Annotated in this window: 161 protein-coding genes and 1 pseudogene; 83 read left to right on the top strand and 79 right to left on the bottom strand. The window is 62.8% G+C overall.

Annotation, left to right across the window (positions count from 1 at the left end):
• The first annotated feature begins 102 nt into the window (after positions 1–102).
• The 4 genes from HFC70_RS20195 (at position 103) to sugE (ending at position 5693) form a co-directional block, all read left to right on the top strand.
• On the top strand, positions 103–3243 hold the full coding sequence (locus HFC70_RS20195; RefSeq protein WP_168475096.1) for a molybdopterin cofactor-binding domain-containing protein: 3141 nt from the start codon (positions 103–105) through the stop codon (positions 3241–3243).
• Positions 3240–3755 (top strand): (2Fe-2S)-binding protein, encoded by a 516-nt coding sequence (locus HFC70_RS20200; protein ID WP_246735884.1) that lies wholly within the window; start codon positions 3240–3242, stop codon positions 3753–3755. Before HFC70_RS20195 ends, HFC70_RS20200 begins: the two co-directional genes overlap by 4 nt.
• A 1-nt stretch (position 3756) precedes the next feature.
• Positions 3757–5271, top strand: a complete 1515-nt coding sequence (locus HFC70_RS20205) for an aldehyde dehydrogenase (protein WP_168475097.1) — start codon at positions 3757–3759, stop codon at positions 5269–5271.
• 101 nt (positions 5272–5372) lie between these two features.
• Complete coding sequence (gene sugE / locus HFC70_RS20210; RefSeq protein WP_168475098.1) at positions 5373–5693, top strand: quaternary ammonium compound efflux SMR transporter SugE; 321 nt, start codon at positions 5373–5375, stop codon at positions 5691–5693.
• Positions 5694–5890: 197 nt separating this feature from the next.
• On the opposite strand, the gene HFC70_RS20215 is transcribed toward sugE, so the two are convergent.
• On the bottom strand, positions 5891–7402 hold the full coding sequence (locus HFC70_RS20215; protein WP_168475099.1) for an FAD-dependent oxidoreductase: 1512 nt from the start codon (positions 7400–7402) through the stop codon (positions 5891–5893).
• 44 nt (positions 7403–7446) lie between these two features.
• Between HFC70_RS20215 and HFC70_RS20220 the strand changes: the two genes are divergently transcribed.
• Positions 7447–7944: a MarR family winged helix-turn-helix transcriptional regulator gene (locus HFC70_RS20220; RefSeq protein ID WP_168475100.1), complete on the top strand. Its 498-nt coding sequence runs from the start codon at positions 7447–7449 to the stop codon at positions 7942–7944.
• A 62-nt stretch (positions 7945–8006) separates the two neighbouring features.
• Here the strand turns inward: HFC70_RS20220 and HFC70_RS20225 are convergent, their stop codons facing one another.
• The 6 genes from HFC70_RS20225 to HFC70_RS20250 form a co-directional block, all read right to left on the bottom strand.
• Complete coding sequence (locus HFC70_RS20225) at positions 8007–9254, bottom strand: Xaa-Pro peptidase family protein (protein WP_168475101.1); 1248 nt, start codon at positions 9252–9254, stop codon at positions 8007–8009.
• A gap of 131 nt (positions 9255–9385) precedes the next feature.
• Entirely contained in the window at positions 9386–10102 is a 717-nt protein-coding gene (locus HFC70_RS20230) for an ABC transporter ATP-binding protein (protein WP_168475102.1), read from the bottom strand.
• Positions 10083–10847: an ABC transporter ATP-binding protein gene (locus tag HFC70_RS20235; RefSeq protein WP_168475103.1), complete on the bottom strand. Its 765-nt coding sequence runs from the start codon at positions 10845–10847 to the stop codon at positions 10083–10085. Before HFC70_RS20235 ends, HFC70_RS20230 begins: the two co-directional genes overlap by 20 nt.
• A complete protein-coding gene (locus tag HFC70_RS20240; protein WP_168475104.1) occupies positions 10844–11851 on the bottom strand; it encodes a branched-chain amino acid ABC transporter permease in 1008 nt (335 codons plus the stop codon). The genes HFC70_RS20235 and HFC70_RS20240 overlap by 4 nt, the downstream gene beginning before the upstream one ends.
• Positions 11852–11853: 2 nt before the next feature.
• Positions 11854–12717 (bottom strand): branched-chain amino acid ABC transporter permease, encoded by an 864-nt coding sequence (locus tag HFC70_RS20245; RefSeq protein ID WP_168475105.1) that lies wholly within the window; start codon positions 12715–12717, stop codon positions 11854–11856.
• 98 nt (positions 12718–12815) lie between these two features.
• Positions 12816–13988, bottom strand: coding sequence for an ABC transporter substrate-binding protein (locus tag HFC70_RS20250; RefSeq protein ID WP_168475106.1), 1173 nt, complete (start codon positions 13986–13988; stop codon positions 12816–12818).
• Positions 13989–14263: 275 nt separating this feature from the next.
• Between HFC70_RS20250 and HFC70_RS20255 the strand changes: the two genes are divergently transcribed.
• The gene (locus tag HFC70_RS20255) at positions 14264–15175 is read left to right on the top strand and encodes an agmatinase (protein WP_168475107.1); all 912 of its coding nucleotides are present in this window, start codon (positions 14264–14266) and stop codon (positions 15173–15175) included.
• A 61-nt stretch (positions 15176–15236) separates the two neighbouring features.
• Here the strand turns inward: HFC70_RS20255 and HFC70_RS20260 are convergent, their stop codons facing one another.
• From HFC70_RS20260 to HFC70_RS20275, 4 genes are all read right to left on the bottom strand, one after another.
• A complete protein-coding gene (locus tag HFC70_RS20260; protein WP_168475108.1) occupies positions 15237–15404 on the bottom strand; it encodes a hypothetical protein in 168 nt (55 codons plus the stop codon).
• A 167-nt stretch (positions 15405–15571) separates the two neighbouring features.
• Entirely contained in the window at positions 15572–15769 is a 198-nt protein-coding gene (locus HFC70_RS20265) for a hypothetical protein (RefSeq protein ID WP_168475109.1), read from the bottom strand.
• A 69-nt stretch (positions 15770–15838) separates the two neighbouring features.
• On the bottom strand, positions 15839–17311 hold the full coding sequence (gene glgA, locus HFC70_RS20270) for a glycogen synthase GlgA (protein ID WP_168475248.1): 1473 nt from the start codon (positions 17309–17311) through the stop codon (positions 15839–15841).
• Between the two features lie 95 nt (positions 17312–17406).
• Positions 17407–17676 (bottom strand): DUF2934 domain-containing protein, encoded by a 270-nt coding sequence (locus tag HFC70_RS20275; RefSeq protein ID WP_168475110.1) that lies wholly within the window; start codon positions 17674–17676, stop codon positions 17407–17409.
• A gap of 201 nt (positions 17677–17877) precedes the next feature.
• Here HFC70_RS20275 and HFC70_RS20280 point away from each other — a divergent pair, with 201 nt between their 5' ends.
• The 4 genes from HFC70_RS20280 to HFC70_RS20295 all read left to right on the top strand — a co-directional run bounded on the left by HFC70_RS20280 (position 17878) and on the right by HFC70_RS20295 (position 20365).
• Positions 17878–18240 (top strand): hypothetical protein, encoded by a 363-nt coding sequence (locus tag HFC70_RS20280; protein WP_168475111.1) that lies wholly within the window; start codon positions 17878–17880, stop codon positions 18238–18240.
• Positions 18241–18351: 111 nt separating this feature from the next.
• Positions 18352–18981 (top strand): phosphoribosyltransferase family protein, encoded by a 630-nt coding sequence (locus HFC70_RS20285; protein ID WP_168475112.1) that lies wholly within the window; start codon positions 18352–18354, stop codon positions 18979–18981.
• Positions 18982–19361: 380 nt separating this feature from the next.
• Complete coding sequence (locus tag HFC70_RS20290) at positions 19362–19571, top strand: hypothetical protein (protein ID WP_168475113.1); 210 nt, start codon at positions 19362–19364, stop codon at positions 19569–19571.
• 278 nt (positions 19572–19849) lie between these two features.
• Positions 19850–20365 (top strand): sigma-70 family RNA polymerase sigma factor, encoded by a 516-nt coding sequence (locus HFC70_RS20295; RefSeq protein ID WP_168475114.1) that lies wholly within the window; start codon positions 19850–19852, stop codon positions 20363–20365.
• A gap of 50 nt (positions 20366–20415) precedes the next feature.
• On the opposite strand, the gene HFC70_RS20300 is transcribed toward HFC70_RS20295, so the two are convergent.
• Positions 20416–20607, bottom strand: coding sequence for a DUF3008 family protein (locus HFC70_RS20300; RefSeq protein WP_168475115.1), 192 nt, complete (start codon positions 20605–20607; stop codon positions 20416–20418).
• A gap of 168 nt (positions 20608–20775) precedes the next feature.
• On the opposite strand from HFC70_RS20300, the gene treZ reads away from it, so the two are divergent.
• The gene (gene treZ, locus HFC70_RS20305; RefSeq protein ID WP_168475116.1) at positions 20776–22617 is read left to right on the top strand and encodes a malto-oligosyltrehalose trehalohydrolase; all 1842 of its coding nucleotides are present in this window, start codon (positions 20776–20778) and stop codon (positions 22615–22617) included.
• On the top strand, positions 22618–22986 hold the full coding sequence (locus HFC70_RS27050; protein WP_246735885.1) for a hypothetical protein: 369 nt from the start codon (positions 22618–22620) through the stop codon (positions 22984–22986).
• A gap of 83 nt (positions 22987–23069) precedes the next feature.
• On the opposite strand, the gene HFC70_RS20315 is transcribed toward HFC70_RS27050, so the two are convergent.
• The gene (locus HFC70_RS20315; RefSeq protein WP_168475117.1) at positions 23070–23570 is read right to left on the bottom strand and encodes a ferritin-like domain-containing protein; all 501 of its coding nucleotides are present in this window, start codon (positions 23568–23570) and stop codon (positions 23070–23072) included.
• A gap of 264 nt (positions 23571–23834) precedes the next feature.
• Between HFC70_RS20315 and HFC70_RS20320 the strand changes: the two genes are divergently transcribed.
• Complete coding sequence (locus HFC70_RS20320) at positions 23835–24605, top strand: response regulator (RefSeq protein ID WP_168475118.1); 771 nt, start codon at positions 23835–23837, stop codon at positions 24603–24605.
• Between the two features lie 15 nt (positions 24606–24620).
• On the opposite strand, the gene HFC70_RS20325 is transcribed toward HFC70_RS20320, so the two are convergent.
• On the bottom strand, positions 24621–25355 hold the full coding sequence (locus HFC70_RS20325) for an endonuclease/exonuclease/phosphatase family protein (protein ID WP_168475119.1): 735 nt from the start codon (positions 25353–25355) through the stop codon (positions 24621–24623).
• Between the two features lie 90 nt (positions 25356–25445).
• Here HFC70_RS20325 and HFC70_RS20330 point away from each other — a divergent pair, with 90 nt between their 5' ends.
• Positions 25446–26378, top strand: coding sequence for a lysylphosphatidylglycerol synthase domain-containing protein (locus HFC70_RS20330; RefSeq protein WP_168475120.1), 933 nt, complete (start codon positions 25446–25448; stop codon positions 26376–26378).
• Here HFC70_RS20330 and HFC70_RS20335 read toward each other — a convergent pair.
• Complete coding sequence (locus HFC70_RS20335; RefSeq protein WP_168475121.1) at positions 26276–27793, bottom strand: phospholipase D-like domain-containing protein; 1518 nt, start codon at positions 27791–27793, stop codon at positions 26276–26278. The two genes, HFC70_RS20330 and HFC70_RS20335, sit on opposite strands and share 103 nt — an antisense overlap.
• A 243-nt stretch (positions 27794–28036) precedes the next feature.
• Here HFC70_RS20335 and treY point away from each other — a divergent pair, with 243 nt between their 5' ends.
• From treY to HFC70_RS20355, 4 genes are all read left to right on the top strand, one after another.
• Positions 28037–30694 (top strand): malto-oligosyltrehalose synthase, encoded by a 2658-nt coding sequence (gene treY / locus HFC70_RS20340; protein WP_246735886.1) that lies wholly within the window; start codon positions 28037–28039, stop codon positions 30692–30694.
• An 80-nt stretch (positions 30695–30774) separates the two neighbouring features.
• Entirely contained in the window at positions 30775–32847 is a 2073-nt protein-coding gene (locus tag HFC70_RS20345; RefSeq protein WP_168475122.1) for an ATP-dependent helicase, read from the top strand.
• A gap of 46 nt (positions 32848–32893) precedes the next feature.
• Positions 32894–34024: an alpha/beta hydrolase family protein gene (locus HFC70_RS20350; protein WP_368669761.1), complete on the top strand. Its 1131-nt coding sequence runs from the start codon at positions 32894–32896 to the stop codon at positions 34022–34024.
• A 138-nt stretch (positions 34025–34162) separates the two neighbouring features.
• Positions 34163–34399, top strand: a complete 237-nt coding sequence (locus HFC70_RS20355; RefSeq protein ID WP_168475123.1) for a WGR domain-containing protein — start codon at positions 34163–34165, stop codon at positions 34397–34399.
• A 57-nt stretch (positions 34400–34456) separates the two neighbouring features.
• On the opposite strand, the gene HFC70_RS20360 is transcribed toward HFC70_RS20355, so the two are convergent.
• From HFC70_RS20360 to repA, 6 genes are all read right to left on the bottom strand, one after another.
• Positions 34457–35275: a calcium-binding protein gene (locus tag HFC70_RS20360; protein WP_210259360.1), complete on the bottom strand. Its 819-nt coding sequence runs from the start codon at positions 35273–35275 to the stop codon at positions 34457–34459.
• Between the two features lie 154 nt (positions 35276–35429).
• Positions 35430–35744 (bottom strand): hypothetical protein, encoded by a 315-nt coding sequence (locus HFC70_RS20365; RefSeq protein WP_168475124.1) that lies wholly within the window; start codon positions 35742–35744, stop codon positions 35430–35432.
• A 31-nt stretch (positions 35745–35775) separates the two neighbouring features.
• Positions 35776–36456, bottom strand: coding sequence for an SH3 domain-containing protein (locus tag HFC70_RS20370; RefSeq protein ID WP_168475125.1), 681 nt, complete (start codon positions 36454–36456; stop codon positions 35776–35778).
• A gap of 150 nt (positions 36457–36606) precedes the next feature.
• Positions 36607–37821, bottom strand: coding sequence for a plasmid replication protein RepC (repC, locus tag HFC70_RS20375; protein WP_168475126.1), 1215 nt, complete (start codon positions 37819–37821; stop codon positions 36607–36609).
• Positions 37822–38077: 256 nt separating this feature from the next.
• The gene (gene repB / locus HFC70_RS20380) at positions 38078–39193 is read right to left on the bottom strand and encodes a plasmid partitioning protein RepB (RefSeq protein WP_168475127.1); all 1116 of its coding nucleotides are present in this window, start codon (positions 39191–39193) and stop codon (positions 38078–38080) included.
• A gap of 3 nt (positions 39194–39196) precedes the next feature.
• On the bottom strand, positions 39197–40441 hold the full coding sequence (gene repA / locus HFC70_RS20385; protein ID WP_168475128.1) for a plasmid partitioning protein RepA: 1245 nt from the start codon (positions 40439–40441) through the stop codon (positions 39197–39199).
• 471 nt (positions 40442–40912) lie between these two features.
• On the opposite strand from repA, the gene HFC70_RS20390 reads away from it, so the two are divergent.
• Both HFC70_RS20390 and HFC70_RS20395 read left to right on the top strand, forming a co-directional pair.
• Entirely contained in the window at positions 40913–42112 is a 1200-nt protein-coding gene (locus HFC70_RS20390; RefSeq protein ID WP_168475129.1) for an HPP family protein, read from the top strand.
• Between the two features lie 122 nt (positions 42113–42234).
• On the top strand, positions 42235–42471 hold the full coding sequence (locus tag HFC70_RS20395) for a BrnA antitoxin family protein (RefSeq protein WP_168475130.1): 237 nt from the start codon (positions 42235–42237) through the stop codon (positions 42469–42471).
• Positions 42472–42516: 45 nt separating this feature from the next.
• Here the strand turns inward: HFC70_RS20395 and HFC70_RS20400 are convergent, their stop codons facing one another.
• Positions 42517–44352 (bottom strand): bifunctional diguanylate cyclase/phosphodiesterase, encoded by a 1836-nt coding sequence (locus HFC70_RS20400; protein WP_168475131.1) that lies wholly within the window; start codon positions 44350–44352, stop codon positions 42517–42519.
• Positions 44353–44838: 486 nt separating this feature from the next.
• Here HFC70_RS20400 and HFC70_RS20405 point away from each other — a divergent pair, with 486 nt between their 5' ends.
• Positions 44839–45936, top strand: a complete 1098-nt coding sequence (locus HFC70_RS20405) for a DUF475 domain-containing protein (RefSeq protein WP_168475132.1) — start codon at positions 44839–44841, stop codon at positions 45934–45936.
• Positions 45937–46010: 74 nt separating this feature from the next.
• On the opposite strand, the gene HFC70_RS20410 is transcribed toward HFC70_RS20405, so the two are convergent.
• Complete coding sequence (locus HFC70_RS20410) at positions 46011–46724, bottom strand: GntR family transcriptional regulator (protein ID WP_168475133.1); 714 nt, start codon at positions 46722–46724, stop codon at positions 46011–46013.
• Between the two features lie 259 nt (positions 46725–46983).
• On the opposite strand from HFC70_RS20410, the gene HFC70_RS20415 reads away from it, so the two are divergent.
• The 7 genes from HFC70_RS20415 (at position 46984) to HFC70_RS20445 (ending at position 53648) form a co-directional block, all read left to right on the top strand.
• A complete protein-coding gene (locus HFC70_RS20415; RefSeq protein WP_168475134.1) occupies positions 46984–48072 on the top strand; it encodes an ABC transporter ATP-binding protein in 1089 nt (362 codons plus the stop codon).
• Positions 48073–48097: 25 nt separating this feature from the next.
• Positions 48098–49387 (top strand): PotD/PotF family extracellular solute-binding protein, encoded by a 1290-nt coding sequence (locus HFC70_RS20420; RefSeq protein ID WP_168475135.1) that lies wholly within the window; start codon positions 48098–48100, stop codon positions 49385–49387.
• A 130-nt stretch (positions 49388–49517) separates the two neighbouring features.
• Positions 49518–50423, top strand: coding sequence for an ABC transporter permease (locus HFC70_RS20425; protein ID WP_168475136.1), 906 nt, complete (start codon positions 49518–49520; stop codon positions 50421–50423).
• 3 nt (positions 50424–50426) lie between these two features.
• On the top strand, positions 50427–51245 hold the full coding sequence (locus tag HFC70_RS20430) for an ABC transporter permease (protein ID WP_168475137.1): 819 nt from the start codon (positions 50427–50429) through the stop codon (positions 51243–51245).
• A complete protein-coding gene (locus tag HFC70_RS20435; RefSeq protein WP_168475138.1) occupies positions 51245–51991 on the top strand; it encodes an aspartate/glutamate racemase family protein in 747 nt (248 codons plus the stop codon). The genes HFC70_RS20430 and HFC70_RS20435 overlap by 1 nt, the downstream gene beginning before the upstream one ends.
• Positions 51988–52830 carry a GNAT family N-acetyltransferase gene (locus HFC70_RS20440; protein WP_168475139.1) on the top strand — a complete coding sequence of 281 codons (843 nt, stop codon included), beginning with the start codon at positions 51988–51990 and terminating at the stop codon, positions 52828–52830. The genes HFC70_RS20435 and HFC70_RS20440 overlap by 4 nt, the downstream gene beginning before the upstream one ends.
• A 101-nt stretch (positions 52831–52931) precedes the next feature.
• Positions 52932–53648, top strand: coding sequence for a DUF2161 domain-containing phosphodiesterase (locus HFC70_RS20445; RefSeq protein WP_168475140.1), 717 nt, complete (start codon positions 52932–52934; stop codon positions 53646–53648).
• On the opposite strand, the gene HFC70_RS20450 is transcribed toward HFC70_RS20445, so the two are convergent.
• Entirely contained in the window at positions 53602–54327 is a 726-nt protein-coding gene (locus HFC70_RS20450; protein WP_168475253.1) for a GntR family transcriptional regulator, read from the bottom strand. The two genes, HFC70_RS20445 and HFC70_RS20450, sit on opposite strands and share 47 nt — an antisense overlap.
• A gap of 240 nt (positions 54328–54567) precedes the next feature.
• Between HFC70_RS20450 and HFC70_RS20455 the strand changes: the two genes are divergently transcribed.
• The 5 genes from HFC70_RS20455 to HFC70_RS20475 all read left to right on the top strand — a co-directional run bounded on the left by HFC70_RS20455 (position 54568) and on the right by HFC70_RS20475 (position 59311).
• The gene (locus HFC70_RS20455; RefSeq protein WP_168475141.1) at positions 54568–55827 is read left to right on the top strand and encodes an ABC transporter substrate-binding protein; all 1260 of its coding nucleotides are present in this window, start codon (positions 54568–54570) and stop codon (positions 55825–55827) included.
• 105 nt (positions 55828–55932) lie between these two features.
• Positions 55933–57024: an ABC transporter ATP-binding protein gene (locus tag HFC70_RS20460; protein ID WP_168475142.1), complete on the top strand. Its 1092-nt coding sequence runs from the start codon at positions 55933–55935 to the stop codon at positions 57022–57024.
• Positions 57021–57911, top strand: coding sequence for a carbohydrate ABC transporter permease (locus tag HFC70_RS20465; RefSeq protein WP_168475143.1), 891 nt, complete (start codon positions 57021–57023; stop codon positions 57909–57911). Before HFC70_RS20460 ends, HFC70_RS20465 begins: the two co-directional genes overlap by 4 nt.
• A 2-nt stretch (positions 57912–57913) precedes the next feature.
• The gene (locus HFC70_RS20470) at positions 57914–58792 is read left to right on the top strand and encodes a carbohydrate ABC transporter permease (protein WP_168475144.1); all 879 of its coding nucleotides are present in this window, start codon (positions 57914–57916) and stop codon (positions 58790–58792) included.
• 21 nt (positions 58793–58813) lie between these two features.
• Positions 58814–59311: a GNAT family N-acetyltransferase gene (locus tag HFC70_RS20475; RefSeq protein WP_168475145.1), complete on the top strand. Its 498-nt coding sequence runs from the start codon at positions 58814–58816 to the stop codon at positions 59309–59311.
• Between the two features lie 9 nt (positions 59312–59320).
• Here the strand turns inward: HFC70_RS20475 and HFC70_RS20480 are convergent, their stop codons facing one another.
• The 7 genes from HFC70_RS20480 to HFC70_RS20510 form a co-directional block, all read right to left on the bottom strand.
• Positions 59321–60070, bottom strand: coding sequence for a copper homeostasis protein CutC (locus HFC70_RS20480; protein ID WP_168475146.1), 750 nt, complete (start codon positions 60068–60070; stop codon positions 59321–59323).
• 19 nt (positions 60071–60089) lie between these two features.
• Positions 60090–61292 carry an MFS transporter gene (locus HFC70_RS20485; RefSeq protein WP_168475147.1) on the bottom strand — a complete coding sequence of 401 codons (1203 nt, stop codon included), beginning with the start codon at positions 61290–61292 and terminating at the stop codon, positions 60090–60092.
• A 73-nt stretch (positions 61293–61365) separates the two neighbouring features.
• A complete protein-coding gene (locus HFC70_RS20490) occupies positions 61366–62811 on the bottom strand; it encodes a M81 family metallopeptidase (protein WP_168475148.1) in 1446 nt (481 codons plus the stop codon).
• A gap of 10 nt (positions 62812–62821) precedes the next feature.
• Positions 62822–64744, bottom strand: coding sequence for a beta-N-acetylhexosaminidase (locus HFC70_RS20495; RefSeq protein ID WP_168475149.1), 1923 nt, complete (start codon positions 64742–64744; stop codon positions 62822–62824).
• Positions 64745–64770: 26 nt separating this feature from the next.
• On the bottom strand, positions 64771–65547 hold the full coding sequence (locus tag HFC70_RS20500; protein WP_168475150.1) for an SDR family oxidoreductase: 777 nt from the start codon (positions 65545–65547) through the stop codon (positions 64771–64773).
• A 40-nt stretch (positions 65548–65587) separates the two neighbouring features.
• Entirely contained in the window at positions 65588–66451 is an 864-nt protein-coding gene (locus tag HFC70_RS20505) for a MurR/RpiR family transcriptional regulator (protein ID WP_168475151.1), read from the bottom strand.
• A gap of 21 nt (positions 66452–66472) precedes the next feature.
• Positions 66473–66859 (bottom strand): RidA family protein, encoded by a 387-nt coding sequence (locus HFC70_RS20510; protein WP_168475152.1) that lies wholly within the window; start codon positions 66857–66859, stop codon positions 66473–66475.
• 113 nt (positions 66860–66972) lie between these two features.
• On the opposite strand from HFC70_RS20510, the gene HFC70_RS20515 reads away from it, so the two are divergent.
• From HFC70_RS20515 to HFC70_RS20525, 3 genes are read left to right on the top strand one after another with little or no spacing between them, the layout of a single operon-like run.
• Positions 66973–67482, top strand: coding sequence for a hypothetical protein (locus tag HFC70_RS20515; protein WP_168475153.1), 510 nt, complete (start codon positions 66973–66975; stop codon positions 67480–67482).
• A 44-nt stretch (positions 67483–67526) separates the two neighbouring features.
• A complete protein-coding gene (locus tag HFC70_RS20520; protein ID WP_168475154.1) occupies positions 67527–68996 on the top strand; it encodes a M81 family metallopeptidase in 1470 nt (489 codons plus the stop codon).
• Entirely contained in the window at positions 68993–70084 is a 1092-nt protein-coding gene (locus HFC70_RS20525) for a D-TA family PLP-dependent enzyme (RefSeq protein WP_168475155.1), read from the top strand. The genes HFC70_RS20520 and HFC70_RS20525 overlap by 4 nt, the downstream gene beginning before the upstream one ends.
• Before the next feature lie 106 nt (positions 70085–70190).
• Here HFC70_RS20525 and HFC70_RS20530 read toward each other — a convergent pair whose 3' ends face one another.
• The 5 genes from HFC70_RS20530 to HFC70_RS20550 form a co-directional block, all read right to left on the bottom strand.
• Positions 70191–71315, bottom strand: coding sequence for an ABC transporter ATP-binding protein (locus tag HFC70_RS20530; protein WP_168475156.1), 1125 nt, complete (start codon positions 71313–71315; stop codon positions 70191–70193).
• Positions 71316–71415: 100 nt separating this feature from the next.
• The gene (locus tag HFC70_RS20535) at positions 71416–72654 is read right to left on the bottom strand and encodes an ABC transporter substrate-binding protein (RefSeq protein ID WP_168475157.1); all 1239 of its coding nucleotides are present in this window, start codon (positions 72652–72654) and stop codon (positions 71416–71418) included.
• Positions 72655–72689: 35 nt separating this feature from the next.
• Positions 72690–73550, bottom strand: a complete 861-nt coding sequence (locus tag HFC70_RS20540) for a carbohydrate ABC transporter permease (RefSeq protein WP_168475158.1) — start codon at positions 73548–73550, stop codon at positions 72690–72692.
• Positions 73550–74431 (bottom strand): carbohydrate ABC transporter permease, encoded by an 882-nt coding sequence (locus HFC70_RS20545; RefSeq protein WP_168475159.1) that lies wholly within the window; start codon positions 74429–74431, stop codon positions 73550–73552. The genes HFC70_RS20540 and HFC70_RS20545 overlap by 1 nt, the downstream gene beginning before the upstream one ends.
• 12 nt (positions 74432–74443) lie before the next feature.
• Complete coding sequence (locus HFC70_RS20550; protein WP_168475160.1) at positions 74444–75625, bottom strand: Gfo/Idh/MocA family protein; 1182 nt, start codon at positions 75623–75625, stop codon at positions 74444–74446.
• A gap of 541 nt (positions 75626–76166) precedes the next feature.
• On the opposite strand from HFC70_RS20550, the gene HFC70_RS20555 reads away from it, so the two are divergent.
• The 11 genes from HFC70_RS20555 (at position 76167) to HFC70_RS20605 (ending at position 86987) form a co-directional block, all read left to right on the top strand.
• Complete coding sequence (locus tag HFC70_RS20555; protein ID WP_368669764.1) at positions 76167–76919, top strand: GntR family transcriptional regulator; 753 nt, start codon at positions 76167–76169, stop codon at positions 76917–76919.
• A 30-nt stretch (positions 76920–76949) separates the two neighbouring features.
• Positions 76950–77972: an SIS domain-containing protein gene (locus HFC70_RS20560; protein WP_168475162.1), complete on the top strand. Its 1023-nt coding sequence runs from the start codon at positions 76950–76952 to the stop codon at positions 77970–77972.
• Entirely contained in the window at positions 77969–79126 is a 1158-nt protein-coding gene (nagA, locus tag HFC70_RS20565; RefSeq protein WP_168475163.1) for an N-acetylglucosamine-6-phosphate deacetylase, read from the top strand. The genes HFC70_RS20560 and nagA overlap by 4 nt, the downstream gene beginning before the upstream one ends.
• A gap of 22 nt (positions 79127–79148) precedes the next feature.
• Positions 79149–80066, top strand: coding sequence for an ROK family protein (locus HFC70_RS20570; RefSeq protein ID WP_168475164.1), 918 nt, complete (start codon positions 79149–79151; stop codon positions 80064–80066).
• A 154-nt stretch (positions 80067–80220) separates the two neighbouring features.
• Positions 80221–81111, top strand: coding sequence for a transglutaminase family protein (locus HFC70_RS20575; protein ID WP_168475165.1), 891 nt, complete (start codon positions 80221–80223; stop codon positions 81109–81111).
• A 100-nt stretch (positions 81112–81211) separates the two neighbouring features.
• Positions 81212–82024, top strand: a complete 813-nt coding sequence (locus HFC70_RS20580; RefSeq protein ID WP_168475166.1) for a transglutaminase family protein — start codon at positions 81212–81214, stop codon at positions 82022–82024.
• A gap of 148 nt (positions 82025–82172) precedes the next feature.
• Complete coding sequence (locus HFC70_RS20585) at positions 82173–83318, top strand: extracellular solute-binding protein (protein WP_168475167.1); 1146 nt, start codon at positions 82173–82175, stop codon at positions 83316–83318.
• The gene (locus HFC70_RS20590; RefSeq protein WP_168475168.1) at positions 83318–84211 is read left to right on the top strand and encodes an ABC transporter permease; all 894 of its coding nucleotides are present in this window, start codon (positions 83318–83320) and stop codon (positions 84209–84211) included. The genes HFC70_RS20585 and HFC70_RS20590 overlap by 1 nt, the downstream gene beginning before the upstream one ends.
• The gene (locus HFC70_RS20595) at positions 84208–85035 is read left to right on the top strand and encodes an ABC transporter permease (protein ID WP_168475169.1); all 828 of its coding nucleotides are present in this window, start codon (positions 84208–84210) and stop codon (positions 85033–85035) included. Before HFC70_RS20590 ends, HFC70_RS20595 begins: the two co-directional genes overlap by 4 nt.
• 43 nt (positions 85036–85078) lie before the next feature.
• The gene (locus HFC70_RS20600) at positions 85079–86161 is read left to right on the top strand and encodes an ABC transporter ATP-binding protein (RefSeq protein ID WP_168475170.1); all 1083 of its coding nucleotides are present in this window, start codon (positions 85079–85081) and stop codon (positions 86159–86161) included.
• Positions 86154–86987 carry a glycerophosphodiester phosphodiesterase family protein gene (locus HFC70_RS20605; protein ID WP_210259361.1) on the top strand — a complete coding sequence of 278 codons (834 nt, stop codon included), beginning with the start codon at positions 86154–86156 and terminating at the stop codon, positions 86985–86987. The genes HFC70_RS20600 and HFC70_RS20605 overlap by 8 nt, the downstream gene beginning before the upstream one ends.
• Positions 86988–86996: 9 nt before the next feature.
• Here HFC70_RS20605 and HFC70_RS20610 read toward each other — a convergent pair whose 3' ends face one another.
• Positions 86997–87827, bottom strand: coding sequence for an inositol monophosphatase family protein (locus HFC70_RS20610; RefSeq protein ID WP_168475172.1), 831 nt, complete (start codon positions 87825–87827; stop codon positions 86997–86999).
• 243 nt (positions 87828–88070) lie between these two features.
• On the opposite strand from HFC70_RS20610, the gene HFC70_RS20615 reads away from it, so the two are divergent.
• From HFC70_RS20615 to HFC70_RS20645, 7 genes are all read left to right on the top strand, one after another.
• Positions 88071–88802: a FadR/GntR family transcriptional regulator gene (locus HFC70_RS20615; RefSeq protein WP_168475173.1), complete on the top strand. Its 732-nt coding sequence runs from the start codon at positions 88071–88073 to the stop codon at positions 88800–88802.
• 99 nt (positions 88803–88901) lie between these two features.
• Positions 88902–90410, top strand: a complete 1509-nt coding sequence (locus HFC70_RS20620) for an ABC transporter substrate-binding protein (RefSeq protein ID WP_168475174.1) — start codon at positions 88902–88904, stop codon at positions 90408–90410.
• A gap of 70 nt (positions 90411–90480) precedes the next feature.
• Complete coding sequence (locus HFC70_RS20625) at positions 90481–91428, top strand: ABC transporter permease (RefSeq protein ID WP_168475175.1); 948 nt, start codon at positions 90481–90483, stop codon at positions 91426–91428.
• Complete coding sequence (locus HFC70_RS20630) at positions 91425–92300, top strand: ABC transporter permease (RefSeq protein ID WP_168475176.1); 876 nt, start codon at positions 91425–91427, stop codon at positions 92298–92300. Before HFC70_RS20625 ends, HFC70_RS20630 begins: the two co-directional genes overlap by 4 nt.
• Positions 92301–92326: 26 nt before the next feature.
• Complete coding sequence (locus tag HFC70_RS20635) at positions 92327–94111, top strand: gamma-glutamyltransferase family protein (protein ID WP_168475177.1); 1785 nt, start codon at positions 92327–92329, stop codon at positions 94109–94111.
• Positions 94112–94114: 3 nt separating this feature from the next.
• Positions 94115–94873: a DUF1028 domain-containing protein gene (locus HFC70_RS20640; protein ID WP_168475178.1), complete on the top strand. Its 759-nt coding sequence runs from the start codon at positions 94115–94117 to the stop codon at positions 94871–94873.
• 37 nt (positions 94874–94910) lie between these two features.
• Entirely contained in the window at positions 94911–96752 is a 1842-nt protein-coding gene (locus HFC70_RS20645) for an ABC transporter ATP-binding protein (protein WP_168475179.1), read from the top strand.
• A 10-nt stretch (positions 96753–96762) separates the two neighbouring features.
• Here HFC70_RS20645 and HFC70_RS20650 read toward each other — a convergent pair whose 3' ends face one another.
• From HFC70_RS20650 to HFC70_RS20660, 3 genes are all read right to left on the bottom strand, one after another.
• Positions 96763–100209 carry a YhaN family protein gene (locus HFC70_RS20650; protein WP_168475180.1) on the bottom strand — a complete coding sequence of 1149 codons (3447 nt, stop codon included), beginning with the start codon at positions 100207–100209 and terminating at the stop codon, positions 96763–96765.
• 2 nt (positions 100210–100211) lie between these two features.
• Positions 100212–101447: a DNA repair exonuclease gene (locus tag HFC70_RS20655; RefSeq protein ID WP_168475181.1), complete on the bottom strand. Its 1236-nt coding sequence runs from the start codon at positions 101445–101447 to the stop codon at positions 100212–100214.
• An 89-nt stretch (positions 101448–101536) separates the two neighbouring features.
• The gene (locus tag HFC70_RS20660; protein WP_168475182.1) at positions 101537–101881 is read right to left on the bottom strand and encodes a hypothetical protein; all 345 of its coding nucleotides are present in this window, start codon (positions 101879–101881) and stop codon (positions 101537–101539) included.
• Positions 101882–102163: 282 nt separating this feature from the next.
• Here HFC70_RS20660 and HFC70_RS20665 point away from each other — a divergent pair, with 282 nt between their 5' ends.
• Together HFC70_RS20665 and HFC70_RS20670 are read left to right on the top strand one after the other, a co-directional pair.
• A complete protein-coding gene (locus tag HFC70_RS20665; protein WP_168475183.1) occupies positions 102164–102370 on the top strand; it encodes a hypothetical protein in 207 nt (68 codons plus the stop codon).
• A 28-nt stretch (positions 102371–102398) separates the two neighbouring features.
• Positions 102399–103031, top strand: a complete 633-nt coding sequence (locus HFC70_RS20670; RefSeq protein ID WP_168475184.1) for a J domain-containing protein — start codon at positions 102399–102401, stop codon at positions 103029–103031.
• A gap of 143 nt (positions 103032–103174) precedes the next feature.
• On the opposite strand, the gene HFC70_RS20675 is transcribed toward HFC70_RS20670, so the two are convergent.
• From HFC70_RS20675 to HFC70_RS20695, 5 genes are all read right to left on the bottom strand, one after another.
• Positions 103175–103933, bottom strand: coding sequence for a hypothetical protein (locus tag HFC70_RS20675; RefSeq protein WP_168475185.1), 759 nt, complete (start codon positions 103931–103933; stop codon positions 103175–103177).
• A gap of 225 nt (positions 103934–104158) precedes the next feature.
• Positions 104159–105322 carry an ABC transporter permease gene (locus HFC70_RS20680; RefSeq protein WP_168475186.1) on the bottom strand — a complete coding sequence of 388 codons (1164 nt, stop codon included), beginning with the start codon at positions 105320–105322 and terminating at the stop codon, positions 104159–104161.
• Positions 105319–106242 (bottom strand): ABC transporter permease, encoded by a 924-nt coding sequence (locus tag HFC70_RS20685; RefSeq protein ID WP_210259362.1) that lies wholly within the window; start codon positions 106240–106242, stop codon positions 105319–105321. Before HFC70_RS20685 ends, HFC70_RS20680 begins: the two co-directional genes overlap by 4 nt.
• On the bottom strand, positions 106242–107345 hold the full coding sequence (locus HFC70_RS20690) for an ABC transporter ATP-binding protein (protein WP_168475188.1): 1104 nt from the start codon (positions 107343–107345) through the stop codon (positions 106242–106244). Before HFC70_RS20690 ends, HFC70_RS20685 begins: the two co-directional genes overlap by 1 nt.
• A gap of 136 nt (positions 107346–107481) precedes the next feature.
• Positions 107482–108621, bottom strand: a complete 1140-nt coding sequence (locus tag HFC70_RS20695; RefSeq protein WP_168475189.1) for a substrate-binding domain-containing protein — start codon at positions 108619–108621, stop codon at positions 107482–107484.
• A gap of 269 nt (positions 108622–108890) precedes the next feature.
• Here HFC70_RS20695 and HFC70_RS20700 point away from each other — a divergent pair, with 269 nt between their 5' ends.
• A complete protein-coding gene (locus tag HFC70_RS20700) occupies positions 108891–110375 on the top strand; it encodes a PLP-dependent aminotransferase family protein (RefSeq protein WP_168475190.1) in 1485 nt (494 codons plus the stop codon).
• A 14-nt stretch (positions 110376–110389) separates the two neighbouring features.
• Here the strand turns inward: HFC70_RS20700 and HFC70_RS20705 are convergent, their stop codons facing one another.
• Positions 110390–111706, bottom strand: a complete 1317-nt coding sequence (locus HFC70_RS20705) for an aminotransferase class III-fold pyridoxal phosphate-dependent enzyme (RefSeq protein ID WP_210259363.1) — start codon at positions 111704–111706, stop codon at positions 110390–110392.
• 181 nt (positions 111707–111887) lie between these two features.
• Between HFC70_RS20705 and HFC70_RS20710 the strand changes: the two genes are divergently transcribed.
• Genes HFC70_RS20710 through phnX form a run of 3 tightly spaced genes read left to right on the top strand, consistent with a single transcriptional unit; the run spans position 111888 to position 114543 of the window.
• A complete protein-coding gene (locus HFC70_RS20710; protein WP_168475191.1) occupies positions 111888–112637 on the top strand; it encodes an SDR family NAD(P)-dependent oxidoreductase in 750 nt (249 codons plus the stop codon).
• Positions 112637–113767 carry a TIGR03364 family FAD-dependent oxidoreductase gene (locus HFC70_RS20715; RefSeq protein ID WP_210259364.1) on the top strand — a complete coding sequence of 377 codons (1131 nt, stop codon included), beginning with the start codon at positions 112637–112639 and terminating at the stop codon, positions 113765–113767. Before HFC70_RS20710 ends, HFC70_RS20715 begins: the two co-directional genes overlap by 1 nt.
• Positions 113764–114543: a phosphonoacetaldehyde hydrolase gene (gene phnX, locus HFC70_RS20720; RefSeq protein WP_168475192.1), complete on the top strand. Its 780-nt coding sequence runs from the start codon at positions 113764–113766 to the stop codon at positions 114541–114543. The genes HFC70_RS20715 and phnX overlap by 4 nt, the downstream gene beginning before the upstream one ends.
• 57 nt (positions 114544–114600) lie before the next feature.
• Here phnX and HFC70_RS20725 read toward each other — a convergent pair whose 3' ends face one another.
• From HFC70_RS20725 to HFC70_RS20740, 4 genes are all read right to left on the bottom strand, one after another.
• The gene (locus HFC70_RS20725; protein WP_168475193.1) at positions 114601–115269 is read right to left on the bottom strand and encodes an SMC-Scp complex subunit ScpB; all 669 of its coding nucleotides are present in this window, start codon (positions 115267–115269) and stop codon (positions 114601–114603) included.
• 2 nt (positions 115270–115271) lie between these two features.
• Positions 115272–116210 (bottom strand): DUF1403 family protein, encoded by a 939-nt coding sequence (locus HFC70_RS20730; RefSeq protein ID WP_168475194.1) that lies wholly within the window; start codon positions 116208–116210, stop codon positions 115272–115274.
• Positions 116211–116321: 111 nt separating this feature from the next.
• Complete coding sequence (locus tag HFC70_RS20735; RefSeq protein WP_168475195.1) at positions 116322–117332, bottom strand: Gfo/Idh/MocA family protein; 1011 nt, start codon at positions 117330–117332, stop codon at positions 116322–116324.
• Positions 117333–117394: 62 nt separating this feature from the next.
• Positions 117395–118552 (bottom strand): iron-containing alcohol dehydrogenase, encoded by a 1158-nt coding sequence (locus HFC70_RS20740; protein WP_168475196.1) that lies wholly within the window; start codon positions 118550–118552, stop codon positions 117395–117397.
• Between the two features lie 211 nt (positions 118553–118763).
• Between HFC70_RS20740 and hutH the strand changes: the two genes are divergently transcribed.
• Entirely contained in the window at positions 118764–120278 is a 1515-nt protein-coding gene (gene hutH / locus HFC70_RS20745) for a histidine ammonia-lyase (protein ID WP_168475197.1), read from the top strand.
• Here hutH and HFC70_RS20750 read toward each other — a convergent pair whose 3' ends face one another.
• Complete coding sequence (locus tag HFC70_RS20750) at positions 120279–121046, bottom strand: phosphate/phosphite/phosphonate ABC transporter substrate-binding protein (RefSeq protein WP_246735887.1); 768 nt, start codon at positions 121044–121046, stop codon at positions 120279–120281.
• Entirely contained in the window at positions 121043–122068 is a 1026-nt protein-coding gene (locus HFC70_RS20755; RefSeq protein ID WP_168475198.1) for a fatty acid desaturase, read from the bottom strand. Before HFC70_RS20755 ends, HFC70_RS20750 begins: the two co-directional genes overlap by 4 nt.
• A gap of 218 nt (positions 122069–122286) precedes the next feature.
• Between HFC70_RS20755 and HFC70_RS20760 the strand changes: the two genes are divergently transcribed.
• Positions 122287–123126 (top strand): helix-turn-helix domain-containing protein, encoded by an 840-nt coding sequence (locus HFC70_RS20760; protein WP_168475199.1) that lies wholly within the window; start codon positions 122287–122289, stop codon positions 123124–123126.
• Between the two features lie 51 nt (positions 123127–123177).
• On the opposite strand, the gene HFC70_RS20765 is transcribed toward HFC70_RS20760, so the two are convergent.
• Positions 123178–124251: an NAD(P)-dependent alcohol dehydrogenase gene (locus HFC70_RS20765; RefSeq protein ID WP_168475200.1), complete on the bottom strand. Its 1074-nt coding sequence runs from the start codon at positions 124249–124251 to the stop codon at positions 123178–123180.
• A 367-nt stretch (positions 124252–124618) separates the two neighbouring features.
• On the opposite strand from HFC70_RS20765, the gene HFC70_RS20770 reads away from it, so the two are divergent.
• Positions 124619–126439: a methyl-accepting chemotaxis protein gene (locus HFC70_RS20770; RefSeq protein ID WP_168475201.1), complete on the top strand. Its 1821-nt coding sequence runs from the start codon at positions 124619–124621 to the stop codon at positions 126437–126439.
• A 224-nt stretch (positions 126440–126663) separates the two neighbouring features.
• Positions 126664–127572 carry a homocysteine S-methyltransferase family protein gene (locus tag HFC70_RS20775; RefSeq protein ID WP_168475202.1) on the top strand — a complete coding sequence of 303 codons (909 nt, stop codon included), beginning with the start codon at positions 126664–126666 and terminating at the stop codon, positions 127570–127572.
• A 35-nt stretch (positions 127573–127607) separates the two neighbouring features.
• Here HFC70_RS20775 and HFC70_RS20780 read toward each other — a convergent pair whose 3' ends face one another.
• The 6 genes from HFC70_RS20780 to HFC70_RS20805 all read right to left on the bottom strand — a co-directional run bounded on the left by HFC70_RS20780 (position 127608) and on the right by HFC70_RS20805 (position 134323).
• The gene (locus HFC70_RS20780) at positions 127608–128867 is read right to left on the bottom strand and encodes a Gfo/Idh/MocA family protein (RefSeq protein ID WP_168475203.1); all 1260 of its coding nucleotides are present in this window, start codon (positions 128865–128867) and stop codon (positions 127608–127610) included.
• Positions 128868–128894: 27 nt separating this feature from the next.
• Positions 128895–129719 (bottom strand): sugar phosphate isomerase/epimerase, encoded by an 825-nt coding sequence (locus HFC70_RS20785; protein WP_168475204.1) that lies wholly within the window; start codon positions 129717–129719, stop codon positions 128895–128897.
• Positions 129689–131149 (bottom strand): mandelate racemase, encoded by a 1461-nt coding sequence (locus HFC70_RS20790; protein WP_168475205.1) that lies wholly within the window; start codon positions 131147–131149, stop codon positions 129689–129691. The genes HFC70_RS20785 and HFC70_RS20790 overlap by 31 nt, the downstream gene beginning before the upstream one ends.
• A gap of 3 nt (positions 131150–131152) precedes the next feature.
• Entirely contained in the window at positions 131153–132319 is a 1167-nt protein-coding gene (locus HFC70_RS20795; RefSeq protein WP_168475206.1) for a dihydrodipicolinate synthase family protein, read from the bottom strand.
• Between the two features lie 2 nt (positions 132320–132321).
• Positions 132322–133467 carry a Gfo/Idh/MocA family protein gene (locus HFC70_RS20800; protein ID WP_168475207.1) on the bottom strand — a complete coding sequence of 382 codons (1146 nt, stop codon included), beginning with the start codon at positions 133465–133467 and terminating at the stop codon, positions 132322–132324.
• A gap of 148 nt (positions 133468–133615) precedes the next feature.
• On the bottom strand, positions 133616–134323 hold the full coding sequence (locus tag HFC70_RS20805; protein WP_168475208.1) for a TetR/AcrR family transcriptional regulator: 708 nt from the start codon (positions 134321–134323) through the stop codon (positions 133616–133618).
• Between the two features lie 189 nt (positions 134324–134512).
• Between HFC70_RS20805 and HFC70_RS20810 the strand changes: the two genes are divergently transcribed.
• The 6 genes from HFC70_RS20810 to HFC70_RS20835 all read left to right on the top strand — a co-directional run bounded on the left by HFC70_RS20810 (position 134513) and on the right by HFC70_RS20835 (position 140889).
• Positions 134513–135799, top strand: a complete 1287-nt coding sequence (locus tag HFC70_RS20810) for an ABC transporter substrate-binding protein (RefSeq protein ID WP_168475209.1) — start codon at positions 134513–134515, stop codon at positions 135797–135799.
• 96 nt (positions 135800–135895) lie between these two features.
• Positions 135896–136771, top strand: coding sequence for a carbohydrate ABC transporter permease (locus tag HFC70_RS20815; protein WP_210259367.1), 876 nt, complete (start codon positions 135896–135898; stop codon positions 136769–136771).
• Positions 136764–137645: a carbohydrate ABC transporter permease gene (locus HFC70_RS20820; RefSeq protein ID WP_168475211.1), complete on the top strand. Its 882-nt coding sequence runs from the start codon at positions 136764–136766 to the stop codon at positions 137643–137645. The genes HFC70_RS20815 and HFC70_RS20820 overlap by 8 nt, the downstream gene beginning before the upstream one ends.
• A gap of 28 nt (positions 137646–137673) precedes the next feature.
• Complete coding sequence (locus HFC70_RS20825) at positions 137674–138699, top strand: Gfo/Idh/MocA family protein (RefSeq protein ID WP_168475212.1); 1026 nt, start codon at positions 137674–137676, stop codon at positions 138697–138699.
• Positions 138700–138703: 4 nt separating this feature from the next.
• Entirely contained in the window at positions 138704–139774 is a 1071-nt protein-coding gene (locus HFC70_RS20830; RefSeq protein ID WP_168475213.1) for a Gfo/Idh/MocA family protein, read from the top strand.
• Positions 139775–139812: 38 nt separating this feature from the next.
• Entirely contained in the window at positions 139813–140889 is a 1077-nt protein-coding gene (locus HFC70_RS20835; protein ID WP_168475214.1) for an ABC transporter ATP-binding protein, read from the top strand.
• Positions 140890–140926: 37 nt separating this feature from the next.
• Here HFC70_RS20835 and HFC70_RS20840 read toward each other — a convergent pair whose 3' ends face one another.
• Together HFC70_RS20840 and HFC70_RS20845 are read right to left on the bottom strand one after the other, a co-directional pair.
• Positions 140927–144145, bottom strand: coding sequence for an efflux RND transporter permease subunit (locus HFC70_RS20840; RefSeq protein ID WP_168475215.1), 3219 nt, complete (start codon positions 144143–144145; stop codon positions 140927–140929).
• A 39-nt stretch (positions 144146–144184) separates the two neighbouring features.
• Complete coding sequence (locus tag HFC70_RS20845) at positions 144185–145414, bottom strand: efflux RND transporter periplasmic adaptor subunit (protein ID WP_168475216.1); 1230 nt, start codon at positions 145412–145414, stop codon at positions 144185–144187.
• A 165-nt stretch (positions 145415–145579) separates the two neighbouring features.
• On the opposite strand from HFC70_RS20845, the gene HFC70_RS20850 reads away from it, so the two are divergent.
• Positions 145580–146170, top strand: coding sequence for a TetR/AcrR family transcriptional regulator (locus HFC70_RS20850; RefSeq protein ID WP_168475217.1), 591 nt, complete (start codon positions 145580–145582; stop codon positions 146168–146170).
• Positions 146171–146199: 29 nt separating this feature from the next.
• Here the strand turns inward: HFC70_RS20850 and HFC70_RS20855 are convergent, their stop codons facing one another.
• Positions 146200–147141, bottom strand: a complete 942-nt coding sequence (locus HFC70_RS20855; RefSeq protein ID WP_168475218.1) for a LysR family transcriptional regulator — start codon at positions 147139–147141, stop codon at positions 146200–146202.
• A gap of 100 nt (positions 147142–147241) precedes the next feature.
• Here HFC70_RS20855 and HFC70_RS20860 point away from each other — a divergent pair, with 100 nt between their 5' ends.
• From HFC70_RS20860 to HFC70_RS20900, 9 genes are all read left to right on the top strand, one after another.
• Positions 147242–148288 carry a class 1 fructose-bisphosphatase gene (locus HFC70_RS20860; RefSeq protein WP_168475219.1) on the top strand — a complete coding sequence of 349 codons (1047 nt, stop codon included), beginning with the start codon at positions 147242–147244 and terminating at the stop codon, positions 148286–148288.
• Positions 148289–148298: 10 nt separating this feature from the next.
• Entirely contained in the window at positions 148299–149168 is an 870-nt protein-coding gene (locus HFC70_RS20865; RefSeq protein WP_168475220.1) for a phosphoribulokinase, read from the top strand.
• A 10-nt stretch (positions 149169–149178) separates the two neighbouring features.
• Positions 149179–151206 (top strand): transketolase, encoded by a 2028-nt coding sequence (tkt, locus tag HFC70_RS20870; RefSeq protein WP_168475221.1) that lies wholly within the window; start codon positions 149179–149181, stop codon positions 151204–151206.
• A 61-nt stretch (positions 151207–151267) separates the two neighbouring features.
• A complete protein-coding gene (gene fba / locus HFC70_RS20875; protein WP_168475222.1) occupies positions 151268–152347 on the top strand; it encodes a class II fructose-bisphosphate aldolase in 1080 nt (359 codons plus the stop codon).
• A gap of 30 nt (positions 152348–152377) precedes the next feature.
• The gene (locus HFC70_RS20880) at positions 152378–153838 is read left to right on the top strand and encodes a form I ribulose bisphosphate carboxylase large subunit (RefSeq protein WP_168475223.1); all 1461 of its coding nucleotides are present in this window, start codon (positions 152378–152380) and stop codon (positions 153836–153838) included.
• Between the two features lie 34 nt (positions 153839–153872).
• Complete coding sequence (locus HFC70_RS20885; RefSeq protein WP_168475224.1) at positions 153873–154262, top strand: ribulose bisphosphate carboxylase small subunit; 390 nt, start codon at positions 153873–153875, stop codon at positions 154260–154262.
• Between the two features lie 71 nt (positions 154263–154333).
• Entirely contained in the window at positions 154334–155269 is a 936-nt protein-coding gene (gene cbbX, locus HFC70_RS20890) for a CbbX protein (protein WP_168475225.1), read from the top strand.
• Positions 155266–155961 carry a ribulose-phosphate 3-epimerase gene (rpe, locus tag HFC70_RS20895; protein WP_168475226.1) on the top strand — a complete coding sequence of 232 codons (696 nt, stop codon included), beginning with the start codon at positions 155266–155268 and terminating at the stop codon, positions 155959–155961. Before cbbX ends, rpe begins: the two co-directional genes overlap by 4 nt.
• 6 nt (positions 155962–155967) lie before the next feature.
• Positions 155968–156546, top strand: coding sequence for a thioredoxin family protein (locus HFC70_RS20900; RefSeq protein ID WP_168475227.1), 579 nt, complete (start codon positions 155968–155970; stop codon positions 156544–156546).
• A 151-nt stretch (positions 156547–156697) separates the two neighbouring features.
• Here HFC70_RS20900 and gfa read toward each other — a convergent pair whose 3' ends face one another.
• From gfa to HFC70_RS20950, 10 genes are all read right to left on the bottom strand, one after another.
• Positions 156698–157267, bottom strand: a complete 570-nt coding sequence (gfa, locus tag HFC70_RS20905; RefSeq protein ID WP_168475228.1) for an S-(hydroxymethyl)glutathione synthase — start codon at positions 157265–157267, stop codon at positions 156698–156700.
• Positions 157268–157395: 128 nt separating this feature from the next.
• On the bottom strand, positions 157396–158187 hold the full coding sequence (locus HFC70_RS20910) for an ABC transporter permease (RefSeq protein ID WP_168475229.1): 792 nt from the start codon (positions 158185–158187) through the stop codon (positions 157396–157398).
• Positions 158184–158912, bottom strand: coding sequence for an ABC transporter ATP-binding protein (locus tag HFC70_RS20915; RefSeq protein ID WP_168475230.1), 729 nt, complete (start codon positions 158910–158912; stop codon positions 158184–158186). The genes HFC70_RS20910 and HFC70_RS20915 overlap by 4 nt, the downstream gene beginning before the upstream one ends.
• Entirely contained in the window at positions 158909–159547 is a 639-nt protein-coding gene (locus HFC70_RS20920; RefSeq protein ID WP_168475231.1) for an ABC transporter ATP-binding protein, read from the bottom strand. The genes HFC70_RS20915 and HFC70_RS20920 overlap by 4 nt, the downstream gene beginning before the upstream one ends.
• Entirely contained in the window at positions 159544–160305 is a 762-nt protein-coding gene (locus HFC70_RS20925) for an ABC transporter permease (protein ID WP_168475232.1), read from the bottom strand. Before HFC70_RS20925 ends, HFC70_RS20920 begins: the two co-directional genes overlap by 4 nt.
• Positions 160298–161272: an ABC transporter substrate-binding protein gene (locus tag HFC70_RS20930; protein ID WP_168475233.1), complete on the bottom strand. Its 975-nt coding sequence runs from the start codon at positions 161270–161272 to the stop codon at positions 160298–160300. The genes HFC70_RS20925 and HFC70_RS20930 overlap by 8 nt, the downstream gene beginning before the upstream one ends.
• A 97-nt stretch (positions 161273–161369) precedes the next feature.
• A complete protein-coding gene (locus HFC70_RS20935; RefSeq protein WP_168475234.1) occupies positions 161370–161627 on the bottom strand; it encodes a hypothetical protein in 258 nt (85 codons plus the stop codon).
• Positions 161628–161653: 26 nt separating this feature from the next.
• Entirely contained in the window at positions 161654–162097 is a 444-nt protein-coding gene (locus HFC70_RS20940) for a hypothetical protein (protein ID WP_168475235.1), read from the bottom strand.
• Between the two features lie 43 nt (positions 162098–162140).
• Positions 162141–163115, bottom strand: a complete 975-nt coding sequence (locus HFC70_RS20945; protein WP_168475236.1) for a YVTN family beta-propeller repeat protein — start codon at positions 163113–163115, stop codon at positions 162141–162143.
• Position 163116: 1 nt separating this feature from the next.
• The gene (locus tag HFC70_RS20950) at positions 163117–164304 is read right to left on the bottom strand and encodes an ABC transporter substrate-binding protein (RefSeq protein ID WP_168475237.1); all 1188 of its coding nucleotides are present in this window, start codon (positions 164302–164304) and stop codon (positions 163117–163119) included.
• Between the two features lie 122 nt (positions 164305–164426).
• On the opposite strand from HFC70_RS20950, the gene HFC70_RS20955 reads away from it, so the two are divergent.
• From HFC70_RS20955 to HFC70_RS20965, 3 genes are read left to right on the top strand one after another with little or no spacing between them, the layout of a single operon-like run.
• Positions 164427–164936, top strand: coding sequence for a DUF3280 domain-containing protein (locus tag HFC70_RS20955; RefSeq protein ID WP_168475238.1), 510 nt, complete (start codon positions 164427–164429; stop codon positions 164934–164936).
• Between the two features lie 8 nt (positions 164937–164944).
• The gene (locus HFC70_RS20960; RefSeq protein WP_168475239.1) at positions 164945–165478 is read left to right on the top strand and encodes an SRPBCC family protein; all 534 of its coding nucleotides are present in this window, start codon (positions 164945–164947) and stop codon (positions 165476–165478) included.
• Positions 165450–166469 carry a beta-propeller fold lactonase family protein gene (locus tag HFC70_RS20965; protein WP_168475240.1) on the top strand — a complete coding sequence of 340 codons (1020 nt, stop codon included), beginning with the start codon at positions 165450–165452 and terminating at the stop codon, positions 166467–166469. The genes HFC70_RS20960 and HFC70_RS20965 overlap by 29 nt, the downstream gene beginning before the upstream one ends.
• Positions 166470–166474: 5 nt before the next feature.
• Here HFC70_RS20965 and HFC70_RS20970 read toward each other — a convergent pair whose 3' ends face one another.
• The 7 genes and pseudogenes from HFC70_RS20970 to HFC70_RS21000 form a co-directional block, all read right to left on the bottom strand.
• On the bottom strand, positions 166475–167014 hold the full coding sequence (locus HFC70_RS20970) for a PQQ-dependent catabolism-associated CXXCW motif protein (protein WP_168475241.1): 540 nt from the start codon (positions 167012–167014) through the stop codon (positions 166475–166477).
• Positions 167011–167877, bottom strand: coding sequence for a substrate-binding domain-containing protein (locus HFC70_RS20975; RefSeq protein WP_168475242.1), 867 nt, complete (start codon positions 167875–167877; stop codon positions 167011–167013). The genes HFC70_RS20970 and HFC70_RS20975 overlap by 4 nt, the downstream gene beginning before the upstream one ends.
• On the bottom strand, positions 167837–168373 hold the full coding sequence (locus tag HFC70_RS20980) for a c-type cytochrome, methanol metabolism-related (protein WP_168475243.1): 537 nt from the start codon (positions 168371–168373) through the stop codon (positions 167837–167839). Before HFC70_RS20980 ends, HFC70_RS20975 begins: the two co-directional genes overlap by 41 nt.
• Before the next feature lie 77 nt (positions 168374–168450).
• Positions 168451–170253, bottom strand: coding sequence for a lanthanide-dependent methanol dehydrogenase XoxF5 (xoxF5, locus tag HFC70_RS20985; RefSeq protein WP_168475244.1), 1803 nt, complete (start codon positions 170251–170253; stop codon positions 168451–168453).
• 185 nt (positions 170254–170438) lie between these two features.
• Positions 170439–170852 carry a cytochrome c family protein gene (locus HFC70_RS20990; protein WP_168475245.1) on the bottom strand — a complete coding sequence of 138 codons (414 nt, stop codon included), beginning with the start codon at positions 170850–170852 and terminating at the stop codon, positions 170439–170441.
• A 13-nt stretch (positions 170853–170865) separates the two neighbouring features.
• Entirely contained in the window at positions 170866–171696 is an 831-nt protein-coding gene (fghA, locus tag HFC70_RS20995) for an S-formylglutathione hydrolase (protein ID WP_168475246.1), read from the bottom strand.
• Between the two features lie 8 nt (positions 171697–171704).
• Positions 171705–171825, bottom strand: a pseudogene (locus tag HFC70_RS21000) (S-(hydroxymethyl)glutathione dehydrogenase); the annotation flags it as partial.

Raw genomic sequence — 171825 nt, forward strand, 5'->3', positions numbered from 1 at the left:
GGTCAGAGGGCCAGCCACCTCCCCCCTCAAGGGGGAGGTGGCTGGCCCTCTGACCGCCGTAGAACAAAATAAAAGCCCGTCGAGGACGGGGAAATGTGTATCATGCGCATCCTGACCCCCTCCAGCCTCAGAGAAGCCTTGAATCTGGCAACCGAGAATGCCGGAACGTGCCGGTTTGTCGCCGGCGCAACGGCGTTGCAGCTGGAATGGGCCAAGGGTCTACCAAAGCCAGACGCCATGATCGACCTGTCTCGCCTGCAGGCTCTGCGCGGCACGGGGACATCGGGCGGCACGTTGCGCATCGGCGCGCTGTCCACACTCAACGCCCTGATCGCCAGTACACAGATTGCCACCGATCTGCCCTTGCTGCATCAGGCCCTGGAGGTCGTCGCTGGACCCGCCGTGCGCAATCTGGCAACCATCGGCGGCAATGTTGCCGGGCGGACGGGCTGTCTGCTACCGGCGCTTCTGGCGCTTGATGCCGAACTGGAGCTTGCCACGCCGGCCGGCGTGACCCGCATGCCTCTGACCGAGTGGCTGGCGCGGCTGGTGCCGGGGCCGGAAATCCTCTGTGCCATCCATTTGGTGCCGCAGGCAAGAACCGCACTGTTCACCCAGCGCAAGACCGGCCTGCTTGCCGCCTTCACACCCAGCGTCATCGGCATCGCTGCTCGCCTCGATCTCGACGGCGAGCGCATCGCCAAGGCGCGGCTTGCCGTCGGTGGCGGTGTCGTGGCACCCACAAGGCTGACCGAGGCCGAGACGCTGTTGACCGGGCAAGTGCTGAAGGCTGTCGATTGGGCAGCCCTGCACGCCTGCCTGCACAAGACGATCGTGGCACCCGGCGATGATGTCCGTAGCGGGTCCTACCGCGTCCAGGTCGCCGCCAATGCCATCGTTCGCGGCCTTGGCGGCACGCTGCCCGGTCGCCGGCCGGTACCGATGACCAGGACGCCCGCCCCGGGCGAGCCGCTTCCCGATGAAATCGAACTGTCGCACGCAAAGCTGCCGGAGCGCTGGTTTATCCGGCCGGATGTCAGGGCGAAGATTGCCGGCACCTTGCCATATCTGACCGACAAGCGGGCAGGGGACATGCTGGTCGGCCGTATCCTGCGGGCCGGCGTGCCCCATGCCAGGATCCTGTCGATCGACACATCCGAGGCCAAGGCTCTGCCCGGCGTCGTCGCTGTTGTTACTCATCGCGATATCGAGGGCGACAACGCTTTCGGCATCGTCATCCAGGACCAGCCGGCACTGTGCCACGACAAGGTGCGCCACCGCGGCGATCCGGTGGCCGCGGTCGCCGCCATCGATGCGGAGACCGCCGAGCGGGCGCTGGCGCTGATCCGCGTCGACTATGAAGCGCTGCCGCTGATTGACAGCCCCGAGACGGCCCTGGCGCCAGGCGCAGCACTCGTCCACGCCAGCGGCAACCTGCAACGGATCCTCAATTTCAGCCGTGGCGACAGCGCCGCCGGCTTTGCGAGAGCCGCGCATGTCATCGAGGACACCTATGTCACGCCGCGGCAGATGCATGGTTTTATGGAGACCGAAGGCGGCTATGCCCTGGTGGAAGCCGACGGAACGCTCTCGGTCTGCGTCGGCGGTCAGCATGGCGGCCGCGATCGGCTGCAATTGTCGCGGATCCTCGGCCTGCCGGAAGACAGGATCCGTGTGGTGACCTCGCCGACAGGCGGCGCCTTTGGCGGCAAGGACGAGTTGACCGTGCAGCCGGCGCTGGCCTTGCTGGCGCTGAAAACCGGGCGCCCGGTGCGCCTGCAGCTGTCGCGGGCCGAATCCGTGCTGGCCGGCCAGAAGCGCAATACCATGGAAATCCGTATGAAGACCGCCTGTGACGGCCAGGGGTTTCTGCTGGCCCAGGAGGTCGAGGTCCTGGCGGATGCCGGCGCCTATGCATCGCTTGGCCCGGGGGTTCTCGAAACCGCTCTCGAACACGCGACCGGTCCCTATGTCGTCCCGAACATTTCGACGCAGGGCCGGCTCGCCTATACCAATAACGGCGTCTGCGGCGCCTTTCGCGGCTTCGGCGCCAACCAGATGACCTATGCGGTCGAATGCCAGATGGACCGGCTGGCCGCCAAGGTCGGCCTCGATCCCGTCGAGATCCGGGCGCGCAACCTGCGCCTTGCCGGCTCGCCCGGTTATCTCGGCCAGACCGTCTCACCGTCGGAAAGGGTGGCCGAAATGCTTTCCGCTGCCAAGGCCTCGCCGCTCTGGCAGGCGGAGCAGGGGTTGAGCGGCGATGGCGAATGGATCATCGGCACCGGCATGGCACTGAATTACCAGGGCAATGGCCTCGGCTCCGTCGTGCCCGACCCGGCCGGCGGCCGGCTGGCGCTGACGGCGGATGGCTTCATCGAGGGCGCTTATGGGCTGGACGAGATGGGGCAGGGGTTGCTGACCCTGATCGAGGCCACGGTCTCGGCTGAACTCGGCTGCGCCCGCACCGATGTGCGGGCCACAGTCGGCGACACCAGGCTTGCGCCGGAATCCGGCTCGACGACAGCGTCGCGCGGCACCTATGTGGTCTGGGCCTCGGCAAAAATGGCGGCACCCGAATTCAGCCAGGCCATGCGCGATGCTGCCGGCCAGATCCTGCACCGCCCTCCCGACAGTCTGGTGCTGGCGCCGGGCGGCTTTGCCGAGCGCGGCAGCAATAGCGGCGAGATCCTGCTGACCTACAAGGAGCTGGCCGAAAGCCTGGAAGACACTGAGCGGCCAAGCGTCACAGTCGCCTACGAATTTCCAAAGACCGAGTATCCAAGCGCCAATGCCCGTTACATCTTCGCCTTCGGCGCAACACTTGCCCGGGTCGCCGTCAGCCGGGTGACCGGCGCGGTGCGGGTGCTCGACCTGCACCAGCATTCGGCGGCCGGTCCCGTCATGGATGTCGCGGCCTATCTCGGCCAGCTCGAAGGCGGCGCCGTGCAGGGCCTCGGCTTCACCTTGAGCGAAGACGCGCTGATGCGGGCAGGGGCCTATCTGACCACCAATCTCGACACCTACATGCTGCCCGGCATCGCCGATGCGCCCGCGTCGATGCGGGTCTTTGCGTTGGAAAGTCTCGACGAGGGCGACACGCTCGGGCCGCGCGGCTCCGGTGAACTCGGTATCGGCGCGGTAACGCCGGCCATCGCCAATGCCATCGCGTCCGCCATCGGCGTCTGGCCGGCCGTCACGCCCATTGCGCCCGAAACCCTGCTCAAGGAGATGTCGACATGATGCAGGAACCGCACCGGCTGCTGTGTCTCGACCTCATGCTGAACGGCGAGCATGTCATCGTGACTGCCGCACCGGACAAGAGACTGACCGAGATCTTGCGCGACCAAAGGGAACAGACCGCCACCAAGCTGGCCTGTGGCATCGGGCGCTGCGGCGCCTGCACGGTGCTGATGAACGGCCAACCGGTCAATGCCTGCCTGGTCATGGCGTGGCAGCTCGACGGCGCCACCGTCGTCACGGCCGAAGGCCTCGATGCTCTGCCGGAAGCGATCATCGTCCGCGAAGCGCTGGCCGAAGAAAATGCCTTTCAATGCGGCTATTGCGCGCCGGGTTTTTCGGTGATGCTGACGGCACTGCTGATCGCCAATCCCGATGCCGATGAGGCCGACATCCGCGTCGGGCTGGAGGGCAATCTCTGCCGCTGCACGGGCTATCACTCGATCATCCGCGGCGCGCTTCTGGCCGCCGAAACTCTGCGCCGGCGCCGTGCCGCTGACGCTTCCGGAGACTGACATGACGCTTGCCATCACAACGCCGCAGCCAAAGACCGAAGGCGCCAGGGCCTTCCTTGCCAAGGCCCGCAAGCAGATCCTGATCGACGGCCAATGGCGCGATGCCGGAACGGGCAGCACATTCGAGACCCTTGATCCGGCGTCCGGCCAGATGCTGGCGCTGCTGGCCGAAGGCACGGCGGACGACGTGGATGCCGCGGTTGCCAGTGCCCGCCAGGCCATGACCAGCCCTGAATGGCGCGGCCTGACGCCATCGGCCCGCGGCAAGCTTCTGTGGAAGATCGCCGACTTGATCGACGCCCATGTCGAGGAACTGGCGGAACTCGAAACCCTCGACCAGGGCAAGAGCTACAAGACCGGCCGCTTCGGCGAGATCCCGGCTTCGGCCGAACAGTTCCGCTATTTTGCCGGCTTCTGCACAAAAATCCTCGGCACGACCATTCCCACATCGATATCCTACCAGCCGGCCGGCAAGCAGATTTTTGCCTATACGACCCGCGAGCCGATCGGCGTCGTAGCAGCGATCACGCCGTGGAATTCGCCCATGCTGATGGCGGCGATGAAGCTGGCGCCGGCATTAGCCGCCGGCTGCACGGTCGTGCTGAAACCCGCTGAGGAAACCTCGCTGACGGCGCTTCGCCTCGGCGAACTGATGCTGGAAGCCGGCCTGCCAAAAGGCGTTGTCAATATCGTCACGGGTTTCGGCGAGGTCGTCGGAGCCGCGCTCACCGCCCATCCCGATGTCGACAAGGTCGCCTTTACCGGCTCCACCGAGGTGGGTAAGATGATCGTCGGAGCGGCGCAGGGCAATCTCAAAAAGCTGACGCTGGAACTCGGCGGCAAATCGCCGGCCATCATCCTGCCCGATGCCGACATGGCATTGGCCATTCCCGGCGTGGCGCGGGGTATTTTTTCCAATTCCGGCCAGGTCTGCGTGGCTGGCTCCCGTGTCTATGCCCATACTTCGGTCTATAACCAGGTGGTCGAGGGGCTATCGAAGGCGGCGTCGGCCCTGACCCTCGGCCACGGCCTTGATCCCGCAACCGATCTCGGACCGCTGGTCAACCGCAAGCAGGCCGACCGTGTCGCCGGTTTCATCCGCGACGGACGCGCAGACGGTGCGGAGATTGCCGCCGGAGGCCGCCAGGATGGCGAATTCGGCACCTTCTTCGAGCCGACCGTCGTCACATCGGTCAGGCCCGACATGCGGCTGATGCGCGAGGAGATTTTTGGGCCCGTGGTCGCCGTCACGCCTTTCGACGATCCGACGGAAGCGATCACCTTTGCCAATGATAGCCCCTATGGCCTTGCCGGCAGCGTGTGGACGCAGGATCTGTCCAGCGCGCACCGGCTGGCCGCCAGCGTCAAGGCCGGCACGATCTGGATCAACTGCCATTCCTATTTCTCGCCGGAACTGCCCAAGGGCGGCCACAAGCAATCCGGCTGGGGTTATGAGAACGGCGCGCCGGGGCTCGACAATTACCTGGAGACCAAGACGGTCTGCGCGGTGATCTGAGTACCTTGTCAGGCACAGCCGCTTCTCTATAATCGGTGCGCGGGGACGACTCCGCCACCTATTCATTCATCCGGGACGACCCGATCCTATCGGAGACCATCATGCCCTGGATCTTCCTCGTCGCCGCCGGACTGCTTGAAATCGTCTGGGCCTTTGCGCTCAAGCAGTCCGACGGGTTCACGCGCCTCGTGCCGTCGGCCATCACCGTGGTCGCCATGCTCGGCAGCATCGTCCTGCTGGCGCTGGCCATGCGCTCGCTGCCGCTCGGCACTTCCTACATGATCTGGACCGGCATCGGCGCCGTCGGCGCCTTCGCGGTCGGCATCGTCATGCTCGGCGAACCCGTGACCCCCATGCGCCTCACCGCCGCAACGCTGATCGTCGCCGGCCTGGTGATGATGAAACTGTCGACCACGGCATAGGCCGCCGAGTATGGCACAGCCGGGACGCGCCCGAAATTCGGCGATATGGATGTGAGTTCCATAATAAATCTTATGCGATTAAGCCATGTAGCCGCAAAGTTAAAGTGTCCTGTTTCTGCAAAGTAAGAATGTCACACTCCCCGACGCTGAGCGACGTCTGGGAGAGAAGCGGCCGGGTGCAGAAACAATCGCGGCTTTCATGCGCGTTCTCCTTGAATGGTACCGAGGCCCACCTTCGCCAGATAGTCGTCGAGTGAAGCCTTGTCTTCCTTGCCGAAAATCGCCGCGACATAACCGTCCGGCCGAACTAGGACGCGGTCTCCCGCGATCAGGCTATAGGCCGACTGAACATGGCCGCCATCATCGACGATGTCGCCCGTTGGGCCAACCCGATAGATGTGCAGGCCTCGGCGCGGTGGGATCGCGCCGTCATCTTCGTAGGCCAGCAGGCTCCAATGCGGCCCCTTGAATAGTTCGAAGAGGCGCGAGGCTTGGCCCGCAGCGCCTCGGACCGGCGCATCGGGTGCGCGGCTGCCCGCCATCAGCCCGACCGGGCGTTCCGGCGTTTGGACCGCGAGGGAAGATCCGGGATAACCGATATCCAGCTGATGGACATCGCGTCCGCGCCGCAAGACCGACTGCTTGGCCTCGTCAAGCAGCTTGGTGGCCAATCCCAACATGGCTTGAGCGACGGGACGCCGTTCCTCCTCATAGGTATCGAGCAGGCTGTCAGCAGCGCCGGCAAGCACGGCGCCCAATTTCCAGCCGAGGTTGTAGGCGTCCTGCACACTTGTATTGAGACCTTGGCCACCCGTCGGCGGATGGGTGTGGGCCGCGTCGCCGATCAGGAAAATGCGCCCGACGCGGTAGCTATCGGCGAGCCGGGCATTCATCTGATAGGCCGAAGCCCAGGACACGGACGTCGCAACAATATCCGCTCTGCCGGACCTTGCCGCGATGAGGGCCGTCAGCCCTTCGGCCGAAAGATCGATGTCGCCTTCGAAAGGAATGGGGCCCTGCACCTGAAACAGGTCGGTTCCAGCCAGCGGGCAAAGCATGATCTGCCGCTGCATGTCCTTCTCGCCGAAACGGTGCCATACGTCACGGGACAGACCCGGAACCGTGACGTCCGCAACGATGGCGCGCACGCCGAGCGTCTTGCCCGGGAAGCCGACGCCAAGCGCGTGGCGGACAAAACTGCGGCCGCCATCGGCGCCGACCAGCCAGCGCACGCGAAGACTTTCCTCTCCCCTGCCGTCGACGATCCGTGCCGTTACACCGCTTGCGTCCTGCTCGAAGCCGATGAGCTCGCAGCCGAACTCAGCCTGATATCCGAGTTCGGCGAGGCGTTCGCGAAGGACACTTTCGGTCAGAAACTGCGGCACCATCAGAGCGAGATGATAAGGCTCTTGTGCTGTAGGCTCCTGGTGTTCGCCAAATTCGGCATCGATGAAGCTGCCGTCGTCCTGATAGTTGCGCAGCTTCGGATAAAGGCCACCAACTGCGACGACCTTGTCGAGAATTCCGAGGTCCGCGAAGACTTCCTGCGTCCGTGGCTGAATGCCCTTGCCGCGCGAGCCGTGGAACGGTTGCTCCATCTTCTCGATCAATCGGAAGGACACGCCGCGCCGTGCAAGATCGATAGCCAATGTCAGGCCCGCCGCGCCTGCTCCGCAGATGAGAACGTCAGTTGCGAAATGATTTGTCATCGTCACCTCCATATGTGTAATATGCACATAACAGGAGATTGGTGATGACGTCAAATAAAAACGTGCATAATGCACATATTTCCCTGCTGCTGCGCGACCTGCATGGCGCGCTGCTCGATATCGTCAGCGTGATGAACCGCCCACAGCGCGACGAGGCGATGGTCAGGGAAGCCGGAATACCGCTCGACCGCGCGCTGTTCCCGCTGCTGGTGATGATCGAGCGGCTGGGGCCGATCGGCATCATCGAGCTGGCGGATCGCGTCGGACGTGATTACACAACGGTCAGTCGCCAGGTCACCAAGCTCGAAAGTCTGGGACTGGCTGACCGCAAGGAGAACCCTTCCGACCGCCGATCGAGACAGGCCGTCATCACTCCCGCCGGCAAGGTCATGACTGAGCGGGTCGATGCGGCGCGCGACAGGATCGGCCGGGCAATCTTTAGCACATGGGAAGAGGAGGACGTTGCCAGCCTCGTGCGCCTGATGCGCCGGTTGGCGGATTCCATGAATGTCGAACCAGAGGACGGCCCTGACGGGTCCTGACACAAGACCATCTTGCGATCACCTCGGGAGTCCCGCCCTCGCGGTCTGAGACAGATCGAAAACTATCGGGCCGCCAGGTCCTGCAGGCCACGCGGCAGCGTGTTCATCGGCTCGACGCCGGTTGCCGTTACCAGGAACTGGTCCTCGATCATCAGGGCGCCCAACCCTTGCCCGTAGAACGGCGCCTCCAGCGCCACGACCATGTCGGCCTCGATGATTTCGCCATTGCCGGCGGAGAAGAACGGCCATTCCTCAATTCCGACGCCGCCGCCGACCGAGTGGCCGAAATGGCCGCGATAATATTCGCCAAAACCGTCCTGACGCATCGAGGCCAACATGGCGGCATGCACGGCGCCGAAGCTATTGCCCGGAACGATCTGTTTCAGGCCGGCTGCGAAGGCGTTTTCCAGGGCGCCAAAGATGCGTCCGGCCAGCGGCGCTGGCGTCCCGAAACTGAACGTGCGGGCGCCGTCTGACGAATAGCCGTCCACCAGTGTGCCGACATCGGCCTTGATCAAAGCACCTTGCGTGACCTTGGCTGCCATGTCGGAAAGATCCGGGCCGACCGAGATGAAATCCCAATGGCCGCTCAGGGAAAATCCGCCGGCCATGGCCGCATCCGCAGCCCCCGATTTCCATGCTGCCGACAGATCACCGAGCGGCACGCCTGGCCGAACGGTCTCAGCCATGCGCACAAGCCCCGCTTCGGCCGCTATCGCCGCGCGGCGCAGCAGCCCGATCTCGCGCTGTGATTTCACCGCCCTCAGCCGCCTTAGGATCTCAGACCCGTCGACCCAGCGGACCTCCGGCAGGACGCGCTTCAGGATAGCAAAATCGGCGGCCGGCATGAATTCGAGGTCGATCCCGATAGAGGCGTGCTGCAGGTGGCGCTCCACCAGAAGGTCACCAAGAAGCGCAAAACACTGCTCCAGGTCGAAGGTCTCGGGCCGCGGACCCTGCAGGTGCTGGGCACGATAGGCCGCATCCACCTCAACCGGACCCGCCATCACCTGCCCGCCCAGCGCCCCGAGGTCGACCATGTCGATCCAGATGCGATGCGTCCGCAGATCGACATCGGGGGCCATGCTCCGGATGTGGCCCGCCGCATGATCGCTGGCGATTGCTGCCAGGGGCGCGCCCTCGTCTACTGGAACCAGCGCGATGGCCGACCCTGCCCTGCCCCACATGGTGGCGACGCCCGCCGGTGCGCCGATCGCGTAGCGGAATGCCTCCGGCTGGAACAGCACCAGCGCATCCAGACCGGCCTCGGCCATCAGGCGGCTGGCGCGGCAACGATCGATATCGGACATTGCAGACCTCGCGTTCGGGACAGCGGTCGGGAATGCCGCCGGATCTCGTCCGGACTATCGTTTAATCGTGCAACGCTGCGAACGCCAGTCCGCGCAGCAGCGCGGCGACGTTTGGTGGATTGACCGGATTTCTAATGCAAGCCGCCGACCCCCAAGAGGGCTTCGACGGTCTGCTTGTCGGACGAAAGTTCCTTCGGCGTACCGTTCCAGGCTACCCGGCCGCGTTCCATGATGATGACGTGATCGGCGAAATCGAGCGCGCTCTGGATGCGTTGCTCCACCAGCAGAATGGTCATGCCGCCGGTCTGCGCCAGGCGCGAAAAGGCGGCCATCAGTTCCTCGCAGATAACCGGCGCCAGGCCTTCAAGCGGCTCGTCGAGCAGCAGCACGGTCGGCTGGCCGAGAATGGTGCGCGCGGTTGACAGCATCTGCTGTTCTCCGCCCGACAGCTGCGAACCGAGATTGCGGCGCCGCTCGGCAAGCCGCGGAAACATCGCATAGGCCTCGCTGAGCGCCTCCTTCGGCCGGCCCTTCAGCCCGACGAACAGATTTTCCTCCACCGTCAGCGTCGAAAAGACATCGCGGGTCTGCGGCACATAGCCGAGACCGGCAATGGCGCGGGCCGCACTTGGCAAAGCGGTAATGTCGCGCTCGCCGAGCCGGATCTCGCCGCCATAGCGCTTGGTCTGGCCAGCCAGCGTCGCCAGCAGGCTGGTCTTGCCCATGCCGTTGCGGCCAAGCACGGCCAGTCTCGACCCGGCGGGTGCTGAAAACGAGACGTCCTCGATCACCCGTGTCGGGCCATAGCCGGAGCTTAAGTTGCGGATTTCAAGCGACGCTGCCGGCATTGGCATAGCTCCCCAGATAGGCTTCCCGCACGCGGGCATCCTTGGTAACATCGGCCGGCGACCCGTCGAAGATGACCGTGCCGGCGGCCAGAACCACGACGCGCTTGGCGAAGCGGAAAACAAGGTCCATGTCGTGCTCGATCATCAGCACGGCGAGATCGGACGGCAGCTTGGCCAGCGCCTGCTCGATGCGGCCCGTATCGCTCTGCGGCACGCCGGCGGCCGGCTCGTCGAGCAGCAGCACCTTGGGCTTCAGCGCCAGTGCCAGGGCGATTTCCAGCAGGCGCTGCTGGCCATAGGCGATCTCGCTGACCTTGGAGTGTGCCAGCGCCGTCAGCCCCAGCGTCTCGAGAATGTCATTGGTCTCGTCCATGACCTCAGGCATGCCGGCATAGCTGCCCAGCATGCGGCCGGATTTGCCCTGACGCTGCAGGATGGCCAGCGCCACATGCTCTTCCGGCGTCATGTCGTAGAACAGCCGCGTCACCTGGAAGGAGCGCACCAGGCCGCGCCGCACCCGCTGCATGGCATTGAGCGCGGTGACGTCCTCGCCGGCCAGCCGCACGCTGCCCGAGGACGGCTTCAGGTTACCGGTCACCAGATTGACGAAGGTCGTCTTGCCAGCGCCGTTCGGACCGATCAGCGCGATCCGGTCGCCCTTGGCCATGGAGATCGACACGTCGTTGGTGACCACAAGACCACCGAAATTGCGGCGCAGCTGGTCGACTTCGAAGACGGGGCTCATCGGCGACGCTCCTTCAGGCGGCTTAACAGCAGGGCGGCCGAGCCGTAGAGCCCGCGCGGCGCAAACAGCACCACGGCAATCAGCAGGGCGCCGACCATGGTCAGCCAATGGAACGGATTGGCGGCCGAGACCAGATCCTCAAACCACATGAACGACACCGTACCGATCAGCGCGCCGAACAGCGAGCCCGTGCCGCCGAGCACCAGCATGACAAGCGCTTCGGCCGAAAGCGTGAAGCTCAGGCTGTCGAGGCCGACGACCTGGGTCGAGATGGCATTGAGCGCACCGCCGACGCCGGCCACCATGCCGGAGATCACGTACATTTTAAGGAGGGTCGAGTTCACCGATGCGCCCATGGCGTGCACGCGGATTGGATCTTCCTTGATGCCGCGACAGAGCATGCCGAAGGGCGAGCGCACCACAAGGCGCAGCAGGACAAAGATCACCACCAGAAGCACGACGCCATAGATATAGGCGGTGCGGCCCCAGAGATCGAATTCGAAGATGCCGAGCAAGGCATCGGGCATGATATCGGCCAGGCCATCGCTGCCGCCGGTCCAGGCCGACGCCTTGTTGGCCGCTTCATGAAAGAGATGAATGACGGCGATCGACAGGACAAGTTGCGACAGGCCGTGAGCCCTAAGGATGATGGCGCCGGAAACAAGACCGGCAAGTGCGCCGGCCGCAGCACCAATCAACGTCATGGTCACCGGCTCGGTAATGCCGAAATGGGCCGCGGCAATGCCGGCGCCGTAGGCTCCGGCCCCGAACAGGGCGGCATGGCCAAGCGTCGCAACGCCGCAATAGCCGGTGACCAGGTCGATCGACAGCACCAGCAGCGCGGTGCCGATGATGCGGGTCAGCAGCGCCAGGTTGCTGGGAAACAGGACATAGCCGATAATGGCGACCACGATGATCGCCGCCACGCCGGCAAGGCCGTTCCAATACGGGGTCTTGCGGGATGCGCCAGCGGAAGAACTGCTGTCATTCATGAGAACCGCCATTTTCACTTGAGCCTTCCGGCAAGACCGCGCGGGAACAGGGTGACGATGACGATCACGGCGAGATAGAAGAAGAATTCGCCATATTCCGGCGCGAGATAACGCCCTGTCGTGTCGATGCCGCCGAGCAGCAGGCAGGCGGCGAGCGCCCCGGGTATGGACCCTGCCCCGCCGACCGACACCACCACCAGGAAGGTCACCATGTAGCGCAGCGCGTAATAGGGCTCGACCGGCAGAAGCTCGGCGCCGACCACGCCGCCAAAGGCGGCCAGACCAACCGCCACGGCAAAACTAACGGCATAGACCACTTCCGTGCGCACGCCGAGGGCGGCCGCCATGGCGGCATTGTCGACCGAGGCACGCAGCTTGACGCCGAACGCCGTGCGCTCGATCAGGAACCACAGTCCACCGGCGACCACAAGGCCGCAGACGATCGCGAAGATCCGATGGGCGGCGATCGAGCGGAAGCCGAGATCGACCGAGCCGCGCAATTGATCGGGAAGCGGAATGGTCTTGAGCGTCGGCCCGAAGACGAAATTGGCAATGCCGATCACGCAGAAGGTGATGCCGATGGTCATCAGCACCTGCGTCAATTGCGGCGATCCGTAGATCCGGCGATAGAGAAGACGCTCGATCGGGATGGCGATCAGCACCGTGCCGAACACTGCGACCAGAACGGCGCCGGCATAGCCGATGCCCAGATTCTGCGCCGCATAGGAAGCGAGATAGCCGCCGATCATGGCAAAGGCGCCGTGCGCCAGGTTGACGACGCGCATCAGCCCCATGGTCACCGAAAGGCCGATCGAGATGACGAACAGCACCATGCCATAGGCGAGAGCGTCGACGGCAATGCTGAACATGGTCTGCATGTCTAAAGGTCCTGTCTTGCAGCGAAGGCCAGCCTTCGTTGGAAACAGTCCGGCGAAGATCCACCCGCCGGACCGCAGATCTCAAAAGCGAGGCCTGATCACTTCACGGCCGCAAGGCCCGGATCACCCTGCTTTTCGAAGGTCTGGATTTCCTTGTTGTAATATTTGCCGTCATCGGTCTTGGCCACTTCACGCAAGTAGATGTTCTGGGTGATGTGACGGCTTTCCGGATCGATGCTGACCGGACCGCGCGGGCTGATCCAGGATAGGCCCTTGACCGCCTCGACCGCCTTTTCCGCATCCTGCTCGCCGCCGGTCGCTTCGATCATCTTGTAGATCACATGCATGCCGTCGAAAGCGCCGACCGAGGGGAAGGACAGTTCGGCCGGGTTGCCGATCGCCTTGCTGGCCGCCTCGACGAACACCTTGTTTTCCGCAGAATCGTGCGAAACGGCATAGTGGAAGGTGGTCTGCATGCCGAGTGCGCTTTCGCCGAGCGCCGGCAGATCGGATTCCTGCGTCAGGTCGCCGGGCGCAAACAGCTGGATACCGCCGGACTTCAGGTCGTTTTCGCTGAAGGCCTTGACGAAGCCGAGCGTGGTCGGGCCGGACGGCAGGAAGGCGAAGACGCCTTCCGCGCCGGAATCCTTGATGCGTTGCATGATCGGGCTGAAATCATTGGTGGCAAGCGGCATGCGTATCGCTTCGACGACCGAGCCGCCGAGGCCTTCGAAACCGGCCTTGAAGGCATTTTCCGCGTCAACGCCCGGACCGTAGTCGCTGACCACCGAGATGACCTTCTTGATGCCCTTGTCGAACGCCACCTTGGCGATCGGCGTCGAGGTCTGCCAGGTGGTGAACGAGGTGCGCACCACCAGCGGGCTCTTGGTGACAATCGCCGAAGTTGCGGCATTCATTACCACCATCGGCACATTCGCCTGCTTCAAAAGCGGCGTGACGGCCATGGCGTCGGGGGTGAAATAGAAGCCGGCGAGATATTGCACGCCTTCCTTGATCACCAGTTCCTGCGCCAGCGCCTTGGATTGCGCCGGATCGGCCTGCGGCACGTCGCGGTAGATGATCTCGACCGTGTCGTCGCCGACCGTCGCGCCGTTCAGCGCCATGTAGGCGTCAATGCCGGCCTTGAAATTCTTGCCCTGCAACGAGAAAGGACCGGAGAAAGGACCGACAACCCCGACCTTGATGGTGTCGGCATAAGCCGTGCTGCTCAATAGCATTGCCGCAATCGCGGCGGTCATAAACCGTCTCATCGAAAACTCCTCCCGTGGACCGGCACTTCGCGTTTTGCGTCCTCACGCCGGCAGAAAATACCACTCTATTGGATTAGGCACAGGAAGCGACAATGTATAATAAAAAATGCGTCCGAAATCATATCGGATTCGTTATGGATTGGCGACGATCTCTGTCGTTATCATGACACAATGAAGAGCAATTTGAAACACACATGCGGTGCATGAAGCGTGTCGGCGCCACTGCACCGTCGGTACCGACATTTCAGCCAAACCGTGTTCAGGACCATCAGGACATGACAGCCTTTCCTACCTTTCTCGGCCTTCCCTATCGCCTTGCCGATGGGCGCATGCCCCGCGCGGTCATCTTCGGGGCCGGTCACGGCAGCACTTATCCCGGCCAGGACAGCAGCAGCCATGCCGTGGCCGCTAACGCCATCCGCGCTGCGAGCCAGGAGGATGCTGGACTCGTCGAGCACTGGGATTTCGATCTCGGCGGCCCGCTGTTCGATGGCCAACCCGTCTCCTGCATCGACGCCGGCGACCTCCCGACTGCCCTGCACGACAATGCCGGCAACCGGGCCTTGATCGAGGCGAAGACGCGCGAGGTCCTGGCCTTGACAGCCGTACCGATCCTGCTTGGCGGCGATTGCTCCGTGACCTTTCCCTTCATTGCCGGATTTTCCGATCACGGGCCTGTCTGGATCCTGCAGATCGACGCCCATATCGACTGGCGCGACGAGGTCCATGGGGAGCGCTACGGCTATTCAAGCCCGATGCGCCGGGCGAGCGAGATGCCGCATGTCGCCGGCATGGTGCAGGTCGGGATGCGCAGTGTCGGCAGTGCCGGCCTCGCCGAAATCGAGGCGGCGCGGCACTATGGCAGCCATTTGGTGACCGCCCGCGAGGTTCATGCCCAGGGCGCAGAAGCCGCTCTCCGGCATATTCCGCAAGGCGCCCGAGTTGTCGTCACGCTCGACTGTGATGGCCTTGATCCCAGCATCATGCCGGGCGTGGCGGCACGCACGCCGGGCGGTCTTACCTATACGCAGGTGATCGACCTGATCGCCGGCATCGGCAAACGAGGCCGTATCGCAGGCTTCGACCTGGTTGAGCTCTACCCACCTTCAGACATTGACGGCCTGTCGGCGCTGACTGCATCCCGTCTTCTCGTCAACGTGATCGGCACCATTGTCCGGCAGGTGTGAAACCCAAGAGCTTAGCGCCGGGCGGCCGTGGATGCGACACGTTTCCAACAGTCAAGGCAGGTCACTCGGCCTTCTTGCGAGCATTCAGGGCTGCCTCCAGCTCATGGGCAAGCTCCAGCAGACGGGGCGGGACAGGCTCCGCTTCAATATCCTTAAGCAACGGATCCAGCTTCGCTCTGATCACCTTGGTAAGGGTACGATTGCTGCCGCTTTTGGTTTCTTCGCTCATCCTCGACCTTCCGCCTTTCCGCAGCCGCGTAGCGCGCCCCGCGTTGAGGAACCCGGCCCCTTCTAACGGAGACCGTAGGTTTTCAGAAGCAAAAATACGTCGGCTTTGTCGAAACGGATCAAAGGATAGCGGACTCTCCCCGCAGGTCCGACATGGTTGCCCTCGCTCTAAAGCTTGCCGCGCGACATATCCATGCCATGGATGGACGCCGGGATGATCGGACGCTGTCCGCCTCGATCGGCAAGCGGAAGTGCCGGTTCGGCCGGCGGGACGACTTGCTGCACCGGGTTTACCACCGGCGACTGGTCCTCGTCGGATGTTGCTTGCCCGAAAAGGCCCTTCCAGAATTTTCGAAGTTTGTTCATGATTCCCTCTCCTCTGTCTTGCTGCGTTCGGTGCCATTGGCCACAGGCACCGCGCAAAGCATGGTCGGCTCAGGAGGCCGAGCTGCGCGGCTGTTCAGGTGCCTGCGGCGCTTGCCTCAGGAGCGTCTTATAGAGGTCCGCATACTGGCCAGCGCTGCGCGCCCACGAATAGTCGGCGCGCATACCCTGCAATTGCAGCCGGCGCCAATCCTTCGGCACGCCATAGGCTTCAAGTGCCCGGCGAAGCGCATCGCGCAACGCAGGCGGCGTGACCGGATGAAACTGAAATCCGGTGGCGGCACGAGCCGACATGGCCGCATCATTGGCATCGATAATCGTTTCGGATAGCCCGCCGGTGCGCGACACAACCGGCACGCAGCCGTATCGCAGCGCATAAAGCTGCGTCAGGCCGCAGGGCTCGAAGCGCGACGGCTGGATGATCGCATCGGCGCCGCCGTGAATCATATGCGCGGTCTCCTCGTCATAGCCGATCTCGACCGCCATGCGGCCCGGAAATCGGCCCGCCACATTCAGCAGGGCCTGTTCGATGTCGCGGTCGCCCTGCCCCAGCACGATCAGCTTGCCCCCACCGGCCATGATCTCGTCGGCGGTCTCGGCCAGCATGTCCATGCCCTTTTGCCAGGTCAGCCGGCTGATGGCCGCAAACAACGGTCCGTCGTCCGTCTCCAGTCCGAAGCGACTCAGCAGGTGCTGCTTGTTCGGCCGTTTCCAGCCAAGGGTCTTCAGATCGTAAGGGGCGACCAGATAGGGATCGCGGGACGGATCCCAGATCTCCTGGTCGATACCGTTGACGATGCCGCGCAGCCGGTCCATCCGCTCGCTCAGCACCCCCTCAAGCCCCATGCCGAAGCGCGAACTCAGAATTTCGCGGGCATAGGTCGGGCTGACGGCGGTGATGGAGTCGGCCGTCAGCAGCCCGCCCTTGAGGAAGCTGATGTCGCCATAGTATTCGAGCCCATCCATGGCATAGGCGCCGGGCGGCAGGCCGATCGCCCCCAGCAGCGACGAGGAAAACTGACCCTGGAAGGCCAGATTGTGGATGGTCAGCACCACCGGTGTCGTCGAGCCCATTTCCCGCATATAGACCGAGGTCAGCGCCGTTTGCCAGTCATGGGTATGCACCACGTCAGGCTTCCAGCCCGGCAGCGCGCCCTCGCAGATTTCGGCTGCCGCCAGGGAGAGAACGGCAAAACGCTTCCAGTTGTCGGCGTGATCGCGACCCTGGTCATCGATATACGGACCACCCGGCCGATCGTAGAGCTGTGGCGCATCCAGCACAAACAGATCAAGGCCTTGGGTTTCCAGCGCATGGAGGGCCGCCGGCTCGCCCAGCAGATCATCGAACACGAGAAGCGGCGGCCGGTTTTTCAGAAGCGGACGAATTTGGCTATAGCCCGGCACGAGGGTGCGGATCCGCACGCCATGGCCCTCAAGTGCCCTTGGCAAGGCACCGGTGACGTCGGCAAGGCCGCCCGTCTTGATCAACGGATAGATTTCGGACGTCACGGACAGCACGGTGATCGGCGTTGGCCTTGCGGCTTGCTCGACGCTGCGGTTCGAAAGAAAGGAAACGCCGTGGTGGCGATCATCGAGGCACAAAGCGCTGTCCATTTTCGTCATTCCTTCCTGGGTCGTTTCATCTTTACCAACGGCGGTTGTGGCGACGTGCTTGGTGAGGGCTGCGGTATGTCGGCCTGCTCAGCTTCGGCGGCCGCAGCAACGCGCCGACGTGTGCCAGCCTTGGTCTTTCGCGCCGCTTCGGCCATGGCCAAATATTCCTGACGGGCCGTCTCCCAGTGCTCCGCATCGCGACCGTGAGGCCGACCCTCTTCTTCCCACAGGGCGTAGGCCCGCTTCTCGATCCATTCTGCGTCCGATTGGTTCATGGCATCTTCCCCGTTTGGCAGGTACTCAACGCCGTTTCTGCCAAAACTGTTCCAGGCCTCCATGCCGTTTTTTGCAGCGCGGTGGGCCAAGGGCAGCGCGGAGAGTTTCGCCGCCAGCGCAGACCGCTGCCAGCCCGATGACAGGGAACAAATTCGGGGACCGGAACGTTTGATATCCACACAATAAAAAGGAGCACCGTCATGCAGCTTATCGGTACACAGGTTCACGCCGAACAAGGTGGCAAGCGCGGGTTTACGGTCGAATTCGTCGGCGACGGAGGCGAAGTGATCTCGGTCCAGCTGCCGGCCCGCGAGGGCAGCGACCTCAACCGGCAGAACGCGCTCGAAAAGGCCCGCGCCCTGATGCGAGAAGTCGCCGATCGCGATCTGACCGGCGTCGTCGATCTGGAAGCGCATCCCAGCGCGCGGCAGTCCCGTGACGAAGACGAAATGGAAAGCCAGCTTGATGAAGGGCTGGAGGATACGTTTCCAGCCAGCGATCCGGTCTCTGTCACTTCATCGACCACGGCCGGGGGCATGCGCGGGTCTGTCGCCAAGCATTAAGCCGACCTTACACAACCAGAAGGAGAGATGACGATGCAGCCAGCTCCTCATGTTCCACACAAGTCCGCCGTCGGACATCCGGCCGCGGAGGCCCTTTTCGCGGATCGAACGGTGGCGGGACAGCTAATAGCTTCGATGATGACGGCGGACGATCTCGACCAGCCGATCGTCCTTGGCGTGCCACGGGGCGGCGTGCCCGTCGCCATCGAGGTCGCCAAACAGCTTGGTGCGCCGCTCGATCTGCTGATCGTGCGCCGTATTGCCGCTCCAGGCCAGCCGGATATGGGCATCGGCGCCGTGGTCTACGGTCGGGAACCGCACACCGTGCTGGATGACGATCGGGTCGCGCAATTCACTATTCCCCCAGGCTATCTGGAGGATGAACGGCAGCGTCAGCTGGCAGAAGCCGAGCGACGCTGGCGAATGTATCGCGGTACGGCACCGGCGATCGACCTCAAGGGCCGCAACGTGGTCCTGGTCGACGACGGTGTGACGACCGGCATTACACTACGGGCCGCAATTGTCGCAATCCGCAAGGCCAGCCCGAAATCCATCCATCTCGTCGTGCCGGTTGCCTCGGCCAAGGCCGTTGCGCTTCTGCGACCGAAAGTCGATGGACTGACCGCGCTCCACATTTTGGAAACCGCCTCGAAGGTCTCCGACTTCTATGATGCCGCGGACGTACTGGACGACGAAGCGGTCAACCGGATGTTGAACAGGGCGGCCGTTCTGCTGAACTGATAATCCTGCCCTCCCCTGTGGTCCGGCTGTCGAGGCCGACGGCAATCTCCGGCCATGTGACCCGTCGCCATGGAACAAAATCCGCGTCCAGGGGTTCCGAAAGCCTTGGAGATGACAGGCCGGACCATCGGGGCCTGCTGTATGCGCGCGTCCTTCACGCTCCGAAGCGAGGTCGGAGTTTGAGGAGGAGCGTGCCATGGGAGGGCGAGCCGATGATCCATCGGCTCGCCCTTTTCCTTGAAACCATCGTGTCTGGATGGCCACGCCACGGCCACCGGTTGCATTCCCACCGATCCGGGATTATCCTGTCGGACATGACTATGGGTCACGTCTGTATAGCGTTTGACGAACACACCCTCCGGACAGCATGGGAGAATGGCATGTCTGAAGGCAGTTTCAGCGCAGGGACAGGCTTCCTGTCGCCGGAAGATCTGGCGTTTCTCGAAAACGTCGTCATTGCCGTTTGCGGCGAAAGCGCCGCCCGCGACAGGCAGGAGAAGGCAGGTCACGTCGCCGCCATGGCGATCGAGCTTTATCAGAGCGGCCTGACCGATCAATCGGCCATCATCGAACGGGTCCGCTACCTCTAAAGCATGTTGCCCAAAAGGGCGACCGGTTTCGGGACAACAACATGCGACAAAACAATAGGATAAAGCGCACGGAGCGAATCTGAAAGATCGCGACACGCTTTAGGTCGGCCGCACCTGCCCTGGCCTTGTTTTACGCATCCTGAACCGTGCAATCCGTCCGGCGGCCGCATCACCATGGGCCTTGAGCTCGCCTTCCGCGAGTGACGTGGAATGTTTGGAACCAAGGGCGCCGCCGATGCGTTTCCGCCGGTATTCCATGCAAAGACGCACCCGGAGGGATGGCGGGATTGTCAACTCAAGCACGCAACAAGACGGCCGAGAGCAAAGTTGTCGAACTTATCCCGGCGCTCAGGGCGTTTGCCCGCACCTTCTGCCGCAAGCCGGAAGAGGCAGACGATCTCGTTCAGGAAACGCTGTTGAAGGCGCTGGCCAATCTCGACAAGTTCGAGCCGGGCACGCGGCTGAAATCATGGCTCTTCACCATCATGCGCAACACGTTCTGCACACGGATCAAGAAATCCAGTCGCGAGACGGTAGGGCTGGACGACTGCGTCGCCGACAGCCTGACGACAGAGGCAAGCCAGGACTGGGCGGCGCAACAGGACGACGTCAAGCGCGCCCTCAATCGCCTGCCGCAGCACCACCGGGAAATCGTTATTCTCGTCGTGATGCTGGGCGAGCGCTATGAGGACGCCGCCGTAATCTGTGGCTGCCCGGTCGGCACGGTCAAGAGCCGTCTCAACCGTGCCCGCCATCAGCTCCGCCTGGAACTGGGCGAACCGCCCTCGTCTTGAAGACGCGGTCCGCCCTGCCCCCCTGGCAAGGAGTGCTCAGCCATCCCAGTTCAGCGGGCCGGCGAAACATGCTCCGGCTTGCCCTTGCGCTTGGTCGAGGCCAATTCCTTTAGTTCCTCTTCCGTCATCGAGGCGACCATGCTCCTGGATGCGCCTTGAAGGTCGCTCTTCTTCGTTTCGCCGCGCTTGGCCGACAGGGCGGCACCGGCGGCTTTCTGCTGGGCTTTGGATTTGGCAGGCATGACTTTTCCTCCTGGTTCGAGTGGGAAATCAGGGCCGGCTTCACACGGTCCCGACTGTCCCAACCCCGTGTCGACGCGTTTGTTCCTCCCCCGGGACTAGGCCAGCGGCTGGAACCTTTCGGTCGCCTGGTGGTTCCTTCTGCGTTTTCAGGCAACCAGGGGAATTACGTGCGGCACGACAATCATTCTTTCAGACAATGGGGCGCCCACGGCGCCACCGATGACAAAACCTGCTTTCGTCTCTGGGCGCCGGCCTTCGAAAGATTGACGGTCCGCATCGGCGGTGAGGACCTGACACGGGACATGGAAATGCAGCCCGTCGGCGACGGCTGGTTCAAGGCAGACGCATCCGGCGTCGCGCCCGGCACACCCTATATCTTCGTCCTGCCGGATGGCACGGCGGTACCGGATCCCGCCTCCCGGTCTCAACCGCAAGGTGTCTTCGGCCCCTCCGCCACGGTCGATCCGACATCCTACCCGTGGCGCCATCCGAACTGGACCGGCAGGCCTTGGCACGAAACAGTGCTCTACGAACTGCATGTCGGAACCTTCACCCCTGAAGGCACGTTCGGAGCGGCGCAAGGCCGGCTCGGCACCCTGCGCGAGCTTGGGATCACGGCCATCGAGATCATGCCCGTTGCCGAATTTGCCGGCGAGCGGGGCTGGGGCTACGAAGGCGTGCTGCCCTTTGCCCCGCATCATGCCTATGGCGGACCCGACGCAATGAAAGCCTTTGTCGATGCCGCCCATGGGCTCGGCATGTCGGTCCTGCTCGATGTCGTCTACAATCACTTCGGCCCGTTCGGCAATTTCCTGCCGCAATACGCCCCCGGTTTCTTCGATGCGGACCGCCATACACCATGGGGTGCGGCAATCGATTTCTCGGCCCGGCCGGTGCGTGACTTCTTCATCGAGAATGCGCTGCTGTGGCTGGACGAGTACCGGCTTGACGGTCTTCGCCTCGACGCGGTCGATCAGATCGCCGACGATGGGTCTCAGCCGCATCTACTGCTGGAACTGGCGTCCCGGTTGCGACGCGATCTGCCCGGCCGCCACATTCACCTGGTGACCGAGGACCTGCGCAATCCCGTCTGGACCATGGAACGCGATGCCGCGGGCACCCCGCTCTATTATGACGCCACCTGGAACGACGATTTCCACCATGTCACCCATGTCGTCGCCACCGGCGAGAGCATGGGCAATTTCCAGGATTTTGCCGATGACATTTTCGAACGGCTGGGGCGCGCCCTCGCCGAAGGCTATGTCTATCAGGGCGAACCGAAAGCTCAGAACGGCGGCGCGCCGCTCGGCGAAAAAAGCGCCCATCTGCCGCCGCAGGCCTTCGTCAATTTCCTGCAGAACCACGACCAGATCGGTAACCGCGCGCTGGGCGAACGCCTGACCACTCTGGCGGGCCCTGAGATTATCGAAGCGCTGACGGCCATTCTCGTTCTCTCGCCGCAGATCCCGATGCTGTTCATGGGCGAGGAATACGGCTCGACCCGGCCCTTCCTGTTTTTCTGCGATCATCCCCCCGACATGGCCGGCGACTATCGGGAAAGCCGCCTTGAAGAGGGCCGGAATTTCGGCACCATTCCGCCGCAGGTCCAGGGGCCAGACGATCTGCCGGAACCCAACGACCTCAAGACTTTTCTCGACTCGAAGCTTGATCCGGCGGAAGCCGACACACCGGCCGGCCGCCGGCGGCTGGCTTTGCTGGCCGACCTTCTATTGAAACGCCACCGGCATGTCGTGCCGGGATTGGCCGATGCGGGTGGCCATGCCGGCCGGGCGTTTGCCGGCGAGCAAGGAACGCTGGCCGTCGATTGGCGGCTTGGCGACCGGCTCCTGCAATTGCGCGCCAACCTGAACGATGCACCAAAGGCATTGCCCGGCGTCACCGGTGACATTGTCCATCAGCAGCCGGACGCGGCCGCCGGATCTCTGGACCGGAAAGGACAATTACCAGCCTTCGGCGTGGTGGTCGCCAGCGCCGGTCTGGCTGGTTGAATGACCAACAATGCCGATCGGGCTTACCTCTGCTCGGCATCGGGTGCGGCGGGCGTCAGCGACTTTTTCATGAGCCCCATGGAACTCTGGCGCCCCCAACGCAGTTTGAACACAATTACGAAGGGAGGTCTTTCCATGACAGAATTCTATTGCGACATCCTGCCCCGTCCGAACGGCTGGATTTTCCGGCTCGACGGCACCCAGTCGCCAGTCTATCCGAGTCATCGGCTGGCGGTCGAAGCAGCAAAAGCCCATGCCGATCAAATCACTGACAAGATGGGTTCGATCGTGCTGCGCCAGCAGGATCTGACCGGCCGGATGCGGAAGCTTTCGAGCGGTTCCGTCTCGCTTAGAATGGTCGGCGTCTGAACGCGTCTGCCGTTTGCGGAGGCAATGAAAAGGCCGGGTGCAACAACTGCACCCGGCCTCTTTCGATGGCGATCGCCTTGATATCAGGCTGCCTTTTTCTGCGCCGCAGTGTTGACCGCGGTCTCGGCCAACTTGGACAGGGCCTCATCGGTTTTCGACTCTTCCTGCAGCGTCTGTTCGAGAAGCGCCGCAGCCTCCGGCAGGCCCAGCTGCTTTGCCCACGCACTCAGCGTGCCGTAGCGGCTGATCTCGTAGTGTTCGACAGCCTGGGCGGCGGCCAGAAGGCCGGCATCGAGAGCGGGCATGCCCTTGAAGTCGTCCATGATCTCCTCGCCTTCCTCGACAATGCCGTCGATGGCCGGGCAGGTCTTGGCACGCGGACGCTTGCCGATGATTTCGAACACCTGCTGCAGGCGTTCGATATGGCCTTCGGTTTCATCCTTGTGCTTTTCGAAGGCAGCTTTCAGCTTCGGATTCTGGGCGCCACGCGCCATTTTCGGAAGGGTCTTCAGGATCTTGCGCTCGGCATAGTAGATGTCCTTGAGCGTTTCGTAGAAGAGGTCGTCCAATGTCTTGTCTGCCATTTGAGGTGTCTCCTGAGTTTTTGGAACTTACCCGGCCCAAACCCTTATTTTGGGCGCTTTGTTCCTCGGCTTTGCTTTTTTCTTTCGAAATTTCACGCATCGTCCGCCGCATCTCGCCTTGACGGCCGGAACCTTGCGCTCCACTTCTCACCCACTGTGCTGCAACCGCAGCCTGCCTTAAGGTTCACCGACGTCTCATGTTCCGACAAACTGTTCTTTCGTCCCTGAATCTCGAAAAACTCTTCGACGAGGCACCCAATCCCTATGTCCTGCTCGACCGTGACAATGCGCGGTGCCAGCCTTGCGTCGCAACTGCTGTCCTTCGGCCGGCGCCAGCTGAAGGCGCGCGATGCGGCAGGCCGCCTGGTGATCGTCGAAAGCGGCGTCGGGTTCGACCTGCTGTTCACGGATGTCGTGATGCCCGGTCGCATGAAAAGCACCGAACTTGCCTGCAAGGTGAAGGAACGATCGGCAAATATTGGCGTTCTGTTCACCTCAGGCTATACGGAGAACTCGATTGTCCACGACGGGCGGCTCGACGCAGGCGTTCAGTTCCTCAGCAAGCCCTATACCCGCGATCAATTGGCAAGGAAGGTTCGGCAAGTGATTGACACGGCAAAGACAGGCAGAGACGACAGGGCCGGTGCGGCACAGGCCGCCGATCCGGTCGAGCAAACACCAATTACCGTTCTTCTCTGTGAAGACGACTTCCTGATCCGTCTGTCCACCATGGAAATCCTGCAGGATGCCGGCATGGTCGTGCTGGAGGCGGGATCGATCGCCGAAAGCCTGGCGGAAGTCGAAAAAAACAGACCGGACATTCTGGTGGCCGATCTTCATCTGCCGGACGGATCAGGCGTCGATCTTGCCAATCAACTGCGACAACGGTTCGCCATGATTCCGGTGATCTTTGCCACCGGAGACAGCCGCTCTCCCGAAGCCAACAGTCTGGATTTTGCGGAAGTGCTGTCCAAGCCCTATAGTCATACCGCTCTGGAAAAGACTATCCGGCGCTTGTGCAACCGTGACGCCTGACAAGGCCGCCTGCCATTATCCCGCAGGATCGAGATCGAGCACCGCCAGCAGCGGCAGATGATCGGAGGCGCGCCGCGCCAGAGGATCGTTGAAGACCCTGGTTTCCAGAACCCGGATCCCCTCCCCCACCATGATATGGTCTAGCCGCAGCAGTGGAAGGCGCGACGGAAAGGTTGCCTTTGGAGCCAGGCCCTGCTCCGTCTGGACATCCCGGTAGCGGCGGGCCAGCACCTTGTAGGCCGCCGAGCGCGGCACGGCATTGAGATCCCCGGCCATCACGATACGCGAATTGTCCGGCATGGCCGCACCCATCCAGGCAGGCCCCATCAGCGTTTCCACCTGGCGCATCCGCTCGCCGCCGCGAAGGCCCAGATGAGTAACGAACATCTGAAGCGGGATCTCGCCCGCCATGACCTCCACCCAGAGCGCCCCGCGCGGCTCGCCCTTCGAGGGCAGGCCGGCGGCCTTCACCAGCCGGGTCGGAAGCGCGGTGATTAACGCATCGCCGTAACGCTCTTCTTCCAGATGCAGCGCGGCATTGAAATGGGCGGTCATCTTCAGGTGCGCGGCGATCATCTGCGCCTGATCGATTGCACCGCTCCGCGCCCGTTCGACGTCGACCTCCTGCAGGGCGACGATATCCGCATTGCAGGACGCTATCACTTCGGCGACGCGGGCCGGATCGAGCCGGCGATCCGTGCCGAAGCAGCTATGGACATTGTAGGACAGGATACGCAGGGGACGATTCATAGAAACTCGCTGGATCAATCGGAAAAGTGGGAACCCGCAAGCCACTGGTTTCGTTCCGCCAGGCACGAGTGAAACGAGGATAAGCAACCCATGACCAAAACCATTCTGCTCCGCATCGTTATCGTCATCGCCATTTGCGGAGCATTGTTTCTGGCCTATCGGACCCTCAACCAGTATTCGCTCGACGATATCACGTCTTCCATCGCCCAGATCCCGAAAGCCAGCTTTCTGCTGGCGCTCGGCTTTGCAGCGCTGTCCTATCTCTGCCTGACCGGCTTCGACTATCTGGCGCTCCATTATGCCGGCAAGCCGCTTGCCTATCCGAAGGCGGCGCTCGCCTCCTTCATCGGCCTGTCGATCGGCCACAATATCGGCGTCGCGGCGCTTTCGAGCGGTGCGGTGCGTTATCGCTTTTATACCCGCTGGGGCCTCAGCGCCGAGGAAATCGCCAAGGTCATCCTGTTCTGCGGCCTGACCGTCGGCATAGGGTTGATCACGCTGGCCGGCCTCTGCCTGCTGATCCTGCCGGAGAGTGCGGCAAAGGTGGGCGGCATGGACCCGGTGACGGCCCGGCTGGTCGGCGGGCTCTGCCTTGCGGCAATCGCCCTCTATCTCATGGCCGCCGCCATCATTCGCGGTTCGGTGACCATCATCAAATGGCCGTTCACCCTGCCGAGCCTACCGATCGCCGCGGGCCAAGTCGTCATCGGCACGGCCAATTTCGCCTGCGTCGCCGCCTGCCTGCATCAATTGCTGAACGCCAGTGCCGGCTACATGGAAACGACCACCGCCTATGTCGTCGGCAATCTGACGGCGCTGGTCAGCCATGTGCCGGGCGGACTGGGCGTGCTTGAAGCGACGATCACCTATCTGATGGGAGGGGCGGCCTCGATTGGCGCGCTGATTGCCTTCCGGGTGGTTTACTTCTTCATTCCGCTGCCGATCGGCCTGATTTTACTTGTTATCAGCGAACTGACGCTCGCCTCGCCGAGCGCCGAGCCTGCCTCCAGCGAGGCCGGCTGAGATCGGCCCCGACCGGCAAACGGCCGAGCCAGGATCTGAAGTGGCCACCAGGTCTGCTTCGGATCAACAAGTCCGCTACCGAACACGGGAACAGTCTTGCCACGCGCTGCCGTGCCCTTGAACGGGCGAAGGCCTCGCTCGTAGACATTCAGCCGGTCGAAAGCCGCGATCAGCGAGCCGGTCGCCTCGAGCGTCTCGGCCAGAACCTGCGGCGAGACGCCCAGATGCTCCGACAGCAGGCGATTGCGCAAGGTGATGGCCGCCAGGCGATCCGCTTGCGTGCGCGGCTCGATCGCCACATCCAGTTCGGTATCCATGCCGGCCGAGCGCTGGTTGAAATTCGACGAGCCGACCCGCAGGAAGGTATCGTCGACGACGATCACCTTGGAATGAATGACCACTTCCTGCTCGCCGCCCTTGCCATCCGGCACGATGGGATAGGCGGCGCGGAAGCGACCGTGGATATCGGCATGTTTCAGGCGGCGCACCATGCGGTCGCGGTTTTCGCCGAGCACCAGCCGTTCGATCATCCCATGCGATGTGCGGGTGGTGACCACGACGATCTCCGGCCCATCCGGCTCCTGCAACTTCTTCGCCAGCACATCACAGACGATATCCGAAGCGAAATACTGGTTTTCGATATAGATATGTCGCTTGGCGGTGGCGAGCGCATCCAGATTGAGCTGCATCGCCTCGCCGACCATGGGACTACCGCGATAGCCGGGTTCAGTCCGGGCAAAGCCGACCTCACAATCGGAAAAGGCATGCGGCACATGACGCGGCCAGGGCCGGGTTCGCTTCTGGCTGGGCTGGATCGTCTCGCCCGTCGCCATGGACCAGCGACGTCGCGCCACGTCACCCGCGGTCCGTGCGGCATCGCCATCCAGCATCACCTGCATGTCGTGAACCGGGTCATAAGGCTTGCCGTCCGGCATTTTGCGCGCCGGATTGTCGACCCGATGCTCTGGCGTGTCCCAGCGCTTGGCGGTCAGGTCGATACCACCGACAAAGGCCACGGCATCGTCGATCACCACCATTTTCTGATGGTGCGAGCCACGCAAGGGGTGGTGCGTATCGAAGCGCAGGTCGATGCGGCTATGGGAGACCCAGCGATGCTTACCGAACATCTTCAATGATTTGCCGGAATAGATCGGTCCCATCGCCCAGATCAGCAGATGGATCTTCAACTCGGGCTTGCGTTTGACCAGACCATGCAGAAAGGCCCCCAGCCGCTCGCAGCCTTCGTCGTCCGGGCGCAGGCGGATATCGGCATTGAAGTCCCAGCCGACAATGAACACCTGTTCGCTGGCGCGCTCCAGCGCCTCTTCCAGGACCCGGTGGTAGTCCGCACCGTCGACCAGAAAGCCGACATGATCGGCCACCGATTTGCGCCAGACATTACGCCCGGGCTGCATGATAGGTTCCCATGTCGCCGGACCATCCGCTTCGATGTGTTTCTTGATGTTATCCAAACCCTTACCCGCCTTTCTTCAACCCCTGTGCCCGGTCTGACGCCGGGCCTTGCGAATCTGCGATCCGCAAGCGCCGGTCGCTAAACCCCGCAAGCCGGCATTTTGTTCCTCACCTGTGTTGCAATGCGGGAACAAAGCCCGGCTTCCGTCGTTCTCCCGCATTACTTATTAAGGAGACGCCGCCTGATGCCCTTGCCCAAACCCACGGCGACCTATCGCCTCCAGTTCCGCAACGGCACGGATTTCTCGACAGCCATCTCCCTCATCCCCCATCTGAAAAAACTCGGCATCAGCCATCTCTATGCCTCGCCGATCTTCACGGCGACGAGCGGCTCGACCCACGGTTACGATGTCACCGACTGCAACGAGATCGATCCCACTCTGGGCGGGCTTGCCGGCTTCGAACGGCTCTCCAGCGCGTTAACGCAAGCCGATCTGGGATTGATCCTCGACATCGTGCCCAACCATATGGCGGCGAGCCTCGAAAACGCCTGGTGGCGCAGCGTTGTGGAATGGGGCGCAGACAGTCCCCACTCCAAGCATTTCGACATCGACTGGTCGCAGCCGCTAACCCTGCCCTTTCTAGGCGGTACGTTCGAGGCGGAATGCGCCAAGGGGCGGATTTCGCTGGCCCTCGACCAACAGACCCATGCGCTGGCCCTGCGCTACTATGACAGTTTTTATCCCCTCACGCCGGGAAGTTACGCAACAGCACTTGCCGGGATCGGCGACGACCCGATCGCAGCACAGTTGCTTTCCATCGCACCGCCCGCCTCGCCCGATCAGGCATCGGCCTTTCACGCCCGAATCGGCGAGATCTGCAGCAACCCCGAGGCGCTCACGCGTTTCCAGCAGCGCCTCGGCGCGCTGTCCCCGGACGCGACGGCTCTTCAGGACATCCACACGTTGCAGCCCTATCGGCTGACCAGTTGGAAAAGCGCCAACCGGCACCTCAGTTACCGCAGGTTCTTCGAGGTCGCCGGTCTGGTCGGTCTGCGTGTGGAAGACCCTGACATTTTCGACGACAGCCATCGCCTGGTTGTGGATCTCGTGCAACGCGGCCTGGTGCAGGGACTTCGGGTCGATCATGTCGACGGGCTGGCCGATCCGGCAGCCTATCTGGGCCGCCTGCGCCGTGCCGTGGGAGACGAGGTCCGTATCACGGTGGAGAAGATCCTTGAACGCGACGAGGCTTTGCCGAAAGCATGGCCGATCAGCGGTACCACGGGCTATGAATTCATCTGGTCGCTCGCCGATGCTCTGACGGAAGCAACAGGCGTCATGCGATTGCATGCCGCCTATGCCGAGATCAGTGGCGATGAGCGGCCGTACGAGGTCCAGTTCACGGACGCCAAGGCGCAGATGCTGCGGGAGAATTTTGCCGGCGAAGTGGATCGGCTGACCGCTGTTGCGACAGAAATCGCCGAGCGAAGCGGCCGTGAATTCCCAACCGGCGTGCTGGAAACCGCGCTGTGCACGATGATATCCGCCCTGCCCGTCTATCGCACCTATTCGACCGCCAGTGGCGCCGATGACGGCGATGTCGCAACACTGGAGACGATCGCCGAGGAGGCGTCCGCAACCATGACGGGTGATGATTCCCGCCAAGCCATCGCCTTCGTCTGCAACCTCCTCAAATATAATGTGCCAGGCATCGATGTGGCACTGCTGTCGCGCCTGCGCGCCCGCTTTCAGCAACTGAGCGGCCCGATTATGGCGAAATCGCTGGAAGACACGCTATTTTATCGCTTCAACGGTGTTCTAGCCCTCAACGAAGTGGGGGGAAATCCAACCCTTACGAATGGACCGGCGGCATTTCACGTCGCTATGGCAGCACGGGCCGCCGATGGTTCGGAGGGCCTGTCCACCACGTCGACCCATGACACCAAGCGCGGCGAAGATGCCCGGGCGCGTCTTTATACCCTCTCGGAAGCGCCGGAGCCGTGGCTTGCCGGCGTCGAGCGCTGGCGTCGACAGAATGCTCCGCTGGTCGAGGTCCTCTCGACCGGACCGGTCCCGGGACCGGCGGTCGAATGGACGCTTTATCAGGCGCTTGCCGGTGTGTGGCCGCTGGACGGCCTCGCCGATCCCGACCTCTACGGTGAACTGCCGCGGCGGTTTCTGGCCTATACGGAAAAGCTGTTGCGGGAAGCCAAGCTGCAAACCAGCTGGACCGCACCGAACCAGGACTATGAGGCCGCCGTCGCAGGGTTCGTCAAAGCGCTGTTTGCCGCCGAAAACCGCGATTTTCTGATCGACTTCGACGAGACGATCCAGCCCTATGTGCAGGCCGGCCTGATCAACTCGCTGTCCCAGACGCTGATCAAACTGACGGCGCCAGGCATTCCCGATATCTACAATGGCAGCGAGCGCATGGATTTTTCGCTGGTCGATCCCGACAACCGCCGACCACAACGGCTCGGACAACCCTGGGCTGTTCTGCCGCCTCAGGCCGATCGTTCAAATTTCGGCGACTACAAGAGCTGGCTGATTGCGACCGTTCTGGCACTGCGTCACGGCGAGACCGCGCCGATCTTTGCCGGCAGCTACCAACCGCTGGAGGTTTCAGGCCCCGGCGCCGGGCACGTGATCGCCTATCTGCGCCAGAGCAAAAGCGGCACTGCGCTGACCGTCGTGCCGCGCGGCGTGTTCGGCTTGGTGCAGGCAGATGCGCTGCGGGTCGAAGCTGCCGCCTTCAACGACACCACCCTGCATCTGCCGGATCGGTTGACCGGCATCACGCTGTGGAACGCCCTGTCCGGCAAAAGCCTCGCTGCCAACACCAGCCTGCCGATCGCACCGCTTTTCTCGGACCATCCGATTGCCCTGTTCATCGGTCGCTAACAGCTTTCCATTCCGTGCCGAATGCGCTACGTTCATGCTCCGTTCCGAGCTTTTTCCTCGGGACCGCGGCAGGAGTGGGAATGACGGCGACGGCCTATCTGGAGACATTGAACGAGGCCCAGCGCCGCGCTGTGGAACATGGCATCGGACCGGAAAAAGGCAGCATCGGCGGCCCACTCCTGGTGATTGCAGGAGCCGGCTCGGGCAAGACCAATACACTGGCCCATCGGGTCGCCCATCTGATCGTCAACGGCGCCGATCCGCGCCGCATCCTGCTGATGACCTTTTCCCGCCGCGCCGCCTCCGAAATGGCCAAGCGCGTCGAGCGCATCTGCGGCAAGATCCTCGGCGCCAATGCCGGCGTGCTGACGGATGCCCTGACCTGGGCCGGCACATTCCATGGCATCGGCGCCCGGCTGCTGCGCGACTATGCCTATGAGATCGGCCTCGATCCGGATTTCACCATCCACGACCGCGAGGATTCCGCGGATCTGATGAATCTCGCCCGCCACGAACTCGGCTTTTCCAGGATGGAAACCCGGTTTCCGACCAAGGGCACCTGTCTTTCGATCTATTCGCGGGCGGTCAATTCCGAAACGCCGCTCAGTGACGTCCTGCGCCTGAACTATCCCTGGGTTGCAACCTGGGAGCTGCAGCTGCGGGACCTGTTTGCCGCCTATGTCGCGGCGAAACAGGCACAGAACGTGCTGGATTACGACGATCTCCTGCTCTATTGGGCGCAAATGGTCAGCGATCCCGGCATGGCGGAGGATCTCGGCAACCGTTTCGATCATGTTCTGGTCGATGAATACCAGGACACCAACAGGTTGCAATCCTCGATCCTGATGGCCCTGAAGCCCGGCGGCCGCGGCCTGACGGTGGTCGGCGACGATGCCCAGTCGATCTATTCGTTCCGGGCGGCCACCATCCGCAATATCCTCGATTTTCCTGACACCTTCACGCCACCGGCCGATATCATCACCCTGGATCGCAACTATCGCTCGACCACCACCATTCTGTCGGCCGCCAATGGCGTCATCGATCTGGCCCGCGAGCGCTTTACCAAAAACCTCTGGACCGAGCGGCAATCCGACGAGCGCCCGCGGCTTGTAACCGTGCGCGACGAAGCCGAGCAGGCCAATTACATCGTCGAGCGGATCCTGGAGAACCGCGAGAGCGGCACCACCCTGAAACAGCAGGCCGTGCTGTTTCGCACCTCGAGCCACAGCGGACCGCTCGAAGTTGAGCTGACCCGCCGCAATATTCCCTTTGTCAAATTCGGCGGGCTGAAATTCCTCGACAGCGCCCATGTCAAGGATCTGCTGGCCATCCTGCGCTTTGCCCAGAACCCGCGCGACCGGGTCGCAGGCTTCCGGCTGCTGCAGATGCTGCCGGGCGTCGGGCCGCAGACGGCCGGCAAGGTGCTGGAGACCATGGCGGCCGATCCCGAGCCGCTGCTGGCACTGGCCGAAATCCCGCCGCCGCCCCGCTCGGGCGCCGATTGGGGCGCCTTTGTCGACATGTTGCGCGAGGTGCGCACTGATACGACCGGCTGGCCTTCGGAAATCGGCCGGGCGCGAGAATGGTACGAGCCGCATCTCGATCGCATCCACGAGGATGCCGATACCCGCAAGGCCGACCTGCTGCAGCTGGAGCAGATCGCCGGCGGTTATGCGTCGCGCGAACGGTTCCTGACCGAACTGACGCTCGACCCACCGGATGCGACCAGCGACCAGTCCGGCGTGCCGCTGCGCGATGAGGACTACCTGATCCTCTCGACCATCCATTCGGCCAAGGGCCAGGAATGGAAATCCGTCTTCCTGCTCAACTGCGTCGATGGCTGCATACCCTCCGATCTCGGCATCGGCACGACGGCGGAAATCGAAGAGGAGCGCCGGCTGCTCTATGTCGCCATGACCCGCGCCAAGGACAGCCTGCACCTGGTCATCCCGCAGCGCTTTTTCACCCATGGCCAGAATGCGCAAGGCGACCGCCATGTCTATGCCGCGCGGTCCCGCTTCATTCCCGCCACCCTACTGCAATTCTTCGAATGCTGTGCCTGGCCGCTGGTCAAAGCCAATGAGCCCGGCCAACGCGACGCCCGCCAGATCCGCATCGACGTCGGCGCGCGCATGCGCGGCATGTGGCAATAGACCGGGATATCGGCACGACAGAGTTCCCGCAGACAGCACAAAGTGAATGAACGACGAGTGCCTTTCGGTCCTTGATCGTGTTTCAGGTCTCCGACGATCTGGTTTCGACATATGTGAGCCGTGTTCTTCCAACAGAGAGGCTCACATGCTGAAATCTGCTTTGCTCACCGGCGGCCTGTGGCTGTCGGCCACCACGCTCGCCCTTTCTGCCGCCGCTATCGGCTTCCAAGAAACCGACTTGGACAAAGACGGTTCTCGACCGCTTCATGTTGCCGTCTGGTATCCGGTCCATGACCGAGCAAGCCCTGCCGTGACTGTTGGCGAAAACGCCGTGTTCTACGGCATCGACGCCATAAGGGACGCAGCTCCTACATCAGAGGCGCGTCCTCTGGTCGTTCTCTCCCATGGCTATGGCGGCAGTTGGCGCAATCTGAACTGGCTGGCAAGTGCGCTTGTCCAGCAAGGCTATATCGTTGCAGCAACCGATCATCCCGGCACCACCACGTTCAACAAGGATGCGGCGCAAGCCGCGACACTGTGGGAGCGGCCGCGTGATCTGAGCCGCGTCATCGACGCCTTGATCGCCGACCCTCATCTCGCCGGCAGAATTGATGCAAAAAGGATCGCCGCCATCGGACATTCATTGGGCGGCTGGACCATTTCCGCTCTCGCCGGCGGGCGTTTTGACACGCGACAGTTTGAGAAGGATTGCCAGACCCACACGAGCCCTCGAGCCTGCAACCTTGCCGCGGAACTCGGGCTTGGCGATTCAAGGCTTGAACGGGATATGGCAGATCCCCGCATCGCAACATTCGTATCTCTCGACCTGGGATTGGCACGGGGCTTTTCGCCGAAGAGCCTGGCGGACATCCAGTCACCCTTTCTTGTGATCGGTGCGGGTACCGATATCGGCGACATGCCGGCAAGGCTCGAATCTGGTTACCTCGCGCAACACCTGCCGAAAGCCACCTCGACCTCTGTCGAAATTCCCGACGCCATGCACTTCAGTTTCATGCAGCTTTGCAAGCCTGATGCGGTGGCGCTGATCGAGGAGGAAACACCGGGCGATGGAATTGTCTGCAAGGAAGGTGGAACGCGGCGCCGCGAAGAGGTCCATCGGGAGGTTGCCTTTCTCGTGATCGGCTTCCTGGCCACAGCCATTCCGGCCAATCCGTAGGAGCCGAGCACTTTGCCAAGCATGGGTAATAGTTCGGCGACGACGAAGCAAAATCTATCAGCACCGTGAATCGTTGGTAACTCATCGATTCAAATTAGTCGTTGGACGTCGGGGTCTTGCCTCGCGAGACTCCGGCGCATGTCAAAGCAGATCCAAAACCTTCACCTGACGCGCGTCGATGCCAGTCGAAACATGGCGCGGTTCTATGAACTCTGCCTGCAGCCGACGCTGTTCGGCGAGGTCTCGCTGCTGCGGTCCTGGGGGCGGATCGGCACGATCGGCCGTTGCAAGGTGGAAACGTTTGCGGTCGATGACCAGGCCGAGGCGGCGCTGGCGCGACTTGAGCGGGCCAAGCGTCGGAGCGGTTACCGCTGAGACGAAAACGCCCGGCCGCAAGGGGCCGGGCGAGGCAACACATCAGAAACGCATCGATCAGAAGATGAAGTCGCTGGCGTCGAGCGTCGAGAGCTTGACGTTTTCGAGCACGATCTTGTCACCATTGCCGGCATTGATGATGATGTCCGAACCGCTGACCTTAAGATGGTTGCTTTTCAGATCGGCGAAGCTGGTGATGGAACTGACATCCGACAGATCGATGCGGTCGTGGTCGCTGCCCACCGCGTCGAAATCCGTGATCCGATCTGCGCCATAGCCCGTCTTGAAGACGAAGATATCCGCACCAACCTGGCCCCGCATGACGTCGGCGCCAGCCCCGCCGTCCAGTTTGTCGGCGCCGTTGCCGCCGGCCAGCCAATCGTTGCCGGAGCCACCGAACAGCTGATCATTGCCGTTGTCGCCATCCAGATCGTCGGCGCCATTGAGGCCGCGCAAGATGTCATTGCCATTGCCGCCCCAGAACATGTCGGCATAGTTGGTGCCCGACAGGTCATCGGCGCCAGATAGCAGCGTGTTGAGGAATTTCACGGTGCTACCGCTGTCGATCGCGGCAGAAAGCGTCGTGCCGGAAATATTGAGCCCGGTTGCCGACCACATGGTATTGCCGGCCGACAGGATGGTGAGGCCGGTGATCTTGCCGGCGGTGATTCCGAAGATTTCGCCATCGACATATTTGTAGGTGAGGCCGGAGCCGGTGAAGGTCATGGAATTCTTGGCATTGTCCCAGAAGCGCAGCTGGGTCTTCGATGCGGCTTCGTAATTGTAGTCCAAGATCGTTTCGAGCGTCTCCGACAGAAATGCTTCGAAATCCACGCCCGTACCGGCCGAAAAGCCGCCCAATTTCATTTTACTCATAAACCGTCCCCAGATGAAAATACAACGTATGCTTACCGGAGGCGAATACTGCGAACAACCTTTGGAAAACCCAAATTCGTTTCTTTGCGGGACAGTGTTAATTCCGTGTAAATGCGCCAATCCGCTGTTTAGCGAAGATGCGGCGTTGACGGTCTCAGATCCATGGCATCCCGGCTGGCGGCAGGGCGGACAGGCCGGTATCCCGCTCGCCGCGGTCATCCTCATCCGGTTCGAGCCGATAATAGCTGAGGCAACGTTCCGTGTCGGCCAGTCGGTCGACCAGGCAGAGTTCATAGCCGTCCTCATCCAGGAACAGCGCAACGCAGGCCCCGCCACCACCCTGATCGCCCGGCAGGCAGAAATATTCGGCGGGCCTAACCGGCGGAACGACCGGTCGCTCCTCGCCCACCGCTCCGCCTGCAACCGATAACGACAAGGCCAGGGCTGCGGGTACAAGCCTCATTTCCATCATGCTCTCCTCCCCCACCCTGGCGTCGACATCAACGGTGGAAAACGCGGGTGCCGGTTGCCGTTCCGCCGCGAGGACCTGTCCGTGTCACGCTGCAGGACGGATCGCCGGCCCGCGTGCAGGTTCTGGTCCGGCTGGCCGAGTTGCCATAAGCGCCTGTCGTATTGCGGGTCGATGTGCAGGTACCGTCCGCGCAGGTGCGGGTCTGCGAGGTCGAGCCGCCATAGATGCCGGAGGTCGACCGGGTTCCCGTGCAACTGCCATTGGCGCAATTAACGTCCCGCGAATGAGAGGTCACCCGCGGCGCATAAGGAGCGTAAGGCGGATAGGCGGCCCAGCGGCCATACCAGGGATAACCGACATAATAGTTGTCCCAATAGGCCTTGTTGAAGGCAACCACCGAAATGCCGACGGTCGCCGCAACCGGAGCCGTCACGACAACAGGTGCGCCGTTGTAGATCACTTGGACATAGCTGGCCGCCACCCAGCCTCGGTAGGTGCCGAGCGAAATATCGCACCAGGTGTAGCCGGACAGGCATCCGTGGGTCACGATGCGCGCCCCGGCCGGAACGACCGTCACCACGGGATAGGACGTCGAAGGCCCGGCCCTCAGGTTGACATTAGCGGTGGCCACAGCCGTGGTGGCGGCCGCGGCCGGAATGGCGGACATGCCCAGAAGCATGACCATCGACATCAGAATTTTTCGCATCATGGCGGCTCTCGCTCTTCCTGTCAGTTGCAGCGTGCCCGTGCGATCCGGATTTTCCGGTATCTCACGACAGGCTCCAACCCTAAGAGCCGCAGTTGTCGATCGTTTCACCCGCCGATAGCGTTTTGTAACCGATTGTTTCAGGGACGACCGCTAGGTCTTGGCGCGCTCCAGGGCCTGAAGCATCGGATAGATACTGAACGCCCCCTTTTCAGCCTTTTCGGTCAGATTGCGAAGATAGCCACCGGCCGAGCGAATGGTCTCGGCCCGCTCCAGCATGACAGCGATGGTCACGGCCGCCGCCTGCGGCCCCATGGCCTGTTTGGCCTTCGTCCAGGCATCCGCCGATATGCCCAGCATGGAGCGCACCAGTTCCGCGGTTTTCAGCACATCGGCCCAGCTGGAAATGCCGCCCTTGGCATAATCCTTAAGCTGCGGGCAAAGTTTCTGCAGTTTGGTGAGACTGATCGCCATCTTGCGTTCCGGTGCAGGACCGCTGTTTTGGGCACTCCCGCCGGTATTATGGTCTAAGCCATTAGATTCAGATGGAAGGTCTGTGTTTGAATTCTGAATATGGCGCTCGAAATGGTGATCATTGGCGCTCATTTCTTGTTCAGTCAGTGAATTGAGGTAGGCCGTTTCCACCGTATCACGCAGAATTCTGAGGTCGGCGAGAAGCGGTTCCATGTCGGAAAGGCGCGCGCGGCGCGGCAGGCGTCCGGACAGGGCGGCAAGCCGCAGGGCGAAATCCACCCAGTCGCCCGGACGGCTTTCTTCCATCGCTGTCGCAACGACCTTTGAGATGTCACGCAGGTGGACGGTGATCTCGCCGCGCAGCACGCGGATCGCCTTGGCTTCCGCCCTTGCCGCCTCTGCCGCCGCATAGATCTCGTCGGCCTTGAGGGCCAGGGGAGCCAGATCGAAGCCGAAGGCCTCCTCCACCTCGCCGGTATCGTCCCGACGGCAGAAGCGCTTGCCATTGGCACTGTCGCGCCGAAAAATCATGCCGGTATCCACCAGGGCTGCCAGATGACGGCGGATGGTGGCTGGCGCCATGCCGCGGGCCCGCATGGCAAGCTCGCGATTGGATGGGAAGACGATCAGCGGCTGCTTGCCGTCCAGTTCCCGCTCGCTATAGAAGCTCACCAGAGCCTCGAGAAGGCAAATGGTCCGGTCGCCAAGGCCAAAGACCTCGCGTGCCTCGGTCAAGGCGCGCAGCAATTGCCACTTGTCGGCACGCCCCGTCTCGTTGCCGCCATTGCCGTTGCGCAGTTCTTCCTGCCGGGCGCCGACCTTGGCCTGGCGGGCAAAAAGCCGCGCAGACATCCGTCCGCCGCCGAATGGCGTCGTTGCAAGTCTCTCCATCATGTCAGGTCCCCTTATCAAAGAGGCAAGAAGGACCCGTCAACGGCAGACCGATGGACAAAACAATACGTTTCGGACGGGCTATTTGCCGCCGACTCTTGACTTTGCCCGGAGGAAGTGATTCTCTCAAATTGCTACATAAGAAGAGGGCTTCCGAAATGGTGACGTTTTGGGGGCCTTTTTTTCTTGGCTCTGAGCTTCCTTTCCTAAATCTCTTTATGCGTATGGCGGAGCGCAGGCGCTCCGCAATTCACCTGTTTCAAGCGGACGCGGCGACGAAGGCTGCGTAATCCGCCGCCAGCCGCTCGCCGTAGCGGTCGACAAAGCCTGGGTCGACATCCCCGAGGAACTCGATCTTGACACCCCGTCCCTGCTGGCTGATCCTTGCGAACACCTTGCCGTCAGGACCCTTCAGCTGTTCGGCCTCCGCCTTTTCCGGCTTTGCCCGGCGCGACAGCCGGTCGAACAGCATCTGGAACCGCTCGTCGCTTGAGGCCGACTTGAACCGTTCGGTCTGCACCTCGTCGGCAGCCTTTTCGACGCCGGCTCCCGTCGACAGCAATTGTCCGAGCGCGATCCAGCGATCCCGTCCGGCCTTCGGCGCGGGGCCAATGGCCCGAACAAAACGGATCGGCACGCTGTCGGCCACCTGGATCAGCCGCGACAGCTCGCTTTTCTGCACGGCAAGCGCCTCGCCAGCCAGCTTGCGGTCGAAACCGCGCTCCGTCAGAGCCTTGGCAAACAGCGCCCGCTCGATAAAGGTCAGGTTACGCCGCTCGGCGTTTTCCTTACCCTGGGCCAGAACCAGCTCGTCATCCGAAAGCGTTCGCACGATCGCCTTGACGGCGATGCCGACGCGCCGGGCGGCTTTCAACCGGCGATGGCCATAGGCGACCTGATAGCGCCCGGAAATATCCGGGTGGCGGCGCACGAGGATGGGCACCTGCTGGCCGCTGTCGCGGATGCTGTCGACCAGCGCCAGGAAATCCGGGTCGTCGCGTTCCTCTTCACTCAGTCGGTCCAACACGAAAGAGGAGTCGATCTTGTCGGTATCGAGCGCGATAATCCGTTCGCCGTCCTCCAACGCCTGACGCAGCGCCTTTGCTTCTTCGGCCTCCCGGGTAATCGAGGTGAGCGACAGGCCCATGGCCTTTACGGCTCCGGAAGCAACGCGAGGACCCGGTGTCCGGGACGTAAAACCGGACGGCGTCGAGGGTCCACTCGCATCGCCACCAACCGCGGTCGGCGCGGCATTGCCGGTCTGAGGCAAGGGTTCCGCCTTCACCTCGAGCGCAGGGTTAGCTGGCGCCGGACCGCTCGGGACCGGATCGGAGAAAAGCGCCTTCAGCTCGGATTTACGGTTCTTTCCTGCCATCGATTACCGCCCCCAGGCCGTGTGGATCAGCTGCTCGATCTCGGCATTCACCGCGTCGAGCGATTCCATGGCTCGGTCATAGGTGCCGCGACTGAAATTCTCGCGACCAACCTCGTAAAGTGTCTGCTTTGTCAAACCGGCATCGGATACCGCCGTCGATTTCAGCATCGGTGCAGTCAGCACACGCGACCCGAACAGCGAGCGCAAGAAGCCGACGATCTGGGTCTGCGGACCGTCATGCGGCTCGAAGCGGGTGACCAGATAGCGCAGGAAATCGAAGTTCAGCGTGCCGCCGGCCTCGCGCACCACGCCAAGCAGGTCAGACGTCATGAACAGGAACTGGCTCATCGACGCCACGTCGAGCATCTGCGGGTGGACGGTGACGATCACCGATGTCGAGGCACAGAGCGCCGACAGGGTGAGGTAACCCAGCTGCGGCGGGCAATCGAGCACCACCACATCATAATTATCGGCAACGCTCTGCAAAGCCGACTGGACGCGGGTGAAGAACAGACCGTCCGCCGCGCCGTCGCGCCGCTCGGCCAGGGCACGCGGCGTGGTATGCTCGAATTCCTGCAACTCGAGATTGCCCGGCAGCAGGTCGAGATTGTGGAAATAGGTCTTGCGGATGATATCCTTCAGCGGACGGACGTCACCGTCATAGCGGATGGCGCCGTAAAGCGTGTCGTTGCCGACGAGATCCAGTTCCGGCTGGTAGCCGAACAGGGCCGAGAGGGAAGCCTGCGGGTCGAGATCGACCGCCAGAACCCGGTGACCGGTCATGGCAAGATATTGCGCCAGATGCACGGCCGACGTCGTCTTGCCTGAACCGCCCTTGAAATTGGTGACCGAAATGACCTGCAGATGCTCGCCGCGTTCCGGATCGCGCCATTTCACATAGGTTCGCGCCTTAGCGCCGTTGCCCTTGGCCAGCGCCTGTTCGGCCAGGAAATGCCGCAGCGCATCGATATCGGCCAGCGTATAATAACGCCGCCCGCCTGTTCCGACTTCCGGTTGCGGTCCATCGCCGGCCAGCGACAGCTGCCGGAGATAACCGTCCGACACGCCGATCAGCCGCGCCGCCTCTCCGGAGGTAAAGCTGCGCAGGGTCTTTCTCGATGCCGGCGGGAACAGCCGTTCCCGCATGGCCTTCAATTGCGCGGACAGCGCCTGAGCATCTTCCGCAATCGTTTCATCGGCCGAGCGCAAGGGAGCCACCTCTGTTACCGTACTGGACGGAATTGCCATCCTGTTCTCCAAAGTCCTGAAGCCGGCTTTTGCTGTCCCGCAGCCTTCATGGCCGGAAACGCAAAACTCGGCTAGCATCCATCAATCTGCCCGATTCTCGTTGGCGAAGATATACGCGATCACGAGACGCTAACAGCAGACCGATCTATTTACGGCGAATTCACTCAGATCCGCGTCCTTCCGTAAGAGGGTGTTTGAAAGCATGAGTCGCGTCAAGTCCTTTTTGGTTAACGGCATTTTAACGATTGCCGCGCTTCCGGGCATCGATGCACAGCGGACATGGCGTGCCGAGGTTGACTGCTGTCAACAGTGCCGGCCGGGATCAAATCGGCGCCAGCGCCCGTCATTGACAGAACACCAGCGGAGAAAGATGGAAATTCCACAAATGGGTGCAATTTTAGTCAGCCATTTATGCACAATTCATAGGCTACGTGATAACAGAATAGGCAATCTGTCCGTTTACTGGTGCCCATGGTCACGCCAATAGCCTTTTTGAAGCGACTGAGCCCGGCGCTTGCCCGTGTCAGCTTTGCCGAACGCCTACGCTCCTCGCTGGGAGCGCTGGTCGGCATCCTGCTGACCGGCCTCGTCAGCCGCTACGCCATCGGACAGGATGTCAACCTGCCGCTGTTGATCGCGCCGATCGGCGCTTCGGCCGTGCTGCTGTTTGCCGCGCCAACCAGCCCGCTCGCCCAGCCCTGGTCGATCCTTGGCGGCAATATCGTATCGGCCCTGATCGGCGTCACATGCAGCCTCGCCCTGAAGGACCCGATCCTGGCGTCTGCTGCAGCCATCGCCTGCTCGATCGGCGCCATGCTTGTTCTCAACTGCCTTCATCCGCCCAGCGGTGCCGTGGCCCTGACGGCCGTCCTCGGCGGCGCATCGATCCATGAGGCGGGCTATTGGTTCGTCCTGTCGCCAGTCGGGTTGAATACCCTCATCCTGCTGGCAACCGCCCTTGCCTTCAACAATGTCACCGGCCGACAATATCCCCATCTGATACCGGCCACCGGCCGGTCGGCACATCGCACCGCCGACGACGTGCCAAGCCATCGGATCGGCACCCTGCCGGACGACCTGACAGCCGTGCTCGAACAATATGACGAGATCGTCAATGTCAGCCCGGACGAACTCGACGCGCTGCTCCATCAGGCCCAAATCAGGGCCTATAGCCGCAGGACCGGAGAAATCACCTGCGGCGAGATCATGTCGCGCGACCTGATCACCGTATCGCCGACGACAAGCCTGCGCGCAGCATGGCGGCTTTTACTGAAGCATAGCATCAAGGCGCTTCCGGTCGTTTCGCCCATTGGCGAACTGGTCGGCATCGTCACCCAGACCGACTTCATGAAGCACTCGGTTCTGTCGCAGGACGGCCGACTGCGGCTCGGCCTCAACCATCGGCTGATCGCGCGCCTGCGAAAGCGGCCGCCGCTCGATACGGTCGCCGACATCATGACACGCCGCGTCCAGTCCGCGCTGCCGGAAACCCGGATCGCCAGGCTCGTTCCGCCGATGGCCGATACCGGGCTCCACCATATGCCGATCGTCGATGCGGAGAACCGCGTGGTCGGCATCGTCACCCAGTCCGATCTGATCGCCGCACTGTTCCAGCGCAGCATCGAGACGCCCGACGCCGATCCGCAACCTACCGAAACGGCCGCTCTCTAGCATCGCGCCAGCAGCACCGCCCAAGGCTGCCCTTGACGGGGCGCCGGAAATTCGCCATCGACTAGGGGGTGTTTGACCGGTGATCGCCTTTGCTGAGTCGGACGCCACGAGGATAAACTGAGATGGCCTATACGCCCCGCCGGCCGGTAAACCCCAAGGATGCCGCTGAAGCGCTTTTCAAGCCCGCAAAACGGCCGCCCGCTCCCGCCGTCGAGAGATCCGCCCCGCCGAATACCAAGGAACTCGTCTCCCTGAAGATCGACAGCGCCGTGCTGGAGCATTTTCAGAAGGAGGGGCCTGGCTGGCAGGACCGGATCAACGAAACCCTGGCAGCCGCGATCCGCGACACGAAGGCCTGATCGGCGGACCTTCCGCGCCAAGGTCGACCGGCGACCGATCCTGCATCACGTCGCTGCGGAAATGCGGCGGGGAATGGTGAGGGGCTGAGGTCCTGCCGGATTGTCCGTCTGTCCGAAACGCCGCAGAAGAATGACCGCCTCGTCGCGGTCGACCGCTTTTGAAAAATAATATCCCTGCCCGAGCCGGCAGCCCAGTGCCACCAACTGGCGAGCCTGTGCATTGGTCTCGATGCCTTCTGCGACCACCCGGATACCGAGTTTCTCGGCAATGCCCAGAAGCCCTTCGACGATGGCAATGCCGCCATCGCCCGGCACCAGCCGGTCGATGAAGGACTTGTCGATCTTGATGATATCGACGGGAACCGTCAGGAGATGGGTCAACGAGGCAAAGCCCGTTCCGAAATCGTCGAGCGCCACTCGCAATCCGCGCTGTCGCAACGCCTTGATCTCATCGGCGACGACATGGTCGCGCTGGCCGAGATAGACCGATTCCGTCACCTCCAGAATGAGGTGCTTCAACGGTACGCCGGCCTTGCCGAATGTCTCGCTGAGGCGCGGCTGGAGGTTGCCATTGTGGAAGTCGGCGGCCGACAGGTTGATCCCGACATGCTGGAGCGGCAGGCCCAGGTCGAGCCAGCGCCGCATGTCCGCGGCAACGCGCTGCAGCATCTGCAGTGTCAGTTGCGCCGCCACATGGGCGTCCTTCATCGCCTCCTGGAAATCTGCCGCGGCAACGATCTCGCCGGTCTTCGTGGTCATACGGCACAAGGCCTCAAAGCCGACGACGTCGCCGCTTTCAAGACGAACGATCGGCTGGTAGTGCGCGTCGATGCGTCCTTCGCTCAGGGCCAGGCTGACATCATGGATCGCCCGGAACCGGCGGGTGATGGCAGTGCCAAGCCCAGGGACATATTCGATATACTGGCCACGGCTGCGCTCCTTGGCGTGATAGAGCGCATAGTCGGCATTCTGCCGGACCTGGTCGGGCGTGTCGCCGACCGCAGCCACCGCGCCGCCCAGCGTTGCCGCTGGGAACACCACGTGCCCGCCACAAAGACTTGGCGCCTTCAGCGTCTGGAGAATTTCTGCGGCGACCAAAGCAAGCTCCGAGCCGTCCCCGCTGTTGACGATGACAGCGAACTCGTCGCCTCCAAGCCGGAAGGTCCGGCCGGTTTCGGCAACCGACGCAATACGGTCGGCAACAGCCTTGATCAAATCATCGCCCGCCCCATGACCGAAGGTGTCGTTGACCAGCTTGAGATTGTCCATGTCGGCCAAGAGGATACCCCAGCCGTGTTTGACACCCTGTTCCGCCAGCACCAGATTGAAGCTGGCACGATTCGGCAAGCCGGTCAGGACGTCCGTATAGGCCAGACGCTGGCGTTCGTTGACCCGTTCGTTGCGCTCCAGTGCAATGGCGCAGAGATGGACGCAGGCCGCAACTATCCGCTCCTCGATCTCGCTCGGACCGCGCCTCTCCTTGAAATAGAACGCAAACGTCCCAGTCACGCGGCCGGAACTGATGATCGGCGTCGACCAGCACGCCCGAAAGCCAAGCGGCAGGGCAAGGCTCTTGAAATCAGCCCAGAGCGGATCATTTTCGATATCGACGACGGTAACCGGCTGACCAAGAAAAGCGGCTGTACCGCAGGAGCCAACACAAGGACCAATGGGGACACCATCCAGCGCTGCACTGTAATGGGCGGGAAGTGAGGGGCCGGATAGAGGATGCAGCAACCCTTGCTGATCAACCGACAGCACGGAGCAGACGATCCCCGGCACAGACGCTTCCACGGCCGCGCAAAGCCGATCAATGGTCGCTTTCAGGGGCTCGCCCCTGGCTATCATTTCGAGGATAGAGTTCTGTAACTCAAGGAGCATGGCTGTCGCTTCAATATGTGAGGATGCAGATTAGCGTCTCGACATTTAATTAGTTCTTACGCTATCGCTAAAGTTCGAACTATCGAACGATACCGGCGGACTCTCCCTCCCCAAAACGTCTCGAGATGAACGAAAATGATCCATTTCAGGCATAGACTCCTGCCTCAACCAGTGGAAATCCGACGAAGCGGCCCCATATGGGCACCTGTACACGGTCGGCAATTGCCGAAGCTCTTGACGGAAGGTCAGACTTCAGCGAGAACGACCGTGTTCCGTGGTCGTCGACTTGGTCGCCTGCGGTCTAACACTGGTGCCGGGCCCCTCTGGCGAGAGTTTACGGCGCTCTCGTGATGTCGGTACCGCCAGCAAATGAGCCGGCGGATTCAAGAATATGACAATTCTGACCATGCCTCACGCGCATGTCCCTATGGGTCGGCGCGCCTCGATATTCGTTCCAAGCCCTGCAGGACATCCGGAGGCACGCTCATGAGCACGCCTTCGAACAACAGCAGTGCGCTGGGCTACTTCAAATGGGCTTTCATCGTCACCGCCCTCGGCCTTCTTCTTGGCGCCTGGCTCGGCTGGCAGTCGACCGGCACGCTGGGCGGCATGGCGACGGCCTTCTTCATCTGTGCCGTTCTGGCCGTCCTGGAAATCTCGCTTTCCTTCGACAACGCCATCGTCAACGCCAACAAGCTGAAAGACATGACGCCCGTCTGGCAGCATCGCTTCCTGACCTGGGGTATCGTCATCGCCGTGTTCGGCATGCGTATCGTCTTCCCGTTGCTGATCGTGGTGATCGCGGCCGACATCGGTCCGATCGATGCGCTGATTCTGGCGGCCCGCGAGCCGGCCGAATATGCCCGCATCATGAACGAGGCGCATCTGCCGATCGCCGCTTTCGGCGGCACATTCCTGATGATGGTCGGGCTCACCTACTTCTTCAACCATGAGAAGGAAGTGCACTGGATCAGCTTTATCGAGAAGCACATGGCCCGTTCGGCGACCATCAAGGGCATCGAGATCGCTTTCGTTCTGGCACTCATCCTAGTGTTCTCGAACTTCCTTGACGGCGAGGAAGCCACCACCTTCGTCTATTCGGCGATCTATGGCCTGTTGACCTTCCTGGCCGTCGAAGTGCTGGGTGGTCTGCTCGACGCATCGCAGAAGACCATGACGGAAGCGGCCAAGGGCGGCCTCGGTGCCTTCATCTATCTCGAAGTGCTCGATGCCAGCTTCTCCTTCGACGGCGTCATCGGTGCTTTTGCGCTGACGCAGAACCTCTTCGTCATCGCCATCGGCCTTGGCATCGGCGCCATGTATGTGCGTTCGATGACCATCATGCTGGTCGACAAGGGAACGCTTGCCGAATACCGCTACCTGGAACACGGCGCCTTCTACGCCATCTTGATCCTCTCGGTGATCATGTATTTCCAGACCCTGGTACATATCCCCGAAGTGATCACCGGCCTTGGCGGCGCTGGCCTGATCGGCATCTCGCTGTGGTCGTCCATCCGTTACAACCGCAAGGAGCGCGAGGAAGAACAGGCCCGCGCGCAAGAGGCGATCGCCGAGAATATCTGATACTCCATCTGTGACGTTCTAAGGGCCTGCCTGTCGAAAGACCGGCAGGCCTTTTCATTTCATTTGCGCGTGTGTCACGAACTCAGCGCATCGCGCAGCGCCAGGCCTTCCTTGACCCGCAGGTCGAGATCCGCCTCGATATGATCGATATGGTGCAGCATCAGGTCGCTTGCCCGCGCGACATCCTTGTTGGCCAGCGCATCGAGAATGGCGGAATGTTCGTTGTGGCCGCAGCTCGACACCCCGGATCGCCCGTAGAGCGCCACCACGAGCGACGAACGGGCCACCAACTCGTCCATGAAACGCTGCAGGATACCGTTGCCGGCGACGGCGGCGAGCATCAGGTGAAAATCGCCGGAGGCCTTGATCTCGGCGCGGCGGGCCACCGGTCCCCGCTCGTTCATAAAGCGCACTTCCTCGTCAAGCTGCTTGCGGAAGGCCCCGATATCGTCGGGCGTGATCCGCTCGACGGCAGCAGCGACGATGCCCGGCTCTATCAGCCGGCGCGAGGCGAAAATCTGGCGCGCCTCCTCCGGCGTCGGGATGGAGACGAACGCGCCGCGATTGCGCTCGGTGCGGACCAGCCCTTCGAAGGCCAGCATCTGCAAGGCGTAACGAACCACCGTGCGGCTGACATCGAACAGCGTTCCGACTTCCGCCTCCGACAGCTTGGTGCCGGGCGTCAGCCTTCGGTCGACGATCGCATCGCGCAGGGAATCCCGAATGGCCTGCGCGCGGTCTTCCTGGTTGGCATCCAAATTGGCCGGTGTCTTGTGTGCGATATTCATGGCAGTATCCCGTGTGCAAAGCCTTTCTATCCGCATCGCGGCCGGATGGAAATATGGGCATTGAAAAACCTCCGAAGCGATTGTCCACAATTTGACCATTGGATTGAATGCAAAACTGATTTTTTGTGCATTCATTTTGGACGGCGGAACGCTTGCCATCCATTGTGCCGGGATAGCCCGGCGATTCCAACAGCTTAGGCTGCGAGCCTGAAACTGGCACACCGCATGCATCCCTCTCGCTAAGGATTGGGAGCGCTGAATGACCAAAGCAGCAGAAATCGATATCGCCGCCGTGTCCAAGATCTACGGTCACACCGTGGCTGTGGACAAGATCAGCCTGAAGATCCCGGCCGGCAGCTATTGCTGCCTGCTCGGTCCATCAGGCTGCGGCAAGACATCCACCCTGCGGATGATTGCCGGCCACGAGAGCATTTCCTCCGGCGACGTGCGGCTCGGCAACACGGTGGTCACCGATCTGCCGCCCGCCAAGCGCGGCACGGCGATGATGTTCCAGTCCTATGCCCTGTTCCCGCATCTCGATCTTGTCGACAATGTTGCCTTCAGCCTGAAGATGAAAGGCGTCGAGAAGGAAGAGCGCCGCGCCAAGGCGCTGGAGATGCTGACCCTGATGCAGATGGAGGGCTATGCCAACCGTCGGCCGGCCCAGCTTTCCGGCGGCCAGCAGCAGCGCGTCGCGCTCGCCCGTGCCCTGATCACCAATCCCGAGGCCCTGCTTCTCGACGAACCGCTTTCGGCCCTCGATCCGTTCCTGAAGATCCGCATGCGGGCCGAGTTGAAGAAGCTGCAGAAGACGCTGGGCATCACCTTCGTACATGTCACCCATAGCCAGGAAGAGGCGATGGCGCTGGCCGATCTGATCGTCGTGATGAATGACGGGCGCATCGAGCAGGCCGCCCATCCGCGCGAGGTTTTCGAAACGCCGGCAACCGCCTTCGTCGCCCGATTCATGGGCGACCACAATGTGATCTCCGGCCGAGTCATCGAGAATACCCCGACCGGCATCGTCCTGGAGGTTCTGGGCGGCGGCCGGTTTGCAGCCCTCGGGCGGCAGGTCGAGGCAGGCGAGCCTGTCGATATCGCCGTCAGGACCGACCATGTGCGGATCGGCGAAACGCCAGCCGCCGGCCTCGGCTTCACCGGCATCGTCTCGAATGTCGAATATCTCGGATCGACCGTCAAACTCGTGGTCGCCGGCGGCGGCATCGAGGATTTCACCGTCATTCTCGACGACACCGCCTTCTTTGCAAATCCGGTCAGTGTCGGCGAAGCAATCCCGCTTTCATGGGAGGCGCCGGACGCGATCGTGCTCGGCCGCATGGAAAAGTAAAAGCACAACAACAGGAGAACAGCGCATGACTGAGAATTCCAAGACGGCAAAGGGCGTCACCCGCCGTACGCTTCTGAAAACCGCCTCTGCGGCTGCCGGCCTTGCCGCCGGCTCGGGCGCCATCACCGGTTTCCCGACCATCTGGGCGCAGAACCCGATCACGCTGCGCCAGTTCGGCACCGGCGTGTCGAACCTCAACGCCATTGCCGAGAAGTGCAAGGCCGACCTCGGCATCACGCTTGAGATGACCGCGACGGACTCGGACGCCGCCGCCCAGCGCGCCGTGACCCAGCCCAATTCCTACGACATTGCCGACATCGAATACTGGATCCTGAAAAAGGTCTACCCGGCCGGCGTGATCCAGCCGATGGACGTCAAGAAGCTGAAATATTACGACAAGATCGTGCCGCTGTTCAAAACCGGCAAGCTGACGCCGGACAGCGTCATCGCCCAGGGCACGGCACCGCATACCGTCGGCTTCGTCGAAAAGCCCGGCGACAAGACTTTCGCCAAGGAAGAGACCCAGTGGTTTACGATGGTTCCGACCATCTACAACGCCGACACGCTCGGCATCCGCCCTGATCTGGTCGGCCGCGAGATCACCACCTGGGCCGATATCATGGACCCGGCCTTCAAGGGCAAGACCTCGATCCTCAACATCCCGTCGATCGGCATCATGGATGCCGCGATGATCTGCGAAGCCATGGGCATCATCAAATATGCCGACAAGGGCAATATGACCAAGGCTGAGATCGACACGACGATCGAGTTCCTGATCAAGGCCAAGAAGGACGGCCAGTTCCGCGCCTTCTGGAAGTCCTTCGACGAGAGCGTCAACCTGATGGCGTCGGGCGAAGTGGTCATCCAATCGATGTGGTCGCCGGCGGTTGCCGCCGTGCGTTCCAAGGGCATCCCCTGCAAATACCAGCCGCTCAAGGAAGGTTATCGCTCGTGGGGCGGCGGTCTCGGCCTTGCAGCCCATCTCGAAGGCGCGCAGCTCGATGCGGCCTACGAATATATCAACTGGTACACATCCGGTTGGGTCGGCGCCTATCTCAACCGCCAGGGCTACTATTCCGCGGCGATGGACACCGCCAAGGAACACATGTCAGCCGACGAATGGGGCTACTGGATCGAAGGCAAGGCGGCCCAGGGCGATATCGTCGCTCCGGACGGCAAGGTCATGGAAAAGGCCGGCGCCGTGCGCGATGGCGGCTCCTTCGTCGAGCGCATGGGCAAGGTCGCCTGCTGGAACTCCGTCATGGACGAAGACCGCTACATGGTCCGCCGCTGGAACGAATTCATCGCGGCTTGAGGCTGTCTCGACGGACTCCCTCCCCCTTGTGGGGAGGGAAACCTGCTGCAACGGCTTTGTTCCCTTCGACCGCTGAGGTTCGGAAGCGAATGACTGGCGCATTGAGCGAATTTGATGGGAGACGGAATTCATGGCGACAGTGCGGTTCATAGGCGTCGGAGAGCCGAAGCCGAAGCGCGTCATTCAGGTGCCGCTGCGGCTGGTCTCCTATCTCCAGGCCGCGCCACTTGCCGTCATTCTCGGCGCTTTCCTGCTGCTGCCGATCCTGATGATCGGCATCGTCAGCTTCTGGGACTACGACTTTGCCCAGATGTATCCCGATTTCGTCACCTTCAACTACGAGGAGACGCTCGGCTCCTGGGTCACGTGGAAGATCTATCTCAACACGCTGAAATTCGCCCTGATCGTCTGGGCGATCACGCTGTTCATCGGTTTCTGGGTTGCCTATTTCCTCGCCTTCCACATTCGAACGGCCACCATGCAGATGGTGCTGTTTCTGGTCTGCACCGTGCCGTTCCTGACCTCCAACATCATCCGCATGATCTCGTGGATCCCGGTTCTGGGGCGAAACGGCCTGATCAACACGACGCTGGTCAATGCCGGGATCATTCCCGCGCCCATCGAATGGCTGCTCTATTCGGATTTCGCCGTGGTTCTGGCTATGGTGCATCTCTACACGCTGTTCATGGTCACGCCGATCTTCAACACGCTGATGCGCATCGATAAATCGCTGATCGAGGCGGCTCGCGACGCCGGCGCCAGCGGGTTGCAGATCCTCACCAATGTCATCATTCCGCTCGCCAAACCCGGCATGGCGATCGGCACCATCTTTGTCGTGACGCTGGTCATGGCGGATTTTTCCACCGTACAGGTCATGTCGGGCGGCCAGAGCGCCTCGGTGGCGCTGATGATGAAGAACCAGATGTCGCTGCTGCAATATCCCGCCGCCGCCGCCAATGCCGTGGTGCTGCTCATCCTCGTTCTCCTGATGGTGGCGGGCATCCTGCGCATCGTCGACATCCGCAAGGAGCTGTAAGCCATGCATGCAGACAAGCGCGGCCGCGAATTCTACATCCTTGCCGTCTTCTTCGGCCTCTTCGTGCTGTTTCTCTACGGCCCCCTTTCGGCCATCCTGATCCTGTCGTTTCAGGGACCGAACGGCGGCCTCACCTTCCCGCTCAACGGCGTGTCGCTCCACTGGTTCGTCAATCTGTTCGAGAAACAGGCGGTCGGTGATTTCGGTGGTTCGTTCCGCCGCTCGCTGTTTCTCGGCATCGCCGTCATGGCCGTGACCGTACTGGTGGCGCTGCTGGCGGGGCTTGCCTTCCGGCGGAAATTCGCCGGCGCCACGGCGCTGTTCTACCTGTCGGTTGCCAGCTTGGTCGTGCCATCGATCATCATCTCGCTCGGCATCGGTGTGCTGTTCCAGCAGATAGGCCTGCAGCCGGCCTGGTATTCCTCGGCCTTCGGCGCGCACCTCACCTGGACCCTGCCCTTCGGTGTGCTGATCATGTTCGCCGTCTTCAACCGTTTTTCGCCGGCCTACGAGGAAGCCGCGCGCGATCTCGGCGCCTCGTCATGGCAAACCTTTGCCCATGTCGTGCTGCCGATGATCGCGCCGAGCTTGATCGGCGTCGGCCTGTTCGGTTTCACGCTGTCCTATGACGAATTCGCCCGCACCCTGATGACCTCCGGCACTTACAATACACTGCCGCTCGAGATCTACGGCATGACCACCAATGTGACCACGCCGGTGCTTTACGCGCTCGGCACGGTCACCACGGTCTTCTCCTTCCTGGTGATCGCCGGCACGCTCGGGCTGATCGTCGTGATGAACCGGCGCAGGGCCCGCGGCTGATGCGCCTTCTCATCGTCAATCCCAATACCACCGCCAGCATGACGGCGACGATCGCCGACGCGGCCGGTCGTGTCGCCAATACCGGAACGACCGTCATTCCTGTCACCTCTTCGATGGGACCGGCATCGATCGAGGGCTATTATGACGAGGCTCTCGCCGTGCCTGGCCTGCTGCTGGAACTTTCCAGGGGAGAACGCCAGGGCGCCGACGCCGCGATCATCGCCTGTTTCGACGACACAGGACTCGACGCAGCAAGGGCACTCTGCGGCATTCCTGTGATCGGCATCTGCGAAGCGGCCATGGCGACCGCCTCCTTCATCGCCCAGCGTTTCACGGTTGTGACCACCATGGAGCGATCGCGCCTGCCGGTCGAGGCGCTTGTGCATCGCTACGGCATGGGCGCGCGGGCCAAGGTGCGGGCCGCCGATATCCCGGTTCTGTCGTTGGAAGATCCGCAGTCGAATGCCCGCGACCGGTTGCGCAACGAGATTGCCGCAGCCCTTCGTGATGACAAGGCCGAGGCAATCGTGCTGGGCTGCGCCGGCATGGCCGACCTGACGCTCGAACTGCGCCGCGAGTTCGGCGTACCGGTGATCGACGGGGTCGCGGCCGCCGTCAAGCAGGCGGAGGCGCTGACGGCATTAGGCCTGTCGACCGCCAAGCGCGGCGCCTATGCCTCGCCGGTTGGGAAGACCTATATCGGCCTGATGGAACCTTTCGCGCCGGCGCGGATGATCCCGGCATGACCGGCAGCCCATCCATCCGGCCGCTGGCGCTTTCCGACGTGGAACAGCTTCTCTCCTGGGCGAAGGACGAGGGCTGGAATCCCGGGCTCGACGATGCTGCGGCCTTTTATGCGGCCGACCCTGACGGTTTCCTCGGCTGTTTTGTCGATGGCGAGATGGCGGCCGGCATGTCCGCCGTGCGCTACGGGTCGGATTTCGGCTTCATCGGCCTCTATATCAGCCGGTCCGACAGGCGCGGCAAAGGCTATGGCCGCCAGGTCTGGGATGCCGGAATGGCCTTGCTGGACGGCCGGACGATCGGCCTCGACGGCGTGCCGGAACAGCAGGCCAATTACCGCCGCATGGGCTTTGCCGCCGTGTCTGAGACCTTTCGCTGGAGCGGCGTCCATGCCGGCACCGCCACGCCCGCCCCTGATGTGATTGATGTGATGCCGTCGCTGCTGCCGGCGATCGCAGCCTTCGACCGCAACTTCTTTGCCGAGGCGCGCCAAGCTTTCCTGAACGCCTGGCTTGCGCCTCCACGCGTGGCCTGTGCCCTGGTCCGCAACGGTGAAATCCAAGGCTATGCCGTAGCGCGTGCCTGTCACGACGGCGTCAAGATCGGCCCGCTGTTTGCACAGTGCCCGGCCGACGCAAGGCTGCTGCTGGGTGCACTGGCTGCAACATCAGGCGGCCAGGCCCTGCATATCGACGTGCCGGCCGGGCAGACGGCATTTTCCGACGATCTGCGGGCCCACGGGTTTGTCAGGGGATTTGCCACGGCGCGCATGTACAAGGGGCCGCCGCCCGCCTTGAACCAGGCCGGCATCTTCGGCATCACCAGCCTGGAACTCGGCTGACTCTGTTTCACTATAACCACAGCCACCCTTCCAAGACCCGGACCCTTCCTTTATGAGGGATTGCGCTGCCGAAGACGTAATGCAGGTGCTAGGGACAACATTTGGAAACGACGCTCTATCTGCCGATCAAGCGCTTCCTGGAGGCGGCCGGCTATGCCGTGAAGGGCGAAATCGGCGGTTGCGATATCGTCGCGCTCGGTGACGGCGAGCCGCCTTTCGTGGTCATCTGCGAACTGAAGCTGACCTTCAATCTGGAACTGGTGCTGCAGGCGGTTGACCGGGCCAATGCCGGCGACGAAATCTGGCTTGCCGCCCGCGTCTCCAAGAAGGGCAAGGGTCGTGAGAGCGACCGGCGGTTCCGCGACCTGTGCCGCAGGCTGGGTTTCGGCATGCTTGCCGTTTCCGACAGCGGCATCGTCGACGTCATCATCAGCCCCGATTCGGCACTACCCCGCAAGAACAATCGCAAGCGGTCGCGCCTCATCAGCGAGCACCGCCGCCGCAAGGGCGACACGACCCTTGGCGGCGGCAACCGGGTTCCCATCATGACCGCCTATCGCCAACAGGCGCTCGCCTGCGCTGCCGCCCTGCAGGACGGCCCCTTGCGTCCCCGCGATCTTCGACCTCTGGTACCGGAGGTCGCCAAGATCCTGCAGGCCAATGTCTATGGCTGGTTCGAGCGCATCGACCGCGGCATCTATGGGCTGACGGAGCCTGGCCTGGAGGCCTTGCGGCGCTGGCCGACAACACTGCCAGCCGAGGAAACACAATTCACGACTGCGCCAGCGTCAACGGATACCGTTCGGGGTGATGGATAAGTGTGGTCATGTTGATCGGCCGGTTGCGGCGGTCGAAGACGATCTGATCGACGGTCAACACGGCGGCGGGTGATACCAGTCCGAGCTTCTCGCATTCCCAATCGGTCGCAAGCCGAGCGCTCAGTGTCGTATGACCGCGTCCCGGTTGGATATGATAACGGTTGCGCAACTCGTCATAGAGCGAGCGGTTCGGACCGGTCCAGTCAAGCTGCTCCAGTCCCGGCACCTGGGCGGCGGGCAGCCAGTCGGTCTGAATCGCCACCGGCACACCATCGATCAGGCGCAGACGCCGCAGGATCACCACTTCGGCGCCGGCCGGCAGGAAAAGCGGCCGCGTCACCTCGGGCGGTGGCTTGTAGGCTTTCACCTCCACCAGCTGGCTGCCGGGTTCGCGATTGTTGGACAGCGCCGTCGCCGTGAAGCTTTCCAGTACCTGCAGCTCATAGCCGCGCTGGCCGGTCGTCACATAAAAACCCTTGCCCGGCTGGCTTTTCAGCATGCCTTGGCGCACCAGATCCTGGATCGCGTGGCGCACGGTGATCCGGCTGACGCCGAAGATTTCCACCAGTTCGCGCTCGGAGGGCAGCTTGCCATTGTGCGGCAGCCGCCCATCCTCGATCGCCTGCAGCAGCGCTTCGTGCACCTGGCGATGCAGGGGCCGCGGATCGTCGTGCCGCATCAGCGGCGCCAGAGCCCCGGTCTTCAAACTTTGCGCTGCCGAGTTCTTCAAGGACCACCCCTCCGCGAGATCGGATAACTATAAGCCATCGGTTGCGCAGTTCCAGCCGGGTCTGGAATTCTTCCACTGGGACCGATTGACATAACTGGTTATATCCAGTTCTATTGAGGAAAGCGATCAGAATAAAAATATCGAATACACTCGCTCCAGAGGTTTTCAGATCAACAGGGGAACGACCACATGCTGAACCGTACATTTGCCTTTAGCCTCTCCGTGCTGGCGCTGCTTGCCGGCGGCGCGGCGCGCGCCGAAACCGTTTCGGTGTTCTGCGCCTCGACCGAATATGACCTCTGCATGAAGGCTGCCGACGCCTGGAAAACCAAGACCGGCAACGAGGCCAAGATCAACAAGATGCCGGCCCTGCTCGACGATGCGATCCCGCTTTACCAGCAGCTGCTGGCCGCCAAGTCGACCGATGTCGACGTGCTGTTCCTCGACGTGATCTGGCTCGGCATGTTCAAGGCCAACCTGCTCGACCTGTCGACGCTGGTGCCGAAGGCAAGCCAAGACATGCATTTCGAATCGACCCTCGGCGCCGCCAAGCTCGACGACAAGCTGGTCGCCATGCCGGCCTATATGGATGTCGGCCTGATGTTCTACCGCAAGGACCTGCTCGAGAAATACGGCAAGACGCCGCCGAAGACCTGGGCCGAGCTGACGGCAACCGCCAAGGAAATCCAGGACGCCGAACGCGGCGCCGGGAAGGCCGACATGTGGGGCTATGCCTGGCAGGCCAAGAGCTATGAAGGCCTGACCTGCGACGCCATCGAACTGATCTCCTCGAATGGCGGCGGCAATATCATCGCCGACGACGGCAAGGTGACGATCGACAATCCGGCCGCCGCCGAAGCCATCACCATGGCCAAGGGCTGGATCGGCACGATCAGCCCCGAGGGCGTGCTGAACTATGACGAGGAAGCCTCGCGCGCCGTCTTCGAATCCGGCAATGCCGTTTTCCACCGCAACTGGCCCTATGTCTGGGGCACGTCCCATGCCGAAGGCAGCGCCGTGGTCGACAAGGTCGGCATGATGCCGCTGCCGGTCGGCAAGGCGGGCGAAAAGTCGTCCGGTTGCCTCGGCCCGATGTATTACGGCGTGTCGAAATACAGCAGCAAGCCGGAAGCCGCCGCCAGCTTCGTCGACTTCGTCACCGGACCCGAAATGCAGAAGATGCGCGCCGTGGACGCCGCCTACAATCCGTCCATCCCGGCCCTCTACACCGATGCCGACGTCCTGGCGAAAATCCCGTTCCTGAAGGACAACCAGCAGGCCTTTTCCGACAGCGCCAGTCGCCCGTCCGGTTATACCGGCACCAGCTACAACCGCGTCTCGCAGGCCTTCTACCGCACCGTCCACGACATGCTGTCGGGCGGCACCGAGGTGGAGCCGGGCCTGAAGGACCTCGCCGCCAAGCTCGAAAAACTCAAAGGAAGCCGCTGATCCCAAGCCGAAGCGGCAGCGTCTCAATGGCTGCCGCCGCCTCTATCCCATCCGGCCTGTCGTGTCGGATGGGACTTTTGCAGTCTTTCAATTTCCGGGATCCCCATGGCATCGGTCACGCTTTCCTCCGTCTCCAAGAGCTACGGACACCACGACGTCATCCGTGAGGTCGACCTGCATATCGACGACGGCGAATTCGTCGTGTTCGTCGGCCCCTCCGGTTGCGGAAAATCGACGCTGCTGCGCATCATCGCCGGCCTCGTCCCAGCCTCCAAAGGCGAAGTGCAGATCGATGGCGAGGAGGTCACCGACGTTCCGGCCTCCAAGCGCGGCGTCGCCTTCGTTTTCCAGTCCTATGCGCTCTATCCGCATATGAGCGTCGCCCGCAATATCGGCTTTGCGCTTGAAACCATGCGGCTTGGCAAGCAGGCGATCGCCGACAAGGTCAGCGCGGTGGCGCGCATGCTGAAGGTCGACCACCTGCTCGACAGACGCCCCAAGGAACTGTCCGGAGGGCAGCGCCAGCGGGTCGCCATCGGCCGGGCGCTGGTGCGCGAGCCGGAGCTTTTCCTGTTCGACGAACCGCTGTCCAATCTCGATTCCGACCTGCGCATGGAAATGCGCATCGAAATCGCCCGCCTGCATGAGGACATCAAGACCACCATGGTCTATGTCACCCACGACCAGGCCGAGGCCATGACGCTGGCCGACCGCATCGTCGTCCTGAACCACGGCCGCATCGAGCAGGTCGGCACACCACTGGAACTCTATCACCGCCCGGTCAACCGCTTCGTCGCCGGCTTCATCGGCAGCCCGCGCATGAATTTCGCCGAGCTTGGCCCTGTCGTCTCCGGCCAGGTGCTTCAAGGTCCGGGCAGCCTCGATCTTCCGTTTGACCTGATCTCCGGCACCCAGACACCGGCTTCCGTCGGCGTTCGCCCGGAGGCGCTGACCATCGTGCCGGAGGGCCAGGGCCGCATGACCGGCATCCTGGAGCGCATCGAGGATCTCGGCCACGAGCATTTCGCCTATATCCGCCTGGATGAGGCGACCATCTGGGTGGTTCGCGTTGCCGGTCGTCCACCTTACGACCGCAAGAACCATGCGGTCGGCCTTGCCTTCACGGATGCGGATATCTTCCTGTTCGACACGGATAGCCGGCGCATCGATACGGTGGCTCGGGAGATCGGCGCATGAGTGTCCGGCTCGCCCGGCGCGAGCATCGTGCCGCCTGGCTGTTTCTGACGCCGCTGATCATCGTGCTGCTGATGGTCGCCGTCTGGCCGCTCGGTCGCACCTTCTTCTTCAGCTTCACCGATGCCTATCTCGATGATCCCTCCGTCTACGATCTGATCGGCTTTGCCAATTTCCTCGAAGTGTTTCGCGATCCCAACTGGTGGGTTGCGGTCAAGAACACGCTGGTCTTTGCCGTCATCTCGGTCTTCATCGAAACGCTGCTCGGTCTCGGCATCGCCCTTTTGCTGAACGAGGCCATTCCCGGCCGCGGCATGCTGCGCGCCGCCATTCTGGTGCCCTGGGCCATTCCGGTCGTGGTGGCCACCAAGATCTGGGAATGGATGCTCAACGACCAGTTCGGCGTGTTCAACAAGATGCTGATGTCGCTGGGGATCATCGATCACGGCATCGCCTGGACGGCCAGCAGTTCGCTGATCATGGGCGTGGTGATCTTCATCGATGTCTGGATGACGACACCCTTCATGGTGCTGCTGATTCTCGCCGGCCTGCAGACCATTCCCGGTGAAATGATGGAAGCCGCCGAAGTGGACGGCATTCCGGCCTGGAAACGCTTCTGGTCGATCACCCTGCCGCTGCTGCGGCCGGCCATCGGCGTCGCAGTGCTGTTTCGGGCGCTCGATGCCGTGCGCATGTTCGACCTTGCCTATGTGCTGGCCGCCAGCAACCAGAATGTCATGACCGTGTCGATTTACGCCCGCGACCGGCTGATCAGCTTCCAGGAACTGGGCGTCGGTTCGGCGGCTTCCACCTGGGTCTTCCTGCTGGTAGCGCTTGTCGCCATCGTCCTCATCGGCGCGCTGCGCCTTGATCGCTCGACGGGAGAATGACCATGGCAACCGTCGTCTCCGCCCGTCCCAAGCGCCGCTCTTCCGCCAGCTACAGGTTGCAGCGCCGCCTGCGCAAGGGCCTGCTCGGCCTGCTTATCCTGGTCGTGCTGGGGTACACGCTGTTTCCCTATTATTGGGCGATCGTCTCCTCCACCAAGCAGGGGGCGGAGCTTTATACCACCGCCTTCCTGCCGGCGCTGAATTTCACCTATTACCGGCAGCTGCTCGACAATCCTGTGTTCATGGGGTCGCTGCTGAACTCGGCCTTCGTCGCCACCTCGACCACGGCCCTGTCGCTGATCCTCGGCATCAGTGCTGCGTATGCGCTCGGCCGCATCGAGTTTCCGCAGCGCCGGCTGGTGCTGATGGCGATCCTGATGATCTCGATCTTCCCGCAGGTGGCGGCGTTGTCCGGCATGTTCGAGCTGGTCAACTGGCTCGGCCTCTACAACCGGCCAAGCGCGCTGGTGCTGACCTATCTGCTCTCGACGGTGCCCTTCACCACCTGGATCCTCACCACCTTCATCCGGGAATTCCCGAAAGAGTTGGAGGAAGCGGCGCTGATCGACGGCTGCTCGCATTTCCGCATCCTTACCCATATCCTGCTGCCGCTGATGGGGCCGTCGCTGGCCAGCACCGGCATTCTCGCCTTCATCCTCGCCTGGAACGAATTCCTGTTTGCACTGACCTTCATGCTGACGGATGAAAACAAGACGGTGCCGGTGGCGATCGGCCTGATTGCCGGCACCAGCCGTTACGAATATCCATTCGGGCAGATCATGGCGGCCTCCGTCACCGTGACGCTGCCGCTGATCGTCATCGTGCTGATCTTTCAGCGCCGGATCGTCGCCGGCCTCACGGCCGGTGCGGTCAAAGGATAAGATTCAAGGGAGTTTTTCACCATGGACATGCTCGTCAACCTCTACGACCTCGCGCCCGACGCCGCCCTCGACCAGAAGATGGCCGACGAAGGCGTCACCATCCGCCGCGCCCTGCCGCCGGAACTGCACACCATCGCCAGCTGGATCGGCCCGCGCTTCGGCCAGGGCTGGGTGAGCGAGGCAACCGTTGCGATGATGCGCCAGCCGGTGTCGCTGCTGGTGGCGGTCAAGGACGGCGAAGTGCTGGGATTTGCCTGCTATGATGCGACGGCGCGCGGCTTTTTCGGACCGACCGGCGTGGACGAGACCATGCGCGGCAAAGGCATCGGCCATGCGCTGCTCTTGAAGACGCTGCTCGCCATGTACGACCAGGGCTATGGTTACGGCGTGATCGGCGGCGCCGGCCCGACCGGCTTCTACAAGCGCGCCGTCGGCGCCGTGGTCATCGAAGGTTCCGAGGAAGGCATCTACAAAGGCATGCTGAACGCCGCCCACGCCACCGGCATCACCTATAGCTGACGGATCGCGTCAGGAGGCCGCAAGCTTCATTGCGGCCTTGAAGGCCCGCACGGTTTCCGAATCCGTCTGCCGTGCATCGGATGCCAGGAAACCCAGTTCGACCAGTCTCGTCTCAGCCGCGTGCACCGGCTTGCCGCACGAGGCATGCAGTTCCGAAATACCCGGAACCGACAAGAACGTGGCCGCCATCTCCGGCTTCAATCCACCGCCAGGCATGACCGACAGCCGGGAGCCGGCCGCAGCGGCGACAGCCCGCAGCGTGTCCAACCCGGCAAGCGCGGTCTTCTGGCCGCCCGATGTCAGGATGCGGCGGAAGCCGAGGCCGATCGCCACCTCCAGCGCCTCCAGCGAATCCGGCACCAGATCGAAGGCGCGATGCAGGGTGAGCCCCAGACCGTCCGCCGCGCTGACGAGTTCACCCAGCACCGTCTCGTCCAATCTTCCGTCATGTCGCGAGGCGCCGATGACGACGCCGGCCAGGCCCATCTGGCGCGCGGCCGCAATATCCTCGCGCATGATGGCGACATCGCTTGCGTCAAAGACGAAGCTGCCGGCCCGCGGCCGGATCAGCGCATAGACCGGAATGGGAGCACGGGCGGCCAGCGCCATGAAACCATGGGTCGGGGTCAGCCCGCCGACCGATAGCGCCGAGCAAAGCTCGATGCGGTCGGCACCGCCTTCGATAGCAGCGGCAAGGCCGGCCGCATCGTCGACGCAGACTTCGAGCAGCCTTGTTTTGTCCGATCCAGCCGTATCCATGGTCGCCTTCCCTTAAAGTTCACGTGCCGCGCTTCAGCGGGCCGTCCAGCGACAGCACGAGTATGGTGCCGGCGAGACCGGCGAGCGCGCCGAGGATCGATGTGCCGGAATAATCGCTTATTCCCGTCCCCAGCGCAAAAAGCAACGAACTGAGGCCACCGGACAGGAAGATATTGACCGCGATCAGCGAACTGCCGAGGCCGGCCCGCTCGGCAATCAGGTCCTGCAGATAGGTGATCGGCACGCTGATGATGGCAGCGGCGCCAAGGCCGGAGACAAGGGTCAACGCATAGACATGGGTCGGTGTCTGCGCAAAGCCGAGCAACAGCAGATAGACCGCATAGATACCGCCGCCCCAGGCGAGCGTAATGACCGGCGTCGACCGGCGCTCGAACCATCCCCAGAACAGGATGAAGACGATTTCGAGCAGCGCGACGATGCCGACGACCACGCCAACATCGGCGACCGTGCCGCCGGCATTGCCGGTGACGACCAGCGGCAGGACCGCGCTATTGACATGCAGCATCGCCGAAATCAGCGCGATGGCGAAGACGCGGACCAGAACCGGGCGCGAGCCGATTTCCTTCAGCGAGGCCAGGAAGGCGTAATTGGCATGGTTTTCCGGCGGCACGTCGGTCTTCGGCAGAAAGAAGAAGAACAGCAGGAAGCAGACGCAAGCCGAGAGACTTGCCAGAAGGAAGGCCGGCAGCATGCTGCTGCGGCTGGCCAGGAAAAAGCCGACGAGGCCCGGCACCAGCACCCAGGACAGCGATATGGTCGCGCGAACGGCGGAATTGACCGCGATCAGGTCCCGCACCGCCATGCCCTTGGAACTGGCGCGCACATTGGCGAAAATCAGTGAGTTCAGCGCTCCGAACACCGGGATCAGCAACAGCGTCGAGGCCATGAAAATGCCGGCGGTCGGAACGGCATAGGTCAGGCCATAACCGACAATGCCGAACAGGCAGGCAAACAGCATGGGCGCGCGATAGCTGCCGAGCCGGTCGGAAAAGATGCCGATCAGCACGCTGGCCGACACGTTGATCACGGCCGACGCCAGGATCAGCGCCGAGTAGAGGGCGTCGCTGAGGCCCAGTTCGGTGATGCCGATGATCGACAGATAGGGCGAGGTCGCCGCGCCGGAAAATCCGAAAAAGAAGATCGCAATCGCACTGACCCGGATCGGCGGGTTTCGATAGACGGTCGAGAGCGTGGAGAACATGGGGCTACGGCTTGAAAAAGAGAAAGGCGCCTCTCGGTGGAGAAAGCGCCGGTCGCGGACATGTGGCTGCGGATCAGCTCACCTTCCAGCGGCTGGAAAGATACGCCGTCGGTGTATAGCCGAAATCCCTGGTGAAAGGATAGATCGGTTGCAGGCGACGTTTGCTCGGCAGCGCCTCGATATCCTGGTTGATGACACCATCCGTCAGCGCCATCAGGTTCGGATTGGCGATCGGCTGCAATTCCGGCGAAAGATAACCTGACTTGACCACCAGCAGCCGTACTCTTGTCGGATCGATGCCGAGCCGGGTGAAATCGGCGATGGCGTGATAGGGACGGCGCTTGGCGGCGAGAATGACGATCACCTCGCCAATGCCGATCACGGCCTGCCGGTCGGCCGGCAAACCTGGATTGTCGAGCCGGATGACGGTTGCCATCACGTCTACGAAAGGGCTGGCCGGATCGAGACCGCCGCCAACCTTGAGCGGCAGAACCGCACCCTCGCCGGCCTCGAAACACAGGTCCACGGCCACCGGATCGGTGATACCGCCGACCACCGCATCCTGCCAGTCCCGTGCGATCAGAGCTTTCAGCACATCGGCACGGTCGCCCACGCCGCCACCGGTCGGATTGTCGCCGGAATCCGCAAGGATCACCGGTCGTGTCTCGGTCTTTTCGGCAATGTCGAGCATCGCCTCGAGTGGCCCTGTCACCGGTCCGAACCGGAAGTCGGCCCGCGCATCCCAATAGGACTGCGCGATGGTTACGGCGGCCCGACGCGCGGCGGACGCGTCCGTGCCGGTGACGACAGCGCAGGCTGTGCCGCGCGGCTCGTCGGCCCAGACATAACCGACCATCAGATTGGCATCCCAGATGCCGGGCACCTGATCGTGCTCCGGCAGTTTGAGATAGAGGCTTTTCGCCGGCTCGTCCTCCGTCGAGGTGCGCTCGCCCGGCAGCAGCACCGGGATTGGTGCCCAAGCGACGCCTGGCTTTTCGCCGGTCGCCAAGGTGTTCAGCAGCATCTCCCAGGCGCGCACCATGGTCTCGCGCACATCGATATGCGGCGCGGTGCGATAGCCGGCAAAAATGTCGAGCTGGTCGACGATGCGCTGCGTCACGTTGCCATGCAGGTCATAGCTGGCGGCCACCGGGCAATCAGGACCGACCACGGCACGGGCGGCCGAAATCCAGTCGCCCTCGGCATCGTCCATGCCCTCGACATTCATTGCGCCATGCATGGCGAGATAGAGCCCGTCGAGCGGCAGGCTGGCCTTCAGCAGCTGTAGGAACTCTTCCTTGAAGCTTTCATAGGCGACCCGCGACACCGGGCCGCCCGGAACGGCGCGGGCGTGCAGCAATGGCAGCGGCTCGACGTCGGCGGCGCCGAGAAAGCTGAAATAGTCGGCGCCGAGCAGATCGGCACCGCGCATGACGCGGAAGTCTTCGGTTCTCATCAGCACCGGCGACGAGGTGCTGCATTCGGTGTGGATGCCACCGACAGCGATGCGAAAGGTCATGGTGCCCTCATCAAAAACGCGGGTTGAGGCCGACGATGGCGGCAAAGCGCAGCCAGTCCTTGTTGGCCCTCGGCGTCCAGGCGGCCTCGGCGATGGCCGGAAGACGCGGGAAGACCAGATGGTTGAAATAATCGCGATTGAGGAAATGCTCCGACCAGATGCAGGCCTGGACACCCTTCATACGGTCCTTCAGCGCATCGGGGAAATCGCCGACCGCCTCATAGGCATAGGTATGGGCCGGCGGCACAGTGCCCGCCCAGCTGGCGCCGGGTTCCTGCCATTCAGTGGCCTGCACCATGTCGAGATAATAGGCCTGGCCGGGGGTCATCACGACATCATAACCCTGTTTGGCAAGTTCGAGGCCGACTTCCGGCTTCTGCCAGGCCATCAGCAGCGTGCCGTCCGGATCGACGCCGCCACCATGGGAGACTTCATCCCAGCCGGCGAGACTGCGGCCACGTTCGGCCAGCATCTGCTGGATGCGCTTCATGAAATAGCTCTGCAGCCCGAAGGTGCCTTCGATGCCCTGCTCCTCCATCAGCTTGCGCGCCAGCGGCGAGGCCATCCAGGTATTGCCGGCCACTTCGTCGCCGCCGATATGCAGCAGCTTGGACGGGAACAGGTCGACCATTTCATCGAAGACCTTGCCGAGGAATTCATAGGTAAGCTCGATGGCCGGATTGAGCGCATTGTTGGGAAAACCCTGCACCGAGCGGTAGCTGTCGGGTGCTTCCTGACCGTCGACCAGATCGGGCAGCGCGATCAGGGCTGCCGTGCTGTGGCCGGGAATGTCGATTTCCGGAACGATCTCGACGCTGAGCGCCGCCGCATGGGCGACGATCGCCCTGACTTCGTCCTGGCTGTAGAAGCCGGTTACGAGTTCTGCGCCATTGCCCAGCTGCGGCAGAAGAGGCCCATCCGGTCCGCGGGTCGCACCGATCGTGGTCAGTTCCGGATAGGCCTTGATTTCCAGGCGCCAGGCCTCGTCATCGGTCAGGTGCCAATGGAAGGTGTTGAGACGCAACCAGGCCAGGATATCGATCAGCCGGGTGACGTCGGCGACCGGATAGAACTGCCTTGACACATCGAGATGGCAACCGCGCCAGCCATAACGCGGCGCGTCGCTGATGCTGCCGGAGATCGGGAAGCGGAATTTTACAGCATCGATGCGCGCGCCGCGCAGCAACTGCGCCAGCACCGTCAGTGCATATTGCCGGCCGGCGGCGGCACTGTAACGCACGACAATCTCATCGGCGGAAAAGTCCAGACGATAGGCTTCCGCGGCAAGGTCGGCCTCTTTCACGAAACGCAGGGCCCGTCCCTCATGCACCGGGGCCAGGGAAAACGGCACGTGGCCGACCATGAACAGGCGGCGAAACAGCGAGATGACGGCATCGACCGCCTTCAGATCTTCGGCAGACGTGCCGGCGACGGGATAGAGTGCCACGGGAAAACTGTCGCCGGCCACAAGCGATAGCTCGACAGGCCAGGGCTGGATGGCGAAGGGCTGGTCGAGCCTGCCTTCCGGCAACAAGACCGGCGCCGGCTCGCTGTGACGGCCTTCCAGCATGAGGTCGCCGACCGCGGCATCCCGGTGGCTGCCATCGGCCAGCGTCACATAGGCCGATTTAGCGCCATCGGTGCGGTGCCTGGCCGGACGCAGCAGTCCATCGACCGCAAAGCGCCAGCTGCCGCCCGGCGCCAGCTCGAAACCGACCGGCGGGGCAAATTCGTGGAAATTGGCATTGCGCCTCACATAAACGGCATTGTCGCAGACCGGGTTGTCATTGGTGCGGGTCAGCGAGGTGTAGACCAGCTTGAAACCCTTGATCGGCGCTTCCGACAGATTGATCAGCGTGAAGATGAAACCGCCACCGTCATCACCCTCGATCGGATACCATGCGTTTTCGAGACGGAAATCAAATGATGCCATGATGGTTCCCCTGGCTTATCGTTGAATCAATAATGGTCGGATTGCGAAAAGGTGTGGGCGAGCTCGGCCTGTCCGGCCGTCAGCCCGCAATCGACGGGCAAGCAGACGCCGGTGATGGCCGCTGCCTGGTCGCTGGACAGAAAGAAGACGGCATTGGCGACGTCCTTAGCCGTCGCGATGCGGCGCAGCGCATACCAGCGCTTGGCCTCTTCAAAGACCTGCGGGTTGGCCGCCGCCCGCACTTCCCAGGCCTGCGTGCGCACCGTGCCCGGGGCCACTGCATTGCAGCGAATGCCGAACTTGCCATATTCGACGGCGATCAGCCTGGTCAGATGCAGCAGGCCGGCCTTGGCGGCGCTATAGGCCGGATGGCCGAACACCGCCATGCCATTGACGGACGCGATGTTGATGACCGAGCCTTCCACCGCCTTCAATCCGTCTTCGAGCGCCCGAAAGCACAGGAAAGCCGCCTCGAGATTGAGCGCCGTGTCGGCGCGCCAGATCTCCGGCGTCGTATCGTGCAGGCTGACGGCCCTTGCTGCGCCGGCATTGTTGACCAGCGTCGTGACCGACCCCAAGGCCATGGCCCCGGCCGCCATGTCCGTGACGCTGGCCGCATCGGTGACATCGCACTGCACGGCGATAAACCGCTCCGCGTCGCCCAGACCGGCAGCAGCCGTCTGCGCCGCCGAAAGATCGATATCGACCAGCAGCACCAGATCATGGCTATCGGCCAGCCGGGCGGCGATTGCCCGGCCGATATCGCCGGCAGCGCCGGTCACCACCGCCACCGAGCGGCTCATCGTGCGTGGGTCCGGAAAGGGGTTAGGCGCGGCGCCAAGGTCAGTCTCCCAGCAGCTGTCGGTCGTCACCGTCGCGGTGCTCGACCAGTTGTTGTTTGATATGGCGAAGGGTCACCGTCGATTGGGTCCGGTTGCGATAGGCAACCAGGCTTGCCACCACATCGACGAGGGCCAGATAGGCAAAGCGGGTCGAGGTCGGACGGAAGATATTGTCGCCCTCGGGCAGGTCGATGCCGATCACCAGTTCGGCGGCTCTCGCCACGATACTGTCGCTCTGGGTGAGCGCGATCGTGGTGATGCCGGCCTCGCGCGCCAGGTTGAAACTGCGCACCAGTTCGGCATTGCGACCCGAAAACGACGAGCCGATGATCACATCCGTCGGCCGGGCGGCGGCCGTCATCATCAGCTGCATGCTATGGTCGCTGCTGACGGTGACCCGCGAGCCCAGCCTGAACAGCCGGTTCTGGATTTCGGATGCGATCATCGAGGAATTGCCGCCCGAGCCGAAGGCATAGATCATCTCGGCTTTCGACAGTCTTTCGGCAACCCGATCGAGAATGCCGGGATCGATGGCCCGGTGCATCAGGAACAGCGCGTTCTGCGCCTTGGTGATGATGTCGCTGGCAACATCGGCCGGCTCGGTGCTCTTGGCTTCCGGATTGAGATAGCGAACGCCGACATAGGCGGTCTTGGCCAGTTGCACCTTGAAATCGGAAAAGCTCTGGCAGCCGACGCGGCGGCAGAAGCGCGTCACGGTCGGCGGAGAAACCTCAGCCCGCTCGGCAAGCTCGATGATCGAGGCATTGACCGCGAAATCGAAGTCGTTGAGCAGGATATCGGCAATGCGCTGCTCGGAAGGCGAGAGCTGCGCCCGCTCTTCCTGTAAGGTCGCAAAGATATCCATGCCCGCCTCCCTCGCCTATCTTCAAACCCTGGGTTTATAGGCTATGCAGTCGATCTCGACCTTGCAATCGACCATCATCGAGGCCTGCACGCAGGCGCGGGCCGGCGGATGCTCGCCGAAATAACCCTGATAGATGCGGTTGAAGCTCCAGAAATCGCGGGGATCATCGATCCATACGCCGCAGCGCACGACATGCTCGACGCCGTAGCCGGCTTCGTGCAGGATGGCGATCATATTGGCGATGGCCTTGTGGCTCTGCTCGACAATGCCGCCTGAAATGATCTCGCCATCCTCCATGGCGACCTGACCCGAAACGTGGAGCCAGCCGTCGGCTTCCACAGCCCGTGCGAACGGCAATCTCTGTCCACCCGCACCCGCCTTTTCGGCACCATATCGCTTGATCGTCATCGGCCATCCATGCAAATTATTTTCTTTATTCGTTGACAGATCACCATGGAAAAGCGATTTTGACCAGCGAAAAACCGCTTTCATGAAAAGAATTTAAATATCGGCGAGGTTTGATGCGCGATCCCTTCCAGAATCCCTTCCCGTCCAGCGACACCGCGCGCCATGCCATCTGGGAGATGCTGGTGCCGCGCGACATCGATGCCTTCCTGGCCGCAGATTGGTCGATGGTCGAGCACGATTTTGTGGCCGACGGCTTTATCGGCATCAGCGGCAACCGGGATCCGAACCCCGACAATTGGCGCCTCGCCTTCCCCAATCTGGCCGCCTATCGCGACGAATGGCTGACGCAGGCCCGCGATTTCGCCGCTGGCAGCTATGGCGAAGATCCGCGCACTGCAATTTTCACGACGACGACGCTGGAAGGGATTGAGATCTCCGGCGAAACCGCGCTGGTGCGCAAGAAGTTCATGGGCGGCATTAAAAAGGCCGATGGCAGCCTCGACCCCATGCAATGGCAGACACTGTATTACTGTCGCCTGCATGAGGGGCGCTGGAAGATCTCCGGCTTCACCGGATATCTGCCCAATCCGATGGGGCCGGCCCGAGCAATAGCTGGGGCCTGACGAATCGGGCAAAGTCGAATGCACTCGGAATCAAGGCGAAGCCATTGCGCATTTTTACAGCCGCTCTTGCGACGGAAACCAACACCTTCTCGCCGATCTGCATCGATCGGCGCGGTTTCGAAGGCTCGCTTTATGCGCCGCCGGGAGAGCATCCCGCGACACCGACGCTCTGCACGGCGCCGATCACCGTCGGGCGCAAGGTGGCGGCACAGAAGGGCTGGACGCTGATCGAGGGCACCGCTGCCTGGGCCGATCCGGCCGGCCTCGTCAACCGCCAAGCCTATGAGGGCCTGCGCGACGAGATTCTCGACCAGTTGCGGGCCGCTCTTCCCGTCGATGGCGTGGTGCTGGGCCTGCATGGCGCCATGGTGGCCGACGGTTACGAGGATGCCGAAGGCGATTTCCTGACCCGTGTGCGGGAGATCATCGGTCCCGACGTGCTGCTTTGCGCCGAACTCGATCCCCATAGCCATTTGACCGAAAAGCGGGTGGCCGCTGCCGATTTCTTCGTGGTGTTCAAGGAATTCCCGCATACTGATTTCGTCGATCGCGCAGAGGACCTCTGGCGCATTGCCGTCGACACGCTGGAGGGCCGCATCACGCCTGTCATGTCCGTGTTCGATTGCCGGATGATCGACGTCTTCCCGACCTCGCGCGAGCCGATGCGGTCTTTCGTCGACAAATTGATGGCGATCGAGGCCGGCGATCCCGACGTGCTGTCACTGTCGGTCATTCATGGCTTCATGGCCGGCGACGTGCCGGAGCTTGGCACCAAGATGATCGCCATCACCAACGGCAAGCCGGAAAAAGGCGCGCATCTGGCCCGCGAACTGGGGCTTGAGCTTTATTCCAAGCGCGGCACGTTCCGCATGCCGGAGATCGACGAGAAAGAGGCGGTCTCCCGCGCTATGAGGGCCACAGCCGGCCCGGTCGTCATCGCCGACATGTGGGACAATCCCGGCGGAGGAACGGCGGGTGACGCCACCGTGGTGCTGGCCGAGCTGATGGCACGCGGCGCCGCCAATGTCGCTGTCGGCACGATCTGGGATCCGATCGCCGTGCAGATCTGCATGGCCGCCGGCGAAGGTGCCGAGATCGCCCTGCGTTTCGGCGCCAAGTCGGCACCGGGCACCGGCAACCCGATCGATGCACGGGTGAAGATCATCCGCGTGGTCCCCGATGCCACGATGAAATTCGGCGAAAGCTTTGCGGAATTCGGCCCGGCCGCCCATATCCGTTTCGACGGCATCGACGTCATCCTCAACACGATCCGCGTGCAGAGCTACGACCCCTCGCTGTTTACCGCCATGGGCATCGACCCCAAGACCCGGCATATCCTGGTGGTCAAATCGACCAACCATTTCCACGCGGCCTTTTCGAAGATCGCGGCGGACATCCTTTACTGTTCGGCCGGATCGCCCTATCCGAACGATCCGGCCACCAATCCCTATCGTCGCGCCCGGCGGGATATCTGGCCAATGATGGAAAACCCCCATGGCAGCGAGGCAGCATGATGCAACGACCAATCGTTAAACCCGGCGACACGATCCTGTCGCTGTCGACGCCCCTGCCGCTGATCGACGAGGCCCGCATGGCGGCCAATATCACCCGTGTCCAGACCTATATGGACGGCCACGGCCTGGCCTTCCGCCCGCATATCAAGACCCACAAGATCCCGGCCCTGGCAGCACTACAGGTGGCAGCGGGTGCAAAGGGTATCAACTGCCAGAAGATCACCGAAGCGGAAGTCTTTGCCGATGCCGGCTTTGAAGACCTGCTGATCACCTTCAATATCTTAGGGCCGGAGAAGCTCGATCGGCTTGCCGCGCTCAACGAGCGGATCTCAGGCCTGAAGGTCGTTGCCGACAGCGCCACCACCGTGACCGGCCTTTCCGCACAGTTCGCCGGCCGCAAGCCGCTGACCGTGCTGGTCGAATGCGATACCGGTGGCGGGCGTTGCGGTGTGCAGACGCCGGATGCCGCCGTCGCGCTGGCACAAACCATAGTCGCTTCGGACGGGCTCGTCTTCGGCGGATTGCTGACGTATCCGAAGGCCAACACGGAAGCCGCTGTCGAGACCTTCTTTGCCACGGCCATCGCCGCGCTGGCGGAAAAGGGCATCGCCTGCCCGATCGTCAGCAATGGCGGCTCACCCAGCCTGTTTTCGGCCCACCTCGTGCCGTCGGCCACAGAACACCGGGCCGGCACCTATATCTACAACGACCGCTCCATGGTGCGAGCCGGCCATTGCTCACTTGACGACTGCGCCATGTTTATCCTGGCGACCGTCGTCTCCCGCCCGACCGCCGACCGCGCCATTCTCGACGCCGGCTCGAAGGCGCTGACCTCCGACCTGCTCGGCTTCAGCGACCATGGCATGATCGTCGACTATCCCGACGCCGTGATCACCGGGCTCTCGGAGGAGCATGGCACGGTGGACCTGTCGAGATGTAAAGGGCGCAGGCCGGAGATCGGCGAAAAAGTGCGCATCGTCCCGAACCACACCTGCGTCGTGTCCAATCTCTTCGACACGATGACCTTCCACCGCGACGGCATCGTCACCCGCGTCGAAAGCGTGGCAGCCCGCGGACTGGTCTGGTGAACTGAGCCGTGATCGGAAGCGCAATTCAGGTGAGATATACGATGGCATAACTCACCTTTTGGGGAGTGGCACCCAAAAATCGGAAGACTGAGGCCGCCGGCCCTCGTCACCCCGCCAGAGCGGCCAGCGGCTCGATGGCCGTCAGTTCGACGCGGCGCTCAAGTGCGATGCCTTGTGCATCGAACAGGTGGCAGTCGGAGGCCTTGACGCCGGTCACCAGCGCCGTATCGACCTTGGCAGGCGCCGAGCCTGACAGCAGCGCGCAATAAGGCTCGCCGGTCGGCAGGGCGGCATAGGCGATGGTGTTGATGCCGAGACGCTCGATCACCGACGGAATGACGGTGATGTTGAGATCGCCGCTGCCGAGCGCTGTGTGTTCTGGGCGGATGCCGAGCGTCAACGGCTGGCCGACGAGATCGGCGCGCGGTTCTACGGGAATGACGACGGACTGGCCGTCGAAGCTGATGGTCACGCCCTCGGGGCCGGCGGCCGTGCAGGTGACGGGCAGGAAATTCATTTTCGGATTGCCGATGAAGCCGGCCACGAACAGATTGGCAGGCTTGTGATAAAGCTCCAGCGGCGCGCCGACTTGGGCGATATCGCCGCCATTCAGCACGACGATACGGTCGGCCATGGTCATCGCTTCGACCTGGTCATGGGTGACGTAGATCATCGTCGCTTCGAGATCACGATGCAGCTTGGTCAGTTCGATGCGCATGTCGGCGCGCAGCGCCGCATCCAGATTGGACAGCGGCTCGTCGAACAGGAAGATTTCCGGTTCGCGCACGATGGCCCGGCCGATGGCGACGCGTTGGCGCTGGCCACCCGACAACATGCCTGGGCGCTGCTCCAGGCGCTGATCGAGCTTCAGGATTTTGGCGACCCCTTCGACCTTCTCTTTGAGCTTGTCCTCCGGCATCTTTTCGACGCGCAGCGGAAAAGCGATATTCTCGAACACCGTCATATGCGGATAAAGGGCGTAGGACTGGAAGACCATGGCAATGCCGCGCTTGACCGGCGGCAAATGGTTCACCCGGTTGCCGTCGATGACGATGTCGCCTTCGGACACATCATCGAGACCGGCGATCATCCGGAGTAGCGTCGACTTGCCGCAACCGGACGGGCCGACAAAGACGATGAATTCGCCATCCTTGATGTCGAGCGTCACACCTTTGATGACCTCGAAATGTCCGTAGAACTTGCGGACCTTGTTGAGATAGAGCTGACCCAAGACGTCTGTCTCCCGGCAATCGCGGCAACGATCGGCCTAAACTGGAATGATGGAAAATGTGCCGCGGACCCGTTCAGGCCCGCGGCTGCAATCACAAGGCTTACTTGTATTCCTCGATGGCAGCGGAGGCCTTCTTCAAGGCTTCCTCAGGCGTGGCCTTGTCGGTCACGACCGACTGAACCATCTCGATCATGGCATTCTGGAAGCCCTTGTAGTCCTTGAACAGGGGCTCCGGACCGCCGAAGGCGATGCCGTCGATGAACGGCTTCCACGACGGATCGGCCTTGACGAATTCGTCGACCTTGGCAGACGGACGCAGCGGGGTCAGGCCGGCGCCGCCCTGCAGCTCGTATTCGCCCTGCGGACCCGGCGAGGTGATGTACTTGGCGAATTCCGCCGCCTTTTCCTCGACGCCGGTGCCCTTGAAGATCGCCAGGCTGTCGGTGATGAGCAGCGTGCCTTCGCCCTTGGCGGAGGGGCCGAGCGGCAGGGCAGCAACACCCCAGTTGATCTTGGTGTCCTTCAGGCGGGCCGCAGCACCGGAACCGGCCTGGATCATGCCGACCTTGCCATCGAGGAAGATGGCGCGGATTTCGTTCTGCTCGTAGGCAGTCGCCCCTTCGACGGAGTAAGGCGTGATGTCCTTGTAGGCCTGCAGGGCTGCCAGGACTTCAGGGCTGTCCATGACGATCTTGTCGCCATCGATGACCTTGCCGTTGTTGGTGTAAACCCAGTGCATGAACTGGTGCATGGTATTGTCGAAGGTCTTGGCGGGCAGACCGTAGCCGGCAATGCCGGTCTTTTCCTTGATCGCCTTGGCATAGGCGATTTCGTCAGCCCAGGTCTTCGGCGGGGTTTCCGGGTCGAGGCCGGCCTGCTTGAACAGGTCCTTGTTCCAGTACAGCGCCTTGGTCGAGAAGGCGACCGGTACGCCCCACTGGTTGCCGTCGAAGGTGACGGTATCGACGATGTTCGGATAGTAGCTCGCCTTCTCCTCATCGGTCATTGGCACCGGAACGATCAGGTCGTTCTCCGCGAATTCCTTCAGGGTACGCGAACCGACATAGGCCATGCCGACCGGATTGCCGGCCGCGGCAAGCGTGGTCGCCTTGTCCTGGCACTGTTCCCAGCCGACGACTTCAGGCTTGATCTTCCAGCCGGCGTTCTGGCCTTCCCATTCCTTGATGTATTTCTCGTGGATCGGGTCGATCTTGTCGCCGCAATAGATCCAGCTGATTTCCTGGTCGGCGGCTTCAGCAACCGTGGCGGTCATGGTGCCGAGGGCGGTAGAGCCGAGCAAGGCCAGGGCGAAAAGCCCCGTCTTGAAATGTTGTGTCATGTTTAAGCTCCCGTTTTTTCTCTGGTGGTTGACGTTTATTGTTTCACCGCGCCGGCGGTCAGCCCGCTGACGAGATAGCGTTGCAGGAAGAAGATCGCGATCACGGCCGGCGCAATGCCGACGAAGCTGGCGGCCATGAGTTCGTTCCAGATCACTTCCTGGCGGCCGAAATACGCAAACAGCCCGACCGGCAGCGGCGCATATTCGGTTTTGGAATTGAAGGTCAGCGCATAGATGAATTGCTGGGCATAGGACTCGATGAAGGACGAGATGGCGACCACCACGATGCCGGGCATGGCAATCGGAATGATGACGCGGCGCAGCGTATAGAAATAGCTGGCGCCGTCGACATGGGCCGCCTCGTCCAGTTCGCGCGGGATGCGCTTCATATAGGCGAGCAGCAGCCAGATCCCGGTCGGAATGATAAAGGCGACGCCCGGCACGATCATCGCCAGATAGGTGTTGAGCACGCCCATCGAGCGCATCAGCCGGAAGAGCGGGATCAGCAGCACGGCACCGGAAAACATCTTGACCGCGAGAAAGGCGCCCAGCAGCAGGCCCGCGCCGCGAAACTCGAAGCGGGCGAAGGCATAGGCCGCCGGAACGACGAGCACCAGCACGATGATCGTCACGATGGACGAGATGAAGAACGAGTTGAAGATATAGCGCGCAAAACCCGGCACGCTCACCCACATGGTGCGATAGGCCTCGAAGGAACCGTTTTCCGGAATGAACCGATAGGGCGAGGAAAACAGTTGGGCGAGCGGCTTCAACGACACCAGGAAGCCTTCGACGAAGGGCGCCAGCACGAATGTCAGGAAAACCAGGATGCCGGCATAGATGCCGATCAGCTCGTACCAGGTGTAACGGTTGATCAGAATGGCGGGTTCTCTCATCACTTGTCTCCGGCGGAAAGGCGGCTGGTCACGCGGAAGTAGCAGACGCAGAAGATCGACAGGAAGATGCAGATCAGCACGGCGCGGGCGGCTCCTTCGCCATATTTGTTGGAGCCGATCGCCGTCCGGTAGGTGTCGATGATCATCGTCGTCGTCTCGCCGGTCGGACCGCCGCGGGTGAGGATCCAGATGATGTCGAAGGAATTGAAGGTCGAGATCAGCGACAGCATCGACATAGTGATCATCGACGGCAGAAGAAGCGGAAGCGTGATGCGGCGGAAGCGATAGAAACGGCCGGCGCCGTCCGTCCAGGCGGCCTCATAGAGATCCTGCGGGATCGCCTGCATGGCGGCCAGAAGATAAAGCGTGACCATCGGCACGCCGATCCACACGTCGGTGATGACGGTGGCCCAGAAGGCCGTCGACCCCTGCGCCAGGAAGGCGATCGGACTATCGACCATGCCGAGGCGCTGCATCATGCCGGAAATCATGCCGAACTGGCCGTTGTACATCCAGCCCCACATGAAGATGCCGATCGCCATGGGCACGATCCAGGGCGGCATGGTCAGCACGCGAAACAGCGCCCGGCCCGGGACGGCGGCATTGAGCATCGTCGCCCCAAATGTGCCGATCAGCATCTTGATGGAGACAGAGAAGAAGGTCCAGACGAAGGTGCGGATGATGACTTCGGCGAAGGTGGCGTTGAAGATCTTCGAATAATTGTTCCAGCCGACCCAGTTCGTGGTCTTCTTCAGCGACGCATCGGTAAAGGACAGAATGAAGGTATCGACCAGCGGATAGGCAACGATCGCCACCACATAGAGGAGCGCCGGCGCCAGCAGGATCCAGGCAAAGATGATGGCGCTTCTGCTGCCTCGCATTGCCCGCCTCCCTTACGCGGATTTCGCCTGCGGGGCGGCGGCCGTCCCATGCAGAGCGGCATCATACTGTTCCCAGACCGGCTTCAGGTCGACGACCTTGCGGCCGTGGCGGGCCTGGTCCATGGCCAGCGCCAGAATGCCTGCCTCCAGCGCATCGAGTGCCGAGACCGGCAGCGGCGCGCCTTGCATCACATGGGCCAGAACGTCTTCCGCCATCTGCTCGTCCGCTCCGTAATGGTGGGACAGCGCCGACGGGGCGGAATAGGTATTGGAGATCACCTTCTCATTGGTGCGGGCATTGTGCACATCCATGAAACCGCGCACGAAATCGCCTTCCGCCATGCCCTTGGAGCCGACGACGCAGAAGCGGCGGAACTGGTCGGGTACATTCAGATTGGTGTGGAAGGTCATCGACACGCCGTTATCGTATTCGACGATCGCGGTCTGGTAGTCGATGATATCGCCGTCGCTGTCGAAGACCTTGTCGGAGCCCATCCAGCCGCTCGGCTTACGATGGTAGACTTCCATGTCGTTGATGCCGTCGTTGACCGGCGCGTTCGACGGAACAAAGCTCTTGCGGCCGCCGAAGCTTGCGACATAGCGCGGCCGTGTGCCCACGACGCCATTGTAGAGGTCGAGATCGTGGCAGCATTTTTCCAGCATGAAGCTGCCGGAATAATGCTCATAGCGCCGCCAGTCGCGCATGAAGAAGGCGCCGTGATAGGGCTCGATATGCTCGGACGCCTCGATCGAGACGATCTCGCCGAGCTGGCCCTCGGCCTGCGCCTTTTTGAGGTCGCGATAGAGCGGCGAATAGCGCAGGACCAGGCCCACCAGCAGGCGATCGTGGCCATGCTGATGCAGCAATGCGGCGAGGGCGAAACTTTCCTCGATCGACACGACGATCGGCTTCTCGGTAAACACCGTCAGCCCGGCCTCCAGGCCGATGCGGATATGCTCGAGATGCAGGTGATTGGGAGAGCCGATCATCAGAAGATCGAAGGTCTCGCCGGCAATCAGCTCTTGCGGAGTGGCATAGACCTTGCCAGCAGAGATACCGAGTTCGGTCAGGCCTGGCAGACCGGCCGGCGCCGGATCAACATAGCCGACGATCTCGAAATCAGGATCGATGTCCTTCAGCACGCGACCAAGATAGCCGAGACGGAATCCGAGCCCAATAATGCCGACTTTCATACTGCCAGTTCCCTGTTTTTTCGTAATTTATTTTCGCAGACTGTTGGAATTTTCAAACTTCGTCAACTGAAAATCCAAATTCAGCCGCGCGCATGAAAACCATTTTCATAACTTAACGCAACTCGCCCCGCAGCGCGGCCCTCGATCGCCAGGCGCTTCCCGGCGCCCCGGTCGACAAGGCGAGACCCGAACCCTACCGAGCGCCAAGACCGAAGGACTGCCATACGGCCCCACGCCTTCAGCCACGCATTACAGAAACAATACCAAAAAAATGCCAATCGTCCAGAAAGATTCGTTAACACTCTAAAAATTTTTCAGGCAACGCTAAAAATGGCCGGTCGACGGTCACTTACGGTTAAATTAGATCACCTTCCTGAAAAATATTTGCCTTTTTGGTATCGTGTTGGTATCGTCCAAAAAAATCAACCGCGGAGGATCCGGATATGGAAGGCAGGCAGAACCGACCATTCGTTAACGATTCCGGGCCGATAGCCAGCACGGTCGATGATGCCCTCCACTGCACGGCCAGCCGGAGATGCCGGTGAGCGATGCGCTGCTTCTGTCCCGTCTTCAGACCGCAGGCGGCGGGCCGCTTTACGTCAAACTGAAACACGCCATCGAGGATGCGGTGCGCAGCGGCCGGCTGAAGCATGGCGACGCCCTGCCGGCCGAGCGGGACATTGCGGACGACGCAGCCATCAGCCGGGTCACCGTGCGCAAGGCGATCGACGACTTGGTGCAGGACGGCTTGCTTGTGCGCCGTCGCGGCTCGGGCACATTCGTCGTCAAGCCCGTACCCCGCATGCAGCAGCCGCTGACGCAATTGACCTCGTTTACCGAGGACATGCGCCGTCGCGGCATGGTGGCCAGTTCGCGCTGGCTGGAGCGCGGCCTGTTCTATCCGACGCCGGAAGAAACCATGATGCTCGGGCTTGGCGGCACGGCGCAGGTGGCGCGCATCCTGCGCGTCCGGCTCGCCAACGACCTGCCGATCGCACTGGAGCGCACCAGCCTGCCGGACGATATCCTGAGCGATCCGCAGATCATCGAGGATTCGCTCTATCAGGCACTGGCCGCTCAAGACATCCGGCCGGTCCGCGCCAACCAGCGCATTTCCGCCTGCCTTCTGACGGAAGAGGAAACCGTGCTGCTCGGCGTTCCGCCGGGCTCGGCCGCCCTGTCGGTGCAGCGCATCGCCTATCTCGACACCGGCCGGGTGATGGAGGTGTCGCGGGCGCTTTATCGCAGCGATGCCTATGACCTCGTCGCAGAACTGACCATCGGATCTCCGTAATTCTCTCCTTCCTTCCAGAAAGCCTTTTCAATGCCCACAACCATGCGACAGGAAATCGACGAGATCCCGCAGGCCGCCGCCCGTCTGCTCGACCAATCGGCCGCCGCGATCCGCCAGGCAGGTGCCGCGCTGCGAGCGCGCGATCCGAATGTCGTCGTCACGGTCGCCCGCGGCTCCTCCGATCATGCCGCGCACTTTCTCAAATACGCGATCGAGCTGCAGTTCGGCATTCCCGTCGCCTCGCTCGGGCCGTCGCTTGCCTCGATCTACGAGACGCCTCTGCGGCTCGAACGGGCCGCCGCCATCGCCGTCTCGCAGTCCGGCGCCAGCCCGGATATCGTCGCGATGACCCATGCAGCCCGCGAAGGTGGCGCGCTGACGCTGGCGCTGGTCAACACCCTGCCCTCGCCGCTCGGCAATGCCGCTACGCTTGCGATCGACATCAAGGCCGGACCGGAAATCGCTGTCGCCGCCACCAAGAGCTTCGTCAACTCCGCCGCCGCCGGCCTTGCGATCCTCGCCGAATGGAGCCAGGATCAGGCCTTGCTTTCTGCCGTCGCCGCTTTGCCCGATCATCTGTCGGCAGCGCTTGCGCTGGACTGGAGCGCCCTGGTCGCCCCCCTGACCTCGGCACAATCCCTCTACATGCTGGGCCGAGGTCCGGCGCTGGCGATTGCCGCCGAAGCGGCGCTGAAATGCAAGGAAACCTGCGAGCTGCATGCCGAGGCCTATTCCTCGGCCGAGGTGCTGCACGGCCCGGTCTCGCTGGTGGCGCCGGCCTTCCCGGTTCTGGCCTTCGCCGCCCGCGACAAAGCGGAAGCCTCGGTCGCCGAAATCGCCTCCAGCCTGGCCGCCAAGAATGCCGATATCTACATTACTTCGGCAAAAGGCGCCGGCGTCACCCACCTGCCGCATATCGCCACGGGCCATGCCTTTACCGATGCGCTGGCGCTGATCGTGCCCTATTACGGCATGGTCGAACAGCTGTCGCGCGCTCGCGGGTTCAATCCGGATGCGCCAGTGGCTTTGAAGAAGGTAACAGAGACCAAATGACTGCCCCGTTTGCCCTGACCGGCGCCCGCATCTTCACCGGCGAGACCTTTCTGGAGGGCCACGCCCTCGTGATCGAGGACGGCCGCATCCTGGCGCTGCAGCCGCTCAGTGACCTTGCGCCTGATGTACCGCGCCTGCCGGTCGACGGCCAGATCATCGTGCCGGGCTTCATCGACCTGCAGGTCAATGGCGGCGGCGGCGTGCTGCTCAACAACGACCCGAGCGAAGGGGGCATCCGCCGCATCTGCTCGGCCCATGCCCGTTTCGGCACGACAGCCCTGCTGCCGACCCTGATTACCGACGGGCCCGACATCAAGACGCAGGCCATCGAGGCCGGCACAGCGGCTTTTGCCCATCGCGTGCCGGGCTATCTCGGCCTGCATCTGGAAGGCCCGCATCTGTCCAAGGCCCGCAAGGGCACCCATGACCCGGACCTCATCCGTCCGATGGAGCAAGCCGATCTCGAGCGGCTGATCGGCAGTTTCGGCCGCTTCGGCAAGGCCCTGATCACTGTTGCGCCCGAAAGCGTAACGCCGGCCCAGGTGACGGCGCTTGCCACAACAGGTTATTGCGTCAGCCTCGGCCACAGCGACGTCACATGCGAAACCGCTCTGTCCTATGCGCAAGCCGGCGCTTCGATGCTCACCCATCTGTTCAACGCCATGAGCCCGCTCACCCATCGCGAGCCCGGCATGGTCGGCGCCGGCCTTTCGAGCGGAAGGCTGCATTGCGGCCTGATCGCCGACGGTTTCCATGTCGATCCGGTCGCCATGGGCATCGCACTGCGCGCCAAGACGGGTCCTGCCCATATCTTCCTCGTCACCGACGCAATGTCGACGATCGGCACCGACGACACCGGACTGGAACTGAACGGCCGGCAGATCTACCGTAAGGGCGGGCGCCTGACGCTGGCCGACGGAACGCTGGCCGGCGCCGATATCGATATGCTGTCTTGCGTTCGCTATGTGCATGAAAAACTGGGCCTGCCGCTGGAAGAAGCGCTGCGCATGGCCTCGGCCTATCCGGCCGACGCGATCAGCGCGACGACCAAGGGGCACTTGAGAGCGGGCTACGACGCCGATTTCGTGTTGCTGTCGCCGGATCTTGCCCTTCACTCGACCTGGATCGGCGGTGTATCCGTCCATCAAGCCTAGTTTACAGCCGGAGCCGGACACAATGATCGTTTGTTTCGATATCGGCGGCACTGCCATCAAGGGTGCGGTGGCCTACGCTCCCGACGATATCCGCGCCTTTCCGCGCCGGCCGACGCCCGGCGATGATTTCGCTGCCTTCGTCGAGACGCTGCGGGCGGTGATTGCCGAAAGCGGCGGCACGCCGGCCTGCGTGTCGATTTCGATTGCCGGCGTCATCGATCCCGACACGCACCGGGCGATCGTCGCCAATATTCCCTGCATCCACGGCCGGACGCTGGCCGCCGACCTGACAGAGGCACTCGGCCTGCCGGTGATCGTCGCCAACGACGCCGATTGTTTCGCCATTGCCGAGGCCAGCATCGGTGCCGGCCAGGGCCATCGCGTCGTCTTCGGCGCCATCATGGGTTCCGGCGTTGGTGGCGGCCTCGTCATCGACGGCAAGCTGATCAATTCCGACGGTGGCTTTGCCGGCGAATGGGGTCATGGACCAGTGGCTGCAACGACGGCTGGCCACCCGCCAGTCTCGATCCCGCCCATCCCATGCGGTTGCGGCCTGAAAGGCTGTGTCGACGCCACCTGCAGCGCACGCGGCATGGAAAAACTGCACAGCTTCCTGCACGGCGAGACCTTCACCAGCGAGGAGATCATTTCGGCCTGGCAGAACGGCGATCCGATGGCGGCGCGCACCATCGAAATCCTGGTCGATATCATCGCCTCGCCCTTGGCGCTGGTCATCAACGTCACCGGTGCCACCATCGTCCCGGTCGGCGGCGGGCTGTCCAACTCCCCCGAATTGCTTGAGGCGATCGACACGGCGGTGAAAGCGCGCATTCTGAGGCGCTTCGATCGGCCGCTGGTCGTGCCGGCCACCTGTCGGGTCGAGCCCGGCCTGATCGGCGCAGCCCTGCTCGGCCTTCGCGTCAGCGGTGAAGCGCCCTGACATTCAAAACAATTTTACGACAGCGCGTGTGCAGCCCGTTTTTAACATGCTAGACTTTTAGCATCTGCAGCATTGCAGCCACCACGTCACCACACACGCCCGATCAGACCATCGACGCGGCGCAGTCCTAATGCGACGCGGAGCCATAGTATTCATGACGATCTTCTCGGTCAGACATGTCACTGCCTACCAGTACCGGCGCCCGGTGGAATTCGGCGAGCATCGGCTGATGTTTCGCCCGCGCGACAGCTTCGATCAACGCCTGCTGGATGTCTCCATCAAGGTCGATCCGGAGCCGAGTTATATTCGCTGGATCCATGACGTGTTCGGCAATTGCGTGGCGCTTGTCGGGATTTCGAAGCCCGCCAAGGAGCTGCGCTTCGAGACCCATATCCGTCTCGACCATACCCCGCATCTGGCGCTCGACCTGCAGATCGACGAAGACGCCAAGACCTATCCCTTTGCCTATGAGCCGGACGAAATCGCCGATCTCGAACAGACGATCAAGCGCCATTGCCCCGACCCGGACGACGCCGTCGGCCGCTGGGTGCGCCAGTTCGTGGCGATCGGTCAGCCGACGGAAACCGGCCATCTCCTGATGACCCTGTGCAACGGCATCCATGAAAGCTTCGCTTATGCAAGGCGCCTCGAGCGCGGCACACAACTGCCGCTGGAAACGTTGAAACTGCGCCGCGGCACGTGTCGCGACTTCGCGCTTTTGATGATGGAAGCAGCCCGCGCCCTTGGCCTCGCTGCCCGCTTCGTTACCGGTTATATCTATGTCCCGGATCGCGACGGCTCCACGACGCTGGGCGGCGGATCGACTCATGCCTGGTGCCAGGTCTATCTGCCGGGTGCCGGCTGGGTGGAATTCGATCCGACCAACGGCATCGTCGGCAATCGCGACCTGATCCGGGTGGCCGTGGCCCGCACGCCCCATCAGGCCATCCCGCTCTACGGCAGTTACGATGGCGAAGCCGAAGATTTCGACGACATGTCCGTGCAGGTCAACGTGACCACCGAGCGTACGGTCGAAGAATTATGACAAGACGATGCGCCGGCGGTGGAACCGCCGTCACATCAGCAGCGTTCTCGATCAGCCCACGCCTTTTTGGCCGGCACATCTCTCAATAAAAGGATATCCGATGAAGATACGTGCCGGGTTCACATTGCAATATGAATGCCCCCAGCCGACCGCCATGCTGCTCGTGCTGAACATTCACCCCTCTCGGCGCATCGACCTCCTGAGCGATCAGGTCCTGACCTTCGACCAGCCGATCGAGGCGGTCGGCTATATCGACGGTTTCGGCAATGCCTGCTCGCGCATCGTCGCGCCGCGCGGCCTGACGACGATCAAGACCGATTTCGAGATCTACGACAGCGGCCAGCCGGACGTGCTGCCGGAGAATGCGGTTCAGCACGACATCAAGGATCTGCCAGACGAGGTGCTGGTGTTTCTGCTCGGCAGCCGCTACTGCGACACCGACCGCCTGGCGGATTTTGCGTGGAAGCAGTTTTCTGACACGCCCCTCGGCTGGCCGCGCGTCAAGGCCATCCTGAATTTCGTGCATCATCACATCACCTTCGACTACCAGAAGGCCGATCCGACCCGCAGTGCATTCGGTGGCTTTACCGACCGGACCGGCGTGTGCCGCGACTTTGCGCATCTCGCCATCACGCTGTGCCGCTGCATGAACATCCCGGCCCGCTACTGCACCGGCTATCTCGGCGATATCGGCGTTCCGGTCGATGTCAATCCCATGGATTTCAGCGCCTGGTTCCAGGTCTATCTCGGCGGTAACTGGCATACGGTCGATGCAAGGCACAACAGGCCGCGCATCGGCCGCATCCTGATGGCGACCGGCCGCGATGCCACCGACGTGGCGCTGTCCACCACCTTCGGCCCGACCACGCTCGCCCATTTCGAAGTGGTGACCGACGAGATCCCGGTGAGCTGAAGGCCGACCGAAACAACCTCTGAAACCTGGCCTCGCGGCGGTTGCAAAACCGTCACGGGCCATCATGCCACTGTCATCAAACCGCGTTAAGCCTCCGCGAATGGCCCCGAGCTTTTAACGGGCGCCCACCCATCCACGGAGAGTACCGATGAACAGACGCGATTTCCTGGTGGCCTCTTCGGCCATTGCCGGCCTTTCGGCCCTGCCCCGTTTCGCCTTTGCCGCCGCTGCCGAAATCAATGTGTATAGCGGTTCGGACGCCAATATCATCGATTTCTGGACCAATACCGTTCTGCCGGCCTTCGCCAAGGTCCACCCGGATCTGGCCGTCAAGCTGACCGATGCCGGCGACAATGCCGGCCTGCGCGCCATCGGCGACCGGGCGCTGGCAGCGCTTGCCGCGAAGTCCGATCCGCAAGCAGACCTGTTTGAACATTTCGATCCACGCCTGCCGGCCGGCGGCATCGAGGCCGGTCTCTGGGTCGAGTTCTCCGACAAGAACATCCCGACCTACGGTCATGTCAATCCGATGGCGATCGACGTGCCGCAGTCGCTGCCCTATCGCGGCTCGCAGGTGCTGCTCGCCTATGACAGCACCAAGCTCGACCCGAAGGACGCGCCGAAGACCTGGGACGCGCTGACCGCCTGGATCAAGGCCAATCCCGGCCAGTTCGTCTACAACCGTCCCGACAAGGGCGGCTCCGGCGGAAATTTCGTCCGCCGCGCCATCCACGAGGCCAATGGCCGCGATCCGTCGAAGTTTACTGTCGGCAACTATACCGCCGAAGCCGGCGAAAAGGCCCTGACGCCGGCTTGGAAGATCCTCAACGACCTGGCCCCCTCGCTCTATGAGAAGGGCGCCTATACCTCGGGCAATTCCCAATCGATCCAACTGCTCGCCCAGGGCGTCGTCACCATGGTGCCGGTCTGGTCCGACCAGGTACTGCAGGCGATCGCCCAGGGCGTTCTGCCGGAAACCACCAAGCTCGTGCAACTCACCGACCTGGCGCTGTGCGGCAACTTTTCGCGCATGACGGTGTTTTCCAACGGCGCCAACAAGGAAGCGGCCCTCAAGCTTGCCGACTTCATGCTGTCGAGCGAGATCCAGTCGGCGATCATCACCGAGCTCGGCGGCTTTCCCGGCGTATCATGGGATCACATCTCCGACGATCTGCGGCAGAAATATGCCGACGTCATTCCAGCTTCGATCCCGACCTTTCCGTCCGGCGACTGGGAAACCAACATCAACGACGGCTGGTACCGCAACGTGGCGCCGGGCCTGGCGCGCGGCTGATGACAGACGCGATCCTGCCGCTGCCGTCCCGCAGCGATAGATCCAGGGCAAGCAGGAGGGGGCTTTCCGGCCTCCTCCTTGTCGCTGTTCCCGTTCTGCTGCTCGGCTGGCTGATCATCTACCCGATCTTTTCCGCCGTCTTCAGCACCCTGTTCACCACCGTGCCGGGGCAAGGCGTGCAGTTCTCCACGGCGTCCTATCGCTTCTTCTTTTCCGACGGCTACAGCCTGCGCAACCTGGGCATCACGCTGTGGACCACGGTCGTCTGCGGCGTATTGCTGCTGCTCGTCGGCCTGCCGATCGCCCTTTACCTGCGTTTTTCCGCCGGTCGGCTTGCCGGCTATGTGCAGGCGCTGGCGATCTTTCCGATGTTCGTGCCGTCGATCATCCTGTCTTACGCACTGATCCGTACCATCGGTCCGAACGGCACCGTCGACATCCTGCTGAACGCCATCGGCCTGCCGAAACTGCCGACACCCTATCTCACCCCTTGGGGTCCGGTGATCGGGCTGGTCTGGGACAACCTGCCGCTCACCGTGCTGATGCTGACGGCTGGACTTGGAGCAATCTCGAACAGCTCGGTCGAGGCTGCCCGCGATGTCGGCGCCGGTCCGCTCCGGGTCTTCTGGCACATCATCCTGCCGCGCATGGGCAATTCGCTGCTGGTGGCCACCTCCTTTGCCATCCTCGGCATCTTTTCCGCCTTCACCCTGCCCTATCTGCTCGGCCCCGCCTCGCCGGAGATGATGGGTCCTTTCATGCAGCGCACCTTCTCCGACATGAACGATCCGCTGAACGCCACCACCCAGGCCGTCATCACCTTCGGCTTCTGCCTGTTCTTCGGTGCCTTCTACGTCTATTCGATCGCCCGTAACCAGGAGAGGCTGCAATGAGCGCCGCCCGCCTGTCGTATCGCCCGCGCCTCGACTGGACGGGGATCGCCTTTGCCGGTCTTTTGACGCTGTTCATCGCCCTGCCGCTGATCGTCGTCGGCACCTGGGCCTTTACCGAGGTCTGGCGCTATCCGTCGGTAATCCCGCAAAAGTTCGGGCTGCGTTTCTGGTCGCTGACGCTCGGGCGATCCGATGTCTGGGAGGCGCTGTTCATCAGCCTCAGGCTGACGGCGACCGTGACGCTCGCTTCAATGATCATCTGCCTGCCGGCGGCATACGCCTTCGCACGGATGAAGTTTCCCGGCCGCGACGTGCTGTTCCTGTCGTTTCTGGCCTCCCATGCCTTTCCGAAATTCGGCCTGCTGGTGGCGATCGCCGCAATCTTCCTGAAGCTCAACCTGATCGCCACCTTCTGGGGCGTGGCGCTGATCCAGCTGGTCGGCACCCTGATGCTGATGATCTGGATTCCGGTCGCGGCCTTCCAGAATGTCGACCGGCGCATGGAAGAGGCGGCGCGCGATGCCGGCGCCGGGCCGCTCCGGGTGTTCTGGTCGATCACCCTGCCACAGGCGGCACCGACGATCTTTGCTGCCGTGCTGCTTACCTTCGTCAGCACCTTCTACGAAACCGAAGGGGCCTGGTTGATCGGTGCGCCGGAGATCCGCACCATGCCGGTGTTGATGATCACCTTCATCAACAACCAGATGGTGGTGCAATACGGCGCTGTGCTCTCGGTCATGCTCTGGGTACCGTCCTTCGTGGCGCTGATGTTCGCCCGCAAGGTGATCGGCACCGGCGCCTTTGCCAGGGGTTTCGGCGCGTGAGCTGGAACCTTACCTTTCGAACTGAAGACAAGAGTGAAACGCCATGGCCCGTCTGACCATTGAACATGTCAGCAAGACATTCGCCACGTCCCGCGCCGTCGACGATTTTTCGCTCGACGTCGAGGATGGCGAACTGGTCTGCCTGCTCGGCCCTTCCGGCTCCGGCAAATCGACACTGCTGCGCATGATCGGCGGCTTCGAACAGCCGACCGGCGGGTCGATCCGCATCGACGGACAGGACGTCACCACCCTGCCACCGGAGCGCCGCCCCACCGGCATGGTGTTCCAGAGCCATGCGCTCTGGACCCATATGAATGTCTTCGACAACATCGCCTTCGGCCTGAAGCTGCGGCGGCTCGGCCGCGCCGAAATCAGGCAGCGGGTCGAGGCATCCCTCGAACTGGTCGGCCTCGCCGATTACGGCAGCCGGCAGACCTATCAGCTGTCGGGTGGCCAGCAGCAGCGCGTCGCGCTGGCCCGCTCGCTGGTGCTGGAACCGAAGATCCTGCTTTTGGACGAACCCTTTGCCAGCCTCGACCAGCATCTGCGCGAACGCCTGCGCGAGGAGGTCCGCGACATCCAGCAACGGGTCGGCATCACCACGCTGTTCGTCACCCACGGCCAGGACGAGGCCCTGGCGCTTGCCGACCGGATCGTCGTGATGAAGGACGGCCGGGCCGAGCAGACCGCGCCACCGGATCTGGTCTACCGCGAACCGCAGACCGAATTCGTCGCCGGCTTCATCGGCTCGATGAACTTCATCCGCTCGGAAATCCGCAACGGCCTGTTCCAGCACGGCGATTTCGCCTTGCCGGTCACAGCGTCCGATGGCCCGGCGACGCTTGCCATTCGCCCGGAAGCGTTTAGCCTTTCGCCCTCGCAGCGCGGCGACGCCGCGACGGTCTTGCGCGCCATCGATTTCGGCACCCATCTGATGGTCGACCTGCAACTGTTCGACGGCACGCGGCTGAAGGCGATGACCGAACCGGGATCGGCCTGGACAAAAGGGAGCCGCGCCGCGATCCGCGCCAAGGCCTATACCGTCTATCGCGACAACCGCGTCCTTCAAGCCTCTGCCGCAACGGCTGCAGATCCGGTTCCGACGCGGGACCATGCCCATGCCTGAGGGGATCTTCATCGAGCGTGCCGGTTTCCGCACCTGGCTGAAATGGCATCGCGGCCGGCGCCAGCAGGGCGATATCCCGTTTACCCGCAACCGCATCCTGCAGGGCATGCAGGATGGCGCCAGCGTCGAGATCGATCTCGTCTGCCATGCCGGCGGCGGCTTCGCCGTGCTGCATGACGAGACGCTGGACCGCGACACGACAGGAACGGGCCCCGTGCGCGACGCCAGCGCCGATTATCTGCGCTCGCTCAGCCTGCGCGATGCCAACGGTAACGCCAGTCCCCATCCGGTGCTGCTGCTGGATGATCTCTGTCATTTGCTGCAAGACGTCCACTGCAACCACGACGCCATCCTGCAACTCGACCTCAAGGAAACCGCGGCGAGTTTGAGCGCGGCCGATATCGCAGCCTTTGCAGAGGCCGTTGCGCCGGTTACCGACCGTGTCATCCTATCGGGCGGCGATGCCGTCGCGGTCGAACAACTGCTGGCCGTCGTACCCGACCTCAAGGTCGGCTACGACCCGTGCCATGACGGCGCGGTCGAGCGGCTGATGGAAAGCCGTGATTTCTCCGGCTTCGTCGCCGGCGCGCTCGCTGCGGTTCCCAAGGCCGGGATGATCTATCTGGAAGCCCGGCTGGTGCTGTTCGCGCAGGATCACGGTTATGACCTGGTCAACGCCTTCCACCAGGCCGGCAAACCCATCGACGCCTACACGATCCGAAGGGCGGATGCCGACAGCCTTCCCATGGTGGAACGACTGCTGGCCCTGAAATGCGACCAGATCACCACCGACGATCCGGTCGGCCTGGAGCGCCTGCTGGCTTGACCGCTTCGCTCAAGCGCCGGCAAAACCTTCCAGCAGCCAGGGATGCAGCGCGGCGGTGCCCGCCAGGACGTCGCCATTGCCGGTGATGTCGCCGCCGCGGAACCCCGTGGCCACGCCGCCTGCCTCGCGCAGCAATAACACCGACGCACCATAGTCGTGCATCGACAACCCGTCCTCGAAGAAGCCGTCGAGCCGGCCGCAGGCGACATAGGCGATCGACAGGGCCGCAGAACCCAGGCGCCGCACACCCGCCGTATGGGTCATCAGCCGGCGCAGGGCCTTGAAATAATCCTCCTCGCCGATCGTCTTGACCTGTCCCGGCACCGGCAGGCCGGCGCCGACCAGCACGTTCTCGACATCGTCGACGACGGCACAGATGATCTTCTCGCCGTTGAGATAGGCACCCTTGCCTTCCTCGGCGCTGAACAGCTCGTCCAGCATGCTGTCATAGACCACGCCGCAGGTGATCCGCCCCTGTTCGGCAATGGCGATTGTCATGCCGAAATGCGGGATGCCCCAGGCGAAATTGGTCGTGCCGTCGATCGGGTCGATGTAGATGACCGGCGCATCGGCATCGCCCTTGCGATTGCCGACCGCTTCTTCGCCTTGAATGGCATAATCCGGGAAGGCCGCAACCATATCGTCGACGATCAGCCTTTCCACCGCCACGTCGATTTCCGTCTGATAGTCGCGCGGCGCCTTGGAGAGCATATCGCCGGTATAGCGGCGGGCCAGCGAACGGCGCGCGAGCTCGCCGGCTTGAAGGGCCGCCTGCGCCAGCACGATCAGCCGCGGCGAGGCTTCAGGACCAAGACGGGCGGCGGCGGAAACAGGGGTCATTTCGAATGTCCAGGATTTGTAAGGATAGGATTTGGTTCGGAAAATTGCCGTCGCCGGCCGATATAGCAAGGCGAGATTTGTGAAATTTATGTGTCGGACGACACCCGCCCTGCATCCACAGGCGCGCGCATCATTTGCCCTTTTATTGCGCTCTTTTGAAGCTGCACAAAAAACCATCTTGACCCCAATCGGGATTTGCCCTTGATTGAACCAATCTTAAATTGGTTCGGACCATTCAACGCCATGCCCGACAACCTGCCCACCGAAAATTCCAATTATGCGCTGGAGCGGCTGCGCGATCTGCTGCGCCACGGCGAGATCGGCGACGATGGCAAGCTGCCGACCGAACGCATGCTGTCGGAGAAACTTGGCCTGAGCCGCCGGGCGATCCGCCGGGCACTGGAGGTTCTCGAAGCCGAAGGCGCCATCTGGCGCAAGCAAGGATCCGGCACCTATGTCGGGCAGAAGCCTCACGAGTGGAGCGACCAGCTCGAGACCATTGTGGCTGGAACCAATTTCATGGAGATAATGGAGGTGCGCCTGCGCATCGAGCCGCAGCTGGCGCAGCTGGCGGCCCTTCGCGCCAAGGGCAGCGACATCGACCGCATGCGCGAACTCGCCCAGAAGATCCTCGGCAGCGAGGATGCCGATGCCAAGGAACTCTGGGACGGCGCGCTGCATCGGCAGATCGCTCAGGCCGCCGGCAACCTGCTGTTCCTGTCGATCTTCGATGTCATCAACCGGGTGCGCCAGGACGATGCCTGGCAGGCGATCCGCGAGCGGGCCCGCAGCAGCGCCAACACCATGGGCATTTCCAATGCCCAGCATGCCGCCATCATCGACGCCATTGCCGCACGCGATCCGGCCAAAGCCGGCGAAGCCATGCGCCAGCATCTATTGATGCTGCAGGAGCGGCTGATCCGCCAGACATCCATGGACCATCTGGAGGGCGATCCGCTCGGCAATGTGTCCTGAGACCTGAATTCCGGCTGCGGCCGGGCAATGACCAACGCCGGGGAAACAACCGGCGAGACCCCATGAGAACAGAGAACCAGACCAGAGGATTTGATCACCATGAGAATACTGCCCCGACTTTCCACCCTGCTGCTGGCAAGCGCCCTGCTGGCCACGCCTGCCCTGTCGACCGAGCTTCGCATCGGCCTTCAGGATGATGCCGACGTGCTCGATCCGGCCCAGTCCCGCACCTTCGTCGGCCGCATCGTCTATACCGCCATGTGCGACAAGCTGGTCGATGTATCGCCCGACCTGAAGATCGTGCCGCAGTTGGCCACCGAATGGAATTGGTCGGCCGACGGCAAGGAACTGACCATGAAACTGCGCGAGGGCGTCAAGTTTCATGACGACACGCCACTCAACGCTGCGGCCGTCGTCGCCACTATCGAGCGCAACATGACGCTGCCGGAATCGCGCCGCAAGAGCGAGTTGAGCTCGGTTGCCAAGGTCGAGGCCACCAGCGATTACGAAGTGAAGTTCACCCTGAAGGCGCCCGACGTCACGCTGCTCGCCCAGCTGTCCGACCGCGCCGGCATGATCGTTTCGCCGAAGGCTGCCGCCGAGCTCGGCGCGAATTTCGGCTCCAAGCCGGTCTGCGCCGGCCCGTTCAAATTCGTCGAACGCGTGCAGCAGGACCGCATCGTTCTGGAAAAATTTGCCGACTACTGGGACAAGGACAAGGTGTTTATCGACAAGGTCACCTACCTGCCGATCCCCGACACGACAGTGCGTCTTGCCAACCTGCGCTCCGGCGAACTCGACATGATCGAGCGCCTGGCCGCGACCGATGCCGCATCGGTCAAGGCCGATGACAGCCTCACCTATGCCGACGTCGTCAACATCGGCTACATGGCGCTCTACGTGAATATCGCCAACGGCCCGCGCGCCGACAATCCGCTCGGCAAGGACAAGCGCCTGCGCCAGGCCTTTTCGCTGGCCATCGACCGCGAAGCGCTGAACCAGGTGGTCTATGAAGGCACGGCCGTCGGCGGCAACCAGCCCTTCCCGCCGAACAGCCCGTGGTTCAACAAGGACCTGCCGGTGCCTGTCCGCGACCTTGAAAAGGCGAAAGCCTTGATCAAGGAAGCCGGCTTCGAGCGCGTGCCGATCGAGATGCAGATCCCCAACAATCCGGTTGCCGCCCAGATGATGCAGATCGTCCAGGCGATGGTGGCCGAGGCCGGCTTCGATGTCAGCCTGAAGACCACCGAGTTCGCGACCCTGCTCAGCGAGCAGACCGCCGGCAATTATCAGCTCAGCCGCTCCGATTGGTCCGGCCGCGTCGATCCGGATGGCAACCTGCACCAGTTCGTCACCTGCAAGGGCGGCATCAACGACAGCAAATATTGCAATCCCGAAGTCGATACGCTGCTGAACGAAGCGCGCGCCTCCACAGACCAGGCTGTGCGCAAGCAGAAATACGATGCTGCGGGCAAGATCCTCAACGAAGACCTGCCGGTCATCTATCTCGGCCACCAGTCGTGGATCTGGGCATCCAAGAAAGAAGTCACCGGCTTCGTGCCCTCGCCGGACGGCATGATCCGCCTGCTCGGCGTCAAGAAGGGCTGATCACGCCCTACTGTCCTACGGAGTGCAAAGGCGCTCCGTAGGAATTCTCGCAATTCAGGACCATATGCTCATGCATATCTACATCGGAAAACGGCTGCTGGTCGCCATCCCGACGCTGCTGATCGTGTCGATCTTCGTGTTCTCGCTGCAGAAACTCCTGCCGGGCGACCCGATCCTTGCCATGGCTGGCGAAGAGCGCGATCCGCAGGTCATCGCATTCCTGCGGGAGAAATATCGTCTGAACGATCCCGTCGTCTACCAATACGGCTACTGGATCGCCAATGTGCTGCAGGGCGATTTCGGCATGTCACTGCGCACCAACCAGCCGGTGCTGGAACTGATCGGTGAGAAACTGCCGGTTACGATCCAGCTGGCGATCATGTCGATGATCTTCGCCTTTGTCATCGGCGTGCCGATGGGCATCCTGGCCGCCGTCAAGAAGAACACGGTCATCGATTACGTCGCCAATATCGTTGCGCTGTCCGGCCTTTCCATCCCGAATTTCTGGCTCGGCATCATGCTGATCCTGCTGGTCTCGGTTCGATTGGGCTGGCTTCCCGCCTCCGGGTACGAATCGATCTTCGTCGATCCTGTGCGATCGCTCGAGACCATGATCATGCCGGCCTTCGTGCTCGGCACGGCGCTTGCCGCCACCTTGATGCGCCACACGCGCTCGGCCATGCTCAGCGTCATGAAGGCCGATTACATCCGCACGGCGCGTGCCAAGGGCCTGTCGGAACGGGTCGTCATCCTCAGCCACACCTTCCGTAATGCGCTGCTGCCGATCGTGACGCTCAGCGCCCTGCTGTTCGGCGAATTGCTGGCCGGCGCCGTGCTGACCGAGCAGATTTTCACCATTCCGGGCTTCGGCAAACTGATCGTCGATGCCGTATTCAACCGCGACTATGCCGTCGTGCAGGGCGTGGTTCTGTGCACCGCCATCGGCTTCATCCTGATGAACCTCATTGCCGACGTGCTCTATGTCCTCCTCAATCCGCGCATGAGGGCCAGCCTATGACAGCGCTTCAACAGACAGCGGGCGTGGCGACGCCGCCGAAAAGCGGCAATCGCGCCTGGCGCAAGCTGAAAGCCAATCGCAGCGCCCTGGTCGGCCTCTGCATCATCCTGTTCTTCGCGCTTCTGGCCCTGTCGGCGCCGCTGCTGCCGATCGCCGATCCGCTGGCCACCAGCTGGACCGCCATCCGCAAGGCGCCGTCGGCCGCCCATTGGATGGGCACCGACGATATCGGCCGCGATATCCTGTCGCGCATGATCTGGGGCGCCCAGGCCTCGCTGATGGCCGGCATCTTTTCGGTCGCCATTTCCATCGTCATCGGCGTGCCCTTCGGCCTGATCGCCGGCTATTTCGGCGGCTGGGTCGACCAGGTGATCTCGCGCATTACCGAGGCGTTTCTGGCCCTGCCCTTCCTGATCATGGCGATTGCGCTGGCCGCCTTTCTCGGACCGAGCCTTACCAATGCGATGATCGCCATCGGCCTGTCGGCCATGCCGGTTTTCGTGCGGCTGACACGCGGCCAGGTGCTGGCGGTCAAGACAGAGGATTATGTCGAAGGTGCCCGCTCGATCGGCCTTGGCCATCTCGACATCATGCTGCGCTATATCCTGCCCAACATCACCGCGCCGATCATCGTCCAGGCGACCCTGACGGTGGCGACTGCCATCATCGCCGAGGCCAGCCTCTCCTTTCTCGGGCTTGGCCAGCAGCCACCGGCGCCCAGCTGGGGCTCAATGCTCAATGTCGCGAAGAACTTTCTCGATCAGGCACCGTGGATGGCCATGTGGCCGGGGGCAGCGATCTTCCTGGTCGTGATCGGTTTCAATCTGCTTGGAGATGGTCTGCGCGATGCGCTTGACCCCCGGGAATCCTAAAGAATAAGAGAGTGAAGGAATAGTCGATGACTGAGTTTACCACCCGCCCGGAAATCCTTGGCACGTTCGGCGTCGTGACCTCCACCCACTGGATCGCCTCGGCCGTCGGCATGAGCATCCTGGAAAAGGGCGGCAATGCCTTTGACGCCGCGGTCGCTGCCGGTTTCGTGCTGCAGATCCTCGAGCCACATCTGGTCGGCCCCGGCGGCGACATGCCGGCGCTGATCTATTCGGCCAAAACCGGCAAGGTCGAGGTGATTTGTGCGCAAGGAACCGCACCGGCCAGCGCGACGATCGAGCATTATACAAAAGAGGGACTGTCGATCATCCCCGGAGACGGTCTGCTCGCCACTGTCATTCCCGGCGCCTTCGACGGCTGGATGCTGATGCTGCGCGATTACGGCACGATGACCGTGCGCGACGTGCTGGAACCGGCCATCCATTATGCCGAACACGGCCACCCCATGCTGCCGCGCGTTTCGGCCACCATCAAGGGTCTGGCCGGCTTTTTTGAGAAGGAATGGCCGACGTCCTATGAAACCTGGTTGCCGGGCGGCGTCGCACCCGAACCGCATGCGCTTTTTCGCAATCCGGTTCTCGCCGCCACCTATACCCGCATCGTCAAGGAAGCCGAAAGCGCCACCAGTCGCGAAAACCAAATCGAAGCCGCGCGCGATGCCTTCTACCGCGGCTTCGTCGCCGAGGCGATCGAGGACTATCTGAAATCAGCCGAGGTTATGGATGCCAGCGGCAGCCGCCACAAGGGTGTCTTGACCGCGCAGGACATGGCCGGCTGGAGCGCTACGGTGGAAGCGCCGCAGACCTTTGACTATCACGGCTGGACGGTTAACAAGACAGGACCATGGGGTCAGGGACCGGTGCTGCTGCAGTCACTGGCGCTGCTGAAGGGCGTGGATGTCGCGGCGATGGACCCGCTCGGTGCCGATTTCGTGCACACCGTCGTGGAGACGATGAAGCTCGCCTATGCCGACCGCGAGGTCTATTACGGCGACCCGGCCTTTGCCACGATACCGATGGAGCAATTGCTGTCGGATGGCTACAACGACGAACGCCGCAAGCTGATCGGCACGACCGCATCGCTGGATCTGCGTCCGGGCCGATTGCCGGGTTTCGAAACCCAGCACGACCTGACTATGGGGATGTTGGCCGGCATGTCCGGCACCGGCGCCGTCTACGAGCCGACCATGTCGCATCTGACGGAAAAGCGCGGCGACACCGTGCATATCGACGTCATCGACCGCGACGGCAACATGGTCTCCGTCACGCCGTCCGGCGGCTGGCTGCAATCCTCGCCGATCGTGCCGGGCCTCGGCTTCTGCCTCAATTCCCGCGCCCAGATGTTCTGGCTGAAGCCGGGCCTGCCGACCTCGCTGACGCCGGGCAAGCGGCCGCGCACCACGCTGACGCCGTCGATCGCCTTTTACGAAGGCCGCCCGACGCTCGCCTTCGGCACGCCCGGCGGCGACCAGCAGGACCAGTGGCAGCTATCCTTCTTCCTGCGCTATGTGCATCACAAACAGAACCTGCAGGCGGCGATCGACATGCCGCTGTTCCACACCGCGCATTTCCCCGGCTCCTTCTATCCGCGCACCAGCCAGCCGGGCAATGTGATGATCGAGCGCAATATCGGCTCCGACGTGCTCAAGACGCTCCGAGCCATGGGCCACGACATCACCGAAGCCGATCCCTGGACCGTCGGTCGCCTGACCGCTGCACGCCGCGATGCCGATGGCCTGCTGCGCGCCGCCGCCACCCCGCGGCTGATGCAAGCCTATGCGATCGGGAGATAATCCATGACCTGGTCCATCGTTGCACGTGACCCAGACACTGGCCATCTCGGCATTGCCGTCGCCAGCCGCTTCTTCGCGGTCGGCGCCGCCGTCCCCTACATGCGCGGCCGCATCGGCGCCATTGCCACCCAGGCCTTCGTCAGCCCGCTTTACGGAACGGACGGCCTTGCTCTCCTGTCTGAGGGCCATTCTCCCGACGAGATCATCGCGATCCTGACCGGTCGCGACGACGGCGCCCAGCAGCGGCAGATGCACCTGGTCGACGCGGAGGGCCGCAACGCCGCCTTTACCGGCGCAAAATGCATCGACTGGGCCGGGCATCTGGTCGACGACAATGTCTCGGTGGCCGGCAATATGCTGGCCGGACCTGAGGTCATTGCCGAGTCCCTGCGGGTCTACAAAGAGACATCAGGCGCGCCGCTGGCCGAGCGCCTGCTGGCCGCCATGGATGCCGGCGAGGCGGCCGGCGGCGACAAGCGCGGACGGCAATCGGCGGCGCTGAAGATCTACCGCGACCAGGACTATGTCTGGCTCGATATCCGCGCCGACGACCATCTCGCTCCGCTGGCAGAGCTCCGCCGGCTCTATGCGGTCGCGCAGGAGCGTTTCCTGCATGTCGCGGAGACCATGCCGACCCGCGACAATCCCCATGGCCTGACCGACCGCCGGCTGATCGACGAGAAGATCGCCGCCCTTGAGGCCGCCCGCATCGCCGAAGGTCGCCCCTCGCCCTCCTTTGCCACGCCGCTGAAGCCCGCATGAGCCGGAACCGCACCCGCAGGATCGGACCAGGAAAACCATGAGCCCCATGACGACAAATGCCGCCCACGCCGAGACATCAGCCGTTCTCTCCGTCGAGGATCTGACGACCTCCTTCCTGGTTGACGGTGAGTGGCGGTCGGTGGTGCGCAACATTTCCTTCGATGTTCACCCCGGCGAGACCGTGGCCATCGTCGGCGAATCCGGCTCCGGCAAGAGCGTCACCTCTTTGTCGATTATGCGGCTGCTGGCTCGCGACCAGAGCCGCGTCGAGGGCCGGGTGTGGCTGAACGGCCGGGATATCCTGGCGCTGTCGGAAAAGGACATGCAGAAGGTGCGCGGCAACGAGGCCGCGATGATCTTTCAGGAGCCGATGACCAGTCTCAACCCGATCTTCACGATCGGACGGCAGATCTCCGAAGTGCTGACCCGGCACAAGGGCCTGTCGAAGGCGGAGGCCCGCGGCGAGACCGTGCGGTTGCTGGAAAAGGTGCGCATTCCCAATGCCACGAACCGTTTCGAGGAATATCCGCACCAGTTTTCCGGCGGCATGCGCCAGCGGGTGATGATCGCCATGGCGCTCGCCTCGCGGCCGAAACTGCTGATCGCCGACGAGCCGACCACGGCGCTGGATGTGACGATCCAGGGCCAGATCCTCGACCTGATCAAGCTTCTGCAGGAAGAGGAAGGCATGTCCGTTCTCTTCATCACCCATGACATGGGCGTGGTGGCCGAAATCGCCGACCGCACCATCGTCATGCTGCGCGGCGATGTGGTCGAGCAGGGCCTGACCGCCGACGTCTTCCATCGCGGCCAGCATCCCTATACCCGCGCACTTCTGGCCGCCGTGCCGAAGCTCGGCTCCATGCATGGCCATGCCTGGCCGCTACGTTTTCCGATCGTCGATATCGGCTCGGGTGAGGCGAGCGTTCCCACAGAAATGGCCGATACGGTCGATACCCGCAAGACACCTGTTCTGTCGGTCAAGAACCTGGTGACGCGCTTTCCGATCCGCAGCGGCCTGTTCGGTCGCCAGATCGGCGCAGTGCACGCGGTGGAAGACATTTCGTTCGAGTTGTTCCAGGGTGAAACGCTGTCGATCGTCGGCGAAAGCGGCTGCGGCAAATCGACCACCGGGCGCTCGATCACCCGGCTGGTCGAGCCCGACAGCGGCGAGGTGTATCTCGACGGTTACAATGTGCTTAACCTCGACCAGCCGAGCCTGCGCGCCATGCGCCGCAGTGTGCAGATGATCTTCCAGGACCCGTTCTCAAGCCTCAATCCGCGCATGACGGTCGGGGCAGCCATTGCCGAGCCCTATCTGAAACACCGGCTCGGCACGCGGCAGGAGGCCCAGGACAAGGTCGCCGATCTCTTGCGCAAGGTCGGCCTCGACCCCCGGATGATGGACCGCTATCCGCACGAATTCTCCGGCGGCCAGCGCCAGCGCATCGCCATTGCCCGCGCCCTGTCGCTCAACCCGAAGGTCATTGTCGCCGACGAAAGCGTCTCGGCGCTCGATGTGTCGATCAAGGCGCAGGTCTGCAATCTGCTGATGGATCTGCAGGAGGAGTTCAATCTTGCCTTCCTGTTCATCAGCCATGACATGGCCGTGGTCGAGCGCATCAGCCACCGCGTTGCGGTGATGTATCTCGGTGAAATCGTCGAGATCGGCCCGCGCGCTGCGATCTTCGACAATCCGCAGCACGACTACACCAAGAAACTGATCGCCGCCGTGCCCGTGCCGGATCCGGCGCGGCGCGGCATCAAGCGCAATGCGGCGATCGAGGAGCTGAAAAGCCCCGTGCGCCCGAGCGGCTATGTGCCGCCCAAGCGCGTCTACCGCGAAGTCTCAACAGGGCATTTCGTACAGGCGGGCTGACGGAAAAGGCTCAGATCCGGATCAGGTCGACGCTATCGCCCAGTTCCCGGACGGCGATGTCGACGACGCTCAGCTGGTGGGTGAAGAGGATGGTCTGGAAAGTGCCTGACGTGCCGGCCAGCGCCTTCAGGCCCGATGCCGTGCGGTCATCGTCGAAGGTCTGGAAGATGTCGTCGACGATCAGGGGCGCCGGCTCGTTGCGGCTGCAATAGTCCTCGAGGAAGGCCAGCCGCAGGGCCAGATAGAGCTGGTCGCCGGTTCCTTCGCTGAGGCCGCTGAGCGGCACCCATTCGCCAGTCGCCCGTTCCGCCTTCAGATGCAGGGCGTCATCGGCGTCATAGTCCTGCACCAGTCGCGCAAACCTTCCGCCGGTCAGCACCGAGAACAGATCGCCGGCCCGCGTCATCATCGGATCGGCCTGCGCCTCGCGATAGGCTTCCATCGACGTGCCCAGCAGATGGGCGGCCAGCTTCAGCACCACCCATTGCCGGGCCAGCTCGCGGGCTTCCTGTTCGGCCGCCAGCTTCTCGAATACCGCATATTCGGCACTCTTGCCGGTCTCCAGTGCCCGGCGCTGCCGCTCGTTCTCGGCCAGCACGGCCGTCAGTTGGCCAAAGCGTTCGACATGGGCGTGATCCTCGGCCTCCAGCCGTTCGATGTCGAGATCGGCGGCCACCCGGTCGAAGCCGGACAGATCAAGGCGAACCTCGTCCTCGCTGCGGCCTTCGGCCTGCAGATCGAAGCGACGGCGCGATTGCGTGAGCCGGCCCTCGATCTCGCGCCGCTGCTGCAGCCGCTGCAACAGCAGGGGGAGATCGTCGCCGACCGGCATCGCGCTGGCAAGGGTCGACAGCACGGCATCGGCCTCTTCCGCCTCCAGCCGGGCGCGCGCCAGGACCTGCTGTGCCCGCTCCAGCGACCGGATCAGGCCCAGGCGCCGCTGATGATCGGCATTGGCGGCGACCACCCGCTCATGCAGGATATCGACCACCGCATCGGCCGAGAGCGTCGCCAGTTCCGGCGCGATCTCGACGGCAAGCCCGCGGGCATCCTCTTCGAACGCCTGGATGTCGCGCTCCATGCCGCGCACCCGCCGGCGGCGGTTTTCGCGCTCGGCCAGCGTCGCCGGCACATCCTTCCAGACGAGGATAGAGGCCTCTGCCATTTCAACGGAGGCGGTGGCAGTCAGACCGATTGCCGCAACCGCCTCGGCAAACACCCGGCCCCAGCGTTCCGCCTCGTCGCGAAGCTCGGCCCGGCGGGCTTCCAGCTTTTCGATCGTATCGAGCGACGACTGTCGCTTGCCTTCGGCAGCACGGCTCTCCGTCCAGCGCTGGCCGATATCGGTGACGTGGCGATTGAGCGCCCGGCCGAGGGCCGACACCGGCAGGGCCTCATATCCCGCCAAGCCACAGGCATCAGAAAGCGTCTGCAGAACCGGAGCGATGCGCGGCTCGATCCGCTGCAACTCCGCAAGTTCGTCTTCCAACCCATGCAGGGCATCGCGCTGCTTGGAAAGCCCCTCGACGGCGCGGCGCCACTCGATCATGCGTTCGGCGCTGTCCGGCTCCAGATCGAGCCCGGCAAACAGCGCCTGATAATCGGCGCGGACGGCCTCCAGATCGGCAGCCGCGGCCGTCGCATCCCGGTCCGCCTGCCGACAAGTCTCGTTCAATTCTACGAGACGCAATCTGAGCTGCTGGTGGCGGGCGACCCGCTCGGCATCGGTGAGCGCGCTGTCGGCCAGCCGGTCGGCTTCGCCAATCGCTCGGGCGACCTCCTGCTCGGGGACGGACGAATCCTTCCTGGCAAAGGCCTGGAACAGCCCGTCGCGCCGCGACCGGGCCGTGGTGATGTCATCCCGCGTGACGATCGTGCCATCGTGCTGCAGCCCGGCGATGTCCCGCTCGACCGTTTCTTTTTCCGAAAGCAGGCCACCGAGCACCGTGGAGGCCTGCCGGGCGACGGTCGTGGCCTCGTCGATGCGCCGGCGATGATCGGCAAGGGCGGCCAGATCCGGCAGCGGGGTGGCGAGCAGCCGGTCGAGATCGACGACCGGCGGCGACAATCTTGCAGCGGCCTCGGTCAATTCCGATCGGGCGCGGGAGGCCCGCACCGCGAGGGCATCAAGCCGGGTCAGCTCGGCCAGGTCTGGCTGCAGGGCGGCCAATTGGTCGGCATAGGGTTTTGGGTCGATCAGCCGTCCGCCAGCCTTGACGTTGTCGAGATGGCTCAGGTAGTCGCGCTCTTCGTCCAGCCGCTTGGCAATATCGTCGAGCCGGCGCCGGATATCCCGGCCTTCGCCGGACAGCACGCCGAGATGAGCGAGATCGGCATCGGCCGGCTGGCTTTGCTCCAAGCCGTCCGGATCGGCCGGCAGGCCGAGCTTGCGCGCAAGACCGGCGAGCCGTAGATCGAAACCTTCGACTTCGCCCCGCACCCGCGACAGGTCCTCGCGGGCCTTCAGATAGGAGCCTTTCTCGGCATAGCGCGCCACAACACGATCGGCCGCGGCAAACACCGCCTCGTCGACCTCCGCCAGGCCAAGTTCGTCACCCAGCCGCACCGCCTCGTCCTGTACCGTGTCAAGCGCGTCCTGCGCCTTGGTGCGCGACTGCAGCGCCTCATCCAGTTGGGCTTCAAACGAGGACGGCACCGCCTGCAGATCGGCAAAAAGCAGCAGAGATGTCTGATCGGCGTCAATCTCGCGGATCAGCGGCTCCAGCCTTTTCAGCCCTGTCAGATGCCCCAGCGCATGGCGAGTTTCCTGGCGCGCCTGCTGCAGCGCCTTCATTTCCCGTTCGGCGTCTGCGGCGTCCGCGAGCAATTTCTTCCAGTCGCCGGAGCGCAGCTCAAGCTCCCGCTCGGCTTTACGGGCCTCGTCATGGCGGTCGAGTGCCTGATAGAAAGACCGGTCCTTGGAACGGCGCGTCGCAAAAATTCCCTCCGCCTCACTCTCCAGCGACTGGCGCAGTTTGCTGAGGCCTGTCAGGCCGGAGGCGGCGGAAAACAAGAGGCTGCCGATTTCGCCGCCGCTGTGCAGCATTTCCAGCGCACCCTGGCGCAGCCGGTGCGAGTTGAGGCCGAAGGCCCGCTCAAAAACATCCCGCCCGAGACTGCCGAGATAAGGCGCCAGGGCGTCGTCGGCCAGCGGCGTCTCCGCCTCGCTATGGTCGATCAGGGTATTCTTGCGGCCGCGCCGCCGGCGGAAGGCCAGCTGGTCCCTGTCCCGGCCGGAGAGAACCGCGCCGATGCGAAGGCTCGACGGCTCGTGCAGAAAGCTGTCCTCGGCCGCGGTCGGAAAGCCGAACAGCAGATCGGAAATGGCCTTCAGCGCCGACGACTTGCCGGCCTCGTTCGCCCCATAGACGACATGCAGCGCGGCGCCGGGCCTGAACTCCAGCACGCGATCGGTCAGCGCGCCGTAGCGCAGGATGTCGAGACGATCAAAGCGCATGCCTAGCCGCCTCCGCCGCGGGCGAGCAGCAATTGCCGGGCTTCCTCGACGAGCGCCTCGACCGTCACATCAAGCGGCAAGTCGCCCGCACCGATGCCGCCCGGCAGCCTGAGAGCGATCGTCGAGACCAGGTCCTGCGCCTGGGCCAATGTATCGTCCGGCAAGGCGTCGGCAGCAAACAGGTGCTGCAGGTCGAAGGCAGCACCGGTCGATATCCCTTCGGAAAGCGAAGGGGCGATGAGCCGCAGTTCGAGCTTTTCGAGCCAGATATCGGCGTGGCAGCGATGGCAGGCCGCCTGCACTTCGTCATGCCATTGCCGGCGATTGGTGGCAAAATCCCTGTAGAGCGGCGTCACCCCGGCAAGCCTTACCCGCAGCGCCAGCATGCGCCCCTCGATATCGTGGGCAAGCGGCAGGGCTGCCCGCTCGACGGCCGCGAGGACAGCATTGGCATCGTCTTCGGGACTGATCATCACCTCGACGGCACCGAAGCGCGCTTCGTCGACGATCACCCGTTCATGCCGGGCGCGGCCATCCTCGACGCTGACCAACACGGCGCCCTTGGCGCCCTGTTCGCGAATGCTGCGGCCCTGCAGGTTGCCGGGAAAGATCACCAGCGGATCGGTCGCGACCTCTTCGAACTCGTGCACATGGCCGAGCGCCCAGTAATCGTAGCCGCGCGAGCGCAGGTCCTCGACCGAACAGGGGGCGTAGGGCGCATGGGGTTCGCGGCCGGTCAGCGACGTGTGCAGCACGCCGATATTGAACCATCCGGCCACCGGCGGCGGATAGGCGATCGCCAGATTGTCGGTCGCCGAACGGTCGGCAAAACCCTGGCCGTGCAAGGCCACCTGAATGGGTTCAAGGCGAAAGCTGCCCGGCGCATTGGTCGGAAATTCGTGGACATTGGCCGGCAGGGTGATGGTCTTGGTGATGACGCTCAGGGCATCGTGATTGCCACGCAACAGGAAGACCGGAATTCCGGCCCGCTCCAGCCGCGCCATTTCGCGGTTGAAGAACAGGCCGATCTTGTTGTCCTTCCAATCGCCGTCATAGACATCGCCGGCAATCAGGAAGAAGTCGACCTGCCAGTCGACGGCCTGGGTCACCAGCGTCGAGAAGGCCTTGCGGCTGGCCTCGACGAAGACAGCGGCGATCTCGGCATCCTTCAGGGCAAGTACCTGAAACGGACTGCCCAGATGCAGATCGGCCGCGTGGATGAACCGGAAAGAAGACATGAACTCGAATCGTCAGGTGCCGTTGGCCCCTGTTTTAGGAAAATGCGGACCCGATTGATAGTCTTCTGCCCGGCTTATCACGCGCTGCGTCAGAGGCGGTGCATACGGGCGACGTCGAGCTCCGGAAAGGCTGCGAGCAGATCCTCGCGCGAACCGATCGTTTCAGGTTCGGCATGCAGCACGACGCTCAGCGGATCGCCGACCTGCAGCACCTTATCGGCGCGCACGGAGATGCTGTCGCCATTGCCGCGCAACAGGGTTGCTTCCCTTTCAAATCCTTGCGTCAGCAGCCAGTCGCGCGATGCGTTGAGGCTGACCTGCACTTCATAGGAACTGTTCTCCCGAACGACCTTGACCAGATAGGGCACCGGCGCGCGGTTGCCGTCGATCAGAATCTCGCCCTGGCCATCGGCATTTTCAATGTGTTCGCTCATATCGCTTTATCCTTTGACAGTGCCGTCCGGCTCTCCCGCCGACAGCATGTGACCCCCGGTAAAGACAACCGAAGCTGCCAGCGATTTGTTCCCGGTGGGCGATCCGACCGCGACATCGTGACCCTTTCCGGCAGGACGTCTGCATTTTCTACCTTTGTCAGATCAAACCTCCTCTGCTATTGCGGGACCATGAACCGGGTGGCGGCGACGTGACCTCAAGGCAGATCAAACGAACCTCGCAGGCCGCACCAAGCGGCATGAGAGAGATCAACGGACCCTCAGATGGACAGTGTCGAAATCACCACGCGCAGCGAATTTGCCATGTGGGCCATACAAAGGGCGCAGGAAATCGTGATGAACGAGGGATCGGCGCTGGCGCTGGCGGCGCGTGACATGGACGAGGCCGCCCTGCAGGAAAACGGCGCGGCGCTCGGCCAGGCGATCGCCGAGGCCATGCTCGAAGTTTTCGACGGGCTCATCTCCGAATAAGGAGGGGGTCCGAACAAGGAGGGGCAATGTGATCGATCCCTATGAGATCCTGGGCGTCGCGCACGATGCCGACGACGAACAGATTCGGGCGGCCTACCGCCTGCTGGCCAAGGCCACCCATCCCGATTCGGGCGGCGATACCGAGGCCTTCATTCGCGGCCAGAAGGCCTGCGAACTGCTGCTCGATCCCGCCCGGCGCAAATTCTTCGACGAGACCGGTTACGATCTGGAACTGACCGAGGCGATGGACCTGCAGGGACTGCTGGTCATCGAAAAGCTCGTCAACGAGATCGTGCTCGACGACCGCGAGCCCGGCACCTTCGACCCGATTGCCGGCATGCGGGCCAAGCTGACCGAGGAGATCGGCAAGACCCGCTTCCAGATCCGCGAAATGCAGGGCCATAGCAGCCGGCTGCAAAACCACCTAGACCGGCTCGGCGACCGGCCGGGCAAGGATGTGCTGGGTTACATGCTGCGAGCCCGCATGGACACCATCGGTAAGCTGGTGGCGGAAGCCGCCGCCCGCATCGAGGCGACCGAGCGGGCTTTCGACATGCTCGACGCCTATTCCTACGCCATAGACCCTGCCGACGACGAAGAGGCGGTTCCAGACAGCCTCCTGGCGGACGAACCACCCATCAAGGCCAGCAGCCGTACATAACCGGGAAACGATGTTGAAACGCTGCCCGAGCCGGATGCAAACAGTGGACACCGGATTCTGGTGAGTAGCGATTTCGGCTGGAAAGCGACAGAAGCAGACGTCGATATTCTGGTCAGGCGGATATTCCTGGGGCCGCACCATCACTATCCGCTCGCTTCCATAATTCGTTTGCTGGCGTCTAGGGAAATCCTCGCCACGGAGCGCAACCATGCGGATGCAGGGCTCCCGTAAAGGGTTTTCGAAGGGTTTAAATGGGCCTGTTTGCACCGGTGGTAGGCGTGCGCTTCATACGCCAGGCGGCACACTATCCAAACCAGCCGCAGGCGCAGTCGCCCCAGGTCATCGAGTTGTGCAATGCGACCTTTGAACTGATCATGTTCGGCCATGTAAATTTCCACAGGCTCAATGGTTGTGAGTTTGCTGTCGCGGAGAAAGACACTAAAGTCAGCGGTGTCCCAAGAATGGGAGACCTTATTGCGAACACTACGCACCTTATCCAGTTCCAACGGCAAGTCAGGCGACACCACGTTGAAGGCCGCTGCCAGCTTGATGCGCTGGGAAAAACTTGAAAGAGGGCCGTAGGCGCCGAACAGATCTTTTTTCCCGCCAGGCACGTAATCGGGGATAGCATGCCTGTGTGCGACCACCAGAAGGTCATCGGCAAAGGCGCAAGTGATTATTGGAAGAAAGCGCGGTTCTTCACTCACCAAAAGTGACGCGAAGCGCTCTAGTTCGGCAGTGTCAAATGGGAGTTGATCAAGCGCTGCTACAAATAGCTCAATAGCCCGCTTTTCGAAGGACCGGGTATAGTTCCGATAAATTTGAAGGCCGGCCTTCTCGCCATAGCCAAGGCTCATGGCCGCGATGTCAGGGTCAAACCAATCAGCGTCGTTCTCAGTCATCACCGCACGATATACAGATCTTTGCCGCTTCATAGAGGGTCGTCGCTACTTTCTCGCCACGAGCCATGACGGGCGTATTCAGGTGAACCTGCCATCAAGTAAACCGAACTTGTCCGTTTAGGGCCCATTGCGGACGATGATCTTGCCTCGTCCCGCCCAGGAAGAAGCTCGAAACGAGCTTGACCTCACCCGCCGATTAAAAGCGCCACTAAGCCACCCCTTCCGTTAAGGCTGCGTCTTCGGCTTCAGCGCGTCGACCCCGAAGGCCCCGCCGAAGGGCGACGGATTGCTGGCGGCCGGCGCGCCCGGCGTCGTGGTCGGCGCAAAGGACGGCATGGGGGCTGGCGCTGCGGCCGGCGTGTTGCGACGCTGTTCCTCCAGCAGCCGTTCCTGCACCAGGCGCTTCTGGGCGGCGAGATCGGCGACGCAGGCGGACGAATCGTATTGGCTGCCCTGCCAGGTGGCTGTGGCCGCCATCGCCACCAGAACCGCGGCGACGCCGGCCGGATGGGTCAGCGCCCGCGTCACCGGATGGGCATAGAGCCGCGACTTGTGAACCCTGCCGCTTTTCAGCAGTTCCTGGCGGCGGATATGGGCCTCGTGCACCATGGCGCCGATCAGGGTGATGGCGATGATGATCACCGCCAGGGCCGAGAGCGACGGATCGGTGCCAAGCCGCACCTTGGAGGCGAGCGCCGTGGTGAACGTGCTGTCCGACAGGATCGTAAACACCGTGGTGTTGTAGTTCTCGAACGAGGCGAGCAGCGTCAGGAAGGCGGCCGAGCCAATGGCCGGACGCAGGAAGGGCAGCATGATCCGGCGAAACGCCTGGCCGGGCGTTGCGCCGAGATCGAGGGCCGCTTCCGTCAGCGTCGGATCGAAACGCTGCAGCCGCGCCATGAAGATCAGCATGGAATAGGCCGAGATGAAGGTCACCTGGCCGAGCAGCGTCAGGAAGATGCCGTTGTAGAAAATCGAGCCGTAGCCGGCCCCGACCCCGCGCGCCACGCCGCCCCAGAAGACGATGGTCGAAATGCCGAGCACCACGCCGGGGATGAGGATCGGCGTGATCAGCACGGCATAAAGCGTCGAGCGCAGCCGCGGGCTGATTTCGGCGAGCGCCAGGGCCCCGGCAAGGCCGACCGGCAGGGACAACGCCATAACGCCGATACCGATCATCACGCTGGTGCCGAGCCCTTGCATCAGCCGCTCGTTGCCGATCAACACGCCGAACCAGTCGGTGGTGAAACATTCCCAGGGGGTGATGCGCGGGAAGGATGAGGAGTTGAAGGCGGTGATCACCATGATGATCAGCGGCCCGAAGAGGAAGGCGAAGAACAGCAGCGAATAGGTGGCAGAAAAGCTGCCGCTTCCGGTTCCGCGGTTCATCGGCCGATCTCCCCGATCGATACCTTGAAGATGCGCATCATCAGCATCACGAAGGTGATGCAGACGCCAAGCAGGATGGTTGCATAGGCCGCACCCCGCTGCCAGTTGCCGGCATCATTGAACCATTGGTAGATCAGCTGGGTGAACCAGAGATTGGACGGTCCGCCGAGGATCTGCGGCGCCGCCAGCGCGCCGGCCGTCAGCATGAAGACCATGGTGGCGCCGGACGCGATGCCGGGTTTGGCGATCGGCAGCACGACGCGCCAATGCACCCGCCACCAGCTGGCGCCCATGTCGCGGGCCGCCTCGATCTGGTTGCGATCGAGCGCCTCCACCGCATTGTAGATCGGGAAGACCATCAGCAGGATATAGGCGTAGGTCAGGCCGGCATAGAGCGCCACGTCGGCGCGGATGAAGTCGACCGGTGCATCCCACAATCCCATGCCCATGCCGACGCCGTTAATCAGGCCGGTCGCCCCGAACAGCACCCGGAAGGCGAAGGCGCGCAGGATCTCGTTGACCCAGAAGGGCACGATCAGCCCGATGACCATCAGCCGGGCGACCACGCCGGTTGCCGAATGAGCGAGGATGAAGGCGATCGGGTAGCAGATCAGCACATCGATCAGGGTGACGAACACGGCCGCCACCAGCGTCTTCACCAGTACCCCGACATCGAGCGCGTTGAACGTGCCGCTGCTGCCGAACAGGAAGAAACTGTAATTCTCGAAGGTGTAGACATCCTTCGGGCCGCCGATCTCCGGCCGCGGCAGGTTATGCCGGAAGGAGAAATCCAGCATGAAGACCTGCGGCAGCACGATCAGCACCAGAACCCAGAGAAACACCGTGATGCCGACGAAAGCGGCCACGCCGATGCCGTGACGGTCGGCGAAATTGGCAAAGGCGGCGCGCAGCGACTGCATCATTGCACCCCGAGGCCAGATTCGGTTTCCGGAAGCACGATGGCAAAGCTCTCGTCGAAGGCGACCGGCACATCGCTGCCGTCGGTCGAAACACCGCTCGACGCACCATTGTTGACCAGGCTGACCCTGAGGTCACAGCCATTGGCGGTCAGGAACAGATGCCGGATGCTGCCCTCGAATTCGTCCTTGAGGCGCTTCGTCAGGACGCGGTTGGCGGTTGCCCCCGGTTCGGCGATGCGCAGCTTTTCCGGACGGATGAACAGGTGGCAGCGATCACCCGGCTTGTAATTGCGCCCGCCGCCGGCCCGGCCGGTCAGCAAACCGACCGGCGTATCGAGCGCAACGATCTCGCCATTCTGGCCTTTGACCGTGCCGGATAGGCGGTTGGTCTCGCCGACAAAGGATGCGACGAAACCGGTGCGCGGCCGATCATAGATCGATTCCGGATCGCCGATCTGCTCGATGACGCCGGAATTCATGACGGCGACGCGGTCCGACATGGTCAGCGCCTCGCCCTGATCATGGGTGATATATATGAAGGTCAGGCCGACGCGCTGCTGGATGGCGCGCAATTCGGTGCGCATATGCTGGCGCAGCTTGAGGTCAAGCGCCGACAGCGGCTCATCGAGCAGCAGGATATCCGGCTCGACAGCCAAGGCCCGTGCAATCGCCACGCGCTGCTTCTGGCCGCCGGACAGTTCATGGATCTTCTTGTCGCCCGTGCCGGGCAGTGCGATCATGTCGAGCAACTCGTCGGCCCGCTTGCGACGCTCCTTCCGCCCCACGCCGCGCACTTCGAGCGGAAAGGCGATATTGTCGGCGACGGACATCAGCGGAAACAGAGCGAGGTTCTGGAAAATCAGGGCGGTCGGACGCTTGTTGGGGCCGACATGTCTCATGTCCTGGCCGCCGATCAGCACGCGGCCTTCCGTCGGGTCGACAAAGCCTGAAATGCAGCGCAGCAGCGTGGTCTTGCCGCAGCCCGATGGTCCGAGAAACGAGAAGAACTCGCCACCCTTGATCGTCAGGAAGGCGTTTTCGACCGCCGTGTAATTGCCGAAACGAATGCTGACGTGATCGAGCACGATATCTTTGGTGGTCATGCAGCCCCTGCCATCCGGTCATTGCGGCCGGTCATGTCGGATACGGTGCGGGCATGGCCCCGCACCGCGCTGAAATGGTTCCGGTCCCGAGGCTCAAAGCCAGAACGCGTTACGATCGGGACCGAAGAGGTGCAACTCAGGCGCTGGTGAACTTGTTGACGAACTCGGTGCGCGCGTCGACATACCAGGGCATTTCGGCCGGCCAGGGATTCAACTTGGCGAGCGCATCGCCCGGATAGGCATCGGCAAAGTTCTTGGCATAGATCTCGCCGCCGAACTTGTCGGCACCGATGACCGGCGAATTATAGCCATGGGTCTTGATCGCTTCGCCGGCCAGCTTGGCATCGTAGCAGGCATCGATGAAGGCGTAGATCTGGTCGATATTCTTGGCGCCGGTCGGCATGGCAAGGCCGTCTACCCAGGCCATCGCGCCTTCGACGGGCGCTCGGTACATCACCGGTTCGCCGGCGGTCTTGAGAGCGATCGGCGGGCCGTCCCAGGTCTGGCCGACGATGACGCCTTCGTTGAGCAGACCATTCTTCTGCGCATCGGCATCGTTCCACAGAAGCTTGATGTTCTTCTTCTTGGCCACCGCCGTGTCGGTGATCTTGGTCCAGACCTCCTTCATCTTGGTCTCGTCCTGATAGGCCGCCCAGACGGAGCCTGCATCCATCTCGCCGCGGCGTTCCATGCCGAGGCCGAGGCCCAGCAGCATCGAATGCCCGCGGCCCATGGTCTTGCCGGCATTGGCATCGTCCCAGATGTCGTAATAGCTCGGGAATTCGCCGGCCGGCTTGAAGGTGTCGGTGCGCCAGGCAACGCCTTCGGTGCCCCAGATATGCGGCAGCCAGAACGTGCCCTTGCCGCCGAAATTCCAGTATTTTTCACCCAGCGCCATGGCCGGGTTGACCTTGTCGATGCCGACCTTGCTCATGTCGAAGGGCTGCAGCAGACCAAGATTTTCCCAGAGCGGATTGCGGTTGACGGTCGGCGTGACGAGGTCGAAGCCTTCGCCGTTGGTCGCCTTCATCTTGTTGAGGATTTCGTCGTTCGAGCCGATGCCGGTGAAATTGATCTTGATGCCGGTCTTCTCGGTAAAGCCCTTGACGAAGCTCTCCGGCAGATAGTCCGACCACATCATGATGTTGATTTCGCCGGACGAGGCGAGCGCCCGCGAGCTGATCACCGCCGGCATGGCGAGACCGGCACCGACGGCGGCGCTGTTCTTCAGGAAGTTTCTCCGTCCCATGGAGGCATTGAAGCTGAATTTCTGCATGTTCCGTTCCCCTTGTTTCGACCGGGCGACCGCCATGCGCAGCCGTACCGTGCCGTTGTTACCTCGCGGGGTTCCACTCTTTTCTTGTGATTTCTATCCCGCGCTGCAAAAATGGTATTGCTCCGCACCCAAGCGGCTTAGAGCCACGGACCGAAAACTATGGAGCCAGGGAAATGCCATCTGTCCAAGCCCGGAAGGACATTGCAAAAGAGACTTGATCCACCCGGCGCGTCCGAGTGCGGCAGGGCAGGCATACCATTGGAAAACTCATGCTAGAGCGCTTTTTCGTCGAGCCCCTCGATCCCGCCAAGCGGCTGCAACAGCAGATCCAGGAACGGTTGATCGAGGCGATCCTGGCGGGCGCCCTGCCCTTTCACGAGCCGCTGCCCGCCACCCGCATCATGGCCGAGCGCATCAAGGTATCGCGCAACACCGTGACGCTGGTCTACGAGCGGCTGGCCGAGGACGGCTACCTGAAATCGGTCAATCGCCGCGGCTATTTCATCGACGAGCGCTATGTGCGCGAACAGCTGAACATCAAGGTCGATGACCGCGCCAAGAAGCTGTTTCCGGCCGCTGCCGGCCCGGTCGACTTCACCCACCGGCTGCGCCAGTCCTTCACCGGCCAGCAGAACATCGTAAAGCCGGCCAACTGGCGCGATTTCCCTTATCCGTTCATCTACGGGCAGACGACGCCGGACAAGACCTCGCTCAGCCGCTGGCGCGATTGCGTGCGGGTCGCCGGCACCATGCTGCATTCCAAGGACTGGATGGTCGACCTGATCGATGCCGACGATCCCATGCTGGTCGAGCAGATCATCCGCCGCATCCTGCCGCAGCGCGGCTTTCGCGCCGAGCCCGATCAATTGCTGATCACCGTCGGCGCGCAGAATGCCCTCTATCTCGCCGCGTCCCTGCTCTGCGGCCCCGGCACGCGGGTCGACATGGAGGATCCGGGCTATGTCGATGCCCGCAACATCTTCCTCGCCCATGGCGTGCAGATCCGCCCCCACGCCATCGACGGCAATGGCCTGAGGGTGAGCGACGCATTGGCGGGTGCTGATCTGGTCTATGTGACCCCCGGCCACCAGTCGCCCACCAATGTCACCATGTCGATGGAGCGGCGGCTGTCGCTGCTGTCAGCCGCGGAAAAACATGATTTCCTCATTCTCGAGGACGATTACGAGCACGAGTTGAACTTCGTCGGGCCGCAGCGCGCCGCCCTGAAGAGCTTTGACCAGACCGGCCGGGTCATCCATGTCGGCAGCCTGTCGAAACCGCTGTTTCCGGGCTTGCGGCTCGGCTTCATCGCCGCCGCCACGCCGCTGGTGGCGGAACTCCGGGCGCTGCGCCGGCTGATGTACCGGCACACCTCGTCTCTTGACCAGCGGGCCATGGCGATCTTCCTGGCCGAGGGCCATTTCGACGCCCATATCCGCCGCCAGCGCACCAGCCTTGCGGAAAAGTGGAAGACCATCCTGCGCGCCGCCGCCAAACTGCTGCCCGGCTGCGACGTGACCATGACGACCGGCGGCTCTGCCGTCTGGCTGACCCTGCCGAAAGGCATGCTGGCCAAGGACGTCGAACGTCAGGCCGCCCTGCAGGGGCTGCTGGTCGAGGCTGGCGATATTCACTATCAGCGCCCCGATTCGCCGCGCAACCGCCTGCGCCTCGGCTTCGCGGCCATCGCCCATGACAAGATCGAGCCCGGACTGGCGCTGCTGGCGAAGGTGATCCGGGAGATCGAGGGATAGGCGAAGCGCTGCGATCAGAGATCGCTGCGGCCGAGAACCTTGCGCAGGATATCGATCATCCGGCCGAGATCGTCCTCGGTGGTGATCAGCGCGGGAGCAAAGATGATGGCATCGCCGGTCGCCTTGATGTGCAGGCCTTCGTTGAACAGTAGGCGCTGCACCAGCGACCCCTTTTCTCCCGGCGCCTTGCCCGGTACCAGCTGGATACCGGACATCATGCCGTAGCCGCGCAGATCCGACACCTGTGCGAGGTTGCGAAGGCTGAAGACCCCGTCGAGGAAGGTCTCGGACATCGCCTTGCCGCGGGCGAACAGATCATGGTCGCGGTAGATGTCGAGCGAGGCGAGTGCGGCGGCGCAGGCGACCGGATGGGCCGAATAGGTATAGCCGTGCATCAGTTCCGGCCGGTCGGCCGAGACCGAGTCCATGATCGTCGTCTGGATACCGGTCTTCACGGCGACGGCACTCATCGGAATGGTGCCATTGGTCAGCGCCTTGGCCATGGTGATGACGTCAGGCGTCACGCCGAACTCCTGGCTGGCAAAGGCCGAACCGGTGCGGCCGAAGCCGGTGATGACCTCGTCGAACACCAGCAGGATGCCGTATTTGTCGGCGATCTGGCGCAGTTTCTGCAGATAACCCTTGGGCGGCACGATGGTGCCGATCGAGCCGGCGATCGGCTCGACGAAAACAGCCGCGATGGTGTCGGCGCCGTAGGTCTTGCACAGATCCTCCAGGTCGTCGGCAAGCGAGGCGCCGTCATCCGGCTGGCCGCGGGTAAAGCGCTGTTCCTCGTTCCAGGTATGGCGCATGTGCACGACATCGCAGGTGACGCCGGAAAAATCGCGGCGATTGTTGACCATGCCGGCCAGCGATGTGCCGCCGAGATTGACGCCGTGATAACCCCAGGCGCGCGACACGAAGCGGGTGCGCTGGCCCTCGCCCTTGGCGCGGTGATAGGCAAGGCAGATCTTCATCGCCGTATCGACCGCCTCAGACCCGGATGAGCCGAAGAACACCCGGTCGATGCCCTCCGGCAGCAGTTCCGACAGGCGCTTCGCCAGCTCAAACGAGATCGGCGCGGCGCGCTGGAAATGCGGCGTATAGTCGAGCTCCATCAACTGCTTGTGGACCGCATCGGCGATCTCCGGGCGCCCGTGGCCGGCCGCACAGCAGAACAGGCCCGACGAACCGTCAATGATCTCCCGGCCCTCCGGCGTCCAGTAGGTGACACCCGACGCGCGGGCAAACATCTGCGGCTCCTCGCGGAACAGGCGATTGTTGGTGAAGGGCAGCCAGTGATGGTCCATGTTGATGGGCATCTGGTTCATGACGGGGTCCTCGACAGCTAAGATACTGCCTTTCAGCTACGCCGACCGCCGGTGTGTCTCTAGAGCCACGGCCGATATTCGTTCGGTCCAGCCATGGCGATTTCGCCCTTTAGCCTTGTCCGCCGTCACAATACGCTTAAAAACAACGTGTTGAGTGCACAGAGCAGGAATGGGACAGTCCATGAGCAAAACGATTTTCATCACCGGGGCCACGTCGGGCTTCGGCGAAGCCACCGCCCGCCGGTTCATCGCCGATGGCTGGCAGGTGATCGGCACCGGGCGAAGGATGGATCGGCTCGCCAAGCTCAACGCCGAACTCGGCGTCAAATTCCAGCCGGCCTGTTTCGATATCACCGATGAGGGCGAGATGTTGAACGCTCTTGCCGGCCTGCCACCTGAGTTTTCGCAGATCGATGTCCTGGTCAACAATGCCGGACTGGCGCTCGGCACCGCCGCCGCCCCCCAGACCAAGCTGTCGGACTGGAAACAGATGATCGACACCAATGTGACCGGCCTCGTTACCTTGACCCATCATCTGCTGGAGGGCCTGATTGCCCGGCGCGGCGTGATCGTCAACCTGTCATCGGTGGCGGCCCACTGGCCGTATGCGGGCGGCAATGTCTATGGCGGCACGAAAGCCTTCCTGCGCCAGTTCTCGCTTGGCCTGCGCTCCGATCTGCACGGCAAGGGGGTGCGCGTCACCTCGATCGAGCCGGGCCTGTGCGAAAGCGAATTCACGCTGGTGCGCACCGGCGGCAACCAGGAGGCCTATGACAAGCTCTACAAGGGCGCCAATGCCCTGCAGCCCGAAGACATCGCCAACACCATTCACTGGGTGGCGACCCAGCCGGCGCATATCAACATCAACAGCCTGGAAGTCATGCCGGTCAGCCAGTCCTGGGCCGGATTCCAGGTGCACAAGGATCTCTGATGGCAGGTTATGATCTGGCCGTCGTCGGTGCCGGCATCGTTGGCCTTGCCCATGCCTTTGCCGCCGCCAAACGCGGCAAGCGCGTCGTGGTCATCGACCGCGACGCCCAGGCCAACGGTGCATCGGTGCGCAATTTCGGCTTCGTCACGGTCACTGGCCAGGGCGCCGGCGATTGCTGGACCATGGCGCGGCGGGCCCGTGACGTCTGGGCCGAGACGGTGAGCGAAGCGGGAATTGAGGTCCTACAACGGGGCTTGGTCGTCGCCGCCCGCCTGCCGGAATCGCAAGATGTCATCGACGCCTTCCTGAAAACCGAAATGGGCGAAGGCTGCACGCGGATCACCGCATCAGAGGCACAAGAGTTCGTGCCGGCGATCCGCACCGATGCCGCCGTGGCCGCCCTTCACAGCCCCCATGAGCTGCGTGTGGAATCCCGCACCGCCATTCCGCTGCTGACCCGATATCTCGAACAGAAGCACGGCGTGACCTTCCTCTGGCAGACGACCGTCACGGCCGTGGCGCCACCGCACGTCGAGACGTCGAATGGTCCGGTCGAGGCCGAGACGGTGATCGTCTGCCCCGGCGACGACTATACCGGCCTGTTTGCCGAGCGGATCGCCGCCTATGGCCTGACCCGCTGCAAGCTGCAGATGCTGCGCGTCAAGCCGGCCTCGCCCGTCACCTTCCGCAGCGCCGTGATGTCCGATCTCGGCCTCGGCCGTTATCTCGGTTATGCCGATCTGCCGGAAGCGGCCCCCTTGAAGGCACGGCTCGATGCCGAAATGGCAGAGCACCGCGCTAACGGCATCCACCTGATCGTCACCCAGTCGGCCGACGGCTCCCTGGTGGTCGGCGACAGCCATCATTATGCGGCAACGCCGGATCCCTTTGCCCATGAGGATGTCGATCAGCTGATCCTCGACGAGTTCGACCGGGTGCTGGACCTGCCGGGCCGCATGATCACGGAACGCTGGATCGGCACCTATGCCTCCGCGCCGGACCGCTGGCGGCTCACCGACACGCCGTCCGACGCCGTGCGCGTCGTCATCGTCACCAGCGGCTGCGGCGCCTCGACGGCATTCGGCATCGGCGAGGAAACCATCAACGATCTCTATGGGAGGCTCGCATGAGCAAGTTCAAGGCCGTCGTCTTCGACTGGGCCGGCACGATGATCGATTTCGGCTCTTTTGCGCCGATGGGGGCCTTTGTCGAGACCTTCGCGAAATTCGGCGTCCAGGTGACGATCGCCGATGCCCGCAAGCCGATGGGCCTGCCGAAACGCGCCCATATCGCCGCCATGCTGGCCGAGCCGCATATTGCCGAACGCTGGCTGAAAGCCCAGGGCGAGATGCCGGGCGAAGCGGCGATCGACAAGGTCTATGCGCTGTTCGTGCCGCTTAACGAGGAGGTGGTGACGGACTATTGCACGCTGATACCCGGCGCGCTGGAAGCGGTCGCCTATCTGCGCGCCAAGGGCATGAAAATCGGCTCGACCACCGGCTATACCCGTTCGATCATGGAGCGCGTGCTGCCGCTGGCCGCTGAGCAGGGTTATGTCGCCGACAACCTGATCTGCGCCGACGACCTGCCGCTCGGCCGCCCGACTCCGATCGGCATGTACAAATGCTTCGTCGACCTGATGGTCTATCCGGCATCGGCCGTGATCAAGGTCGACGATACCGAGCCCGGCATCGCCGAGGGCGTGGCGGCCGGCTGCATCACCGTCGGGCTGACGCTGTCGGGCAACGAGGCGGGATTGACGGTCGAGCAACTGGCAGATCTTTCGCCCTCGGAGCGCCAGGCCCTGCATGCCCGCGTCGGCGCAAAACTCAAAGCCGCCGGTGCCACCTATGTCATCGAGACGGTCGCCGACCTGCCGAAGCTGATCGAAACGCTCGACGCCTGACAAAGCCGCGCGACGGGAATGCTGCGGCGCCCTCACAATCCGGCCGGAGAATACCGTCTAGCTGTCCTCGTCCGGCTCATCCCTGTCGATATCCTCGACATCGGCGCCCATCTCGGCTGGCATCTGCTGGCGGCTGAGCAGGCCGGCATCCTCCAGCATCTCGATATCCGGCAGGTCCCGTAGCGTGTTGAAGCCGAAGGTCGAGAGAAAATGCGGCGTCGTTACATAGGTATAGGGCGCGCCGGGCGTCGGGCTGCGCGGCCCGGAGGTCAGAAAGCCGCCGTCGCGCAGGCTGGCAATGGAGTCGCGGCTGACCTCCTTGCCGAAGATTTTTGTCAGATCCGACCGGGTCACCGGCTGCATATAGGCCACCGCCATCAGGACGGTCGCCTCGTGCTGGGTGATACTGGCGGTCGGCGCCGTCGGAGCTCCGGAGGCGCGGATGACATGGGCATAGGCGCTTCTGGTGCGATACTGCCAGCCGCCGGCGACCGCCACGAGTTCATAGGGCCGGGAGCGCAGCTCCTCGCCGATGTCGTCGATGATCAGGTCGATATTGCAGTCGCGTCCAACGATGCGCGACAGCGTCTCGCGGCTGACCGGCGTCGCCGAGGCGAAGATCACAGCCTCGACTCTCGCCATCCACTCGCGCCAGCGCAGTTCCGGCGGCAGATCGGAAAGCTCGGTGTCGACCACGGTCTTCGCTTGCTGTGCCCGGCGCGCCATGGCTACAACCCGTACAGACGAAATGTCGAGCGACCGGACAACTCGCGCACCGCGTCGAACTCTACCAGCCGGTCGAACAGCCGGCGCGAAGCCCAGCGCGACAGTTTCGCGGTTTGCAGCGAGCCGGAAACCGCATCCTCCTCCAGCAGCAGCCGGATCGCCTCGCCGGCACCCTTCGCCCGCAGTTTCGGCGTGACGGCGGCCAGACGGTCGGCGCGGCGCGCCATGTCGCCCGCCAGCCGACAGGCCTCCGTTGCCGCCTGCGCCAATGCCAGGCAGACAGCGCGTCGAAATTGCTCTTCGCCCGGGCGAATGCGTCCGCGGCCGCCCTCGGTGCGAAAAGCCGAGGCGTGACGCTGCGCCATCAGCAGCGGCACTGCAACCGGCCAGCGCAAGGCCCTCGCCACGGCAAGATCGGCGCACCACCAGCCCAGGAGTTCGGCGTCCGGCCTGAGGTCATGGACCACGGCTGCGATGTCTGCGGCGGCAAAGGGCGCGCCCGTGGCGGATCGGGCGAGATCATCCAAACGCTCCGGCAACACAGCCAGGTCGTCGCTCCAGCGGATGCCGAAGAGATCGGCCGTCTCCTGCAACGCCCCGGCATCGACGAGTGGCCCGCGCGAGGCGAGCCGACGCCATGCCGACAGGATGCTGCCGGCCGGACCCGGATCGTCGCCGGCGCTGCGCAGCAGCCAGACGTCGCGAAGGGCTGGCTCGTCCTCGCTGCGCCCGGCCACACGCGCTGCCGCAACCGCGGCCTTCAGCGCCAGCCGCTGGCGCCAGGCGCCGCCCCAATCCGGCTGGGCTCGAACAAGACCGTCGAGCGAATTCAAGGCGGAACCGGCGAGGAACGCCGCCTCGTCGGCCCGAAGGATGACGCCGCGCGGCACCGCCCAGGCCGGAACCACCGGAGGGGCATAACAACGGTCTGCAGATGGCATCGGCCTTGGACTCATGTCGCAACCATAGACCGGGCGGGCGCTTGTCGCCATGGCAGCGCCACCAAACCGCACTGCTCATCCCCTGCTAATGGCGAAGGCGATCACCGCTGATTATCCGGCCGCGGCCCTGCCCGCGCCGGCCAGGCAATGCGCCTGCCATTCGGCTAGCAATTCCATGATCTCCAGCGAGTCGGCAAGCCGCGGCGACGGCCGCGGTGCCTCGACCCGGCCTTCCCGCAGGCAGCGCTCGACCACGAAGACCTGGTGCTGGAAGGCGTCGTAGCCCGACGATATCCGGATCTCCTGTGGCCCCTGGCCATATTCCAGGATCTCGATCACATTGTCCTGGCGGTTCGGCAGCCAGGGATTGGTGACGAACCGCAACTGGCCGCTCTCACCAAACACGGTGAAGCCATGGGCCATTCCGTAGCTGTCGGTCGACTGCAATGTCGCCAGAACACCATTGGCAAAGCGCACCGACAGCACCGCGTCGCAGATATTGCCGTCATGAGTCGAGACATTGCCAAAACCGCTGCTGGTCCTCTGGCGGAACGCCTGCGGACCGCAGGCCGTCTGCACCACATAGTGCAACAGCGATGCCGGATAACAGCCGAGATTGAAGAGCGTTCCGCCGCCCTGCGGATTGACCAGCTTCCAGATATCAGCGGCATAAAAGCCGTTGACGGCGCGCAGAGGGCCTAGGCGTCCGGAGCGCAGGATCGCTCCCAGTTCGCTGATCAGCGGATGGTTCAGATACATCAGCCCTTCCATGAAGAAGATATTGCCGGCGCGCACGGCGTCAGCCAGGGCCGCTGCCTCCGCCAGGGTCGTGGTCAGCGATTTTTCCGACACCACCGCCTTGCCGCGCGCCGCCGCGCGGATCACCGCATCATGATGCAGAGTGTTGGGCAGTCCGACATAGACGACGTCGACCTCCGGGTCGGCCAGCAGCGCATCCTGGTCGCCATAGGCCTTGGCAATGCCGTGGCGCGCGGCAAAGTCTGCCAGACGATCGGGCGCGCGACCGGACACGGCGGTGATCACCGATCCGTCGCTGGAGGCAATCGCCGCTGCCATGGTTTCCGAAATGAAGCTCGTCCCGAGCAGTCCCCAGCGCAGCATGCCGTCTTCCTTGCCTATGCCAATTGATGGATATGAGGAGCCCTTTGGCCCAACCCGAGCGTCTACCAGGCGGCCTCGTAGATCGCCAGAGCGTCGGCCCTGCTGACCGGTCGCGGATTGTTGACGAGCAGGCGCGTCTGCTCCATCGCATCGTCCGCCAGCAGAGACAGTTTGTCCCGGGGGATGCCGACATCACGCAGGCGTTGCGGCAGGTTCAAGCGTCCGGGAAGCGCCGACAGGCCATCGATGAAACTCGCCAGGCGTTGCTCGGGCGTGCCGTCCTCCAGATGCGGAAAGAGACAAGGCGCCAGTTCGGCATAAGCCTCACCGCAGGCCGGCGCGTTGAAGCGCAGGACGTGAGGCAGGACGAGGCTGTTGGAGAGGCCGTGCGGAACATGATAGCGGCCGCCGATCGGATAGGCGAGCGCGTGCACGGCCGCGACCGGCGCATTGGCAAAGGCTTGGCCCGCCAGCATAGAGCCGATCAGCATCGCCTGTCGCGCCTCGAGGTCCCTGCCCCGCAGGACGGCCGTTTCGATATGGGCGCCGAGCAGCCGCAGGGCTTCCTTGGCCAGCGAACGCGACACGGGATTGTTGTTCTGACTTGCCGAGGTGAAGGCCTCGATGGCATGCACCATGGCATCGATCCCGGTTGCCGCCGTGACGGCCGGCGGCAGGCCCAGCGTCAGCTCCGCGTCGAGCAAAGCGATATCAGGCAAGAGGACCGGTGAGACCACGCCCTTTTTCTCGTGGTCACCGGTGGTGATAATCGAAATCGGCGTCACTTCGGAACCCGTCCCGGCGGTGGTCGGCACCAGGACCAGCGGCAGACGCTGTCCGTGAACCTTGGCCACGCCATAGATATCGCCCAGCTGCTCCTCGCTTCGACCGAGCAGGGCCACCAGCTTGGCGACATCGAGCGACGACCCGCCGCCGATGCCCAGTACGCCCGTCGCGCCAAAGGTCCTGGCCTGCGTCACCGCCGCCTGGACGATTGCCTCCGGCGGGTCGGCAATCACGCCGGTATAGAGCGACACCTCGGCGCCACCGGCCCGAAGCGCTGCAAGGGCCGGTTCCACGAGTCCCGCCCGCACAAGCCCCTCATCCGAGATCACCGCGACGCGGGGGCCGAGCCTTGCGCCGGCTGCCTCGCCGAGGCGAGAAATCGATCCGGGTCCGGCAATGATTGTCGGCACCGTTGCAAATGTGAACACACCCATTCCTCCTCCTCGACGCTATGTCAGCCGGCGCGATCATGGAGTCCCTAGCACAAGAGGACAAGCAGATTTCATTGAGACGAGTGGCAGGTTCCTCTGTGAACCCGTGCAAAATTCTATCCGATGTCGTTCCCGGAATGGAAAAACGGCGGGCGGGCGTGCTACATCTTGAGCCACTCCCGCCTCGATGCTTTCACAACAAAGGGTTTGACGCATGACCACGATCCGTCTGGACGCCCCGCTTTCATGGCCAGACGTCGCCGCGGTTGCGACGGGCACGGCGAGCATGGAACTCTCGCCCACCGCCTGGTCGCGGATCGAGGCGGCGCATGCGATCGTCCAGTCGATCGTCGATCGTAATATCAGGGGTTATGGCATCACTACCGGGGTCGGTGCGCTCTCGGATGTCGCGGTGAGCCAAGAACAACAGGCGGCCCTGTCGCGCAATATCCTGATGAGCCACGCGGTCGGCGTCGGCGCACCACTCTCCATCACAGAGACCCGCGCCATAATGGTCGCGGCAATCAACAATTTCGCCCATGGCTATTCAGGTCTGCGGCCGGTGATCATCCGGCACCTGCTGGCTCTGCTGGATGCCGGAGGCACGCCGGAAGTACCGCGGCAGGGCTCGGTCGGTTATCTCAGCCATATCGCTCATGTCCATCTGGTGCTGATCGGCCATGGCTATATCAGGATTGGCGGCGAACGCTTGCGGGCGCGCGACGCCCTGGCGCGCATCGGGCTCGAGCCGCTGGCGCTGGAGGCCAAGGAGGGGCTCTGCCTGGTCAACGGCACACCCTGCGTGACCGGACTTGCAAGCCTGGCCTTGTCGCAGACACGGCAGCTGCTCGACTGGGCCGATGCGATTGCCGCGATGACCTTCGAGACGCAGCGCTGCCAGATCAGGGCGATCTCCCCGCAGGCGATGACGGTGCGCACCGCTCCCGGCCTGCTCCGGGTCGCCGAGCGCATGAACGCCTTGCTGCATGGCTCTGACATTCTTGTCGAATCCGCCGGCCGGCGTGTGCAGGATGCCTTGAGCCTGCGCAGCATTCCCCATGTGCACGGCGCCGTTCACGACAGCGTCGAGACCGTGGCAACCGTCGTTAATCGCGAGCTTGCCTCTGTGACCGACAATCCGATCGTCATGGGCACCCCCGATGCGCCTGAGGTCTATTCGCAGGCCCATGCCGTCGGCGCGTCGATGGGCCTTGCCATGGATCAGCTGGCCGTGGCGATCGCCGAACTGGGCGCGATGTCCGAGCGCCGCATCGACCGCATGGTCAATCCGCTGGTGAGCGGCCTGCCGGCCTTTCTGGCAGAAGACAGCGGCGTCGCCTCAGGCTTCATGATCGCCCAATATACCGCCGTGTCGCTGGTCGGTGAGAACCGGCGGCTGGCTGCACCGGCAAGCCTCGACGGCGGCATAACCTCCGGCCTGCAGGAGGATATGCTCTGCCATGCCACGCCGGCAGCCCTCAAGGCACTCGACATCCTCGCCAATCTGCGCCGCATCCTGGCCATCGAACTGCTGGCCGCCTGCCAGAGCTATGATATCGGCGGACTGAAAGATCAGGCGGCACCGCGCACCCGCGCGCTGTTCGATGCGCTGCGCGGCAAGATCGCAATCTATGCCGACGACCGGCCGCTCGGCGAGGACATCGAAGCCGCGGCGGATTTTCTTGGGGGCAGGAGCGTCGACGACATTCTGACGGCGGCGGGCTTCTGATCAGCCGACAGACAGATCGAGCCGCCGCGCCTGGACCAGCGGCAGGCCCTTGCGGCGTGCCGTCCAGCCAATCACCTGCAGTTCGCCAGCCGCAGCATCGAAACGCTGCGCCAACGCCCAGGATTTGCAGTCGATGGCCGCGATATCGGCCGATCCATCGGCCACCGCCAGGACCGAGGCGCGGTGGCTGCCGGTCTCGACCATTTCGGAAAACAGCGAAAACCCTGCACCCATGGCGCTCAGGTCCGCCTGCAGCGCCAGATAACCCGACAATGACCGCGTCTCGTTGAACGCCAACCGCCGACCGCGCAGATCGGCGAGCGGCAGCACGGCCGCGCCATCGGCCGGGGCCTGCGCCGCCGGGCTGCCGTCTGCCTTTCGTGCAACGATCACGCTGGAATAAAACTCGCCCTGCCCGCCGGTTATGCCGTCGTAGCGGCTCTGGCCGATCACCGTGACATGCGGTTCGAGAAACAGCGTCATCGGCCCCCAGCAGGTTTCCGACACCAGCAGGTCCGGATGGAGCCACAAGGTGCGCAGATCGAATTCGTCGGCAGGCAGGCTGGCCGGATCGGCGGCGATCACGGCTCCGGAGGCATCACGGATGCCACCCGGCACCGGCGGCAGGTCGGCATTGCGCCGGGCAAGGGTTTGCGGCGCATCGATGCCCCGCCGATGATAATCGTCGCGCATGTCAGCCCAGCGCGCATCGGTCTCACCGCGCAGTTCCGGCCAGTCGTACATCGGCAGGGCGGCGACCAGCGTCATGGTGCCGGCTCGGCCAGCAAGGCAGGTTCGCCCAGGTCGAAGACCGGCTCGGCGCTCTGCGCGATCATCGCCACCTCATCGCGACGAAGCGCCGGATGCACGACCGGTTCCTTGGCGCGAAACGCATAGGCCTTGATGACATCAAGATAGGATGCGAAGACATAGTGATCGTTCAGCGCCAGCCATTCGTCGCGGCGTTCCTTGTAGAGGGCCGGCAGACGATACCAGGCGGCCGTCGGCAGCTTGTGATGCACCAGATGCAGGTTGTTGTAGAGAAACAGCGGCGCCAGGATCGATTTCTCCACGATGATGGTCCGGCCATCGGCCCGCTCCGCCCATTGGTGCTCGCAGAACGAGCGCACGGCAATCAGCGCCACGCCAAGATAGGCCGAGGTCACGGCATAAAGCCAGAGCGGAATGCCGAAGCCAAGCTCGATGATCAGGCCGACCGGCAGAAGGCCTGCCGCATGCAGCAGCCAGGCGAAGATAACCTTGTCGTCGCGGCGGGCAATGCGCTTCCATTCGCTCACCGTGAAGCCGACCACCATCAGCGCCGGGCCGACCAGCACGCGACCGATCAACGTATTGTTAAAGGCCAGCAGCCGCTTCAGCAGAAACGGCATGCGCTGCCAGTCGCCCATGGCCCGGTAATAGCTTTCCGGATCGTCATAGGGATCCGTCAGGCGCTCGTCGGCATGGTGCTGCAGATGGCTGTGCTTGTAACTGCGATAGGGATAAAAAAGACCGATCGGCAGGAAGACCAGCGCTTCATTGGCCACGGCGCTGCGGGTCGGATGCCCATGCAGGACCTCATGCTGCAGCGACGAATGCAGCGCCACCGCCACGCCCATCAGCAGAAGGCCTACAATCGGCACAGCCGCATAGACAAGGAACCCGGCCCCAAGCCAGAGCAGGTAGCAGCCGATCAGCAGGAAAAGGGTGGGCCATTCGATGGGGAAGAGGCGGTGGCGCTTTCGGCGGCGCAAAGTCGCTGCATTGTCGGAGGTCATTTCGGTCGTCATGCGGGGTAAGCTCTCCTGTCATGCCATGCTGATGTCACTCGACCAGTTGGGACTTGCGGCGCCGCTTCATCCACTCGGGCGCCCGTGATTCGCTCGCTGATCTTGACCCGATGCTGTCACTTCTCCCTGCCGCACCGCAACGCGACATTGATGACCAAGTGTTGATTTTGAGATGCATTCAAGCGACTATGTGACTATAGTCAACATGTGAGACTCCTATGGATAAGCGCCTGCTTGCAGACCTCTTCCGCGAACGCCTGATGCAACTGCTGGACCGCAGCGGCGAAAACCAGTCGGCCTTTGCCCGGCAGATCGGCATCGATCGATCGGCGCTGTCACAATTGCTGGCCGACAAGGCAGCCCGCCTGCCGCGGGTCGAGACCTTGCTCAACATCGCCGAGCGGCATTCCGTCTCGCTCGACTGGCTCATGGGCCTGTCGCAGGATCAGGGGCTGATGGGCGAACTGCATCCGAGCGTCGAACTCGAGGAGCGGCCCGATGGCGACGACAACACGACGCTGCTGATGAAATGGCATGCCGAGGCGACGGGATCGAAGATCCGCTATGTGCCGGCCCGCATCCCCGATCTGCTGCGCACCCCGGATATCATCGCCTATGAGGCAACCGGCACCCACCAGAGCGTCGCCGGCCAGGCCAACGAAACCTTTTTCCGGCTGGATTATAACCGCCAGCCCGGCACGGACATGGAAGTCTGTATGCCGAAGCAGACGCTGGAAGCCTTTGCCAATGGCGAGGGCATGTGGGCGGGCTTGAGCGCCGCAACACGCGCGCAGCAGCTTCGCTACATGGCGGCGCTGATCCGCGAACTCTACCCGTCGTTCCGGCTGTTCCTGTTCGACGAGCGGCAGAAATTCTCGGTGCCCTACACGATCTTCGGATCGAAGCGGGCGGCGCTCTTCGTCGGCGGCATGTATCTGGTGCTCAACAATGCCGATGCCATCCTCAAGATGCAGCGGCATTTCGAAGGACTGATCCGCGCCACCCGAATCCACGCCCACGAGGCGGCCGATTTCGTCGACGCCCTGCCCGTTCCGTGAGGCTTGGCCGCTGCGCCGCAGTGATTGCGACGCAGCCTTCGTGATATCAGGTCAGGGCGTGATTGCCACCTTCAGCACGCCGTCGCGCTGATGGGCGAACAGGTCATAGGCCTCCTCGATCTGGTCGAGCTTGAAGCGATGGGTAACCAGCGGCCCCAGATCGGCGCGGCCGGATCCCACCACGTCCATCAGGCGGCGCATGCGCTCCTTGCCACCCGGGCAAAGCGTGGTGACGATCTTCAGGTCGCCCAGGCCCGCCGCAAAGGCGCCGAGCGGAATGTTGAGATCGCTGGAGTAGACGCCAAGGCTTGACAGTGTGCCGCCGGGCCGCAACACCTTGAGGGCGGATTCGAACGTGCCTTGCGTTCCCAGCGCCTCGATCGCCACGTCGACACCACGCCCGTCGGTCAGTGCCATGATCTGCTCGACCGGATCGCCGGCCTTGAAGTCGATGACATGATCGGCGCCCAATTGCCGCGCCACGGCCAGACGCGCCGGCACCGTGTCCACGCCGATGATCGTGGTCGCCCCCATCAGCTTGGCGCCAGCCACCGCGCACAAGCCGATCGGCCCGAGCGCAAACACCACGACGGTATCGCCGATCCTCACGCCGCCGCTCTCGGCGCCGGAAAAGCCGGTGGACATGATATCGGGGCACATCAGCACCTGCTCGTCGCTGAGACCTTCGGGAATGGGGCTGAGATTGGCCATGGCGTCCTTGACCAGGACGTAATCGGCCTGGCATCCGTCGATCGTGTTGCCGAACTTCCAGCCGCCCATCGCCTTGAAACCGTGCTTGGTGCCGACGCCATCCTGCGATCCGCAGCCGCACAGGCAGGCATAGCTGTGCCCGCTCGGCGTGATCGCTCCGGCGATGACCCGCTGGCCTTCCCGATAACCCGAAACCGAAGACCCCAGTTTCTCGATAATGCCGACCGGCTCATGGCCGATCGTCAAGCCCTTGGCGACCGGATACTCGCCTTTCAGGATATGAACGTCCGTTCCGCAAATCGTCGTCGTCGTCACCCGCATCAAAGCGTCGAGCGGACCGACATCCGGGATCGGCTTGTCATCGAGCACGATACGCCCGTTTTCAACAAAGATCGCAGCTCTCATTTTCGGCATGATCACACCTCTCCTTCTGACCGGGAACCATCACGGAACCCTTTTTCGTCCCAGGCAGGCTAGCGCATCTGTGCGACACCTGCGTTGACGGAGGTCAAGCCACGAACAGGCCGCTTTCCGCCCCAAGACCGAGGATTGGCAATCGTCAAAAATCGGACAAATCTATTTTTAAGCAATGCCTTATTTATCAGTCTTCATTCTTCTTATGATGAGAAAATACCACCTGAGGCGCAATTTTAATCCAATAATCAGCCCATGGTTGTCGAAATCCGCCCAAAGCGTCGATAATTAGCTCTCTCTTTATTTGAATTTAACATATTACAGCCAGCGTAACCGGGAGTTGACCTTCAGTGCCCGGAGCAGACAGATGAAAACCCTCAAGATATCGCTCAGACTCTACATGCTTGTCGGATTGGCACTGGCGATCTTTTCCGCGACACTTGTCTATACGCTCTATCATTTTCAGGGCGCCATGGTCACCGAGCGCAAATCGAAACTGAGCGCCATGGACCAGAGCATGATCACCCTGTTCAAATTCTACCACGGGCTGGAGACATCCGGAGCCCTGACGCGCGAAGAGGCCCAGACCCGCGCCAAGGATGCGGTGCGGGCGCTGCGATATGAAGACAGCGGCTATTTCTGGATCAATGACATGAAGAGCGGCATCATCATGCATCCGATCAAGCCGGCGCTTGACGGCACGGACCAGTCCGGCATGAAGGATCCGACCGGCAAGTTCATCTTCCAGGAATTCGTCAAGGCCGTTCAGGCAAGCCCCACCCGGGAAGGTTTCGTCGATTATCTCTGGCCGAAGCCTGGCTTTGAAGAACCCGTGCTGAAATATTCCCATGTCGCTGGCTTCGAGCCCTGGGGCTGGATTGTCGGCACCGGCGTTTATGCCGACGACCTGGCCGCCCTGTTCCGCCGCAATGCGATCGAGACCGCAGCCAGCGTGCTGTTCGGCGCATTGCTGATCGTATGTGCCGCGTTTGCCATCGTGCGCAGCGTCGTCGGCCCGCTCCATCGCCTGAAGGCCGCCATGCAGGCCATCTCGGAAGAAAAGGTCACCAGCGAAGTCCCCGAGATGGACCGCAAGGACGAGATCGGTGAGATGGCCGGAGTCGTCTCCATCCTGCGCGATTCCGTGCGCGAGCGTGTCGACCTGCGCAAGCGGGAGAGCGATCAGCAGCAAAGACTTGAAGAAGAACGCCGCAACACCGAGCACCGCCAACGGACCATCAGCCAGACCCAGGCCGATGCAATGCAGACGGTCGGCATGGCGCTCGAACGCCTCGCCAATGGCGATCTGACAGCGTCAATCGGCGAGATATCGTCGGAATACGGCAAGCTGCGTGATGACTTCAACCGCGCCGTGGAAGCGCTCAACGATGTCATCAATGCCATCAGCCATTCCACCGACATCGTCCATGGCAGCGCCGGCGGCATTGCCGAGGCCGCCAACAATCTCTCCCAGCGTACCGAACAGCAGGCAGCCTCCCTGGAAGAAACCGCCGCCGCCCTCGACGAAATCACCGCAACGGTCCGCAGCGCCTCCGAGCGGGCGGCCGAAGCCAGCCGCATGGTCAGCGAGACCAAGCAGAGTGCCGGCAAGTCGGGCGCCATCGTGCGCGACGCGGTCTCGGCCATGAGCCGCATCGAGGACGCCTCCAACCGCATCGGCCAGATCATCGGCGTGATTGACGAGATTGCCTTCCAGACCAACCTCCTGGCGCTGAACGCCGGCGTCGAGGCGGCGCGAGCCGGGGAAGCCGGCCGCGGCTTTGCGGTCGTGGCGCAGGAAGTCCGCGAACTGGCCCAGCGTTCGGCCAAGGCGGCCAAGGAGATCAAGGGGCTGATCAGCAACTCCACTGCCGAGGTCGAAACCGGCGTGTCGCTGGTCCGCTCGACCGGCGAGGCCCTGACCGAGATCGAGACCCTGGTGAACCGCGTCAATGATCAGGTGGTCTCCATCGCCACCTCCTCCAAGGAACAGGCCGTCGGCCTTGCCGAGGTCAATACGGCCGTCAACCAGATGGACCAGATGACCCAGCAGAACGCTGCGATGGTCGAGGAGACCAATGCGGCGAGCCAGACCCTGACGCAGGAAAGCAACCAGTTGAAGGCGCTGCTCCAGAATTTCCGCCTGTCGCCATCGACGCAGCGACAGATCGGACGGCGCGCCGCCTGAGGCGCGCCGCCGCAATATACCTGAACAAGGCGGCCGGCTGGATGAACTCCGCCGGCCGCCTTATCCATTTCCCGGCTCCAGATTTTCGTTCACCGCTATTGTCATTTTCCGACGACGGTTTGCATCGACGCAGCGAAGCTCTCCCTGTATGGCAATTGACAACGCCTTGCCGGCTGAGTTCGGTGAGGTTCGGCACAGGAATTTCGAACGGGAGTGATTGCGGCATGAGCAGGGTGCGTATTCTGGATGGCGGCATGAGCCGGGAACTGATCCGGCTTGGGGCGGAATTACGACAGCCGGAATGGTCGGCCCTGGCGCTGCTGGAAACGCCGCAGATCGTCTACCAGGTCCATGCTGATTTCATTGAAGCCGGCGCCGACGTCATCACCACCAATAGCTACGCACTCGTGCCCTTCCACATCGGCGAAGAGCGTTTCCAGACACAAGGCCCGGCCTTGGCCGCCCTGTCCGGCCGGCTCGCCCGCCAGGCGGCGGGCGCCTATCCCGATCGCGATGTGCTGGTGGCCGGATCGCTGCCACCCATCTTCGGCTCCTACGAACCACAGCTCTTCGATCCCTCCCGCGTCCAGGAATATCTGAGCGTTCTGGTGGCGGAGCTCTCACCCTATGTCGATGTCTGGCTTGGCGAGACGCTCAGCCTGATTGCCGAAGGCGAGGCCGTGCGCACCGCCGTCGCGGCAAGCGGCAAGCCGTTCTGGATTTCTTTCACGCTTGCCGATGACAATGAGACGCTGGCCTCCGACACGCCGCGCCTGCGTTCCGGCGAGACCGTCGCGGACGCCGCCCGCTGGGCTGCGGGATCTGGGGCTGCCGCCCTTCTCTTCAATTGCAGCCGGCCCGAAGTCATGGCCAGCGCCGTCCGGACGGCAGCCGCGGTGCTGAGTGACCTCGGCTCACCCCTGGAGATCGGCGTCTATGCCAATGCCTTCGAGACCGACGACACGGATGGCGGCGCCAACGAGACGCTGCATGGCACCCGCGACGACCTGACGGCCGACCGCTACTCGGCATTCGCCTGCGAATGGGTGGAGAGCGGCGCCACCCTGGTCGGCGGCTGCTGCGGCATCGGCGCCCGGCATATTCACCGGCTGGCGGAGCAGCTCAGGACCTAGAATCCGGTCTCGACCGCCGGCGCTGATCACCGCGATCAGGGCCGGCCTTCGAGGAGGTTCAGGCCATTGTCTTCGCCCCAGACCTCGGCGATCGACACCGGCACGCCGGTCTTGCTGCTTTGTAGGGCCGCGATACCGCAGAGAACCGACATGGCGCCAGCCCGCGCGCCGGCCCGCTGCCGCAGCTCGTCATTGAGCCCCGGTTTCAGCAGCATGTTGCGTAGGCGGTCGTCGCCGCCGTAATGGCCGCCCGAGGAATGCGGCACCCAGATGCGCTCGACATCGCCGAAATTCTTCATCAGCACGATTTCGTCGGCCGGCGGCTCGGTCCAGGGCTGCTTTTCATATTGCCGCAGTTCGATCCGCCCCTTGTGGCCGTTGAAGGCGATGTGGTGGCCTTCGATCGGCATATAGGTGTTGAGCGAATAGGAAACGTCGACGCCGTTCTTGTAGTGGATCGACGTGACCATGGTGTCGGGAATGTCGATGTCTTCGCGGAACACGCAGGCATCGCGCACATAGCCGTCGACTTCCGACGGGTCCTCGTAGAGGCTTTCGAGCAGCGGCTCCTTGGCGATGTCGAAGAAATAATCGCATTCGTGCTTGTGCGGACAGGTGCGACAGCGCGTGCCGCGGAACGGTCCCTTGCGGCCGTAATGTTTCAGGTCGGCAAAGGCCGAGACGGTCTGCGGATCGGAATCGAGATACCAGTTGAGCAGGTCGAAGTGATGGGTCGCCTTGTGCACGAACAGGCTGCCGGAATTCTCGGTGAAGGCATGCCAGCGGCGGAAATAATCCGCGCCATGGCTGGTGTTCAGATACCAGTGGAAATCGACCGAGGTCACATCGCCGATCACGCCGGAATTGAGCAGCTCCTTGATCCGGGCCGCCGTCGGCGCGAAACGATAGTTGAACGACACGTCAAGACGCTTGCCGGTGCGCTTCTCGGCGTCGAGGATGCGCTTGATCTTGTCCGCCGTCGTGGTCATCGGCTTTTCGCTGATGACATTGGCGCCGGCCTCCATGGCCTTGACGATCAGCTCGTCATGGGTGTTGTCGCGGGTGCAGACGATGACGAGATCCGGGCGCTCGATCCGCAGAAGCTCGTCGAAATCGGTATAGATCGGCACGGAAACGCCCATATGGGCGCCGGACCGCGCGGCGCGCAGCGCATTCAGATCGCAGACCGCGACCAGTTCGACATGATCGCCCCAGCGCTCGACCAGATCGCGGCCCCACATTGTCGAGCCGCGATGGCCCGTGCCGACCAGCGCAAAGCGTGTTTTCGTCTTCATCCTCGTCCTCCTCCCGATCGTTCCGCTTCAACACACCGTTGCGAAGCGTTCGATCACCGTATCCAGAACAACCGAGCCCGGCTTCTTCCACCAGTTCTCGGCCGAAAAAATCTCGACTTCCTGCGGCCCATGAAAACCGGCCGTCTCGATCATGCGACGAAAAGCCGGCAGGTCGATGACACCATCACCCATCATGCCGCGATCGAGCAGCAGGTCGCGCGTCGGCACCAGCCAGTCGCAGATATGATGGGCAAAGATCCTGTTATCGCGGCCGGCCCTGGCGATCTGCTCGGCGAGATCGGGATCCCACCAGACATGATAGGCGTCGATCGCCACGCCGACCTCCGGCCCCAGCACTTCGGCCAGATCCAGTGCCTGTTTCAGCGTGTTCACGCAGGACCGGTCGGCGGCATACATCGGATGCAGCGGCTCGATCGCAAGCGGCACTTTGGATGAGCGGGCATAAGGCAGGATCGCCTCGAAACCCTCCCTGACCATCTGCCGGGCGCCGTCGATGTCACGCGAGCCCTGCGGCAGACCGCCGACGACGAAGACCAGGCAATCGGCACCAAGGGCCGCCGCCTCGTCGATAGCACGGCGGTTGTCGTCGATGGCGGCCTTTCGGCCTTCCGCAGTATCGGCGGGAAACATGCCGCCGCGGCAAAGGCCGGTGACGCGCAAATCGTTCGAATGCACGATGCGCGCGGCTTCATCCAAGCCGATCGCCTGCACCTGGTCGCGCCACGGCGAGATGGCGGTAATGCCGCGCGCCAGGCAGCCGTCGACCGCTTCCGCAAAACCCCAGCTGCCGCGTGTCGTGGCTAGATTGATCGAGAGATTTTCGAGTGCCATTCTGTCCTCCCTGCCGGCATGGTTTCCATCGCATTCCAATCGGGCACGGCAGACGATCCGAGCCCGACCGCGTCGATCACCGAGCCGATGGCGATCTGTCCGTTTTCGATTTTCAGGCGGGCGCGACCGTCGACGGATGAATAGAGATCGGCATGGGCCTGTATGAAGCCGGCCTGTTCGCTCGACGGCGCCCCCGCCATGCCGTCGACATAGTGGTGGCCGTTGCGCTCGACATGGTGCATGCCGATCAGCGCGGCGAGCGCCAGATCCTGCTGCACGCCGAGCCCGCCTTGGGTCGTCAGATCCTCGGCCGACATGAAATAGGCGTGGCCGTCCTCCACATGCCATTTTGCCATTCGGGCGCGATTGAGCAGGGAGCGATAAAAGCCCTTGCAGGATTTCGAGGAGATACCGGTATAGCCGAGCCGCCGTGCCGTGGCGAAAGCCTCGATATCGGCATCCGATTCGTCGATCTCGATCGGCTTGAAACGGCCAAGCGAGGTCACCGGTCTTTCAAAGGCATGGGCGCGGGCAATCGGCTGCTCGATGAACAGGATGGCGCTGGCAAAGCGATTTAGACGTGGCTCTTCGCTGATGCGGGCCAGCAGACCCTCGACCGCGTCGGCCGAAGCGAATTGTTCGTTACCGTCCAGCGTCAGGGCATAGTCGGCAACACGGGCATCGAGCAGCGCCGCGATCCGGTGCAGCCGATCGAGATCGGCGTCGATATCGCCGGATACCTTGATCTTGAAATGGCGGTGGCCATAGGTGTCGATCGACTCTTCCAGGCTTTCCGGCAGTCCGTCATTCAGCCGGTCCGCCAGCGCGATCTCGCTGGCCGTAATCGCATCGACGAGCCCGACCGTGTGGCGGGCGGCAATGCTGCGGGCGGGTTTCAACGTTTGCAGGAAGGCCGGCAGGTCGAAACCGTCGAGATCGGGCGTTGTCGATAGGTCGATGCCGGCCAGATTGGTCTGCACGGCCTTGGTGACCGTCACGCCGTGCAGGCGGCAAAGCCCATCGAGGATGGCGCGGTCGAGCAGGGCCAGGCCGAAAGAGGCGATCAGGCCGTTCAGGCCTTGCGCCGCGGCGCGGGCATGGTGTGCGGCCTCGACGCTGGCGTGCAGCCTGAAGGCGGAACCTGACCCTGCCGACGTCAGCGCATCCGCCGCCAGCCCCAGCGCGCGGCGCAGCTGGTCGTCATTGTCGTGATTGGACAGGTCAGGCGACTTGTCGAACCATTTCGGCACCATCAGTTCGGCCGCCATGCCGATGGCCGAGCGGCCGCTGGCGTCTTCGATGCGCACCCGCACGAAGGCCTGTCTTGCCTCGCGAAGGGTTGCCGCGCCGAAGCGGAACGGCAGGCGAAGGCGGACCTGCCGTTCGAACAGATCCGTCTCGACCAGTCGGAGTGCCGGGGCCGTGTCCATCGCTCAGGCGATCCCCTGCGCGGCCAGCAGCCGGCGCATGCGGGCACTGGCATCTTCCGGATCGGCCAGCACGCCGGCTCTGTCGGCCAGCCGGAACAATTCGGCCAGATGCACCAGCGAGCGGGCACTTTCCTGCCCGCCGATCATGCGGAAATGATCCTGCAGGCCGTTGAGATAGGCCATGAAGACCACGCCGGTCTTGTAGAAGCGGGTCGGCGCCTTGAAGATATGCCGAGACAGCGGCACGGTCGGCTCCAGCAGTTTGAAGAACGTCTCGGTCTGGCCGCTACCCAGCGCTGCCAATGCCGCAGAGGCAGCCGGTGCGATCGCATCGAAAATGCCGAGCAGCGCATCGGAATGGCCATCGGCACCGCCGGCGATCAGTTCGGCATAGTTGAAATCGTCGCCGGTATACATGCGCACGCCCTTCGGCAGCCGGGCGCGCATGGCGATTTCCTTCTCCTTCGACAGCAGCGATACCTTGATGCCATCCACCTTGTCTGGATGCGCTTCGATGGCCTTGAGGCAGGTGTCCATTGCCGCCCAATGGTCGCTCGAGCCCCAATAGCCTTCCAGTGCCGGATCGAACATTTCGCCGAGCCAGTGGATGATCACCGGCTGGCGCACCTGGCCGAGAATGCGGTCATAGACCTTGAGATAGTCGTCCGGCCCGGCGGCACAGGCGGCAAGCGCCCGGGAGGCCATCAGGATGATCCGTCCGCCAAGAGCCTCGACAAAACCGATCTGCTCTTCGTAGGCCGCGATCACGGCATCGAGCGTCAGGCCGGGCGCGGGCAGCAGATGGTCGGTGCCGGCACCGCAGGCGATCAGCGCATCCGGCCGGCTCTTTGCGTCCGTCAGCGCCCGGCGGATCAGGTCCTGCGCCTCGGGCCAGGCCAGACCCATGCCGCGTTGCGCGGTGTCCATGGCTTCGGCCACGCCGAGGCCCAGATCCCAGAGGCGGTGCCGGAAGGCCAATGTGCGGTCCCAGTCGATGGCCGGCGTCAGCCAGGGGTCGTTGTCGGCGAGCGGATCGGCGACGACATGGGCGGCGGCAAAGGCGACGCGCGGAAATTCGGCCGCCGAGCGCCTGAAAAGCGGGATCGGCGTACCTGTCGTCTCATAGGTCTCGATGCGGCGGTCGCCGGTGGGAAGCAGCAGCTTGGCCATGGTCAGAGATCCAGCGGTTCGACATCGAGCCAGCGCCGCTCGGCCCAGCTTTTCAGGCCGAGGGCCGCCAGCTGCACGCCCTTGGCGCCTTCGTCGAGCGTGTAGTCCCAGGGACCATCCTCGACCACATGGCGCAGGAACATTTCCCACTGCACCTTGAAGCCATTGTCATAGACCTGGTTGTCCGGCACCTCGTCCCAGGTCTTGTAGAAATCCATGGTCTGCGGCTGGTCGGGGTTCCACACCGGCTTTGGCGTATTGACCCGGTGCTGGGTCCAGCAGCGGGTCAGGCCTGCCACCGCCGAACCATGGGTGCCGTCGACCTGGAAGGTGACGAGATCGTCGCGGCGCACGCGAACCGCCCAGGACGAATTGATATGGGCGATCACCCCGCCCTCCAGCTCGAAGGTCGCATAAGCCGCATCGTCGGCATCGGCCTTGTAGTGCTTGCCGCCTTCGTCGACGCGTTCCGGGATATGGGTGGCACCAAGGCAGCTCACCGATTTGACCGCGCCGAACAGGTTATCCAGCACGTAGCGCCAATGGCACAGCATATCGAGGATGATGCCGCCGCCATCGGCGGTGCGGTAGTTCCAGGACGGGCGCTGCGCGGTCTGCCAGTCGCCTTCGAACACCCAGTAGCCGAACTCGCCGCGCACCGAGAGGATCTTGCCGAAAAAGCCGCTGTCGCGCAGCATGGCAATCTTGCGCAGGCCGGGCAGGAACAGCTTGTCCTGCACCACGCCGTTCTTCAACCCCGAAGCCTTGGCCTTGCGCGCCAGAGCGACGGCCACGTCGAGATCATCCGAAATCGGCTTTTCGCAATAGACGTGCTTGCCGGCGTCGAGCGCCCGGCTGATCAGATCGGCGCGCATCAGCGTCGTGCCGGCATCGAAGAAAATAGTGTCGTCCGGATTGGCCAGCGCCGCCTCGACATCCGTCGACCAGCGATCGATGCCGTATGTCCTGGCCAGTTCCTCGAGCTTGGCGCCGTTGCGCCCGACGATGATCGGGTCCGGCATCAGCCTTTCGCCGTTCGACAGCACGATGCCGCCCTGCTTGCGGATGGCGACGATCGAGCGGATGAGATGCTGGTTCAGCCCCATGCGCCCCGTCACGCCATGCATGATGATCCCGATACGCTTCATGATTTTCCTCCCGAATATCCTCCTGTCCGGCTCCCTCCTGAGCCTTTCGGCCCGGTCCGAACAGTGCAATAGTTGTAACTATCTGGTTACAAGATCGCGCAGGAAAATCGGTTTTGTCAATCTCCCCGAGTGATATTTTTGGATCAGGTCAGCGTTTGAGCGATGCCAGCGTGACGGAAACGATATGTTCGCCCCAGGCCTTGATCGCCGCCGGCGCCGTCAGTTCACGGCCAAAAATCGTCGACAGCGTATGGCGGTTCTGCAGGTAGAAAAAGCCGAGGGCGGCGATCGTCATATAGACCGAAACCGGATCGATCGCCGGCCGGAACAGGCCCGCCTCCTCGCCACGCCGCAGCACATCAGACAGTTCGTCGATGAAATGCGAATGCATCTCGGCAATGCGGCTGGAGCGTTTCAGATATTGCGCCTGCATCAGGTTCTCGGTGGCCAGCAGACTCAGGAATTCGGGATGCTTGAGGAAATAGGTCCAGGTGAACAGGGCGAGCTCGCGAATGCCCTCCTCCGGTTCGCGATGGGTGAGGTCGAGGCTCTTTTCGGCACTGCGGATCGACACATAGGTCGCCTCCAGCACGGCGAGATAGAGCGCCTCCTTGTCGCCGAAATAGTGGTAGAGCATGCGCTTGTTGGTTTTGGCACGCGCTGCAATGGCGTCGATCCGGGCGCCGCCAAAACCGTGTTCGGTGAATTCCGCCGTGGCGGCTTCGAGAATTTGAGCATGGGTGCGCTTGGGATTGCGGGAGGCGCGCTTCGGCGCCTCGCTCGCCGGCTGATCATGCGATGTGCCGGTGGCTCCGTGGTCCTTGCCCGGTCTGCTCTCTCCATCTTCACTTTTCATGCCCGCCTCCACGCCCCGCGACGTTGCCCTTGAAAATAAATCACTTTTCGGAGCGTTTCGGAAGCTCTTCGAAAAGGTCGACGATTGACGCTTGACAGCTGTCGGATTTCTCGCCAACTTGTAACCAATTAGTTATTTGCTGCAAAGTAAATTCGGAAGTTCATCTGGAAAACTGGGGAGGAGACCAGGATGACGTTGACGATCGACAGGCGTAGTGTGCTTTCGGGCATGGCCGCCACACTGGCATTCGGTGCATTGGGAGTGAGAGGAGCGATGGCGGCAACGTCCATGCGCTTCCTGTGGTGGGGTTCGAAAGACCGCACCGAGAGAACGTTCGCGGCGATCAAGGCCTATTCGGGCAAGGCCGCGGACGTGACCATCGAAGGAGAATCCTTCGGCTGGGACAATTACTGGACGCGCCTTGCGACCCAGACCGCCGGCGGCAATTCGCCGGATCTGATCCAGATGGATTACCGCTATATTTTTGAGTATGCGCGCCGCGGTTCGCTGCTCGATCTGACGCCCTATATGGGCAAGGGCCTTGATATCGAGGCCTTCGGCGACGCCAATATCAATTCCGGCAAGGTCGATGGCAAGCTCTATGGCGTCAATCTCGGCGTCAACTCCGGCATCACCATCCTCAACAAGGATGGCTGGGCGGAATCCGGCGTCGAAGAGCCCAAGGACGATATGACCTGGGAGCAATTCGCCGACAGCTGCGCCAAGCTGACGGCTGCCAAGAAGCGCCGCAGCTTCTACGGCACGCAGGATGCCAGCGGCCTGGAATCGGCGCTGGAATGCTGGCTGCGCCAGCGTGGCAAGGCGCTTTACGATGCGGATGGCGCGGTGGCCTTCACGGCGGCCGACATGACCGACTGGTTCAAGTTCTGGGGCGAGATGCGCGAAAGCGGCGCCTGCGTTCCGGCCGATATCCAGGCCCTCGATCAGCTGACGATCGAAACCAGCATGGTATCGCTCGGCAAGGCGGCAGCGTCCTTCGCCCATTCCAACCAGTTCATCGGCTATCAGGCGATCAGCAAGGAAAACCTCGGCATCGTCAGTTATCCGATCAACGGAACCGACGGCAAGCCGGGCCAGTATCTCAAACCCTCGATGCTGGTCTCGGTCTCTGCCGCCTCGCCAAACAAGGATGCGGCGGTCGCCTTCGTCAACTTCCTGGTCGGCGACGAGGATGCGGCCAAGGCGCTCGGTGTCGAGCGTGGCGTGCCGGCCTCCTCCAAGATCCGCGACTTCATGGCGCCGACGCTCGATGACGACGCCAAGACGGTGGTCGATTACATCGCCCGCCTGACGCCGAAGGTCGGTGCTTTGCCGCCGCCGCCGCCGAACGGCGCTGGTGAAAACCAGTTCCTCTTGAAGAAGATCGCCGAAGAGGTGGCCTTCAAAAAGACGACGGCCGAAGACGCCGGTGCTAAGTTCGCGGAACAGGCAGCCGCAAACATCAAGCGAGGCTAAGCCGTGACCCATGTCCGAAACGAGGGAGCTGGCGCGACAAGCGCCAGCCAGCGACCCCTTGCGTCCGAAAAAACCGCCTATGCGCCGCCGAGCGCGCTGGCACGCAATGCACCGGGCTATCTCTTTCTGCTGCCCTGGTTCATCGGCTTCTTCGGCCTGACGCTCGGGCCGGCCGTCGTTTCGCTCTACCTGTCCTTCACCAACTACAACCTGCTGGAAGCGCCGGATTTCGTCGGCTTGTCCAATTACGTGCGCATCGCCACCGACGACGAGAAGTTCATGTCGTCGATGCGCGTCACGCTGTTCTACGTGCTGTGCTCGGTGCCGCTCAAGCTGACCTTCGCCCTGATGGTGGCGCTGCTGCTCAATCGCGGCATCCGTGGCCTGCCGGTCTATCGCGCCATCTTCTACCTGCCGTCCCTGCTCGGCTCCAGCGTGGCCATCGCCGTTCTGTGGCGCCAGCTGTTCGACGGCGATGGCGTGGTCAATGTGCTGCTGTGGAACCTGTTCGGCATCGAGGGGCCGAGCTGGATCTCCAATCCGGATTATTCGCTCTATACGCTGGTCGTTCTCGCCATCTGGCAGTTTGGCTCGCCGATGATCATCTTCCTGGCCGGTCTGCGGCAGATCCCGGTCGACATGTACGAGGCGGCCAGTCTCGACGGCGCCTCCAAGGTACGGATGTTCTTCAAGATCACCCTGCCGCTGCTGACGCCGGTGATTTTCTTCAACGGCGTCGTGCAGACCATCGACGCCTTCAAGGCCTTCACGCCGGCCTATGTGATCTCGTCGGGCACCGGCGGGCCGATCGACTCGACGCTGTTCTATACGCTCTACCTCTACCAGGAAGCGTTCGGCTATTTCCGCATGGGCTATGCGGCTGCCCTTGCCTGGATCCTGGTGATCATCATCGCCTTGTTCACCGCCTTCTCGTTCCTGTCTTCACGCTATTGGGTTCACTACGATGACTGACATGGCGACACCGCTCACCAACGACATCAATCCGCCGCTCGAGCGCTCGCGCCTGGCCTCCCTTGCCATCCACGCGACCCTGTTCGTCGCCTCGATCGTCATGCTCTATCCGTTGTTGTGGATGCTGTCGGGCTCGATGAAGGACCAGAGCGAAATCTTCGGCCAGGCGACGCTGATCCCGCAGAATTTCGACCTCAGCGCCTATGTGCGCGGCTGGTTCGACGGACAGGTGACCTTCGGCACCTATTTCTGGAATTCGCTGGTCATTGCCGTGCTCTCGGTGATCGGCAATGTGATGTCCTGCTCGCTGGCGGCCTATGCCTTTGCGCGGCTGAAATTCTGGGGCCGCGATTTCTGGTTCGCGTTGATGCTCGGCACGCTGATGCTGCCCTATCACGTCACCCTGATCCCGCAATATATCCTCTTCCTCGAACTCGGCTGGGTGAAGACCATCCTGCCGCTGGTCGTGCCGAAATTTCTGGCGGTCGATGCCTTCTTCATCTTCCTGATGGTGCAGTTCTTCCGCGGCATCCCGCGCGAACTGGACGAGGCGGCGATGATGGACGGCTGCAGCCCCTGGCGGATCTACTGGCGGATCATGCTGCCGCTGTCGACGCCGGTGCTGGCCACCGCCGCGATCTTCTCGTTCATCTGGACCTGGGACGATTTCTTCGGACCGCTGATCTATCTGAGCGACATGAACACCTACACGGTGCAGCTCGGCCTCAGGTCCTTCGTGGACTCCACCGGCAATTCGGACTGGAGCGGCCTGTTTGCCATGTCGAGCCTGTCGCTCATCCCGGTCTTCCTGATCTTCCTGTTTTTCCAGCGCCTGCTGATCGATGGTATCGCGACCGCCGGCCTGAAACGTTGATATCTTTTACTAAAGAAGGAATAGCTGCATGAGCGCCTTGCGCTTCGCCGTCATCGGCATCAATCACGACCATATCTATGGCCAGGTCAACGTCATGCTGCGGGCCGGCGCCGAACTGGTGGCCTTCCACGCCATCGAGGACGATCTGGCCAAGATCTTCGCCGAGCGGTATCCCCAAGCGGTCCGCGTCGACGACAGCCGTCGCATTCTCGAAGATGGCTCGATCGCGCTGGTGCTCAGTGCGGCTATCTGCGCCGAACGGGCCGGCATCGCGGTGGCTGCCATGCGGCACGGCAAGGATGTCATGCTGGACAAACCCGGAATGACGACCTTCGAGCAGCTGGCCGAGGTGCGCAAGGTGCAGACCGAGACCAGCCGCATCGTCTCCATCCTCTATTCCGAACATTTCGAGACCGCCTCGACCGTCAAGGCCGGCGAACTGGTCAAGGCCGGCGTGATCGGCGAGGTCATCCACACCACCGGCCTCGGGCCGCACCGGCTGCGCAAGCCGACCCGGCCGGACTGGTTCTTCGAGCGCAACCGCTACGGCGGCATCCTGTGCGATATCGCTTCCCATCAATGCGAACAGTTCCTGTTCTTCACCGGTTCGCTGGAGGCCGAAGTGCTGTCGGCAACCGTCGCCAACCGCGCCAATCCGGAGACACCGGGTCTGCAGGACTATGGCGATATCCACCTGAGCACCCCGAAGGCGACCGGCTATATCCGCGTCGACTGGTTCACGCCGGAAGGTCTGCCGACCTGGGGCGATGGCCGGTTGTTCATCGTCGGCACCGAAGGCACGATCGAGCTGCGCAAATATCTCGATGTGGCCGGACGGCCCGGCACCGATCATCTGTTCCTGAGCGACAAGAAGGGTGTCCAGCACATCGATTGCTCCGGCTTCGAGCTGCCCTATGGCCGGCAGTTTGCCGCCGATATCCGCGATCGCACCGAGACCGCCATGGGGCAGGAACACTGCTTCAAGGCGATGGAACTGGCATTGAAGGCCCAGCAGGTCGCCGAAGCGACGCCGGCCGCAAAGATGGAAGGCTGACACCATGAGCAATCCTATGAAAGTCGCCGTCATCGGCCTCGGCATTGGCCGCTCGCATATCATCGAGGGTTATCTGCCCAATGCCGATCGCTACGAACTGGCCGTGCTCTGCGATCTCAATGAAGAACGGCTCAAGTCCGTCGGCGATGAATTCGGCGTTACCCGGCGCGTCACCAGTTTCGACAAGGTGCTGGCCATGCCGGACATCGACATCGTCGACATCTGCACCCCGCCCGGCTCCCATTTCGAGCTGGTCCAGCAGGCGCTGGCTTCCGGCAAGCATGTGGTCTGCGAAAAGCCGCTGGTTGGCTCGCTGGCTGATATCGACGTGCTGATGGAGGTCGAGAAGACGGCCCGCGGCCGGCTGATGCCGATCTTCCAGTACCGCTATGGCGACGGCGTGCAGAAGGCCAAGCGGATCATCGACGCCGGACTGGCCGGCAAGGCCTATGTGGCAACGGCCGAGACTCATTGGGTGCGGACCCCCGAATACTATGCCGTTCCCTGGCGCGGCAAATGGGCAACCGAGCTTGGCGGCGTGCTGATGACCCACGCTATCCATCTGCATGACATGCTGACATTCCTGATGGGACCGATCGGCGGGTTGTTCGGCCGCGTCGCCACCCGCGTCAACGACATCGAGGTCGAGGATTGCGTCAGCGCCAGCCTGGTGATGGAGAACGGCGCGCTGGCGACGATCAGCGCGACGCTCGGCTGCCCGGAAGAAATCAGCCGGCTGCGCTTGTGCTTCGAGAACGTCATTTTCGAAAGCAATAATGCGCCCTACAATCCCGGCAGCGATCCGTGGAAGATCAATGCGACCAATCCGGACACCGCCGCCAGGATCGATGCGCTTCTTGAGGACTGGACGCCGGTGCCGATCCGCTTTGCCGGGCAGATGCGCGATTTCCACGATGCGCTGGTCAACGGCACCCCGCTGCCGGTGACGACCGCCGATGCCCGCCAGGCGCTGGAGCTGGTGACGGCGTTTTACCAGTCCTCCGAGACGCGGCAGGAAGTGCGCTTTCCGGTCGGCCGGGAGAGCCCGAAATATAAGAGCTGGAGGCCGGCGTGAATATGCGTGCAGCAGTACCGCCACGGGAGGAGACAGTCATGGCAACCAGCGTTTCGCTACAAAAGGTCGTCAAGCGTTACGGCGCGCTCGAAGTCGTGCATGGCGTCGATCTGGAGATCAAGCCGGGCGAATTCGTTGTGTTCGTCGGCCCGTCGGGCTGCGGCAAGTCGACCTTGCTGCGCATGATCGCCGGTCTTGAGCCGATCTCGGGCGGCAACCTGCTGCTGGACGGCGAACGGATGAACGACGTGCCGTCATCCAAGCGCGGCATTGCCATGGTGTTCCAATCCTATGCGCTCTATCCGCATATGTCGGTCTACAAGAACCTCGCCTTCGGTCTTGAAACGGCGGGCATGAAGAAACACGAGATCGAGCCCCGCGTACAGCGCGCCGCCGATATCCTGCGCATCGGCCCGCTCTTGCAGCGCAAGCCCAAGGCGCTGTCCGGCGGCCAGCGCCAGCGCGTCGCCATCGGCCGGGCGATCGTGCGCGAGCCGAATATCTTCCTGTTCGACGAACCGCTCTCCAACCTCGATGCCGAACTGCGCGTGCAGATGCGCGTCGAGATCGCCAAGCTGCACCAGAGCCTCGGCAATACGATGATCTACGTCACCCATGACCAGATCGAAGCGATGACCATGGCCGACACCATCGTTGTTTTGAATTCCGGCCGCATCGAGCAGGTCGGCGCGCCGCTGGAGCTCTATAACAATCCGAAGAACAAGTTCGTCGCCGGCTTCATCGGTTCGCCGCGCATGAACTTCATCGAAAGCCATTTCGTCAGCACAGGCGCGGAAACCGCCATCGAGATCAACGGCCGCAACGTGCCGCTGCAGCGCCAGGTGACGACGGCCAAACCCGGCGACAAGGTGACGTTCGGCGCCCGGCCGGAACACCTGACCGTGCAGCCGCGCGGCGTGGCTTTGGGCGAGGCCCATGTCGACCTGGTCGAGCATCTGGGCGGCCAGACGATCCTTTATGTCTCCATGCAGGACGGTCAGGCGCTGGCCCTCGTTCTGGAGGACCAGCAGCCGGTCAAATCAGGCGACAAGGTCGGGATCCATATCGATCCCGAACGCTGTCACCTGTTCGGCGCCGACGGCAACGTTCTCTAGCAGAGCGCCCGCCCCGTCGACCTTCTTGCCTTGCCGTCTATCCGTGCGGTGTCGACACGGCCGGTGTCGCTGCCGTATGGACGGGCACCTCGTTGGCATGGGCAACCGCGCCGTTTTTGCTCAATGGTCGATAGCCCGTCATGGCCCGCACCAGCATGTAGAAGACCGGTGTCAGGAACAGGCCGAACAGCGTGACCCCGATCATGCCGGAGAACACCGCCACGCCCATGGCGCTGCGCATTTCCGAGCCGGCGCCGGTCGAGACGACCAGCGGAACGACGCCCATGATGAAGGCAAGCGAGGTCATCAGAATCGGCCGCAGACGCAGGCGGCTGGCCTTGACCACGGCATCGAACGGCGTCGCCCCTTCGAATTCGAGCTCGCGGGCGAATTCGACGATCAGGATCGCGTTCTTCGCCGACAGACCCACCAGCACGATCAGGCCGATCTGCGTGAAGACATTGTTGTCGCCCGCCGTCAGCCAGACGCCGGCCAGTGCTGCGAGAATGCCGAGCGGCACGATCATGATGATCGACAGCGGCAGGGTCAGGCTTTCATATTGGGCGGCCAGCACGAGGAACACCAGGAGGATCGCCAGCGGGAAGATCAGCACGCCGGAATTGCCGGCAATGATCTCCTGATAGGTCAGCTCCGTCCATTCGAAACTGATGCCGGCCGGCAGGGTTTCGGCTGCGATCCGCTCGACCGCGGCGCGTGCCTGTCCGGACGAGACGCCTGGGGCCGCATTGCCGTTGATATCGGCGGACAGGAAGCCGTTGTAGCGCATCGCCCGTTCCGGCCCGGCACTGGAATTGACCGTCAGCAGGGCCGAAAGCGGGATCATTTCACCCGAGCCGGACCGGACCTCAAGCTTGCCGATATCCTCGGCCTGCGCACGGTACGCCGCGTCGGCCTGGACACGGACGGAATAGGTCCGGCCGAATTTATTGAAGTCGTTGACATAGACCGATCCGAGATAGATCTGCAGCGTGTTGAAGATCTCCGTCAGGGGTACGTTCAACTGCCGGGCCTTGGCGCGATCGACATCGGCATAGAGCTGCGGCACGTTGACCTGATAGCTGGAGAACAGCCCGACCAGTTCCGGCGTCGCATAGGCCTTGGCGAGGAACCCCTTGACCGCTGCGTCAAGCGCCTCATAGCCAAGCCCGTTGCGGTCCTCGATCTGCAGCTTGAAGCCGCCGATCGCGCCCAGGCCTTGCACGGGCGGCGGCGGGAAGATGGCGCTGAAGCTTTCCTGGATGGCGCCAAGCTCCATATTGAGGCGTCCGGCAATGGCGCCGGCCGAAAGGTCCGGAGTCTTGCGCTCTTCGAAGGGCTTCAGAGACAGGAAGACGATGCCGGCATTGGACGAGTTGGTGAAGCCGTTGATCGACAGGCCTGGGAAGGCGATGGCGCTCTCGACGCCCGGCACCTTCAGCGCGATATCGCTGATGCGGCGCACGACGTCCTCGGTACGGTCCAGCGACGCGCCGTCGGGCAATTGCGTGAAGCCGACGAGATATTGCTTGTCCTGCGGCGGCACGAAGCCGCCCGGAACCGCCTTGAACAGAAAGAAGGTCGAGCCGAGCAGCACCAGATAGATGCCCATCATGATCGTCTTGCGCGAAATGAAGGTTCGCACACCCCGCCCATAGGCGTTCGATCCGCGGGAAAAGACCGCATTGAAGCCGCGGAACAGCCAACCGAGCAACCTGTCCATGATCCGCGTCAGCCGATCTTTCGGGGCATCGTGCCCGCGCAGCAGCAGGGCAGCCAGTGCGGGTGACAAGGTCAGCGAGTTGAAGGCGGAAATGACCGTCGAAATGGCGATCGTCAGAGCAAACTGCTTGTAGAACTGGCCAGTCAGGCCAGAGATGAAGGCCAGCGGCACGAAAACGGCAACCAGCACCAATGCGATGGCGATGATCGGGCCGGATACTTCGCGCATCGCCTTGTAGGTCGCCTCGCGCGGCGGCAGCCCCTCCTCGATATTGCGCTCGACATTCTCCACCACGACGATCGCATCGTCGACGACGATACCGATGGCCAGCACCAGGCCAAACAGGCTGAGCGCATTGATGGAGAACCCGAACAGCTGCATGACGGCAAACGTGCCGACGATGGAGACCGGAACGGCGATCAGGGGGATGATCGAGGCCCGCCAGGTCTGCAGGAAGAGGATAACCACGACCACGACAAGGGCGATCGCCTCCAGCAGCGTATCGACGACGGCCTCGATGGAGGCACGCACGAATTGCGTGGTGTCGTAGACGATCTCGTAGCTGACGTCGTCGGGCATGGTCGTCTTGATCTCGTCCATCACCGCGCGCACCTGGTCGGCAATCTCGATGGCATTGGAACCAGGCGCCTGGAAGATCGGGACCGCCACGGCCTGCTTGTTGTTGAGCAGCGACCGCAGGGAGTATTCGGCCGACCCCAGCTCGATGCGCGCCACGTCGCTCAGCCGCGTGATGGCGCCGGACGTGCTGGTCTTGATGATGATCTCGCCGAATTCCTCCTCGCTCTGCAACCGGCCTTGCGCATTGACCGACAGCTGCAGGTCGACGCCCTCAAGGTTCGGCGAAGCGCCGATGACGCCTGCTGCGGCCTGGATGTTCTGGGCGCGGATTTCGTCAACGATGTCGGAGGCGGACAGGCCGAGCTGCGCCATCTTCTGCGGATCGAGCCAAATGCGCATCGAGTAGTCGCCCGAGCCGAACAGTTGCACCTGACCGACGCCATCGATGCGCGCCAGCCGATCCTTGACGTTGATCAGCGCATAGTTGCGCAGATAGGTCATGTCGTAGCGGCCTTCGGGCGAGGTCAGGTGCACCACCATCATCAGGTCGGGGGAACTCTTGATGGTGGTAACGCCGAGACGGCGAACTTCTTCCGGCAGGCGCGGTTCGGCCTGGCCGACACGGTTCTGCACGAGCTGCTGGGCCTGGTCCGGATCGGTCCCGAGCTTGAAGGTGACTGTCAGCGTCATCAGGCCGTCGGTGGTCGCCTGGCTGCTCATATAGAGCATATCCTCGACGCCGTTGATCGCTTCCTCCAGCGGCGTCGCCACCGTTTCGGCAATCACCTTGGGATTGGCGCCGGGATAGTTGGCACGCACGACGATCTGGGGCGGCACGACATCGGGATATTCGGAAATCGGCATGATCGTCAGCGAGATCAGGCCACCGAGAAAGATGAGAAAGGAAAGAACGCCCGCGAAAACGGGGCGATCGATGAAGAAGTTGGAAATGTTCATGTCGCGGTCCGCCGTTTCGCGTTGATGGCCGAAATCGTCTTAACGACTAGCCGGTTCTAAGATGGAGGCCTGCAGCTGCGGATCGGCGCCGCCGTTCATGGACACCATCTGCGGTTCCACGAGAGCACCCGGCCGAATGCGCTGCAGCCCGTTGACGACGATACGTTCCTTGGCCGAAAGGCCGCTGGTCACGATCCGCAAGCCGTCCGACTTCGCGCCGACCGAAATCTCGCGGTATTCCGTCGTATTGTCGGGTTTCACCACCATGACGAATTTCTTGTTCTGGTCGGTGCCGATCGAGCGTTCGTGGATCAGCACGGCCTCTGTCGTCTTTGAGCGGCCCATCTTCAGCCGCGCGAACTGGCCCGGCATCAGGGAGCCATCGGCATTGTCGAAGACCGCACGGACGCGCACGGTGCCACTTTGCGGATCGACGCTGCTGTCGACCAATTGCAGCCTGCCCTTGACGTCCGACCGGCCGGCAATGTCCATCTGCACCGGCACGCGGTCGATGAAATTGCGGGCATGCACGCCTTCCGGCAGATCGGAGAGAACGCCGGAAACGACGCTCTCGTCCGCCTCGAAACTCGCGTAGATCGGGTTGAGCGAAACCAGCTGGGTCAGGATCGGCGACGAAGAGCCGGCGGCAATCAGGTTGCCGGCGGTTACCTCGATCTTGCCGATCCGTCCAGAGATCGGGGCGCGTATTTCCGTATAGCCGAGATTGAGCTGCGCCGACTGCAGAACGGCGCGGGCCGCCTCGAGATCGGCGACGGCACTGGCTTCGGCATTGACGCGCTGGTCATAATCGCTTTGCGACACCGCACTCGACCCAACCAGCTGCTTGCCGCGCTTCAATTCCGTGCGCGCCAGAGAAGCTCTAGCCTCTGCAGCAGCCACCTCGGCACGGGCACGGGCGACTTCAGCCTCGTAAGGGGCTGGGTCGATCGTCACCAGCAGATCACCCTTTTCGACAAGCGCGCCTTCCTGGAAATGCACCTTTTCGATGGCACCGGCCACACGCGACCGCAACTCGACACGATCGACGGCTTCCAGACGGCCGGAAAACTCCTGCCATTGGTTGATCGGCCGCGCCTCGACGACCGCCACAGAGACGGGCACGGCAGCCGGAGCCGCCGGCGTTTCGGCAGCAATACCGGCACCGGCCTTGCTGCCAAGGATATCGAAATAGAGGGTTGGAACGACTGTAGCGACAGTCAGCACCAGACCGGCAGCGAGAAGGTTCCGCTTGGAATTTTCAATCGACATCGGGGCGATCCTTGTTTCTGACGCTTTATTATGGTTATCGATGACAACCATTAGCATGGTCCATTGACGTTTATTACCGATCGGTATATAAATAGACGTGAGGATTGATGACTGTCAATAGACTTTTATACCGATCGGTATATTAGCATCGGGAGGAATAAAAAAATGGGTCGGCCCAGAGAGTTCGACGTCGATGAAGCCTTGCAGACAGCCATGGAACTGTTCTGGCGCAAAGGCTACGAAGGCACATCTCTGAACGACCTGACCGAGGGCATGGGCATTACCAAGCCCAGCCTTTACGGCTATTTCGGGAACAAGGAAGAGCTGTTTCGCAAGGCCCTCGACCGCTACGAACGCACGAAACTGTGTTTTCTGGAAAGAGCCCTGGCCGAGCCGAAGGCCCGCGCCGTCGCCGAAAAGGTGCTGAAGGGTTTTGCCGACATCCAGACCGACTGCTCGACGCCAAGCGGCTGCATGGCGGTGAGCGGTGCCCTTGCCGGCGGCGAAGCAGCGGCCCATGTCCAGAAATCCCTGCTCGAGAGCCGCCAGCGGCCAGAGCGCCTGCTGACCGAGCGTTTTCAGCGGGCTGCAGATGAAGGCGACTTACCGAAAGGCCAGGATCCGGCCGAACTCGCCCAATACATCATGACGATCTCGCAAGGCACCGCCGTGCAGGCCGCCTCCGGCGCCGACCGCGACGCGCTTTACCGCGTCATCGAGACCTCCCTGAAGTGCTGGCCAAAAGACACGGACTGACCCCGCTTTACGATCTCAGTGTCCCTGGATCAGCCGAACACGTTGGCGGGATAGGGCTTGCTGACCACCGGCAGATGACGCGCGCCTGACGTCAGCAGAAACTGCTCGAAAGCCTGCATGGCCGGCGTCGTCGTCCGGTCGAGGCGCGACACGCTGAACCATTGCCGGCGGATCGGCGTATCAACGACGTCGAGAATGACCAGCCGGCCCAGCTTGATTTCCTGTTCGATCGTATGAGCCGATATAAACGCTAGCCCGAGGCCGGCGATGACGGCCTGTTTGATCGTCTCGTTCGAGCCCATTTCGGTTCCGAGGTCTTCCAGCTTGCGGGGCGTATCGCTCAAGAAAATCTCAAGCGAGATCCGGGTTCCCGAGCCCCGCTCGCGCAAGATAAACTGCTCCTGCGCAATGCGCTCCCGTGAAATGTCCAGCACCCCGGCCAGCGGATGATCCGCCGGCGCGATGAAGACCAGCGGATGGTCGCCAAAGACCTGGGATCGCACCTCGAAATCGCGCGGCGGCCGGCCCATCAGTGCGATATCGATCTCATGATCGCGCAGCTTGGTGATGATCTCGGCGCGGTTGCCGATGAAAAGATTGATCTCGATGGCCGGCACCTGCTTGCGGAAGGCAGCAATCAGCTGCGGCGCGAAATATTTGCCGGTCGACACGACACCAAGGCGCAGACGCCCGGTTCGCAACCCTTTCATGGCACTGATCGAATCTTCGAGACTGTTCAGGCTCTCCTCGATCTCGCGGGCCGCCTCCAGAAAGGCAAGGCCGAAGGCGGTCGGCACCATGCCGCCCCGTGTCCTGTCGAAAAGCTGCACCTCGGCGTCCCGCTCCAGCTGCTGGATCTGCAGCGTCAGCGCCGGCCCGGTCAGGCCAAGATCCTCGGCGGCAAGGTTGATCTTGCCCAGCCGGCAAATGGCCTGAACGGTACGGAGCTGGCGAAGGGTGAGGTTGCGCATACATAGAAGTAAGTATTTCTAACTTAGAAAGTCAATTTAATAAATTTTACAAACTCTTCGTTTGCGCCATTCTGCAAGGGACATTGTGGGAGGAGACATCATGTCAGGCGCAACTCTTCAGGCATATCTTGCCTCATGCACGGCCAATCGCGACGATATCGCGACCGACGTGGCGGCGGTGATCCAGAGGCTGGCAACGGCCGCTCTCGACGTCCGCAAGCTCGTCAACCAGGGAACGCTCGGCACGGCCTTCAACGGCACCCGCGGCAGCAATACCGACGGCGACCTGCAAAAAGATCTGGATGTCGTCTGCGACGACCTCTTCCTGTCCTGCCTGCAGGGTGCGCCGGTGGCGTGTTATGCCTCGGAGGAGCTGGAGAACCCTGTCCTGCTCGATCCCAATGCTCGCCTCGCGGTCGCCATCGACCCGCTCGACGGCTCGTCGAACATCGACACCAACGTCTCGATCGGCACGGTGTTTTCCATCTTGCCCGCGATCAAGGGACCGGGCCTTGATCCCGTCCACACCTTCCTGCAGCCGGGAAGCTGCCAGCTGGCCGCCGGCTTCTTCGTCTACGGGCCGCAGACAGCCCTGGTGCTGACCGTCGGCAGGGGCACGGAGATCTTCATCTTCTCCAGCCGGCTCGGCTGTTTCGTGCAGGGCTACAAGTCGGTCAACATCGCCGAGCGCACCAGCGAATTCGCCATCAACATGTCGAACTACCGCCATTGGGAAGAAGCGATCCGGCTCTATGTCGACGATTGCCTGGCGGGCGTAGAAGGGCCCCGCGAGCGCGACTTCAACATGCGTTGGATCGCCTCGCTGGTGGCCGATACCTATCGCATCCTGATCCGCGGCGGCATCTTCCTCTACCCCTCCGACGGTCGCAAGGGTTACAGCCAGGGCCGGCTGCGGCTGGTCTACGAGGCCAACCCGATCGCCTTCATCGTCGAAAATGCCGGCGGATCCGCCACGAATTCCGTGACCCGCATTCTCGATCTCGTGCCGGAAAACCTGCACCAGCGCGTGCCGCTCATCTTCGGCTCACGCCGGGAAGTCGCACGCATCGCCCGCTATCACGTCGACCCGAACATGATCGGCGAACGCGCACCGCTGTTCGGCAAGCGCGGCCTGTTTCGGGCCTGAGGAGAGATAAATGTCAGCAAAATACCCGATCATATCGATCACCGGCTCGTCCGGCGCCGGCACCACCACCGTCAAGGACACGTTCGAGAAGATCTTCAAGCGCGAGAACATCTCGGCATCCTTCATCGAAGGCGACGCCTTCCATCGCTTCGACCGGGAAACCATGCGCCGCAAGATCGCCGAGGAGAAGGCCAAGGGCGTCGATTTCACCCATTTCGCCGCCGAGGCCAACGAGCTGGAGATCCTCGAAGGGGTCTTTGCCGAATATGGCCGGCGGGGGGTCGGGCGCACCCGCCACTATGTGCATGACGACGCCGAGGCCGCAAAATACGGGGCCGAGCCCGGCACATTCACGGAATGGGAGGAGTTTCGCGGCAGCGACCTGCTGTTTTACGAGGGCCTGCACGGCTGCGCCGTCACCGACACCCTCAATCTCGCCCAGCACTGCGACCTGAAGATCGGCGTCGTGCCGGTAATCAACCTCGAATGGATCCAGAAGATCCATCGGGACAAGGCGACGCGCGGTTACTCAACCGAGGCCGTGACCGACACCATCCTGCGGCGCATGCCGGATTACGTGCATTATATCTGCCCGCAATTCTCGCTGACTGACATCAATTTCCAGCGCGTGCCGATCGTCGATACGTCCAATCCGTTCATTGCCCGGTGGATTCCGACACCGGCTGAATCGATCCTGGTCATCCGCTTTGCCAATCCGCGCAGCATCGATTTTCCGTACCTGCTGTCGATGCTGCACAACAGCTACATGTCGCGCGCCAATTCCATCGTGGTGCCCGGCGACAAGCTGGATCTGGCCATGCAGCTGATTTTCACGCCGCTGATCCACAAACTGCTCGAACGCAAGCACCGCATGTCGTGAGGAGGACACCATGAATGTTTCGCTGAAGATTGAGGCCCATGCTGCGGCATCGGAAACCCAAATGGCCGATGCCATCCGGTTTCTCGCCATGGATGCCGTGCAGAAAGCCAATTCCGGCCATCCCGGCATGCCGATGGGCATGGCCGACGCGGTGACCGTGTTGTTCAACCGTTTCATCAAGATCGATCCATCCGAGCCCAACTGGCCGGATCGCGACCGCTTTATCCTGTCGGCCGGCCACGGCTCGATGCTGCTCTATGCCATCCATCACCTGATCGGCTTTGCCGACATGCCGATGTCGGAACTGTCCAACTTCCGCCAGCTCGGCGCGAAAACGGCAGGCCATCCCGAATACGGCCATGCGCTTGGCATCGAGACCACCACCGGGCCGCTTGGCCAGGGCATCGCCACCGCCGTCGGCATGGCGATCGCCGAGCAGATGATGGCCGCCCGCTTCGGAAGCTCGCTCTGCAATCACTTCACCTATGTGGTGGCCGGCGACGGCTGCCTTCAGGAAGGCATCAGCCACGAGGCCATCGACCTGGCCGGACACCTGAAGCTGCGCAAGCTGGTCGTGCTCTGGGACGACAACCAGATCTCGATCGATGGGGCGACATCGCTCTCCACCTCCACCGACCAGCTGGCGCGCTTCCGGGCCGCCGGCTGGGATGCGCAAGGCGTCGATGGCCATGATCCGCAGGCCGTGGCCAAGGCGATCGAGCGGGCTCGCCGCAGCCGCAAGCCCTCGCTGATTGCCTGCCGCACCCGCATCGGCAAGGGTGCCGCCAGCATGGAGGGCTCGCACAAGACCCATGGGGCCGCCCTCGGTGACAATGAAATCGCCGCCACGCGCCAGAAGCTTGCCTGGTCCCATCCGCCCTTCTTCGTGCCGCCGGCGATCAAGTCAGCCTGGGAAGCTGTAGCGATGCGCGGCCGCACGGCGCGGGAGGCTTGGGAATTGCGCCGCGACGCATCGCGCTCAAAAAAGCGCTACGAGCAGACCGTCGGCCGGCGCCTCGGCGCCGACGTCGCCTACCGACTGGCCAATTTCCGCGCCGAGCATCGCAAGAAGGCCTCCAAGGTGGCAACCCGGCAGGCGTCGCAGATGGCGCTGGAGGTCATCAACGCGGCAACGACGCTGACCATCGGCGGCTCTGCCGACCTGACCGGCTCGAACCTGACGATGACCTCGCAGACGCTCGCCATCACGCCCGGTAATTTCCGCGGCCGCTACCTGCACTACGGTATCCGGGAGCACGGCATGGCGGCCGCCATGAACGGCATCGCCCTGCACGGCGGTTTCATTCCCTATGGCGGCACCTTCCTGGTGTTTTCCGATTATGCGCGGGGCGGCATGCGGCTTTCGGCGCTGATGGGCCTGCCGGTCGTCTATGTGCTGACCCATGATTCCATCGGGCTTGGCGAAGACGGTCCGACCCACCAGCCGGTCGAGCATCTGGCCATGCTGCGCGCCACCCCCAATCTCAATGTGTTTCGGCCGGCCGACATCATCGAAACGGCGGAATGCTGGGAGATTGCGCTTGGCGAGAAGAACCGGCCGAGCGTGCTGGCTCTGTCGCGCCAGGCCCTGCCGATGCTGCGCCAGACCGATGGCGACCAGAACCTCTCAGCGCTCGGAGCCTATGTCGTGAAGGAGGCCCGCGGCCCCCGCGACATCACCCTTCTGGCCACAGGCTCCGAGGTCGAAATAGCCCTTGCCGCCGCGGAGCAATTGCGCAGCGAGGCCGGCATGGAGGCCGCCGTGGTGTCCATGCCGTGCTGGGAGAAGTTCGAGGTCCAGGACGCCGCCTACCAGAAGAAGGTCCTGGGAGACGCGCCGCGCATTGCCATCGAGGCTGCCGGCCGCCTCGGCTGGGATCGCTGGATGGGACCGCGCAGCGCCTTCGTCGGCATGCTGGGCTTCGGCGCCTCGGCGCCGGCCGCCGATCTCTACCGCCATTTCGGCATCACCGCGGAGCATATCGTCGCCGAAGCCCTGAAGCTTGTCGGCAAAAACGTCAGGAGACGCCCCGCATGACCACCCGGACCGGCCCGCAGGCGGGCAAGACCATCATCACACCAACAAGAGAGGATTGACCATGGCCCGTATCACGCTCCGTCAATTGCTGGATCACGCCGCCGAGCGCAGCTATGGCGTTCCGGCCTTCAACATCAACAACATGGAACAGGGACTGGCGATCATGGAGGCGGCGCGCGCCTGCGACGCGCCGGTGATCCTGCAGGCATCGCGGGGTGCCAGGACCTATGCCAACGACATCATGCTGGCCAAGATGATGGAGGCGCTGGAACAGATGTATCCCGATATTCCGCTCTGCATCCACCAGGACCACGGCAACAATGTCGCGACCTGCCTCTCGGCGATCCAGCACGGCTTCACCTCGGTGATGATGGACGGCTCGCTGAAGGAGGATGCCAAGACCCCGGCCGACTATGCCTATAATGTCGCGATCACCGCGGAAGTGAGCCGCCTCGCCCATATGGTGGGCGCGTCGGTCGAAGGCGAGCTTGGCTGCCTCGGTTCGCTGGAGACCGGCCATGGCGAGGCCGAGGACGGTCACGGCTTCGAAGGGGCGCTGGATCGCTCGCAACTGCTGACCGACCCCGACGAAGCCGCCCGCTTCGTCGACGAGACGGGCGTCGATGCCCTGGCGGTCGCCATCGGCACGTCGCACGGCGCCTACAAGTTTACCCGCAAGCCGACCGGCGAAGTACTCGCCATGGACGTCATCGAGAAGATCCATCGCCGGCTGCCCCATACCCATATCGTCATGCACGGCTCCTCGTCGGTGCCGCAGGAATGGCAGGACGTGTTCAATGCCCATGGCGGCGAAATGCGCGAGACCTATGGCGTGCCGGTCGAGGAAATCGTGCGGGGCATCCGGTTCGGCGTGCGCAAGGTCAATATCGACACCGATCTGCGCCTGGCGGCCGCCGCCGCCTTTCGCCGCGTCGCTGACACCCGCCGCGACGAATTCGATCCGCGCAAATTCCTGAAACCCGCCATGGACGCCATGTCGGCGGTCTGCCAGGCGCGGTTCGAAGCCTTCGGCACGGCCGGCAATGCCTCCCGCATCAAGGTCATGCCGATGTCGGACATGGCGCGCCGCTATGCGAGCGGCTCCCTGAAACCCCAGACGGCGCGGTCGCAAGCCGCCTGACTGCATCCCTCCAGAGGAAAGGACCACGTCATGAACGCCGATGCAAAAACCGAGATCAGAGGCAAGGAACGCTACAAGGCCGGCGTGCTCAAATATGCCCAGATGGGCTATTGGGACCGCGACTACGAGCCGAAGGACACCGATCTGATCGCGCTGTTCCGGATCACGCCGCAGGACGGCGTCGATCCGATCGAGGCTGCCGCCGCGGTTGCCGGCGAAAGCTCCACCGCCACCTGGACGGTGGTCTGGACCGACCGCCTGACGGCCTGCGACCAGTACCGCGCCAAGGCCTACCGGGTCGATCCGGTGCCGGGAACGCCCGGGCAGTATTTCTGCTACGTCGCCTACGATCTCATCCTGTTCGAGGAAGGGTCGATCGCCAACCTGACGGCGTCGATCATCGGCAACGTCTTCTCGTTCAAGCCGCTGAAGGCCGCAAGGCTCGAGGACATGCGCTTCCCGGTCGCCTATGTGAAGACCTTCAAGGGGCCGCCGACCGGCATCGTCGTCGAGCGCGAACGGCTCGACAAGTTCGGCAAGCCGCTGCTCGGCGCCACCACCAAGCCCAAGCTCGGCCTGTCCGGCAAGAATTACGGCCGCGTCGTCTACGAAGGCTTGAAGGGCGGCCTCGATTTCATGAAGGACGACGAGAACATCAACTCGCAACCGTTCATGCATTGGCGCGACCGTTTCCTCTACTGCATGGAGGCCGTCAACCATGCCTCCGCCAAGACAGGCGAGGTCAAGGGCCATTACCTCAACATCACCGCCGGCACGATGGAGGAGATGTACCGCCGCGCCGAATTCGCCAAGGAACTCGGCTCGGTCATCGTCATGGTGGATCTGATCATCGGCTGGACGGCGATCCAGTCGATCTCGGAATGGTGCAGGCAGAACGACATGATCCTGCACATGCACCGCGCCGGCCACGGCACCTACACGCGCCAGAAGAACCACGGCATCTCGTTCCGCGTCATCGCCAAATGGCTGCGGCTGGCCGGCGTCGACCATCTGCATGCCGGCACCGCCGTCGGCAAGCTGGAGGGCGATCCGATGACCGTGCAGGGCTATTACAACGTCCTGCGCGAAACCAAGAACGAGGTCGACCTGCAACGCGGCATCTTCTTCGAACAGGACTGGGGCGACATCAAAAAGGTCATGCCGGTGGCCTCGGGCGGCATTCATGCCGGCCAGATGCACCAGCTGCTCGACCTGTTCGGCGACGACGTCGTCCTGCAGTTCGGCGGCGGCACGATCGGCCATCCGATGGGCATCCAGGCGGGTGCGACCGCAAACCGGGTGGCGCTGGAAGCCATGGTGCTGGCCCGCAACGAGGGCCGCGACATTGCCCATGAGGGGCCTGAAATCCTGCGGGCTGCGGCCAAATGGTGCAAGCCGCTGGAAGCAGCCCTCGATACCTGGGGCAATATCAGCTTCAACTACACCTCGACCGACACGTCGGATTTCGTGCCGAGCGTCAGCGTCGCCTGACAACGGATAACGGACAACAAGAAGGAGAGACGACATGCGTATCACACAAGGATGCTTCTCGTTCCTGCCGGATCTGACCGACGAGCAGATCACCGCACAGGTGGAATATTGCCTGCGCAAGGGATGGGCGATCGGCGTCGAATACACCGACGATCCACACCCTCGAAACACCTATTGGGAAATGTGGGGCAATCCGATGTTCGACCTGAAGGACGCCAAGGGCGTGATGATGGAGCTGGACGATTGCCGCAAGACCCATCCGCAGACCTATATCCGCCTCAATGCCTTCGATTCCAATCGCGGTTTCGAGACGGTGACGATGTCCTTCATCGTCAATCGCCCGGACAAGGAACCGAGCCTGCGGATGACCCGGACGGAGGGCCGTGGCCGCAACCAGCATTATGCCTGGGAAACGCAACGCTAGAGCATGTCGCCCGAAAGTGGGCACCGGTTTCGGGGCGACGACATGCGACAAAACAAAGAGGAGCCAGGGACATGGACATGCCGGAAGCCGTATCACCCGCCGAAAGCCTGCCGACATCGGTCGATCTTGCCGAGGAATACAAGGCTTCCGGCGTGGCGGACATCCTTGCCGAACTGGACCGTGAGCTGATCGGGCTCAAACCCGTCAAACAGCGCATCCGCGAGACGGCAGCTCTGCTGCTCGTCGAGCGGGCGCGTCGTGCCATGGGCCTCACCCATGAGGCGCCGTCGCTGCACATGAGCTTTACCGGCAATCCCGGCACCGGCAAGACGACGGTCGCCCTGCGCATGGCCAATCTGCTGCATCGGCTCGGCTATGTCCGCAAGGGCCATCTCGTGTCGGTGACGCGCGACGACCTGGTCGGACAATATATCGGCCACACCGCGCCGAAGACCAAGGAGATCCTGAAACGGGCGATGGGCGGCGTGCTGTTCATCGACGAGGCCTATTATCTCTACCGACCGGACAACGAACGCGACTATGGCCAGGAAGCGATCGAGATTCTGCTGCAGGTGATGGAGAACAACCGCGACGACCTCGTGGTGATCCTCGCCGGCTATTCCGACCGTATGGATCGCTTCTTCGAAAGCAATCCCGGCTTCCGCTCGCGCATCGCCCATCACATCGATTTTCCCGATTATGACGACGGCGAGCTCCTGTCGATCGCCGAAAGCATGCTGGAGCGGCAGGGCTATCATTTCGACGCCAAGGCCACGGCCATCATGGGCGATTATATCGCAAGGCGCCGGCGCCAGCCGCATTTCGCCAATGCCCGCTCCATTCGCAATGCACTCGACCGGGCACGGCTGCGCCAGGCCAACCGGCTGTTTGAGGAAAGCACCGGCCCGGTCGACGCCGAGCAGCTATCGACCATCACGGCCCGCGACATTTCCGGCAGCCGCGTCTTCACCATGGTTTCGCCCACACATCAGGAGACAGTGCCATGAGCCCCAAAACCATCATCGCCCCCTCCGTTCTCTCGGCCGATTTTTCCCGGCTCGGCGAAGAGGTCGAAACCATCTGCGACGCCGGCGCCGACTGGATCCATCTCGACGTGATGGACGGCCATTTCGTGCCCAACATCACCTTCGGGCCTCCGGTCATCAAGGCGATCCGCAGCCGCACCGACAAGGTGTTCGACTGCCATCTGATGATCGCCCCGGTCGATCCCTTTCTCGGTGCCTTCGCCGATGCCGGCTGCGACATCATCACCGTGCATGCCGAGGCGACCACCCATCTCGACCGGTCGCTGCAGGCGGTCCGCGACCTCGGCTGCAAGGCCGGCGTGTCGCTCAATCCCTCGACGCCGGAAAGCGCCATCGAATATGTGCTGGACCGCCTCGACCTCATCCTGCTGATGACCGTCAACCCCGGCTTCGGCGGACAGGCCTTCATTACCGCGATGGTGGAGAAGGTCGCCCGCGTCAAGTCCATGATCGGCGCAAGACCGATCCTCATCGAAATAGACGGCGGCGTGACCCCCGAGACCGCGCCGCTGGTCGCCCGAGCCGGCGCCGATGTCCTGGTCGCCGGCTCGGCTGTCTTCAAGGGCGGGCGCGAGGCCTATGCCGGCAATATCGCCGCGCTGCGCGCTGCTGCCGACGATCCGCAACTGGCTGCCCTTCGTTTGGCGAGGTGATCCGGCATGGCGGCGATCCCTCCCCTTTGCGATTTCGGCTGGAAGGCCATCGACGCCCGGCTGCCTAGTACAGAAGGCCGGGCCCATTCGATCCTGGATCTCGCCGGGTCGAACGGGCTCGTCGTCGCCTTCATCTGCAATCACTGCCCCTATGTGCAGGCGGTGATCTCCCGCATCGTGCGGGACGCGATCGACCTGGAGGGCCACGGCATCGGCTTCGTGGCGATCAGTTCCAATGATGTCGAGGCCTATCCGCAGGATTCCTTCGGCAACATGAAGCGTTTCGCCGCGGACAACGCCCTGCCCTTTCCCTATCTCTTCGATGAAGACCAATCCGTGGCGCGGGCCTATGGTGCCGTCTGCACGCCGGATTTCTTCGGTTTCAACCGGGACAGGGAACTGCAATATCGCGGCCGGCTGGATGCCTCGCGCAAGGAATCCGGCCCACCGGCCCTCAGGCGCGATCTCTATGAGGCGATGGTCATGGTCTCGCGAACCGGCAAGGGTCCGCTGGACCAGCTGGCGTCGATCGGCTGCGGCATCAAATGGAAAACCGCGCCGGACGCGGCCGCAAGGCCTGCTTAGCTTCTGATTTCAGCCGTCCTCATCGCAGATAACGCCCCAGACCCCGCCCGTTCGGAGGCCTCCGGAAAAACCGAAAGCAACGGGCGAGGTCCGAGGGAGGAGGTTTCAACCTCTCTGAACGTTTGCGTTGCGCCGCAGGCGGCGCAACCCGTCAGGCCGCGAGCGCGCCCGACTGTTTGGCCACATGGGTGGCAATCGCATCCATCAGCGCCGGAGACAAGGCATCGTAGGGCGGCAAGCCGAGTTCATTCAGGCGGGCGCGGATTTCGTCCATCTTGTCAGGGCTGACGCCGCTTTCGATGACCGAGGACACGAAGGCTGCGAACTGCGGCGGCGACCAGCCGGTCTGGTCGCTGAGTTCGGTATGCACGAAATCAAGACCGTAGAAGGCATGATTTTTGTTCTCGATCCGGCCATACATATGGGTCCCGCAATCCTTGCAGGCGTAGCGCTGGATGGTGGCGCTCGGATCGACGATCTGCAGCTTGTCGGCGCCCGACGTGACCTTCACATGGTCGCGGCCGACAACGGCGATCTGCGCAAAGATGGCGCCCTTGGGCTTCCAGCATTTGGTGCAGCCGCAGGCATGATTGTGAGCCGTCTGTGCGCTGATTTCGACGGTCACCGGATTGCTGGCGCATTTGCACTTCAGCGTGCCGCCGTGGAAGCCGGGGCTCGCCGGCGGAAAGCCGTTGTCAATCGATGGATGCAATTTGATCATTGATTCCTCCTCGGTTTTCGACGTCTATGCGTCTTCGTTCACAGGCAGGATCAGGGTAAATGCGGCCGACGGCAATATAGCGGAAAGTGGCGGTTTTCGGCGTCGAACTGCGACGGCCGGTGCCCGTTTCAGCCCTTCGAGCGCAGCATGGCGCGGGCCGGGTCATAACCCCAGAGGGCGGCCAGCATGAACAGGACGAAACAGCCGCAGACCCAGGCGAGCGCTACCAGATTGAGCTCGCCATAAAGCGCAAAGCGGATCAGTTCGACCGCATGGGTGAACGGGTTCAAGGCACAGATGTCGCGCAGCAGCGGCGAACTCTCCGCCATCTTCCACAGGGGATAGAGCGCCGAGGACAGGAAGAACATCGGAAAGATCACGAAATTCATCACGCCGGCGAAATTCTCCAGCTGCCGGACGGTCGAGGAGATCAGCAGTCCCATCGCGCCGAGCATCAAGCCGCTGATAAGCAGGGCAGGCAGCACCGCAAGATAACCGATCGGCGGCATCGTAATACCGGTCGCCGCCGCAATCGCCAGAAAGACCGCGACCTGCAGGATGGAGACGATCACGCCGGCCAGAAGCTTGGAAAACAGCAGCCACCAGCGCGGCAGCGGCGACGTCAGAAGCAGCCGCATCGAGCCCATCTCCTGGTCATAGACCAGCGACAGCGACGACTGCATGCCGTTGAACAGCTGGATCATGCCGCACAGACCGGGCACGATATAGACCTCATAGGTGATATAGGTCTGATAGGGCGGGATGATCGAAACGCCGAGGGCGGCGCGGAAGCCGGCGGCAAAGACCACGAGCCACACGAGTGGTCGAACCAGAGCCGCCAGAAACCGGCCGCGCTGGCGAATGAACCGCAGGTTTTCGCGGGTGACGATGGCAAACAACGCAATCCACCAGGCTCTCATGCCGGAACCTCCCGGCCCTCGGCCGTCATCGACAGGAAGGCCTTGGCAAGGCCCTCTTCGCCGGCCAGCGCCGCAGCGCTGCCATCACTCAACACCTTGCCACGATGCAACACGACGACCTGATCGCTCGGACGGATCTCATCGACCAGATGGGTCGCCCAGAGCACGGCAAGGCCACTCTCGGCCAAGAGGTGCACGTGATCGGTGATTGCCTGCCGGGAGGCCGCATCCAGCCCCACGGTCGGCTCATCGAGCAAAAGGACTTCAGGGGCGTGGATCAGCGCCCGGGCGATCTCCATGCGTCGACGATGACCGCCATTCAGCGCCCGCACCAGCTCATCGGCCCGCTCGGCCATGCCGAGCTGCGAGAGCGCCGCGTCGATCGCCAGGGCGGCCGGGCGGCCTGACAGGCCATGCAGGCCGGCGAAATAACGCAGATTGCGGCGCACCGACATGTCGAGGTCGAGGGTGGGCTGCTGGAACACCACGCCGATGCGCGCCAGTGCGGCGCGCGGTGTGCGGGCAATGTCGAAACCGGCAACGCCGATCTGGCCCTCTCGCGTCACGATCAACCGGGTCAGCAGCGCAAACAGCGTCGACTTGCCGGCACCGTTCGGCCCCAGCAGCGCGCAGAACCGGCCCGCCGCCACGCTGAAGGTGACATCGTCGAGCGCCCGGCGCTGTCCGTAGGCGTAGCTGACATGGCTGATCTCGAGCCCCGTCATGGCGCACCCTCCCCGCTGATGATACCCAGGTCAGGTGCCGGATCGTCGACAAGCCTCGCCGGCCGGCCGGCGAGGCGAAGGATGCGCCGCGCCAGCCGATCGGCCTCGGTTTGAGAATGGGTGACGAGGATGACGGCCGGCCTTGTGTCGGCGATCAGCGCCTCGGTCAATTCGAGCATCTCTTCGGCGGTACCGGGATCAAGCGACACATAGGGTTCGTCCATGACCAGAAGCTCCGGCCGGCCGGCAAAGGCGCGCGCCAGCGCCAGCCGGCGCTGCTGGCCAAGCGACAGCTGGCCCGGAAACAGTGCTGCCTTGTCGGCAATGCCGATCCGCTCCAGAGCAGACAGTGCCGCATCCTTGCCCAATTGCGGATGGACCAGCGTCAGGTTCTGCAGCACGCTGCGCCATGGCAGGAGGACCGGCTCCTGAAACACCATGGCGATCCTGTCAGGGCGCACGATCTCACCGTCGAAATCGGCATCGATACCGACGATCAGCCGCAGCAGCGTCGACTTGCCGATGCCGGAGGCGCCGAGGATGGCGATGGTTTCGCCGATATCCATCTCGAAACGGATGTCGCGCAGGATTTCCTGGTCACCGAACGCCTTGCGCCTGACATCGACCTTGATCATGCCGTCCTCCAGCGCCGCACCCGGCGTTCGGCCGGCTGCAGGACCAGCGCCTCGACCAGCAGCATGACGCCGATGAAGGACAGCGCATAGACCAGGACCATGGCGACATCGAACAGCTGGAAATAGAAATGGATCTGGAAGCCGATGCCGCTGGAGCGGCCGAGAAACTCGACCACCAGCACGATCTTCCAGATCACCGCGATACCGGAACGGGCAGCCCCGGCAATGAAGGGCGCCAGCTGCGGCAAGACGACATGGCGCAGCCGTGCCATCGGCCGCATGCGATAGACCTGCGCCATCGCATCGAGATTCGGATCGAGCGCCCGCGCCCCTTCGCGCAGAATGGTGGCGACGTTGGGGATCTTGTTGAGCACCACGGCCAGGATCGCCGCGGTCTCGTTGAGGCCGATCCACAGGTAGCACAGCACGATCAACACTAAGGCCGGCAGATTGAGAAACACGACCAGCCACGGATCGAGCCATCGATCGGCAACGGGGAAACGCCCCATCAGGAAGCCCAGCGCCACGCCAATGACCATGGCCGGCACGAAGGCACAGACGACGCGCCACAGCGTCATGCCGAGATGATACGGCAGGGCGCCCGAACTGAGTGCCTTGACGAACGGTGTCCACAGCGCCCAGGGCTGCGGCAGCACGGACGCATCTGCCGTCAGCCGGGCCGCGACGATCCAGAGCGCAAGCAGCAGCCCAAGCGACAGGGTGCGCACCAGCGCCGGATGCTGCAGGGTTTTAGTCAAGATGCAGGAACAGTCCGTCAGGCAGGCTGGTGGCCTTGCCGACGAGTTCCTCTCCGCCGAGTTCCGCCATCAGCCGCAGAAACCGGTCCGCCGCCGCCTCGTCGATCGGCTTACCGCTGGGAATGCCGGCACGATAGCCGTCGCGCAGCGCAATGAACTCGGCATCGTCGCCGGCGTTCATCTTGTCGCGCAGGCCGTTCCACACCGCATCGTCGTTGCGCAGCAGATCCTTGGCGGCACGCGATGCGGCGTACAATCCCTTGGCGATTTCGGGGTGGGCCGCGACATAGTCGCCCTTCAGCACATAGCCGAGCAGCGGCGTGTCTGGGTCAAGCTTGAGGGCAGCGGCGGCATCCGAGACGGAGACCAGCTCATGCATGCCCTTGGCCTTCATCTTGGCGAGGAAGTGCCAGAAATTGATGGCTCCCGCCGTCTCACCGGACAGCGCCGACTTGAAGATCAGCGGCGGGGCGCCGAACACCTGCTCGGTCTCGCCGGCCAGGTCCATGCCGTATTGCTGCTTGGCATAGGCCTGCAGGATCAGCCAGCTCTTGTCGAGCGGCCCGCCGGCAATGCCGATCTTCTTGCCGGCAAGGTCGGGCAGCGCCTTGATGCCGCTGTCGTCCTTGACCACCAGTCCGCCGACCGCGAGCGAATAGGGAATGAAGACATAGTCCTTGCCGGCGGCGCGCTGATAGGCGACCCAGATCCAGTCGGCCACCATGGTGTCGGCCTCGCCGCCCTCGAAGGCGACGCGCGTCGCGCCGTTGTCGGCATAGTCCTGGACAACGAGGTCGAAGCCGTTCTTGCGGTCTAACTCGCTCTGCTTGATGGTCGAGATTTCCCAATTGACCGTGCCCGAGGCCAGCATCGCCGCTCGCAGTTTCGGCAGATCCTGCGCCATGACGGCCGGCGCGGCAGCGATCGCAAACAGGCACAAGGCCAGAAATCGTCTCAGAACACCCATTGCTTTTCCTCCCCGCAACCGCCGCCTAGGCCTTTTCGGCTTGCTGTCCAGCGGACTTTTATATGATTCGTCGTCCGGCGCGGCCCTCGGCCCGCACTTATTCCTTGCGCTTCTCGGCAACCGTCAGGTCGGCGTTCAGATCCATATCGTACTGGCCATCGGCGCAGAACACATCGTCGAGCTCATAGCCCGCGCCACTCGCCTCGATATTGGCGACGTCCACCTCGCATTTCATGGTGGCGAGCATGTCGACAATCGCTTTCTGCTTGTCGGCGGCAACCTCCTGTGCCTGCAGGCCCAATGGCGCGCCCAGCAGGACGGCAAAGATAATGGTGCTGATCAAACGGATTTTCATTGGAATTCTCCCCTTTTCAAAACGGTTCACTGAATGGAAATCGTCATCTTCTGACTATCGCTCGTGGTGTTCGGAATCCGCACCTCATAGCTTCCCGGTTTGATGGCAATGAACGACAGTGTCGCCTTGCCGGCCTCGTCGAATTCGAGGCTGTCGATCGCCATCGGTCGGACCTCGATACCGTTGATGACGATTTCGTTCATCCAGATCGCCCGGAAGAACGGCGCGCCGGTTATAGCCAGTTCCGCCGACCCATCCGCGGTGATGCGCATTTCGTAATAGGCGCCGGACTGCAACTCCACAGCGCCTGTGCCAAGCGGCTTGCCGGAGGCAAGCGTGATCTCGATCGGCGCCCCCCTGTTGCATTTGGCAAGCAGTCCGGCAAAGCCGAGTTCGGTGCATAGCGGCGCGGCCGCGGCAGGGCTTGCGAGAACGAGTACGGCGATGGCCGCAAAGATCGATTTATGCATGCTGAAATTCCTCCCAATATGATTGTCTTGCTTTGTCGTCTCTTCAGTTCGGCGCGACTACGACCCCCCAGGGCTGCTCGCCGACAGGAACCGAGCGGACCACCTTCTCGGCCTTGACGTCGATGATGCTGACATCGTTGGAATTGCCATTGGTGGTGATCAGGAATTCCTCGCCGGGCGTGAACGCCATCTGCCAGACGCGCTGGCCGACCAGCAGGTAATCGAGAACCTCATCGGTCGCCCCGTCGATGACGGCCACCCGGTTGGCCGGGCCGAGCGCCACGAAAATGCGCGATCCGTCCTTGGTGGCCCGGATGCCGACCGGCTGCAACCATTCCGGCAGGACGCCCGGCACAGCGAAGCTGATCTTCTTGGTGATCTTCGGCTCGGCTGCCGTCACGTCGATGACCGACACGGTGCCGCCGATTTCGGCGCTGACATAGAGCTTCCTGCCGTCGGCGGTGAACTCGGCATAACGCGGCCGCTGGTCGACCAGGACATTGTGGACGATCTTGTAGGTCGACGTATCGATGAAATGCGCCATGTTGGTGGTCTCGGACGTGTTGATCAGCGTCTTGGCATCGGGGCTGACCGCCACGCCTTCCGGCTCAACGCCGACCGGCACTTCGGCCAGCACCTGGTGGGTCTTCACGTCAACCACAGTCACCAGGTTGTCATCCTCATTGGCAACATAGAGCGGATTGCCGGAGGGGTTGAGGGCAAAGAGTTCCGGATCCGGACCCGACGGCAGGGTGTGCAGCTCCTTGTAGGTTTCCGGATCGAAGACCCGCACGGTGTCGTCATCCGAGGCGCAGACATAGAGTTCCTTGCCATCCGGGCTGATGGTGATACCGCGCGGCCGGTTGCCGGCGGGGAACGTGGCAATCACCTCCCAGGTCTTGCTGTCGAGCACGGTGACGCTATTGCCGCGCTCGTTGCTCACGAAGACCTTGTTGGCCGCAGCCGGGCCGGCCAGCATCAAAACGGCTGGCAGAAGCAGTATGGTCAGTTTCAACATTCTATCCTCCAAAAGCGTGGCAGGCGGTTTCGGGCGCATCGATGCCCAGGGTGTCGAGCGGCGAATGCTGGTGCAGGTAGCCCTCTTGCGGCGAAACGGACACGGTCACCCGGCCTTCGGTCAAAAGGATCGGCTGGCGGAGTTGGCCGTTCCAGGGACGAAATGTCAGCTTCTGGCCCTTGAACGCGGCCAGTTCGAATTCCGGCGAAAGGACATAGCTGCGCACGGCCGCCGGGTCCGCCTTGCCGGACCGCGTCACCGCCTCGCCGATCACCCGCATGGCAAGCCAGGTCTGGTAATCCTCCTCGCGCATGTTGCGGCCGGTCAGTTTCTCGAAGCGGGTCTGAATCTGGGTAGCCCCCCAGGATTCGTGTGCCGCGTGCCAGGACACCGGACGCAGGCCGGCCGACCCGGCAACCGGGCGCGGATCCCAGGTGTGATAGGGCAGGTAAGGTGCAAAGACGCCGGCCTCGTCGGCGGCGATCATCACGTCGTGTTCCTCGGCACCTTGCGTAAACACCGGGATCTGCCGCTGCACCAAGACATGGCCGGTATCGGTGCGTCGGGCGCCGCCGGTATCGGCGAACTCGCGTTCCTCGACGATGTCAGCGCCGAATTTGGCCGCCGACTTTCGATAGCTGTCGGCCAGCAGTTTATCTTCAGGGTGGGAGCCATGGATCAGCAGGATGCGCGACCATTTCTTCCATATCAGAAACTGGATGAGGCTGTCGGTGAGCATGGAGCGGCTGGGCGAGACATGCAGCACATTGGCCCGGCAATCGGCATCGCGCAGCGCCTCGTCACGGGCGCCGGCATTCAGCAGCAATACGCCAGCCCCGGCCCTATCGGCGAGCGCCTTCAGGACGTCCCCTTCGGCGATCACCGCGATCAGGCCGATGCCTTCCGCCTTCATGGCATCGAGCGCCGCTTCGGCCTGCTCCGGTGCCACGGCCTGCGTCTTCACCGTATAGTCCATACCGGTGAAGGCGCCGGTCGTGCGGTTGTCCTCATTGCCGAGCATGCCGCCGGCAAAACCCAGATCGGCGGGCGGCGCATCGAGCCGCGAAATCGGCGGCCCGACCACGCGATCGACCCGAAGAACGGCCGTCTTGACCTCCGCCGCCCGCAAGGACACGGCAAAGAGCATCGCCGCCGAAAGAACGGCAAGCCCACGGGTTAGGTTAGACATGCCGGACGACCTCCCAATCTTCCTGCTACTCCCTAAAGTGGAGACTAACAGTACAGGTTGTGTCGCGAAACCGATACTTATGGAGCGTAGTTTCGCAAAATGCCTGTGCTAGGCTGGGCCGTATGCAACGCATTCTGGTCGCGCTTATCCTGGTCTTTTTGCCAACGCTTGCCCTGGCAGCGCTGGACAAGCCGCTGATGCCCGGCGCCAGAATAGCCTTTCTCGGCATGCACTTCATCGATACCTCGACGGAAGGCGCCTATAATGGCGTGCGCGCCGACGAGACAGCACGGCTGAAGCTGCTGGAGAGTGCTACGCGCGACCGCTTCACCGAGAAGGGGTTCGTCATTGTCTCCAACGATCCCGTCGCAGCCGAACTCGCCAGCACCAGCAATCCGGCCGACTGCTACGGCTGCGACGTGCGCATGGCCGCCCGGCTCGGCGCCGATTATGTGCTGGTTGGCGAGGTCCAGAAGGTCTCCAACCTGATCCTGTCGATGAACCTCGTGCTGCGCGACGCCCGCTCCGGCGAGATGCTGCGCGGCATCTCCGTCGATATCCGCTCGAACACCGACGACAGCTGGCTGCGCGGCATTCGCTACATCCTGAAAAACCACTTCTTCAAAACGTGAGGCCCATCATGCGGTATTTTGGTCGTTTCCTGCTGGCAATCCTGCTTCTGCTGCCAAGCTTTGCCATGGCCCATGGCCCGACACGGCAGAAGCTGGTGCTTTCGGTCGATGTCGCCGCGGCGCCGGACGCCGTCTGGGCGGTGATCGGCAATTTCCAGGACATGAGCTGGCACCCCTCCGTGTTCTCGACCACCGGCAAGGGCGACAACGCAGTCGATGCAACCCGCGTGCTGACGCTCGGTGCGGCCGGCGGGCCGACCATTTCCGAAGTGCTCTACAAATACGACGCGGCCAAGATGACCTATTCCTACCGCATCACCGAGGTCGACGTGAACGTGTTGCCGGTGACCAACTATTCCGGCCACCTGACGGTCACGCCCACAGCTTCCGGCGGCTCGCATATCGAATGGAAGGGCGCCTTCTACCGCGGTTATCCCAACAATGATCCGCCCGCCAACATGAACGACGAGGCAGCCATGGCCGCCGTCAGCGGTGTGTACAAGGCCGGCCTCGATGCGCTTGAAAAGAAATTCGGCAAATAGCCGCGGCATTGTCGCGGTCGCCCTGCTCGGCCTGATGCTGCCGGGCGTTGCTGGCGCCGACTATGCCTATGTCACCAACCAGTCCTCGAGTGACCTGAGCGTCATCGATCTTGAGCGGATGGTCGAGGTGGACCGCATCCCGGTGCCGGGTGCGCCGGCCGGCATCGCGGTCGCGCCAAAGCTTGGCGCCGTCTTCACCGTCAGCACGGACAGCAAGGTGCTGCGCCGCTACGCCATGCCCGTCGGCAAACCGCAGGTCGAGCGCACGCTCGACGGCGGGCCGATCGGCGTCGCCGTGGACGAGCTCCGTGGCCGGGTCTTCGTGTCCGACTGGTACAATGCGCGGGTCTGGGTCGTTGCCGCCGATGACCTCAGCACTTCACAGGTGCTGTCGACCGGCAGTGCACCGGCCGGGCTGGCGCTTTCGCCCGACGGCCGATGGCTGGCGACCGCCGACCGGGATGCCAACCAGGTCTCGATTTTCGATGCGCAGACGCTGGAGCTCCGACACCGGGTCACCGTGGGCCAGCGTCCCTTCGGCATCACGTTTTCACCGGACGGACGGTTGTTTTCCGCGGATGTCGGCAGCAATACGGTGACGGCGGTCGATCCGGTCAGCGGACAGGTCCTCGGCCATGCGGCAACACGCGAGCGGCCCTATGCCGTGGCATTTGCCGGCGGCCGGGGCTTCGTCACCAACCAGTATGACGACAGCGTCAGCGTCTTCGACGCGCAAAGCCTCGCTGCCATCGCCACCATCGAGACCGGCGAATATCCGGAGGGCATAGACACAACGGCAGACGGCCGGCAGATCGTCGTGGCGAACTGGTTTTCCAACAGCCTCACGGTGATCGATCCGCTCAGCCTGGAGGTTGTCGGAGAGATCGCGACTGGCGATGGGCCGCGCGCGTTCGGACGCTTTCTGTCGGCAGCGCCGATGCCGTCTTCGAGTTCTGCCGAGCAAACCGGAGCGGTGGCCCCGCGGCCATAATCAACTCATTGTCCGCCCGGTTCCGGGTACAGGCGTTCCGTCGAGTAGCCGGCCGCCGTCCAGCCGTCTGTTCCTTCCGGATACCAGAAGACATGGGTATAGCCGTATTCCACGGCGCGCTTGGCGGCATTCCACGACATCCAGCAACCGTCCAGACAGAAGAACAGCACCGGCCGATCCTTGTCGCCCCGCGATGCCTTTTCCAGCCCGGCGCGGAAATAGCCTGCCATGACATCGGCCAGCTTGCCATAGCCGACATTGGGCAGCCACAAGGCACCGGGCACGGAGATCCGCGGCTTCTCGTTCCAGACGGTGCCCGCCGGCAGGTTGTCCGGTTTTGGCGGGCGCGGCAGGACGTCGATGAAGGCGACCTGGCCGGTCTTCCACAAGGCGTAAGCGGTTTCGGTCGAGACCACAGTCGCCCCCTTCAGGGTGGCCGGCACTTCCGAGCGGTATTCGCCATCGCGGTAGCCGGCCGGCTCTTCGATCGCCCCGACGGATGAGGCAACAAGCAGGATGAGGGCTGCCAATCGTAAGCGGATCATTTCATCGCCTCCAGCGGGCCCGTGCCCATGTCGTTCAGAAGCGGTACGCCGGCCTCAGTGAGAATCGCATTGATTTCCGACTGGTTGCGGCGGATCAGCGAATTCAGCTTGCGCTCCCAGACCTTCTCGCCCTGCCGCACACCCATGGTGATCCGGTAGAACAGTTTCGGCGGCGTCGCTTCCTTCAGAAGCGGCGTCACTTTCAGATTGGGATGGCTCGCCTTGACGATCGGTGCGCCGATGGGCCCCCACAGGACGGCCGCGTCGATCGCGCCCGATTCCAGGTCGGCCAGCATGTCATCGGCCGGATCCTCGTAGCGCCGGTCGACCATCAGATGGTAACCCTTGGCTTTCGCCATCAGCCCGTTTCTGGCCATCTGCGTCGCCGGCGGCACGCCCGCCACGACACCGATCCGCTTGTCCTTGAGCAGAGGGTCGGTCAATGTCGTAACGCCGGCCAGCGGGCCGCTCGACGGGACGATCAGCACGAAGGCCGAGGTGTAATAGTGGTTGGTGTTCAGCACCAGTTCGTCGCCCTGGGCATAGCCGATCACCACATCACAGGCATTGGCCTGCAAGGTCTTGCGGATGAAGCCGGTCGCCATCGGAAACCAGGTATATTCCAGCGGCAGGCCGAGCTTGGAGGCCATCAGTTCGGCGATCTTGTTCTCGAAGCCAGCACCAGAGCGATCCGACATCGGCATATTGGCCGGATCGGCGCAAACCCGGAATGCCGTCTTCGATACCAGGTCCGACGTCTGGGCCAGCGCCGGCGCCGCGCCGGAAAACCCCAGCAGCAGGGCGCCGATGACCGCAACCCGGCTAGCGGCCGAGGCAGGCGTTTTCAGCTTCCTTAATCGCATCGGATTTCGGTTCCTTCTTGCCCGGGCGTCCCCGCGGCAGCGCGTCGGCTCCGCGCGCCTTCAGATAGGTATAGATATCATCGAGATAGCACATCACGTTGACGTTCTGCCCGAAAGCCGGCATCACCGAATTCTCGGAGGCGTTCACTTTCTTGCGCCCGTTCGTGACGACATCGACGAAAGCGTAATAGTCCATGGCGATCGCGGATTTCTTCAAGGCCGGCGCATAACTCGACCCCTCGCCTTCCGGGCCATGACAGACATGGCATTCCGAGTGATAGCGGCGAAAGCCCGAATAGGTCATCCAGTCGATCGTGCCATCCTTGGCGATATTGAAGGTCGGAACGTCGTCGGCCGTATAGTAGCGTCCGTTTTCGTTACGCACCGCGGTGATATTGTCAGCCGCCGCCGGAGCGGCGTCCTGAGCACTGGCCGCGCCTGCAGCAAGCGTCAACGCGGCAAGGATCATCGGCAGGGCAGGTCGTGTTCTAGTCATCTTGCGTCCTTTTGGGCCTTGAGAACGAACCGGCGCGGGCTTTTGCCACCCGCGCCAATTCCCTTGGCGATTGCCGCTTACTTCGGCAGCGAGAACACGGTGAGCGTGCCGCCGAGTGCGGTATAGTCGCTGAGGGCCGCATAGCCGCCAACAGCACCCAGACCGTCATTCGGGTTGGTGAGGCCCGCTGCCAGACCGATACCAGCCCAGCCGCCGACGCCCGAGAGCACGGCCACATACTGCTTGTCGGCATGGGTGTAGGTCATCACGTTGCCAATCACACCCGACGGCGTCTTGAAGCGATAGAGTTCCTTGCCTGTCGTTGCGTCGACCGCCTTCAGGTAGCCTTCCAGCGTTCCGTAGAAGACGATGTCGCCGGCTGTTGCCAGAGCGCCCGACCAGACGGAGAACTGTTCCGGCAGAGACCACTTGATTTTGCCTTCCTTGCCGTCCCAGGCAATGAAGTTGCCCATGCCGCCATGGCTGCCTTCCGGCGGATACATCGACAGCGTCGCCCCGACATAGGGCTGGCCGGCCGTGTAGCTGACGCGGAACGGTTCGTAGTCCATGCAGACATGGTTGGTCGGCACATAGAACAGCTCGGTCTTCGGCGAATAGGCTGCCGGCTGCTGGTCCTTGGTGCCGAGTGCTGCCGGGCAGATGCCTGTCGAGTTGGTGTCCTCGCCATTCTTCTCGGTCGAATACTGCGCGACGACCTGGGGCCGACCATATTGGTCGGACTTCGGATCCATCACCACTTCGGTCGCCCAGTTGACGGTGGGGTCGTATTTCTCGGCCACCATCAGTTCGCCGGTGACGCGGTCCAGCGTATAGCCGAAACCGTTGCGGTCGAAATGGGTCAGCAGCTTGCGATCCTTGCCGTCGATCTTCTGCTGGGTCAGGATCATTTCGTTGATGCCGTCATAGTCCCATTCGTCATGGGGCGTCATCTGGTAGACCCATTTTGCCTTGCCAGTGTCGACATCGCGAGCCCATATGGTCATCGACCAACGGTTGTCACCTGGACGCTGGGTCGGGTTCCAGGTCGACGGGTTGCCCGATCCGTAATACATCAGGTTTTCTTCGGGATCATAGGAATACCAGCCCCAGGTCGTGCCGCCGCCGATCTTCCACTGATCGCCTTCCCAGGTCGTCAGACCGGAATCGGGACCGACCGGCTTGCCCAGATGGGTGGTCTTTTCCGGGTCCATCAGCGTGTCGCTGTCCGGCCCCATGGAATAACCGCGCCACAGGAGCTTGCCATCGGCCATCGAATAGGCCGTGACGGAACCGCGAACGCCGAATTCACCGCCGGAGATACCGACGATGACCTTGTCCTTCACCGGCAGAACGGTGGCGGTATTGGTTTCGCCCTTCGACGGATCGCCGTTCTTGACGCTCCAGATCACCTTGCCGGTCTTGGCGTCCAGCGCCACGACCGTGGTGTCGGCCTGGTGCAGGAAGATCTTGTTATCGGCATAGGCCACGCCGCGGTTGACGGTGTCGCAGCACATGACCGGAATGACTTCCGAATCCTGCTTCGGTTCATAACGCCAGACGATCTTGCCTTCCTTGCTGAGATCGAGCGCATAGACCGTGTTCGGGAACGGCGTATGGACATACATCATGTCGCCAATTACCAGCGGTGAACCTTCGTGACCGCGCAGAACGCCAGTCGAGAAGCTCCATGCCACCTGCAGTTTGCCGACATTGTCCTTGTTGATCTGATCCAGCTTGGAATAGCGCTGGTTGGCATAGTCGCCGGTCTGGATGGCCCATTGGTTGGGGTCATCGATATGCTTTTGCAATTCCGGATTGGCGAGGGCGACCTGCGCGCCGCCTATCGACAAGAAGGCAAGCATTGTAAGAAGTCGTTTCATTTCATCCTCCCGTTGAGTGGTACCGATAAGGGCCTTCACCCTCCTCGCCCCGGGAAAACCTTGCGGTCTCCTCTTCCCCGGTATCGGCTTGCGAAATCATTATCCCCCATGGCCTCGGCAAACATCGTCTCGCTGCCGCGGCCGCCTTCCTCCTGCTGGTGTCTGCGCTCCTCCTCCTTGGCTTTTTAAGGAAACGTCGCCAGGTAAGCGATCAGATCGGCGCGCTCCTGATCCTTGCGCAATCCCGCAAAGGTCATCTTGGTGCCCGGCACGAACTCTTTCGGGCTGGTCAGAAAAGCGCCGATCTTGTCCGGCGTCCAGACCAGCCCCGCCTCGGCCTGCTTGCTCATGGCCGCGGAATAGGCAAATCCCTCGGTCTTGCCGGCCGGCCGGCCAACGACCCCTGTCAGAACCGGGCCTACCTTGGCCTTGGCTTCCGGACCGATCGCGTGGCAGGCCTGACATTTGCGAAAGACCTTTTCGCCCGCCGCTGCGTCGCCCGCGGCAGGATCCATGGCATGGGCCGGGGCAAAGCCGCCGGAAATCGCGCCACCGAAAAGAATTGCAGCCGTCAGTAAGGTACCAAGTCTCAAAGCCATGCGTTCCTCTCCCTCAGGCGGCGTTCAGCCGCTCTGCATGCCAGCGCACGTGGTCTTCGCCGAAGCTTGCCACGAAATAATAGCTATGGTCGTATCCGGCCTGCATGCGCAGCACGCCGGCCTGTCGCCGTTCGGCCAGGAGCCTGGCCATCGCCTCGGGCTGCAACTGTCCCAGGAACTGGTCCGTCACGCCCTGGTCGATCAGGATATCGCCCGGCCAGCCGAGTTCGCTCAGCAGCAGGCAGGCATCGTAGTTGCCCCAATGCGCCTCGTCGTCGCCGAGATAGGCCGAAAACTGCTTGCGGCCCCAGTCCGATCGGGTCGGATTGACGATCGGCGCGAAGGCCGACACCGAGCGGAACAGCTGCGGATTGCGAAAGGCGATCGTCAGCGCGCCATGGCCGCCCATCGAATGGCCGGTGATCCCGTTGACCCCGTTGACCGGCAACTGCTTCTGCAACAGGGCCGGCAGTTCCGTGACGATGTAATCGTACATCCGGTAATGCCGCGACCAGGGCTTCTGCGTCGCATTGACATAGAAGCCCGCGCCCTGGCCCAGATCATAGGCCTGATCGTCGGCAACACCTTCGCCGCGCGGTGAGGTGTCGGGGAAAACCACCGCCAGCCCCTGCTCCGCTGCGTGCCGCTGCAGGCCCGCCTTGGTCATTGCATTTTCATGGGTGCAGGTCAGCCCCGAGAGATACCACAGCAGCGGCACCGGACGGGTCCGCGCCTGCGGCGGCAAAAAGAGGCCGAATGTCATCTCGACACCGCAAACCTCCGACGCATGCCGGTAAACCGACTGCGTCCCGCCGAAACATTGGTTTTGCGATACAAGTTCCATTGTCATGCTCAATAGATCACGACGCCGCGGATGCTTTCGCCCTTGTGCATCATGTCGAAGCCCTTGTTGATGTCGTCGAGCGGCATGGTGTGGGTGATCATCGGGTCGATGAGGATCTTGCCCTGCATG

Source organism: Agrobacterium sp. a22-2, assembly GCF_012276985.1.
Classification (GTDB): domain Bacteria; phylum Pseudomonadota; class Alphaproteobacteria; order Rhizobiales; family Rhizobiaceae; genus Allorhizobium.

Bases quoted from the DNA above. Each gene is read 5' to 3' on its own strand.
- HFC70_RS20975 (WP_168475242.1), bottom strand. From the start codon at position 167,877: ATGCGATTAAGGAAGCTGAAAACGCCTGCCTCGGCCGCTAGCCGGGTT.
- HFC70_RS20655 (WP_168475181.1), bottom strand. From the start codon at position 101,447: ATGTCTTCTTTCCGGTTCATCCACGCGGCCGATCTGCATCTGGGCAGT.
- HFC70_RS20515 (WP_168475153.1), top strand. From the start codon at position 66,973: ATGCGCGATCCCTTCCAGAATCCCTTCCCGTCCAGCGACACCGCGCGC.
- HFC70_RS20820 (WP_168475211.1), top strand. From the start codon at position 136,764: ATGACTGACATGGCGACACCGCTCACCAACGACATCAATCCGCCGCTC.
- HFC70_RS20615 (WP_168475173.1), top strand. From the start codon at position 88,071: ATGCCCGACAACCTGCCCACCGAAAATTCCAATTATGCGCTGGAGCGG.
- HFC70_RS20955 (WP_168475238.1), top strand. From the start codon at position 164,427: ATGCAACGCATTCTGGTCGCGCTTATCCTGGTCTTTTTGCCAACGCTT.
- HFC70_RS20790 (WP_168475205.1), bottom strand. From the start codon at position 131,149: ATGGACACGGCCCCGGCACTCCGACTGGTCGAGACGGATCTGTTCGAA.
- HFC70_RS20850 (WP_168475217.1), top strand. From the start codon at position 145,580: ATGGGTCGGCCCAGAGAGTTCGACGTCGATGAAGCCTTGCAGACAGCC.
- HFC70_RS20550 (WP_168475160.1), bottom strand. From the start codon at position 75,625: ATGAAAGTCGGCATTATTGGGCTCGGATTCCGTCTCGGCTATCTTGGT.
- HFC70_RS20840 (WP_168475215.1), bottom strand. From the start codon at position 144,145: ATGAACATTTCCAACTTCTTCATCGATCGCCCCGTTTTCGCGGGCGTT.
- HFC70_RS20920 (WP_168475231.1), bottom strand. From the start codon at position 159,547: ATGATCAAGGTCGATGTCAGGCGCAAGGCGTTCGGTGACCAGGAAATC.
- HFC70_RS20345 (WP_168475122.1), top strand. From the start codon at position 30,775: ATGACGGCGACGGCCTATCTGGAGACATTGAACGAGGCCCAGCGCCGC.
- HFC70_RS20255 (WP_168475107.1), top strand. From the start codon at position 14,264: ATGACAGCCTTTCCTACCTTTCTCGGCCTTCCCTATCGCCTTGCCGAT.
- HFC70_RS20490 (WP_168475148.1), bottom strand. From the start codon at position 62,811: ATGACCTTTCGCATCGCTGTCGGTGGCATCCACACCGAATGCAGCACC.
- HFC70_RS20435 (WP_168475138.1), top strand. From the start codon at position 51,245: ATGCGCCTTCTCATCGTCAATCCCAATACCACCGCCAGCATGACGGCG.
- HFC70_RS20535 (WP_168475157.1), bottom strand. From the start codon at position 72,654: ATGACACAACATTTCAAGACGGGGCTTTTCGCCCTGGCCTTGCTCGGC.
- HFC70_RS20570 (WP_168475164.1), top strand. From the start codon at position 79,149: ATGATCGTTTGTTTCGATATCGGCGGCACTGCCATCAAGGGTGCGGTG.
- HFC70_RS20355 (WP_168475123.1), top strand. From the start codon at position 34,163: ATGTCAAAGCAGATCCAAAACCTTCACCTGACGCGCGTCGATGCCAGT.
- HFC70_RS20865 (WP_168475220.1), top strand. From the start codon at position 148,299: ATGTCAGCAAAATACCCGATCATATCGATCACCGGCTCGTCCGGCGCC.
- HFC70_RS20705 (WP_210259363.1), bottom strand. From the start codon at position 111,706: ATGAACCAGATGCCCATCAACATGGACCATCACTGGCTGCCCTTCACC.
- HFC70_RS20370 (WP_168475125.1), bottom strand. From the start codon at position 36,456: ATGATGCGAAAAATTCTGATGTCGATGGTCATGCTTCTGGGCATGTCC.
- HFC70_RS20695 (WP_168475189.1), bottom strand. From the start codon at position 108,621: ATGCAGAAATTCAGCTTCAATGCCTCCATGGGACGGAGAAACTTCCTG.
- fghA (WP_168475246.1), bottom strand. From the start codon at position 171,696: ATGGAACTTGTATCGCAAAACCAATGTTTCGGCGGGACGCAGTCGGTT.
- HFC70_RS20725 (WP_168475193.1), bottom strand. From the start codon at position 115,269: ATGGCGCGCCGGGCACAGCAAGCGAAGACCGTGGTCGACACCGAGCTT.
- HFC70_RS20950 (WP_168475237.1), bottom strand. From the start codon at position 164,304: ATGTCTAACCTAACCCGTGGGCTTGCCGTTCTTTCGGCGGCGATGCTC.
- HFC70_RS20295 (WP_168475114.1), top strand. From the start codon at position 19,850: ATGGCGGGATTGTCAACTCAAGCACGCAACAAGACGGCCGAGAGCAAA.
- fba (WP_168475222.1), top strand. From the start codon at position 151,268: ATGGCCCGTATCACGCTCCGTCAATTGCTGGATCACGCCGCCGAGCGC.
- HFC70_RS20735 (WP_168475195.1), bottom strand. From the start codon at position 117,332: ATGCTGCGCTGGGGACTGCTCGGGACGAGCTTCATTTCGGAAACCATG.
- HFC70_RS20235 (WP_168475103.1), bottom strand. From the start codon at position 10,847: ATGAGCCCCGTCTTCGAAGTCGACCAGCTGCGCCGCAATTTCGGTGGT.
- HFC70_RS27050 (WP_246735885.1), top strand. From the start codon at position 22,618: ATGACCAACAATGCCGATCGGGCTTACCTCTGCTCGGCATCGGGTGCG.
- HFC70_RS20965 (WP_168475240.1), top strand. From the start codon at position 165,450: ATGCGCTTGAAAAGAAATTCGGCAAATAGCCGCGGCATTGTCGCGGTC.
- HFC70_RS20280 (WP_168475111.1), top strand. From the start codon at position 17,878: ATGCAGCTTATCGGTACACAGGTTCACGCCGAACAAGGTGGCAAGCGC.
- HFC70_RS20980 (WP_168475243.1), bottom strand. From the start codon at position 168,373: ATGACTAGAACACGACCTGCCCTGCCGATGATCCTTGCCGCGTTGACG.
- HFC70_RS20500 (WP_168475150.1), bottom strand. From the start codon at position 65,547: ATGAGCCGCTCGGTGGCGGTGGTGACCGGCGCTGCCGGCGATATCGGC.
- HFC70_RS20685 (WP_210259362.1), bottom strand. From the start codon at position 106,242: ATGCAGTCGCTGCGCGCCGCCTTTGCCAATTTCGCCGACCGTCACGGC.
- HFC70_RS20545 (WP_168475159.1), bottom strand. From the start codon at position 74,431: ATGCGAGGCAGCAGAAGCGCCATCATCTTTGCCTGGATCCTGCTGGCG.
- HFC70_RS20525 (WP_168475155.1), top strand. From the start codon at position 68,993: ATGATGCAACGACCAATCGTTAAACCCGGCGACACGATCCTGTCGCTG.
- HFC70_RS20360 (WP_210259360.1), bottom strand. From the start codon at position 35,275: ATGAGTAAAATGAAATTGGGCGGCTTTTCGGCCGGTACGGGCGTGGAT.
- HFC70_RS20205 (WP_168475097.1), top strand. From the start codon at position 3,757: ATGACGCTTGCCATCACAACGCCGCAGCCAAAGACCGAAGGCGCCAGG.
- HFC70_RS20625 (WP_168475175.1), top strand. From the start codon at position 90,481: ATGCATATCTACATCGGAAAACGGCTGCTGGTCGCCATCCCGACGCTG.
- HFC70_RS20775 (WP_168475202.1), top strand. From the start codon at position 126,664: ATGAGCAGGGTGCGTATTCTGGATGGCGGCATGAGCCGGGAACTGATC.
- HFC70_RS20710 (WP_168475191.1), top strand. From the start codon at position 111,888: ATGAGCAAAACGATTTTCATCACCGGGGCCACGTCGGGCTTCGGCGAA.
- rpe (WP_168475226.1), top strand. From the start codon at position 155,266: ATGAGCCCCAAAACCATCATCGCCCCCTCCGTTCTCTCGGCCGATTTT.
- HFC70_RS20335 (WP_168475121.1), bottom strand. From the start codon at position 27,793: ATGCAGCCCGGGCGTAATGTCTGGCGCAAATCGGTGGCCGATCATGTC.
- tkt (WP_168475221.1), top strand. From the start codon at position 149,179: ATGAATGTTTCGCTGAAGATTGAGGCCCATGCTGCGGCATCGGAAACC.
- phnX (WP_168475192.1), top strand. From the start codon at position 113,764: ATGAGCAAGTTCAAGGCCGTCGTCTTCGACTGGGCCGGCACGATGATC.
- HFC70_RS20585 (WP_168475167.1), top strand. From the start codon at position 82,173: ATGAACAGACGCGATTTCCTGGTGGCCTCTTCGGCCATTGCCGGCCTT.
- HFC70_RS20825 (WP_168475212.1), top strand. From the start codon at position 137,674: ATGAGCGCCTTGCGCTTCGCCGTCATCGGCATCAATCACGACCATATC.
- HFC70_RS20970 (WP_168475241.1), bottom strand. From the start codon at position 167,014: ATGATCCGCTTACGATTGGCAGCCCTCATCCTGCTTGTTGCCTCATCC.
- HFC70_RS20425 (WP_168475136.1), top strand. From the start codon at position 49,518: ATGGCGACAGTGCGGTTCATAGGCGTCGGAGAGCCGAAGCCGAAGCGC.
- HFC70_RS20505 (WP_168475151.1), bottom strand. From the start codon at position 66,451: ATGGATATCTTTGCGACCTTACAGGAAGAGCGGGCGCAGCTCTCGCCT.
- HFC70_RS20220 (WP_168475100.1), top strand. From the start codon at position 7,447: ATGACGTCAAATAAAAACGTGCATAATGCACATATTTCCCTGCTGCTG.
- HFC70_RS20960 (WP_168475239.1), top strand. From the start codon at position 164,945: ATGCGGTATTTTGGTCGTTTCCTGCTGGCAATCCTGCTTCTGCTGCCA.
- repA (WP_168475128.1), bottom strand. From the start codon at position 40,441: ATGGCAATTCCGTCCAGTACGGTAACAGAGGTGGCTCCCTTGCGCTCG.
- HFC70_RS20580 (WP_168475166.1), top strand. From the start codon at position 81,212: ATGAAGATACGTGCCGGGTTCACATTGCAATATGAATGCCCCCAGCCG.
- HFC70_RS20795 (WP_168475206.1), bottom strand. From the start codon at position 132,319: ATGGCCAAGCTGCTGCTTCCCACCGGCGACCGCCGCATCGAGACCTAT.
- repC (WP_168475126.1), bottom strand. From the start codon at position 37,821: ATGATGGAGAGACTTGCAACGACGCCATTCGGCGGCGGACGGATGTCT.
- HFC70_RS20455 (WP_168475141.1), top strand. From the start codon at position 54,568: ATGCTGAACCGTACATTTGCCTTTAGCCTCTCCGTGCTGGCGCTGCTT.
- HFC70_RS20675 (WP_168475185.1), bottom strand. From the start codon at position 103,933: ATGACTGAGAACGACGCTGATTGGTTTGACCCTGACATCGCGGCCATG.
- HFC70_RS20510 (WP_168475152.1), bottom strand. From the start codon at position 66,859: ATGACGATCAAGCGATATGGTGCCGAAAAGGCGGGTGCGGGTGGACAG.
- HFC70_RS20600 (WP_168475170.1), top strand. From the start codon at position 85,079: ATGGCCCGTCTGACCATTGAACATGTCAGCAAGACATTCGCCACGTCC.
- HFC70_RS20885 (WP_168475224.1), top strand. From the start codon at position 153,873: ATGCGTATCACACAAGGATGCTTCTCGTTCCTGCCGGATCTGACCGAC.
- HFC70_RS20800 (WP_168475207.1), bottom strand. From the start codon at position 133,467: ATGAAGCGTATCGGGATCATCATGCATGGCGTGACGGGGCGCATGGGG.
- nagA (WP_168475163.1), top strand. From the start codon at position 77,969: ATGACTGCCCCGTTTGCCCTGACCGGCGCCCGCATCTTCACCGGCGAG.
- HFC70_RS20480 (WP_168475146.1), bottom strand. From the start codon at position 60,070: ATGGATACGGCTGGATCGGACAAAACAAGGCTGCTCGAAGTCTGCGTC.
- HFC70_RS20750 (WP_246735887.1), bottom strand. From the start codon at position 121,046: ATGACGCTGGTCGCCGCCCTGCCGATGTACGACTGGCCGGAACTGCGC.
- HFC70_RS20900 (WP_168475227.1), top strand. From the start codon at position 155,968: ATGGCGGCGATCCCTCCCCTTTGCGATTTCGGCTGGAAGGCCATCGAC.
- HFC70_RS20265 (WP_168475109.1), bottom strand. From the start codon at position 15,769: ATGAACAAACTTCGAAAATTCTGGAAGGGCCTTTTCGGGCAAGCAACA.
- HFC70_RS20195 (WP_168475096.1), top strand. From the start codon at position 103: ATGCGCATCCTGACCCCCTCCAGCCTCAGAGAAGCCTTGAATCTGGCA.
- HFC70_RS20420 (WP_168475135.1), top strand. From the start codon at position 48,098: ATGACTGAGAATTCCAAGACGGCAAAGGGCGTCACCCGCCGTACGCTT.
- HFC70_RS20830 (WP_168475213.1), top strand. From the start codon at position 138,704: ATGAGCAATCCTATGAAAGTCGCCGTCATCGGCCTCGGCATTGGCCGC.
- HFC70_RS20240 (WP_168475104.1), bottom strand. From the start codon at position 11,851: ATGGCGGTTCTCATGAATGACAGCAGTTCTTCCGCTGGCGCATCCCGC.
- HFC70_RS20250 (WP_168475106.1), bottom strand. From the start codon at position 13,988: ATGAGACGGTTTATGACCGCCGCGATTGCGGCAATGCTATTGAGCAGC.
- HFC70_RS20470 (WP_168475144.1), top strand. From the start codon at position 57,914: ATGGCAACCGTCGTCTCCGCCCGTCCCAAGCGCCGCTCTTCCGCCAGC.
- sugE (WP_168475098.1), top strand. From the start codon at position 5,373: ATGCCCTGGATCTTCCTCGTCGCCGCCGGACTGCTTGAAATCGTCTGG.
- HFC70_RS20690 (WP_168475188.1), bottom strand. From the start codon at position 107,345: ATGACCACCAAAGATATCGTGCTCGATCACGTCAGCATTCGTTTCGGC.
- HFC70_RS20245 (WP_168475105.1), bottom strand. From the start codon at position 12,717: ATGCAGACCATGTTCAGCATTGCCGTCGACGCTCTCGCCTATGGCATG.
- HFC70_RS20300 (WP_168475115.1), bottom strand. From the start codon at position 20,607: ATGCCTGCCAAATCCAAAGCCCAGCAGAAAGCCGCCGGTGCCGCCCTG.
- HFC70_RS20660 (WP_168475182.1), bottom strand. From the start codon at position 101,881: ATGAGCGAACACATTGAAAATGCCGATGGCCAGGGCGAGATTCTGATC.
- HFC70_RS20680 (WP_168475186.1), bottom strand. From the start codon at position 105,322: ATGAACCGCGGAACCGGAAGCGGCAGCTTTTCTGCCACCTATTCGCTG.
- HFC70_RS20430 (WP_168475137.1), top strand. From the start codon at position 50,427: ATGCATGCAGACAAGCGCGGCCGCGAATTCTACATCCTTGCCGTCTTC.
- HFC70_RS20315 (WP_168475117.1), bottom strand. From the start codon at position 23,570: ATGGCAGACAAGACATTGGACGACCTCTTCTACGAAACGCTCAAGGAC.
- HFC70_RS20275 (WP_168475110.1), bottom strand. From the start codon at position 17,676: ATGAACCAATCGGACGCAGAATGGATCGAGAAGCGGGCCTACGCCCTG.
- HFC70_RS20460 (WP_168475142.1), top strand. From the start codon at position 55,933: ATGGCATCGGTCACGCTTTCCTCCGTCTCCAAGAGCTACGGACACCAC.
- HFC70_RS20630 (WP_168475176.1), top strand. From the start codon at position 91,425: ATGACAGCGCTTCAACAGACAGCGGGCGTGGCGACGCCGCCGAAAAGC.
- HFC70_RS20665 (WP_168475183.1), top strand. From the start codon at position 102,164: ATGGACAGTGTCGAAATCACCACGCGCAGCGAATTTGCCATGTGGGCC.
- HFC70_RS20930 (WP_168475233.1), bottom strand. From the start codon at position 161,272: ATGGGTGTTCTGAGACGATTTCTGGCCTTGTGCCTGTTTGCGATCGCT.
- HFC70_RS20715 (WP_210259364.1), top strand. From the start codon at position 112,637: ATGGCAGGTTATGATCTGGCCGTCGTCGGTGCCGGCATCGTTGGCCTT.
- HFC70_RS20320 (WP_168475118.1), top strand. From the start codon at position 23,835: ATGTCCTGCTCGACCGTGACAATGCGCGGTGCCAGCCTTGCGTCGCAA.
- HFC70_RS20940 (WP_168475235.1), bottom strand. From the start codon at position 162,097: ATGCATAAATCGATCTTTGCGGCCATCGCCGTACTCGTTCTCGCAAGC.
- HFC70_RS20785 (WP_168475204.1), bottom strand. From the start codon at position 129,719: ATGGCACTCGAAAATCTCTCGATCAATCTAGCCACGACACGCGGCAGC.
- xoxF5 (WP_168475244.1), bottom strand. From the start codon at position 170,253: ATGAAACGACTTCTTACAATGCTTGCCTTCTTGTCGATAGGCGGCGCG.
- cbbX (WP_168475225.1), top strand. From the start codon at position 154,334: ATGGACATGCCGGAAGCCGTATCACCCGCCGAAAGCCTGCCGACATCG.
- HFC70_RS20645 (WP_168475179.1), top strand. From the start codon at position 94,911: ATGAGCCCCATGACGACAAATGCCGCCCACGCCGAGACATCAGCCGTT.
- HFC70_RS20575 (WP_168475165.1), top strand. From the start codon at position 80,221: ATGACGATCTTCTCGGTCAGACATGTCACTGCCTACCAGTACCGGCGC.
- HFC70_RS20200 (WP_246735884.1), top strand. From the start codon at position 3,240: ATGATGCAGGAACCGCACCGGCTGCTGTGTCTCGACCTCATGCTGAAC.
- gfa (WP_168475228.1), bottom strand. From the start codon at position 157,267: ATGATCAAATTGCATCCATCGATTGACAACGGCTTTCCGCCGGCGAGC.
- HFC70_RS20760 (WP_168475199.1), top strand. From the start codon at position 122,287: ATGGATAAGCGCCTGCTTGCAGACCTCTTCCGCGAACGCCTGATGCAA.
- HFC70_RS20415 (WP_168475134.1), top strand. From the start codon at position 46,984: ATGACCAAAGCAGCAGAAATCGATATCGCCGCCGTGTCCAAGATCTAC.
- HFC70_RS20230 (WP_168475102.1), bottom strand. From the start codon at position 10,102: ATGCCGGCAGCGTCGCTTGAAATCCGCAACTTAAGCTCCGGCTATGGC.
- HFC70_RS20400 (WP_168475131.1), bottom strand. From the start codon at position 44,352: ATGCTCCTTGAGTTACAGAACTCTATCCTCGAAATGATAGCCAGGGGC.
- HFC70_RS20595 (WP_168475169.1), top strand. From the start codon at position 84,208: ATGAGCGCCGCCCGCCTGTCGTATCGCCCGCGCCTCGACTGGACGGGG.
- HFC70_RS20440 (WP_168475139.1), top strand. From the start codon at position 51,988: ATGACCGGCAGCCCATCCATCCGGCCGCTGGCGCTTTCCGACGTGGAA.
- HFC70_RS20860 (WP_168475219.1), top strand. From the start codon at position 147,242: ATGTCAGGCGCAACTCTTCAGGCATATCTTGCCTCATGCACGGCCAAT.
- HFC70_RS20365 (WP_168475124.1), bottom strand. From the start codon at position 35,744: ATGGAAATGAGGCTTGTACCCGCAGCCCTGGCCTTGTCGTTATCGGTT.
- hutH (WP_168475197.1), top strand. From the start codon at position 118,764: ATGACCACGATCCGTCTGGACGCCCCGCTTTCATGGCCAGACGTCGCC.
- HFC70_RS20835 (WP_168475214.1), top strand. From the start codon at position 139,813: ATGGCAACCAGCGTTTCGCTACAAAAGGTCGTCAAGCGTTACGGCGCG.
- HFC70_RS20765 (WP_168475200.1), bottom strand. From the start codon at position 124,251: ATGCCGAAAATGAGAGCTGCGATCTTTGTTGAAAACGGGCGTATCGTG.
- HFC70_RS20845 (WP_168475216.1), bottom strand. From the start codon at position 145,414: ATGTCGATTGAAAATTCCAAGCGGAACCTTCTCGCTGCCGGTCTGGTG.
- HFC70_RS20610 (WP_168475172.1), bottom strand. From the start codon at position 87,827: ATGACCCCTGTTTCCGCCGCCGCCCGTCTTGGTCCTGAAGCCTCGCCG.
- HFC70_RS20650 (WP_168475180.1), bottom strand. From the start codon at position 100,209: ATGCGCTTTGATCGTCTCGACATCCTGCGCTACGGCGCGCTGACCGAT.
- HFC70_RS20390 (WP_168475129.1), top strand. From the start codon at position 40,913: ATGGTCACGCCAATAGCCTTTTTGAAGCGACTGAGCCCGGCGCTTGCC.
- HFC70_RS20910 (WP_168475229.1), bottom strand. From the start codon at position 158,187: ATGAGAGCCTGGTGGATTGCGTTGTTTGCCATCGTCACCCGCGAAAAC.
- HFC70_RS20495 (WP_168475149.1), bottom strand. From the start codon at position 64,744: ATGGCATCATTTGATTTCCGTCTCGAAAACGCATGGTATCCGATCGAG.
- HFC70_RS20805 (WP_168475208.1), bottom strand. From the start codon at position 134,323: ATGAAAAGTGAAGATGGAGAGAGCAGACCGGGCAAGGACCACGGAGCC.
- HFC70_RS20290 (WP_168475113.1), top strand. From the start codon at position 19,362: ATGTCTGAAGGCAGTTTCAGCGCAGGGACAGGCTTCCTGTCGCCGGAA.
- HFC70_RS20325 (WP_168475119.1), bottom strand. From the start codon at position 25,355: ATGAATCGTCCCCTGCGTATCCTGTCCTACAATGTCCATAGCTGCTTC.
- HFC70_RS20560 (WP_168475162.1), top strand. From the start codon at position 76,950: ATGCCCACAACCATGCGACAGGAAATCGACGAGATCCCGCAGGCCGCC.
- HFC70_RS20755 (WP_168475198.1), bottom strand. From the start codon at position 122,068: ATGACGACCGAAATGACCTCCGACAATGCAGCGACTTTGCGCCGCCGA.
- HFC70_RS20450 (WP_168475253.1), bottom strand. From the start codon at position 54,327: ATGCGGCACGACGATCCGCGGCCCCTGCATCGCCAGGTGCACGAAGCG.
- HFC70_RS20640 (WP_168475178.1), top strand. From the start codon at position 94,115: ATGACCTGGTCCATCGTTGCACGTGACCCAGACACTGGCCATCTCGGC.
- HFC70_RS20700 (WP_168475190.1), top strand. From the start codon at position 108,891: ATGCTAGAGCGCTTTTTCGTCGAGCCCCTCGATCCCGCCAAGCGGCTG.
- HFC70_RS20605 (WP_210259361.1), top strand. From the start codon at position 86,154: ATGCCTGAGGGGATCTTCATCGAGCGTGCCGGTTTCCGCACCTGGCTG.
- repB (WP_168475127.1), bottom strand. From the start codon at position 39,193: ATGGCAGGAAAGAACCGTAAATCCGAGCTGAAGGCGCTTTTCTCCGAT.
- HFC70_RS20780 (WP_168475203.1), bottom strand. From the start codon at position 128,867: ATGAAGACGAAAACACGCTTTGCGCTGGTCGGCACGGGCCATCGCGGC.
- HFC70_RS20855 (WP_168475218.1), bottom strand. From the start codon at position 147,141: ATGCGCAACCTCACCCTTCGCCAGCTCCGTACCGTTCAGGCCATTTGC.
- HFC70_RS20990 (WP_168475245.1), bottom strand. From the start codon at position 170,852: ATGGCTTTGAGACTTGGTACCTTACTGACGGCTGCAATTCTTTTCGGT.
- HFC70_RS20880 (WP_168475223.1), top strand. From the start codon at position 152,378: ATGAACGCCGATGCAAAAACCGAGATCAGAGGCAAGGAACGCTACAAG.
- HFC70_RS20260 (WP_168475108.1), bottom strand. From the start codon at position 15,404: ATGAGCGAAGAAACCAAAAGCGGCAGCAATCGTACCCTTACCAAGGTG.
- HFC70_RS20330 (WP_168475120.1), top strand. From the start codon at position 25,446: ATGACCAAAACCATTCTGCTCCGCATCGTTATCGTCATCGCCATTTGC.
- HFC70_RS20475 (WP_168475145.1), top strand. From the start codon at position 58,814: ATGGACATGCTCGTCAACCTCTACGACCTCGCGCCCGACGCCGCCCTC.
- HFC70_RS20465 (WP_168475143.1), top strand. From the start codon at position 57,021: ATGAGTGTCCGGCTCGCCCGGCGCGAGCATCGTGCCGCCTGGCTGTTT.
- HFC70_RS20405 (WP_168475132.1), top strand. From the start codon at position 44,839: ATGAGCACGCCTTCGAACAACAGCAGTGCGCTGGGCTACTTCAAATGG.
- HFC70_RS20485 (WP_168475147.1), bottom strand. From the start codon at position 61,292: ATGTTCTCCACGCTCTCGACCGTCTATCGAAACCCGCCGATCCGGGTC.
- HFC70_RS20740 (WP_168475196.1), bottom strand. From the start codon at position 118,552: ATGGGTGTGTTCACATTTGCAACGGTGCCGACAATCATTGCCGGACCC.
- HFC70_RS20915 (WP_168475230.1), bottom strand. From the start codon at position 158,912: ATGACGGGGCTCGAGATCAGCCATGTCAGCTACGCCTACGGACAGCGC.
- HFC70_RS20395 (WP_168475130.1), top strand. From the start codon at position 42,235: ATGGCCTATACGCCCCGCCGGCCGGTAAACCCCAAGGATGCCGCTGAA.
- HFC70_RS20945 (WP_168475236.1), bottom strand. From the start codon at position 163,115: ATGTTGAAACTGACCATACTGCTTCTGCCAGCCGTTTTGATGCTGGCC.
- HFC70_RS20935 (WP_168475234.1), bottom strand. From the start codon at position 161,627: ATGAAAATCCGTTTGATCAGCACCATTATCTTTGCCGTCCTGCTGGGC.
- HFC70_RS20590 (WP_168475168.1), top strand. From the start codon at position 83,318: ATGACAGACGCGATCCTGCCGCTGCCGTCCCGCAGCGATAGATCCAGG.
- treY (WP_246735886.1), top strand. From the start codon at position 28,037: ATGCCCTTGCCCAAACCCACGGCGACCTATCGCCTCCAGTTCCGCAAC.
- HFC70_RS20410 (WP_168475133.1), bottom strand. From the start codon at position 46,724: ATGAATATCGCACACAAGACACCGGCCAATTTGGATGCCAACCAGGAA.
- HFC70_RS20635 (WP_168475177.1), top strand. From the start codon at position 92,327: ATGACTGAGTTTACCACCCGCCCGGAAATCCTTGGCACGTTCGGCGTC.
- HFC70_RS20215 (WP_168475099.1), bottom strand. From the start codon at position 7,402: ATGACAAATCATTTCGCAACTGACGTTCTCATCTGCGGAGCAGGCGCG.
- HFC70_RS20770 (WP_168475201.1), top strand. From the start codon at position 124,619: ATGAAAACCCTCAAGATATCGCTCAGACTCTACATGCTTGTCGGATTG.
- HFC70_RS20540 (WP_168475158.1), bottom strand. From the start codon at position 73,550: ATGAGAGAACCCGCCATTCTGATCAACCGTTACACCTGGTACGAGCTG.
- HFC70_RS20225 (WP_168475101.1), bottom strand. From the start codon at position 9,254: ATGTCCGATATCGATCGTTGCCGCGCCAGCCGCCTGATGGCCGAGGCC.
- HFC70_RS20620 (WP_168475174.1), top strand. From the start codon at position 88,902: ATGAGAATACTGCCCCGACTTTCCACCCTGCTGCTGGCAAGCGCCCTG.
- HFC70_RS20810 (WP_168475209.1), top strand. From the start codon at position 134,513: ATGACGTTGACGATCGACAGGCGTAGTGTGCTTTCGGGCATGGCCGCC.
- HFC70_RS20730 (WP_168475194.1), bottom strand. From the start codon at position 116,210: ATGCCATCTGCAGACCGTTGTTATGCCCCTCCGGTGGTTCCGGCCTGG.
- HFC70_RS20350 (WP_368669761.1), top strand. From the start codon at position 32,894: ATGAACGACGAGTGCCTTTCGGTCCTTGATCGTGTTTCAGGTCTCCGA.